Raw genomic sequence first — 192,811 nt, 5'->3', positions numbered from 1 at the left:
TTTGTGCCACCAATAGCGGCAGCCGGAAAACACCGCCGAGCCGGTCAGTCCCGGCTCTGCACGGTGTTGCGGATGTCGCGGAGCAGGGCTGCGGACTCGTCGACGGAACGGCCGGCGAACATGCCCATCGCAATGCTGCCGTGGTCGGCCCAGCCGCAGAAGACCAGCTCGCCCTGCTGGATCGGCGCCGTACCGCACTTCATCACACCGCCGAGGGATCCGGCGTCCACCTCGTGGATGTCGGCGACCGGGCTGTCCTCCTCGGAGGCCAGGTCGAAGAGGCGGTCCAGATCCCGCTCGGGCTGCCAGACGAGGGTCGTACCGCCGAAAAGCAGCACGCTGCGGTCCGGGCCGGCCGGGTCGGCGTAGACGGCGCCGAAGCTCTCCGCGAAGTCGATCTCCGCGTTGACGGCCGTCTGGAGGTACTCGATGGTCGTCCGGGCGCCGTCGCTCTCGTCGCGGGTCAGGCCGGCGACCTCGACCGGCGTGCTGAGCGTGGCGTCCTTCTCCTGGAGGATGCGCCAGGTCACGCTGCCGAAGACGGCGACCCCGGCGAGGGTGACCGCGAGCACCGAGCCGAGCACGATCTTCCGGCGGCGGGACGACGGCCGACCGGTCGGCTCGCCGGCACCGGCATCCGCACCGGTATGGGGCAGCGGGGTGACGTCGACCGCCTCGGTCTCCCGGCCGACCGCCTGGTCCAGCACGATCGGTTCCGACGTGATCTCGATCGCGCCGGACTCGGGCACGGACTGCCGATCGGAGCGGGGGGCATCGGACATAGCCGCCACCGTACGCGAGGCGGAGGTGGCGCACGACGGGCCGGGCGGTGCGGCTCGTAGACTTCGAGGGTGACCGAGACTCTGGATGCGAACCGCGCCCCGGCCCCGACCCTTTCCGCCCAGTACCAGCCGGGCGAGGTAGAGCGTCGGCGGTACGAGGAGTGGGTAGCGGCCGGGCGTTTCCGGGCCTCGGCCGACAGCGACAAGCCGCCGTTCACCATCGTCATCCCGCCGCCGAACGTCACCGGCTCACTGCACATGGGCCACGCCTTCGAACACACCCTGATGGACGCGCTGACCCGACGTCGCCGGATGCAGGGCTACGAGGCGCTCTGGCTGCCCGGCATGGACCACGCCGGCATCGCCACCCAGAACCTGGTCGAGCGCCAGCTCGCCGGCGAGGGACTCTCCCGGCACGACCTCGGCCGGGAGAAGTTCGTCGAGCGGGTCTGGCAGTGGAAGGCCGAGTCGGGCGGCAAGATCCTCGGCCAGATGCGCCGGCTCGGCGACTCGGTGGACTGGGACCGCGAGCGCTTCACCATGGACGAGGGGCTGTCCCGGGCGGTACAGACGATCTTCAAGAAGCTGTACGACGACGGCCTGATCTACCGCGCCGAGCGCATCATCAACTGGTGCCCGCGCTGCCTCACCGCCCTGTCGGACATCGAGGTGGAGCACACCGACGACGACGGCGAACTCGTGTCGATCCGGTACAGCGACGAGGTGGTGGTCGCCACCACCCGGGCCGAGACCATGCTCGGCGACACCGCCGTCGCGGTGCACCCGGACGACGAGCGGTACAAGCACCTGATCGGGACCGAGGTCGAGCTGCCGCTGACCGGGCGGCGGATCCCGATCGTCGGTGACGAGCACGTCGACCCGAGCTTCGGCACCGGCATGGTCAAGGTGACCCCGGCGCACGACCCCAACGACTTCGAGATCGGCCAGCGGCACGACCTGCCGTCGCTGACGATCATGGACGAGCGGGGTGTCATCACCGCGCCCGGCCCGTTCCAGGGGCTCGACCGGTTCGAGGCCCGGCCGGCGATCGTCGCCGCGCTGCGCGAGCAGGGTCGGATCGTGGCGGAGAAGCGGCCGTACGTGCACGCGGTGGGGCACTGCTCGCGATGCCGTACGACCGTCGAGCCCCGACTGTCGTTGCAGTGGTTCGTCAACACCGGTCCGCTGGCCCGCGCGGCCGGCGACGCGGTGCGGGACGGCCGGGTGAAGATCGAGCCGGCCGACATGGCCAAGCGGTACTTCGCCTGGGTCGACAACATGCACGACTGGTGCATCTCCCGCCAGCTCTGGTGGGGACACCGGATCCCGGTCTGGTACGGCCCGGACGGCGAGGTGCGCTGCGTCGGCCCGGACGAGGAGCCGCCGACCGGCGAGGGTTGGCACCAGGACGTCGACGTGCTGGACACCTGGTTCTCCAGCGCGCTGTGGCCGTTCTCCACCCTCGGCTGGCCCGACCAGACCGCCGACCTGGCCAAGTTCTATCCGACCAGTGTGCTGGTCACCGGGTACGACATCCTGTTCTTCTGGGTCGCCCGGATGATGATGTTCGGCCTGTACGCGATGGACGGTCGGCAGCCGTTCGACGTGATCGCGCTGCACGGCATGGTGCGCGACCAGTACGGCAAGAAGATGTCGAAGTCGTTCGGCAACGTGGTCGACCCGCTGGACTGGATCGAGCGGTACGGCGCCGACGCCACCCGGTTCACCCTGGCCCGGGGCGCCAACCCCGGTCAGGACGTGCCGGTCAGCGACGAGTGGTGCCAGGGCTCCCGCAACTTCTGCAACAAACTCTGGAACGCCACCCGGTTCGCCCTGATGAACGGCGCGCACGTGACGGGCGAGCTGCCCGAGCCGGCCCGACTCTCGACCGTGGACCGGTGGATCCTGTCCCGGTTGCAGCACGTCACCGCCGAGGTGGACGAGCAGTTCGAGGCGTACGAGTTCGCCAAGGTCTGCGACGTGCTCTACCACTTCGCCTGGGACGACGTCTGCGACTGGTACGTGGAACTGGCCAAGCCGGTGCTGGCCGCCGGTGGCGAGCCGGCCGAGGTCACCCGTCGGGTACTCGGGCACGTGCTCGACCAGTTGCTGCGCCTGCTGCACCCGGTGGTGCCGTTCGTCACCGACGAACTGTGGACCGCGCTGGCCGGCAGCGACACCGTCGACGGCGACCCGGCCGGGGCGTCGGTGATGACCGCCGCCTGGCCGAGCACGGTGCCGGCGCTGCGCGACGACGCCGCCGAACGCGAGATCACCGAGTTGCAGCGGGTGGTCACCGAGATCCGCCGGTTCCGTTCCGACCAGGGGCTGCGGCCGGCACAGCGGGTGGCGGCCCGGCTCGACGGGCTTGGCGTGGCCGGTATCGCCGCGCACGAGCCGCTGATCCGGTCGCTGGTCCGGCTGGACGAGGCGGGGTCGGACTTCGCCGCCAGCGCAACGCTCGCCGTCTCCGGCGCCGTGACGGTGGCCCTGGACACCCGGGGTTCGATCGACGTCGCCGCCGAGCGGGCCCGGCTGACCAAGGACCGGGCCGCAGCCGAGAAGGAGATCAGCCAGGCGCGGGGCAAGCTGGACAACCCGGCCTTCCTCGACAAGGCGCCGGCACCGGTGGTCGACAAGATCAGGGACCGGTTGGCGGCGGCCGAGGCGGACCTGGAGCGGATCGCCAGCGCCCTGGTGGCGCTGGGCTGATCAGGCGGCGGCTGCGGGTGCGGTGCGGGTCAGGGGTGTACGGGTGCGGGTCGTCCGACGGCGACCGCGGGTCGGTGTGGGCCGTGGACCAGCGTCGGCGCGGACCGACGACGGCGTACGACGGCGGCGGTCGAGGATGCGGTGGTTCGGTGGAACGGGCGGGGGACGTACGGTGCGGGGGCGAGGGTCGCGGTGAGTGAGCGTGCACAGCGGGCGGCGGAGTTCGCCGAGGTCGAGGCGGAACTGGCCGACCGGGGGTACACCCGGATGGTGTTCGACCTGGGGCGGATCGAGGAACTGCTCGACCTGCTCGGCAGTCCGCAGCGGGCGTACCCGGCGATCCATCTGACCGGCACCAACGGCAAGACGTCGACCGCCCGGATGATCGATTCGCTGCTCCGGGCCTTCGGGCTGCACACCGGCCGGTACACCAGTCCGCACCTGGAGAGTGTGCGGGAGCGGATCAGCCTGGACGGCGAGCCGATCGGCGAGGAGCGGTTCGTCTCGGTCTACCGCGAGGTGGCGCCGCTGGCCCGACTCATCGACGAGCGCGCCGACGAACCGTTGACGTACTTCGACCTGACCACGGCACTCGCCTTCGCCACCTTCGCCGACGCCCCGGTGGACGTGGCGGTCGTCGAGGTCGGGCTCGGCGGGGCGGAGGACTCCACCAACGTACTGAGCGCCGGAGTCGCGGTACTCACCCCGATCGGGCTGGACCACACCGAGTGGCTCGGCGACACGATCCAGGACATCGCGCTGGCCAAGTCGGGCATCATCCACAAGGGCGCGACGGTGATCTCGGCGACCCAGCCGGAGGAGGCGGCCGAGCCGATCCTGGAGCGCTGTGCCGAGGTCGGCGCCACCATCGCCCGGGAGGGCGGCGAGTTCGGCGTACTGCGCCGGACCATGGCGGTCGGCGGCCAGGTGCTGTCGCTCCAGGGACTCGGCGGCGTCTACGACAACGTCTTCCTTCCGCTGCACGGGGCACACCAGGCGCAGAACGCCGCGATCGCGCTCGCCGCCGTCGAGGCGTTCCTCGGTGCCGGTGCGTCCCGACAGCTCGACGTCGAGACCGTCCGGCAGGGCTTCGCCACCGCCGACTCGCCGGGCCGGCTGGAGCGGGTCCGGTCGGCCCCGACGATCCTGCTGGACGGGGCGCACAACCCGCACGGCATGGCCGCCACCGTCAACGCGCTCCAGGAGGAGTTCGCGTTCAGCCGGCTGATCGCGCTGGTCGGCGTACTGGAGGACAAGGACGCGGAGAACCTGCTCGAACTGCTCGAACCGGTGGTCGACGCGGTCGTGGTGACCCAGAACAGTTCGCCCCGGGCGATGCCGGCGGCGGAACTCGCCGAACTCGCGGCGGAGATCTTCGGGCCGGAGCGGGTGGAGACGGCTCCGGAACTGCCGGACGCCATCGAGGCCGCCGTGGCGCTGGCCGAGTCCGACGTGCAGGGAGAGTTGAGCGGGGTGGGTGTGCTGGTCACCGGCTCGGTGGTCACAGTGGCCGACGCCCGCCGGCTGTTGAAGCGATGACCGCCCCGGACGAGGGCGCCAGCGGGCGACCCTCCGGGCTGCGTGACCCGGACCGGGCGGTACGCGGGCTCGGTGCGCTGACGCTGAGCGTGGAGACGCTGGTGCTGCTGCTCGCCATCCAGCCGATCCGGCTGCTCGGTGGCGAACTGGGTGGTGCCGCCATCGGGGTGGTCGTCGGGCTCGCGGTGCTGGCGGTGGTACTGGCCGGACTTCTGCGCCGGCCATGGGCCTGGCACGCCGCGACGGTCCTCCAGGGGCTACTGCTGCTCGCCGGCTTCCTGCAGTGGTCGCTCGGCGCGCTGGGTCTGATCTTCGCCGCTGTCTGGGTCTACGTGCTGCACGTCCGGCGGGTCATCCTGGGCTGACCGGGGGTTGGCACGGACCTCGCCGACCAGGCTGGTCGGGATGTCCGGGCGGTCAGCAGAGCGGTACCGGTCAGCCGGTCGCCCGGCTCCGCCACTGGGTCAGCGCGATGCCGTGCCCGTCGGGGTCCCGGAACGCGGCGGCCCAGAGTTCGAGCTTGGCGCCCCGGTTGACCGCCCGGGGGGCGTAGGTGAACTTCACACCCTTGGCCAGCAGCTCCTCGTAGACCGCGGTCACGTCGTTGACCTCCAGGTTCAGGTGGACCAGCCGCCGGTTGATCGGGGCGACCTCGCGGATCGCCCGCAGCACCAGTCGGGTCGCCCCGGAGGCGAGGATGGCGTTGCCCTCGCCGCCGTCGATCTCGAAGAAGCCGAGCAGGTCGCGGTAGAACGCGATCGACCGTTCGAGGTCGGTGACCAGCAGGGTGATGCCGACCCCGGCGATCGGGCCGGAGCCGCCGAGCCGGGCCGGCGGCTGGGTGGCGATCAGGTCGGCCAGGATCGCCTCGTCGTCCGAGGCGGGCTCCAGGTCGTCGGGCGGCGCCGATCCGGCCCGCTGGGACGGATCGTGCACACCGGCACCCGCGACCGGACGACCGCGACCCGCGTCGGGATCGAAGACGGGACCGGAGTCGAGGTCGAGGTCGAAATCGGGGTCGTCCAGCGGGATGTCGATCTCGTCGAGGGAACGGTCGGTCGAGGCGCGCTCGGTTGACGGACGGTCGGTCGACGGATGGTTGGTCGACGGACGGTCGGCCGGGTTCGCGGAGGCCGTACCGGGGCGGCCGGAGGCCGTGGCCGACCGACCGGAGTCCGGGTCGGCCGGGTCCGGCGCGTGTCCGTCCGGCTCCGCCGGAGCCGGGCCGGTCGTCGGGAAGGCCCCGGACCGGGCTTCCGGGATCAGCGGCGTCTCCGGCCCGTCACCGCTGCCGGGCGAGTCGGTGCCACCGGCTCCGGCCGCGACGTCCGGCTCGGACGGGAGCGGCCCGGACGGCGATTCGGCGGTCGGTGTTCCGGCGGGCGCGGGACCGGGGCGGGGCCGCCTGTTCCGGCCGCCGGGGCCCGGGTTCGGCCGGGACCGGCGGGGCAGCGGCGCGGTGGACGGCGGCTCGACCAACGTACCCTCCAGCACGATCGTGCCGCCGGGCGTCTGGCGCATCACCACCGGCTCCTCGCGGGACGTACCCCGGTCGTCCCGGAGCGGCTCCAGGTCGTCCCGGAGCGAGGCGAGGTCGTCGGACAGGTCCTCGGTGACCGGAGCGGAGCCGGGCGGGCGGGCGGGGTACGGGTCGTCCAGTGGGCCACGCGCCCACGGCGGCGCCTCCTGCTCGATCAGGATGTCGTCGTCCATCGGGTCGAGGTTGTGGAACTCCGGCGGCAGGTCGCCGCCGGCAGCCGCCTCGGCGTGGGTCAGCACCTCGTCCCAGAGGATCCGTACGTGCCGCTGGTCGTCGATGGCCACCATGATCGGCAGGGTGGCGCCCGGGTCCGGCCACTTCGACACCGGCACCCGGGGATCACGGATCCGCACCGAGCGCCCCGGCACCCCCGGCGCGTCGATCACGATCTGTAGTTCGCACCGGCCGAAGGTGGACGCGGCGGGCGGCTCGGTGACACTGTGCACGTGCCCGATGCCGGTCACCCAGGCCCGGGGACCGCTGCGTACGGCGGTGAACGCGACGAGCGCGATGGCCAGGGCGAGCAGCGCCACCCCGAGTACGGCAATCGCCCAACTCTGCATCCCGAAGCCGAACAGGACGACGAAGGTGGCGAAGGTGCCCAGCACAGCGGCGACCAGTTTGCGCACGGGTGCGACCTGGCGGCGTCGACCATCTGCCACAGTGGACCTCCCTGGTTAAGGCCAGGCTAGGCCGGATCTGGCGGGAATGGAACGACCCGGGACGGGTACGCGCCCCGGCCGCCGGATCGCCTCGCCCGTGAGCTGGCCGAACGTGCCGACCTCCGGCGTCGTACCCCGGAACGCGCCGACATACGCTGACGGTGCCCAACCTTCCGGCCCGTACCCGAGGATGTCCGTGGTCAGCAGCGGTTCCGCCGAGCGTACCCTCGTATTGATCAAGCCTGACGCGGTGCGGCGGCGGCTGGTCAGCGAGATCCTCGGCCGGTTCGAGCGCAAGGGGCTCGGCATCGACGCGATGGTGCTGCGCCGGATCGACGCCCGGCTCGCCGACCTGCACTACGCCGAGCACGTGGCCAAGCCGTTCTACCCGGCGCTGCGGGACTTCGTCACCTCCGGCCCGCTGGTCGCGCTGGTGCTCTCCGGCTCCGGCGCGGTCGGGCTGGTCCGTGGCCTGGTCGGCGCCACCGACGGGCGGCTGGCGGCGCCCGGCACGATCCGGGGCGACCTGGCCAGTTCGTCCCGGGAGAACCTGGTGCACGCCTCCGACTCGGTCGACACCGCCCGCCGGGAGATCGCCCTCTGGTTTCCCGAACTGGCCGACCCGGGGACGGAGCCGGCCTGACCCGGGGATATCGAGTGGGGGCCGGGGAAGCGGTCGAGTATCGTTGACGGGCACAGGCGTCGACCCGGCCATCACCGGCGAGCCTCCGGAAGAACAGGTGGAAACACCCCAGTAGAACCGGACGGGACCGGCCCGTCACAGCCGGCCAACGAGCGGGTGGTCGATCTTCCGACCGCCAAGCGGGGTGGTACCGCGGGTCCGCGGCGCGCCGGTTCCGGCGTACCGGTGGCTCGTCCTCGCAGACACGGACAGTGAGCTGCGACGAGGAGAACGACCCGCGATGGCGTACCCGAAGAACGCCCCCGCCGGCACGGGCGTGCCGGCCAGTCCCGAGCTGCCGGTGGTCGAGCAGCGCGTGCTCGACCACTGGACGGCCGACAAGACCTTCGAGGCGAGCGTCGAGGCCCGCGACCCCGGCCCGAACGGCGGCAACGAGTACGTCTTCTACGACGGCCCGCCGTTCGCCAACGGACTGCCGCACTACGGCCACCTGCTGACCGGCTACGTGAAAGACCTGGTCCCGCGTTACCAGACGATGCGGGGCCGGCGGGTGGAGCGGCGGTTCGGCTGGGACTGCCACGGCCTGCCGGCCGAGGTGGAGGCGGAGAAGCAGCTCGGCATCACCACCAAGGCGGAGATCATCGACCTCGGCGTCGGCCGGTTCAACGACGCCTGCCGGACCTCGGTGCTGGCCTACACCCGGGACTGGGAGCGGTACGTCAACCGGCAGGCCCGGTGGGTCGACTTCGGCAACGACTACAAGACGCTCGACCTCAGCTACATGGAAAGCGTCATGTGGGCGTTCAAGCAGCTCCACAGCAAGGAGCTGGTCTACGAGGGGTTCAGCGTGCTGGCGTACTGCTGGCGCTGCGAGACCCCGCTGTCGAACACCGAGACCCGGATGGACGACGTCTACCGGGACCGGCACGACCCGACGCTGACGGTCTGGTTCGAGCTGACCCCGGACGAGAGCGCGCCGGAGCTGCTGCGCGGGCCGGTCCGGGTCGGCGTCTGGACCACCACGCCGTGGACGCTGCCGTCCAACCTGGCGCTCGCGGTCGGCCCGGACATCGAGTACGCGGTGCTGGAGCGGGACGGCCAACGCTACGTCGTCGGCGCCGCCCGCCTCGGGGCGTACGCGAAGGAGCTGGACGGCTACACCCAGCTCGGCGCGGTGCACGGCCGGGACCTGGTCGGTCGCCGCTACACCCCGCTCTACGACTTCCTCGTCGAGCAGGGCGGGCCGAACGCCTACCAGGTGCTCGGCGCGGAGTTCGTCACCACCGAGGACGGCACCGGGGTGGTGCACCTGGCTCCGGCCTTCGGCGAAGACGACCAGAAGGCGTGCAACGCGGCCGGCATCCCGACCGTGGTGACCGTGGACGACCACACCCGGTTCACCGCGCTGGTCCCGCCGTACCAGGGTGAGCAGGTCTTCGACGTCAACAAGTCGGTGATCCGCGAGCTGAAGGAGCGCGGGGTGGTGCTCCGGCAGGACACCTACACCCACTCGTACCCGCACTGCTGGCGCTGCGACACCCCGCTGGTCTACAAGGCGGTCTCCTCCTGGTTCGTGGCGGTGACCAAGGTCAAGGACCGGATGCTGGAGCTGAACCAGCAGATCAACTGGACGCCGGGGCACGTCAAGGACGGCTCGTTCGGCAAGTGGCTGGCGAACGCCCGGGACTGGTCGATCAGCCGGAACCGGTTCTGGGGCTCGCCGATCCCGGTCTGGAAGTCGGACGACCCGCAGTACCCGAGGGTCGACGTCTACGGCTCGCTCGCCGAGCTGGAGGCCGACTTCGGGGTCAGGGTGACCGACCTGCACCGGCCCGGCATCGACGAGCTGACCCGGCCGAACCCGGACGACCCGACCGGGCGCTCCACCATGCGCCGGGTGCCGGAGGTGCTGGACTGCTGGTTCGAGTCCGGTTCGATGCCGTTCGCCCAGGTGCACTACCCGTTCGAGAACCGGGAGTGGTTCGAGCACCACTACCCCGGGGACTTCATCGTCGAGTACGTCCCGCAGGTGCGCGGCTGGTTCTACACCATGCACGTGCTGGCGACCGCGCTCTTCGACCGGCCGGCGTTCCGCAACGCGGTGGTGCACGGCATCGTGCTCGGCTCGGACGGGCGCAAGATGTCCAAGAGCCTGCGCAACTATCCGGACGTCTACGAGATGTTCGACAGCTACGGTTCGGACGCGATGCGCTGGACGCTGATGTCCTCCCCGGTGCTGCGCGGCGGCGACGTGGTGGTCAGCGAGACGACGATCCGGGACTCCGTACGCCAGGTGCTGCTGCCGTACTGGAACGTCTGGTACTTCTTCTCGCTCTACGCGAACGCGGAGGGCTACTCGGCGGTCCGGCGTACCGACTCGACGCACCTGCTCGACCGGTACGTGCTGGCCAAGACCCGGGAGCTGGTCGAGGCGGTGCAGGGGCAGCTCGACGTCTACGACATCTCCGGCGCCTGCGGCACGGTCCGGTCGTTCCTGGACGCGCTGACCAACTGGTACGTCCGGCGGTCCCGGGACCGGTTCTGGTCCGGTGACCGGGACGCCTTCGACACCCTCTACACGGTGCTGGAGACGGTTAGCCGGGTGCTGGCCCCGCTGGCCCCGCTGACCGCCGAGGAGGTCTGGCGCGGGCTGACCGGGGAGCGGTCGGTGCACCTGACCGACTGGCCGGACGCCGCCGAGTTCCCGGCCGACCACGAGCTGGTGGCGGCGATGGACGCCACCCGGAACGTCGCCTCGGCGGCGCTGTCGCTGCGCAAGGCGAAGGGGCTGCGGGTCCGGCTGCCGCTGTCGTCGCTGACCGTGGCGACCCCGGCGGCGGAGACGCTGCGGCCGTTCGCCGACCTGATCGCGGACGAGGTCAACGTCAAGGCGGTGACCTTCAGCGAGGAGCTGACCAGCTACTGCGAGCAGGTGCTCACGGTGGTGCCCCGGGCGCTCGGGCCCCGGGTCGGCAAGCAGGTACAGACCGTGATCAAGGCGGTCAAGGCCGGCGACTGGACGCTGGTCGACGGGGTACCGGAGGCGGCCGGGGTCCGGCTGGAGGCCGGCGAGTACGAGCTGAAGCTGGTACCGGCCGACGCCGAGCACTCGGCGCCGCTGCCGGGCGGGGAGGGCGTGGTGGTGCTGGACACCGCCGTCACCCCGGAACTCGCCGCCGAGGGTCTGGCCCGGGACGTCGTACGGGTGGTGCAGCAGGCCCGCCGGGACGCGGGGCTGGACGTGTCGGACCGGATCGACGTGCTGCTCGCCGGTCCGGCGGAGGTGGTCGCGGCGGTCGAGGCGTACCGGGACTTCGTGTCCCGGGAGGTGCTGGCCGACTCGGTCGGGTTCGTCGACCGGATCGACGGCAACGACGGCGCGACGGGCTTCGACGGCTCTGCGGGCTTCGAGGGCGAGGTCGGTGAGGGCGGCCGGGTGACGGTGGCGGTACGCCGCCGCTGACCAGTGCCGGCACGTTTTCCGGAGGTCGGTTCGGGCAGCCTGACCGGTCCGGGTGGGTGATCGAGACGGGCACCTACGCGGACCGGTCGGGCGTCGGTTAACGTGACAGCGCCCGACCACTCGACTGCCGGAGGTCCCGTGCCGCTGCTCTACACCCTCGGCCAGTACACCGTCGGCACCGCGATGCGGGTTGGCTGGCGCCCGAACGTGGAGGGCCTGGAGAACATCCCCACCACCGGTGGCGCGATCTTCGCCGGCAACCACCTCTCGGTCGCCGACGAGTTGTTCCTCGGCGCGGTGGTACCCCGGCATCTCGCCTTCTGGGCCAAGGCCGAGTACTTCACCGGTACCGGGCTGCGGGGCTGGGTGACCCGGTCCGTGATCGGCGGGCTCGGTGCGATCCGGGTCGAACGGGCCGGCGGCCGGGCCGCGCTGTCGGCGTTCGACGGGGCGATCCCGGTACTCCGTGCCGGTGACCTGGTGGCGATCTATCCGGAGGGCACCCGGTCCCCGGACGGGCGGCTCTACCGGGGACGTACCGGAGTGGCCCGGCTGGCGCTCGCCGCCGAGGTGCCGGTGATCCCGGTCGGGATGATCGGCACCGAGCGGGTGCAGCCGATCGGGGCCCGGGTGCCCCGGCTCGGCACCGGCAAGGTGACCGTACGGTTCGGCAAGCCGCTCGACTTCGTCGGCCGCCCGACCGACCGGACCTCGCTACGGCAGATCACCGACGAGATCATGTCGGAGATCCAGAGGTTGACCGGGCAGGAGTACGTGCCCCGGTACGCGCCGGCCCGCAACACCGCCGAGAACGGCTCCTAACCACCGTCCGCCTGGTCCGCCCCGATCCCACACCTGGTCCGCCCGGTTCACCCGTCCGGTGGCGGGCGAACCGGGACGCGGTCAGCCCGTACTGGCGCTGCCGCTGTTCGCGCCGACCGGCTCGCGCAGGATGATGCTGTCCCGCAGTGCGCCGAGCAGCTCGGAACTGTCCGGTATCGACAGTCGGGTGAACAGCGCGGTGGCCAGGCTGCCGTGGTCGGCCCAGGTGCAGACCACCACCGTGTCACCGTCGGCCTTGCCCGTGCCGCAACTGCGGAACTCGCCGCGTACGCCGGTCGGCAGCGACTCGACGCCGGTGACGGCGTACTCGTCCTGGAGCCGGGTGATCTCCTCCTGCACGGCCGACTCCGGACTGAGCCGGAAGCCGGTGCTGCCGAAGACGACGACCTGCTTGCCGTTCGAGGCGCGGTAGACGCCGGCGAACGCCTCGCCGCCGGTGAACCAGTTCCGCGTCCGGACCTCCTGCTTCAGGTCCTCGGCGGCCTGCCGCCCGGAGGCGTTGTCCACCAGTTGGAGGTCGAGCACCTCGCTGGGCAGCGGATCCACCGGCGACGCCGGGTACTGGTCCCAGATCGGCTTGGCGTAGTACGCCGGGATGCCGCAGCAGCAGGCGATGCTGAGCAGGGTCAGCGTGAGCATGACGCGGGGCCAGCGCCGACGGCGGCGTACCGGAACGGGCGGGTGGTTGCGCGGCGCCTTCTTGACCGGCGGCGGGGGCTCCGACCGGCGTCGTTGTTTCGGCGGTCGGGGCGGGGCGACCGGCGGTGCCGGCTGCTTGCGCGGTGCGGGTGGGGCCGGCGGTCGCGCGGTCCGCGCCGGTGCCGGTGGCGGCGGCGCCGCGTGCGGTGGTGGCGGTGGTGGTGGCGCGGCGTGCGGTGATCGCGGGCGCGATGCCGGGTGCGGTGGTGTCGGCGGCGGCGGGCCGGTCGGCGCGGGGAACTTCCGGGTCACCGGCAACTGCCGGGCCGGGGGTGGACTGACGGGCGTGTCGTGGCCGACCGGTGGGTGACTCGCCGGCCCGGGATGGCCGCCGGACGACGGGTACGCGGCATGCGCGTCCCACGGATCGTCAGCGGCACCGGCCCAGGGGTCGACCGGGGTGGGAATGTCGTCCTCGTCCGCCTCGACGCCCGGCATCCGCATGGTCGGATCGGCCGCTGGCACCCGACGGGTCGGCGCCGCCGGTACGTCGGCGGGCTCGGCGTCGCCCCGGAGCCAGCGACGCTTACGCGGCCTCGGCGGTGGTACGGCCGCCGAGCCGGTCCAGCGGGGTGCGGCGACCCGGGTGGTAGTCGGCCCGTCCTCGTCCTCGTCGCTCAAAACCGTCGGGACGGCGTCAACCGGACCGGCACCCGAGGCGCCCCCGGCCGGCTGCTCGACCCGGGTGGCGTCGGGCGGCGCGGTACGGCGGGTCGGCTGATCAGCCTCGTCGCCCGATCCCGGTTCGTCGCCCGACGGCGCGCTGTCGCCCGAGCGCGGGGTGTCGTCCGGGCGTGGGGTGTTGTCCGAACCTGGTCCGTCGTCCCAGCGTCGGCTGTTGTCCGAGCGTGAGCTGTCGTCCGGGCGTGGGGTGTTGCCCGGGCGTGAGCTGTTCTCCGAGCGTGAGCTGCCGTCCGAGCCCGGGGTGTTGTCCGAGCCCGAGCGAGGGCTGTTGTCCGAGCGCGGTTCGTCGTCCGGGGCGGTCCGGGGAGCGGGCTCGGGCTCGGGGTCGGTGAGCGTCGGCGGGTCAGCGGCCGTCGACGACGGGGCGCCGACGGGGTCGGCCGGCGCGGAGTGTGGCTCCCGGGCGGCGTCGGGTGGTGGGGTGGGCCGGGTCGGTTGGTCGAGGTCGTCGTCGGGCGACCCGTCCGGTTCTGCCCGGGCGTCCAGCACTGCTTCCCGGGTGTCGGCTTCTTCGCGGATGTCGACGGCTTCCTCCCCGCCGCCCACAACCTGGTCACCGACCCGACCGTGCTGGTCACCGGCTGCCACGGTCGCCGATCCGTCGGCCGGTGACGGCCCGGTCGGGGTGGCTCGGCCCGCCGGGGCGGTCTCCTCCGGCTGCGGCTGGGACATTGTGCGGATCTCCTCTCGCGCCCGTCCGAGGTTAGTACCGCCCGACCAATCGGTCGTTCCGCGCCGGATCGTACGGATGTCTCCGACGGTGTGGAAATCCCGGCGCTCGGCGGGGCCAGGGAGTTTTCCGGCGCAAATCTCCCGTTCCGGGGCGCGGGGACTACCCGTTCGGGTTGCGGGCGTGCCGCGTACTCTGGATGGTTGGTCGGTGTTCCAGCGGAGTGTGTCCCGGGAGGTTTCATGAGCGCCGCGTCGACCGTCGCGGGCAGGTCAGCGGCGATGACGGTCTGGCCGCAGCTCGAGCAGCTACTGCCGCAGGTCAGCAAGCCGATCCAGTACGTCGGTGGCGAGCTGGGCGCGGTGGTGAAGGACTGGGAGTCGGCGGTCGTCCGTTGGGCGCTGATGTATCCGGACGCGTACGAGGTGGGGCTGCCGAACCAGGGCGTGCAGATCCTCTACGAGGTGCTCAACGAGCTGCCGGACGTACTGGCCGAGCGGACGTACGCGGTCTGGCCGGACCTGGAGCGGCTGATGCGGGCCGAGGGCGTGCCGCAGTTCACCGTCGAGGCGCACCGGCCGGTCGGCGCGTTCGACCTGTTCGGGATCTCGTTCGCCACCGAGCTGGGCTACACCAACCTGCTCACCGCGATCGACCTGGCCGGCATTCCGCTGCTCTCCGCCGACCGCACCGACGCGCACCCGGTGATCGTGGCCGGCGGGCACGCCGCGTTCAACCCCGAGCCGATCGCCGACTTTGTCGACGCGGCGGTGCTCGGCGACGGCGAGGAAGCCGTACTGGAGATCACCGAGATCGTCCGGGCCTGGAAGGAGGAGGGCAGCCCCGGCGGGCGGGACGAGCTGCTGCTCCGACTGGCCCGGACCGAGAGCGTCTACGTGCCACGTTTCTACGACGTCGACTACCTCCCCGACGGCCGGATCCAGCGGGTCGTGCCGAACCGGCCGGACGTGCCGTTCCGGGTGCACAAGCGCACGACGATGGACCTGGACGCCTGGCCGTACCCGAAGAAGCCGATCGTGCCGCTGGCCGAGACCGTGCACGAGCGGTACGCGGTGGAGATCTTCCGGGGTTGCACCCGGGGTTGCCGGTTCTGCCAGGCCGGCATGATCACCCGTCCGGTAAGGGAACGCTCGATCACCACCGTCGGGCAGATGGTGAAGGACGGCCTCGAATACTCGGGCTTCCACGAGGTGGGGCTGCTGTCGCTGTCGTCGGCCGACCACTCCGAGATCGGCGACATGTGCTCCGGCCTCGCCCAGCAGTACGAGGGCACCAACGTCTCGCTCTCGCTGCCGTCGACCCGGGTGGACGCGTTCAACATCGAGCTGGCCCAGGAACTGTCCCGCAACGGTCGGCGTACCGGGCTGACCTTCGCCCCGGAGGGCGGCTCGGAGCGGATCCGCAAGGTGATCAACAAGATGGTGTCGGAGGAGGACCTGATCCGCACCGTGGTCACCGCCTACACCAACGGGTGGCGGCAGGTGAAGCTCTACTTCATGTGCGGGCTGCCGACCGAGGAGGACGAGGACGTCCTCCAGATCGCCCGGCTCGCGCACGAGGTGATCAAGGCCGGCCGGGCGGCCACCGGCTCCAAGGACATCCGCTGCACGGTGTCGATCGGCGGGTTCGTGCCGAAGCCGCACACCCCGTTCCAGTGGGCCCGGATGGAGCGGCCCGAGGTGATCGACAACCGGCTCAAGCTGCTCAAGCAGGCGATCAACGCCGACCGGTCGCTGGGCCGGGCGATCGGCTACCGCTACCACGACGGCGAGCCGTCGCTGATCGAGGGACTGCTCAGCCGGGGCGACCGGCGGATCGGTGCGGTCATCCGGCGGGTCTGGGAGCAGGGCGGCAGGTTCGACGGCTGGAGCGAGCACTTCTCGTACCAGCGTTGGGTGGACGCCGCCGCCGAGGTGCTGCCGGGCTTCGGGGTGGACCTCGACTGGTACACCGTCCGGGAGCGGGAGCAGGCCGAGGTGCTGCCCTGGGACCACCTCGACTCCGGCCTGGACAAGGACTGGCTCTGGCAGGACTGGCAGGACTCGCTCACCGAGTTCGAGCAGGACGACTGCCGGTGGACGCCGTGCTTCGACTGCGGCGTGTGCCCGTCCATGGACACCGAGATCCAGATCGGTCCGACCGGCAAGAAGTTGCTGCCGCTGACGCCGGTCAACACCGGCCTGCGGATGCCGGCCGGCACCGGACACTGACCCCGGCCGTTCCGGCGGAAGCAGCCCGCCCGGAAACGGCCCACCCCGAACCACCCGCAGCCGAGGAGCAGCACGATCAGCAGGAAACCACAGCCGGAGGGCGGCCAGGCACCGGTCGTACAGCGGATCCGGATCAGGTACGCCAAGCGTGGGCCGCTGCGGTTCACGTCGCACCGGGACTTCGCCCGGGCCTTCGAGCGGGCGTTGCGCCGGGCCGGCGTACCGGTGGCGTTCTCGCAGGGCTTCACCCCGCACCCCAAGATCTCCTACGCCAGCGCGGCCCCGACCGGAGTGGCCAGCGAGGCGGAGTACCTGGAAATCGGGCTCCAGCAGCCGGTGGAGCCGGCGGCGCTGCGTGCCGCCCTGGACGCCGTACTCTCGCCCGGGCTCGACGTGCTGGACGCGGTGGTGGCCGGCAGCGGCAGCCTGGCCGACCGGATCGACGCCTCCCGGTGGCGGGTGGAACTGCCGGGTGTCGAACCGGATGTCGCCCGTGCGGCCGTGTCGGCCTTCCTGGCCGCTTCCGAGGTGCTCGTCGAGCGGATGACCAAGCAGGGGCGACGCGTCTTCGACAGCCGCGCCGCCGTCACCACCTTCGATGTGATCGAGAGGACCGAGGCACCTTCCGGGGTCGCGGGCGTACCGTGTGCGATACTCGAAGTGGTCGTCCGGCAGGTCACCCCGTCCGTACGACCCGATGACGTCCTTTCCGGCCTCCGCGTGGTGGCCGACCTGGAGCCGCCGGTGCCGCCGAGGGCGACCCGGCTGGCGCAGGGCACGCTGACCGCGCAGGGGGAGATCGTCGATCCGTTGGAGGCGGATCGCGACGGGACCGCCATCGGCGAACGCCAGCCGGAAGTCCGGCCGGCGGTCAGGTAGGCAGACTTCGGCGACCCGGTCACCTTGACGCGTCACCGGAAATACTTTGCGGCAACCCTGCGTGGCAGCGCTCACCCGCGCCCGGGGAAGCCAGAACTGGAGAACGTCCATGCTCGAGAACGAGCCAGAGGGCGGGGAACGGACCGGCGCGGAGCCGGCCGTCGACGCCACCACCGGAACTGCCGGCGCGACTGGCGCCAGCACGGAAAGCGCTGGTACGGGTAGCGGTACCGCCGAGAGCGGGAGCACCGAGAGCGGCGCAGCCGAGGCGCCCACGCGACGGCGTACCACCCGGCGCCGCACGCCGACGACGGCGAGTGAGCCGGCGCCGACCGGCGTACCCGCCGAGGCCCCCAGCACGGCCCGGACGGTCAGCGCGGAGGCCGCCGACGCCGAGGTGCTGGCCCCGGTGGCCGGCGACCTCGAATCCGCGCCGAAGACCACCCGACGGCGGCGCAAGGCGACCACGGCGGACAAGAAGGACGACACCGGACTTCCGGCCGTGGCGGCGAGCCCGACCGGTGACCCGGCCCCGCCCGCACCCGACACCGAGGACGCGACGGCCGAGCCGGTGCCACCGGTGAAGGTGACCCGCACCCGGCGGAAGAAGGCGGTGCCGCCCGCCGAGCCGACCGGGGCCGCAGTCGAAACCCCGGGCGGCGCCACCGAGGCGCCGAGCGCTGCCGTCGAGACCCCGGGCAGCGCCGTCGAGCGCCCCGCCGCCCCGGCGGTGACCGGCGACGTTCCGGTGACCGGCTCGGACGTCGGCGCCCCGGCCACCCCGGAACTGACCGGCGGAGCGGGTGCGCCCGCGTCCGGCGGTGCGGCCGATGCCGAGGCCGTGGCCGAGGAGGCGCCCCGGGGACGTCGGCGCGGCGCCGCGCTCTCCGCGCCCACCGTGCTGTTCATGGCCCCGGAGCCGGAGACCCCGCCGGCCCGGCCCGGTGCGACGGTCGAGCCCGCTCCGGTCGCCCAGCCCGCCGAGGACGAGGTGGAGGCCGAGCCGGTCGAGCCGGTCGAGACCGCCCGGCGGCGCCGCCGGGGGCGGCGCGGTGCCGAGCCCGTCGTGCCGGACGCCGAGGTCGAGGTCGAGGTCGAAACCGTCGCCGACCAGGAGGTCGTGGACGTCACCGACTCGGACGAGGACGAAGACGAGGAGAGCGCCGCCCGGCGTCGGCGTCGGCGTGGTCGCCGGGGTCGGGGCCGGGGCAAGGGCGGCGCGGACGACGTCGAGGACGCCGAGGAGGGCGAGGAGCCGGCGGCCCAGGCCGAGGCCGGCGCGGACGAGGACGAAGACGAGGACGGCGAGGCCGGTGACGGCGTGACCCGGCGTCGCCGTCGGCGCCGGCGCAAGGGTGCCGGGGACACCGACGGTACGGCCGACGACGGCGTACACACCGTGATCAAGATCCGTGAGCCCCGGAAGACCGTGGACGAGGTGCAGGGCGTCTCCGGCTCCACCCGGCTGGAGGCCAAGCGGCAGCGCCGTCGGGACGGTCGCGAGCAGCGGCGTACCCGGCCGCCGATCCTGAGCGAGTCGGAGTTCCTGGCCCGCCGGGAGGCGGTCGACCGGGTGATGGCGGTACGCCAGCGCGGCGACCGGACCCAGATCGCCGTACTCGAGGACGGGGTGCTGGTCGAGCACTACGTCACCCGTGCCTCGGCCGGCACCATGGCCGGCAACGTCTACCTGGGCAAGGTGCAGAACGTGCTGCCCAGCATGGAGGCGGCCTTCGTCGACGTCGGCCGGGGCCGCAACGCGGTGCTCTACGCCGGCGAGGTCAACTGGGACACCACCGGCCTGGAGGGGCGGGCCCGCTCGATCGAGCAGGCGCTGCGCTCCGGCGACTCGGTGCTGGTGCAGGTCACCAAGGACCCGATCGGACACAAGGGTGCCCGGCTGACCAGTCACATCGCGCTCTCCGGGCGGCACCTGGTCTACGTACCGCACGGCAACGCCTCGGGGATCAGCCGCAAGCTGCCGGACACCGAGCGCAAGCGGCTGCGCGACATCCTGAAGAAGCTCGTGCCGGACGGGGCCGGCGTGATCGTCCGGACCGCCGCCGAGGGAGCCAGCGAGGACGAGCTGGCCCGGGACGTGAAGCGGCTCCAGGCGCAGTGGGAGGACATCCAGGCCAAGGCGGCCGAGGGCGGCGCACCGGTGCTGCTCTACGAGGAGCCCGACCTGGTGATCCGGGTGGTCCGGGACCTGTTCAACGAGGACTTCCGCGAGCTGGTGGTGCAGGGCGACGAGTCGTACGACATGGTCGAGTCGTACCTCTCACACGTCTCGCCCGACCTGGTGCCCCGGCTGCGCCGACACACCGGTACGGCGGACGTCTTCGCCGAGCGGCGGATCGACGAGCAGATCCTCAAGGGGCTGGACCGGAAGGTCTTCCTGCCCTCCGGCGGTCACCTGGTGATCGACCGTACCGAGGCGATGACGGTGATCGACGTCAACACCGGCAAGTACACCGGTGCCGGCGGCAACCTGGAGGAGACGGTCACCCGGAACAACCTGGAGGCGGCCGAGGAGATCGTCCGTCAGCTCCGGCTCCGCGACCTCGGCGGCATCGTCGTGATCGACTTCATCGACATGGTGCTGGAGTCGAACCGCGAACTGGTGCTGCGCCGGCTCACCGAGTGCCTGGGCCGGGACCGGACCAAGCACCAGGTGACCGAGATCACTTCGCTCGGCCTGGTCCAGATGACCCGGAAGCGGATCGGCGCCGGGCTGCTCGAAGCGTTCAGCGAGACCTGCGACTGCTGCAAGGGTCGTGGCGTGATCATCCACACCGAGCCGGTGCCGGAGAAGTCCCGGCCCGGGGCGGGCGACAAGGTGAAGGCGGTCGCCTCGGCCACCGGTACCACCGCACCGGCCTCGACCCCGGCGGCGGAGTCCCCGACCGCTGGCGGCCGGCGGCGGGGCCGGAAGGCCGCCGCGCCGGAACGGATCGTCGTGGAGGTCTCGGACTACGAGGACACCATGGGCTACGACCTGTCCCGCTACGAGGTGGACACCCCCGAGGCCGGCGGCGTCGACGAGACCGCGCCGGGCGAGCCGATGCGGCTGGCCGGTGCCGGCGACCCCGACGGTATCGACGAGACGGGTGACCTGGACGCGGAGGCCGACGGCGCGGAGATCGGCGGCGGACGTCGCCGGGCCCGGCGCGGTGGCACCCGTCGGCGTACCCGGCCCTGAGCCGGCACCGCAGTTTCGGGCCGTGCGCCGGCTGACCGGCCACGGCCCGACCGCGTGCGGGGCCGTGGCGGGCGCCGGATGGTGGCGCTCGGTGACTGCGACGATCGCGGGGGAGATGGCTAGGCTGGGCATTCCCTCGTGATCGTCGACCGGTCGCCGGCCACCGTCGGCACCGGTCGCGCAGGACCATCCGCACCCCCGGAGGAGAAGACCATGCGACGCCTGCTGGTGACCGCCGCTATCGCCGCCGCCCTGTTCGCGGCGGCCGGCTGCTCGGGTGAGCGGGACGGCGCCGCCGCACCCGACCCGTCGGCCCGGCCGTCCGGCGGCACGCCCTCGTCCGGCGCCGCGAGTCCGGGTGCCACCCCGGGCGGCGCGGCCGGGTCACCGGCGGTGGACACCAGCCCGGCCGGCGGCAACGGCAAGGAGGTCTGCGAGGCGGCCACCAAGGCCAGCACCTCCTCGGTGCAGACCTTCGTCTCCGAGTTGGGCAAGTCGCTCCAGGCGGCGGGCACCGGCGACACCGCCGGGGCGCAGGGCGCGCAGCGCAAGGCGGAGGCGGCGTTGCAGACCTGGGGTACCGCGATGCGGGAGCAGTCCGCCCGGGCCACCGACGAGCGGCTCAAGGGCGTACTGGCGGAGATCGCGACCGAGGTCGGCACGATGAAGGCCACCGTCGAGTCCGTCGACGAGAACAAGCTCCAGCAGTTGCAGCAGCGGCTCGACCAGCTCTGCGGCACCTGACCGTCGGGGAGCTGGTCCTGCCGCCGGCCCGGGGCGGTTCGCGGGGCGGCTCACGACCAGACCGCGACGGTGACCGGTCTGCCGGCCGGCGATCGGTCTGCCGGCCGGCGATTGGTCTGGCGGCCGGGCGGCGGTCCTGGTCGCCGGCCCGTGGGGCGGCTCGGGGAGCGGGCCGGTTTGGGTGAGCTGCCCACCATGGCGTACGCTAGCCTGCGGCGCTGATTATGCGCCATGTTCTCGCGTGCCCGCCCCCGCACTCCGGTGCGGTCGAGTTGGCCGTAGCGAACAACCACCCGCAGCCTCAACGACAGGGAGTCCGCGTCCGATGTACGCGATCGTCAAGACCGGCGGCAAGCAGTACAAGGTCGCCGAGGGCGACGTGATCGAGGTTGAGAAGCTGGTTGGCCAGCCCGGCGACGCGGTCAAGCTCGCCGCCGTCCTCCTCGTCGACGGAGACAACCTGGTGACCGACGCCGCGCAGCTGGCCAAGGTGGCGGTGTCCGGCGAGATCGCGGCGCACACCAAGGGCCCGAAGATCCGGATCCACAAGTTCAAGAACAAGACCGGCTACCACAAGCGCCAGGGTCACCGCCAGCCGCTGACCCAGGTCAAGGTGACCGGCATCTCCAACGGTAAGTAAGCCCCAGCGGAAAGACAGGTCGTCCTCAGATGGCTCACAAAAAGGGTGCGTCCAGCTCGCGGAACGGTCGCGACTCCGCGGCGCAGCGGCTCGGCGTCAAGCGGTTCGGTGGGCAGGTGGTCAACGCCGGCGAGATCCTGATCCGGCAGCGGGGCACGAAGTTCCACCCCGGTGACCTGGTCGGTCGCGGCAGCGACGACACGCTGTTCGCGCTGGCTGCGGGTGCGGTCCAGTTCGGCACCAGGCGCGGCCGCAAGGTCGTCAGCATCGTGCCGTCCGAGCGGTAACGTCAGCTTTCCGGCGGAGCGGGCCGCGGACCTGGTGTCCGGGCCCGCTCCGCCGTGTTTCGGGTCGAGCCCGTCGTTCCGGGTTCCGTCGGGTTCCGGGCCGATCCGGCCCGGCCACCGGGCCGGGTGGGCCGACCTGCCCCGTATCCGGCACCGGTTCCCGGCGCCGATGAAAGGATTGGCAGCGTGACCACGTTCGTTGACCGGGTCGTACTGCACCTGCAGGCCGGTGACGGCGGGCACGGTTGCGTCTCGATCCATCGGGAGAAGTTCAAGCCGTTCGGCGGACCGGACGGCGGCAACGGCGGACACGGCGGCAGCGTCTCGCTGGTGGTCGACCCCCAGGTGCACACCCTGCTCGACTTCCACTTCCGGCCACACGTCAAGGCCGAGAACGGCAAGGGCGGCGCCGGCTCCAACCGGGACGGTGCCAACGGGCACGACCTGGTACTCAAGGTCCCGGACGGGACGGTGGTGCACGCCACCGACGGTTCGGTACTGGCCGACCTGGTCGGCGCCGGCACCACCTTCGAGGTGGCCCGGGGTGGCCGGGGTGGCCGGGGCAACGCCTCGCTGGCCAACGCCCGGCGCAAGGCACCCGGCTTCGCCGAGCTGGGCGAGCCGGGGGACCGGCTCGACGTCGTACTCGAACTGAAGAGCGTCGCCGACGTCGGCCTGGTGGGCTTCCCGTCGGCCGGCAAGTCCTCGCTGATCTCGGTGCTCTCGGCGGCCAAGCCGAAGATCGCGGACTACCCGTTCACCACGCTGGTGCCAAACCTCGGCGTGGTCCGGGTCGACGAGCACACCTTTACCGTCGCCGACGTGCCGGGGCTGATCCCCGGGGCGGCCAGCGGCAAGGGCCTCGGGCTGGAGTTCCTGCGGCACATCGAGCGGTGCGCGGTACTCGTGCACGTGGTGGACTCGGCCACCCTCGAACCCGGCCGCGACCCGCTGGCCGACATCGACGCGATCGAGGCCGAGCTGTCCGAGTACGGCGGTCTGGCCGACCGGCCCCGGCTGGTCGTACTCAACAAGATCGACGTACCGGACGGGCGGGACCTCGCCGAGATTGTCCGGCCCGACATCGAGGCACGTGGCCTGCGGAGCTTCGAGGTGTCGGCGGTGACCCGGGAAGGGCTGCGCGAGTTGACCTTCGCGTTGGCGGCGCTGGTCGAGCAGTCCCGGGCGGCGGCGCCCGAGCTGGAACCGACCCGGATCGTCATCCGGCCGGTCGCGGTCGACGACGCCGGCTTCACCATCGAGGCGACGCCGGACGGCGCGTACGTGGTGCACGGGCAGCGGCCGGAGCGCTGGGTCAAGCAGACCAACTTCGACAACGAGGAGGCGGTCGGCTACCTGGCCGACCGGCTGGCCCGGCTGGGCGTCGAGGAGCAGCTCGCCAAGGCCGGTGCCGAGCCGGGCAGCCTGGTCCGGATCGGCGAGCGGGAGTTCGACTGGCAACCGACGCTGTACGCCGGTGCCGACTACGTACCGAGCGCCCGGGGTACCGACAGCCGGCTGGCGGAGAAGATCACCCGGCCGACCGCAGCCGAGCGGCTCGCCGCCCGCAAGGCCCGCCGGCAACGACCGGCGGACGAGGTGGCCGGCGAGGCGGCGAACGGTGCGGTGACCTCGGACGGCACGGTGCGGCGGCACGACGGTACGGTGAGCCGGCTCGACGGCGGGTCGATCGAGGGCGCGGATTAGTTCTCTACGCTCCGTATCGGGGCCACTTGGCAGAAACCTTGTTGAAATGCCCGCTGGTTAACGTCGATGGTGTGCTGATCGAGTCGCGTGCGTCGTCGGATCCCGAGCTGGCCGCCCTGGTGGTGGCGCAGCAGCGTGAGCTTCGGGAGGCCGACGGCGGTCTGGACGGGCAGGTTTTCATGCCGCACGACGACGCCCGCTATCTGGTCGGCGTCGTCGGTGGCCGGGCGGTCGGCTGCGGCGCGATCCAGCCACTGGACCGGGACGCCGCCGAGGTCAAGCGGATGTACGTGCGCCCGGCCCACCGGGGTCAGGGCTTCGCCCGGCAGTTGCTCGGCGCGTTGGAGGAGCTTGCCCTGCGGTCCGGGCACACCGTGCTGCGGTTGGAGACCGGCAGCTACCTCCCCGGCGCGATCCAGCTCTACCTGTCGTCGGGCTACGCCGAGATCCCGGTATACGGCGAGTACGTCGACAACCCGTACAGCGTCTGCTTCGAGAAGCGCCTCCCGGTGCTGGCCTGAGCTTCGTCCGGTTACCTCTGCGACCGCTCTATCGGGGCAGGAGTGGTTTCCCCGACGGCTGAGGCCACTCCTTCCCCGAAAGAGCGCGACCTTCCCCGGCGCGACGCGGCGCGGCGCGGCAGGTCGGGGTGCGGCTCTTCAATGGCTCAGTAGGCCGAGGGCGCGTTTTGCTCGGTGGACCGTGTCGGCGGCGTTGTCCCGGGCCCGGTCGGCACCGTCGGCGAGTACCCGCCGGACGTAACCCGGGTCGCGGGACAGTTCGGTGTAGCGGAGCCGGATCGGCCGGAGCATCGACTCGACCGCCTCGGCGACCGCCTTCTTGAGCTGGGCGTACGACCCGTAGTCGGCGGCCAGGTCGGTCGGTGAGCCGCCCAGGCAGGCGGCCAGGATCTCCAACAGGTTCGCCACGCCGGGACGGCGCTGCGGGTCGTACCCGACGGTGCGGTCCGGGTCGGTGACCGCGCGCAGCACCTTGCGGCGGATCACCTCGGGCGGATCGAGCAGCAGGATCGTCCCCGCCTCGCTGCTGCTGGTCTTGCCCATCTTGGCGGTCGGGTCGGCCAGGTCCATCACCCGGGACGACACCGTCGGGTGCACCGCCCGGGGCACGGTGAAGGTGTCGCCGTACCGGGCGTTGAACCGGTTCGCCACGGTCCGGGTGAGTTCCAGGTGCTGGCTCTGGTCGTCGCCGACCGGCACCTCGTGCACGTCGTGCAGCAGGATGTCGGCCGCCATCAGGACCGGATAACTGAGCAGGCTCAGCCGGACCTGCCGGTGCCGCGCCGACTTCTCCCGGAACTGGATCATCCGCTGTGCCTCGCCGTAGCCGGTGGCGCACTCCAACAGGTAGTGCAGTTCGGTGTGCTGCGGTACCTGGGACTGCACGTAGAGCAGCGCCCGGTCCGGGTCGAGCCCGGCGGCGAGCAGTACGGTGGCCTGTTCCAGGGTGAGCGTGCGGATCTGCGCCGGCTGGTGGGTCACGGTGAGCGCGTGCAGGTCGGCCAGGAAGACGATCGTCTCCGTCCGGTACTGGCCGGCGACGGTGGGCCGGATCGCGCCGACCAGGTTGCCCAGGTGCAGGTGGCCGGTTGGCTTGAGGCCGGTGATCCGGCGTACCGAGGCGCGGCCGGGGGTGGGCGCGGTGGTGCCGGCGGTGGTGGTGGTTACCGGGGTGATCGGGGCCATGACGGGTACTCCTTACCGGATGGGCCGACGCCTCCGGGGTGAGCACATGCGAAACGGCCGCCCGGAGGGGCGGCCGTTGGCTGTCTGTCGGGTGCGTGGATGCGCTGGCCGCCCGTCAGGGCAGCCACCAACCGTTCGAGGTCATCCGCACACCTCCACGGTAGCAGGACCGGCGACGGGATTCCGGGGGTGACCGGGCGCGGTGCCGAAGCGGCCGACCGGGCGGGAACCCACCGCGCACAGGCGCGGGGGACTCCCGCCCGGTTCCTCCTCCCGGCGGTGCCGGGCTCAGCGGGTCAGCACCACACTGACGGGGCTCAGCCGGTCGGCACCACGCCGACGTTGAGTTCCGCCACCGAGGTCCAGCGGTTGCCGCCGACCTCGCCGAGGGCGCGGAGCCGGAGGTACCGGCCGCTCGTCGGCGGGATCGTCACCGTCTGTTCCGCCGCACTGTTCGGGAAGGTGCCGGTGGCCACCGCAGTGCCCCAGCTGCTCCGGCTGTCGGAGACGTACACCTCGTAGCCGGTGATCCGCCCGCCGGTGTTGGAGCCCTGTCGGGGCAGGTAGTACAGCCGGTTGACGGTCCGGGCACTGCCCAGGTCGAGGTCGATCCAGTGCGGGTGCGCCGGGTTGGAGAGCAGCCGCTGGGTGTGCCAGATCGACGACGTGTTGCCGTCCCGGACGTTGTTGCCCCGGCCGTTCACCAGCAGCGTCTCCTGGCTGTCGACCCCGGCGACGGTCCACGCCGACTGCGGCAGCCGGACGCTTCCGGACTGCGGGTTGTACGTCGCGGTGTAGCTGGTCGGGCTGGTCGGGGCGGTGAGTACGTGGGTCTGGGCGCCACCGTCGGACCAGGAGCCGAAGACGTACGGCACGTTGCCGAGGGTCTGCGGGGTGACCGCACTGACGGTGTTGCTCGACCCCTGGATGACGGTACGCGTGAACGGCGCCGCCTGGGCCGTCGACCCGAAGACCAGTTGCAGGCCGGGCGGGCTGGAGGTGAACGTCAGGTCCACGGTCTTCGGGTCGAGCCGCACGCTGGTGCTGTGCGACAGCCCGCCGCTGTCCGTGGCGGTCAGCACCAACTCCAGATAGGACGGATACTCGTGGTCCGGCCCGAACATGCTGCCGCTGGCTCCGGCGAAGTCCTGGAGCGTGTGGGTGTGGCAGTTGTCCAGCGTGTAGCAGTGGTGCAGCAGCATCCGCCAGTGCAGCGAGCTGGCCGGCAGGGTGCCCTGGTCGGGGTCGGTGGCGTGTCCGGTGAAGCTGATCGGGTCGTTCACCGCCCAGGTGAAGTCGCCGGTCGGGGTGTCGATCACCGCCGTCGGCATGCTGTTGCCGGTCTGGATCGGCACCGTCTGGGTGCCGGCGGCGTTCAGCGTGTCGTAGACGGTCAGCCGGGCGGTGAAGGGGCCGCCGGCCGGATAGGTGTACGACGCCGTCGCCGTGGTGGCGTCGACGGTGCCGTCGTTGGTGAAGTCCCACTCGTAGCGCAGCCGGCCCGCGTCGGCCGGGTCCGCGTCGAAGGAACCGGTGCCGTCGAAGTTCACCGTCAGCGGTGCGGTGCCGGAGGTCGGCGAGGCGGCGATCGACGCGACCGGCGGCTGGTTGCCGGGGAAGTAGCGGATTCGGCGTACCGAACCGGCGTGGTCGACGTAGTAGAGGTCGCCACCGGGTCCCATGGCCAGGTCGACCGGGTTCGCCGCCGCGCTGCCGAAGGTACGCCGACTGGTCGCCTCCGGCAGCCCACCGGGCGCGGCGGGCAGCATCGCCCAGATGCAGTCCCGGGAGTAGTCGGAGAAGAAGAGCGCACCCGCGTACTCGGCCGGGTAGCTGCCACCGGCGGCCGGATAGAAGGCGGCGCCGGAGACCGAGGAACTGCCGGTCGGGCACGCCTCCCCGGCCACCACCCGGGCCGCGTGGTCGTACGTGTAGAACGGTGCGGTCTGCCCGGCGCCGCTGTACAGGCTCTCGCACATGTCGAGGTTGGCGCTGTCGTACCCGCTCTGCCGGCCGGTGCCCTCGAAGCACGGCCAGCCGAAGTTGGCCACCCCGGCGGTCGGGTCGACCACCCGGTTGACCTCCTCCCAGCGGTTCCAGCCCACGTCACCCGTCCAGACTTCGCTGGTGCCGGGCCGGATGGTGAACCGGAACGGGTTGCGCAGGCCCTGCGCGACGATCCGCCGGGTGTTCGGGTCGGCACTGGCCGCCGACGGGTTGCCGGGGGCGGCGGCGCCGGTCAGCGGGTCGAGCCGGATCACCGTACCGTCCAGGCTGGTCGGGTCGGCGGTGGTCCGGGAGTCCTGGGAACGCAGCGCGCCGCCCTCGGCAGCCGGCGGGCTCATGGTGCCGCCGGGCGGGTCGGCGCACGGGTTCGGCGGGTTGCCGAGCTGGCCGTAGTCGACGAGGTCGTAGCTGGCCCCGTCGCCGGCGGTGGCGTAGAGCATGCCGTCGGCACCGAACCGCAGGTCGCCGGTGGCGTGGCTGGCGTACTGCTGGCACCAGTCCTGGACGAGCACCTCTTCGGCGCCGGTCGTCGTGTTGCCGGCGGCGGTCAGCCGGGAGAGCCGACCGGTGACGATGCACCGCCCACCGTTGGTACCGCCGACCGACGCGCAGTTGTCGTTCCAGTACGGCGCCGTCTGCCCCGGCGGCGCGTCGTACGTGTAGAGCACGTAGACGTACGGCTGGGTGGGGAAGTCCGGGTGCAGGGCGAGCCCGAGCAGTCCCCGGTCGTGCTGGTTGTGCACGTTCGCGGAGAGGTCGGCGAAGACGGTGGCGCTGGTGTCGGCGAGGTCGTCGTACACCTTGATCCGGCCGCCCTTCTCGGCGACGAAGACCCGGCCGTCCGGCGCGAACTCGATGTTCGTCGGCTGGTTGAGGCCGGTGAAGACGATCTGTTCCTGGAAACCGGTCGGCAGCACCACCGCGGCGGCGGGTGCCGGCCCGGTGACGGGCGCGGCGAGCGCGGCCACCAGGGCGGCGGCGACTCCTGTCCGCAGTAGACGGTTGACCGGTGACGGTCGTGCGGAAGACGGCATTCGTTCCCCCAACTTGGCGCAGCTCCAAGCAGTGCACGGCGCGACCTTCGCACCGGTCCGGGACCGGGTGCACAAAGGACCTGTCACGCTAGGGGGAGGGGCGGAGGGCAGCAGCCCGGTCGCGCCCGGAGTGAGCATCCCGTGACTACGGGCTAACCGTACGTCATCTCATGTTTGCGGAGGATGTCGCCCGGATCATGACGCACCGACTCGCCGGATCATCGGAGAGTGACCGGCCGGTCGGGCGAATCGGTTCTACCCGACCGGCCGGCCGCACGCCCGCCCTGCGGCGTTGGCGCGTCACGCTCGGCGCGGTGCGCGCCGGGTCAGCCCTTCACGGTCAGGACCGGCCGGAGTTCGACGACCGGCTCGGCCACCCCGGCCCGGCGCAGGCTCCGCACCACCGGACCGATCTCCTTGTACGCCCACGGCGCCTCCTGCTTCAGGTCCCGGCGCCACGCCTCGATGACGTCCCGGCGTGCCCCGACCACCGGATCGCGGTGGTCGACCGGGGTGACCACCCGGAACTCCCGCAGGAAGGCGTCCAGTTCGGCGTCGCCGCCCCGGGCCGTGGCGCCCCGGGGCACGCTCCGACCGGCACCGTGGCAGGCACTGGTCAGCGCCCGGGCACTGCCCAGTCCCCGGAGCAGATAGCTGGGTGCGCCCATCGAGCCCGGCACGATCACCGGCTCGCCGTACAGGTCGATCGGGCGCTGGCCGCCGCCGCCCGCCCCGGCCGCCGGGGTGGCGCCCTTGCGGTGCAGCACCGTGCCGTCCGGTTCCGGCCACAGCAGGTTGTGCGGTGCGTCGTAGACCAGCCGGGACCGCAGTTCGCCGGTGACGTCGGCCAGGCCGGCCCGGAGCATCAGGGACAGGAAGAACCGGTTGCCGAGGGCGAAGTTCGCCGCGTTGCCGAAGGCCGTCAGGTAACGCCGTCGGGCCGTGGCGGTGTGTTCGCCCAGCGGAATCGGCAGAATCCGGTTCCGGGGCAGCGGCACGGCACGCGGCCAGACCGCGCGGGCCTGGTCCCGACCGGTGGCGTTGGCCTGGTGGCCGAGCGAGAGCGAACCGCTGTGCACCATCAGCACCACCTGGCCCGGCGCCAACCCCCAGGCGTACGCGGCGGCGCCGTCGTGCACCGCCGAGACGTACTGCACCTCGGCGAAGTGGTTGCCGCCGCCGACACTGCCGATGATGCTGTCGTAGCTGGTACCGCCGCCGCTTTCGATCCAGTCTCGGAAGCCCTCGGCGGAGTCGACCGGAAAGCCGGCGGCGTGCAGTCGGCCGTCGAGGTCGTCGAGGTCGTCCGGCCCGACCTGCCGCCACGCCCCGACCGGCTCGGCGGGTACGCCGTCGGCGAGCAGGCCCGGCAACCCTTCCCGGAGCAGACCGGCACGCTGCCTGGCGGTCAGTCCGATCCGGCGGCCACCGGCGAAGAACAGGTGCCGCAGCCGCCGTTCGAGCCTGTCGAGTTTGGGACGGAGCCGGTCGACGGTGAGCGAGGTCGCCTCCACCCGGATGCCGCAGTTGACGTCGTTGCCGACCGCCTGCGGGATCAGCGCGCCGGTGGTGCGCAGTACGGTGCCGATCGGGATGCCGGCACCCTTGTGGAAGTCCGGGGTGCAGACGACCCGCTCGACCCGGGGCGCGGGATCGAGCCCGGGTACGGCCCGGGCCAGCGTGTTCAGGGTGTCGGCGGTTTCCAGCACGGTGAGCAGTTCGTCGACCGCCACCGGTTCGACGGGTACGTCCGGCCCGGCGCAGATCTCGACCGGGACGTCGTACGGGTTGGGCAGGCGCAGCCAGGACTCGTCGGTCCGGACCAGGCGTGGATCGTGTCGGTGGGCCGTTGGTTTCGGCACGGTTGGAACCTTTCGGGGCTGCTGGGTTCGGGGCACGAGCCACCGGCACGCGTTATAACGCGTGCGGGGCGGAGCGGGGTGATCCCGCGTTTCGGTTGTGCGCTCGACGGTTCAGCAGCCGCGAGGTGAAGATCACCGTACGGCCGATCCGGAGACGGCCGCAACGGATATCCCGTTCCGGGCCGGCCAGAACGGGATATCCGTTGCGATTGGTGACGGAACGGCGGTCAGCCGGCCGGATCGGCAACCCCGGATCGGCAACCCGAACCGGCAACCCGGATCGGCAATCCCGGATCGGTAACCCCGACCCGCAACGCGGACCGGCGACCCCGACCGCCGCCGTGGCTCAGTCGAGGTCGAACTCGCCGTCCTGGGCGCCGGCCACGAAGGCGTCCCACTCGGCCTGGGTGAAGACCAGCACCGGCCCGTCCGGTTCGGCGGAGTTGCGCATGCCGATCAGGTCGTCGACGAACGCGATCTCGACCGCGCCCTCGGAGTCGTCGCCCTCGGCCCGCTGCCACACGGCGCGCGACAGGTCGAAATCGCCCTTGGGGTGCTGCGCCATCGTCGGTTCCTCCATCGGTGAATCCGCCCGGGACCGAACCGTCCGCGGGCCCATCGTGCAGGATAAGCGGATGCCGAGCCTCACCCGGGTAGCAGCGGCGGAACGCGCCGCCCTGCTCACCGTCGAGTCGTACGACATCGAACTTGATCTCACCCGGGGAGCGGACCGGTTCGGGTCGACCAGCACCGTCCGGTTCCGCTGCGGTACGCCGGGGGCGGCCACCTTCGTCGAGGTGCGGCCGGCCCGACTGCGCGGCGTACGGCTCAACGGCGTGGCGTTGGACCCGGCCGCGCTGGTGGACAACCAGTTCCCGCTGACCGGGCTGGCCGCCGAGAACACGCTGGTCGTCGAGGCCGAGATGGCGTACTCGAACAGCGGGGAGGGGCTGCACCGGTTCGTCGACCCGGCCGACGACGAGACCTACCTCTACGCCATGTCCGGGATGGACAACGCCCAGCGGATCTTCGCCTGTTTCGACCAGCCGGACCTGAAGGCGCCGGTGACCCTGGCGGTCGTCGCGCCCGAGGACTGGACGGTGGCCGCCAACGGGCGGCTCGCCGCCGAGCCGGTCGCCGGGCGCTGGCTGTTCGCCCCGACCCCGCCGCTGGCCAGCTACTTCGTGACCCTGATCGCCGGGCCGTACGTCGTACTCCGCGACGAGCACGACGGCATCCCGCTCGGCCTCTACGCCCGGCGATCGCTCGCCGGAGTCCTCGACCGGGACGCCGAGGAGATCCTCGCGGTCACCCGGCAGTGCCTGGACCGGCTGCACCAACTCTTCGGGGTGCGCTACCCGTTCGACAAGTACGACCAGGCGTTCGTGCCGGAGTTCAACATGGGTGCGATGGAGAACCCGGGCCTGGTCGTGTTCCGGGACGACTACCTGCACCGGTCGGCGGTGACCGATGGCGAGCGGGAGCGCCGGGCCAACGTGATCGCGCACGAGATGTCGCACATGTGGTTCGGCGATCTGGTCACCCTGCGCTGGTGGGACGACCTGTGGCTGAACGAGTCGTTCGCCGAGTACTTCGGCACCCGGCTCACCGCCGAGGCGACCAGGTTCGACCGGGCCTGGACCACGTTCGCGCTGCGCCGCAAGACCTGGGCGTACGCGACCGACCAGCGGCCGTCCACCCATCCGGTCGCGCCGACCGAGGTGGTCGACGCCGCCGAGGCGCTCTCCAACCTCGACGGCATCTCGTACGCCAAGGGCGCCTCGGTGCTCCGCCAGCTCGTCGCCTGGCTCGGCGACGACGCGTTCCTGGCCGGGCTGCGCGGATATTTCGCGGCACACCGGTTCGGCAACGCGACCCTCGCCGACCTGCTGGCGGCGCTCGCCACCAGCAGTGGCCGGGACCTGACCGGCTGGGCCGAGGCGTGGCTCCGGCAGCCGCAGGTCAACACCCTCCGGACCGAGGTACGGCTGCGCGACGGCGGGCACTACGCCGAGGTCGCCGTGGTGCAGAGCGCACCGTCGGACTATCCGGTGCTGCGCCCGCACCGGATCGGCGTCGGACTCTACGACCCTGATCCGGCCGGCCCTGATCCGGCCGGCGGGGGAAGCACACTCCGGCTTCGGGACCGGCTCGAAATCGACCTGGACCCGGCGGCGGACGGCGGCCGAACCGTGCTCGACGGGCTGACCGGCCGGCCGGTGGCCCGGCTGCTGCTGCTCAACGACGGTGACCTGACCTTCGCCAAGGTACGCCTGGACCCCGGTTCGGCCGCCGCCGTGCCGGCCGCGCTGCCCGAGCTGGCCGACCCGCTGACCCGCGCGCTGCTCTGGGCGGAGACGCTGGACGCGGTGACCGACGCCGAGCGCCCGGTCGCCGAGCTGGTGGCGCTGGTGGTGGCCGCCCTGCCGGCCGAGACCGAGGTGGTCGTGGTGCAGGACGTGCTGACCCGGACCAGGTCACTGCTCGACCGCTACCTGGACCCGGAGGTCCGGCCGGAGGCGTTGGCCCAGCTCGCCGGCGCCTGCGAACGGCTGCTCGCCGTGGCGCCGCCCGGCGGCTCGAACCAGCTCGCGGCGGTACGCGGGCTGGTCGAGGCGACCGTCGACACCGACCGGTTGACCGGCTGGCTGGCCGGCAAGGACGTGCCCGAAGGGTTGGCGGTCGACGCCGAGCTGCGTTGGACGGTGCTGCGCCGGCTGGCCGTACTCGGGGTGGTGGGCGAGCCGGAGATCGCCGCCGAGCAGGCCGTCGACCGGAGCGCCAGCGCGGCGGAGTGGGCCGCGATCTGCCGGGCCGCACTGCCGGAGGCGGCGGCCAAGGAGCACGCCTGGCGACTGCTGGTCGGGGACACCGGCCTGTCCAACCGGCTGCTGGAGGCGACCGCGGCCGGATTCTGGCAGCCCGAGCAGTCCGAGCTGACCGAGTCCTATGTGGATCGCTACTTCGCCGAGATGCCGGCGGCGGCGCAGAGACGTACCCCCTGGGTGGCCGACCGGGTCGCCGCGCTGGCCTACCCCCGGTACGCCGTGGCCGCGCGGACCCGGGAACTGGCCGCGGCGCTGCTGGCCCGGGACGACCTGCCGGCCGGCCTGCGCCGGGTGGTCGTCGACGCGGACGACGACCTGCGACAGGCGCTCGACGCCCGCCGCCGGGCGGCCACCCTGCCGAGGTGAGCCGGTGTTGCCGCTAGTCGTCCGCCCTGCCGAGGTGAACCGGTGTCGCCGCTGGTTGTCTGCCCTGCCCGGGTGAGTCGGTGTCGCCGCCGGCTGGTTGTCTGCCCTGTCGGGGTGAGCTGGTGTTACTGGCCCGCGCTTCGGACCGCTGGGCGTCGCCGCCGGGCGGGGCGTTCGGGGCGCGGCCCGGCCGTCTGCCGTGAGCCGATCGTCGTCCGCGCCGGGGTCGGTCGGCCCGGAAGTGCGATCTGGCTCATGCCCGACGGAACAGGCGGCGCGGTCGGCCTACGATCAAGCCGTGGAGGAAGACATCCGGCGGATCGGGATCATGGGGGGCACCTTCGACCCGATCCACCACGGGCACCTGGTGGCCGCGAGCGAGGTGGCCGACCGGTTCGAGCTGGACGAGGTGGTCTTCGTGCCCACCGGCCAGCCCTGGCAGAAGGCGGACGAGCCGGTCAGCTCGGCCGAGGACCGCTACCTGATGACGGTGATCGCGACCGCCTCGAACCCCCGCTTCCAGGTCAGCCGTGCCGACATCGACCGGGGCGGCCCCACCTACACCGTCGACACCCTGCGCGACCTGCACTCCGAGTACGGCCCGAAGGTGCAGCTCTTCTTCATCACCGGAGCCGACGCGCTGGAGAAGATCCTCTCCTGGAAGGATCTCGACCAGATGTTCGAGTTGACCCATTTCATCGGCGTCACCCGGCCCGGTTTCGTCCTCACCGACGCGCACCTGCCGGCCGACACGGTCAGCCTGGTGGAGGTGCCCGCGATGGCCATCTCCTCGACCGACTGCCGCGCCCGGGTGGCCGCCGGTGGGCCACTCTGGTATCTCGTCCCCGACGGTGTGGTGCAGTACATCGCCAAACGGCGGCTCTACCAGGAGTGATTCCTCCCGGTTTCGTGCTCGTCGTTCGTTAACCGCCGAGCCGTACCCTGCCGCCGTGTGAGAGGCTAGGAGGGTCCGACGGTTGATCGAAGGAGAACGGTGACAGCTTCCGACCGCGCCCGTGAGCTGGCAACGGCCGCCGCGCAGGCCGCCGCCGACAAGAAGGCGCAGGACATCGTCATCATCGACGTGGCGGACCAGCTCGTGATCACCGATGCGTTCCTGCTCGCCTCCGCGCCGAACGAGCGGCAGGTGACCGCGATCGTGGACGCGATCGAGGAGGCACTGGTCGGTCTGCCGGAGAAGGCCAAGCCGGTCCGCCGCGAGGGCGAGCGGGCGGGCCGCTGGGTGCTGCTCGACTACGTCGACCTGGTGGTGCACGTCCAGCACACCGAGGAGCGCGAGTTCTACGCGCTGGACCGGCTGTGGAAGGACTGCCCGACGATCCCGTTCGTCGACCGGGACCTGGTGGAGGCCGAGGCGGGCGCCGCCGAATGACCCGGTTGATCGTGTGGCGGCACGGCAACACCGACTGGAACGCCGCCAACCGGGTGCAGGGCCAGCTCGACGTACCCCTCAACGATCTCGGCCGGGAGCAGGCCGCCGAGGCCGCGCCGCTGCTCGCCGCGCTGCGTCCGGACGCCATCGTCGCCAGCGACCTGCGCCGGGCCGCCGACACCGCCGCCGCGCTGGCGGCGGTGACCGGACTGCCGGTCCGCACCGACGCCCGGCTGCGTGAGCGGTACTACGGTCAGTGGCAGGGGCTGCTGATGACCGAGGTGGCACAGCGGTTTCCGGCGGAGTACACCCGTTGGCGCGCCGGCGACCCGGATCCGGGCAGCGAGGTGGAGAGCCTCGACGACCTCGGCAAGCGGGTCGGCACGGCGTTGCAGGAGGCCGCCGACGCGGCACCGGGCGGCACGGTCGTGGTGGCCACGCACGGCGGCGGCGCCCGGCAGGGCTGCGGATACCTGATCGGTTGGGACGCCACCGTACTGCGCTCGGTCGGGCCGCTGAACAACTGCCACTGGACAGACCTGCGGCACGACGAGGTACGCGGCTGGCAGTTGCGCGGGCACAACGTCGGCCTGGTCACCCCCGTCCCGCCGCCGACGCCCGTCTGAACCGCACAGGTGCCCCCGCCGGCCGGCCGAGCTGTCCGGGTCGGCCGAGCTGTCCGGGCTGGCCGGGTCGTTCTGGTCGGCCGAGTTGTCGGGGCCGGCCGGGTGGTCCGGATCGGCCGAGTTGTTCGGGCTGGCCGGGTCGTTCGGATCGGCTGAGTTGTCCGGATCGGGCGAGCTGTTCGGGGTGGCTGAGTTGGCCTGGTCGTCGGGCTGGCCGAGGAGTTCGGGTCGGCCGCCGGGGAGTGGGCGCCCAGCCGTACCGTCGGTGATCGGCTAACGTGCCGGAATGCCTGTCGCGGTCGTCACCGACTCCACCGCCTACCTGCCGGCCGAGCTGGCCGACCGGCACCGGCTCACCGTCGTACCGCTGATCGTCGTGCTCGACGGGGTCGAGGGGCGGGAGGGCGTCGACGTCGGGCCGGCCGACGCGGCCCGGGCCCTGGTGGCCCGACGGTTCGCGATGAGCACGTCCCGGCCGTCTCCGGAGCTGTTCGTCGAGACGTACCGCCGGCTGCTCGCCGACGGGGCCGACGGCGTCGTCTCGGTGCACCTGTCGGCCGAGTTGTCCGGCACGGTGGAGGCGGCCCGGCTGGCCGCCGCCGAGCTGGGGCCACGGGTCAGCGTCGTCGACGCCCGGTCGACGGGGATGGGTCTGGGCTTTCCGGCGCTCGCCGCCGCCGGGACCGCCGCCCGGGGCGCGGGCCTGACCGAGGTACGCGCGGCGGCCCTCGACGCCATCGCCCGGACCAGCACGTTCTTCTACGTCGACACGCTGGAGTTCCTCCGGCGCGGTGGCCGGATCAACGCCGCCGAGGCGCTGTTCGGCACCGCCCTGTCGGTCAAGCCGATCCTGCACGTGGCGGACGGCGGCATCACGCTCCGGGACCGGGTGCGTACCGCCGGACGGGGCTTGGCCCGGCTGGTCGACCTGGCCGTCGAGGCGGCCGGTACCGGCGAGGTCGAGGTGGCGGTGCACCATCTCGCCGTACCCGGGCGGGCGGCCGAACTGGCCGAGAAGCTGGCTGCCCGGCTGGGTTCCCGGTTGCGGGCCAGCTACCTCAGCGAGGCCGGTGCGGTGATTGCCACGCATGCCGGGCCGGGCCTGGTGTGTGTGGTGGTGCACCGCTTGTAGGTGACGCTCCCGGTTGTCGGTCTTGTTGGAAGAAGGTGGCTTCTTTCCCGGTAGGCGTTGACCGGGGTCGATCTGCGTGGTCCCATTGGACAGTAAACCTTCCTAATAGTTGAGGTCCGGCATCAGGCCGACGGCCCACGAGCAGGAGGAGCACCGTGTCCAGTTCTCGTCTCCGCGCCAGGACGCCCCGGCTGGCCGCCGCCGGGCTGCTGCTGTTGACGGCCGTGGTCGCCCCGTACGCCGGTCCCGGGGCCGCCACGGCGGCCACCGCCTCGACCGCCCCGGCCGGTACCCCCGCCGCCGCCGTGCGGATCGCGGCGCCGGCCACCTTCACCCACCCCGGCGTGCTGGTCAGCCGGCCGCAACTCGACTTCGTCCGGGGTCGGGTGAACGCCGGGGCGCAGCCCTGGAAGGGCGCCTACGACCAGATGATGGGCAGCGCGTTCGCCTCGCTGACCCGTACCCCGAAGCCCCGGGCGGTCGTCGAGTGCGGTTCCTACTCCAACCCCAACAACGGCTGCACGGACGAGCGGCAGGACGCGCTGGCCGCGTACACCCTGGCGCTGGCCTGGTACGTCACCCAGGACAGCCGGTACGCCGAGAAGGCCATCCAGATCATGGACGCCTGGTCGGCGACGATCCGGGACCACACCAACAGCAACGCCCCGTTGCAGACCGCCTGGGCCGGGTCGAGCTGGCCACGGGCGGCCGAGATCATCAGGTACACCTACGGCGGCTGGTCGTCGACCGGGGTCAGCCGGTTCGGCACCATGCTGCGCAACGTCTACCTGCCCGAGATCATCAACGGCAACGCGACAAGCAACGGCAACTGGGAACTGAGCATGATGGAGGCCGCCCTCGGGATCGCGGTTTTCCTGGAGGACCGCGCCGTCTACGACCGGGCGGTGGCGAAGTTCCGCGACCGGCTGCCGGCCTTCCTCTACCTGACCAGCGACGGGGCGTACCCGCGCGGTCCGGTCGGCAGCAGCATCGACACCCGGGCGGAGGTGGTGTCGTACTGGCACGGCCAGCAGACCTTCTCCGACGGCCTCTCCCAGGAGAGCTGCCGCGACTTCACCCACACCGGCTACGGCATCTCGGCCATCTCGCACGTCGCCGAGACGCTCCGGCACCAGGGCCAGGACATCTACCCGGAGATCCAGGACCGGTTGCGGCACGCGCTCGGCTTCCACGCGAAGTACGAGCTGGGTGACGCGGTGCCCTCGACGCTCTGTGGCGGCAGCCTGACCCTCGGGCTCGGCCCGGTCACCGAGGTCGCCTTCAACGCCCTGAACAACCGGCGGGGCATCGCGATGACCCGAACCCAGCAGCTCACCGAGCGGCAGCGTCCGGCCGGCACGAACTACCTCTTCGTCGCCTGGGAGACCCTGACCCACGCCGGCAACCCCAACTGACCCGTCCGGGTCGCCGGCCGGCACGCCCGCCGGCCGGCGACCCGGGGGCATGGGCCTGACCACCGGAAGAACATCCTGGTACGCGGCCCGCTAGCACACTTTTGCATGATCAGGGCGTTGTCCACGGTGGTGTTGGTTGTGCACAGCCGGCCGTGCTCGACAGTCGCGGAGGGTCGGCCGATGCCTACCTTCGCCAGGTGTCCGACGACGACGAAACACTGGTACGGCAACGGCTCTCCCGGCTGCTCGGCGGACCTGCCGCGCTGGCCGGGCAGCAGCCGGCCGACCTCGTCAGCGCTGGCACCGTCCCGGTCTTCGGCACGGCCGCGCCGGATCCGGCCAGGGTCGTGCCGGATCCGGGTAGGGGCGCGTCAGATCCGGCCGGGGTCGCCCCGGATCTGTCCGCCGACGCGCCCGATCCGGCCACCGACGTGTCGACGGAGTCAGGTCGGCTCGCCGGGCCGGGTGCCTTCGACCCCGGCCGGCGTGGTGTGAAGGCGATCGCCGTGGTGGCCGCGGTGGTGGTGCTCGGCGCGGCGGGCTGGGCCTGGCTGTCCCGCCCCCGAACCGAGCCGGTCGCGTCCCCGCCCGTCTCGACACCCGTGCTCGCGCCCACCCCGTCGGGATCAGGCCCTGCGGTCGGCACGGCCGAGGTGGTGGTCGCGGTGGCCGGCAAGGTACGCCGCCCCGGTCTGGTACGCCTGCCCGCCGGTGCGCGGGTGGCCGACGCCCTCGAATCCGCCGGTGGCGCGCTGCCCGGCGTCGACGTGGCCCTGCTCAACCTCGCCCGCAAGGTGACCGACGGCGAACTGATCCTGGTCGGGGTGACGGCACCACCGGGAGCCGGGCCGGCCGGAGCGTCTGCGGCGGCCGGTGGCGCACCGGCGGGCGGCGGGAAGGTCAACCTCAACACCGCCACCGTGGCGCAACTCGACGCCCTTCCCGGAGTGGGTCCGGTGCTCGCCCAGCGCATCGTCGCGCACCGGGACGAGCACGGCGGCTTCCGATCCGTGGCCGACCTGCGCCAGGTCACCGGCATCGGCGACGCCCGTTACGAGGACCTGAAGGACCTGGTGACGGTGTGACGGCATGGACGCGGCGTTCCTCGGAGCGACACCCCTCCGACCTCCAGCCGCCTGATCACCACCCATCCGACCCGCACCCATCCGACCAGCACCCCCTCCACCAGCGTCCACCCCAGCGGGACCCGTCCGACCAGCGTCCACCCGATCGAGAGCTGTCCGACCAGCGTCCACCCGATCGAAACCCGCCTGACCAGCGTCCATCCGATCGAGAGCCATCCGATCGAGAGCCATCCGATCGAGAGCCGTCCGATCGGGAGCCGTCCGAACGGCGGTTGCCCGATCTGCGGCTGGCCGGGCTGGCGGTGGGCGCCTGGCTCTCGGCACTGGCCGGGCTGCTGCTCGGTACGGGTCCGACGGTGCTGATGGCGGTGCTGGCCGGCGGCGCCGTGCCGATCCTCGGCTACCGGATGGTTCGCGCGGCACCTGCCGCATCAGGTCCCGCCTGCCGGATCGCTCGCGGGGCGTCCGCCGCACCACTCTTCGCCCGCCGGATGGCTCGTGGGGCATCCGCCGTACTGGACCGGCACGGCTGGGTGGTGGTCACCGTACTGCTCGGTGTGGTCTGCGGCAGCGTGGCTACGGCCGCCCGATCGGGCGTACGGGACGCCGCGCCGGTCAGCCAGTTGGCCGAGGCGCGGGCCCGGGTCACCGTCGAGTTGGTGGTCCGGGACGATCCACGGTCGATCGGCGGTGCCGCCGGCCGGCCGACGATGTATCTGCTGCCGACCCGGTTGGTGTGGCTGGCCGAGGAGGAGGAGAGCAGGGTCAGCGTGCCGGCCCGGATCCTGGTGCTGGCCACCGCCCCGGACTGGCGAGGGCTGTTGCCCGGTCAGCGGGTCGTCACGACCGGCCGGCTGGCGGCGCCGCGCGGTGGAGACCTGACCGCCGCCGTCCTGACGGTCAACACCCCACCCCAACTGCGCGGCGCCCCGTCCTGGGTACAGCGGGCGGCCGGTTCGTTGCGGGCGGGGTTGCAGCGGGCCTGTGCTCCACTGCCGGCCGAGCCCGGCGGCCTGCTGCCAGGGCTGGTGGTGGGGGACACCAGCCGGCTGGAGCCGGCGGTCGAGCAGGACTTCCTGACCACCGGCATGACCCATCTGACCGCGGTATCCGGCTCCAACGTGGCGATAGTCGTGGGCCTGGTGCTGTTGCTGGCCCGCTGGGCCAGGGCCGGGCCATGGGCCGCCGCCGTCCTCTGTGGAGTCGCGTTGGTCGGTTTCGTCATCCTGGCCCGGCCGTCGCCGAGTGTCGTCCGGGCCGGCACGATGGGCGCCATCGGTCTGCTGGCGCTGGCCGTCGGGCGACCCCGGGCCGCCCTGCCGGCGCTGGCCGGTGCGGTCACGCTACTGGTCGTGGTCGACCCGGAACTGGCCGGCGACCCGGGGTTCGCACTCTCCGTACTTGCCACCGGTGGTCTCCTGCTGCTGGCTCCACGCTGGCGGGACGGGCTGCGCCGCCGGGGCGTACCGGCCGGTGCGGCGGAGGCGCTGGCCATCCCGGCGGCGGCACAACTCGCCTGCGCGCCGGTGGTGGCCGGGCTCTCCGGCACGATCAGTTTGGTGGCCGTACCCGCCAACCTCCTCGCGGTGCCGGCGGTCGCGCCCGCCACGGTGCTCGGCGTGACGGCAGCGGTGCTGTCACCGGTCTGGCCGGCCGGTGCGGAAGGCGTCGCCTGGCTCGGCGGATGGCCCGCATGGTGGCTGGTCCTGGTCGCGCGGTACGGCGCGCGCCTGCCCGCCGGGACGCTGCCGTGGCTGGACGGGGTGGCCGGTGGGCTGCTGCTCGGTGCGTTGACCGTCGTCCTGCTGGTCGCCATCCGCCGGCCGCTGGTGCGTCGGCTCGTCGCGGTGGTCACGGCTGCCGGGGTGGTCGGCGCGCTCCCGGTGCGGCTGGTCGCGACCGGCTGGCCTCCGACCGGCTGGGTGGTCGCCGCCTGCGCGGTCGGTCAGGGGGACACCCTGGTGCTGCCCGCCGGAGCCGGCCGGGCGGTGGTGGTGGACGCCGGCCCGGACCCCGGCGCGGTGGACCGTTGCCTGCGCCGGCTCGGCGTACGGGCGGTGTCGCTGCTGCTGGTGAGCCACTATCACGCCGATCATGTGGACGGGGTGGACGGTGTCTTCCGGGGCCGGCGGGTGGACGCGGTGGTGGTTCCGCAGTGGCTGGAGCCGGCCGAGGGCCGTGCCACCGTCGCCCGCGCCAGCGCGGCGCACGGCACCCCGGTCGGCACGGCCGGTGTCGGCTGGACCTACACCGCCGGTCCGCTGAGGCTCACCCTGCTCGGACCGCCGCACCCGATCCGGGGCACCCGGTCGGATCCGAACAACAACTCGCTGGTCCTCCGCGCCGAGCTGCACGCCGTCAGCATCCTGCTCACCGGCGACGCCGAGACCGAGGAGCAGCAGGCGTTGCTGGACCGCGTGCCGGTCGACACGCTTCGGGCGGACGTGCTGAAACTCGCTCACCACGGCTCGGCGTACCAGGAGCCGGCGTTCCTCGACGCCGTACGCCCGGCGGTGGTGCTGGTGCCGGTCGGTGTCGACAACGGGTACGGCCACCCGCATCCCGGCGTGCTGGACCGGCTGTCCCGGGCCGGTGCCCGGGTACTGCGGACCGACCGGGACGGAGACCTGGCAGTGATCGGGAAGAACCGTGCCGGGGAGAAGGGTGGCGGGGAGAGGGATGGCGAGCTGGCGGTGCCGGTCCGGGGTCTCGATCCGGGCGATCCGGCCAGCCGGTGAGTCTGTCCGGCAGCGAGCCGCGTCGTAGCGCTTCGGCAGGCGTATGCGGCGGTAAGCTTCGATCGCGCACCGGACCCGCTGGCGAAGAATGCCAGGGTTAAGATAAATGTCTGGATTTGCGCTAAGTGCGGGGTCAGTCGCAGCGAGCCGGGTGACCAGGCCCGATGGACGCACGCCACGTGCGACGATGACCTCGTGACCCCCGCTAGCCTCGCCCCCGTCGTACTCGTGCTCGGTGACGAAGAACTGCTCGCCACCCGGGCGGTCGCCGCAGTGGTCGACGCGGCCAGAGCCGCCGACCCGGACGTCGACGTACACGACCACGAGGCGGGCACACTGGGGGCGGGGGAGATCGCCGAACTGCTCGGACCGTCCCTGTTCGGCGGTCGGCGGGTGCTGATCGTCCGGGCTGGACAGGATGCCAAGAAGGACCTGGCGGCCGCGCTGTTGGCGTACGCCAAGAATCCCGACCCGGAGGTGCAGCTCGTGGTCGCGCACCTCGGCGCGGCCAAGGGCAAGGCCTTCGCCGACGGGCTGCGGGCGGCCGGCGCGGAGGTCGTCCCGGCGGCGAAGCTGAAGGGCCACCGGGATCGGGTCGCCTTCGTCCGGGACGAGATCCGGCGCGGCGGCGGCCGGTGCACCGACGACGCGGCCGAGGCGTTGATCGCGGCGGTCGGCAACGACCTGCGGGAACTCGCCTCCGCCTGCTCCCAGTTGCTGGCCGACACCGACGGGCGGATCGGCGTCGACACGGTTGCCCGGTACTACCGGGGGCGGGCCGAGGTCAGCGGCTTCACGGTCGCCGACGCGGCGATGGCCGGCGACGTCCCCGGCGCGCTGGAGGCGCTGCGCTGGGCGCTGCACGTCGGGGTGGATCCGGTCCCGATCGCCGACGCGATCGCCGACGGGGTCCGGACGATCGCCCGGGTCAGCTCGGCGGGCCGGGGCAGTGCGTACCAGTTGGCGAGCAGCCTCGGCATGCCGCCCTGGAAGATCGAGAAGGCGCAGCGGGTCGGCCGGGGTTGGACCCCGGAGGGGCTGGCCGACGCCATGTACGCCGCCGCCGAGTGCAACGCCGCCGTCAAGGGCGGGTCCGACGATCGGGGCTACGCCCTGGAACGTGCCGTGGTCGCCGTCGCGGCGGCCCGCAGGGCGAGCGCATCACGATGACCGTGGCGACGGCGATGCCGGCGGACGAGGAGCGGCTGCGACCGCTGTACGCCCGGGTGCTCCGGCTTCGGCACGTCGATCCGGGTGGGATGCTGTGCTTCGTCTTCTTCGAGGGCACCGTGGCCCTCGGGCTGCTGCTCGCGCTGGCCGAACTGGTGCACTGGTGGGGCGTGTTCGTGCTGCCGGCGGCCGTCGCGGTCATGGTGAAGATCAACGACGTGGTGGCCGCCGCAGTGCTGCGGTCGGCGGCCCGGGTGCCCGCCCAGGAACGGGAACGGTTCCGTCGGGAGATCCAGCCGGCGATCGGGCGGGCCAGCGTCCCCAAGCGATCACTGGCGCAGCCGGGGCAGCCCGGGCCGACCGAGCGGCTGTCCGCACCCGGACCCGACACCTCCGAATCCGGCAACGCGCCCTCCCGGCCGGCGGGGCAGCGGCTGCCGATCCGGTTCCTGCCGGTCGCCCGCCCGTTCAGCATGACGGCCGTGGTCCGGGCGCGACTGGAACTCGGCGGGCGGCGTCGACCGCGTGTCGACCCGGCCGGTCCGGAACGGGCGGACGGCGGCGGACCGGGGCAGGAGACCGCCCGACCGCCGACGGGACTGCCGCAGGCCCGAACGGCATCTTCGTCGTCCGCCGCCCCGGTCGGTCGAGCCCGGAACAGTGGCCTGGCCGAACGACTGGACCAGCGACCGGTCCGGCGCTGGCTGTCCCGGCAGGACCCGATCGACACCAGCCGACAGTCGGCCCGGCGCCGCTACAAGTAACCCGACGCCGCTACCGAACGAGCCGCTACAAGTAATCCGGCGCCGCCGCAAACAGGCCGTTACAAGTGAACCGGCGCCGCTACAGGTAACCCGGCGCCGCCACAGACAAGCCGCCACAGACGACCAGTACCAGCCAGTGGCCCGGCCGAGCCAGGATGCGGCCCGGGACATTCGGCCCGGGGCCGCTGCACGTGAGCAGCTACCAGCGCCGCCACAGGTAGGCAAACACGTGTGGCCCCCGAGCCGGCCGGCTCGGGGGCCACACGTGAGGTGTGTGGTGCTCCGCCGTCAGGCGGAGAGCGACTCCAGCCGCTTGGCGATGGCCGACTTGCGGTTCGCCGCCTGGTTCTGGTGGATCACGCCCTTGCTGACCGCCTTGTCAAGCTTCCGCGAGGCGTCCCGCATGAGCTCGGTCGCCTTGGCGCTGTCTCCGCTTTCGGTCGCCTCGTGGAACTTGCGAATGGCGGTCTTCAGCGACGACTTGACCGACTTGTTACGCAGCCGGCGCTTCTCGTTCTGCCGGTTGCGCTTGATCTGGGACTTGATGTTCGCCACGCGACAGCCTCGTCCTGGTAGCTAGGGTTACGTTTGCCTTGACGCGCGGGCGACGACGCACAGCAAAGTGCAGCCGCGTCGGCACGCGCGAAGAGCCACGTTACCAGGTAGGCCCCGCCGGGGCCAAAACAGCTCATTGCCATCCCTGCCGCTCGGCCAGCCAGGTCAGCGCGGTCTCCCCGCTCCAGCGCTGGTGCGCCCGGATGTGCGGGGAGGCGGTGCCCGGGCCGGCGGCGGCGCGTACGAGCCAGTATCCGGAGAGTGCGGCGAGGGCGGCGTCAAGCCCGTCGGCCGGGGCGTCGTACGCCGCCGGATGGGTGTGGAACAGCTCGTCGGCGTCCAGCCCGCTGGCGTACGCGGTGACGAGCAGGCCGGCGAGGTCGAACCAGGGCGCCCCGTAACACAGCCACGTCCAGTCGCAGAGCCAGGCGGCGCCGGCCGGGTCCAGCAGCACGTTGTCCACCCGCAGGTCTCCGTGGATCATCGACGGGCGGTCGACGTACCCGGGAAGCCGGGCCTCCAGCGCGGCCAGCTCGGGCAGCCGGTGCCGGGCCACCGCCGGCATGTCCGGCAGGGTCTCGCGGCCGGTGACCAGCTCGGCCCACCAGGCCAGGTCCGCCCGGGCAAGATCGGCGAGCCGGGGTACGCCCAGCGCGACCAACTCCGCCGGCGGCTCCCGGAGCGCCGCCGCGACGGTCGCGTACGCGGTCAACGTCGCCGTCAGTTCGCCCGCCAGCCAGGGCAGCCCGGGCATCCGGCCGTCGATGGCGTCCAGGCAGATCACGTGGTACCCGGCGGCGGTGAGCGTCCAGCGGGGGCGGGCGACGGCGAGCCCGGCCGGCAGCACGGCGGTGATCGCCGCCTCCCGGGCGTACCAGTCGCTCAGGTGTCGCTGGTCGACCAGCGAGGCGGCCTTGACGAAGACCCGGTCCCCGGCCACCGTCTGCAACACCCCGGCGAAGCCCCGGGTGAACCCGCCGCCGGCGGTGCTCGCCCAGTTGACCCGGGCACCGAGCCGGGCGCCGATCGCGGCCCGCAGGTCGGCGGGCAGATCGGCCCAGCCCGGGCGTACGGCCGTCGCGTCGTACGGTCGGGGCGGTACCGAGATGGCGGCCATGTCCCAAGTCTGCCCTGGTCCGGCCATGTCGCCGGGATTTCGCCGCCGCGCCGCCGGCCGCGTCGGCCGGTCCGTCGCCGACCTGGACGTACGCGTGCCCGCGACCCGGCGCGTGCGGATGCTGACATCGGGGCGTTTGCGTGCTGGCACCCGGGGCGTTTGCGTGCTGGCACCCGGGGCCTGCGGAATGCCGCCACCTCGGGCCGCCCCGGGGTGGTGACGGAACTCGCGGCGGTGATCCGGCGGCCTCGGCCGGGCACTCCCGGGCGGCATGGGAACATAGAAAGCCCATCGTCGTCAGCCAAGCAGAACGGACCGCCGTGCCACCGACGCCCGACTCCGGCGCGAACTCCCCTGGTGCCACCGACCCCGGTCGCATCAGGAACTTCTGCATCATCGCCCACATCGACCACGGCAAGTCGACGCTGGCCGACCGGATGTTGCAGCTCACCGGCGTGGTCGACCCCCGGCAGATGCGTGCCCAGTACCTCGACCGGATGGACATCGAGCGGGAGCGCGGCATCACGATCAAGAGCCAGGCGGTCCGCATGCCGTGGACCGTGCGCGAGGGCGACCAGCAGGGCGAAGAGGCCGTGCTGAACATGATCGACACGCCTGGGCACGTGGACTTCACCTACGAGGTGTCCCGCTCGCTCGCCGCCTGCGAAGGGGCGATCCTGCTGGTCGACGCGGCCCAGGGCATCGAGGCGCAGACGCTGGCCAACCTCTATCTGGCGCTCGAGAACGACCTGCACGTCATCCCGGTGCTCAACAAGATCGACCTGCCGGCGGCCCAGCCGGACAAGTACGCCGAGGAGTTGGCGCACCTGATCGGTGGGGATCCGGCCGACTGCATCCGGGTCTCCGGCAAGACCGGCGAGGGGGTGGCGCACCTGCTCGACGAGATCGTCCGGCAGTTCACCCCGCCGGTCGGCGAGGCGGGCAGCCCGGCCCGAGCGATGATCTTCGACTCGGTCTACGACGTGTACCGGGGCGTGGTGACGTACGTCCGGGTGATCGACGGCCGGATCGAGGCACGCGACAAGATCAAGATGATGTCCACCGGGGCAGTGCACGAGCTGCTGGAACTCGGCGTGATCTCCCCGGAGATGCAGAAGGCCGGTGCGCTCGGGGTCGGCGAGGTGGGCTATCTGATCACCGGTGTGAAGGACGTCCGGCAGTCGCGGGTCGGTGACACCGTCACCATCAACGCCCGGCCGGCGTCCGAGGCGCTCGGCGGCTACAAGGACCCGAAGCCGATGGTCTACTCCGGCCTCTACCCGATCGACGGATCGGACTATCCGGCGCTGCGGGACGCGCTCGACAAGCTGAAACTCAACGACGCGGCGCTCAACTACGAGCCGGAGACCTCGGCCGCGCTCGGCTTCGGCTTCCGCTGCGGCTTCCTCGGCCTGCTGCACCTGGAGATCATCGGTGAGCGGCTGGAGCGCGAGTTCAACCTCGACCTGATCTCGACGGCACCCAACGTGGTCTACCGGGTGGCCATGGAGGACGGCGACGAGGTCACGGTGACCAACCCGAGCGAGTACCCGACCGGCAAGGTCGCCGAGGTGTACGAGCCGGTGGTCCGGGCCACCGTGCTCACCCCGAACGACTACGTCGGCGCGGTGATGGAGCTCTGTCAGGGGCGGCGCGGGTCGTTGCAGGGCATGGACTACCTCTCCGCCGACCGGGTCGAGTTGCGCTACACACTCCCGCTCGCCGAGATCATTTTCGACTTCTTCGACCAGCTCAAGAGCCGCACCAAGGGCTACGCCTCGCTGGACTACGAGCCCTCCGGCGAGCAGCGGTCCGACCTGGTCAAGGTCGACATCCTGCTCAACGGCGAGCCGGTGGACGCGTTCAGCGCGATCGTGCACAAGGACAAGGCGTACAACTACGGCGTCAACATCGCGGCGAAGTTGCAGAAGCTGATCCCCCGGCAGCAGTTCGAGGTGCCGATCCAGGCGGCGATCGGCAACCGGGTGATCGCCCGGGAGACCATCCGGGCGATCCGCAAGGACGTGCTGGCCAAGTGCTACGGCGGTGACATCAGCCGGAAGCGGAAGCTGCTGGAGAAGCAGAAGGAGGGGAAGAAGCGGATGAAGATGGTGGGCCGGGTCGAGGTACCCCAGGAGGCCTTCATCGCCGCCCTCTCCACCGGCGACTCCGGCGACGGCAAGGGCGGCGGCAAGAAGTGACACCCCGGGGGTACGGCCCCGGCGCCTCCTTCTGCCCCCGGTGCGCGGCACCGCTGCCCGGCCCGGCCCCGACCACCTGCGCCGGCTGCCGCTACCAGCTATTCGTCAACGCCCGCCCCACGGTCGGGCTCTTCGTCCTGGACAGCACTCCGAGCCAGCTCCCGGGCAGCGGTCCGAGTGAGTTCCTGGACCGCGCTCCGGGACAGGTCTCGGGCCAGCCGGAGCCGCGCTTCCTGGCACTGCGCCGGGCGGCGGAGCCGATGATCGGCCGCTGGGAGACCCCGGGTGGCTTCTGTGACGGCTGGGAGCACCCGGCCGAGGCCGCGGTACGGGAGGCTCGGGAGGAACTGGGCGTCTCGATCACCCTTGGCGAGCACATCGGTATGTACGTCGGCAGTTACGAGTTCCAGGACGAGGTTCTTCCGGTGCTCGACCACTTCTTCCTGGCCACCCTGGACGACCCGGAGATCGTGCTCGACCCGGCGGAGTCTGCCGAGCTGAACTGGTTCTCCCTGGTGGATCCGCCCCCGCTGGCCTTCGCCACGATGGATGCGGCGGTTCGGGAGGCGGCGCGACGTCTGCGTATCTAGGTCGGTTTGAGCTTCCGAGCCTTCGGGAACCTAGCAGTCACCACAACAACGTGTGACAGATCCGAAGGAGGACGGCCGTGGAACTCACCGTCTGGGGTATCATCACCGCGCTTATCGTCGGTCTCATCATCGGCGCCCTCGGCCGTCTGGTCGTACCGGGCCGCCAGGACATGCCGATCTGGCTGACGATGCTGATCGGTGTCGGTGCCGCGCTGCTCGGCACGGTCATCGCCCGGGCCGCCGGCATCGCGACCGAGACGGCCGGCATCGACTGGATGGAACTGTTGATCCAGGTCGCACTGGCTGCGGTCGCCGTGGCCCTGGTGGCCGGAGTCGGCCGTCGTCGCCGAGTCAGCCGGTACTGAGCACCCCGCTCCCCGGTAGCAAGGGGCGTCGGCCGACCTCGGCTGGCGCCCCTGCTGGCGTATTCCGGCCCGGACCGTCGAACCGTGGACGTTCCCGGCCCGGATCGTCGAACCGGAGACCTGCCCCGATCGGCGAACTGGGGACGTGCCCGGATCGTCGAACCGGCGACTTCCCGGCCCGGATCGTCGAGCTGGTCGACCACCTCGATCGGCGCCATTCCGCAGCGGATTGTCGAGTCGCCGACTCCGGTGTCGGGTGGGCCGGGAGGCAAGCAGCTCGGGTCTGGCGCCGAAAGCCGTGAACCGCTAAATTCACCACGGTCGTACGATCGACTGTCGTGATCGACTAGACAGCGTCACGTACAGTTGTGATCGTCATTCACATTTGCTCAGATGATCTCCCCATGTTACGCTCTGTAAGTGTCTAAGGGCTCTCTCCCAGGAAGCGTCAGGGTGTCACCTCACCAGCTTTCGGATCGGCACCCCAAGGTCGCGTTGTACCTTGAGGCGTACACCCCCCTGGTCGAAGAGTGGTTCCAGGCACTGCGGGCTTCCGACGGGTTGAGGGAATTGCGTCGTACCGCACCGGGGCGCGATCTCGTCGGCAATCTGGAAAGGCTCGACCTGCTTTTCCGGGACCTGGTAGACGACCTGTTCGACCGTCCGGCGCCGGTGCTGGGCCAGGCCGTCGCGGTGGTGGCCGAGCACCGGGCCGCCGTCGTCTGGGAGGACCAGCTCGTGCCGCCGCCGGACGCCGGCGCCGAGGAGTTGGCCGCGTCGCTGCGGCACAAGTTCAAGCGCAACATCAGCCTCGCCCTGCTGGAGGCGTTGATCTGCCTGGAGTCCGCGCTGACGTACGGCCGGCAGACCCTGGGCCTGTCCGGGGAGGCGCTGGAGCGGACCCTACGGGACAGCACCTCCATGCTGGCCAGCCTCTCCGTCCTGCACGACCAGCAGGAGGTGGCCCGGATGCGGCAGTTGACGGGCGACCCGACGGAGATCCAGCACCCGAGGTTCACCGTCGCCGACATCGTCCGGGGCGCCTTCCGGATTGGGCCGGACAAGCTCCGGGCGGTCGGCCCGGCGGGGCAGCAGAAGATCCGGTTCGGCAGCGTCGCGCCGCACGGTGTCGAGCTGTCCAGTCCGACCATGAAGTGTCCGGCGCACCGGCTCACCAACGACGAGGGTCAGCCCTTGAACAACGAGTTGTGGGGCCTTCTCGTGGACGTCTACCGGATGTCCGGACGGCTGGCCTAGGCCGACCGAACGGTGGGCCCGACACCGGGTCCAACGTGAATGGTCCGCCGATTCCGTCGCGTTCCCCACGCTTGGCGAAGTCGAATAGTCGCCGCCCGGTCGATTGCGTCCGACCTTAAAGTGCGAGGTCGGCCCGCACCTACCGTAGGAGTGTGTGGGCCGTCACTTTCCTCGTATCGGCAGAACTGCCGATGCGACCGGGAAATTACCCACGGTCACAGAGTGACTCTATCGACCGAACGTCATCCTGGCGGGACCGTGAGAAGGCAGCGCTGGTGAAGGTGGCATGCCTTTTCAACCGGAATGACGCGGCGGCCCCGCCGACCCATCCGGATCGGGCGGAGCCGCCGCTGTCGTCGTCAGGTCAGCGCAGCCAGGGGATACTGCGGTCGAGCAGACCGCGCTCCTTCAGCTCCTTGCGCAGCGGGATCTCGTCGTCGACGTACCCGTTCCAGTTGATGCCCCAGTAGTTGGCGGTGTGGGTACCCTCACCGAGCAACTGGCGCTGCACCGGGGTCCGGTTCTTGTACCACTGCCCGTCCTTGTCCGGGTGCAGCTCGTCCAGCGGCCGGATCCACCGGTAGGTGTAGCCGACGAAGAGCATCTTCCGGGTGATGTTCGAGAGGTTGGTGGACCGGGAGTGCCACTGCCGCCGGTCGAAGATGAACGCGTCGCCGGGGTTGGCGGTGATCTCGACGGTGCCCTCGGGGTCGGGGTTGTGCACCGTCAGGTCGGCCGGACGCGGCAGCGAGTTCCACAGGTGGCTGCCCGGGATGACCTTGGTGGCACCCCGGCCCTTCTCCGACAGGTCGGAGAGCACGTACGCGACCTTGAGCGAGAACATCGGCCGGGGCAGGTTCGGATCCATCGTCTCCGGGTCCGAGTTCTGCCGGTAGCCGTCCTGGTGCCAGCCCCAGTACGGCTTCTCCGGTTCGAGTGCCGGCGGCGTGACGTCCAGGTGGTTGTGGTGGGTGTAGATGTTCCACCCGGCGAGGCCCCACATGTAGGGGAACGCGATCGGGTGGGTCAGCAGCTCGCCGAAGAGCTCGTCCCGCTCGAGGAAGCCCAGCAGGTGCAGCGTGCCGTCCTTGGTGGTGTTGCCGGCCGCCTTCTCCTCGGCGTACACCCGGTCGACCGCCGCTTCCAGGGCCGCCCGGTGGTCCTCGGTCAGGACGTTGCGGAGCAACATGAAGCCCTGCTCGTGGAACTCCTTGCGATCCGTGTCACTGATCGGTTCGTATCCGGTCCGGCCGCCGTAGTCGAACACCGCGTCCCCTCCCCATAGGGTGAAACTCTTTCTGAGCACACAGGCTGCCGATCGTAACCCCCTCCGCAAGATCCACGCCCCGGCGCTCGGCCCGGATGCCGGCCCGGATCACCCGGAGGTACGCAGGGCAGCCGCGACCTGACGCAGCGCGATAGATCCCTCGAAGAATGAGGGCATCGGGGCAGGTTTGACCGTTTGTGCAATCACTGCGGGTTAGCGGACGCCGGATCGTGCAACAGGAACACCGCCCCGTCGGTCAGTCCGCGAAGACCTCGGCGACCACCTGGTGCGGCGTCGCCGCCGCGCCCTTGACCGGCGCCCAGGTGCCACCGTCCGCCGTCCACTGCAGGTCGCCGAAGCGCACCGTCTTCACCCCGTGGTCGTCGGCGTGCGACACCAGCCAGTGCGCGTAACGCCAACCGGCCTGCGGATCAGTCGTCGGTACCGCCAGACCGGTCAACTCGGCCGGAACCGACGTCTCCAGCTTGCCCCAGTCCAGCTTCAACCCGGCGGTGAGTGCCGCCGCCGCCGCGGTGCCGCGCATCGCCGGCTCCCGGCCCACCGTGCAGGCGACCGCCCCGGTGGCGTTGCCCAGCAGCGCCCGGGTCAACACCTCGGACTCGTCCGCCCACTGCTGGTAGGCGTTGGGGAAGGCCGACTTCTGCACCCGCTGTGCCGCGACCGTCACCTCCATCTGCTCCCAGCCACGGACCTTCTTCAGCGCGTTGTAGAACTTCGTGGCCGCGTAGCGCGGATCGCGGATCTGCTCCGGCTTGCCCCAGCCCTGGCTCGGCCGCTGCTGGAACAGCCCGATCGAGTCCCGGTCGCCGTCCGGCAGGTTGCGCAGCCGGGACTCCTGGAACGCGGTGGCCAGGGCCACCACCACCGCCCGCTCCGGCATCTTGCGCCGGATTCCGACGGCGGCGATGGTCGCGGCGTTCGCCATCTGCTCGGCGTTCAGCGCGACCCGGCCGTCGGCCTCGACCACGCAGCCGCGCGAGGCGCTGGGTATCGGCAGGGTGTGTCCGAGTTCGCGGGCACCCAGGTAGATGCCGAAACCGGCAGCCGCCGCGAGCACCAGGCCCGCCGCCACGATGGCCCGAGTCTGCACCGCCACCCCCTGCTCGATAGTGGGACACAGCCTACTTCGGCTGCCCATAATTCCGGACCGCCCGCAGCCGGCCCACCCCGCGCGACCCGTCACCCCGACCGGACCACCCGCCAGGCGCCACCCGACCGGATCACCCGCCATGCTCACCCGGCCGGATCACCCGCCAGGCGTCACCTGGCCGGCGCGGGTGTCGCCCCGGTCGAAACCGGCGCCGCCGCCCGCCCGGACAGCGCCGGAGACCGGCCACCGGCTACCGGCCACCGGCCCGGCCGGTCAGCTTCCGGGTACCCACCGGGCGGGCCGTTTCTCACCGAACGCCGCGACGCCCTCCCGACCCTCCTCCGAGTGGAAGTACCGCACCGACAGGTCGCGCAGCTCGGCCAGGTTCGCCCGGAAGTCCGTCGCCGGAGCACGCCGGAGCAGTTCCTTGGCGCCGGCCAGCGCGCCGGGTGCGCCCCGGACCAGCGCCAGGCAGTACGAGGCGACCGTCTCGTCCAGCGCCTCCGTCGAGGTGACCGTGGTGACCAGGCCGATCTCGGCCGCCCGACGCCCGTCGAAGGTGTCCCCGGTCAGATACAGCTCGGCGGCGGCCCGTGGTTGCAGTCGGGGCAGCACGGTCGCCGAGATCACCGCCGGAATCACCCCGAGGCGTACCTCGGTGAACGCGAAGGTCGCCTCCTGGGCGCAGATCGCCACGTCGGCCGCCGCGACCAGACCGAGGCCGCCGGCCCGGGCCGGCCCGCCGATCCGGGCCACCACCGGTTTCGGACACTCCCAGATCGCCGCGAGCACGTCACCCAGCATCGCCACCGGCACCGTGCCCTCGCGGTACGCCGCCGCCGTCTCCTTCAGGTCGGCACCGGAACTGAAGACCGGCCCGGTGTGCGACAGCACCACCACCCGGACGTCGTCGTCCGTCGCCGCAGCGGCCAGCGCGTCGAGCAGTTGGCGGAGCAGCGTGCTGGAGAGCGCGTTCCGGTTGTGCGGGCTGTCCAGCGTGAGAGTTGTCACTCCGTGCGTGGTAGAGACCCGGACGAGCGGATCAGGGGCTGAGGTCATGCCGGCACACTAGTCGTATGCCTGGAGAGCTCCCAGCGGGCGAGCCCGTACCCGTCGACGGGGCGCTGCCCGACGCCGCCCTGGCCAGGGCCGGTCAGCGCGGCTTCGGCGTCTACGTCCACGTGCCGTTCTGCGCCAGCCGGTGCGGCTACTGCGACTTCAACACGTACACCGCGACCGAACTCGGCGGGACGACCGACCGGGACGGGTACGCCGACCAGGTGCTCGCCGAGCTCGCGCTGGCCGCCCGGGTGCTGGGGGACCGGCCGCTGGCCCGGGTCGACACCGTCTTCGTCGGCGGCGGTACGCCGACCCTGCTGCCACCGGACGACCTCGCCCGGATCCTCGACGGCATTGACCGGACCTGGGGACTGGCCGGCGACGCCGAGGTCACCACCGAGGCCAATCCGGAGTCGGTGAACCCGGAGTCGCTCACGCAACTGCGGGCCGCCGGCTATACCCGGCTCTCGCTGGGCATGCAGTCGGTCGCCCCCGGGGTGCTGGCGATCCTCGACCGCCGGCACCGGCCCGGCCGGGCCACCGACGCCGCCCGCGAGGCCCGGGACGTCGGCTTCGACCACGTCAACCTCGACCTGATCTACGGGACGCCGGGGGAGCGGGCGGAGGACTTCGCGGCGTCGCTCCAGGCGGTACTCGACGCCGGGGTCGACCACGTCAGCGCGTACGCCCTGATCGTCGAGGACGGCACCCGGATGGCCGCCCGGATGCGGCGCGGCGAGCTGGCGTACCCGGACGACGACGTCGCGGCGGACCGCTACCTGGCGGCGGAGGCGGCCCTGTCCGACGCGGGTTTCTCCTGGTACGAGGTTTCCAACTGGGCCCGGACGCCCGCCTCGGCCTGTCGGCACAACCTGCTCTACTGGACCGGCGGCGACTGGTGGGGGCTCGGGCCCGGCGCGCACAGCCACGTCGGCGGGGTCCGCTGGTGGAACGTCAAGCACCCGTCGAGCTATGCGGCCCGGCTCGGTGCCGGGCAGTCCCCGGGGCAGGCCCGGGAGGTGCTCTCGGCCGAGGAGCGGCGGACCGAGGACGTGCTGCTCCGGCTCCGGCTCGCCAGCGGGCTGCCGCTGGCCACGCTCGACGAGGCGGGCCGCGCGGGTGCGGCCCGGGCCCGGGACACCGGCCTGCTGGACGCATCGGCGTACGACGCCGGCCAGGCCGTGCTCACCCTGCGCGGGCGACTGCTGGCCGACGCGGTGGTCCGGGACCTGCTGCCCTGACCCGCACCGTCCCGCCCGGTGCTCCCGTCCAGTCGTCTCCTGTCCGGTCCTGTCCATGCGGGCCGAGCTGGCGGCCCGGGGCGAGCGGGAGTCGGGCCCGGACAGCGCGATGGCCCGCGCCGGAGCCGGCACGGGCCATCGCTGCGGTGTCGTCCGGAGCTACTTGACCATCCGGATGGTCATCGGGTAGCGGTACAGCACGCCCTCGTTCGCCTTCATGCCGGCGATGATCGAGAAGACCAGCATCACCACCCAGGCGATCAGCGGCAGGAAGAACAGCACCAGCGTGCACGTCCCGACGATGAGCGAGACGATCGAGATGATGCCCCAGGTGATCTGGAAGTTGAGCGCCTCGACGGCGTGCGCGCGTACGGTCGGCGACTCGTTGCCCTTGGCCAGCAGCGCCACCAGGCCGGCGATGAAGCCCACCACGATGCCGCCGAAGTGGGCGATCAGGGCCCAGGTCTTCTCGTCACTGTTGGCGTAGCCGACCGGCGCCGGGGCGCCGTACGGGTTGCCCGGCGGGGGATAACCGCCCGGCGGCGGGTAGCCGGCACCGGGGTACCCGCCCGGGGGCTGTCCGGGCGGCGGGTAGCCGCCTCCGGGCGGGGGGTAGCCGCCGGGCGGCGGGTAACCACCGGGCGGGGGATACCCGCCACCGGAGGTCGGATAGGTCCCACCGCCGGACGTCGGGTACGTCCCGCCGCCCGAGGTCGGGTACGTGCCGCCGCCGGAGGTCGGCGGGGGCGTGCCGGGCGCACCGTACTGAGGTGCGGCGGGCGGGGGGTACCCCTCGCCTGGCGTCGAGTATTGGCCCGGATACATCGGGGCGGTCGGGTCCGGGGGCGGACCGCCGTATTCTCCGGGAGGGCGAGGCGGTTCAGTCATGGAGGTCACGGTAGGACTCCGGCTCAACCGGCGCCAGCCGCCCCGCGATTGAATCTGGACAATGGCCGACCGTACCTGCTAGGCCCACCGGGGTAGGGTGTGCTGGCAAGCCTGTTGTCCGGGTTCGGATAGCCCATCCAAACGATCATCGCGCCGGGCAGGCCATGGTCGTAGACTGGCACTCGCTACAGTCGAGTGCCAGGGCAAGCCGTGGCCCGACCGTCGTGGTCGCCCCGGTCGTTTCGCCCAGCCGGGGCCGGGACGTCGCAGGGAGGTGAGGATGGGTCTCGACGACCGCAAGCTCGACGTGCTGCGCGCGATCGTGGAGGACTACGTCGCCACCCAGGAACCGGTCGGCAGCAAGGCCCTGGTCGAGCGGCACCAGCTCGGGGTCTCCCCGGCCACCGTCCGCAACGACATGGCCGTGCTGGAGGAGGAGGGCTACATCCGGCAGCCGCACACCAGTGCCGGCCGGGTGCCCACCGACCGCGGCTACCGACTCTTCGTGGACCGGCTCTCCCGGGTCAAGCCACTGACTCCGGCCGAACGCCGGGCGATCGAACGCTTCATGATCGGTGCGGTGGACCTCGACGACGTGGTGCACCGTACGGTCCGGCTGCTGGCCCAGCTCACCCGGCAGGTGGCCGTGGTGCAGTACCCGAGCCTGGCCCGTTCCTCGGTCCGGCACCTCGAACTGGTGCCGATCTCCACCACCCGGCTGATGCTCGTCATGATCGCCGACACCGGTCGGGTGGAACAGCGGCTGGTCGAGCTGCCCACCCCGATCAGCGCGGACGACGTCACCGACCTGCGCCGGCTGGTCAACGAGCGGCTCGGCGGCAAGAAGCTGGCCGACACCCCGCCGCTGGTGCAGGCACTGGTCGACGAGGTGACCCCCGGGCTCTGCCCGGCGATGACCACGCTGGCCACGGTGCTGCTGGAGACCCTGGTCGAGCGGCACGAGGAGCGCATCGCGCTGGCCGGCACCGCCAACCTGACCCGGGGCGGGCTGCTCGACTTCCAGGGCTCGCTGCGACCGATCCTCGAGGCGCTCGAGGAGGAGGTCATCCTGCTCAAGCTGATCGGCGAGGTGGAGCCGAACACCCTCCAGGTGCGGATCGGCGACGAGAACGAGATCGACAATCTTCGGGCCACCTCGGTGGTCAGCACCGGATACGGTCCGGGTACGACCATCGTCGGCGGACTTGGCGTGCTGGGTCCGACCCGGATGGACTACCCGGGCACCATCGCCACGGTGCGGGCCGTGGCACGCTACGTCGGTGACGTGCTGGCGCAGTGACCACCGAACACGGCAGCGACCACCGAGCTCACCCCTGATGACGACCGGCGGACGGTAACGCGAGACAGACATGAGGACACGGAACGCAGTGGCCAAGGACTACTACGGGATTCTCGGCGTCAGCCGGGACGCCTCCGACGACGACATCAAGCGTGCCTACCGCAAGCTGGCGCGGCAGTACCACCCGGACGTGAATCCGGATCCGGAGGCACACGAGAAGTTCAAGGACATCAACGCCGCGTACGAGGTCCTCTCGGACGACCAGAAGCGGCAGATCGTCGACCTGGGCGGTGATCCGCTCGCCCCCGGCGGCGGGCCGGGTGCCGGCCCGGGTGGTGCCGGCGGTCCGTTCGTCGGCTTCCAGGACATCATGGACGCCTTCTTCGGCGCGGCGGGCGGCTCGCGGGGCCCGCGTCCGCGCACCCGGCCGGGTGCGGACGCGATCCTGCGGCTCGAACTCGACCTGCCGGAGACGGCGTTCGGGGTGGAGGCGCCGATCGCGGTGGACACCGCCGTGCTCTGCACCACCTGCTCCGGCGCCGGCACGGCACCCGGAACCCACCTGGCGACCTGCGAGGCGTGCGGCGGGCGCGGCGAGGTGCAGTCGGTGCAGCGCACCTTCCTCGGCCAGGTCGTCTCGTCCCGGCCGTGCACCGTCTGCCAGGGGTACGGCACCGTCATCCCGCACGCCTGCCCGACCTGTGCCGGCGACGGCCGGGTACGCACCCGCCGTTCGCTGACCGTCAAGATCCCGGCCGGGGTCGAGGACGGCATGCGGATCCGGCTGGCCCAGCAGGGCGAGGTCGGCCCCGGCGGCGGTACGGCCGGCGACCTCTACGTCGAGATCCACGAGCGGCCGCACGACGTCTACTCCCGCAAGGGCGACGACCTGCACTGCCGGGTCACCGTGCCGATGACCGCCGCCGCGCTCGGTACCCGGCTGACCATCAAGACGCTGGACAGCGAGGAGCCGGTCGACGTCAAGCCGGGCACCCAGCCGGGCTCGACGCTGCGGTTGCGCGCCCGGGGCGTGCCGCACCTGCGCGGTACCGGCCGGGGCGACCTCTACGTCCACCTCGACGTACGCACCCCGACGAAGCTCGACGCCGAGCAGGAGCGGATGCTGCGCGAGTTCGCCAAGACCCGGGGCGAGGAGGTGGCCGAGCTGACCAAGCAGGGCGGCTTCTTCTCCCGGATGCGCGACGCCTTCAACGGGCACGCCTGACGGGCGCGTCGTCCGGCCGGCGGGTCACTCCGGCCGGACGACCGGCTAACCTGCTCGCCGTGAGCGCGCCGCTGTTCCTGGTCGAGTCGCTGCCCCCGGACGACGTCGTCACTCTGGACGGTCCCGAGGGGCATCACGCCGCGACCGTGCAGCGGCTGCGTACCGGTGAGGACCTGCTGCTCGCCGACGGCCGGGGCGGCACGGTCGCCGCCGTGGTCACCGCCGTCGGCCGGGGCACCCTGACCGCGACCGTCACCTCCCGGCGGTACGTCGAGCCGCCCGACCCGAGGCTCGTGGTGGTGCAGGGGATCGCCAAGGGCGACCGGGCCGAGCTGGCGGTGCAGGCGATGACCGAGGTCGGGGTGGACGAGATCGTGCCCTGGGCGGCCGAACGCTCGGTGGTGCAGTGGCGCGGCGAACGGGGTGCCCGGGCCCGGGACCGCTGGGTGGCGACCGCCCGCGAGGCGGCCAAGCAGTCCCGCCGGACCTGGCTGCCGACGGTCTCCGGTACGCCGGAGTCGCCGGACGAGTCGACCCGGGCGGTGGCCCGGCGGATCACCGGGGCGGCGGCCGGTTTCGTGCTGCACGAGGAGGCGGAGGCCCGACTCGGTACCGCCGAACTGCCCGCCTCCGGCGATCTCGTGCTGGTGGTCGGGCCGGAGGGCGGGGTGTCGCCGGCCGAGCTGACCGCCCTCACCTCGGCCGGTGCCGTATCGGTCCGGCTCGGTCCCGAGGTGCTGCGGACCTCGACCGCCGGGGTCGCGGCGCTGGCCGTCCTCTCCGCCCGGCTCGGCCGCTGGTGACCGCAGGCTGACGGCCGACGCGGTCGCCGGCCCGATCGTCGTCGACCTCGGCGTTCCCACCGACCCGCCCGCCCGACGGCGTCCTCGGCCACCCGCTCGTTCGGCGTCCACGCCGACCCCGCTCGGTCGCCCGGTCACGGTCTCCTCGTCGTGGGCGGGCGATGCCGCGCACCTCCGCTGGCGGCCGGGCCGGCGGAGGCGGCAGCGGCCGGTCCCGGGTCAGATGTCGACGGTGCCGGTCAGCCGGACGTCGGCGAGGCTGTGCGCCGCCTCGACCCGGTAGCGACCGGGCCGGGTCTGCCAGCCGTCCGGCCCCCAGATCTGGAAGGTCCGCGCCGGCAGTGGCACCCGGACGGTGACCGTCTCGCCGGGCGCCGCGCCGGCAGCGGCGAAGCCGGCCAGCCAGCGCACGGGACGGTCCGGCTCGGCGGTCTCCGGGCCGACGTACACCTGCACCACCTCGCGGCCCGGACGGGCGCCGGTGTTCCGGACCGTGACCACCGCGACCGGCCCGCCCGGTCCGTCCTCGACGGCCAGCGACCCGTAGCTCCAGTCGGTGTAGCCGAGCCCGTGCCCGAACGGGAAGAGCGGTTCGGCCTGCCAGCCCCGGTAGCCGACGAAGACGCCGTCGGTGTAGTCGAGCACCCCGTCGACCGGGGTGGTGTCCAGCGCCGGGCAGTCCTCCGCCCGGCGTGGCCAGGTGGTGGGCAGCCGTCCGCCCGGCTCGGCGCGCCCCAGCAGCACGTCGGCGAGCGCCGCCCCGGCCTCCTGGCCGGGGAACCAGGTGAGCAGGACCGCGCCCACCTCGTCGACCCAGGGCATCAGCACGGGTGAGCCGGCGTTGACCACCACCACCGTACGGGGATTGGCCACCGCGACCCGGGAGACCAGCTCGTCCTGCCGGCCCGGCAGCGCCAGCGTGCTCCGGTCGAACCCCTCCGACTCCACCTCCTCGGTGGTACCGACCACCACCACCGCCACGTCGGCGTCGGCGGCCACCCGGACGGCCTCGTCGAGCAGGTCGTCCGCGGTCGCCGTGCCGGGCTCGGCGTGCCCGAGGGTGAACGAGACGAAGCCGGGGTGGTCGCCGTCGACCATCCGCCGGGTGAGCCGTACCTCGACCGGCTCGCCGGCTCGGACCGGGATCTCGAACCGGCGCTCGACGGTGGCCCGGAAGACGGTGCCGGGCTCCTCGGCCGGGTCGTAGAGCGGGCCGTCGAAGAGTTCCGTGCCGTCCACGGTCAGCGCGAACACCCCGAAGCCCTCGACCGAGAGCCGGGCGGTGCCGCTGGCCAGCGGCGTGTGGGTAGCGGCGATCTCGACGGTGGACAGCTCGGCGAGGGGCAGTCCGTCCGGCAGGTCGCCCATCCAGCGCACCGTCGCCCGGTCCAACTCGGCCCGGTAGCGCTGCCGGCCGTCGGCGTCGCGCAGCGTCGCGGTGATCGGGGTCCAGGCCACCCCGCCGGCCGCCGGCAGCCGGAGCCGGGGATCGGCGCCGACCGCGTACCGGAGGTCGGTGTCGGGGAGCGCGGCGGTCAGCCCGGCGAGCGGGGAGACGGCGTGCGGCGGCGCGACCAGGGCACTGCCGCCGCCCTGGATCCGGGCGTCGTCGGCGAGCGCGCCGAGCACCGCGACCCGGCGCAGCCGGCCGGGATCGAGCGGCAGCAGCTCACCGTCGTTGCGGGCCAGTACGAACGACCGGACCGCGACCGTGTGTGCCAGGCCGGCGCCGTCCGCCGGGCGCGGCAGGTCGGCCGGGGCCACCGCCGGGGGTACGCCGTCGAGCAGCCCGACCCGGCCGGCGAGCCGGAGCACCCGGCGTACCTTCTCGTCCACCTCCGCCTCGGCGACGGACCCGGCGCGGACGGCGGCGACCAGCGCGTCGCCCCACGGGTCGCCCACGGCCGGCATCACCACGTCGAGCCCGGCGTTCGCCGACGCCTCGGTGCTCCGCGTCGCCGTCCAGTCGGAGACCACCAGCCCGTCGAAGCCCCACTCCCGCTTGAGCAGGTCCCGGAGCAGCCCGCCGTGCTCGGTCATCGTGAAGCCGTTGACCCCGTTGTACGCCGCCATCACCGCCCACACCCCGGCGGCGACGATCCGTTCGAACGGGGCGAGGTAGACCTCCCGGAGCGCCCGCTCGGTGACCCGTACGTCCACCGTCATCCGCTCGGTCTCCGAGTCGTTGGCGACCAGGTGCTTGACCGTGGCGCCCACCCCGACGTCCTGCACGCCGCTGACGTAGCCGACGCCGATCTCGGCGGTGAGCAGCGGATCCTCCGAGTAGCACTCGAAGTGCCGGCCGCCGAGCGGGCTGCGGTGCAGGTTGACGGTGGGGGCCAGGAGCAGGTGGATGCCCTTGCGTCGGCACTCGGCGCCGAGCAGCCGGCCGGCCTGCCGGGCCAGCCCGGGATCCCAGGTGGCGGCGAGTGCCGTCGGGCTGGGCAGCGCGATCGACGGGTCGTGCGGGGTCCAGCGGACGCCACGGATTCCGATCGGGCCGTCCGACATCACCAGCGAGCCGAGCCCGATCGCGGGTACGCCCGGCAGGGTCCAGAAGTCCTGACCGGAGAGGAGCCGGACCTTCGTCTCCAGGTCCAGCGCGGTCAGGGCCCGCTCGACCACCGCCTCGGTCCCGTCGACCACCGCCTCGGTCCCGTCGACCGTTGCCGCGTCCCGTCGATCCACCGCCATCGTCGCCCCTTCCGCCCGCCCGGATATCGATCATCCTGCCAGTCGGAACCACCCGCCGCCCTCCACGACCGCCGTCGCGCCGGGATGCGGCCCAGGTGCGCCGAGGTGCTGTCCTGTCGTGCCGGGATGCTTTCCCGTCGTGTCGGGGTGCTGTGCTGTCGTGTCGGGGTGCTGTCCCGTCGTGTCGAGGTGCGGGTCAGGTGCGCCCGGACGCAAGCTGCTCGGGTGCGCCCGGACGCGCTGCTCAGGTGCGCAGGTAGGAGGCGCCGTTGAGGTCGACGATGGTGCCGGAGGCCCACTCCGCCTCCGGCGAGGCCAGCCAGTGCACCGCAGCGGCGATCTCCTCGGGCCGGGCGACCCGGTTGAACGGACTCTGCGCCCGGATCGCGTCCCCGCGCGGCGCCTTGAGGTGCTCGTTGGTCATGTCCGTCTCGACGAAGCCGGGCGCGACCGTGGCGACCGCGATGCCGTACGGGGCCAGCGCCACCGCGAGCGACTGGCCGAGCGAGTTCAGCCCGGCCTTGCTGGCGCCGTACGCCGGTTGGGTCGGCTCGCCCCGGAACGCGCCCCGGGAGGAGACGTTGACGATCCGGCCACCCGGCTGCCGCAGGTGCCGGGCGGCGCACCAGATCGTGTTGGCCACGCCGAGCAGGTTGACGTCGAGGGTGCGCCGCCACTGCTGTTGCCACTGCTCGTAGGAGGAGTCGAAGAGCGGATGTCCGGGGTCGACGCTGCCGAAGACTCCGGCGTTGTTCACCAGTACGTCGAGTCCGCCGAGTCGGTCGGCCGCGTCGTCGACCATCGCGCGTACCTCGTCCGGGTCGGCGAGGTCGGCCCGGACCACCAGGTGCCCCTCGCCGGGCAGTTCCGCGACGAGTTGCTCGGCCAGCGGCGTCGAGTCGCGGTGGTGTACGGCCACCCGATCGCCACCGGCGGCGAACAGCGTCGCCGCCGCCCGCCCGATCCCTCGGGAGGCCCCCGTCACCAGCACCGCGCGTCCAGTCATTCGATCATGATGCCGGTCGGCACCCCGTCCCGGAACCCCGGCCCACGGTCAGCCCGGCCACCCGCCGGCACGCGGTCGGGGGCGGCAGCCCCTACGATTCCGATGATGGAGAACGACTGCCTGTTCTGCCGGATCGTCGCGGGCGAGATTCCGGCCACCGTCGTCCGGGAGACCGAGACCACGCTCGCCTTCCGGGACATCGCCCCGAAGGCTCCGGTGCACGTGCTGGTGATCCCGAAGGAGCACTACGCCGACGTGGTGACCCTGACCGAGGCCGATCCCGGGCTGGCCGGCGACGTACTCGGGACCGCGGCGGTGGTGGCCGAGACCGAAGGACTGGTCGCCGACGGCTTCCGGTTGATCTTCAACACCGGTCCGTACGGTGGACAGGAGGTCTTCCACGCGCACGCACACGTGCTCGGCGGCGAGCCGTTGGGGCCGATGCTGGCCCGCTGAGCACACCTCCCCTCGGCCGGTCCGGCAGGTCAGCCCGGCCGGCGGTCCGCCCGCCGGGCCGGCGACCCCGGCGCGCTGGCATATGATCCGTGATCTTGCGAGGGGGGATCATGACCGAGGTGAACCGGCAGTTCGAGCGGCTGGTCCGGCAGGCGCAGGCCGAGTCGCGGATCCCGGCGGTGTCGGCCGCGCTGCACCGGGCCGACCGGCCGCTCTGGACCTGCACGGTCGGCGGCACCGGCAACGACGCCCCGCTCGGCCCGGGCACCGCGTTCCGGATCGGCTCGGTGACCAAGACCTTCACCGCCGTACTCGTGTTGCAGTGTCGGGACGACGGACTGCTCGACCTGGACGACCCGGTCGGGGCGCACCTGGACGTACCGGCGCACGGCGAACTGACCGTACGCCGGCTGCTGTCGCACACCTCCGGAGTGCAGCGGGAGCCGTACGGCGACGTGTGGGACACCCTGCACAGCCCGGAACTCGACGAGTTCCTCGCCGACCTGGCCCGGGCCGAGCGGGTGCTGCCACCGGCCCGCCGGTTCCACTACTCCAACCTCGGTGCCGCACTGCTCGGCCAGGCCGTGGCCCGGCTGCGCGGCGGCACCTGGGCGGAGGTGCTCGCCGACCGGGTACTCGGTCCGCTCGGGCTGGCCGACACCACCCCGCAGCCGCCGGCCGGCGCGGCGACCGGCTTCCTGGTCGACGCCTACTCCGACCACGCCCGGCCGGAGCCGAACACCGACCTCGGCGCGGTCGGGCCGGCCGCCCAGCTCTGGAGTACCGCCTCCGACATGGCCCGCTGGGCGGCGTTCCTGGCCGACCCGGCGGCGGTGGACCCGGCCGGTGCGGTGCTCCGGTCGACCACCCTCGACGAGATGCGCTGGCCGCTGACGGTCACCGACGAGACGCTCTGGTCGGCCGGGTTCGGCCTGGGGCTGATCCTGCTGCCCCAGCGGGACGCGTCGGGCGCCGCCGAGCGGGTACTGCACGTCGGGCACGACGGGGCGATGCCCGGCTTCCTGGCCAGCGTCTACGGCCGGCGGGGCGGCTCCGGTACGCCCGGGGCGATGGGCGCTGCGGTGCTCGGCTCCTCCGGCACCGGGGTCGCGGTCAACGAACTGGCCCACCAGATCCTCGCCGCCTCGGCCCGGGAGGATCCCGCCGACATCGTGCCGTGGACTCCGGGCGAGCCGGCGCCGGAGCCGTACCGGGGGCTGCTCGGCCGGTGGTGGGGCGAGGGCTTCGAGTACGTCTTCTCCTGGCGGGACGGCGCCCTGCGGGCCCGGGGCGCGGCCGACCCGGCCGGCAAGCCGCCGGCGGTCTTCACGCCGTTGCCGGACCGCCCGGACGTGCTGCGTACGGTCTCCGGCCGGGAGGTCGGCGAGCTGCTCCGGCTGACCCGGGACGACCGGGGCGAGGTGGTCGGCCTGCACTGGGCCACCTACCGGTTCACCCGGCGCCAGGAGACCTTCGACCGCTTCGACTTCCGGACCGGCTGACCGCCGACCGCCGGGCGCTTGTATGTCCAAGAATGTCCGGTTCTGGCGGACGGTGTTCCGGCCCCGGTACGCCGGGCGGGCGACGGCCCGGGACGGATTGCAGGACGACCTGCCCAGGCCGGTGGAAGCTGGCGGAAATGGGCAGCGTGCCGTCGGCGTTGAACGGATACGATGACTGCAACGTCCGCACGTCGCGCGACCAGCCGGAAGCCTTCCGGTGGCGAGGCGGCACCGAGATCGGAAGCAGGTGGCACAGGGCCTCGGGCCCGACCCATGACCGGTACCCCACCCCCCGGGCAGACCCGGGTGCAGACCAGGATCACGGTTCCTGACCCCAAGATCATGGTTAATCTGCTCGGCGCGGGCGACGAGATCCTGCGGCTCATCGAGCGGTCGATCCCCAGTGACGTGCACGTCCGGGGAAACGAGATCACCCTCACCGGTGCCCCTGCCGAGAACGCCCTCGCCGAGCGGCTCTTCACCGAGCTGCTTGAGTTGATCGAGAAGGGCGAGACGCTGACGACCGACGCCGTGCGGCGTACCCTCGGCATGATCGAGCAGGGCGGCACCGAGCGCCCCGCCGAGGTGCTGACGCTCAACATCCTGTCCCGGCGCGGACGGACCATCCGGCCCAAGACGCTGGGCCAGAAGCGGTACGTCGACGCGATCGACGGGAAGACCATCGTCTTCGGCATCGGCCCGGCCGGCACCGGCAAGACCTACCTGGCGATGGCCAAGGCCGTGCAGGCACTCCAGGCCAAGCAGGTGAACCGGATCATCCTGACCCGGCCGGCGGTCGAGGCGGGCGAGCGGCTCGGCTTCCTGCCCGGCACGCTGCACGAGAAGATCGATCCCTACCTGCGCCCGCTCTACGACGCGCTGCACGACATGCTCGACCCGGACTCGATCCCGAAGCTGATGGCCGCCGGGACGATCGAGGTCGCGCCGCTGGCATATATGCGCGGAAGAACCCTTAATGACGCTTTCATCATCCTTGACGAGGCGCAGAACACCACGCCCGAGCAGATGAAGATGTTCCTGACCCGGCTGGGCTTCGGCTCCAAGATCGTGGTGACCGGTGACGTCACCCAGGTCGACCTGCCCGGCGGCACGACCAGCGGCCTGCGGGCCGTACGCGAGATCCTGGAGGGCGTGGAGGACGTGCACTTCTCCCAACTCTCCAGCTCCGACGTCGTGCGGCACCGGCTGGTCAGTGACATCGTGGACGCGTACGCCCGCTGGGACGCCGAGCGGGAGTCCCAGCAGCAGGGCCAGGGCGTGCACGCCGTACCGGGGCGGACCGCGCACGGCGGTCGGGCCGGCCGGCGCCGCTAGCACCCGCCCGACAGTAGTGCCATCACCACCACAGCTTCCGACAGTGCATCAGGGGAACCAGTTGTCCATCGAGATCGCCAACGAGTCGGGGAGCGCCGTCGACACCGACGCGGTGCTCTCCGTCGCCCGGCACGCCCTCGACGAGATGGGAGTGAACTCCCTCGCCGAGCTGTCGGTGCTGCTCGTCGACGTCGACTACATGACCGAGCTGAACCACCGCTGGATGGGTGGGGACGGCCCCACCGACGTACTCGCCTTCCCGATGGACGAGGGCAGTGTCGACCACGGGCCCGGCGAGGTCAACGGCGGTGAGCCGGCGCTGCTCGGCGACATCGTGCTCTGCCCGGAGGTGGCCGCCAAGCAGGCCGCCACCGCCGGACACTCGGCCGCCGACGAGCTGCACCTGCTGACCGTGCACGGCGTACTGCACCTGCTCGGCTACGACCACGCCGAACCGGAGGAGGAACGGGAGATGTTCGCGCTACAGGCGCGGCTCCTGGACAGCTGGCGCGCGACGCGGGCCCAGTGATGCCTGACCATTTAGCCGCGCTGCCCGCGTCCCTGGCGTCGTCCGCCAGCGCCCCGGGCGGCCTGCCCGATCTCGCACTGCTGTTCTTCGCCGCCGGTCTGGTGGTGCTCGCCGGGATCTTCGCGATGGCCGACGCCGCACTCGGTGCGGTCTCCCCGGCCCAGGCCGGCGAGCTGGCCCGGGACGGCGTACGCGGCGCGCGCACCCTGCAACTCGTCGCCGCCGACGCGGTCCGGCACATCAACCTGCTGCTGTTGCTGCGGCTGCTCTGCGAGCTGACCGCGACCGTACTGGTGGCGCTGGTCGCGGTCGACACGTTCGGCGCCGGCTGGACCGCCGCCCTGGTCACCGCGGGCGCGATGACCGTGGTCAGCTTCGTGGTGGTCGGCGTCGCGCCGCGCACCATCGGCCGGCAGCACGCGTACGCGGTCGGCCGGGTCACCGCGCCGCTGGTCCGCTGGCTGGGCCGGGTGCTGAACCCGCTCGCCTCGCTGCTGATCCTGATCGGCAACGCGGTGACGCCGGGGCGCGGGTTCCGCGAGGGCCCGTTCGCCACCCAGGTGGAGTTGCGCGAGCTGGTCGACCTGGCCGAGCAGCGCGGCGTCGTGGAGCACGGCGAGCGGCAGATGATCCACTCCGTCTTCGCGCTCGGCGAGACCATCGTCCGCGAGGTGATGGTGCCGCGTACCGAGATGGTCTGGATCGAGGCGCACAAGAAGCTGCCGCAGGCACTGGTGCTCTTCCTCCGTTCCGGCTTCTCCCGGATCCCGGTGATCGGCGAGAGCGTGGACGACGTGCTCGGGGTGCTCTACCTCAAGGACGTGATCCGGCAGACCCAGGGCGAGGACCCCGCCGCCGCACAGCGGCCGGTCTCCGAGGTGATGCGTACCGCCACCTTCGTGCCGGAGTCGAAGCCGGTCGACGACCTGCTCTCCGAGATGCAGGCCGCCCGCACCCACATGGTGATCGTCGTCGACGAGTACGGCGGCACCGGCGGGCTGGTCACCATCGAGGACATCCTGGAGGAGATCGTCGGCGAGATCACCGACGAGTACGACGTCGAACGTCCGCCGGTCGAGCGCCTCGACGACGACCAGGTGCGGGTCACCGCCCGGCTGCCGGTCGAGGATCTCGGCGAGCTGTTCGACGTCGAGTTGCCGGCCGACGAGGTGGAGACCGTCGGCGGGCTGCTCGCCCAGGCCCTCGGCCGGGTGCCGTTGCCCGGTGCCTCGGCAGACGTGGGTGGGCTGCGGCTGATCGCCGAGGGCACCACCGGCCGACGCAACCACATCGACTCCGTACTGGTCCGCCGGCTCACCGAGGCGGACGGGCCGGAGCAGCAGCAGACCCGTACCGACCCCGAGTTGCGGGGCGCACAGAGCACCCGGGAGCAGCACTCCCGGGCCGAGGAGAGGCAACCCGCCGATGCCTGACCCGTCCGCCGCCCCGACCGTCCCGGCCGGCGAGCACACCCCGTCGGCGACGGTCGAACTGACCGCCGAGGACACCAAGCTGGTGGTGCTGGCCCGGGGTGCCCGGGGCCGGATCGGCGCGGTCGAGGGCGCGGCAGTACGCGACCAGGACGGCCGGACGTACGCCGCCGCCAGCGTCTCGCTGCCGTCGCTGACCATCACCGCGTTGCAGCTCGCGGTCGCCTCGGCGGTCGCCGCCGGGGCGACCCGGTTGGAGGCCGGTGCGGTGGTCACCGAGGCGTCGACGCTGGACGGCGCCGGCCACGCCGCCGTGCGCGACCTCGCGGCGGACGCCCCGATCCACGTCGCCGCCCCGGACGGCACCCTGCTCGGCACGGTGCTCCAGTGACGGCGGCCCCCTCCGGCCACCGATCGAGCGACGAGGCCGGCCGCCGGTCGACGGGCGAGGCGGCCGGTCACCAGTCCGGCGGCAGGGCTGCTGATCAGCGGTCCGGTGGCAGGGCGGCCGGTCAGCGGTCGGGCGGCCCTCGCCAGGAGGCCGGTTACCGGGCCGGGTTCGCCTGCTTCGTCGGGCGGCCGAACGCCGGCAAGTCGACGCTGACCAACGCGATCGTCGGGCAGAAGATCGCCATCACCTCCAACAAGCCGCAGACCACCCGGCACGTGATCCGGGCCGTCCTGCACCGGCCGGACTCGCAGCTCGTCCTGGTGGACACGCCGGGCCTGCACCGGCCGCGTACCCTGCTCGGCGAGCGGCTGAACGACCTGGTCCGGCAGACCTGGAGCGAGGTCGACGTGATCGGCCTCTGCATCCCGGCGGACGAGCCGATCGGCCGGGGCGACCGGTTCATCACCGGCGAGCTGGCCGAGCTGAAGGCCAAGGTGCTGGCGGTGGTGACCAAGACCGACCTGGTGGACCGGAAGCGGCTGGCCGAGCAGTTGCTGGCCGTCAGCGAGCTGGGCGACTTCGCCGAGGTGGTACCGGTCAGCGCGGTCTCCGGCCACCAGGTGGACACCCTGGTCGACGTGATGACCGGCTATCTGCCGTCGTCACCGCAGCTCTATCCGGACGACATGCTCACCGACGAGCCGGAGCAGATCCTGGTCGCCGAGCTGATCCGGGAGGCGGCCCTGGAGGGGGTCCGGGACGAACTGCCGCACTCGATCGCGGTGGTGGTCGAGGAGATGATCCCCGAGGACCGGCTGATGAAGATCTACGCCGACGTGTACGTGGAGCGGTCCAGCCAGAAGGCGATCGTGATCGGGGCGCGGGCCAGCCGGCTCAAGGACGTCGGCATCCGGGCCCGGCAGCAGATCGAGGAGCTGCTCGGCACCCGGGTCTACCTCGACCTGCACGTGCGGGTGGCCAAGGACTGGCAGCGGGATCCGAAGCAGCTCCGCAAACTCGGCTTCTGAGCCCCGCCCACGGATCGGCCGGGGAGGGGAGACGCGGATGCCGGCACGGCTGCTGGTCACCGGCGCGGCCGGGCGGGTCGGGCGGCTGCTCCGGCCCCGGCTGGCCGGCCCGGGGCGGGTCCTGCGGCTGTTCGACGTCGCCGAGCAGGCTCCGGCCAACCCCGGCGAACCGGTGGAGGTCGTCCGCGCCGACCTCTTCGACCCGGCGGCGCTGTCGGCCGCCTGTGCCGGGGCCGACGCCGTACTGCACCTTGCCGCGATCCCGGGCGAGGACACCTGGGCGGAACTGCTCCGGGTGAACGTGGAGGGCACGCAGCGGCTGCTGGAGGCGGCCCGGACGGCGGGCGTACCCCGGGTGCTGCTCGCCTCGTCGATCCATGCGGCCGGCTGGTACCAGCGGGCCGGCACCAGCCCGGACCCGGCCGGCGTGCCCGCGCCGGTCGGTCCGGACGGGGTGCCGTCCTCGGTGCCGCCCCGCCCCGACACCTACTACGGCTGGTCCAAGGCGGCCGTCGAGTCGCTCGGCAGCCTCTACGCCGACCGGTTCGGCATGACCGTCTTCGCGCTGCGGCTCGGCGCCTGCTTTCCCGAACCGCCCGGGGTGAGCGGTCTGGAGAACTGGATTTCCCCGGACGACTGCGCCCGGCTGGTCGACGCCTGTCTGCGGGCGGAGACCACCGGTTTCCGGGTGCTCTGGGGGATCAGCCGGAACAGCCGACGCTGGTGGTCGCTGGCCGAGGGCCGGGAGATCGGGTACGAGCCGGAGGACGACGCCGAGTCCTACGCCGACCGGGTACGCCCGCTCGACGGCGAGGTCGGCACCGCCGGGCTGCTCGGCGCACAGTTCTGCGGCTATCCGCTCGGCGAACGGCACTGACCCGGCCCGCTCGCCACGGGCACGAAACCGCAGACCGACGACCGACGCGGGCTCGGGTCGAAGGAGCGACGGACGACGGGGCCGGCCCCCGGCAAATCGGTGTTTGTCGAAGAGTGGCCCGGGTAGGGTGCGGAACCATGGGGAAAATCCTCTCGGTCAACCTGGCGGTGCCGGAGCCGAACAGCGCCAAGGAGGTCGGGACCACCGGCATCAACAAGCGCCCGGTGGACGGGGCGGTACTCGTCCGGGCGCCCGGTCCGAAGACCGTCGGGTTGGGCAGTGGCCTGGTCGGTGACCAGATCTTCGACGTCAAGCACCACGGCGGCGACGACCAGGCGGTCTACGCGTACGCCCGGGAGGACTACGACTGGTGGGAGGCGGAACTGGGTCGGCCGCTGCCCGGTGGGCTGTTCGGGGAGAACCTCACCACCGTCGGGCTGGACGTGAACGGGGCGGTGCTCGGCGAGCGGTGGGGGATCGGCGCCGACCTGGTCCTGGAGACCACGTTCGGGCGCATTCCGTGCGGCACCTTCCAGCTCAAGATGGGTCTGCCACAGTGGTTGAAGACCTTCACCGGGGCGGCCCGGCCGGGCGCGTACCTGCGGGTGGTGCGGCCGGGGGAGGTGCGGGCCGGTGACGAGGTGACGGTGCTGCACCGGCCGGAGCACGGGGTGACCGTCGCCGAGGGGTTCCGGGCCTGGATGTCCGAGCCGGAGTTGTTGCCCCGGCTGCGGCTGGTCGAGGGGCTTCCGGAGGAGTTGCGGGAGAGGGTGCGGCGCCGGTTGGGCGATTGACCCGGTAGTCGACGGCGACGGCAGGTCCGGCCAATTTGCCGTGAGTTTCCGGAGGGTTCACCCGAGAACCTTCCCGGAATCCGTTGTACGGCCGGCGTTGCGGGGTAGGAAGGGCGTCGTCCACTCCTCCCCGGCACCAAGTCAGGCTGATGCGAAACCGGTACTACGACCTGCTCCGCTGTCTCGCCATCGTCCGTGTCGTCGTGTACCACGTCACCGGCTGGGCCTTCCTCACCCTGGCGTTCCCGGCCATGTCGCTGATGTTTGCGCTGGCCGGGGCGTTGATGGCCAGTTCCCTCGACCGCTCGGGCGTGGCCGCCGTCGGCCGTCGGCTGCGTCGGCTGCTGCCGTCGCTCTGGCTGCTGGCGGCGATCTTCGTACCGGCCATGCTGCTCACCGGGCTGGCACCGTCCTGGCGGCTGGTGCTCTGGGTACTGCCGCTGGCCGATCCGCCGGCCAACCAGTGGGGCGCGCTGGTGCTGAGCGTGGTCTGGTATCTGCGCGACTACCTGTGGTTCGTGCTCCTGTCACCACCGGCCCGCTGGCTGTTCCGGCGCTGGCCGGTACCGACGGTGGTGGCGCCGTACCTGCTGCTGGTGGTGGTGGAGTTCGGCTATCCGGACGCACCGGCGACGCTGCGGGACTTCGGGCTCTACTTCGGAGCGTGGCTGCTCGGGTTCGCCCAGCACGACGGGATGCTGAAACGGATGTCCCGCCGACTGCTGGTGGCGATCGCCGTTCCGGTCGGCGCGGCCGGGCTCGCCTGGATCTTCACCCATCAGGGGCCGCGCGGCTACGACCTGAACGACGTACCGCTGGGCAACGCGCTCTGGTCCGTCGCGTTCGTGCTGCTGGCCTTCGGGCTGGCGCCGTCGGCCGTCGGCTGGGTCGACCGCTGGGCGCCGCTGGGCCGGGCGGTGACGGTGCTGAACAGCCGGGCCCTGACCGTCTACCTCTGGCACATGCCGTTCGTGATCGCCCTCAACGAACTGCTCTCCGGGTTGGGGCTGGCCCATTCCACGACGCTCGGCCTGGCGGCCCGGCTGGCCGCCGTCGCGGTGCTGGTGGCGGTCGCGGTCGCGCTCTTCGGCTGGGTCGAGGACCTGGCGGCCCGCCGCCCACCGTGCCTGCTGCCCGGCGGCACGCTCCGGACGTCGCCCAGCGGCACGCTCCGGACGCCGCCCGGCGTCGCCGTGCCGCCCGCCCGGCAGCCGACCGGCGCACGTCGCGCGCCGGTCGACCGGGCCGGAGTACCGAGCGCGTCGGCCGGGCCGGCCGGGGTACCGAGTGCGTCGGCCGGGCCGGCCGGAGTGGCGGGTACGGCGGCGGACCCGGTCGGGGTGGTCGGCACCCCGACCGAATCCGCCGGTCGGCTCAGCTCGGTCGGACGGTGATGTTGCCGCTGCCGGTCTCGATGTCGAGTACGTTCTTCGCGGCCGGGTCGTTCGGCACCTTCACGTCGGTGCTGCCCGAGTCGGCCTGGGCGCGTACCTGGTAGCCGCCGGCCGGCACGGTCAGGTCGATCGAGCCGCTCGACGCGCTCGCCTGGACCGGGCCGGCGGCGGCGAGGGTCAGCGAGATGTCCCCGGAACCCGTCCGCGCGGTCACCTTTCCGGTGCCCAGCGAACGGCCCTCGATCGATCCGGAGCCGGCCTGGGCGGAGACGGTACCCGGCAGCCGGGTGAGCGTGATGTCGCCGGAACCGGTCTCGGCGCGTACCGAGCCGCTCGCGTCGGTCACCGAGATGTCCCCGGAACCGACCTTGATGTCCACCTCGGTCAGCGCGGTCAGGTTGACGTCACCGGAGCCGTTCGTGCCGCGCAGCGCGACGCCGGTCGGGGCGAGGACGTCGTACGACACCCCGCAGTGCCGACCGCAGTCGGTGTCCAGGATCAGCTTCGTGCCCTCGATCCGGTAGGTGGCGTCGTTCGGCTCGCTGCCGCGGTACTGCACCACCCGCTCGATCCGGACGTTCTGCACGGCTCCGGTGCGGACCACCACGTCTCCGGCACCGGGGACGACCTCGATTTCGGTGATCTTCACGTCTTCGGTGCGGTCGTAGGTGAGGCGCTGCTCGGCGAAGCCGTCGCAGCCGGCCAGGGTGACCAGGGCGGCCAGCGCGAGTGCGCCGGTGACGGCGACGGAGGCGTTGCTCCGGGAAACCAGCATGGCGGAAACGCTATGGGGCGGCGACGGGCGGCACATCGGGGTCGGTCACCGAGCCGTCCCCGACCGCGACCCTGAGAACCCTCTCAGGGTCGATCGTCGGCGGGCGGCGGACCGGTCCGCGCCTGGCCCCGGACCGGCCGGCCGGCGCGGTGCGCCGGCAGGGAACAATGGGCGGGTGCCCGGGTACCGCCGACAGCTCTACCGCGACGACGCGGTGGTGCTGCGTGCGCAGAAACTCGGCGAGTCCGACCGGATCATCACCCTGCTGACCCGCCGGCACGGCCGGCTGCGGGCGGTCGCCCGGGGGGTACGCCGGACCAGTTCGCGGTTCGGTGCCCGGTTGGAGCCGTTCGGCCACGTCGACCTCCAGCTCGCCGGTGACCCAAAGGGTGAGCAGGGCAGTTCCCTGCACTCGATCAGCCAGGTCGAGGGGATCCGGCTCTACGGCAAGGCGTTCGTCACCGACTATCCGCGCTACACGGCGGCCAGCGCGATCGCCGAGACGGCGGAACGGCTCACCCCGGTCGAGCGGGAGCCGTCGCTGCGGCTGTTCCAGCTCACCCTGGGCGGGCTGCGCGCACTGGCCGACGGGGAGCACGCCAGCACGCTGGTGCTGGACGCGTACCTGCTGCGCGGGATGGGGCTGGCCGGCTGGGCACCGGCACTGCTCGGCTGCGCCGTCTGCGGTACGCCGGGCCGGCACGGCGCGTTCTCCGTACCCGCCGGGGGTTCGGTCTGTCCGGACTGCCGGCCGCCCGGCGCCGCCCATCCGGCGCCGGCCACCCTCGACCTGATGGCCGCGCTGGCCGGCGGGGACTGGCCGACGGCGGACGCCGCCGAGCCGCCGCACCGGCGGGAGTGCAGCGGGCTGGTGGCGGCGCACCTGCAATGGCATCTGGAGCGGGGGTTACGCTCGTTGCCGCTGGTCGACAGGGGCTCGACCGGCGAGCGTACGGAACGGGCGCGGCAGGTCCCGGGACCCGGCGCGACGGACGGGACGAAGGAAGCACTGTGATCCGAGCGATGACCAGCCGAGACCGTCGGGAGCCGGTGGCGCCGACCCCGCACCCGTCCGGGGCCCGGCCTCCGGCGCTGCCGACCGAGGCGCTGCCGAAGCACGTGGCGGTGGTGATGGACGGCAACGGGCGGTGGGCCAAGGAGCGCGGACTGCCCCGGACCAAGGGTCACGAGCAGGGTGAATACTCGCTCTTCGACACCATCGAGGGCGCGATCGAGCTGGGCATCCCCTACCTGTCCGCGTACGCCTTCTCGACGGAGAACTGGCGGCGCTCGCCGGACGAGGTGCGCTTCCTGATGGGCTTCAACCGGGAGGTCATCCGACGCCGCCGCAACCAGTTGGTGGATCTCGGGGTCCGGGTGGTCTGGTCGGGGCGGACCGGCCGGCTCTGGAAGAGCGTGATCTCCGAGTTGCAGACGGCCGAGGAGATGTCCCGGGGCAACTCGACGCTGACCCTCCAGTTCTGCGTCAACTACGGCGGGCAGGCCGAGATCGCCGACGCTGCCGCCGCGATCGCCCGGGACGTCGCCGCCGGCAAGGTGGACCCGGGCAAGGTCAACGAGAAGATGATCTCCCGGTACCTCTACCACCCCGAGGTGCCGCCCGTCGACATGTTCCTCCGCCCCTCCGGCGAGCAGCGCATCTCCAACTTCCTGCTCTGGCAGAGCGCGTACGCCGAGCTGGTCTACCTGGACACCCTCTGGCCGGACTTCGACCGCCGCCACCTCTGGTACGCCTGCGAGCTGTACGCGCAGCGGGACCGCCGGTTCGGCGGAGCCCTGCCCAACCCGGTCGCACCGCCGCCGGCCCACGGCTGAGGTACCCCGCCCGTCGGCCGGTACCGGCCGGACACCCGGAGAGCCGCCGTCGCGTCGCACCGGAAATACGGGTGCGGCGGTACGGCGGCCCGGGTAGTCTCCGTTCCATGCGGTACTGAGACCCCTTCATCCGAGCCGACCCGCCTGCCCTCGTGCGGCGCGGGTTCGAGCGCTCCGGGCGTCCGTACCGTTGTTCCGTCTTCCCCGGCGACCTCGTCCTCTTCCGACGACTCGTCGCCGGCCGACGCACCTCCGGCTTTCACGGGCTCCCGGGAATCCCCATCCCGCGCGCTGCCGCCGTCGACGGACTCCAGCCGGACGAACCGGTCCTGCGTAGACGCGAGCGGCGCCGGTCCCGACCAGGAGGAGACGACCACCGTATGCCTGCCAAACGAAAGTCCAGGAGTGCCGCCAGGACCACTGCGGCCAAGTCGACCGGAGCCGGCGCGCTCGGCACCGGGGCCACCGCCCGGCTCGGCCGGCCGGACGGCGAGACCGTCGAACTCGCCGCGCCGGTGGTGCTGCCGGCTGACGACCGCACCCCGGAGGCCGCCCGGCCGGCGGCCCCGAAGGCCGGTCCGGTGAACCGCAACGGCGCCGGACCGCTCGGCGTCGGCCGGGGCCGGGGCGCCGGCGCCGCCCGGCGGTACGCCTTCCGGCGTAGCTGACCGGCGATACCGCCGCCCGTTCGGGACCGGACATCGACCGGTCCCGAACGGGCGCTTCCCCTGCCCGGGCCGGGAAAACCGCCGACCGGAACCACCCACAGCCGGCCGCTCCCGCCGGGGCGGCGTAGCCGGAACCGTCGACCGGAGTCACTCCCAGCCTGTCGGGGCAGGGGGTCCAATGTGATACTTACTCGACTTGCGGGAACGGGACGGGTGGGACCGCAGGCCGGTGGGGGGTCGGGATGACGGGCAAGGCTGCCGGGGCGCAACCGCTCCGGCCCACCGATCCGCGCCAGCTCGGTCCGTGTGAGCTGGTCGGACGGCTGGGCGAGGGCGGGATGGGGACCGTCTACCTGGCGCGGCTGGCCGACGGTCGCAGCGTCGCGGTGAAGGTGATCCGCCCCGACCTGGCGCACGACGCCGAGTTCCGGCGACGCTTCCGGGGCGAGGTGAAACGGGCCCGGCAGGTGCCGCCGTTCTGCACCGCCGAGGTGCTCGACGCCGACCCCGACCACGACCCGCCGTACCTCGTCGTCGAGTACGTCGACGGTCCCAGCCTGTCCACTGTGGTCGCCGACCGGGGCCCGCTGACCCCGGGCAACCTGTACGGGCTGGCGGTCGGGATGGCGACCGCGCTGACCGCGATCCACGGCGCCGGGGTGATCCACCGCGACCTCAAGCCGAGCAACGTGCTGCTGCCGCCGGGCAGCCCGAAGGTGATCGACTTCGGCATCGCCCGCGCGATGCACGGCACCGGCGCCGGTACCCGTACCGACCAGGTGATCGGCACGGTGGCGTACATGGCGCCGGAGCGGTTCGAGTCGGTGACCAAGGGCGTGCTCACCCCGGCGGCGGACGTCTTCGCCTGGGGTGCGGTGGTGGCCTACGCGGGCACCGGGCGTACCCCGTTCGCGGCCGAGACGCCGGCCGGCACCGCCGTACGGATCATGACCGAGGAGCCCGATCTCGACGGGCTGACCGGACCCCTGCGCGAACTGGTCGAACTCGCGCTCGCCAAGGATCCGCAGCGTCGCCCGACTACGCGTGACCTGCTGGACCGGCTGCTGGCCGGCGGGCCGGACCGGGTGGGCCAGGTCGCCGCGACGCTGGTCGGGCAACCGGATCTGCTGGCCGCCGCCGAGCAGGCCCAGGCCGCCACCGACCAGCGCCCGCTCGCCGAGACCGCGCTCGCCGGACGGCCGACGACCGGAGCGGCTTCCGGCGCGACGACGGACTCGGGTACGACGGACTTGGGCGGCGACCCGGGCCGCTACGCCGCCAACCCGTTCGGCCTGGTCGTGCGGGACTCGGCGGTGCCGGTCGCGCCCGGAGCGGCCGGCGTGGTCCCGCCGCAGGCCCCGGGCGGAGCGGTGGTACCGGCCGCGGCGGCGTCCCCGGCACCGGCCGGAGCGTCCGCGCTCCCGCCCGGACACCCGGTGGCGCAGGCCGGACACCCGGTCGCACCGTCCGGACCGGGGCGGCGGGGCGGCAGGGGAGTGGCGCTCGCCAGTGCGCTGTTCGCGCTCGTCGGACTGCTCGGCGCGGCGGTCAGCGTGGGATTCGCCACCGGAATGCTGCCGCCGGGGCAGGATCGCGGCGCGGCCACCGGCCGCTCGCCCGACCCGCTCGCCAACGCCGGACCGGGCGCGACCATAGGTGGCCCGACCGGGCCGGTGCCGGGAAGTTCCGCGCCGAGCGAACCGAGCCCGCCCGGCGAAACGCCTCCGGCCGGCCGGGTGGTGTTGACCGACCCGCTGAGCAAGGACGACGTGTGGTTGCCGAGGACGGACGAGCAGCACCGGGTCAGTTGCGGGTTCGACGACGGACTGGTGGTGACGAAGCGGAGCGACGGCCCGTACCGGTGCCCGGGACCGCAGAACACCTGGGCCGACGTACGGGTGGACGTCGAGGTGACCCTGGTCGAGCCGATCAGTTGTGCCGGGATCTGGTTCCGGTTCACCGACGCCCAGGGCGGTCACGTGCTGCGGGTCTGCGCCGACGGCTACCGATTGATGCGGCACGGGCTCGACGGGGCCGTCCAGACCGGGAAGTTCCCGTTCTCCGCCGACCGCAAGCCGAACGGGCGGATCCGGGTCGGCATCGTCGCCCAGGGCGAGACGCTGCGCTTCTACCAGGACGGCCGGCGGATCGGCTCGGCCCGGGACGATGCGCCGCAGGCCGGTCGGGTGGTGCTGGGAATCTTCTCCGAGCCGACCACCAACCCGAACCGGGAACCCTCCTACCGGGTCTCGTTCAGCGACATCGAGATCGCCACGCTGCGCTGACTGTGAGGCTGGCCGGGTTGGTGCCGGCCCGGCCCTGGCCCGCCCGGCACGCCGGACCGAGCTGACCTCGTCCGGCCCCGATCGACCTGACCTCGTCCGACCCGGATCGACCTGACCTCGTCCGACCCGGATCGAGCTGACCTCGTCCGACCCGGATCGAGCTGACCGGGCCCGACCCGGCTCGGGCGAGGTCGGCCGGGTCAGCCGACCAGCGGGCGGAAGGTGCCCAGCGCGACGCTGACGGCGAGCGCTCCGGCGGCCAGCGTCGCCGCCCCGGCGACCAGGGCGGCGTCGGCGCCGGTGAACCGCTGCCGACGTGCCGACGTACGCGGCGAGCCGGAGTCGAAGCCTCGGGCGTCCATCGCGGTGGCCAACCGGGTACCCCGGCGGATCGCCCCGACCAGCAGCGCGAACGCGGTCGAGCCGAACAGCCGCAGCCGGGCCAGCGGATTGCGTCCCGCGTCGACGCCCCGGGCCCGCCGCGCCAGGCTCAGCATCCGCCACTCCAGCGCCAGCAGCGGCACCAGGCGGAACGCGGCCAGCGCCCCGATCGCGAACCGGGGCGGAGCCTTGACGTTCTGCACCAGCGCGTCCGTCAGGTCCGTCGGGTCGGTGGTGGCGAAGACCAGTACGCCGGGCAGTGCCACCGCGATCACCCGCAGCGACATGCCCAGCGCGGTGACCAGTACCCCGGTGGTGACCTCGACCGGCCCGGCCTGCCAGAGCAGGCTGCCGGTGCGCTCGGCGGCGAAGAGCACCAGGGTGCAGAGGATGCCGAGGGCGCTGAGGAGCAGCGGCCAGGCCCGCCGGGCCAGTGCCGCGTACCGGACTCCGAAGAGCGGCACCACGGCGAGTTCGAAGCCGATCGCCACCGCCGGGGCCACCGGGTCCACGGTGGCGATCAGCGCGACGGAGACGACCAGCGCGGCGGCGACCTTGGCCACCGGGTTGCGCCGGGCCAGCAGGGCGTCCGGGGCGGCGATCGGCTGGTACGGGATCATCTGTGCCCCCACCCCGACCCGACCCCGGCCGACCCGGTGCCGTCCGGTGCCGTCGGCTCGGCGCCGAGCCGGACCGTCCGGTCGGCCAGCACGCTGACGAAGTCGGCGTCGTGGGTGACGGTGACGATGCCGTGCCCGCCGTCGCGCAGCCCGGCGAGCAGGTCGACGAGTTCGATCCAGGTACGTCGGTCCTGGCCGAAGGTCGGCTCGTCCAGTATCAGCAGCCGGGGTGCGGTGGCCAGCGCCGTCGCGACGCTCAGCCGCCGCGCCTGACCGCCCGACAGGGTGTACGGGTTGGCCGCCGCCAACCGGTCCAGCCGGAGCCGTACCAGCAGTTCGTCCACCACCGACCGGACTGCCGCCTCCGGCTGACCGAGCCGGCGCGGCCCGAGGGCCAACTCCTCGAAGACGGTGCTCCGGACGAACTGGTGCTCCGGATCCTGGAAGACCGAGCCGATCCGGCCGGCCAGTACCGGCGCCCGCCACCGGTGCGGTGCGGTGCGAGCGTGCTCGCCGCCCAGTGCCGGCGAGGCCGACACCCGGCCGGTGCCGGGCTTGAGCAGCCCGCCGAGCAGCAGCGCCAGGGTGGACTTGCCGACACCGTTCGGGCCGAGCACGGCGAGCGTCTCGCCGGCGCGTACCCGCAGGTCGGTGCCTACCAGCCGGGGTGGCAGGCCGAGCCGGTCGGCGGTGAGCAGCAGGTCGCCGGGACCGGTGGCGGCCCGGCGCGGTGCCGGCGGCGGCCCCGGCACCCAGACCCCGGCGTCGGCCAGCGACGTCCCGTGCAGCGCGAAGACCTCCGCCGGAGGGCCGTCGGCGCGTACCCCGCCGCCCGGTTCGAGCACCACCACCCGGTCGATCAGCGGCAGCGCCTCGGTCACCCGGTGCTCGACCAGGATCAGCGTGGTGTCGTCGTCCACCGCCGCCCGGACGGCGTCCCGGACCAGCGTCGCGCCGGCCGGGTCCAGGTTGGCGGTCGGCTCGTCGAGCAGCAGCAGGCCGGGCCGGAGCGCCAGTACCCCGGCCAGGGCAAGTCGCTGCTGCTCGCCGCCGGAGAGTGCGGCCGTGGACCGGTCGAGCGGGTACGGGAAGCCGACCCGGTGCAGCGCCTCGGTGACCCGGGGCCAGATCTCCGCCGCCGGTACGCCCCGGTTCTCCAGTCCGAACGCCACGTCGTCCCCGGCCCGGGCCATCACGAGCTGTGTCTCCGGGTCCTGGAAGACGATGCCGACCCGTTCCCGGGCCTTCCGTGGATCGAGCCCGTCGATCTCGACGGTGCCCTCCTGCTCGCCGGAGTCCTCGGCGAGCAGCCCGGCCAGCGCCGCCAGCAGCGTGCTCTTGCCGGCACCGGAGGCGCCGAGCAGGAGTACCCGCTCGCCGTGCCCGATCCGCAGGTCGACGTCGCGGACCGCCCACGCCCGCCGGCCGGCGTGCCGCCAGCCGAAACCGCGCAGCCGTACCTCGCTCACCGCAGCACCACCCGGTCGGCGTTGACTAGACGGCGGTACGCTCGCGGCCGGCCGGGAACCGGTCCAGCGCACCGGTCTGGGCCAGCGCCCGGGTGAGCGCCCAGCCGCCGGCACCCGCCACGATCGCCGAGCTGAGCACGGTGAACAGGAAGACCGGCAGCCGGAACGAGTCGAAGTCGTACTCGGAGTAGTAGCGGATCTGGTCGAAGACCGCGGCGGCGAGACCGGCCAGCAGGCCGGAGCCGACCGCCACCGGCAGCTTGAACGAGCGGTAGCGGACGGCGAGGAACGCCGCCTCGGCCCCGACCCCCTGGGCGACTCCCTGGAGGATCGCGACGGTGCCCCACTGGCTGCCCAGCAGCACCGAGACGAAGGCGGCGAGGAATTCGCAGTACAGCGCCGCACCGGGCTTGCGGATCACCAGGCCGCCGAGCACGCCGGGCACCAGCCAGATGCCGTAGATGACCGCCTGGGCCGGCGGGAAGAAGGTGAAGGCGCCCTCGGTGGCGCTCCACACCAGGTTCCAGGCCCAGAAGATGACTCCGAACGCGACGGCGATGACCGACGCGACGACGATGTCGACGGTGCGCCATCTGTTGGCGGTGCTGGACGAACCCATGGCTTGCCTCCCAGTCGCGTAGCGAACCAGGTAAGACGCACGCCGCAACCCGGGACGGCCCGGACTGCGGCGCGGCTGGAGACTCGACCGAACTCCCTGCGCTGGCATTACCCAGATCAGGTTCGAGGGTCTGCGGGTGTGTCACCCGCACTCTCAGCGCTGTGCGCTCCCCTGTCGGATGTGCTGTTGTTCCGCAGACCGTACACCGGATCGGGCTGCGCCGACAGCGGTGAGACCGGCGGATGTGGTGGTGCCCACCCTGTCGGCGGATAGGGTGGAAAGTCCAGATCAACTTCCCGAAGGGACCTGTGACCGTGACTCTCAGCCCCGAGGGCTATCTCGACGTGGTGACCGGGACGATCGGGCGGGTGGCGGCCGGTGCGCGGGACGGCGTACGCCGGGCGGCCGACCTGGTCACCGACGCGTTGCGGGCCGGGGGAGTGGTGCAGGCGTTCGGCACCGGCCACTCGGAGGCGTTGGCGATGGAGATCGCCGGGCGGGCCGGCGGGCTGGTGCCGACCAACCGGGTCGCGCTGCGCGATCTCGTACTGCGCGGTGGCGAGCCGGTCGACATCCTCGGGCCGACCCTGGAGCGGGACCCGACGGTGGCCCGCCGGCTCTACGAGCTGACCCCGGTCGACCCCCGGGACGTCTTCGTGATCGCCTCCAACTCCGGGGTGAACGGCACGATCGTCGAGTTCGCCTCGCTGGTCAAGGAGCGGGGGCACGGGCTGATCGCGATCACCTCCCGGGAGCACTCGGCCGGGGTCGCCTCCCGGCACCCGTCCGGGCGCAAGCTGGCCGACCTCGCCGACGTGGTACTGGACAACGGCGCCCCGTACGGCGACGCGACGCTTCCGCTGCCCGGTGGCGGGGCGGTCGGCGCGGTGTCGTCGATCACCGCCGCGCTGCTCGCCCAGCAGGTCGTGGTGGAGGTGGTCCGTCGGCTGGTCGAGGCGGGCGAGACGCCGCCGGTCTACCTGTCGGCCAACATCCCGAACAGCGACGAGCACAACAACACCCTGGAGGCCCGGTACGCCGGCCGGATCCGCCGGGGCGGCTGAGCCGGGCGACCGTTCTCTCCGCCGGTCCGCGCCGCCGGTTCTTCCGCTGGGCGGGTGACCCGTCTTCCCACCATCCACCACCAGCAGGTCGCCGCCGAGCCCGTCCGCGCCGAGGGTCTTCCGGGCGGCGTGTACCGGTTTCCTCCCGCGCCGCCCCCGCGTCCGTTGTCGAACCGCGCTCGTGTTTCACGTACGTCCGGTCCGGGCACACTGCTCCGAACTTCGACCGGAACGGGAGGTGGCCCAGGTGGCCGTCGAGACGGAAAAGCAGCGTTGGCAACGGAACTTCGCCGACCTGTTGCAGGAACTGCGGGTGGCGCAGACCGGGGTGCAGATCCTGTTCGCCTTCCTGCTCACCCTGCCGTTCAGTGCCGGCTTCCCGAAGGCCACCACCTTCCAGAAGGACACCTACGTCGTCGCGCTGCTGGCCGCCGCCGCGGCCACCGCTCTGATCATCTCGCCGGTCGCCTTCCATAGGGCGCTCTTCCGGCAGGGGCGCAAGCCGGAACTGGTCCGGTTCGCGCACAGCATGGCGACCGGTGGGCTGGCCTTCATGCTGATCGCGATGGTCAGCTCGGTACTGCTGATCACCGACTTCCTCCTGCCCCGACCGGTGGCGTTCGTCCTCAGTGGAGTCACCGCCGCCTGGTTCCTGACCTTCTGGGCCGCGCTGCCGTTCATGCGCCGGAACTGGGCCGAGCCCGACGAGGACGATGACGACGAGCCGGCCACCCGCCGACCGGACGCGATCGACTGAGCGTACGCAACAGATCTGTCAGACCCGCGACAATGATTACTCTGCGCAACGCATACGGCACAGTAGACATCTTCGTTTGATCGGCTTGTCTACTGTGGCTGATCGGAGGAAACACACCAGCTAGCCGCCGATTTTTTGATCATTGCCATCTTCGCCCTGGCGGGTCGCCCCCTACACAGAGGTCCTTGACGGAGAGTTATACCCGGAAGGGACAACTACGGACCGCGAGAGGCGAGGATGAGCGAGGTTCTGGGGGGACTGCCGACCGGGAGCTCGGTGGCAGTGCTGGTGGGCCTTATCGGGGGGTTGGGGCTGCTGGTTCGGGGCGTTCTGCGGCACCGCAGCCGGGTGCAGTCGGAACGGGAGTGGTCGGCGCGGACGCAGGCCCGGACCATGGGCCTGATCCGGCTGGTCGGCGGGCGCTCCGCCGACGTACGGATCGACGAGCGGGACCGCGACGGTCACCGGGTCGTCGAGTTGCGGGGTCTCCGTCGAACAGACGGGGGCGAGGCGGCATGAGCGAGCAGATCGATCGGCTCGGTGCGGATGTGGCTCGTGGCGGCGCCGAGCGAAGCGGAGTGCCGGCATGAGAAGTGGGGACAACGCGGTGGTGCGGGCCGAGTCGGCCGCCCGGTTGGGGGACCGGGGACAGGTCGACTCCGAGCAGAGCTTCGAGGCGTTCTGTCAGCGGAACTTCGTGCTGGTCGAACGCTTCCTGCTCGCCCAGTGTGCCGACCGGGGGCTGGTGGAGGACGCCGTACAGGAGGCGTTCATCACCGCCCGGGACAAGTGGGAGCAGATCCGGGACTACGAGAAGCCGTTGGCCTGGATGTACAAGACCGCGCGCTACAAGCTGCTGGTGCTGCACCGGCGCAGCCGGCAGGACACCGTGGTCGGCCTGGAAGAGGTACCGCCGGAGCGGCTCGCCGAGCCGGCCGACCCGGCCGAGGCCAGGGAACTGCTCCGGGGCTGGCTGCCACGGCTGCCACCCCGGCAGGCCGAGGTCTTCGTGCTGGCCCTGGACGGCTGGTCCGACCACGAGATCGCCGGCATCCTCGGCATCGCGTACAACACGGTGCGGACGTACCGGCAGGAGGCGCGGCGCCGGTTGAAGGAACTCGCCCAGCAGGCGGGCTTCGAGACGCCTTCCGGGAGGGATCGGGGATGAACCTTGACGACATCCTGTCGTTGGCCTCGGACCGGACGCTGAGCGAGTTGGAACGGGCCCGAGCCCGCCGGGCCACCCGCCGGGTGCAGGAGGAGTACCAGCGGGCGGTCTCGGAGGGCCGCGACCTGACCGGCGACGTCGAGGTACGCGATCCGCTGACCTCGGAGACCGACGAGGCGGCCCGGATCACCCGGGCGGCCCAGTTGGCGAAGCTCGGCACCGTGAGCTGGCTCCGGGCCAGCGGGCAACTGACCTGGTCGGACGAGATGGCACTGATCGTCGGCTGTCCGCCCAGCCTCCGCCCGTCGATCCCGGCGCTGTCCCGGCTGATCCACCCCGACGACCTCGGCAAGTTCCGTCAGGTGGTCGAGTCGGTCTGGCGGGACCGGACCGTCCGGGAGACCACCTGTCGGGTGGTCCGCCCGGACCGGATCACCCGGTACGTGCACTGCTATCTGGAATACGTCGTCGACGGAGAGAACCGGCCGCACGGCATCATCGCCACCGCCCGGGACATCACCGAACTCGAACTCGCCCGGCAGGAGCAGGAGCGGCTGGCCCGCCGCCGCGAGACGGTGCAGGCGGAACTGGCCGGCCGGGATCCGGTCACCGGGCTGTTCCACCGTGCCCGGTTCGCCGACGAGATCGACACCGCCCAGCGGGGTGGCCCGGGTGTGCTGCTGGTGGTGGCCGTCGAGCCGGTCGGCCCGGCGGTCGGCCCCGGGACCGGTCTCGACGACACCGAGCCCGGCGACGGCACCGACGAGCAGGACCGGCTGGCGCTGGCGGTCGCCCAGGTCGTACGCCGGGTCGCCCGCCGATCCGACGTCTGCGGGCTGACCGGCCCGAACGAGTTCGGTGTGCTGATGCAGCGGACCACGCTGAGTTCCGCCACCGCGCTCGCCGAGTCGATCATCGACGGTATCCGGTCCCAGTCCTTCGTGCTGGGCCGGACCCGGCTGGTGGACGCCTGGGGCGGACTGGTCCGCTACCAGGGGCGGGACGGCAGCCGTGGCGCCGACCTGATCGTGGACGCGGAGACGGCCTGGCGCCGGGCCCGGGCGACCGGGGTCTCCCGGGTCGCCCTGGACCAGCCGGCGGCCGAGGACGAGCGCCGGGAACTGTGCCGGAGCCGGATCCGGGCGACGGTGGCGGAGAACCGGTTCACCCTCTACACCCAGCCGATCCTGGACCTGCGGCTCAACCAGATCACCCGGCAGGAGATCCTGCTCCGGCTGGTGAACGACGGCGGGCAGGCGCATTCCGCGTCGACCCTGCTCGGTGACGCGGAGCGGGTGGACGAGATCCTGACGATCGACCGGTGGGTGATCGACCGCACCATCGAGCTGATCGCCCAGGGTTCGCGTACCTCGCACTACCAGGTGAACCTCTCCGGGCGCTCGCTCGGCGACCCGCACCTGCTGGAGCGGGTGCAGCAGCAGCTCCAGCGGTACGACGTCGACCCGGGCCAGCTCACCTTCGAGATCACCGAGACGGCACGGATCGGCAACCTGACCGAGGCGCACAACTTCGCGTACGGGATTCGTCAGCTCGGCTGCCAGCTCGCGCTCGACGACTTCGGGTCCGGGCACGTGCCGTTCGCCTTCCTCACCTACTTCCCGGTGGACCTGGTGAAGGTGGGCGGCGAGTTCATCACCGGTATCCGGCATTCGGTGGCCAACCGGGGCATCGTGCGCTCGATTGTCGAGATGTGCCGTGCGCTGGGCATCCGTACCGCAGCCGAGCATGTGGAGGACGAGGCCACGATGGATCTGCTCCGCGACTACGGGGTGGACTTCGCCCAGGGGTACCTGGTGGGCAAGCCCAAGCCGGTGACCGGCTCGCCACGGACGGTGCCGGCGCCGGCCGAGGTCGAACCCGATCCGGAGCGCGAGCTGCGGGCCGCCACCGGCTAGCACGGGGCCCGCCGGCCGCTCGGCACGCTCCGGGACAGCCCGGTGCCGAGCCGGCCGGCGGGCCATCCGGTGCCGAGCCGGCCGGCGGGCCATGCAACCTCCCGGGGGCCAGAACCGTCATTAAGGGGCGTGGAAGCCCGAGTACGGCCGCGACCGGCCGCCGACCAGCCGGTGACGGCACCGATTTCGAGTGTTCCGAGTCGCCGGAGGCGTCCGGCGGCGGCCCGGTTGCCGCTGCTGAGCCTGCTGGTGGCCGTCGGCCTCGTCGCCGGATGCGCGGCCGATCCGGCACCTCCGCCGACCAATGGACAGGGGGCCCGGCTGACGGCGAGCGACCCGGAACACCGGCCCGGCGCCACGGCGGCCCGACTCGACCTGGCGCTGCTCCAGGCGGACGGGTTGGGCGCCGGGTGGCAGCAGAGCCCGCACCCGCCGGAGCCGCCCCCGTGGCCGTGGCTCCAGGCGGACTGCCCGGCGTACCGGGAGGCGGACTATCCGGCCCAGCGGCACCGGACCGGCGCCGTGCAACGCCGGTACCTGCACGCGGCGTCCGAGCAGGTCGCGACGCAGGTCGTCGAGGCGTACGAGCCGGGGTGGGCGGCAAAGGCCCTCGACGACGTACGCCGGGTCGTCGACACCTGCCCCCGCTACGACGCCTACGGCAGCACCATCTCGTTCACGCTCCTCGACACCGAGCTGCCGCCGGAAGCGGGGCTGGCGGTGCAGGGCCGGATCGAGTCGCCGGGCGCGCCAGCCCGGTCGACCCTGCTGGTGGCGGTACGCCACGACGACCGGATCTCGACGCTGAACGTTCCCGGGCCGGTGGACCGGGGCACCGCGCACCAGGTGGCGAAGAAGCTGGGAGACCTCCTTGACTAGCCGGCGTGGGCCGAGCCGCCGGGAGGTACTCGCGGCCGGCGCCGCCACCCTGCTCGGAGTGGGCGTGGCCGGCACCGGGCTGGCGTACCGGTGGGCGCACTCCGGGGACGCCGACGCGCGGCCCGGGGCGGCGCCGACGCCGGCCCGGCCGACGCCCAGCCCGACGCCGGACTACGCGGCGCTGGCGGGTACCCGGATCGAGAAGTACCTGCGCGGCGTCGGCGGCCGGGTCACCCTGGCGGTGCGGGACCGGACCAGCGGCCTGGCGGTCACCGCCGGCACCCGGCGGTTCCAGACCGCCAGCATCGTCAAGGTCGACATCCTGGCGGCGTTGCTGCTGCGCCGCCAGGACCAGGGCCGCAAACTCAGCGCCAACGAGCGGCAACTGGCCCGCTCGATGATCGTGGTCAGCGACAACGCTGCGGCGAGCAGCCTCTACACGGCGATCGGCTACCGGGCGGGGCTGACCGCCGCGAACAAGACGCTCGGGCTGCGCCAGACGACGCCGAACGCGAGTTGGGGAGTCACCACGACGACGGCGGCCGACCAGCTACGGCTGCTGACCGCGATCACCGACCCGGCCGGTCCGCTGTCCGAGGCCAGTCGGGAGTTCCTGCTCGACCTGATGGGCGAGGTGGACAAGCAGCAGGACTGGGGGATCACCGCCGCCGCCGGCCGGACCAGCACCGCCAGCTACGTCAAGAACGGCTGGACGACGGTCGACGCCGACAACGGACTGTGGCTGGCGAACAGCATCGGCCGGATCGTCGATCCCGACCGGGACTGGCTGGTCGCCGTACTCTCCGATCACCATCCGACGCAGCAGAAGGGAATCGCGGCGGTGGAGAAGGCCGCCAAGTACGCCCTGACCGAACTGCGCGCGATCCCACCAGCCGCCGGTGTGGCGCACTGATCCCGCTGCCGACAATGTGGACGGTGCAGACGAGGGTGGTGGCTCGCCGGCCAGCCGGCCCCGCTCACCTGGATGCTGGAGGCTGGTCGGTCCAGGGCTCGCCGAGGGCGTGCTGCGCCTCGATGCCGAGCAGGCCGGAGTTGCCGACGCCCTTGAACGGACCGCGTAATCGGTTGGTCGTAGCGCATCTGTTGTCCAGGTGCGCGTTGTCCAGGTGAGCGCGCGCGAGCGGGCAGCCGGTGTCGGGGGTCAGTGGGTGTGGACGGTGTGGACGAAGGTGCGCCAGGCGTCGGTGGTGAAGGTGAGCACGGGGCCTTGGCGGTCCTTGCTGTCGCGGACGTGTACGGCGTCGGGGAGGTTGTCGGCCACTTCGACGCACGTGTTGCCGCCGTTGGAGGAGCGGGTGGAGGTACGCCACTGGGCGTTGCTCAGGTCCATGTCTTCGCCGCTTCCTTGAGCAGGTCGAGGGAGTGCGGGCGCGGCAACGCCTCGCTGCGGACGCATTCCCACGCCTCTTGCAGGCTATCAATCTCGTCGGGCAGCGTGACGATCTGACCACGGAGCAGATTGTCCAGATAGCCGAGCCAGCCGTTGCCTTCCAGGGCGGCCAGCACGAACGGCCCGGCCAGCCCGGCGTACATGCCGATGCCGGACGGCACGACCAGCACGTCGACGTTCGGCAACTCGGCCATCGCCATCAGGCGGTCGAACTGCTCCCGCATGATCGCGGGAGTTCCGATCAGCCGACCCAGCACGGTGGCGTCCAGCACCGCGAAGAGCTGCACCGGCATCTCCTGGGTGAGGATGGTCTGCCGTTCCATCCGGACGGCAACCCGGCGCTCGATCTCCTGCTCGGTAAGCCGGCTGCCTGCGGCGATCACCGTTCGGGCATAAGCCTCGGTCTGCAACAGCCCCGGCACCAGGTTGGGCTCGAACGTCCGCAGGATTCGAGCGTTCCGTTCGGCACCCCGCCACGAGCGGAACCACTGACCGTCTCGGGTGGCCACTCGAAGCAGTTCGACGAAGAGGCCGCCGGTGTCGAGTTCGCGGTCCGCCAGCGCCAGGTAGCGGGCGTCGAGCGGGCGGATGCCTGTCTCCACCGCGCTCACCAACGAACCGGAGAAATTTATTCGCTTGCCGAACTGATCCTGGTTCAGGCCGGCGGCGACCCGCATCCGACGGAGCTGCGCCCTGATGAACTCGATCAGCGGGGCATCGATCGGTCGCCCGCCCTGTTCGCCGTCGCGGGCCTGGCCATCCTGTTCGTCCACCATTCCCCCTCGCCGCCCCGGCACCCACGCCATCAGCACCGGAAGCCAATCTCGTCGATTTCTGGGCGCAGAGTAGTGGCTCCTGTCCGGACAGTGAAGATCCTCGGTGACATCTGTGGAGAGATTCCGGATGTCTGTGGAAATTGGCGGCAGGTCGCCGGGATGGCAGGTGTCGGAGCGTGGGCGCCCAAGCGGGGCAGCTCGACAGTCTCGCCATCGCACAGTCATTCCCACGGTTGGCCGGGGGCGCGGCCGGCAGGAGCGGTGGCACGGCCGGCGGTGACGGCGGAGATGGCGGCATCTGCATAAGTCGTGCTACCGACGGGTAACAAACCGGAGTAGCGTTGGCGGTGTATCGGCCGCAGACGTCAGGAGGTTGCCCGCTCCGACCGAGTGCGACGAGCGCGGGCAACACCTCACCGTCGTACTCGATCGAGGGGGTTGCCGTGACCACCACAGAGCAGAACAGGCCGGCGGCGGGCGGGTCGGACGGCGTCGGGCCGCTGCCCAAGGAGGCGGGACAGGTCTCCGAGCGGGAGGCTCGACAGGTCGCCGAGGCCGCGCGGGAGACCGAGTGGGGCAGGCCGAGTTTCGGCAAGGAACTCTTCCTCGGCCGGCTCCGGCTGGACCTGATCGACCCGTGGCCGCAGCCCGACCCCGAGCGCGCCGCCCAGGCCGGGGAGTTTCTCGACAAGCTCGACAGCTACGTGCGGTCCGAGGTGGACGGTGCGGCGATCGAGCGGGACGCCCGGATCCCCGACGAGGTGTTCCAGGGGCTCGCCCGGCTCGGCACCTTCGGCATGAAGATCGACAAGAAGTACGGCGGCCTCGGCCTCAGCAACCTGCACTACTGCCGAGCGCTGACCCTGGCCGGCTCGGTCAGCCCGGCGATCGGCGCCCTCCTCTCCGCGCACCAGTCGATCGGGGTGCCGCAGCCGCTCAAGATGTTCGGCACCGACGAGCAGAAGCAGCGCTTCCTGCCCCGGCTGGCGGCCGGCGAGGTGTCGGCGTTCCTGTTGACCGAGCCGGACGTCGGCTCCGACCCGGCCCGGCTGGCGACCACGGCCGAGCCGACCGAGGACGGCACCGGTTACCGGCTCAACGGGGTCAAGTTGTGGGCCACCAACGGCACCGTGGCGTCGCTGCTGGTGGTGATGGCCCGGGTGCCGAAGTCGGAGGGGCGGCGCGGCGGGATCACCGCCTTCGTCGTCGAGGCCGACTCGCCCGGGATCACCGTCGAACGCCGCAACGCCTTCCTCGGCCTGCGCGGCCTGGAGAACAGCCTGACCAGGTTCAACGACGTCGTCGTACCCGCCGAGAACGTCATCGGCGGCGAGGGACGCGGCCTGAAGATCGCGCTGACCACCCTGAACACCGGCCGGCTCTCGCTGCCGGCGATGTGTGTCGGAGCCGGCAAGTGGTCACTGAACGTGGCCCGGGAGTGGGCCGCCGAACGCGTGCAGTGGGGCCGGCCGGTCGGCGGGCACGAGGCCGTGGCGAGCAAACTCTCCTTCATCGCCGCCACCACCTACGGCATGGAGACCATGCTCGACCTCTGCTGCCTGCTCGCCGACGACGACACCTTCGACATCCGGATCGAGGCGGCGCTGGTCAAGCTCTACGCCAGCGAGATGGCCTGGAAGATCGCCGACGAGCTGGTGCAGATCCGGGGCGGGCGCGGCTACGAGACCGCCGACTCGCTGACCGCCCGGGGCGAGCGCCCGGCCGCCGTCGAGCAGATCCTCCGCGACCTGCGGATCAACCGGATCTTCGAGGGCTCGACCGAGATCATGCACCTGCTGATCGCCCGGGAGGCGGTCGACGCGCACCTCTCGGTGGCCGGCGACATCATCGACCCCGACGCCGAACTCGGCCGGAAGGTCCGGGCCGGGGCCAGGGCGGGTGCGTTCTACGCCAGGTGGCTGCCGACCCTCGCGGTCGGTCGTGGCCAGAACCCCACCGGCTACGCCGAGTACGGCACCCTCGCCGGGCACCTGCGGCACGTCGAGCGGTCGTCCCGGAAACTGGCCCGGTCGACGTTCCTGGCGATGTCGAGGTGGCAGGGGAAACTGGAGCACAAGCAGGGCTTCCTCGGCCGGATCGTGGACATCGGCGCCGAACTGTTCGCGATGTCGGCGGTGTGCGTACGGGCGAACGCCGAACGGGAGAGCCGGCCGGAGGGCGTGGAGTTGGCCGACCTGTTCTGCCGGCAGGCGAAGGTGCGGATCGCCGCACTGTTCCGGGCGCTCTGGGAGAACACCGACTCGGTCGACACGGCGGCGGCGAAGCGGATCCTCGCCGGCCGGTACGCCTTCCTGGAGGAGGGTGTGGTCACCCCGGCCGCCGCCCTGCCCTGGGTGGCCACCTGGCAACCGGGCCCGTCGACCGCGCAGGACGTACGCCGCCGGATTCCTCAGGCGGAGGAGCAGGAGTGATCAGTACAGCCAGGACTCCTGCGGGGCAGTGAGCGGGGCGAGGGTCTCCCACAGTTCGTCGGGGATGTCCCAGGTGGCGAGGCGGGCGGTTTCGGTGATCCGCTCCGGCCGGGACACCCCGACGATGGTGGAGGTGATCCGGGGGTCGCGGACGGAGAACTGGAGTGCCGCCGCCGCGAGCGGTACGCCGTGCGCCGCGCACGCGTCCTCCATCGCCCGGACCCGGCGCAGCACCTCGTCGTCGGCCTGCCGGTAGGCGTACTTGGTGAACTGGGCGGGGCCCTTGGCCAGGATGCCGCTGCCGAAGGGTGCCGCGTTCACCACGCCGACGCCGAGCGAGACCGCCTCGTCGATCAGGTCACCTGCCGAGCGGTCCACCAGGGTCCACCGGTTGTGCGTGATCAGTGCCGCGAAGTGCCCCGTACGCAGATACCGCGCCATCAGCTCCACCGGACCGCCGGCCACCCCGAGGTGCCCGATCACGCCCTCGCGTTGCAGTTCGAGCAGCGCCTCGACCGGGCCGCCCGGGGCCATCCCGGCCTCGAAGCTGATGTGTTCCGGATCGTGCAGGTAGACCAGTGGTAGCCGGTCCAGGCCGAGCCGTTCGAGGCTGCCCTCGGCCGAGCGGCGCACCTGCTCGCCGGAGAAGTCGCCGGTGGTGAAATCGCGGTCGACCTTGGTGCCGAGGACGAAGCCGCCCGGCACCCCGCCGATCCGGCGCAGTGCGGCACCGATCCGCCGCTCGCTCTCCCCGTCGCTGTAGCCGGCGGCCGTGTCGAGGAAGTTGAACGGGCCGGTCAGTGCGGCGAGCGCGGTCTCGGTGCCGCGTTCGGCGCTGACGTCGTACCCGAAGAGGGCCGGCATGCTGCCCAGCGGGCCGCCGCCGACGCAGACCGGGGTGACGTGCAGGCCGGTGCTGCCCAGCGGGCGGCGCGGGAAGGCATCCGTCGATTGCTGTTTTCCGTACACGGAAATCCTTGACTGGCGGCGTCGGCGGGGTGCCGGCGTGGTGTGGCGGCAGGCGGTACCGGCAGACGATCATGTCGCCCGCCCGCACATTGTGACCGCCGCGACCGACGTTGGCCAGCGGCGTTGCCGTCGAAAGTGGATGGTCGTCAGCGCGCTCGGTGATCGGAATTGTCAACCGTTTGTCGAGATCGACAATTCCTGCGCAATTGAGAATTCGATCTTTAATGTGAATCTCTGTCACGAAACTGACCGAATTCAATAATTGATCAGCCTCTATTATCGGCTCCGGAAACGCTGGAATCGTGAGACATCCGTCCACGGGGGAGGGTCCGACCGTGTCCAGTCGTACCGTGCGCAGCCGTACCCGTTGGTTGGTGGGCGCCTGTGCGCTGACCCTGATCGTCACGCTGGCGCCGCCGGCCAAGGGCAGTTGGGCGGAGGCGGCGCAGGTCCCGGCGCCGCCTCCCGGTCAGGGCCCGGTCGACCGGCCGATGCCCGCAGGCGTACGCCCCGACACCGCCTTCCCGCCGGACAAGCGTCCCCCCGTCGTCCCGCCGGAGGTACGCGCCGACGGCGCACCCCGGGCGCTCTCGAAGGCCGCCTGGGAGCGGCGTACCGGAGCCAGGGTGGCAGCCGAGGACAAGGTATTCACCGAGGTCCTGGCGCTGCCCGGCTACCTGCTCGACGACACCTCGCTGAGCCTCTACTTCAACGTCCGGGGCGACGCGCCGGACTGGTCGACCTGGCGGGTCACCGCCTTCGACACCGAGTCGCAGGCCGAACAGCCCTCCGTCACGCTCTCCCGGGACGAGATCGCCCGGTCCAACTGCTCCGGCCAACGCGAGTACTGCCGCTCCTTCGGCCGGGAGCACGGCTGGGTGCTGGATCCGGGCCGGACCTACCAGGTCAGCATCACCGCGATCCTGGACGACGGCCGCGAGATCGTCAGCGACCCGGCGACGGGTAGCCCTCGGACCGTCATCGACCCGCCGGCCATCCCACCCGGCCAGGCCGGCGGCTGCGGCTGCGGCAACGCGCTCGCGCTGACCAGCGCCGGCCAGGCGATCCGGGCCAACGGCGTCAACACCGCGACCGGCGCCTTCATCCAGGTCGAGCAGGACCTGGCGATGGCGTCTTTCGGGGTGCCGTTCGTCTCCGCCCGCGCCTACTCGTCGGTCAACGGCGTCGGGCCGTTCGGTGCGGGCTGGGCCTGGTCGTACGGGATGACGGTGACCGCCACCGAGGGCGGGGCGATCGTCCGGGCCGAGGACGGCGCCGAGGCGACCTACCGGCTGGACGGGGAGGACTACCGCCGGCCGCCGGGGGTGCGGTCGAACCTGCGCAGGGCCGGGGACGGCTGGACGTTGACCACCCCGCGCAACATCGCGTACGGCTTCGACGCGCAGGGACGGCTGGCCTCGATCACCAACCCCCGGGGCATGGGCGTGCGGCTGGCGTACACCGAGAACGGCATCACCGTCACGGACGCCTCCGGACGGGTGGCGAAGGTGGCGCTGGAAGGCGGCCTCATCCGCGAGATCAGCCTGCCCGACCACCGGAAGGTGAAGTTCTTCTACACCGGTCAACTGCTCACGGGGCACCTGGACGCGCGCGGCAAGCTCTGGAAATACGGGTACGGCACGAACGGCCTGCTTGCCACCGTCACCAACCCCGACAAGGTCGTCGAGGTCACCACCGAGTACGACGCGACCGGCCGGGTGGTGCGGCAGCTCGACGCGCTCGGCAAGCCGACCACCTTCGAGTGGCGGCCGGGCGGGCGGGTGGACGAGTCGGTCACCACCGATGCCGACGGGGTGCAGACCTACGACGGCTACCGGCGCAACGTGCTGATCCACACGCAGCGCGGAAACGGCGACACCGTGCACCACCGCTACGACGAGGCGCTCAACCGGGGCCTGGTGGTCAACGGCAAGCACAGCCAGCACCAGTCGGAGTTCGACCCGCAGGGCAACCGGACCCGGCAGCAGGCACCGCAGTCGATGGGCTTCGACGAGAAGACCGAGTACGACTCTCGCAACAACCCGACCAAACACGTCGACGCCAACGGCAAGGAGTGGAAGGACGAGTACAACCAGTTCGACGAGCTGGTGAAGAGCACCGACGCGAAGAACAACAGCATCACCTACGAGTACGACGAGCGCGGCCTGCTGATCACCCAGACCGATCAGCGCAAGAAGGTGACCCGGTACGACTACCTGCCGGTCGGTGACCCGAACAGCGGTCTGGCGCAGGCGGTCACCTCGCCGATGGGTCGCCGGGTCGAGTTCAGGTACGACAGGACCGGTCGGCAGGTCGCCGTCACCGACCCGCGCGGCACGGTGCCGCACGCCGACCGGCGCGACTTCACCACCCGCTACGAGTTCGACGACCAGGACCGGACGGTCGAGGTCCACGAGCCGGGCAAGGACAACCCGTGGCGGACCAGCTACGACGACCTCGGCCGGACGCATTCCCAGACGACCCCGCTGGGTGCGCGCACCGAATACAGGTACTTCGACAACGGGCTGCTCAAGACGGTCAAGGACCCGCGCCGAACGATGTCCTACACCTACACGGACGCGGGGCGGCGGGCCTCGGCGCGGCTGGAGCTGGACGACCAGCCGGACCCGGTGACGACGTACGCCTACAACGCCAAGGGGCTGCTGCACAAGGTCACCTCGCCGCGCGGCAACCTGCCCGGCGCGAACCCGGCGGACTTCACCACCACCTACTTCTACGACGCCAACGACAACCCGTTGCGGATGGAGCGCCCGTATCCGGGCGGGATCACCGTCAAGCGCGACATCGGCGTCGACGAGCTTGACCGGACGACGTCCAAGGTGGACGAGCACAACAAGGAGTCCAAGTTCGACCGGGACAACAACGGCCACGTCACCGCCACCGAGGACAATCTCGGGCGCAGAACCCGGATGGAGTACGACGACAACGGCCAACAGACCCACATCCGGGATCCTGAGCAGGGGGTTGTCGAGTACAAGTACGACGAGGCGGGCAACAAGACCCAGACGATCCGGGCGACCGGCGGCGTCAGCTCGTTTGTCTACGACGACGACGGCATGCTGGCCAGCTCCACCGAGCCCCGGGGCAACGTCGAGGGTGCCGACAAGGAGCGGTTCACCACCCACTACGAGTACGACCCGGCGGGCAACCCCACCCGGACCATCGACCCGCTCGACCACACCACGACGTACAGGTACGACGCGAACAACCGGCTCACCTCGGTAACCGACGCGAAGAACCGCACCACGCACTACACCTACCGCGACGACAACCTGCCCCGAACCGTCCGCACCCCGGACGCCCCGTACGACCGGGACGACCCGACCCGGCACGCGACCGTCTACGACTACTTCGACGACGGCCTCGTCGCCTCGGTACGCGACCCGAACGGTAAGCGGAGCTGGCTGTCGTACGACGACGGTGGGCGGCTGACCAAGGAGATCGACCCGCTGGGCCGGATCACCGAATACGGCTACGACGTCGAGGGCAACCGCACGTCGACCCTGAGCCGTTGGGACCACGAGCGACTCTCCCCGGCCGAGCGGGCCAGGCGCACCATCGTCGAGACCTACGACATCGTCAACCGGCGGGACTCCCGCAGCCTCGGCAGCGAGGGACCGCGCTACGCGTGGGAGTACGACGCCAAGGACCGGACCACCGCGTACATCGACCCGGCCGGCCACCGGACGGTCAAGTACGACGACGAGGACCAGATCGAGCTGGTCACCCGGGTCGAGGCGGGCCTGGAGGAGAAGTTCAGGTACGAGTACGACGCGCGCGGCAACATCAAGCTGCGCGAGTACCCGGACGGGACCAGGGTCTCCGCGACGTACGACGCGGACAGCCAGATGAAGACGCTGACCGCGGCGGGCGGGTCTGTCGGCGCCACCCCGGCGAGCTGGACGTTCGACTACGACAAGGCCGGCCGGCGGGAGGTCACCCGGCTGCCGGCCGCGACCGGGCTGATCGAGCGGCGCAGGTACGACGACGCCGGCCGGCTGACCAGCATCGGCACCGAACGGGCGGCCGAGGCGCCACAGGTCGAGTTGCCGGATGCCGGGCTGCTGGCCTTCGGTGACCGACCGGACCCGCCGACCGGGGTGACCGCACAGCCGGGCGCCGGCCTGGCGGTCGTCTCCTGGAAGCCGCCGAGGGACGACGACGTCGCCGGCTACACCGTGACCGCTGCTCCGGGCGGCCGGACGACGACCGTCGGCGCGACCGCGACCAGCGCGATCGTGCACGGGCTGGATGCCGGCACCGCGTACACCTTCACCGTCACCGCCCACGACAAGGACGGTGCCGGAGCGGCGTCGAAGCCGTCGGAGCCGGTCACCCCGGTGGCGCTGCCGCAGGACCCGGTCTCGACGTTCCAGCTCGAACTCGACGAGGTCGGCAACCCGAGCCGGGTGGTGACCACCCGGGGCGGCGTCTCCGAGTCGGTGGCGTACGCCTACGACAAGGTCGACCGACTCACTTCGGCCTGCTACGCCGCCACCTCCTGCGACGACAGGACCAAGCCCGCCGGGCGGATCGACTACCGCTACGACCTGATGGGCAACCGGACCAGCCAGAAGCGCAGCGGTACGGCCGGTGACGACACCACCAGCTACGAGTACGACGACGCCAACCAGCTCACCAAGGAGATCGTCCGCGAGCCGAGGCACGTCACCACCACCGAATTCGGCTACGACGTCAACGGCAACCAGACCCGGGCCGGCACCGACCGGTTCGAATACCACCTGGACAACACGCTGGCCAAGGCGAAGGTTGCCGGTCGGGAGGCGGTCTTCGGGTACGGCGCCGACGGGTTGCGGCTGACCGCGACCACCGACCCGGGCAGGCCGGAGCAGGCCACCCAGCGCTGGTCCTGGGATGTCGCCGGCACCCTGCCACAGATCGCTCTGGACAACGTGATCGATGCCGGCGGCCAGACGACGGAGAGGCGCGGCTTCACCTACGGGCCGGACGACGAGCCGCTGGCACTGTTGGACCCGGCCAGCGGGCCGCACTCGTACACCCACGACTGGCTGGGCGGCGTGGCGAACATGCTCACCCCGGCCGGCACCCCGGAGATCGGCTACGACTACGACCCGTTCGGCAACCCGCGCGCCGGCCCGACCCTGGGTGGCGGCGGCGCCGGGGCCGAGGCGCAGGCGAGCGCGCCGGAGAACCCGTTGCAGTTCACCGGGGGATACCAGGACTCGACCACCGGCAACGGCAACTACTACCTGCGGGCCCGGAACTACCACCCGGGTACCGGCCGGTTCACCTCCACCGATCCTGCGCCGCAGGGCAGAGCGGCCACCTCGCCCTACACGTACGCGGACAACAACCCGACCTCGTACACCGACCCGACGGGTGCGACGCCGGAGCCGACGCCCGCGACGGACACCCCTCAGGTGAACCCGGAGGACGTGGCCAGGGCAAACCAGATCCAGAGCAAGAGCGTGCTGGACGTGGTGCTGGAGGCCGGCGGCCAGATCCTGATGGAGATCCTCGGGATCAACGACATCCTGAGCTGCCTCAAGGGCGACCTCGGCGCCTGCGCTTCGATGATCATCGGTGCGCTGCCCTGGGGCAAGATCTTCAAGGCGAAGAAGATCGCCGAGGCCATCTTCCGGGCCGGCAAGGCGGTAATCACCTTCCTCAAGGAACTCGACTGGGCCCGGGCCATCCTCCGCAACGCGGAGCGGGCGGCCGAGGCGGCCAAGGCAGCGGCAGCGGCGGCGGCCAGAGAAGCGGCCCAGAAGGCGGCCGCGGCGAAGGCCGCCGCCGAACGCGCGGCCCGGGAGGCGGCGGCCCGGGCGGCGGAGCGGGCGAAGGCGCTTGCCGCAAAGGCCAAGGCGAAAACCAAGAAGAACTCGGAGAGCGGCGGCGGAGGTGGCTGCACCTGCAAGTGTGCCGACGCCAACAGCTTTGTCGCCGGCACCGAGGTCCTGCTCGCCGACGGCAGTCGGAAGGCGATCGAACTGGTCCGGCCGGGGGACACCGTACTCGCGACCGACCCCGAGACGGGTCGTACGGAGGCGCGCCAGGTCACCCGGACGATCCGGACCGACAGCGACAAGAAGTACGTCGACGTCACGGTCGAGGGAGCGCCCGGCGACGGGAACGTCCTGACCACGACCGACCATCACCCGTTCTGGTCCGTCACCCGGGGACGCTGGGTCGACGCGGGCGATCTCAGACCGGGTGAGCTGCTGCGTACCTCGGCCGGCAGCTACGTCCAGATCGGGGCGGTCCGGAAGTACCACGCCGAACGGATCACGTACGACCTCACCGTCGACGCGATCCACACGTACTACGTGTTCGTCGGGGACCAGTCGGTCCTCGTACACAACAACAGCGGCACCTGCCCGGCGAGATGGGCCGTCGACAGCAACGGTGTGACGAGCGATCTCCAGAACCCACTCAGCGACGGGCAGATCAACAACATCGCGGGTAACGCGTTCAAGCGTGACGTGGCAGCGTATCTTCGCGAGCAGGGACTGGACGTCATCACGGACGACGACAACCAGGCCGCGCTGACCTTCCAGACGCCGTACGGCAAGCGGATCTTCGACATCGGCGTCTGGGATCAGGACGGCCGGCTGCGCGGATACGTGGAGACGAAGTGGGGCAAGAAGCGGTACGGCGGGGAGCAGAAACTGAAGGATGACTGGCTGCGCGAGACCTACGGCTTCCTCATCGTCATCAAACAGAGCCATGACAGGCACGGAAACCTGCTGTGACGTACGAGATTGAGCTCTACTTCCAGGCGGGCGGGGCGTCGGCGGCCGACTTGGCCGACGCCCTGTCCGCCAGGATCGTGGCGCTCGACCCCGGACTCGGCTTCGCGGACGCCGACCTGGGTACGCAGGTCTGGTCCGGTTACGTCGGCAGGACCGACCGCAGTGACGAGCGGGCGGAGGTGCTGCTTCTGGAACTGCACTGCTCGCCGGAGCTGCTGCGGGCGAAGATCCAGGACCTCCTCCTCGACGAGGCACCCGACACCCGGGTCGCGGAGTCGGACGCGTTCGTCAAGATCACTCTGATCGGCGCGTACGTGGACTGGGCCGCCGTGCGGACGATCTGGCAGGCCGTGGATTCGCTCTGGCCGTCGATCCCCTACGACGAGACTTCGGGCTTCGACTTCGGACTCGACTCGGTACCGGGCGGCTGAACCGTTCCGCAGGGCGGCCAGTGCTTCCGGACGTTTCTGTCGTGGCCCGTCTCTATAGTCGACGCTCGGTTAACCGTTCGCCACGCACCGGTGGATTCGTGCGGATAACCCCCGTCCCAGGGACGCGAGGAATCGCCGCCGAGGATCGCAGCGCCGCGAGGAATCCGGGCGGGACCCGTGATGCCGGCCGTACCGGCGTCAGCGGCGTACCGGAGCGGCCCGCAGCCCCAGCGCACGCAGCTCCAGTGCCGCCAACGCGTCCACCGCCTCGGCGTCACCCCGCCGCCACGCCTGCGCCACGTCCGGGTCGATCCGGGTCAGCCGCCGGATCGGCTGGTTCGCCAACGCACGCAGCGCCAACAGGTCCCGCCCGGCCGGCGCCGACCGCAACGCCCGGGCGGCACCGGCCCGGCGTACCCACCGCAGCCGCAGCGGCAGCCACCCCATCAGCACCACCCCGAGCGGAAACACCAGCAGCGCCAACGCCAACGCCATCGCCAGGTCCCCGACCAACTCCTGCTGGTCCCGCCCCGCCTCGGCCATCGCCCGCGCCGCTCCGGCGGCCTTCTCGAACGGCGACGTCAGGTCGTCACCCACCACCGGCACCCGGCCGACCTTGCCACCCGCGTCGGCCAGGTTGTCGGCCAGTCCACCACCCGCCCCCTCCAGCTTCTGTCCGGGTACGGCGAGCTTCTGCACCAGGTCGTGCATCCACATCGCGGCCCGAATCCACAGGTAGATCCAGGCGACGACGAGCAGGTCGGTGAGGAGTTGACGGGCAGCGGTCGGAAAGCGATCGGCGTAGATCCTCATGCCGGTCAGCGTGCCACGGGTCGGTGCCGAGGAACACCGAGCGGGTGGCGCCCGGAGCCGCAGTCGGGGCGGGCGCGGTACGTACGCACGGATGGGCCGGGGAGCCCTCCCCGGCTCCCCGGCCCACCGGCCCACCGTCCTCCGTTGTCAGCCCCGGCCCGACACGATGGTGTAGTCGACCCCGCCCACCACGAACTTCTCGCCGAGCTCACGGGCCGGTCCGACCTGGAGCACCTGGAGCACGTACGGCTTCTGCGCCGCCTCGCCGGCCGCGAAGCTCAACTTCACGACGGGACGCTCCTCCGGATTGACCAGCAGGCCCCTGATCTGTCCCCGGCCCGGGTCGACCTCCAACTGGGTCCGACCGACCACCCGGACGCCCTCACCCGCCCGGCCGTTGCGTACCCAGCGCTCGAACAGTTCCGGGCCGAGATCGACCACGATCCGCACGTTCGGCACGACCTGGTCCACCGGCCGGAACACGAGGTCGAAGTTGGCTGGTACCGGCAGCCCGTTCGCCAGCGCGTACGGCCGGTCCGTCGGCGCTCCGCCCGGGTTGGCCGGGACGGTGTTGGCGTTCTTCCAGACGAGGTTGTTGTTGTACTGGGTGTTGATGGAGGTCGTCGTACCCTCGAAGTTCATCGGATCGGTCCCGGACTCCCAGCGGAGCAGGAGGCAGAAGTGCCCGATGGAGGGCACGTTCGGCCACTCGATGGAGGTGACCGTCTCGCCGGGCGCGACCAGCAGGGTCTTCGAGCCGATCGGGGTCCAGTGTGCCGGCCAGTTCGCGGCGCCACCCGAGGTGGTGTAGTACGCGCGCAGCGTGCCGGAGCTGGTCCCCGACCCGTACGGGCCCGGGTTCCGGAGCTTGGCGAAGATGTAGCTGGTCGACCCGACGACCGGGTTCGTGTGCGACGTGCACTCGATCGCGTCAGGGCAGATCTTGACGTCCGGGCTGTTGAAGAAGGACGAGTAGATCGCTCCGTGCGGCTCGTTCCCGACATCCGACGCGGTGTCCTTCATGAACGCGTCGGTACGCGCGGACACCGTCGCACCGGCCGTCGACCCGGCCTCGACGCCGCCGCCCAGGGCGGCGCCACTGGTCGAGACGGTCAGCAGCGTCGCCAGTACCGCGCCGAACAACACTATGGGAGTTCGGAGCAGGCGTGGACTCGCAGTGCTCATGGGGATTCCTTCTCCTCGGATACTGGGGCGATGAGTAATGAGGATCGCGCTCGCGCTTCAGCCGGCGAAACGACTCTAATCGAATGGTCAGAGGCAATGGAACAGGCGAATAAATCGATTGCCGCGCGTGCCCTCATTTGCCGGGGAGGGAGTAATTCTCGAATAAGGCGGAATGCCATCGGGAAGAATTACGCGCCTATTTGTATCAACGGAGCCGGAGCGCCCTCTTGTACGACCACAGGTGTCCGGGCACCTGCGTCGGGCACCGTGGAACAGCGGCGCGGTCGGCGGTTCCAGGGTGGTGGCCGACGTGCGGGTCGGTTCAGCCGAGCGGGACCCAACTGGTCGCCACCGCGTAGTCCGACGTCAACGCGTGTAGCTGGACCGGGCCGGACGGCGGCGGACCCAGCGAGAAGAAGCCGACCGGGTCCACCGCCACCTCCTCGTACGGGCCGTGTGGGGTGCGGGCGACGACCCGGCCGCCGCGAGCCGGCGAAAGCTGACCGACGATGCCGGTCGCGGTCACCTCGATCGCGACGACGACCGGACCGGCGTGGAACGCCAGGGCGCGGGTCGAGCCGGTGGAGCGGGTCAGCCCGGCGGGCTCGGGGTCGCACGCCGAGTCGAAGGTCAGCTCGGCGATGGCCAGCTCGGCGTCGACGGTACGCCAGGTCAACGCCGCGTACCCGGCGGCCAGGAACTCCTCCGGCGGCGGTCCCGAATCGCGCAGCGCGGCACCCAGCTCGCTCAGCAGGCCGTCGTCATCGGCCGGCGGCCACAGCCCCATCGCGGTCACCTCCGCTCCCCTCGGCATCCGGGGACGCCCCGACGAACGCGGCGAGCGCCGGGGAGTTGCGCAGCTTACGCAGGCAACGCGCCTGCGACGGGCCGATGCTGCCGATCGGCATGCCCAACCGCTCGGCGATCTCCCGGTAGCTGGCCGGCGGATCCGAGACCAGCAGGGACAGCAACTCCCGGCAGCGGGCCGGAAGCTGGCCGAAGCCGTCCCGCAGCGCCTGCCGGCGTTCCGCCCGGAGCAGGTTCTCGTCCGGTGCCGAGGGATCCTGCGGCAGCAGGGCGCCGATGGTCGCCTCGACGGCGTCGTCGAGCGGGTCGAACGGCTGGGTGCGCCGGCCGATCCGGACCAGCCGGTAACACTCCCGCCGGGTGGTGGTGGCCAGCCAGGTCGCCAGGGCGGCCGGCTCGCGTACCCGGCCCAGGTGCTCCACCAGACGCAGCCAGACGGTCTGGTTCACGTCGGCCGCGTCGGTCCGGTTCAACCGGTGTGCCCGGATCACCGACAGCACCAGCGGGGCGTATCGGCGGACCAGCTCGGCCCAGGCGGGTTCGTCGCCGTTGGCGGCGGCCGACACCAGGCCGGCGAGGATCTCGTCGGCCGCCGGGACGTCCGGTGCCGCACCGACCTCGGGACGCGTGGCGGAATCCGGACGCTCAGCCAACGAGTACGCCGTAGTCGGGGTGCCAGGCAGGATGGCCGAGCAGCACCAGGCGGGCCTGTTCGGCGTCGAGCCCGGTGGCACTCGTCACGGCGGCCAGTCGGCCCGAGACGTGTGCCGCCGCGAAGGAGGTGCCGGCCCAGGCCGCGTACCCGAGGAACTGCTTGGCCGGCCGTCCGGGCAGCAGCAGCCGGCCGTCGACGTAGGTGCTGGTCCGCTCGCCGACGGCGCAGGCGTCCGCCCAGGACCCGAAACTGCTGTACGCGGCCGGCAGCAATCCCGTCGCCCCCTCGCTCACCGCCGCCACCGCCAGTACGTCGGGCAGCGCGGCCGGCCAGGTCGGCCGGTTGGTGCCGGCGTTGCCGGCGGCCGCGACGACGACGCTGCCCGGCCGCCGGCCGGCGAGGACGTTCACCAGCGGCAGCGGCGGCAGGTCGTCCTGGGTGGAACAGCCCAGCGACAGGTTGACGATCGACACCTCCGGGCCGAGCCCGGCCAGCGCCGCCGCCAGCATCGCCTCGTCGCCGATGCCGATCGGGCTCAGCGCCGGCTCGGGGTCGAACCGCACGCCCGGCGCGGCCTGCCGGACCACCCCGGCGACGAAGGTGCCGTGCCCGCCCTGCGGGCCGAGCACGTCGCTGTGCAGGTAGAGCGGGTCCTCGTCGTCGACCTGCGGCAGGTAGCCGCCGCCGAGCCAGTCCGGATGGCGGGCGCCTGCCAGTCGCCAGACCCCGGTGTCGCAGATGCCCACCGTCACCCCGGCGCCGTCACCGGCGTGCGCCGGATCCGGTGCGGGCAGGGCGGCGGCTACCTGCGGCGGCCCGCCCGGGTTGCCCATGATGTTGCCGTAGCCCAGCAGCACGTGGTGCGGCTGCACCTTCGGGACCGGCTGGTTGGGCCACTGCCGGGGATCACGCAGTTTCGCCACCACGGAGGGCACGTCGGCCTCCCGCTCGAAGCGCAGCCGGGTGACGCCGGCGAACTCGCCGGCCGGGGTGACCGGATGCCCGGCCTTCCGCAGCATGACCAGCACCCGTTGGGTGTCCGGGTTGGCCACCAGCAACTGCCGGGGGCGGTAGAGGAACTCCCGGCCGGCCTCGCCGTGGAACAGCACGTCACGATCGGCCGCCAGCAGTTGCTGAAATGCCCGCTGGTACGCCTCGTCGTCGCCGTTGTCCGCGGCGGCCACCCCCGGTCGCAGTCCGACGCCCAACGGTGCGGCTGCGGTCAGCCCGAGCAACGCCATCAGATGTCGACGGGACAACCGACTGTTCGGGCGCGGCGCGACGGGGCGGTCAGGCGACACCGGTCCTCCCAAATGGACGAAAGAAGTGCGGTCGGCGAGCCAACTCCTCGAACATTCCCCCGGGGGCGTCAATTCTTTTCCAGCTATAGCCGATTGTCAATAATCATGGATCCGACAGGACCTCGGTGGAATCACCTCTTTTCGGATAACCGTACAGATTGACCCAAGGTGATCGATCGGGGATTCTGTCCGCATGGGTGACAGCGTCGGCTCCGCCGCTCCCACGGCCGGGGCCGCGCTCGACGCCGTCCAGCGCTATCCCCGGGAAGCGATCATGCTCGGGCGGCGGGTGCTGGCGACCGCGCGGTCCGACCCGGACGAGCGCTCCACCGCAGAACGGGCGATCGGGCTGGCCCTGCGGGAACTCAACGACCTGCCCGGGGCACTGCGCCACCTGCGCCGCGCGCTGCGGGCCGCCGGATCACCCCGGGTGGCGGCCCTGGCCCGGATGAGCCTCGGCTACGTGCTCGCCAACGCCGGCCGTACCTCCGCCGCGCTGGCCGAGGTCACCTCGGCGCTGCCCGAGTTGACCGGTGCCGACGCCGGGCGGGCCCGGATGCAGCGGGGTGTGGTGCTGCACTTCCGTGGCCAGTTCGAGGAGGCGGTCCGGGAGTACGGGATCGCGGTGGAGATCGCCCAACGCGAGGGCGACCTGCTGCTGGAGGCGCGCGCCCGGAACAACCGGGGGCTGCTCAACGCGCACCGGGGCGCGACCCCGGGCGCCGACGACGATCTCGGCCCCGCCGCCGCCATCTTCCAACGGCTCGGACTGGACCTGGCCGCCGCCGACGTCCGCTGGAACCTCGGCATCGCCGCCAGCCACGGCGGCGACATCCCCGGGGCGCTGCGCCGCTTCGCCGCCGTCGAAGAGGAGTACGCGCAGCTCAAGGTGCCCCGCCCGGCACTGCTGCTGGACCGGTTCGAGCTGCTGCTCTCGGTACCGCTGGTCGACGAGGCGGTCGAGGTGGCCAGCCTCGCCGTCCGGGAGCTGCGGCGGCGGGGCATGGCCTCGGATCTCGCCGAGGCACTGCTCGCCCGAGCCCGGGCCGCGCTGCTCGCCGGTGATCTGGACACCGCCACCACCACCGCCGCTGCGGCACGGATCCGCTTCCGCCGCCAGGGGCGCCGCACCTGGGCCGCCTTCGCCCGACACGTCGAACTCCGCGCGGAACTCCGTCGGGGTACCCGCTCGGCGGCACTGCTGACCGCGCTGGTGCGTACCGCCGACCAGCTCGACGCCACCGGATGGCCGGACCCGGCCCTGACCACCCGGATCGAGGCCGCCCGGCTGGCCGCCGCGCTCGGTCGTACCGGGCGGGCTGTCGACCTGCTGGCGGTCGCCGCCCGGGCCCGCCGCCGGGGGACGGCGTCGCGGCGGGCACAGGGCTGGTACGCGCTGGCGCTGTCCCGGCGGCTCGGCGGCGACCATCGGGGCGGCGCCCGCGCGTTGCAGCGCGGACTGGCGGTGCTCGACGGCTACCGGACCGCGCTGGGCGCCACCGAACTGCGCGCACACAGCGGCGCACACGGCCAGGAACTGGCGGCCGAGGGAGTCGACCTCGCGATCAGCTCCGGTACGCCCGGCCAGGTGCTCGCCTGGACGGAGCGGTGGCGAGCCAGTGCGCTGCGGATGCGGGCGGTGCTTCCGCCGCAGGACGTCGGACTGGCCGCCGCCCTGGCCGAGCTGCGGATGGTCAGCGGCGCGCTGGAGGAGGCGCTGCTCGCGGGCCGGCCGGTGACCGCACTGCGGCGTCGCCAACACCGGCTCGAACGGCACATCCGGGAGCTGGCCCGGGGAGTCGACGGCACCGGCGGACTGCTGGCACCGCCGGGTGTGCGCACCCTCGGCGAGCGGCTCGGCAGCGCCGTACTGGTGGAACTCGTCGCCCACCGGGAGCGGCTCCGGGCGGTGCTGCTCCGGGACGGCCGGGCCACCCTGCACGACCTCGGTCCGCTCGACGCGGCAGTGCACGCGGCCCGGCTGCACCGGTTCGGCCTGCGCCGGCTGGTCGTCACCGGCGACGTCCCCGACGCGTGGGCCGGGGTCGCACACACCGCGGAGGCCCTGGACCGGCAGCTCTTCGGGCCGCTGCGGGTACGCCTGGCCGACCGGCCGCTGGTGATAGTGCCGATCGGGGCGTTGCACGGCGTCGCCTGGGCGGGTCTGCCGACCTGTGCGGGGCGGCCGGTGACCGTGGCCCCGTCGGCGACGGCATGGCTGCACGCGGCCCGCCGTACGGTGCCGGACGGGCCGCCCCTGCTGGCTGCCGGTCCGCGCCTGCCCGCCGCCGAGACCGAGGTACGCCTGCTGAGCCGGGTGCTGCCCGGGGCGCGTCTGCTGACCGGCGGGGGCGCGACCGCCGAGGCGGTGACCACGGCACTGGACGGGGCACGGCTGGCACACATCGCGGCGCACGGGGCGTTCCGGGCCGACAATCCGCTCTTCTCCACACTGGAACTCGCCGACGGCCCGCTGACCGCGTACGAGTTGGAGCGGCTGCCCCGACCGCCCGGCTGTGTGGTGCTCTCCGCCTGCGACTCGGGGCTGTCCGGGGTACGCCCCGGCGACGAGGTGATGGGCTTCACCTCGGTGCTGCTGGCCCTCGGCGCCAGCAGTCTGATCGCCACCGTGCTGCCGGTGCCGGCGGACCTGACCAGCACGCTGATGCTGGACCTGCACCGCCGGATGGGTGCCGGCGTACGACCGGCGTCGGCGCTCGCCGCCGCCCAGCGGGAGTTCGCCGCCACCGGCGACGGCTCGGCGCAGGCCACGGCGGCGGCCTTCGTCTGCTTCGGTGCCGGCTGACCCCGACCCCACCCGGCGGTCGGCGCTCTCGGCTCAGCGGCCGGCGCAGTCCGGGCAGGTGCCGAAGATCTCCAGGGTGTGGCTGACGTCCTTGAAGCCGTGCTTGGCGGCGACCCGGTCGGCCCAACTTTCCACGGCCGGCCCCTCCACCTCGACCGTACGCCCGCAGGCCCGGCAGACCAGGTGGTGGTGGTGCCCCTCGCTGCACCGGCGGTAGAGGTGCTCGCCGCCCGGCGGGCGCATCACGTCGATCTCGCCCGCGTCGGCGAGCCCCTGGAGGGTGCGGTAGACGGTGGTCAGCCCGACCCGCTCGCCCCGGCTGCGCAGCATCGCGTGCAGGTCCTGGGCGCTGTGGAAGCCTTCGACCTCGCCGAGCAGCGCACTGACCGCGCTGCGCTGCCGGGTGTTGCGTACCGCCGTGCTGCCGTCCGCCGCCGCCATCTCGCCCTCCTCGCGTCGCGTCACGTGTCCGCCGGGTGTCCTCGTCAGGTGGCTTCCCCCGAAGTCAGGTGGCTTCCCCCGAATGGCTCACCGCGTCCGCCACGATATGCGCGATGTGCTCGTCGACCAAGGCATAGGCGATTTCCCGACCGCGCCGGGAGCCGCGCACGACTCCGGCACCGCGCAGCACCCGCAGGTGCTGGGAGACCAGCGGCTGCGGGGCGCCGAGGGTTTCCACCAGTTCGTGGACGCACCGCTCACCGTTGGCGAGTTCGCTGACGATGGCGAGCCGGATCGGGGCGGCGAGCGCGCGTAGCAGCTCACCCGCGCCCGCATAGGCCTCGTAGGCGTTGGTGCTCGTCACCCCGTAACGGTAACCGTTGTTAACGGCGTACCGCCGTTCGGTGCGGGCTTCCAAGGTCAACCGGGGCCGGCGAGACCGGCGGAGCGGTGTCCGAAGCGGTGTCCGGGCCTACGTACGGTGCGGTCCGCCGGGCGGGGTCGAGCACCACGTCACAGGGTTCGACATGCGGTTCCGGCCCGGGTACGGCCCGCCGCCGGGCCAGCGCCCGGCGTACCGCCACGGCGACCGACACCAGCAGGAACAGGCCGATCGCCAGGATCACGATGGTGGCCCCGAGCGCGGTGTTGGCGGTGCCGGCGACCCACACCCCGGAGCCGGAGGCGAGCAGCCCCAGCCCCATCGCGGCCAGCATGGTGCCGAGGAAGCCCCGGGTGAAGAGCTGGGCGGTGGCCACCGGTACCACCATCAGGGCACTGATCAGCAGCAGTCCGACCGCCCGCATCGCGATGGTCACGGTCACCGCCGTGGTCACCGCGAGCAGCAGGTTCAGCGCCCGCACCGGCAGGCCGGAGACCCGGGCGTACTCCTCGTCGTGGCAGATGGCGAAGAGCGCCGGGCGCAACGCGACCATGGTCATCAGGACCACCACCGCGAGCACCACGATCACCACCAGATCCTGCGGCGACGTCGTGGTCAGCGAGCCGAAGAGGTACGCCATCAGGTTGGCGTTGCTGCGGCTGCCGGAGAGCCCGACCAGCATCACGCCACCGGCGATGCCGCCGTAGAAGAGCATCGCCAGGGCGACGTCCCCGGACGTCCGGCCGCGTTCCCGGATCAGTTCGATGGCGACCGCCGCGACCGCCGCGACGACCACCGCCGTCAGCACCGGGGACTGGTCGAGCAGCAGCCCGACCCCGACCCCGGTCAACGCGACGTGCCCGACCCCGTCGCCGATCAGCGACATCCGGCGCTGCACCAGATAGATGCCGAGCGCCGGGGCGGTCAGCCCGATCACCAGCGCCCCGACCAGGGCACGGATCATGAAGTCGTACTGGAAGATGCTCATGCCCGTCCGCCCCACATTCCCGTGGACTCCTCCGGTGCGTGCGGGTGGACGTGGTCGTGTCCGGGTGCCGCGTGGTGCCCGACCGGTTCCGGCACCGCGCCGTCGTGCGCGATCTTTCCTTCGTGTACGACCACCGCCCGGGTGATCACCCCGGCCAGCGGTCCGAGTTCGTGTGCGACCAGCAGCACCGTCCCGCCGTCGGCGACGAACCCGCGCAGCGCCTCGGCGAAGGCGTCCTGGCTGGCCGAGTCCACGCCGGCGGTCGGCTCGTCCAGGACCAGCAGGTCCGGCCGGCCGGCCAGGGCTCGGGCGATCAGGGTGCGTTGCTGCTGACCGCCGGAGAGGGTGGCCACCGGGTCACCGGCCCGCTCGGCGAGCCCGACCGACCGCAGCGCCTCGGCCACCGCCGCCCGGTCGGCCCGGCCCGGCGGCCGGAACACGCCCCGGCGGGCCAGCCGGCCGGAGGCGACCACCTCGGCCACGGTGGCCGGTACGCCGCTGCCGGCGCCGATCCGCTGCGGCACGTACCCGATCCGGTGCCACTGCCGGAAGCGGCGCTGCGGGGTGTCGAACAGGGTGACCGCCCCGGCGGCCAGCGGCACCAGGCCGAGGATCGACCGGATCAGGGTGGACTTGCCGGAGCCGTTGGCGCCGAGTACGGCGACCACCTCGCCGGGGTCCACCCGCAGGGAAACGCCCCGCAGCACGGGACGATCGTCGTAGGCGACCACCCCGTGCTGCACGGTGACGACAGGCTCGGTCATGAACATCCCAACGCGGTTCTCAGGGCCCCCAGGTTGCTGCGCATCACCGAAAGGTAGTCCCCGGTGCTGCCGGGTTGCAGGCCCTCGATCGGATCGAGTACGGCGGTGGCCGCCCCGACCTCCCGGGCGATCGTCTCGGCGACCTTCGGGCTGACCAGGGTCTCGAAGAAGATCGTGGTGGTCTTGTGCTCCCTGGCCTCGGCGGCCACCTCGGCCAGCCGCTGCGGGGCCGGCTCGTCCTCCGGGGTCAGCCCGGAGATGCCGATCTGCTCCAGTTGGTAGCGCTCCGCCAGGTACGCGAACGCGGTGTGGCTGGTCACGAGTTCGCGCCGCTGGCAGGTCTTCAGGCCCTGGGCGTACTCGGAGTCCAGTGCCTCCAGGTCGGTGCGCAGCGCCTTCGCCCGGGCGGTGTAGTCGGCGGCCCGGTCCGAGTCGACGGCGCCGAGCCGCTCGGCCAGCTTGTCGGCGACTCCGGCCAGCCGGGTCGGGTCCAGCCAGACGTGCGGGTCCTTGCCGCTCGCCTCCTCGGCGTGCTCCTCCGCGCCGCCGGCCTCCTCGGCCGCGTGGTCCGCGCCCTCGCCCTCGTGGTCGTGCCCGCCGGCCGCCGCGTCCAGCAGCGGCTGCACGCCTGCCACGTCGAAGGCCCGGTCGCCGGCCTGCTGCTGCACCGCCTCGTCCACGCTCGGCTGGAAGCCGGCCAGGTAGACGATCAGCTCCGCGTCGCTGACCTGGCCGACCTGACCGGGGTTGAGTTCCAGGTCGTGTGGCTCGGCGCCGGGCTTGGCGAGGTTGGTCACCCGGACGGCGTCGCCGCCGACGCGTTCGGCGACGAACTGGAGCGGATAGAACGCGGCGACGACGTCGACCCGGTCGGGGTCGGCGCCGGTGCCGTCGTTGCCGCAGGCGGCGGCGCCGGCCAGCGCGAGCAGGCCGGTGGCGGCGAGGGCGACGGTACGGAGGGCGGAGCGGATCACCATGTCATCCACTCTCCGCGACAATGAGAATGATTGTCAAAAACGCATGCTTGCATGAAACCGCTTCATGCGCCCACTCGGGAACCCGCGCTCGTCCGAGATCCTGTGCTCGTCCGAAATCCCGCGCTCGTCCGAGATCCGGTGCTCATCCGAGGATCTTCGTCAGCGCGGCGCCGACCAGCAGGGTCAGGATCATCAGCCGGATCATCCGGGTCGCCGGGCTCTGCACCCGCCAGGTGGTCACCAGCAGCGCGGCCAGCCCGGCGGCGAGCGCCAGCAGCAGCGCCCCGCCGACGATCCCGGGCGCGAAGAGGCCGACCAGCACCAGCACCAGTGCGGCGAGGAACACAGTCGTCGGGTTGACCCGGGCCAGCCGGGTCAGCAGAACACTCTGCGTACGCTGCATTCCACAGACTCTACGAGATCTCGATGCCCCGGCCGGTGAGCTGTCGCCAGCGACACCCCAGCTCGCCGGGCCGGCGGCCGACGGCAGGAGGCGTACGTGCTCGTGACCAACCGGTTCGTCGTACCGGAGGAGACCGCCGGGACCTTCACGGAGCGGGCACACGCCGCGTTGGCCGCCCTCGCCGCCCGGCCCGGCTACCGGCGGGGCCAACTCCTGCGGGCCCTCGACGACCCGAGGCACTGGTGCCTGGTCACCGAGTGGGAGTCGGTCGGCACCTACCGGCGGGCGCTCGGCGGCTTCGACGTCAAGGTCAACGCCACTCCGCTGCTCGCCGAGTCGCTGGACGAGCCGTCCGCGTACGAGGCGCTCGCCAGCGCCGAACCGGACGGTACGGTCGAAGTCACCCCGAGCGACCGGGCTGCTGACTCCGGCCGGTGATGACCCGGGCACTACCCTTGCCCCATGACCGTTCCCGGACCGCCCGGCGGGCCGTCGTCCCCACCCGAGCCCGTCCGGGCTGACGCACCGGTCCCATCCGGCGGGTACGCGCAGCCGGCGCCCCCCTACGGCCCGCCGCCCGGCGGGCACGCCCCGCCCGCACCCGGGTACGGGCCGGTGCCGGCCGGGTACGGCCAGCCGCCGACCGGGTTCGGGCCGGTGGCGCCGACGGTGCCGGCGCCGCCGCAGGGTCCCGGGGCGGAGCCGCTGTTCGCCGCGCCGCCCAGCGAGGGGCGGGGTGCCCGGCTGTGGCTCGGGCTCGGGGTGGCCGCCCTGGCCGTCGTGCTCTTCTGCGGCGGTGGCGGAGCCGCCCTGGTCGGCCTGTTGATCTCCGGCTCCCAGGCGCTGAACGAGCAGGCCCGCACGGTGGTGACGGACTACCTCGACGCGGTCGACGACGAGGACTTCCGCAAGGCGTACGACCTGCTCTGCGATTCCGCCCGGCAGCAGGAGTCGCCGGCCGAGTTCGAGCGTCGGGTCAGTGCCGAGCCGGAGATCGCCTCGTTCGAGATCGGCGACGTGTCGTTGACCAGCGAACTGAGCGTGCCGGTGGACGTGACCTACGCCAGCGGCGGGCAGGACAACCTCCAGGCCCTGCTCGACCAGGACCAGACCACCGGCGGACTGCGGGTCTGCGACATCAGATAGCCCGTGGACGCACCCGCCGGGCGGCGGCGGTACGACCGCCGAGGTGGAGTAATCTGCTGGGCTGCGGCAGCAGGTGACCGTACCGTTGGGCGGAGCACCGCCCGACCCAGGTCCGAGTGCCGTCCCTGTCCGCCGTCCGTGACCCTGTCCTCGTTGACCGTCCCGACATGTCCCCGCCGGCCGCCAGCCGGTGTAGGAGGTAGCCATGCCAGCCGACCGTATCGACGCCGTCGTCAGTCTCGCGAAGCGCCGAGGCTTCGTCTTCCCGTCCAGCGAGATCTACGGGGGCACCCGATCGGCCTGGGACTACGGCCCGCTCGGCGTCGAGCTGAAGGAGAACGTCCGGCGCCAGTGGTGGCGGAACATGGTGCAGCAGCGGGACGACATCGTCGGCCTGGACTCGGCCGTCATCCTCGCCCGGGACGTCTGGGCCGCCTCCGGCCACCTGGACGCGTTCGTCGACCCGCTGACCGAGTGCCAGTCCTGCCACAAGCGGTTCCGGGCCGACCACCTCGAAGAGGCGTACGCGGAGAGGCACGGCCAGCCGCCGGCCTCGCTGGCCGAGCTGAACTGCCCGAACTGCGGCAACAAGGGCACCTTCACCGAGCCCCGGATGTTCAACGGTCTGATGAAGACCTACCTCGGCCCGGTGGAGAGCGAGGAGGGCCTGCACTACCTCCGGCCGGAGACCGCGCAGGGCATCTTCGTCAACTACAACAACGTGGCCGCCTCGGCCCGGAAGAAGCCGCCGTTCGGCATCGCCCAGGTCGGCAAGTCGTTCCGCAACGAGATCACCCCGGGCAACTTCATCTTTCGGACCCGGGAGTTCGAGCAGATGGAGATGGAGTTCTTCGTCGAGCCGGGCACCGACGAGGAGTGGCACGAGTACTGGCTGCGTGAGCGCTGGAACTGGTATATCGACCTCGGCCTGTCGGAGGAGAACCTGCGGTTCTTCGAGCACCCGCAGGAGAAGCTCTCGCACTACTCGAAGCGGACGGTGGACATCGAGTACCGCTTCCGGTTCGGCGGCACCGAGTTCTCCGAGCTGGAGGGTATCGCCAACCGCACCGACTTCGACCTCTCCACGCACAGCAAGCACTCCGGCGTCGACCTGTCGTACTTCGACCAGGAGAAGCAGCAGCGCTGGGTGCCGTACGTGATCGAGCCGGCCGCCGGTCTGACCCGGGCGGTGCTCGCCTTCCTGCTGGAGGCGTACGACGAGGACGAGGCGCCGAACACCAAGGGCGGGGTCGACAAGCGCACCGTACTCCGCTTCGACCCCCGGCTCTCCCCGGTGAAGGTGGCCGTGCTGCCGCTGTCCCGCAACCCCGCCCTGTCGCCGAAGGCGAAGGACCTGGCCGCCGCGCTGCGCAAGCGCTGGGTGGTCGAGTTCGACGACTCGCAGGCGATCGGTCGCCGCTACCGCCGGCAGGACGAGATCGGCACCCCGTTCTGCGTCACCGTCGACTTCGACACCCTGGACGACAACGCTGTGACGGTACGCAACCGGGACAGCATGACCCAGGAGCGGATCTCGCTCGACCAGGTCGAGCAGTACCTGCTGGAACGCCTGCCGGGCTGCTGACCGGGCGGCCTCCGTCCGGACCGCCTCGCCCGAACACGGCGGTCCGGACGGACGTGACATGCTCGAACGCGTGACTCCGACGACCGACCTCGCGCCACCGGCCGCTGCCCGCCCGCTCACCCTGGGCGGGCATTCGGTGTGGCCGCCGGTCGTGCTCGCCCCGATGGCCGGGATCACGAACGTCGCCTTCCGGCGCCTCTGTCGGGAACAGGGCGGCGGGCTGTACGTCTGCGAGATGGTCACCACCCGGGCGCTGGTCGAGCGGAATCCGAAGACGCTCCGGATGGTGGCGTTCGGCGGGGACGAACGCCCGCGCAGTCTCCAGCTCTACGGGATCGACCCGGAGGTCACCGCCGCCGCCGTCCGGATGGTGGTCGAGGAGGACCTGGCCGACCACGTCGACCTCAACTTCGGCTGCCCGGTGCCGAAGGTCACCCGCAAGGGCGGCGGGGCGGCACTGCCGTGGCGTCGCCGGCTGTTCGCCCGGATCGTCCGGGCGGCGGTCGAGGCGGCCACCCCGGCGGGGGTGCCGGTGACGGTCAAGATGCGCAAGGGCATCGACGACGACCACCTGACGTACGTCGAGGCGGGGCTCGCCGCCCAGGACGCCGGGGTGGCGGCGGTCGCCCTGCACGGGCGTACGGCCGCGCAGCGGTATTCGGGTACGGCGGACTGGGACGCGATCGGCACGCTGAAGCAGGCGCTGGACGTGCCGGTACTCGGCAACGGCGACATCTGGGAGGCCGACGACGCGCTCCGGATGGTGGCGCACACCGGGGCGGACGGTGTGGTGGTCGGTCGTGGCTGCCTCGGCCGGCCGTGGCTCTTCGCGGACCTGGCGGCGGCCTTCGACGGCCGCCCCGTACGCCGGCTGCCGGACCTCGGCGAGGTCGCGGCGACGATGCGCCGGCACGCCGAGCTGCTGGTCGACTGGTTCGCCGGTGGTGACCGGCCGGAGGGCGCCGAGCGGGACGGCTGCGTCGACTTCCGTAAGCACGTCGCCTGGTACCTCAAGGGTTTTCCGGTCGGCGGCGAGCTGCGCCGGGCCCTGGCGATGGTGAACGGCCTGGCCGAGCTGGACGACCTGCTCGGCAAGCTCGACCCGGCCGAGCCGTTCCCGGTCGACACGCTCGGCCAGCCCCGGGGCCGGACGAACTCGCCCGGCAAGGTTTTCCTGCCGGACGGCTGGCTGGCCGACCGGGACAGCGCCGAGGTGCCGGCCGGCGCCGAGATGGCCGACTCCGGCGGCTGACCCCGGCGGCTGACCCGGCGGCTGACCCTGGCCGCTGCGTCTTCCGCAGCGATCGGGGCTCTCACCCTCTACAGCGATCGGGGCTTTCGCCGAGCGGAGGACACCCCTCCACCCGGCGACTGTCGAGCTGCCCCGCCTGTGCACCCAACCCGGACGCGTGCGGCCGGAACGGTACAGGTCAGGTGATCGGCACCGGCTGGTCGTCGGCGGGCGGCTGGTCGCCGCCGGGCGGTGCCTCCGGCGTCGTGCCGGCGGCAGCCGACGTCGATCCGGCGGGCCGGGGCGCGGGTACGACCGGAGCACCGGCCCACGGCACCTCCGGCGAGCGGTGGAAGGTGATCCCGGCGGTGCTCCACCGGACCCCCTGCCCGGCCAGCCGCACCCGGAAGTCGGCCCAGTCCCGGGCCTGCGCGGGCGACCAGCCCAGCTCGGCGAGGGCCGGCAGCCGGGGGAAGGTCATGAACTCGATGTCGGCGACCGTTCGGATCGTCTCCGTCCAGAGTGGCGCCTCCACCCCGATGACGGCCTCGGCCGGCACCCCGGCCAGGTAGTCGCCCGGATCCCAGTCGTACGCCTCGCGCACCTCGACCAGGCCCGCCCAGTCCTTGCCCAGCGGGGTCGCCGCCGAGTACTTCATGTCGAGGTAGCTCCGGTTGCCGGGGGAGAGCAGCAGCTTCGCGCCGTTGCGGACCGCGTTGGCCACCGTCTGGTCCTCGGTCGAGGTGCCCCAGTACTGGACCACCCGGCCGGCGCTGTGTTCGGCCACCGCGAGCTGGTGCCAGCCGAGCACCCGCTTGCCGTGCCCGGTGACGATCCGCTGGACCCGGTTCATGAAGCGGGTGTAGTCGGCCCGGCCGAGGGTGAACGCCTCGTCGCCGCCGATGTGCAGGTAGCGGCCCGGGGTGAGCGCGGCGACTTCGCCGACCACGTCGTCGATGAACTGGTAGGTCCGCTCGCTGTCGACGGCGACCGCGCTGAACCCGACGTCCGTGCCGGTGTACTCCGGTGGCGCGACGCCGTCCGGGGCGAGTTCGGCGTACGCGTTCAGGGCCGCGTTCGTGTGCCCGGGCAGGTCGATCTCGGGTACGACGGTGATGTGCCGGGCCGCCGCGTACGCGACGATCTCGGAGTACTGCTCCTTGGTGTAGTAGCCGCCGGGGCCGCCGTCCACCTCGGTGCTGCCGCCGACGCTGGTCAGCCGGGGCCAGGAGTCCACCGCGATCCGCCAGCCCTGGTCGTCGGTGAGGTGCAGGTGCAGATGGTTGAGCTTGTACCGGGCCAGGTGGTCGACGAAGCGCAGCACGTCCGGTACGGCGAAGAAGTGCCGGGCCACGTCGAGCATCGCGCCCCGGTAGCCGAACCGGGGCTGGTCGTCGATCGTGCCGCCGGGGATCGCCCACGGGCCGGCCTGGCGCCGGCTGGACTCGATCTTCGGCGGCAGCAACTGCCGCAGCGTCTGTACGCCGTAGAAGAGCCCGGTCGCGGTGCGGGCCCGGACCACCACACCGGCGGCGGTGATCTCCAGCCGATAGCCCTCGGCCGTGCCCGCGTCGCCGGCCGCCGGCTTTCCGGGGTGGCTCGACGCTTCGTCGTCGCCGGTGAGCAGCAGGGAGATCCCGCCCGGCACCTCGGGCCGGCCGGCGGAGACCACCGGCAGCGGGTAGCCGGTCGGGCGGCGCAGCAGCTCGGCCAGGTAGCGGCCGACGGCGCCGGCCTCGGGGCCGGGGCTGGTCCTGATCGTGGTGCCGGGGGTCAGGATGAACTCGACCCCGGCGGCCGGCTCGACCCGCGCGGGGGCGGGCAGCACGTCGGTCAGCCGGGGTGGAGCGTCACCGCTGGTCGCAGGGGTGGTCCGGGCGGGGAGGGCGATAGGTCGCACGGCAGATCTCTCCGGGGGGAGCCGCAGGTGATTTCCGGGCAAATCTCATGAAACGTACGTTCGAAATGGCCCCGTGTCAAGGGTTGGTCACCCTCCGGCGCGGGTCTTCCGGTCGTACCGTCGCCGTGGGTCAACGTCGGGGCGACCCTGGATCTTCCACCGGATCCGCCGCGACCTGGGTCGGTCTGCGATGCGCGCAGTTGGGTCCGGCTGCTTGATCATGCTCGTGGAACCGTTCCCACAAAACCTCGCGAACACGTACAGCCTTCGCGAGTGTGCGGATTGTCACCGAACGGTCCCAGGGTGCCCGTCGGTCGCTTAGCCTTCGCCCACCAGCAGCCGGCGGTTTCCCGCTGGTACGGGCATCCGTCCCCTGGGTACGTAGAGAGCGGCTAAACCTTCGTTCAGTGTCGAACGGCGCACGTGGGAGGGTCCGTTGACAGCGCAGCAGATGGCGGGACACAAGTACGTTTACGACTTCACCGAGGGCAACAAGGACCTCAAGGACCTGCTCGGCGGCAAGGGCGCCAACCTGGCCGAGATGACCAACCTCGGGCTGCCCGTACCACCCGGCTTCACCATCAGCACCGAGGCCTGCCAGGCGTACCTGAGCACCGGCAGCCAACCCGCCGGGCTGGCCGACGAGATCGGCGCGCACCTGTCCGCGCTGGAAGAGGCGATGGGCAGGCGGCTCGGCGAGCCCGGTGACCCGCTGCTGGTCTCGGTCCGCTCCGGAGCCAAGTTCTCGATGCCCGGCATGATGGAGACGGTGCTCAACGTCGGGCTCAACGACGACAGTGTCGCCGGACTCGCCGCGCAGGCCGGCGACAACCAGCGCTTCGCCTGGGACTCCTACCGCCGGCTCATCCAGATGTTCGGCAAGACCGTCTGCGACGTACCGGGAGAGGACTTCGCGCACGCCCTCGACGACGCCAAGCGGGCCAAGGGTACCGAGAACGACCTGGACCTCGACGCGGACGACCTGCGGGCGCTTGTCGACGCGTACAAGACGATCTTCCGGAAGCACACCGGGCGGGAGTTCCCGCAACAGCCCCGGGAGCAGCTCGAACTCGCCATCAACGCGGTCTTCGAGTCGTGGAACGCCGAGCGGGCCGTGCTCTACCGCCGGCAGGAGCGGATCCCCGCCGACCTCGGCACCGCGGTCAACGTCGTCGCGATGGTCTTCGGCAACCTCGGGCCGGACTCCGGCACCGGGGTGGCGTTCACCCGCGACCCGGCCAGCGGTGCGCAGGGCATCTACGGCGACTACCTGGCCAACGCCCAGGGCGAGGACGTGGTGGCCGGCATCCGCAACACCGTACCGCTGCAACAGCTCGAAGAACTGAACAAGCGGGCGTACGACGAACTGCTCGCCATCATGGCCCGGCTGGAGGGGCACTACCGCGACCTCTGCGACATCGAGTTCACCATCGAGCGCGGCAAACTGTGGATGTTGCAGACCCGGGTCGGCAAGCGCACCGCCGCCGCCGCGTTCGTGATCGCCGCCCAGCTCGTCGACGAGGGCCTGATCGACCTGGACGAGGCACTGCACCGGGTCAACGGCGCCCAGCTCGCCCAGCTCATGTTCCCCCGGTTCAGACTCGACGCCGACCTGACCCCGCTGGCCACCGGCATCGGCGCCTCGCCGGGGGCGGCCGTCGGCAAGGTCGTCTTCGAGGGGAGGCGGGCGGTCGAACTCGCCGACGCCGGTGAGGACGTCATCCTGGTCCGCCGGGAGACCAACCCGGACGACCTGCCCGGCATGATCGCCTCACGCGGCATCCTCACCTCGCGCGGCGGCAAGACCAGCCACGCCGCCGTGGTCGCCCGGGGCATGGGCAAGACCTGCGTCTGCGGTGCCGACTCGCTCGACGTCGACGTCCGGGGGCGGAAGTTCACCGTGGACGGCCAGACGATCTCCGAGGGGGACGTGGTCTCCATCGACGGCACCACCGGCAAGGTCTACCTCGGCGAGGTGCCGGTCTGGCCGTCCGAGGTGGTGCGGTACTTCGAGGGCACCGTCGACGGGCAGAGCACGGACGATCCGCTGGTGGCCGCCGTACACCGGCTCATGACGCACGCCGACGCCAAGCGGCGGCTCGGGGTCCGGGCGAACGCCGACACCGGCGAGGACGCGGCCCGGGCCCGGCGGTTCGGGGCCGAGGGGATCGGCCTGTGCCGCACCGAGCACATGTTCCTCGGTGACCGGCGCTCCCTGGTCGAACGGCTGATCCTGGCCCGCACCGACGACGAGCGGCAGGCGGCGCTGGCCGAACTGCTGCCGTTGCAGCGGGCCGACTTCGGCGAGGTCTTCCGGGCGATGGACGGTCAGCCGGTCACCGTCCGGCTGATCGACCCGCCGCTGCACGAGTTCCTGCCCTCGCTGGAGGAGCTGGCCGTGCACGTCGCGGTCGCGCACGAGCGCGGCGAGGACGCCGCCCGGGACGAGGCCCTGCTCAGCGCGGTACGCCGGATGCACGAGCAGAACCCGATGCTGGGCCTGCGCGGCGTCCGGCTCGGCCTGGTCATCCCGGGACTCTTCGCCATGCAGGTCCGGGCGATCGTCGAGGCGGCGGTGGAGAGCGCCAGGGCCGGTGGCAGCCCGAAGCCCGAGATCATGGTGCCGCTGGTCGGCGCCGTGCAGGAGCTGGAGACGGTACGCGCCGAGGCCGAGAAGATCATCGCGGAGGTGACCCGGGAGCAGGCCGTCGAGGTGCTGATCGGCACCATGATCGAGGTACCCCGGGCGGCGCTCACCGCCGGGCAGATCGCCGAGGCGGCCGAGTTCTTCTCCTTCGGCACCAACGACCTGACCCAGATGGGCTGGGGCTTCTCCCGGGACGACGTGGAGGGCGCCTTCTTCTGGCGCTACCTGGAACTGGGCATCTTCGGCATCTCGCCGTTCGAGTCGATCGACGCCGACGGGGTCGGCCGGCTGGTCCGGATCGCCACCGACGAGGGCCGGGCGGCCCGCCCCGGGCTCAAGCTCGGCGTCTGCGGCGAGCACGGCGGCGACCCGGACTCGGTGCACTTCTTCCACGAGGTGGGGCTGGACTACGTCTCCTGCTCCCCGTTCCGGGTGCCGGTCGCCCGGCTGGAGGCCGGCCGCGCGGTCGTCGAGTCCACCGGCTCCGACAGCCGCTGAACGCCACCGCCTCCCCACACTCGTCGGCCCGGTACCGGTGGGACCAACGCCGTTCCCACCGGTCCCGGGCCGACGCCCGTCGATCGTCGCCACGTCTCGACACCCGTCCGCCGTCGGTACGCGTCTCGATGCTCGTTCGTCGTAGGTACGCGTCTCGATGCTCGACTGCGCGTCAGCGGGCGACGGCCAGGCCGAACGGCACCGGGCCCAGCGCCGCCACCAGCGGGCGGACCATCAGGACGAAGCTCTCCGGCCACCAGGCCGTCGACAGCGCCCCCAGGTCGACGATCCACTCCGCCGGCCAGCCCAGCTTCCCGAGCAGGCCGGCGACGAGCGCCTTCGCCTCCCCGTCGTCCCCGGACAGGAACGCCGACAGCGGCGCCGCCAGGCTGGTCGGATCGGTCATCAGCTCGGCCGGGCCGACCGTGTTGAGCGTCTTGACGACCGAGGTCTCCGGCAGCGTCCGCTGGATCTCCTCGGCCAGGCTGCCGCCCGGATAGCAGAGCGCGCCGGCCAGGCCGTCCGGGCCCAGTTCGACCGCGTTGGCGACGTCGACGAGTACCGCACCGGCGAGGGTCGGGCGCAGGGGGCGCAGCACGCGTACCGACTCCGCGCCGGGCAGCGCGTTCACCACGATCGCGGCCGAGGCCGCCTCCGGCAGACCGGTTCGGCGCGGGCCGTCGGCCGGGCCGTCGAGCCAGAGCGGCGGACGGTCCGGGTCGCGCACCCCCACGAGTACCCGACAACCCGCCTCGTGCAGCCGGGTCGCCAGCGCCCGGCCCACGTTGCCGGCGCCGAGTATTCCGATCGTCTCCATCCGTGCCACTCCGTCCCGTCCGGCGGCGACTGGTCGCGCCGCCCCGGCCAAAGCTAGGTTCGGCGGGCAGGACCCGGGAGTACGCACCTCGAGGTGCCCAAGGAACGCGGAGGTACCCGATGACCACGCAGACCGCCGCGCAGCGCCGGGCGCGGGACCGGGCCGACCACCGGGAACGGCTGGCGGACTGCCCGACCCAGCGGGTGATCGCCGTGCTCGGGGACAAGTGGGTGGCCCTGGTGCTCAAGGAGCTCGCCGACGGCCCCCGCCGCTCCGCCGAGCTGGCCAGGGCGATCGCCGGGGCGAGTCAGAAGATGCTCACCCAGACCCTCCGGGGACTGGAACGTGACGGCCTGGTCGCCCGGACCGTCGAGCCGGCGGTCCCGGTACGGGTCGGCTACCGGCTGACGGAGCTGGGCCGGAGCCTGCTGCCGGTGCTGGCGAGCGTCACCGAGTGGGCCGACCGGCACGTCGCCGACATCGACCTGTCCCGCAGCCGCTACGACGACCGACCGGTCGAGCCGACGCCCGGTACGTGACCCCCTCCGGCGGAGCGGTGCGGCCGGGGCGCCGAGCCGGGGGCGGCTCCGGACGGCTGCCGGAGCTGCCGTCGGACAACCGGCCGCGACGGTGCGCCCCGGGGCGCCGGGGCGGTTACTGGCGGCCGGGGGAGCGCCAGCCGCCCGTCTCGGACCAGAGGCCGGCGGGCAGGGCGGCCATCGGCGTACGGGTGGCCAGCGGCGCGTCCGGGTCGGTGGTCGGCGGGATCGCGGTCGCCACCGACGGCTGCCGGACGGCGGCCCAGAGCGCGCCGAGTCGCTGAGCGGCCGGGCGGGCCTCGGCGTGCAGCCGGGTCAGGTCGGTCTCCGGGGGCACCACGGCGGTCAGGATCGCGTCCTCGCCGGCCGGGTAGACGACCACGCAGCCCTCGGCGCCACGGATCACCGACTCCCGGAGCGGCCCGTGCCCGACCAGATGGGCGAAGCGGTCACCGATCCCGAGACCGGCGGCGGACAGCGCGGCGATGTGGTGCGGATCGGCGCCGGACAGGTCGCTGGCGACCAGCAGACCGTCCACGGCGGCCAGCACGGCACCCGATATCTCCGGTACGGTACGTCGCAGCCGGTGCAGTTCGGCCAGCAGGGCGGCATCAGTATTCACCGGTGTCTTTCTCCTTAGCGTTGGTCCGTGCCGCTGAAACTTGCTCGGTGCCGTCGCTTTCCCGCCTGTGGCTACGCTGCCGCTCGACGTCGCCCGGTGGCCTACGGCGTCGCCCGGTTGCCCGGGCGTCGCGCCACGTCGTCGTCCGACCTGGTCACCGCCGCTCGGGATCGGGCTGCCGCGTCCGGTGGATCGCCGCTGGGCCGCGCACCCACCGCCGCCGGGGTCGATGGTCCCCCGCCCGGTAACCATCCGACTCCGGCACGCTACACCGGGCCCAGTCCGGGCGCCGTCCCGTGACGATCGGCGATCGTCCGGCAACTCTCGGCTGTTCGGCGGTTGTGTCCGCAGGCGCAGGTCAATCGCGTGGTGTGTCGGGCGATCGTTGGCGCACCCGAGTCGGGAACCCGGGCGTAACCTGGTCGACACGCGAACTTCGTTTCCCTCGTAACGGAGGTGTGGCCCATGGGCAGCGTGTGGGAGAACCTGGTGGTCGATGCCACCGATCCGGCCCGGCTCGCGCGCTGGTGGGCCGAGGCGCTCGGCTACCAGATCGTCGCCGAGCTGCCGGCCGAGGTGGAGATCCGCCGGGCCCCGGACGTGCTGCCCGGCCTGGTCTTCGTGCCGGTGCCGGAGGGCAAGGAGACGAAGAACCGGCTGCACATCGACCTCCGCCCGGCGGACCGGGAGGCCGAGATCGAGCGGCTGGTCAACATGGGTGCCCGGCACGTCGACGTCGGGCAGTCGCCGGACGAGAGCTGGACCGTGCTGGCCGACCCCGAGGGCAACGAGTTCTGCGTACTCGCCCAGCGGGGTTGACGGTGCCGGGGTCGGCCGGGTGAAGATCGATGGCGTGATCAGCCAGCCGGACGCGGAGCGTCGGGTCACCGAGCCGGCGAAGGACAGCGGCTACGGGCGCAGCCCGTACCAGCGGGACCGGGCCCGGGTGCTGCACTCGGCGGCGTTCCGGCGGCTGGCCGCGAAGACCCAGGTGCACACCGCCGGCACCGACGACTTCCTGCGGACCCGGCTCACCCACTCGCTGGAGGTGGCCCAGATCGCCCGGGAGATGGGCGGCCGGCTCGGCTGCGACCCGGACATCGTGGACGTGGCCGGGCTGGCGCACGACCTCGGGCACCCGCCGTTCGGGCACAACGGCGAGGCCGCGCTGGACGCGCTGGCCGCCGGCTGTGGCGGCTTCGAGGGGAACGCGCAGACACTCCGGGTGCTGACCCGGCTGGAAGCCAAGGTGTACGCACCCGAAGGCACCTCCGCCGGACTCAACCTGACCCGGGCCGCCCTCGACGCCACCTGCAAATACCCCTGGTCACGCCGACCGGGCCAGCCCAAGTTCGGGGTGTACGCCGACGACGCCGACACCTTCGGCTGGCTGCGCCGGGGCGCCCCGGACGGCGACGTACGCTGCCTCGAAGCCCAGGTGATGGACTGGGCCGACGACGTGGCGTACTCGGTGCACGACGTCGAGGACGGCATCCACGGCGGCTACCTGCGACTCCGGCTCGCGCAGTTGCGGGCCGACGCCGACGAGCGGGCCGCGCTCTGTGCCGACGTCGCCGGTCGGTACTCGTCGGAGTCCGCCGACGACCTGGCCGGGACGCTGGACAGGCTGCTCGCCGACCCGGTGCTGGCCCCGCTCTACGACTACGACGGCAGTCACCGGGCGCTGGCCGCCCTGAAGGCGAGCACCAGCGTGCTGACCGGTCGTTTCGTCGCGGCGGCGGTCGAGGCGACCGAGCAGCGGCACGGCGAAGGCCCACTGCGCCGGTACGCCGCCGAACTGGTCGTGCCCCGGCACATCCGGGCCGAGTGTGCGCTGCTCAAGGGAATGGCGCTGCGCTACGTGATGCGTCGTCCCGGCGCCCAGGACTGGTACGAACGCCAGCGGGAGATCCTGACCGAGCTGGTGGCGGCGCTGCTGACCCGGGCACCGGACGCGCTCGATCCGGTCTTCGCACCACTGTGGAAGGTGGCGCCGGACGACGCCGCCCGGCTGCGCGTGGTGGTCGACCAGGTCGCCTCGCTCACCGACCCGGCCGCGGTGACCTGGCACCGGCGGCTGACCACCGGCCGGTCACCGGGCGCGTGATACCGGCCCCTACCCTTCGAAGGTGAGGGTCTTCGTGATCAACAAGTCGAACTCCTCCAGGAGTTTCGTGGCGCCGGCCGAGCTCGGATTGTTCCGGTAATAGATCGTGTACACCCGGCCGTTCGCGGGCAGGACGTACCGGACGACCATGTCGCCCGGGCTGTCCGTGCCCACGGGAGGCTCCTTCGCGACGATGGCGGAATGGCGTTTCCCGGCAACGCCGTCGACGGTGACGTCCCGGATCTCTATCTTGTCGTAGGTGTCCTCGTCGTAGGGACCCGTGTATGCCTGGTCGGCCGCGTCGACTCGAATCTGGACGAGGTAGAAGAAGAAGTCGGTGCCCAGGCAGCCGGGCAGTAGGTCGCGGATGTGCGCCAACCAGACCTGTGTCTCGCACTCCTCGACCAGCCAGTTCGGCGGATAGCGCAGGCTGTACCCGTTCTGGGCGTTCCGGTAGGGGGTCCAGTCGGCGGTCGGGTCGGGGGTGGGTATCGCGACCGGAGCGGCGTCCGGCGACTCGGGGATGGTGAACCGGACGAGTACGGAGGTGAGGTCGGTGGCGTTCTCCGGGAACACCGGCTCGGGCGCCCCGGTTGCCGTGGCGACCTGGGTCAGCACCGGGCGCTGCTCGGCGGGGACCTGGAAGCCGACGAACCTGAAGTCGAGGGTGAGCCCGGCGTCCTCGACGCGCTCCCGGATCGTGGCGGCGACGGCGGCGTGGTCGGCGTTGCAGCCGTCGACCCCGTGCCGGGACACCACGATGATCCGGTTACCCTCGCTGCCCCTGAACGGATAGGGCCGGGCGAAGTCGTCGATCGCCGCGAGGATGCCGTCGAGCAGCGTCGGCTGCCCGCCGGGGGTGAGGGCGCGGGCGGCATCGCCGATCTTCCGCGCCTGGCCGGTGCCGACCTCCACGACCTGCTCGGTGTTGCCGGCGCTGTCACAGGCTCCGCCGAACCGGCGCAGCGCGAGCGCGTCGCCGTCCGCGCTGTTCTGGGCCGCCGCGCTCACCGCACCGGCGACGGCCGCGAAGTCGTCGCCGCCGGCGCCGACCGAGGTGTCGACCAGCAGCGTCGTGCGGTAGGCCGGGATGGCGCGGACCACCAGGACGGCGGTGGCCGCCAGCACGACGACGAGCACCGCCGCGCCGATCAGCAGGAAGCGCCGACGCCGGGTGCGGGAAGACCCGGTCCCGGTCGTCATCGGGTACCTGCCGGAGCCTTGGCGCGGAGGGTGGCCAGTGCCTGGTTCATCGCGTCCGCCTCGGTGTTGTAGTCGGTGGCGACCCGTTCGAAGGCGGCGTGTTTCTCCCCCAGCGGGTTACCGGAGCGGGCGGTACGCAGCAGGTCGTCGGCGCTGTCGACCACCCGCTGCTGTTGGGAACGCAACCGGGACGCCCGACCATGGATGTCCCGGGCGGTGGCGGTCTTCGCCCGGGCCTGGAGGTCCTCGAACTCCGTGTCGGTGCGCGACAGCACCTCCCGGGCACCGTCGAGGGTACGTTCGGCGGTGTCGAGCCGGCCGTCGGTGACCGCCTTGACGGCGCTGTTGACCCGCTGGACGGCCGGGTTGAGGATGTCGACGATCTCCTTGGCGTTGCGCAGCACCGGCTCGATGTTGGTGAACCAGTCCAGGGCGGCGTCCAGTTGGCCGGGGGTGTCGACGAACATCGGGTCGGGGGCGCCGGAACCGGTGGCGATCTGGGTGAGCTGGTCCCGCTCGTCGTCGCGTACCTGGTAGCCGATCATCCGGAACTCGATCGACAGCCCGGCGGCGGCGATCCGGTCCCGGATCTGCTTCTCCACGAATCCGGTGTCCTCGTCGCAGGCGTCCGTACCGTTCCGGGTGACCACGATGATCCGGTTCACCTGCTTGGCCCGCTGCGCGAACGGTTTCGAGAAATCCGCCACCGCCTCGACGATGCCGCGTTGCAACGTCGCCTTGGAACCCTGGCCGATTCCGCTGACCGCGTCGCTGATCTCCTGTCGGTTGTCGGTGCCGAATCCGACGAGCTGACTGGTGTTGTCCTGCGCGCCGCATTCACCGCCGAACCGGCGCAGGGCCAGCGCGTCACTGTCGCCGGAATTGTCGATCACCGTCTTGAGTGATTCGGCGATGGTGCCGACGCCGTCGCCTCCGGCGGTCGTGTCGATCAGGAACTCGGTCTTGTAGGTCGGCGCGAACTGCGGCAGCACCCAGGTCACCGTCACCCAGCCGGTGCCGACGAGCAGCACCAGCACGATGGCGCTCAGCAGCGCGATCCGGACGCTGCGCGGCAGGTGCAGCCGGAACACGTTGTGCTGGTGTCCGTGGTCGCCGATCAGGATCCCCTGGCCGTGCCGGGCGTCGACCGAGTCGGCCCGCTCCAGGACCCTGCCCCGGGGACCGGTCACGGCCTCGTCCGGCCCGTCGGTGGCGTCGACGGGGCCGCCGTGGCCCTCCGGTCGGCTTGCCACCTCAGGAGAAGGTGTTGTGCTGGGTGCCGTGGTCGCCCACGTATACGCCTCGGGCGTCGCGGAGGTCGACGGCGTACCTGGCGACCGTGTCGGCACTGCCGGGGAAGGTCAGCGCCAGTACCCGCAGTGCCGCCTCGGCGAGCGCGCGATCCTGGTCGGCGCCGGCCGTGGTCAGCGCCGCCACCATCCGGTCGTGCTGGCCGACCGGATCCGAGCGGTACGCGTCGACGATCTCGGCGGGCCGACCGTGTCCGCCCCGGCCGCTGCCCAGCCGGTTTCGTACCACCTCGCACAGCCCGGTGTAGGCGTCCTGGACCGCCGACGACGCGGCGCCCGAGACTCCGGCGGCGGCACCGGCCACCAACGCGGTCACCACAATGGCGATGGGATCCATCAGGTCGTGCTCCCTGCTGCGCGGAGATTGCGAGGCGGAGTGGTGACGGTGCTGCGGTTCTCGTCTGGACTGTATCGCCGTCGAGCAGGGAATGTTTCTATCAGTCCACTGTGGTCCGGACAAGTGCCGTGACGCGAACCTGACAGCGGGTAGCCGAATGGTGCCCGTCCATTCGACCGGCGGTCGCGTACGGCTCGGTCGAACGGGGAATTCCGTCGTGGTGGGGGCGTAACAGGGTGCGGTAATCCAATCCGACAGACCGGGTCGACCGATTGTGTCGGCCCAATTCCGGCGTGCCGTTCCGTTTCCCGGTTGAATTGTCCGGCCGGCAGCTCCGACCCGAAGTGCGGGACGTGGGCGCGCACCAGTCGTGATACGCGCCCACCCTGCACCGTCCTCGCTACCAGTCCGAGTTGGACCCGTCCACGCCGAGGATGACCTGGTCGAACGAGTTGCCGTCGTTGTCGTCGGTGTAGCTGACGCTGATCTCGCCCCACGGCGACGAGGTGAGCGCGATCTGTTCCTGCCGCCCGGTCGTGGTCTGCCCGAGCACCTGGCTCGGCAGCCGGCCGGTGAACGTACCGTCCGGGTTGACGCCGCGGGCCGCGACGTCCTGGGCGGCGGTCGCCACCGTCCAGCCGACCACCGCGTTGGCCTGGTCGTCGATGCCGACCGTCGGCGCGACCGTAGCCGGGCCGGTGGCCATCTCGGCGTCGTTGTGCCGGGCCGTCGCCGCGCTGGTGAACGAGCGCAGCCACACCCCGGCGGTGCCGGTGTGGTCGGACTCCCAGGCGACGGTGAAGTCGCCGTTGAAGTTGGCCGCGATCGCGGGACGGCGCTGCTGGCCACCGGTGGCCGAGTTGGCGACCCGCCGGGACAGGTTCACCGCCCCGTTCGTCCGGGCGAACCGGGCCAGGCCGACGTTGTACGCCCCGTTCGCGTCGCCGTCCTCGTCCCAGACCACCAGCGCGTCACCGGAGGCGGAGACCGCCACGTCCGGCCGGTGGTGCTCGCCGGTCGACTGGCTGGCCAGCACCTCGTACGCCTTGGTGGTGGTGTTGGTGTAGCCGGCGACCCGGACCGTCGCCGGTGCGGTGCCCTGGACGTCCTCCCACACCACGCTGAAGCCGACCGCCGTGGCGCTGTTCGGCGCACCGTCCGGGTCGACGGCCACCCTCGGGTAGAGCTGCTGGCCGTCGGCGGAGGCGTTCGCCCGGCCCGAGGCGAGCACGGTGCCGGTCGGTGACACCACCCGGTACGGCACGTTGTAGAAGCCGTTGCCGTCCGGGTCGTCCGCCCAGACGACCACCACGTTGCCCCGGTCGTCGATCCCGACGTCCGGCGTGACGTGCTTCCAGTTGGTGCCGGCGGTGCCTCCGGCGGAGAGCTTCAGTTCGTAGACCGGGCTGCCGTTGTTGAAGACCCGCAGGTAGATCTCCGAGTGGAGGTCGCTTTCGGGTGCGGTGTCGTCGCGGTCGTCCTCCCAGACCACCGCGACCCGGCCGTTGCGGTTGGCGGCGATCGCCGGCACGTCCTGGTCGCCGGTGGAGTTGCTGTTCGCGGTGGTCCAGGTGACCGGCGCGGCGGCGACGGCAAGCTCGGCGGGAGCCGGCACGCGCCGGGCCGGCGGCGTCGGCGTGGCCGTACCGCTCCCGTCCGGCGTCGCGGTGCGGGCCGGGGTCGGGGTACGGGTCGGCGTCGCCGGTGCGGTCGGCGTCGCGGTGCCGCCCCGGGTCGGGGTCGGCGTCGTCGGGACGGCCGGGGTGGTGGTGGGGGCCGGGGTCGCGGTACTGGCGGGCGGCGGCGGGGTGGCCGGGCCGACGGCGGGGGTCGGCGCGGCCGGTACGGGTACTGCCAGCAGGGAGCTGACCAGCAGTGAGGTGACGGGGATCATCCGGGCGCTCCTTGTCAGGCGGTCTGCAGGCCGGGACGGCCATCGGCGATGACGAACGAACCGACGGTGGAGACCGGGGCACCGTGCTCGGTGACGCTGGCCACCGCCCGGAAGTCGGCCCGGAGCTGGGTACGGCCGATGGTGGTACGCACGTAGCCGCGCCGGTTGGAGAAGAACCTGATGTGCGGGTTGATGCTCCCGTTCGGGATCGCCGTGTCGGCGGAGCCGTTGCCGCCGGACGAGATCGAGGTGCAGACCAGTTCGGTGCCGATCGTTGCCGAACCCGGGTTGGCGTAGTCGGCCTTGAGGTCGTTCGCCCACGCCTGGTGCACGTCGCCGGTCAGCACCACCGGGTTGCGTACGCCGCGCTGGGTCCAGCCCTGCTGGATGCGGGACCGGGAGGCCCGGTAGCCGTCCCAGGAGTCCATGTTGGCCGCCCCGGCCGCGTCGAGCTGCCGGGCGAAGAAGACCTGCTGACCCATGATGTCCCAGGTGCCGAGCTGCTGGCCGAGACCGTCGAGCAGCCAGGCTTCCTGGGCGGCGCCGGTCAACGTACGGCTGGCCAGGTCGGCGTCGGCGCAGACCTTGCGGCCGTCCCCGCACGCCTGGTCGTCGCGGTACTGCCGGGTGTCGAGCATGTGGAAGGTGGCGAGCTGGCCCCAGCGGATCCGCCGGTACAGCCCGATGCTGTTGCCGGACGGCGCCGAGCTGGGCCGCAGCGGCAGGTTCTCGTAGTAGGCGCGGTAGGCGGCGGTACGCCGGGCCGTCCACTGTGCGGCGGTCAGCGCCGGGGTGTTGTTCTCCCGCACCGTACCGGCGTAGTTGTTCTCCACCTCGTGGTCGTCCGGTACCAGCAGCCACGGCGCCGCCGCGTGCGCCGCCTGGAGGTCCGGGTCGGACTTGTACTGGGCGTACCGGCGGCGGTAGTCGGCCAGCGAGACGATCTCGGCGCCGGCGTGCTCGCGTACCGAGCCGGTGCTGGTGGCGTCCTCGTAGAGGTAGTCGCCGAGGTGCAGGACGAGGCCCGGGTTGTCCTCGGCCATCCGCCGGTACGCCGTGTAGTAGCCGGACTCGTAGTGCGCGCAGGAGGCGAAGGTCATCACCAGGTCCCGGCCGAAGCTGCCGGCCGCCGGTGCGGTCCGGGTACGCCCGACCGGTGAGATGTGCCCCTGGGCCCGGAACCGGTAGAAGTAGTCGGCGTCCGGAGCGAGCCCACCGGCGACCACGTGCACCGAGTGCGCGTCGGCGTAGCGGGCGGCGACCGAGCCGGAGGCGACCAGCGAGCTGAACCGCTCGTTCGTCGAGACCTGCCACTCGACGGTGACGTCCGCGTTGGCCATTCCGCCCTGACCGTCCGCGTTCAACGGCGACGGGGCGAGTCGGGTCCACAGTACGACGCTGTCCGGTGCTGGTTCACCGGAGGCGACGCCCAGCCGGAACGGGTAGGGGGTGGCGGCGAGGGCGTTCTGGAGTGGCAGCGCCGCCGTACCGACGGCACCGAGTCCACCTAGGACGAAGATTCGGCGATTGATCTTCCGCATGGCGGGTACCTTGGAGTGCTCGCGTTAACAGGGCAAGCACCGCCGCGAAACCCCAGGTGACACCGGGCTGTCGCATCGAGGCGGACGGATGCTGTGGCGCGTTCGACGATCGACGGAGGTCGTCAGGCCCGCGTCGTCAGCCGGGCTCGTCCTCGTCCCGGCCCGCCACCGGCCGTGCCCGACGGTGCTGCTTGGCCCAGGCCAGGACCTCGGACTTCAACCAGATTCCGCCAGCGGCCAGCCGCACGTAGGGCTCGGGGAACGAGCGTGCCGCGACGAGCTGTTTGGTCCGGCTCTTCGAGGTCCCGAGGAGGGTGCCGATCTCCTGGGTGCCGACCAACTCGTCGGGTGGTGGCAGCTTGGCCATGCCCGGCAAGGTATCCACCCTCCGGCCTACCCCCTCCGGGCTGGCCTATGCGGGCTGACTCCTTGACCATCCCCTAGGGGGTAGGGCACGATTCGGGCAGGCCGCTCGCCTGGTGGCACATGTCGGCGCCGGGCGAGGGTGCCGTACCCGAGGGCTGCCACCGGCGGTCACCCGTGCCTCCGGCGTCCGGTGGCAGCCCTCGCCCCCGACCAGCCAGGAGGACCGGTGATCCACCGATCGTTCGACCAGCCCGAGCGGCCACCCACGACCCCGGCACCGCAGCACCAGCGGCTCGCGGCGGAACTCGCGGCCTGCCAGCAGGCCCTTTGCGACATCCAGGGGCGACTGGCCGACGCGCGGCACCGGCTGGCGTTGATCTCGAAGATCGCCCGGGACGACGCCCGCTGCCGCCGCGCCCCCACCGTCTCCTGGGCCGCCGTCCGGGCGGCCCTGTACGCGCAGCCGGACACGCTCGACCGCATCGGGGCGGACCTGCCGCTCCGCTGAACCAGCCGACCCGGCTGCCCGATCACGCCTGTCCCGTACCCCGATTGCCCGCTTATGCCCGCACGCCTGCCTCGCAGGTGAAACCCTCTTTGCAAGGACGGCGTCGTCGAGGAGGAACTGGAGTGGCCATGGATTCGCGGACATTCGTGGTGGACGGCGGCACCAGCGGGCTCGGCATGGAGGTCGCCCGGATCCTCGCCGCCGACCACCGGGTCGTGATCCTCGGCAACGTGGCCGAGGAGGTCTCCCGGGCCCGGGACGAGTTGGGCTGCGACGGCCTCGTCTGCGACATGTCCCGCAGCGAGCAGGTCCGGGACGCACTGGCCGAGACCACCAACCGGTACGGCCCGATCGACGGGCTCGCCCACTGCGCGGCGATGTGGGCCGGCGGAAAGCTGGAGGACCTCTCCCCGGAGGCGATCCGCCGGGCGATCGAGGTGAACGTGCTCGGCACCGCCTACCTGCTGCACGAGGCGCTGCTGCGGATGCGCGAGCAGGGGTACGGCAACATCGTCTACGTCAGCGCGCTCGCCACCGACGTACCCCGGCCGGGCATCCCGCTCTACCGGGCGACGAAGAGCTTCGGCACCAGCCTGGTCGAGTCGCTGGCCGAGGCGCAGGGGACGAACAGCATCAAGGTGATGGAGATCCACCCGGGCCCGATGCACACCAGGCTCCAGGAGCGGGTCGGCGCCGACTTCCTCGACACGGTCTTCGCCCTGCCCGAGCAGGTGGCGACCGAGGTCGTCCGGCTGCTCCTGCTGCGCAGCGACGACCTGTACGTCTCGGGGCAGAGGGTGCTCCGCGCCGACGGACGTTGGTAACCCGGACCGATGGTCAGTGCCGGGCCGGCTTCCGCCGAGCCACCACCCCCGTCGGCGTGGGCGCCGCTGCGGGTGGCGATCTACCGCAACCTGTGGGTGGCGATGCTGGTCGCCAACATCGGTACCTGGATGCAGACCGTCGGCGCCCAGTGGCTGTTGATCAACGAACGGAACGCCTCGACCCTGGTCTCCCTGGTGCAGACCGCCAGTACCCTGCCGATCCTGCTGCTCGCGCTGCCGGCCGGCGCGCTGGCCGACACCCTGGACCGGCGGCGGCTGCTGATCGCGGTGCAGTTCTTCATCGTCTCCGTCGGGGTGGCGCTGACCCTGCTCACCGCGACCGGCCACATGCCGCCGGCACTGCTGCTCACCCTCACCTTCGCCTTCGGCGTCGGGCAGGCGCTCACCCTGCCGGCCTGGGCCGCCGTCATCCCCGACCTGGTGCCCCGGAACCTGTTGCAGTCCGCCTCCGGGCTCGGCTCGATCAGCGTGAACGTGGCCCGCTCGGTCGGCCCGGCGGTGGCCGGCCTGCTGATCGCCTGGACCGGCGTACCGCTGGTCTTCGCCCTGAACACCCTGGCGTTCCTGTTCTTCGCGGTCACGCTGATCCGCTGGCGGGCCGACAACGCGCGCTCGGTCGAGGTGCCGGAACGGTTCACCGCGGCGCTCCGGGCCGGCGGCCGGTACGTCCGGCACTCGCCGATCGTGCAGCGGCTGCTGCTCCGGGCACTGCTCTTCCTGGTACCCGGTAGTGCGCTCTGGGCGCTGCTGCCACTGATCGCCAACCAGCGGCTCGGCCTCGGCGCCGGCGGGTACGGCGTCCTGCTCGCCGCGCTCGGTGCCGGCGCGGTGGCCGGCGGCCTGGTGCTGCCCTGGGTCCGGACGAAGTTCTCACCGAACCTGTTCCTGCTCTCCGCCGGGCTGATCTTCGGGGCGGCGATGCTGGTGGTGGCGCTGGTACCGGTCGAGGCGGTGGTGCTGGTCGCACTGGTACCGGCCGGCCTGGCCTGGGTGACGGTGCTGTCCAACGTCAACGCCGAGATCCAGCTCTTCCTCCCCGGCTGGGTACGCGCCCGCGGCCTCGCCGTCTACCAGGTCGTGTTCGCGGGCGGGCAGGCGATCGGCGCGCTCGTCTGGGGCATCGTCGCCGACGCGACGAGCCTGGTCCTCGCGCACGTCGCCGCCGCGCTGCTGATGATCCTCGGCGCCCTGACGGTGAAGATGTGGCCGCTGCCGGACCTGCGCGCCGTCGAGCGGGACCCGGCGACCCACTGGCCCGACCTCGACCTGAAGCACGAGCCGGACCCGAGCGTCGGGCCGGTGATGGTGGTGCTGACGTACACCGTCCGGGAGGAGCGGCGGGAGCGGTTCGTCGCCGCCATGGAGGAGGTCCGGGCGGCCCGGCAGCGCACCGGCGCGTACCGCTGGGGGCTGTTCCGGGAGGGCGAGTCGACGGACCTCTTCGTGGAGATCTACGAACTGCCCTCCTGGGACGAGCACCTGCGCCAGCACGGCGGCCGGCTCACCAAGGCGGACCAGGCCGCCGAGCTGCGGGCGTTGCAGCACGCCGACGGGGTACCGCAGGTGAGCCACCTGTTGCCGGCCGAGGCGAACCCCTGAGGCGTCGCCCCACGTTCCGGGGACCGGCCTCGGCCGGACGGGTCAGGACTCGACCGGCTCCCGGGGGCCGATCGGCTCCCGGACCAGCGCGCCGTCGACGTAGCAGTAGCGCCAGTCCTCGCGCGGCTCGATCGAGCGGATCAGCGGGTGCCCGGTCTCGGAGAAGTGCGCGGTCGCGTGCCGGCCCGGCGAGTCGTCGCAGCAGCCCACCAGTCCGCAGGTCAGGCACATCCGCAGGTGCACCCAGCCCTCGCCGGCTTCCAGGCACTCCCGACAGCCGTCCCCGTCGGTCTCGGTGATCTGGATCCGGTCCAGGTGGGTGCAGGCGGTGCTCATCGTCTCCTCGCGGACGTACCGCCAGCGGGACCGGAGGAGCTGGTCCGGGATGATCCGGGCCAGGTAGCGGGACTGGGCCGCGAACATCGGGCTGAGTACGGCGAGGATCAGCACGTACAGCGCGACGAACGGCCCGATCCGGCCGTCCAGTCCGGCACCCAGCGCCAGGGTGGCCAGGATCAGCGAGAACTCGCCCCGGCCCAGCACGGTCAACCCGACGTTGGCCGCACCGCGCTGGTTGAACCCGAAGAGCGAGCCGGTGATCAGCCCGGAGCAGATGTTCACCAGGATGGTGACCGCGACGGCGATCGCCACCGGTACGGCGACCGAGCCGAGCGCGCCGACGTCGATGCTCAACCCGAAGCCGACGAAGAACACGGCGGCGAAGACGTCCCGCAGCGGCAGGACCAGCCGTTCCACCCGTTCGCGCAGGGCGGTCCGGGCGACGACGAGGCCGATCATGAGCGCGCCGATCGCGTCGGAGACGCCGACCTCGGCCGACAGCCCGGCGACCAGCACCACCAGCCCGACCATGCCGATGGCCAGCAGTTCGTCCTCGTGGCTGCCGATCAGCCAGCCGATCGCCCGGGCGCCCCACCTGGCCACCGCGACCAGCAGCAGCAGGTAGCCGAAGCTCATCCCGATGTGCATGGCGATGTCGGCCGGCGAGGTGGCGCCGGCCAGGATCGGCGAGAGCAGGGCCAGGTAGAAGGCGAGGAACAGGTCCTCGATGACGATGATGCCGAGGATGATCGGCGTCTCGGCGTTGGCCAGCCGGCGCAGCTCGATGAGCAGCTTGGTGGCGATCGCCGAGGACGAGATGCCGAGCGCACCGGCGATGACGAAGGCTTCCGGGGTGCCCCAGCCCAGCGTGAAGCCGAGCCCCAGCCCGGCTCCGACGTTCAGCCCGATCGAGGCGGCGGCGGCGATGAAGAGCCGCTTGCCGCTGCCGAACACCTGCCGTACCGGGAACTCGACACCGAGGTTGAACAGCAGCAGTATCAGCCCGATGGAGGCGAGCAGGGCCAGGTCCTCGGGATGCTCGATCAGCACCGGGCCGGGGGTGGCCGGCCCGAGCACGATCCCGGTCAGCATGAAGAACGGCACGCTGGGCAGGCCGACCCGGCGGCCGGCTCGGGCCAGCAGGCCGGCGACCAGCACGATCGCGCCGAACCCGATCAGATCGGCGTGCATGGAGTCTCCAATCGGGTGGCGTCGCGCCGGGCGGGAAACCCGGTGACGTCAGGCGGAGCACAGACGTCGGGCGGATGACATCAGCGTCAGACGGAGGACATCGGTGGGCGGCGTCGGACGGGGGAGCGTCCGGACGGCGGCGTCAGTGGGTACGTGAGGTGGGGAGCGTGCGGGAGGCGGGTACGTCAGGCGAAGAAGGTGCCGGCGAGCACGGCCCCGACCTTGCGGGAGTGCTCCTCGCTGAGTTCGACGACCGCGGTCGGCTCGTCGGAGCGGGAGGTGAAGACGTAGAGGTCGCGGGTGCCGTCGCGGCGTACCACGATCGAGACGCGGGTGCCGCCGTGCCCGAGATCGATGTCGTACCGCTTGCCGATGCCCGGCAGCTCCTGCACGTGTACGCCCTGGCCCATGACCTCTCCCAACGAATGCCGCGCCCTGCGGACGGGCCGATGGTCGACGACCGGCGGGTGCGGGGTGGCCCGTGCGAGCCAGCCTACGTCCCCGGACGGGTGATCTGCTGCACCCGGGCACCCGGGCTCCAGCAGGTTAGGGTAGCCTAAACTAATGCCGGAGAGTTCGAATCGAACCGGGGTCAGATCTGCCACCGTACTGCGGACGGCGTGGCTGACGCCGCACATGATCCGTGTGGTGCTCGGCGGGGACGGGTTGACGGGCTTCGTCGCCGACACCTACACCGACCACTACGTAAAGTTGATCTTCCCGCCGGCCGGCGTCGACTATCCGGAACCGGTCGACCTCGACTCGATCAAACGCGAACTGGCCCGCGACCAGTGGCCCCGGCTGCGGACGTACACCGTCCGGGCCTGGGACGCGACCCTCGGCGAGCTGACCCTGGACTTCGTCTACCACGGCGACGAGGGGCTGGCCGGCCCGTGGGCCGCCGCCGCGAGGCCGGGGGACCGGGTGATGTTCCGGGGCCCCGGCGGCGGGTACGCCCCGGACCCGCTGGCCGACTGGCACCTGCTGGTCGGCGACGAGAGCGCCCTGCCGGCGATCGGCGCCGCGCTGGAGCGGCTGCCGCACGGCGTCCCCGCCCGGGTCTTCGTCGAGGTCGCCGACGCGGACGAGGAACAGCACCTGCCCACCAAGGCGTCCGCCGAGATGGTCTGGCTGCACCGCGCGGATCGGCCGTTCGGCGCCGCCCTGGTCGAGGCGGTACGCGCGGCCACCTTCCCGGACGGTGACGTGCACGCCTTCGTACACGGCGAGGCGTACTTCGTCCGGGAGCTGCGCCGGATGCTCCGTGGGGAACTCCGGGTGCCGAAGGAACGGCTCTCCATCTCCGGCTACTGGCGGTGCGGCGACGACGACGAGAGCTGGCGTTCGGCCAAGCCGGAGTGGAACCGGCAGGTCGAGGCCGAGGAGTCGGCCACGATCGGCTGAACCGGGCGCCCCGGGTCGTACCCCCTTCGCCGGGAAGGTCAGTCCGGCAGGGCAGGATGTAGCCCGGAGGGGGTGAGGCGGTGGCCGGGCGGATCCGCGACGAGGACATCACGCTGGTACGCGAGCGCACCTCGATCGCCGACATCATCTCCGAGACCGTCACCCTCCGGTCGGCCGGCGGCGGCAACCTCAAGGGCCTCTGCCCGTTCCACGACGAGAAGACCCCGTCGTTCACCGTCGCCCCTGCCCGAAATGTCTATTTTTGCCACGGGTGTGGGGCCGGCGGTGACGCCATCAAGTTCCTGATGGACGCCGAGCACCTGAGCTTCGTCGAGTCGGTCGAACGGCTCGCCGACCGGGCCAACATCCAACTGCGTTACCTGGAGGCCGGTCCCGCGCCGGTCCGGCCGCAGCAGGGCCAGAAGCAGCGGCTGGTCGCGGCGCACGCCGCCGCCGCCGAGTTCTACGCCGGCCAGCTCGGTACCGCCGGAGCCCGACCGGCCCGGGAGTTCCTGGCCCAGCGCGGCTTCGACCGTACGGCCGCGCAGACGTACGGCTGTGGTTTCGCCCCGGACGCCTGGGACCTGCTCACCAAGCACCTGCGGCAGAAGGGCTTCACCGGTCAGGAGTTGGTCACCGCCGGGCTGGCCCGGGAGGCGCGTTCCGGCTCGCTGATCGACCGGTTCCGGCGTCGGCTGCTCTGGCCGATCAAGGACCTGACCGGCGACGTGATCGGCTTCGGCGCGCGCAAGCTCTTCGAGGACGACGACGGGCCGAAATACCTGAACACCCCCGAGACGCCGCTCTACAAGAAGTCGCACGTGCTCTACGGCATCTCCCAGGCGAAACGGGAGATCGCCCGGCAGGGGCGGGCGGTGATCGTCGAGGGGTACACCGACGTGATGGCCTGCCATCTGGCCGGGGTGCCGACGGCGGTGGCCACCTGCGGCACCGCGTTCGGGGCGGACCACATCTCGGTGCTGCGCCGGCTGCTGATGGACACCGACGCGGTGGCCGGTGAGATCATCTTCACCTTCGACGGCGACGCCGCCGGGCAGAAGGCGGCGCTGCGGGCCTTCGAGGACGACCAGCGGTTCGTCGGGCGTACCTTCATCGCGATCAGCCCGGACAACATGGACCCGTGCGAGCTGCGGCTGGCAAAGGGCGACCTGGCCGTGCGGGACCTGGTCGCCCGCCGCGAGCCGCTCGTCGACTTCGCGCTGCGCCAGGTGCTCAACCGCTACGACCTGGACACCGTCGACGGCCGGGTGGAGGCGATGCGCCGGGCCGCGCCGCTGGTGGCCAAGCTCAAGGACCGGGAGAAGCGTCCGGAGTACGTCCGCAAGCTCGCCGGTGACCTCGGCATGGAGATCGAGCCGGTGCAGCGGGCGGTGCTGAACGCCGCCGCCCAGCAGGGGACCGGGGCGCCGCGCCGGGGCGGTGACGGCGGCTCTACCCCGCCGCAGCGGCCGACCCCGGTCGAGCCGGTGGTGGACAGCCCGCAGGCGCTGGTGGAGCGGGAGGCGCTGAAGCTCGCTCTCCAGGTACCGGTGCTGGCCGGCCCGATGTTCGACGCGCTGACGCCGGAGGCGTATTTGCATCCGGTGCACAAGGTGGTGCGGGCGGCGATCGACGCGGCCGGCGGCGCGGCGGCGGGGACCACCGGCGCGGTCTGGATCGAGCGGGTCCGGGACGCCTGCGGCGACCTGGCCGCGGTGGCGCTCGTCGGCGAGTTGGCCGTGGAGCCGCTGCGGCTCGACGGCGACCCCGATCCCCGGTACGTCTCGATCACCCTGGCCCGGCTGGAGTGGGGCGCGGTGACCAGCCGGATCCGGGACCTGAAGTCGAAGGTGCAGCGGGTCAACCCGACCGCCAACAAGGACGAGTACTTCGCGCTCTTCGGTGAACTGCTCTCGCTGGAGCAGCACGCGCGAGCCCTGCGTGAGCAGGCGATGGGGGGTCTGTAGCCGTGGAGGGATTCAACCTGTTCCGGCGTGGCCGGAAGCTGCCGGCCGACCAGCGTCCGCCGCTGGAGTCCGGCGAGCGGGTGCTCGGCTGGGCCCGGGTCGCCGACGGCGAGCAGCTCGTGGTGGTCACCGACCGGGGGCTGTGGCTGCCGGGGGACACCGCGCGGCTCGGCTGGCACGACATCCACAAGGCGGTCTGGTCGGGGCGGGACCTGGCGGTCACCCCGGCGGAGCTGGTCGAGGAGCGGCCCGGCTACCGGGTGGTGGCGGACGGGACGGTGCGGACGTACCTGCTGGTCGATCCGGGTGACGTGCCGAACCAGGTGCGGGCCCGGGTGACCCGGTCGGTGGCGTACACGGCACACCAGCAGGTGCCCGGCGGCGGTCTGCGGATCGCGGCCCGGCGGGTACGCGGCGTCGACGGCCTGACCTGGACGGTCCGGTACGACCCCGGCACCTCGGCCGACGATCCCGTGGTGGTGACCGAGACCAACGACCTGGTGGTGGCCGCCCAGTCCGGTACCGATCCGGATCTCTGACTCGGCCGGGCCGGCGCGAACCGGTCGTGGCGGGTGGTGCCGGCCGCCGTCCGTGATCCGACCCGGGCGCCCGGGTGCCTGGTCGGCGACTGAGCTGGGCCGGTGCGGCCCGGAAACTCGGTGGGACGTGTCGGACCCGGCGGTTAGGGTCGGTCCCGTGGCTAAGGACGGGGTTCTCATCCAGGCCCGAGGGCTGGTCAAACGGTTCGCCGACTTCACCGCTGTCGATGGGATCGACGTCGACGTGCGGGCCGGGGAGGCGTTCGGTTTCCTCGGGCCGAACGGCGCGGGCAAGAGTTCGACCATGCGGATGGTCGGCTGCGTCTCGCCGCCCACGGCGGGTGAGTTGAAAATCATGGGGATGGATCCCCGGCGGGACGGTCCGGCGATCCGGGCCCGGCTCGGGGTCTGCCCGCAGTTGGACAACCTCGATCCGGAGCTGACCGTCCGGGAGAACCTGACCACCTACGCGCGCTACTTCGGCATCCCGCGCCGGGTGGCCCGGGAGCGCGCCGCCGAGCTGCTCGACTTCGTGCAGCTCGCCGAGCGGGCCAACAGCAAGGTGGAGCCGCTCTCCGGCGGCATGAAGCGTCGGCTGACCATCGCCCGCGCGCTGGTCAACGAGCCCGAGATCGTGCTGCTCGACGAGCCGACGACCGGGCTGGACCCGCAGGCCCGGCACCTGGTCTGGGAGCGGCTGTTCCGGCTCAAGCAGCAGGGAGTCACGCTGGTCCTGACCACCCACTACATGGACGAGGCCGAGCAGCTCTGCGACCGGCTGGTGGTGATGGACGGCGGCAAGATCGTCGCGGAGGGTTCGCCGCGCGCGCTGATCGACCGGTACTCGACCCGTGAGGTGGTCGAGCTGCGGTTCGCGGGCGAGAGCCAGGAGGCATTCGCGGGCAAGCTGGCCGGCCTCGCCGAACGGGTCGAGGTGCTGCCGGACCGGATCCTGCTCTACGTCGCCGACGGCGACGCCGCGGTGGCCGAGGTGCACGCCCGGGCGCTCACCCCGGCCAGCGTGCTGGTCCGGCGCAGCAGCCTGGAGGATGTCTTCCTGCACCTCACCGGCCGGACGTTGGTGGACTGAGATGGCGCTCCTGGAGACCGTGCCGGCGAGCCGTCAGCGGGCCGGAGCGGTCGGCCGGTTCCCGGCCCTCGCCGTGCTCGAATACCATCTCGTCGCCTACCGCCGCACCTGGCGGGCCGGCGTCTTCTCGTCGTTCCTGCTGCCGCTGCTCACGATGATCGGCTTCGGGGTGGGCGTCGGGGCGTACGTCGACTCCGGGGTGGGCGGCGTGCCCTATCTCGACTTCATCGTGCCGGGGCTGATCGCCTCGACCGCGCTCCAGGTGGCGGTCGGCGAGTCGACCTGGCCGGTGCTGGGCAACTTCGAGTGGATCAAGCTCTACTTCGCGCAGGCGGCGACGCCGTTGCGGGTCGGCGACATCCTCGCCGGGCACCTCGGCTTCGTGCTGTTCCGGGTGCTGACCAGCAGCCTGTCCTTCCTGCTGGTCGCGGCGCTCTTCGGCACGTTGCACTCGCTCTGGGCGCTGGCCACCCTGCCGCTGGTGCTGCTGATCGGGGCCGCGCTGGCGGTGCCGGTCTTCGCCTACAGTTCGTCGGTCCGCAGCGACAGCTATCTGGCGCTGCTGTTCCGGTTCGCGGTGATCCCGATGACGCTCTTCGCCGGGGTCTTCTTCCCGGTCGAGTCGCTGCCGGTGGCGCTGCGCTGGCTGGCGTACGCGTCGCCGCTCTGGCACGGCGTCGACCTGTGCCGGGCCGCGACCCTCGGGGTGGCACCGGCCTGGTCGGTTCCCGGTCACCTGCTCTACCTCGCCGGCTGGGTCGCCGTCGGCTGGTGGCTGGCGCACTCGGCGTTCCGCCGCCGCCTGGTGATCTGAACCGGCGCCGGGCCGGCCCACCCACATCCCTGTCGACTTCGACCGTTCCGACCAGCAGAGAGAGGCTTCCGTGGTCAGCATCGTCCTGCCCCGGCTGATCAGTTTCGAGGGCGCACCCCGCCGCTCGGTCTCGGTGGCCGAGCGCAACGTCGCGGCGCTGAAGTCCGCGTACTGGGTGGTGCTGATCTCGGGCTTCTTCGAGCCGCTGCTCTATCTGCTCTCCATCGGCGTCGGGGTGGGGGCGCTGGTCGGCGACCTGACGCTGCCGACCGGCACCGTCGTCTCGTACGCGGCGTTCGTGGCACCGGCGATGCTGGCCGCCTCGGCGATGAGCGGGGCGCTGGCCGAAACGACATTCAACTTCTTCGGCAAGATGAAGTACATGAAGCTGTACGACGGGATCCTGGCCACCCCCGTGCAGCCGTTCGAGATCGCGCTGGGCGAGTTGGGCTGGGCGATGCTGCGGGGCAGCCTCTACTCGGCGGCGTTCCTGGCCGTCATGGTGGGGCTGGACCTGACCAGCGGGGTACGGGCGCTGGTCGCCTTTCCGGCCGCCGTACTGGTCGGCTTCGCGTTCGGCGCGCTGGGGATGGCGCTCTCCACCTTCATGCGGAGCTGGCAGGACTTCGACCTGATGGGCTCGGCCCAGTTCGCCCTGTTCCTCTTCTCCGGCACCTTCGTACCTGCCGAGGCGTACCCGTCGGTGCTGCGCTGGGTGGTCGAGGTGACCCCGCTCTACCGCGCGGTGCACCTGGTCCGGGGCATCACGGTGGAGGGCGGCGGCTGGGGCGAACTCGTGGACGTCGGCTACCTGCTCGGGATCACCGCGCTCGGTCTCGTCGTCGCCGGTCGCCGGATGGGCCGGCTGCTCTGCAAGTGAGCGGCTACCGCCGTTGGGCCGACGCGACCGCCTCGGGTGACTACTTTAAGTAGTTGACCGGTAGGGCCGGGACGGCGGTGGTTCGCACCGCCCGGCGGCGTCGTCCGAGGAGGCGGCATGACTGGCAAGCGGGCGGCCACGTCGCCGGGGCGGCTGCCCCGCAGCGCCTGGGCCGGGGTGCTGCGCCGGACCCTGCGCGAGGCGCAGGCGGACAACGTCACGGACTGGGCGGCGGCGCTGACCTACTACGGGGTGCTCTCGCTCTTCCCAGCCCTGCTGGTGCTGGTGGCGGTGCTGGGCCTGCTCGGCGACGCGGCGGTGCGCGGGGTGCAGAACGTCGTCCGGGACGTGGTGCCCGCGCCGTCCGCCCGGGACATCCTGCTCACCGGGATCACCCAGGTGCAGGGCAGTGCCGGGGCGGCCAGCCTGGTCGCGGTACTCGGCATCCTCGGCGCGTTCTGGACGGCCTCCGGCTACATCGGCGCCTTCACCCGGGCCGCCAACGCGATCTACGACGTGCCGGAGGGGCGACCGCTCACCCGTACCCTGCTGCTCCGGGTCGGCCTGACCGCCCTGGTCGGGCTGCTGGTGCTGATCGGCCTGGTGCTCCTGGTGTTCAGCGGGCGGCTCTCCGCCCAGGTGGGCCGGCGACTGGGGGTCGGCGAGGCCGGGGTGACGGCGTGGGACATCGGCAAGTGGCCGGTACTGGTGCTGCTGGTCAGTCTGATCTTCGCGGTGCTCTACTGGGCGGCGCCGAACGCGCGTCAGCGGTTCCGCTGGATCAGTCCCGGTGGTGTCTTCGCGGTGCTGGTCTGGGCCGTCGTCTCCGCCGGCTTCGCGCTCTACCTCGGCTACTTCGCCTCGTACAACCGGACGTACGGCTCGCTGGCCGGGGTGATCGTCTTCCTGGTCTGGCTCTGGCTCTCCAACCTGGCCATCCTGCTCGGTGCCGAGTTGAGCGCGGAGCTGGAACGGGAGCGCACGATCCGGTTGGGCGGGTCGCCGGACCGGGAGCCGTACCTGTCGCTCCGGGACGACCGGAAGCTCCGCGATCGGGACGGCGAGTGAGGACTTCGGGGCACGCCGGGCGAGCGGTGGCCGGCCCGGCGGCGGCCCCGGACCGGGTACGCCTTTCCTTGATCAACAACTAACTTTCGTCCGTTAGGACAAAAGTTAGCGTCATCTTGGATGAAGCTCTAGACATCCACTCCGGAAGGCTCCTACTGTGTCGAACACAACGCGCTGGCGTTGCGTCGACGTGAACGTGAGCCTGACGGAGGTGACTCCCTGTGCGCACCCCGGAAGCGCTGCATCTGCGGCTGCTGCGGCTGTTGCGCGACGAGGGCGCGGTATCCCGGGCCGAGCTCGCGGACCGTTTGCAGATTCCTCGGCCACGCCTGCTCGCCGAACTGGAGCGGTTGGTCGGCCTCGGCTACGTCGCGGAGGCGGGACTGGCCGCCTCCCGGGGCGGACGCCGCTCCACGCTTGTCGAACTCAGCCCCGACCTGCGGTTCGCCGCCGTCGACCTGGGCGCCAGCTCGATCGACGTCGAGGTGGTGAACGGCCGGCTCGAACCCGTCGCCGCGTACGCCGAGACGACCGACATCCGCTCCGGCCCCAAGGTCATCCTGCAACGGGTACACGAACTCCTGCACAAGGCCAAGGTCGACGGGGCGTACGAGCGGCTGCACGCCGTCGGCATCGGCGTACCGGGGCCGGTGAGCTTCCGGGACGGCGTACCGGTCTCCCCGCCGATCATGCCCGGCTGGGACCGCTTCCCGGTACGCGAGCTGCTGACCAGGGAGCACGGCTGCCCGGCGGTGGTGGACAACGACGTCAACATAATGGCCATCGGGGAGCGGCACGGCGGGGTGGCGCACTCGGTCGACGACTTCCTGTTCGTCAAGATCGGCACCGGGATCGGCTGCGGGATCTACCTCTCCGGCGAGGTCTACCGGGGCACCGACGGCTGTGCCGGCGACATCGGGCACATCCAGGTCGACTCGCACGGCCCGATGTGCTCGTGCGGCAACGTCGGCTGCCTGGAGGCGCTGTTCAGCGGCGCGGCCCTGGCCAAGGAGGCCCTGGCTGCGGCCCGCAGCGGTGCCTCGCCGGCCCTGGCCGAGCGGCTCGCCGCGACCGGCTCGGTCAGCGCGCTCGACGTCGCCGAGGGTGCCATCGAGGGCGACGTGACCTGCATCCGGCTGATCCGCGACGGCGGGCGACGGGTCGGCGGCGTACTCGCCGGCCTGGTCAGCTTCGCCAACCCGTCGATGATCGTCATCGGCGGCGGGTTGGCCCAGCTCGGCCACATCCTGCTGGCGGAGATTCGCAGCGTGGTCTACCGGCGTTCACTGCCGCTGGCCACCGGCAACCTGCCGGTGGTGCTCTCCGAGCTCGGTCCGCGGGCCGGGGTCACCGGCGCGGCCGTACTCGCCACCGACGTCGCCTTCGCGGAGGCGTCATGATCGAGCGGAGTGGAAGCATCGACCAGTTCAGTCGGTCAGGTCGTGACGACGAGCGCGCCGAGGAGACGTCATGACTGACGATAAGCGCCCCGACGAGCAGGTGCAGGCCGCCGGGCCGACCGCCGTCGACAACCCGGACGCGGTGGACGCCCCCGACGGCGTCGACAGCCCGAACGGGACCGGTCCGGCCGGCGACCCGCCGCCACTGGTCACCCCGCCCGCCGACACGGTGCCCGGCGAGGTCGTGCTCCGGCTCACCGACGTGGTGAAGACCTTCCCCGGGGTACGCGCCCTGGACGGGGTGCAGTTGGAGGTGCGGGCCGGCGAGGTGCACTGCCTGCTCGGCCAGAACGGTGCCGGCAAGTCGACACTGATCAAGATCCTCTCCGGCGCGCACCAGCCCGACTCCGGGCAGGTGGAGTGGCTCGGCGAGGCCGTCTCGTTCGGCAACCCGCAGGCCGCGATGAAGGCCGGCATCGCCACCATCTACCAGGAACTCGACCTGGTCGAGGACCTGTCGGTGGGTGAGAACGCCTTCCTCGGGCACGAGCCGAAGCAGTTCGGCTTCGTCCGGCGCGGCTACATGGCCCGGCGTACCCGGGAGATCCTGGCCCGGCTCGGGCACCCGGAGATCCCGCCCCGCCGGATGGTCCGCACGCTGCCGTCCGCCGGCAAGCAGATCGTCAGCATGGCCCGGGCGCTCTCGCACGAGGCGCGACTGATCATCATGGACGAGCCGAGCGCCGTGCTGGCCCACGACGAGGTTGGCAACCTGTTCCGGATCATCCGGGAGCTGACCGCCCAGGGCATCGCGGTCATCTACATCTCGCACCGGATGGAGGAGATCCGCGAGATCGGCGACCGGGTCACCGTCCTCAAGGACGGCCGGACCACGGCGGCGAACCTGCCGGCCCGGACCACCCCGACCCGCGACCTGGTGAGCCGGATGACCGGCCGGACCATCGAGTACGTCTTCCCGGACCGCCCGGCCGACGCGCCGGCCGGCGACGAACTGCTCCAGGTCCGCCAGCTCGCCCGGGAGGGCGAGTTCGCGGACGTCTCGCTGAGCGTGCACGCCGGTGAGATCGTCGGCATCGCCGGCCTGGTCGGCTCGGGCCGCTCCGAACTGCTGGAGACCATCTTCGGCGCCCGCCGGGCCAGCTCCGGCACGGTGTCGATGGCCGGCCGGCAGGTCCGGCCGGGCAGCGTCGGCGCCGCCGTCCGGGCCGGGATGGGAATGGCGCCGGAGGAGCGCAAGAGCCAGGCGCTGCTGCTCGGCGAGCCGGTCTACCGCAATGTCACGCTGGCCACCTTCACCCGCTGGGCCCGGCTGGGCTTCACCGACGCGGGCCGGGAACGGGCCGAGGCGAACGAGGTCGCCGACCGGCTGGAGCTGCGGCCCCGGGACGTCCGGCGACCGGTCCGGACGCTCTCCGGCGGCAACCAGCAGAAGGTCGTCGTCGGCCGCTGGCTGCTCGGCGACACGAAACTGCTGCTGCTCGACGAGCCGACCCGGGGCGTGGACGTGGGCGCCCGGGCCGAGCTCTACCAGGTGATCCGGGCGCTGGCCGCCCGGGGAGTGGGCGTACTGCTCGTTTCCAGCGAGGTGCCCGAGGTGCTCGGCCTGGCCGACCGCGTACTGGTGATGCGGGAGGGCCGGGTCGTGCACGAGGCGCCGGCCGGAGAACTCGACGAAGACACTGTGCTCGACCTCGTCATGGCGGGGTCGCTTATGGAGGGGGCGCCAGCGTGACCGAACGTACCGAGACCGCCGCGCCGGCCGCGGCGGCGCCGCCGGCGGACCGGCCCACGCCGGTGTCGCCGGCGCCGGCCGGAGCGCCGGCGCACAAGGGTGCCGGCGCGCCCGGCAACGGGAACGGTCGGTGGAGCGGCGACGCGGGTGAGTCGTTCCGGCGCAACCTGGGCCTGGTCGGGGTACTGGTGGTGCTGATCATCATCGGCATCATCACCCGCCCCGACCTCTACGGCGACATGAACTGGGTCGGCGACAACATCATGTCGATCCTCACCCTGGCCTCGGTGGTCGGCGTGGTCACCGTGGGCATGACATTCGTGATCATCGGTGGCGGCATCGACCTCTCGGTCGGCGCGATCGTGGCGCTGGCCGGGGTCTGGAGCACCACGGTCGCGACCCAGAGCTACGGCGCCGGTGGGATGATCTTCACCGCGATCGTGGTGGCGGTCTGCGTCGGCCTGGTCAACGGCTTCCTGATCTCGTACGGCCGGCTGGTGCCGTTCATCGCCACCCTGGCCATGCTGGTCGCCGCCCGGGGTCTCGCCGCCGAGATCTCCGACAAGCAGACCCAGGTCTCCAACAACGCGACCATCAACGGGATCGCCAGCAACGACATCCTCGGCATCCCGGTGCTGGTCTACATCCTCGCCGGAGTGGTCGCGGCCGGCTGGGTGCTGCTCAACCGCACCACCTTCGGCCGGCGTACGGTCGCGGTCGGCGGCAACCCGGAGGCGGCCCGGCTGGCCGGCATCAACGTACGCCGGCACAGCATGCTGCTCTACGCGCTCTCCGGCCTCTGCTGCGGTATCGCCGCGATCATGCTCACCGCGCAGGCCAACTCCGCGCAGGCGGCGATGGCGAACCTCTACGAACTCGACGCGATCGCCGCGGCGATCATCGGTGGCACGCTGCTCAGCGGCGGCCGGGGCACCATCGTCGGCTCCCTGCTCGGCGTGATCATCTTCGCCACCATCACCAACCTGTTCGCCATCAACGGCCTCTCCACCGAGGCGCAGAACATGGTCAAGGGCGGCATCATCGTCGCCGCCGTGCTGGTCCAGCAGTTCCGGTTCAAGTCGCTGACCCAGCTTCTCGCCCGCAACAAGCTCAGCTCGACGAACTGACGCACCGCAGCACATCCCCCGGTGGCGCCCGCCGCCGGTGGCCGTACCCGGTCACCGGCCGGCGGACCCCACCCACCCTTCACCCCACACGAAGTCGAATATCAGGAGGTCGTCATGACCCAGCACGATCCGCTCCGGCCGGTGCGCGACCTGTCCCGCCGCCGGCTGCTGCTCGGCGGGGCGGCGGTCGGCGCCGGCGCCCTGCTCACCGCCTGCACCAGCAACGACACCGGCGACGGTTCCGGCGGGAACGAGCAGGTCAAGGCGGCGGACAGCTCGGCCAACCCGAACAGCGCCCCCGGTCAGAAGGTCGTGATCGGCTTCTCCGCGCCGGCCGCCGACCACGGCTGGCTCGCCGCCATCACCAAGAACGCCGAGGCGCAGGCGAAGGTCTTCTCGGACGTCGAGTTCAAGACGGTCGCCGCCGGCGCGGACGCGGCAGCCCAGCGGGCCGCACTGTCCACGCTGATCTCGCAGAAGCCGAACGTGATCGTGATGCTGCCGCACGACGGCAAGGAGCTGAACGCCTCCGGCCTGGAGGCGATGAAGGCCGGCATCCCGGTGGTCAACCTGGACCGGGCGTTCCCGGACGCGCTGGCCTACCGGCTCCAGATCAAGGGCGACAACTACGGCATGGGCGTCGCCGCCGGCCGCTACATCGGCGAGCAGATGAAGGCCAAGGGCATCACCAACCCGATCATCGGCGAGATCGCCGGCATGGACGAGCTGGAGCTGACCAAGGAGCGGTCCGCCGGCTTCGCCGCCGAGCTGGCCGTGCTCGGCTTCAAGGTGGCCAACCGGCGCGCCGCCCGGTTCACCGCCGACACCGGCCAGGCCGAAGCCTCGCAGCTCCTCCGGGCGTTGCCCAAGATGGACGCGCTGTGGAACCACGACGACGACCAGGGCATCGGCGTACTGGCCGCGGTCAAGCAGGCCAACCGCTCCGAGTTCATCATGGTCGGCGGTGCCGGCTCCCTCGCGGCCATCCAGGCCATCGCGGCCGACAACAGCGTCCTGAAGGCAACGGTCACCTACAGCCCCTCGATGGCCTCGTCGGCGATCTCGCTGGCCCGGCTCATCGGCCAGGGGAAGGGCATGTCCGACCTGGTCGAGCTGCAGGTGCCCAAGGAGATCACGTTGGCCTCCGAGACGATCACGAAAGAGAACGCGAGCGCGTACACCAAGCTCGGGTTCTGACACACCGGGGGGAGACCCACCTTGTCCACGAACGAGAAAGAACTGCGGGTCGGCATGGTCGGCTACGCGTTCATGGGCGCCGCGCACTCACAGGCGTGGCGGACCGTGAACCGCGTCTTCGACCTGCCGGTACGGGCCCGGATGGCCCTGGTCTGCGGCCGGGACGAGTCCAAGGTCGCCGACGCGGCCGGCCGGCTCGGCTGGGACGGGCACACCACCGACTGGCGTGAGCTGATCGCCCGGGACGACATCGACATCGTCGACGTCTGCACCCCCGGCGACAGCCACGCCGAGATCACCATCGCGGCCCTGGAGGCGGGCAAGCACGTACTGTGCGAGAAGCCGCTCGCCAACACGGTCGAGGAGGCTCGGGCCATGGCCGCCGCGGCGGCCAAGGCCCAGACGGTGGGCGTACGGGCCATGTGCGGGTTCAACTACCGCCGGGTTCCCGCGGTCAGCCTGATGCGGGAGCTGGTCGCCTCCGGCCGGCTCGGCGTGATCCGGCACGTCCGCGCCGTCTACCTGCAGGACTGGATCACCGACCCGCAGTTCCCGCTGGTCTGGCGGCTCCAGAAGGACAAGGCCGGGTCCGGTGCGCTCGGCGACATCGGTGCACACATCATCGACCTGACCCAGTTCGTCACCGGGCAGCGGATCAGCGGGGTCAGCGCGATCACCGAGACCTTCGTCAAGGAGCGCCCGCTGCCCGCCGAGTCGAGCGGCCTGGCCGCCTCGGCCGACGGCGCCGGTGCCGCGATGGGGCAGGTCACCGTCGACGACGCGGCGGTCTTCGTGGCCCGGCTCGACGGTGGCGGGCTCGCCACCTACGAGGCGACCCGGTTCGCCGCCGGACGGCGCAACGCGCTGCGGGTCGAGATCAACGGTTCGCTCGGCTCGGTGGCGTTCGACCTCGAACGCCTCAACGAGCTGGAGTTCTTCGACGCCACCGAACCCGGCGCCGAGCAGGGCTTCCGGCGGATCCTGGTGACCGAGGGCGACCACCCGTACATGGCGGCCTGGTGGCCGCCGGGGCACATCATCGGGTACGAGCACTCGTTCACGCACGAGCTGCGGGACTTCCTCGCGGCGATCGCCACCGGGTCGGACCCGACTCCCTCGTTCGCCGACGCGCTCCAGGTCCAGCTCGTGCTGGACGCGGTGGCGCGGTCGGCGGAGCTGGGCTCGTCCTGGACGGCGGTGGAGCAGGTGCCCGCCCCGGTCACCGCGTAACCCGTTCGACCGGCGTACGCCGGCTTCCCGTCCTCGGGCGCGAAGCCGGCACCGCCGGAGGTAGTTGTCCACCCGTCGGGTGGCCCGGCCCTCGGGCCGGCGACCCCGACCCGAGACTTTCCGGAGTGACCGGCGAGGGTCCGGCCGCGGTTGCGCCCCGCGACCGGATGGAGGTCGATCCGGAAGGAGTGCGCGTACGCGCCGGAGCCCTGCTCCGGGCGTGGCGTGCGACAGGTGACACGGCCGTCCGGTGCGGCCGGACCGGGATTCCCCGGCCGCACCGGACGCCGGAACCACACCGGCTGACCCCCAACCGGTGGTACCGCCGGTCCGACGTCCCGGACCGGACCCGAACCCGCGACCGGGGTCCGGCGACCCGCCCGACCCCGTCGCCCCGACGACTTCGCCCCACCGTCCACAGTGGGCGGCGGTGGCACAACTCCACAGGGATATCGCGACCCGACCGGCAACCCCCGCCGGCCGGTCGCCCTGGATCGGGGGAGGCAGGACCGCGACGCCGACCGGCCCTGCCTACCAAGCCCCGTCCGCCCGCACGGTCACGGACCCGAGCAGTGTCGTTGCCGCCGACTCCGGCGCTGCCGCACGGGATGTTCCACCGCGACGGTCGGGCGGGCGGGGCGCTTTTCTCGATCACCCGGCAAGATGTCCCGATAGGCAGTATCGGCGAGTTGATCCGGCGGATGGCACCCCGGTCGTCGTCGTACACCCCCGGTCGGCCCAGGGCCGTGCCGGCACCGGAGGGAGGAGCACTGATGCGTACGGGTGTCTGGCTGGTTGGCGGACGTGGCTCGGTCGCGGTGACCAGCATGGTCGGGGCGTTGGCCCTGCGGGCCGGGCTGGCCGAACCGACCGGCTGTGTGACCGAGTTGCCGGCCCTGCGTAGCGCGGCCCTGCCAGCCCTGGCCGACCTGGTCTTCGGCGGGCACGACGTGGCCACCACGCCGCTGGTCAAGAAGGCCGAGACGCTGGCCGAGGCGGGCGTACTGCCGGCCCGGCTGGTGGCGGCGCTGGCCGGCGAGATCGGCGCCCTCGAAGCCGAGCTGCGGCCGGCACCGACCGGTGGCCCGCAGGCCGCCGTCGTCGAGGCGGTCGTCGCCGACCTGACCGGCTTCCGCGAACGCCACCGGCTCGACCGGGTGGTGGTGGTCAACGTCTCCTCGACCGAGCCGGCCCCGGCCGCGCATCCGGCGTACCAGCGGCTGTCCGATCTGGATGCCGCGCTGGCCGAGGGCAGCCCGCTGCCGCCCAGCGCCGCGTACGCCTACGCCGCCTTCACCGCCGGCTGCTCCTACGTGGACTTCACCCCGTCGACCGGTGCCCGGCTGCCCGCGCTCGCCGAGTTGGCACAGCGGGCCGGAGTCCCGTACGCCGGGCACGACGGCAAGACCGGCGAGACGCTTGTCAAGTCGGTCCTCGCCCCGATGTTCGCCATGCGCCACCTGCGGGTACGGAGCTGGTCCGGCACCAACCTGCTCGGCGGCGGCGACGGCGCCAACCTGGCCGAGCCGGCGGCGAACGCGGCCAAGTCCGCCAGCAAGCAGCGGGTACTCGGCGAGACCCTCGGCTACGTGCCGCAGGGCAACACCCGGATCGAGTACGTCGACGACATCGGCGACTTCAAGACCGCCTGGGACCTGGTCACCTTCGCCGGCTTCCTCGGTACCCCGATGCGGATGGAGTTCACCTGGCACGGCTGCGACTCCTCGCTGGCCGCACCGCTGGTCCTCGACCTGGCCCGGCTGACCGCCGCCGCGCACCGGGCCGGCCGGACCGGCCCCCTGCCCGAACTGGCGTTCTTCTTCAAGGATCCGCTCGGCGAGGTGCCGCACGCCCTCGCCGAACAGTGGGCCACGCTGCGCGCCTTCGTCCGGCAGCTCGACGCCGAGCCGACTTCGGGGGACTCGGATGCCGTCGCTGCGTGACCTGGCCGAACTGGTCCGGGCGCCCGCCGCGCTCTCGGTACCCGGAGACGTGGTGGCCGGTGCCGCCGCCGCCGACGCGCTGGACCGTCGGGTACCAGGGCTGGCCGGCGCGTCGGTGCTGCTCTACTGGGCCGGGATGGCCGCCAACGACTGGGCGGACCGCGAACTCGACGCGAAGGAGCGGCCCGAACGGCCGATCCCCAGTGGACGGGTCTCACCCGGGTTCGCCCTCGGCGTCTCGGCCGGGCTGACCGCCGCCGGGATCGGGCTCGCCGGGCTGGCCGGTGGTCGCCGGGCGCTGGCCGTGGCGGTGCCGCTGGCCGGTGCCGTCTGGGCGTACGACCTGCGGGCCAAGAACACTCCGGCCGGGCCGGCGGTGATGGCTGCCTGCCGAGGGCTGGACGTGCTGCTCGGCGCCAGCGGTGGCCGGGTGGCTCGGGCGGTGCCGGCGGCGTTGACGGTGGCCGCGCACACGTACACGGTCACCGAACTGTCCCGGCGGGAGGTCTCCGGCGCGACCCGGGCGCTGCCGGCGGCGACGCTGGCCGGTACCGCCGCGGTGGCCGCCGCCGCGGTCGCCCGGCCCCGTACCGCCGACCCGGCCGCAGCCTCCGGCAGCCCCAACTGGCGGACCCTGGTCCCGGCCGCGCTCGCCGGCTGGTACGGCCTCCAGTACGGCGCCGCGCAGGCCCGGGTCGCGGCCGACCCGCAGGCGTCCAAGGTCCGGGCGGCGGTCGGCGCCGGCATCACCGGCCTGCCCGCCCTACAGGGCGCCCTGGTCGCCCGGGCCGGTGCCGCAGTGCTCGGCGTCGCGGTGGCCGCCGCCGCCCCGCTCGGCCGCCGCCTAGCCCGACTGGTCTCGCCGACATGACCGCCGCTGCCGACTCCACCGCACCGGGCCGGCTGGCGACGCCCGGCCCGACCGGTCTCGCCGATCCGAGCGCCGGCCCCGGCGGGCTACCCGGGCTGCGCTTCGGCTACGGCACCAACGGGTTCGCCAACCATCGGCTGGACGACGCGCTGCGGGTGATCGCCGACCTCGGTTACCAGGGTGTGGCGTTGACCCTCGACCACGACCACCTGGACCCGTTCGGGCCGCACCTGGCGGCCCGGGTGGCGGCGGTCGGCCGGAGCCTCGCGGCGCACGGCCTCGGCGTGGTGATCGAGACCGGGGCCCGCTACCTGCTCGACCCCTGGCACAAGCACGCGCCGACGCTGCTGCACGACGACAACGCGCTGCGGGTCGAGTTCCTCCGCCGGGCCGTGGCGATCGGGGCCGACCTGGGCGCCGAGGCGGTCTCCTTCTGGTCCGGGGTACGCCCGGCCGAGGTCGACCCGGCGACCGCCTGGGACCGGCTCGTCGCCGGCTGCGCCGAACTGGTCGACGTCGCCGACGCCGCCGGGATGGTGCTCGGGTTCGAGCCGGAGCCGGGCATGCTGGTCGCCGAGATCGCCGACTGGTGGCGGCTGCGCAAGGCACTCGGCGAGCCGCCACGCTTCGGCATCACCCTCGACATCGGACACTGCCGCTGCCTGGAGCCGCTGCCGGTGCCGCAGTGCGTGGCGCAGGTGGCTCCGCACCTGGTCAACGTACAGATCGACGACATGCGCCGGGATGTGCACGAGCACCTGGAGTTCGGCACCGGCGAGATCGAATTCCCGCCCGTACTGCGGGCGCTGGCAGAGGCAGGTTACGCCGGGCTGGTCGCCGTCGAGCTGCCCCGGCACTCGCACGCGGCTCCGTCGGTGGCGGCACACTCGATCGAGTTTCTCCGCACCGCCGCCGCCGAGGCCGGGCTCCCCGACAGCGGGGCGGGCGCCGTGCCGGCCGCGCGACCTCGGCTCGGCGGGCGGGGTCGTCCGGGGGCGGTGGCCGGCACGCCGGTCTGAACGAGCACCACCGGGGGGACCGCGACCACCATCCACACCGGAACGACACGCCTGGGGAGGACCGGATGGAACCGGAACCGGAACTGGAACGACTGCGGGCGGCGCTGCTGGCCGTACCCGACGGGCGGCTGCCCGACCGGGACTGGCTGACGGAGGCGCTGGCCCGGGTCGGCAGCGAGCCGGCCGCGCTCGGTCGGCTGTTCGCGGCGGCCGGCCGCAGGTGCGGGCGGGAACCCCTGCCCGACCTGCCCGACTGGACCGCCGACGACGCGGCCCGGGTGCTGCTGCTGGCCGCGCTGCCCCCGACCGAACTGCCCGGTCAGGCCGAGACCTGCTACCGGCACGGCGACGCCGCCGAGAAACGGGCGGTACTCCGGGCGCTGCCGCTGCTGCCCGCCGTCGGCGACGCCGGGGTGCCACTGCTGCACGACGCGATCCGGACCAACGACACCCGGCTGGTCTCCGCCGCCCTCGGCCCGTACGCGGACCGGCTCGACCAGGCCGCCTGGCGGCAGGCGGTGCTCAAGTGTGTCTTCACCGGGATCCCGCTGTCCGCCGTCTCCGGGCTCGACCGGCGGGCCGACGCCGAGCTGACCACCATGCTGGCCGGGTTCGCCGACGAACGTCGGGCGGCCGGTCGGGACATGCCGGCGGACGCGACCGCGTTGCTTGATCGACTGAGCGTGCTGCACCGGTCGGGGACCCCGGCCCGGTCGGGCGCCGAGGAGGCGTGATGAGGATCTTCGACCCGCACATCCACATGACTTCCCGGACCACGGACGACTACGAGCGGATGGCCGCCGCCGGGGTACGCGCGCTGGTGGAGCCGGCGTTCTGGCTCGGCCAGCCCCGGACCAGTGCCGCCTCCTTCGTCGACTACTTCGACTCGCTGGTCGGCTGGGAGCCGTTCCGGGCCGCCCAGTTCGGCATCCGACACCACGCCACCATCGCGCTGAACCCGAAGGAGGCGAACGACCCGCGCTGCCGTGAGGTGCTCGACCTGCTGCCCCGCTATCTGGACAAGGACGGCGTGGTGGCGGTCGGCGAGGTCGGCTACGACTCGATGACCCCGGAGGAGGACGAGGTCTTCGCCGCCCAACTCGCCCTGGCGGTCGAACACGAGCTGCCGGCGATGGTGCACACCCCGCACCGGGACAAGGCCCGGGGCACCGAACGCAGCCTGGCGGTGATCGCCGAGTCCGGTCTCGAACCCGGCCGGGTGGTGATCGACCACCTCAACGAGGTGACCGTGCCGCTGGTCCGGGACACCGGCTGCTGGCTCGGCTTCTCCATCTACCCCGAGACCAAGATGTCGCCGCCACGGATGGTCGAGCTGCTCCGCAAGTACGGCACCGAGCGGATGCTGGTCAACTCGGCGGCCGACTGGGGGCGCTCGGATCCGCTGCTGACCCGGGCCACCGGCGAGGCGATGCTGGCCGCCGGCTTCGGCGACGACGACGTCGACCAGGTGCTCTGGCGCAACCCGGTGGAGTTCTACGGCCAGTCCGGCCGGCTCGACCTGGGTGCGGACGAGGCATCGGGGGAGACCGGGCCCGGCACGTTCGAGGGGAACTCGATCCTGCGGGGCGGTAGCTGATGCGGCTGCGGCACGCCGACGGGCAGACGGTGCACCTGAGCTACTGCACCAACGTGCATCCGGCCGAGGACCTGGCCGGGGTGCTGGGACAGCTCGACACGTACGCGGTGCGGATCCGGGAACGGCTGGACGCCGACGTACTCGGGTTGGGGCTGTGGTTGGCGGCACCGGTGGCGGCCGGGCTCGCCGCCGACCCGCAGACCCGGCGGAAGCTGCGCGCCGAGCTGGTCGCGCGCGGGCTGGAGGTGGTGACCCTGAACGGGTTCCCCTACCAGTCCTTCCACGCCCCGGTGGTGAAGCAGGCCGTCTACCACCCGGACTGGACCACCCGGGAGCGGCTGGTCTACACCCTGAACCTGGCCACCGTACTGGTCGACCTGCTCCCCGACGACGCCGTCCGGGGCTCGGTCTCCACCCTGCCGCTGGCCTGGCGGGAGCCGTGGGAGCAGCGCCAGGCCGACCGGGCGGCCCGGGTGCTGGACGAGCTGGCCGACGGGCTGACCCAGATCGCCTGGCGTACCGGCCGGGCGGTGCGGGTCGGCTTCGAGCCGGAGCCGGGCTGCGTGGTCGAGTCGACGAGTCAGGCGGTGGCGGCACTGTCCCGGGTGGACACCGACCGGCTCGGCATCTGCCTCGACCTGGCCCATCTCGCCTGCGCCTGGGAGGAGCCCGCCGAGGCGCTGGCCCGACTGCGCGGCGCCGGGCTGCCGGTGGTGAAGGTGCAGGTGTCGGCCGCGCTGGCCGCCGCCGACCCGGTCGCCGCCGCCGAGGACCTGCGCGGGTACGTCGAGCCGCGCTTCCTGCACCAGACCCGCGCCGAACCGTGCCGGGGCGCCGTCGACCCGGCCGACCCGGCACACGCCGCCGACGACCTGGACGCGGCGCTGGAGGCCGACCTGCCCGGCGCCTGGCGGGTGCACTACCACGTACCGCTGCACGCCGAGCCCGTCGCACCGCTGGAGTCCACCGTGCCGGTGCTCCGGGACGCGCTGCGGGAGCTGTTCGCCGGGCCGGTCGCCGGGTGCGACCACCTGGACGTCGAGACGTACACCTGGGGGGTGCTGCCGGAGGCGCAGCGTCCGGGATCGGACGCGGAGCTGGCCGGCGGCATCGCCGCCGAGTTGGCTTTCGCCCGCGACGAACTGGTCGCGCTCGGGCTGACCGAGGACTCCGACGCCCCCGCATCCGCGCCGAGGAGGCACGATGACTAGTCCACTGGTCGTGATCGACGTGGTCGGGTTGACCCCTCGACTGCTCGCCCACATGCCCCGGCTGCGCGCCCTGGCCGAGGCCGGCTGGCAGGCCGAACTCGGTACCGTGCTGCCGGCGGTGACCTGTTCGGCCCAGGCGACCCTGCTCACCGGGGCGTTGCCGTCCGAGCACGGCATCGTCGGCAACGGCTGGTACTTCCGGGACCTGGGCGAGGTCTTCCTGTGGCGGCAGCACCACGCGCTGATGGGCGGGGAGAAGGTCTGGCAGGCGGCCCGCCGGGAACGCCCGGACTACACCGTGGCCAACGTCTGCTGGTGGTACGCGATGGGCGCCGACGTGAACTGGACGGTGACGCCCCGGCCGATCTACTACGCCGACGGGCGCAAGGAGCCGGACTGCTACACCGACCCGCCGGAGCTGCACGACGAGCTGACCTCCAAGCTGGGCGGCTTTCCGCTGTTCACCTACTGGGGGCCGGGGGCGGGGCTGCCGTCGTCGCGGTGGATCTGCCGGGCCGCCGAGCAGATCATGGTGGAGAAGAACCCGGACCTGACCCTGGTCTACGTGCCGCACCTCGACTACGACCTGCAACGCTTCGGCCCGTCGTCGGAGCAGGCGGTGGCGGCTGCGGTCGAGCTGGACGGGGTACTCGGTCCGCTGCTGGACGCCGCCGCCGCGCGGAACGCGACGGTGGTGGTGCTGTCGGAGTACGGCATCACCGAGGCGAGCCGGCCGGTGGACGTGAACCGGCTGCTCCGGGCCGAGGGGCTGCTCCGGGTCTACACCCAGGACGGGATGGAATACCTGGACCCGTGGACGTCCCGGGCGTTCGCGGTCGCCGACCACCAGGTCGCGCACGTCTACGTCAAGGACCCGGCTGACGTGCCGGCGGTGGCGAAGCTCTGCGCGGGGCTGCCCGGGGTGGCGCAGGTGTTGGACGCCGCCGGCAAGGCGGAGCACGGGCTGGACCACGAGCGGGCCGGCGAGCTGGTGCTGGTCGCCGAGCCGGACGCCTGGTTCACCTACTACTACTGGCTCGACGACGCCCGGGCACCGGACTTCGCCCGGCTGGTGGAGATCCACCGCAAGCCCGGGTACGACCCGGCCGAGCTGTTCTTCGACCCGGCCGCGCCGGGTGCGGCGAAGCGCCGGGCCGGGGTGGCGCTGGCCCGGAAGAAGCTCGGGATGCGCTACCTGATGAGCGTGGTGGGGCTGGACGCGGGCGCGAAGGCGGTACGCGGCTCGCACGGCCGGCTGCCTGCGGATCCGGCCGACGGCCCGGTGCTGATCTGCTCGGACCCCTCGACGGCCCGGGACTCGTACGCCGCCACCGAGGTCAAGAACTTGCTGCTGCACCTTGCCGGCCTGTCCGACCAGTCGGCGCCGGCTGGCGGCGGAGCGCAGGACGGGGCGTCGGCCGTGGGGAGGCGGCGATGACGGCGACCGTGCCGGAGGTGGATCTGGGCGAGCTACGGAAGCGCTTCGACGCCCAACTCGCCGCCTTTCTCGACCGGCAGGACCCGGACTGGCCGGACGGTGCCCCCCGGGGCGTCTTCACCACCCTGCACCGGTTCGTACTGGCCGGCGGCAAGCGGCTGCGCCCGCTCTTCTGCTACTGGGGCTGGCGCGGTGCCGGTGGCGCGGACGGTACCCCGATCGTGGCCGCCGCCGCCGCGCTGGAGCTGTTCCACGCGTTCGCGCTGATCCACGACGACATCATGGACGGCAGCGACCGGCGGCGCGGCGAGCCCTCGGTGCACCGGCTCTTCGCCGACCTGCACGCCCGGTCGGCCTGGCGCGGCGACCCGGCCTCGTACGGCCGCAGTACCGCGCTGCTCTGCGGTGACCTCTGCGCCGCCTGGGCCGACCAGCTCTTCCACGAGTGCGGGCTGACCCCGGAGGAGGTGCACCAGGGGTACGGCGTCTTCGCGACCATGCGCACCGAGGTGATCGCCGGGCAGTATCTCGACCTGGTCTCCGGGGTCGGCGACGGGTCGGTGGCCAGCGCGTTGACCGTGGTCCGGATGAAGGCGGCCCGCTACACGGTGACCCGGCCGTTGCAGATCGGTGCGGCGCTGGCCGCCGGTTCGCCGGAGCTGCTCGCCGCGATGGCCGCCTTCGGTGACCCGCTCGGCGACGCCTTCCAGCTCCGCGACGACGTGCTCGGGGTCTTCGGTGATCCGGCGCTGACCGGCAAGTCCATCCTGGACGACCTGCGGGAGGGTAAGCCGACGGTGATGATGGCGCTGGCCCGAGGGAGTGCCGACCGGGCCCAGGCGCAGCGGTTGAAGGCGCTGTTCGGCAACCCGGAGCTGGATCCGGACGGTGCCGCCGAGCTGCGCGCGATCATCGTCGAGACCGGTGCCCTGGACCGGATCGAGCAGATGATCAGGGTACGTGCCGACGCCGCGCTGGCCGCGCTGGCGGAGGCACCGCTCACCGCCGAGGCCGCCGAGGTGCTCGCCACGCTGGCGGCCGAGACCGTGGAACGGCACGGTTAGCGGTCGACCGATCGCGCGTGCCGTAACAGGTGTCGTAACTTTTCGCCGTGCCGACAAAAGTTCACGTATGCGCGGCAGAAGGTATAGACACATCAACACATAGAAATTACTGTGTCGGACACAGCTCGAAGTTGTTACGTCGAGGTAACCGACGGCGCGGTTGACCCACGACAGCGATCGACGTACCGGTGTGCCCATGCCGGTCGACGGTCGTGGCTTGGCGGGAACGGCGGCCCCCGGGCGGAGATCCACCCCGACGGCATCTGGCGCGACGGCGAGCGCCCTGCCTGAATCGCACCTGGTCAGGACGGGAGTGCACGACCATGTCTTTCACCGACCACCCCACCCTGCCCGGCCGCTCCGGCCGCGCGCATCCCAGAAGATCCCGGCGGTGGGCGGGCGGCGCCGCGCTGCTGCTGGCCGCCACCACCCTTCCGGCGGTACTCGCCCCGGCCGCCCCCGCCGGAGCGCACCCGATCACCGCCTCCGACTTCCAGCAGGTGACCCTGGCCCGGGGCGTCGCCGAGGTCGGCGAGCCGATGACCATCGCGATCCTGCCGGACCGCTCGGTGCTGCACACCGCCCGCAACGGCACGCTGCGCCGCACCGACGCCGCCGGCAACACGGCCGTCCTCGGCACCGTGCCGGTCTACACCCACGACGAGGAGGGGTTGCAGGGCGTCGGCGTCGATCCCGGCTTTGCCAGCAACCGGCAGATCTACCTCTACTACGCCCCGCCGCTGTCCACTCCGGCCGGCGACGCGCCCGCCAACGGCACGGCGGCGCAGTTCGCGCCCTTCGCCGGGGTGAACCGGCTGTCCCGGTTCACCCTGAACGCCGACTTCACCCTCAACACCGCCAGCGCGGTGACGGTGCTCGACGTACCGGCGGACCGGGGCATGTGCTGCCACGTCGGTGGGGACATCGACTTCGACGCGGCCGGCAACCTCTACCTCTCCACCGGGGACGACACCAACCCGTTCGAGTCCGCCGGCTATTCGCCGCTGGACGAGCGGACCACCCGCTACCCGGCGTACGACGCGCAGCGCTCCTCCGGCAACACCAACGACCTGCGCGGCAAGATCCTGCGGATCAAGGTGAACGCCAACGGGACGTACTCGATTCCGAGCGGGAACCTCTTCGCGCCGGGCACCGCGAACACCCGGCCGGAGATCTACGCGATGGGCTTCCGGAACCCGTTCCGGATGAGCGTGGACAAGGCCACCGGGCACGTCTACGTCGGCGACTACGGCCCGGACGCCGGCTCCACCAACGCCAGCCGGGGCCCGAGCGGGCAGGTCGAGTTCAACCGGATCACCTCGCCCGGCAACTACGGCTGGCCGTACTGCACCGGGACGAACACCAGCACCGAGACGTACAACGAGTGGACCTTCCCGGACGGGCCGGGCGCGGCGAAGTACAACTGCACCGGCGGCCCGACCAACAACTCGTTCCGGAACACCGGCCAGGGCACCCTGCCGGCGGCCCGCCCGGCCTGGATCCGGTACGCCGGTGACGCCGGCACCCCGGCGGAGTTCGGCGGCGGCTCGGAGTCCCCGATGGGCGGCCCGGTCTACCGGTACAACGCGGCGAACCCGTCGACCACCAAGTTCCCGGCCACCTTCGACGGCCAGTTCTTCGCCACCGAGTTCGGCCGGGGCTGGATCAAGCCGATCCACGTCAACGGCGACGGCTCGCCGGGTACCATCGACACCTTCCCCTGGGTGGGCAAGCAGGTGATGGACTCGGCGTTCGGGCCGGACGGCTCGTACTACGTGCTCGACTACGGCACCGGCTACTTCAACGGGGACGCCAACTCGGCGCTCTACCGCTTCGACTACGTCGGCGGCGGCAACCGGGCCCCGACCGCGGTGGCCAGCGCCAACCCGACCTCCGGGACGGCGCCGCTGACCGTGAACTTCTCCTCGGCCGGCTCGTCCGACCCGGAGGGCGGGGCGCTCACCTACTCGTGGGCGTTCGGCGACGGCACCACGTCGACGGCGGCGAACCCGACGAAGACGTACTCCGCAAACGGCAACTACACGGCGACGCTGACCGTACGCGACCCGGCCGGCGCGACCGGCACCGCCAGCGTCACCATCGGGGTCGGCAACACCGCCCCGACGGTGACCATCACCGCACCGGCCGCCGGGCAACTCGTCGCCTTCGGTGACGCGGTGCCGTTCTCGATCACCGTCACCGACCCGGAGGACGGCACGATCGACTGCTCGCGGGTCAAGATGACCTACGTACTCGGCCACGACAGCCACGGCCACCAGATCACCTCGGCCACCGGCTGCACCGGCACCATCACAATCCCGGTCGACGGTGAGCACGACGACGCGGCGAACATCTTCCCGATCTTCGACGCCGAGTACACCGACCGGGGCGGGCTGACCACGCACCGCCAGCACGAGTTGACCCCGAAGCACCGGCAGGCCGAGCACTACGAGACCTCGTCCGGGGTGAACAAGTTCGCCAAGGCCACCGCCGAGGGCGGCCAGACCGTCGGCGACATCAACAACGGGGACTGGATCGCCTTCACGCCGTACCGGCTGTCGAACGCCACCTCGTTCAGCGCCCGGGTCTCGTCGGCGGGTGCCGGCGGCACCATCCAACTCCGGGCCGGCTCGGCCACCGGCACCGTGCTCGGCAGCGCCACCGTGCCGGTCACCGGCGGCTGGGACACCTTCGCCACCGTCACCGGCACGATCACCAACCCGCCGGCCGGCACCACCACGCTCTACCTCACCTTCGCCGGCTCCGGCACCGGCGCGCTCTACGACGTGGACGCCTTCACCGTCAACACCGGCAGCACCGGTGGCGGTGGCGGCACCGGTCCGATCGTCGGGCTGGCCGGCAAGTGTCTGGAGATCGAGGCCGGCGGTACCGCCGACGGCAGCCAGGCACAGATCTGGACCTGCACCGGCTCGGCCCACCAGAGCTGGACGCGGAACGGCCAGACCCTGCGTACCCTGGGCAAGTGTCTGGACGTCTCCGGGGCCGGCACCGCGAACGGCACCAAGATCCAGCTCTGGACCTGCAACTCCACCGCCGCCCAGAACTGGGCACCGCAGGCCGACGGCTCGCTGCGCAACGCGGGCTCCAACAAGTGCCTGGACATCCTCAACGGCAGTTCCGCCGACGGGCAGAACGTGCACCTCTGGGACTGCATAGCCGGCACCGCCAGCCAGAAGTGGACCCTGCCCTGACGTAGCCGGACGGGCGCCCGCCCCGACCGGCGGGCGCCCTCCCTCCCGCCCTCTGAAGGAGAGCGACGATGCGACTGTTCCGCAGCAGAACCCGGAAGACGATCCGTCCCAGCCTGGCCATCGCCACCACCACGCTCGCGGTACTGGCCTGCACCACCGTGCCGGCCGGCCCGGCCAGCGCCGCCGACGCCCCGTACGACGTGCTGGTCTTCTCGAAGACCGCCGGGTTCCGGCACGACTCGATCGCGGCCGGCACCCAGGCGATCCGTGAACTCGGCGCGGCGAACAACTTCACCGTGACCGCCACCGAGGACGCCGCCGCGTTCACCACCACCAACCTCGCCCCGTACGAGGCGGTGGTCTTCCTGAACACCACCGGCGACACCCTCAACGCCAGCCAGCAGACCGCCTTCGAGTCGTACATCCGCAGCGGCAAGGGGTACGTCGGGGTGCACGCCGCCGCCGACACCGAGTACGACTGGCCGTTCTACGGCAACCTGGTCGGGGCGTACTTCGCCTCGCACCCGGCGATCCAGCAGGCCAACATCAAGACGGAGCACCGGGGGCACGCGGCAACGGCCCACCTGCCGCAGACCTGGACCCGCACCGACGAGTGGTACAACTACCGCACCAACGCCCGGTCCACGGCGCGGGTGCTGGCGACGCTGGACGAGTCGTCGTACTCCGGTGGCGGGATGGGCGCGGACCACCCGCACTCCTGGTGCAAGACGTACGAGGGCGGCCGGTCCTTCTACACCGGCGGCGGGCACACGCAGGCGTCGTACGCCGAGTCGGCCTTCCGGTCGCACCTGCTCGGCGGCATCCGGTACGCCGCCGGCCGGTCCAAGGCCGACTGCCGGCCCGAGACCGGCTACACCACCCTCTACAACGGCTCCACCACCGGCTGGTCCCAGGCCGGTCCGGGCAACTTCACCAACTCGGACGCCACGCTGACCTCGGTCGGCGGCATGGGCCTGTTCTGGTACAGCGCCAAGCAGTTCGGCTCGTACTCGCTGAAGCTGGACTGGCGGATGGCCGGCGACGACAACTCCGGCGTCTTCATCGGCTTCCCGCCGTCGTCCGACCCCAACTCGGCGGTCAACAACGGCTACGAGATCCAGATCGACCCGACCGACGCGGCGGACCGGACCACCGGCTCGGTCTACTCGTTCAAGTCGGCCGACATCGCGGCCCGGGACGCCGCGCTGAACGCGGCGGGCGAGTGGAACAACTACGAGCTGCTGGTCGAGGGGGAGCGGCTGCGCGTCTACCTCAACGGCGTGCTGATCAACGACTTCACCAACACCAACCCGGTGCGCTCGCTGGCCGGCCACATCGGCATCCAGAACCACGGCACCGGTGACGACGTCTCGTTCCGCAACATCCGGATCAAGGAACTCGGCGGCAACCCGGACCCGGGCCAGAACACCACGGTCCAGGCCGAGGCGTTCACCTCGCAGAGCGGCGTCCAGGTGGTCGGCAAGGCCGGCGCCAACGGCGGTTCGACGATCGGGTACCTCGACCCGGGCGACTGGGCCGGGTACAACGGGCAGAACCTGACCGGGGTCACCTCGCTGCGCGCCCGGGTGGTCTCCGGCGGTGCCGGCGGCACCCTCCAGGTCCGGAGCGGTTCGCAGACCGGCCCGGTGCACGGCACCGCCACGATCTCGAACACCGGCGGTTGGGAGAGCTACGCCGAGGTGAGCACCGCGCTGTCCGGGCTGCCGTCCGGCACCGCGAACCTCTTCCTCACCGTCGCCGGTTCCGGCACCGGACTGTACGACGTCGACGAGTTCACCCTGGTGCGCTCGGGTGGCACCGGCGGGACCGGGACCGGGCCGGTGGTCGGGCTGGCCGGCAAGTGCCTGGAGATCGACGGTGGCGGCACCGCCGACGGTACCCAGGCACAGATCAACACCTGCGTCGCCAACTCGGCCCGGCAGACCTGGACCCGCAGCGGCCAGACCCTGCGGGCGCTGGGCAAGTGCCTCGACATCTCCGGCTCGGGTACCGCCAACGGCACCAAGATCCAGCTCTGGACCTGCAACTCCAGCGGGGCACAGAACTGGGCTCCCCAGTCCGACGGCACCCTGCGCAACCCGGGCAACGGCAAGTGCCTGGACGTGTCGAACGGCAGCTCGGCGGACGGCCAGGACGTACACCTGTGGGACTGCATCGCCGGTGCCGCCAACCAGAAGTGGACCTTGCCCTGAGTTGAGCGGGTAGCGGGCGGCGCGCATCCCCACCACCCGCCCAGCGCGACCCCGCCGCCCGCCCTCAAGGGAGACGGGTCGGCCGCGAACAGTGCACAGGGTCGGGCCGTCTCCGCCCCGCCTCCCGGTTCCTCGGATCCGGGAGGCGGGGCTTCCTTGCTCCGGGCGGGACGGCCTAGAGTGGTCGTGGCGATCCTCGGTGGTGGCCGGCAACCAGGCGGGAGGCGCAACCCGTCCGGCTCGGGTGCGTTCTCGCACGTGCCGACCACGCGGCCGAGGAGTTCCCGCCACCGTCCCGGACGGTCACCCTCGCCCCGGTCCACCGGCACCGTGCCCGGCGCAGTCGTGAATCCCGCGTGATCAACAGGGAGAAAGACCATGGCGCGACCCATCACGCTCTTCACCGGCCAGTGGGCCGACCTACCGTTCGAGGAGGTGTGCCGGCTCGCCTCGGAGTGGGGCTACGACGGGCTGGAGATCGCCTGTTGGGGTGACCACTTCGAGGTCGACAAGGCGCTCGCCGACGACTCGTACGTCGACCGGAAGCGGGAGACGCTGGCCAAGTACAACCTCAAGGTCTGGACCATCTCCAACCACCTGGTCGGGCAGGCGGTCTGCGACCACCCGATCGACGAGCGGCACCAGGACATCCTGCCGGCCCGGATCTGGGGCGACGGGGAGCCGGAGGGGGTTCGGCAGCGGGCCGCCGAGGAGATCAAGGACACCGCCCGGGCGGCGGCGAAGCTCGGCGTGAAGACCGTCGTCGGCTTCACCGGCTCGTCGATCTGGCACACCCTGGCGATGTTCCCGCCGGTACCGCCGGCGATGATCGAGCGCGGTTACCAGGACTTCGCCGACCGGTGGAACCCGATCCTCGACGTCTTCGACGAGGTGGGGGTGCGGTTCGCCCACGAGGTGCACCCGAGCGAGATCGCGTACGACTACTGGACCACCCGGCGCACCCTGGAGGCGATCGGGCACCGGCCGGCGTTCGGGCTGAACTGGGACCCGTCGCACTTCGTGTGGCAGGAACTCGACCCGGTGAACTTCATCTTCGACTTCGCCGACCGGATCTACCACGTCGACTGCAAGGACGCGAAGGTGCGTACCGGGGACGGGCGGCGGGGCCGGCTCGCGTCCCACCTGCCCTGGGCGGACCTGCGCCGGGGCTGGGACTTCGTCTCGACCGGGCACGGCGACGTGCCGTGGGAGGACTCGTTCCGGGCGCTGAACGCGATCGGCTACGACGGCCCGATCTCGATCGAGTGGGAGGACGCCGGGATGGACCGGCTGGTCGGTGCCCCCGAGGCGCTCCAGTTCGTCCGCCGGCTCGCTTTCGACGCCCCGAGCGCGGCCTTCGACGCCGCGTTCAGCAGCAAGGACTGATCGGCCAGCCTCACGGCGCGGGGCCGGCCCGATCCCGGGTCGGCCCCGCGCCGTGTTCCGCGGTGTGGTGCGGTGCCTCAGAACGTGGTGCCGTTGGCCCCCGACGCGGCCCGCGAGGCGGGCGCGGTCGAGGACTTCGTACCCGATCCGACGGTGGCGTCCGCGCGGCTGCCGCTGTCGGCGGTGCCCAACTCGGCCGTTCCGCCGGTGCCCGTGCCGAGCTTCTCGCCCAGCCGGGTGTGGCTGAGCCGGTCCTTGCCCTCGGAGTACAGCCGGGAAGCCTGGGCCTGTGCCACCCCGGCCGCCTCCTGCACCGTCGGGTGGTCAAGCACCTTGCGACCCTTGAGCACCAGTTCCTCGTACCTCTCCCGGCCCGCGCGGGCGCCCAGGACGAAGCCCACAGCCAGCCCGCCGACGAACCACAGCTTTCCGCGCATGACGGCTCCCTTCCGTGTACTGACGCGGTCAGCGCCCCCGGCTTCCCGGTGGGCGACCGTGTCGCGCCTGCGTCGTCTGTCCCCAGGTCCCTACCCATCCTCCACCGATGTCATGCCTGGTTGTGGCCCCCATGCCGTTTTGTCCAAATATCTTGTGTGGCTTCCACCCGCGACAACGCCGACCGCCGCGCGATAACCCGGTAGCCCACCACCCCCACCCGTCCTGTACTCTTGTGCCGTCGCACGGCGCCGGAGAGATCCAGTGCCGGCCAACGCGATCCCCCGTAGCTCAATTGGCAGAGCAGCCGGCTGTTAACCGGCAGGTTTTTGGTTCGAGTCCAAACGGGGGAGCTTTCCCAACATTCCGCCCGCCGGCCCCGTCGGCGGGCATCGTCATATCTGGGCCCGTCCGGCAGGACGCCCGGCGGCGCGTCCAGTGGCACGCCGAGGTGGCTCGGAACGGGATGGGTGGGAGATGGCAGGATCACGGCGTCGGGTCGTCGTGCTGCTCGCCGCCCTGCTCGTCGTCGGCTGGCTCGCGGTGGGCGCGCTCGCGATGCCGTACCCGGGAAAGCTCGGCACGGTCGCCACCAACGACAACGCCGCCTTCCTGCCGTCGGACGCCGAGGCCACCCGGGGCGAACGGCTCGCCGCCGGTTTCGTCGACCGGGCGACCCTGCCGGCGCTGGTCGTCTACGCCAGGGAGAGCGGGGTCACCGACGCCGACCGGCAGCGGGCAGCCGCCGACGCAACCCGGTTCGCCACCGTGCCGGGCGTGGTCGCTCCGCTGCCGCCGCCGATACCGAGCGCGGACGGCAAGGCCCTCCAGGTCGTCGTGCCGGTGGACAACGCGGAGGGGGACCGCACCCGCGACGTGATCCGCGACCTGCGCCAGATCGCCGGGCACGGCGACGCCGGCCAGGTGGTGGTGGTCGGCGGGCCGGCCGGGATGCTCGGCGACCTGATCGACGTCTTCTCGTCGATCGACGGCCCGCTGCTGCTGGTCACCCTCGGGGTGGTACTCGTCATCCTGCTGATCGTCTACCGCAGCCCGGTGCTCTGGATCATCCCGCTGCTCGCGGCGGGCCTGTCGTACGCGCTCGCCGCCCTCTGCGTCTATTTCCTGGCCAAGGCCGACGTGATCACGCTGAACGGGCAGGCCCAGGGCATCCTCACCGTGCTGGTCTTCGGTGCCGGTACCGACTACGCCCTGCTGCTGATCGCCCGCTACCGCGAGGAACTGTGCCGGCACCACGACATCACCCACGCGATGCTCGCCGCCTGGCGGGGCGCCGCCCCGGCCATCTTCGCCTCCGGCGGCACGGTCATCGCCGGGCTGCTCTGCCTGCTGCTCTCCAGCCTCGCCTCCAACCAGGCGCTCGGGCCGGTCGCCGCGGTCGGCATCGGCGCCACCCTGGTGGTGATGCTGACCTTCCTGCCCGCGCTGCTGTTGCTGGGCGGCCGGTGGGCGTTCTGGCCCCGGTCGCCGTACGTCGAGCACGCCGCCACGGTCGGCCGGCTGTGGAAACCGGTGGCGCACTTCATCGCCCGCCGCGCCCGGCTGGTCTGGGCGCTGACCACGCTCGTACTGATCGCGCTCGGGTTCGGCCTGACCCAGCTCGGCGACACCCGACTCAGCCAGTCCGAGCTGTTCACCAACCGGACCGACTCGGTCGTCGCCCAGGAGGTGATCGACCGGCACTATCCCGGTGGGCTGGGCAGTCCGGTCACCATCTTCCCGCTGGCCGGCGCGGCCGATTCGGTGGTGGCGGCGGCTCGGGGCGTACCCGGAGTGGTCTCGGTGCGGACGGTCCAGGCCGGCGATCCCAACGCGACGGGTCCGGACGCCGGCCCGGGGTCGTCCGGCGGTCCGCCGAAGGTGGTGGACGGCCGCGTCCAGCTCCAGGCCACGCTCCGGGCGCCGGCCGACAGCGCCGAGGCGGAGCAGACGGTACGCGAGCTGCGCGTCGCCGTGCACCGGGTGCCGGACGCGGACGCGGTGGTCGGCGGCTCCACCGCGATCAACGTGGACACCACCGATGCCTCCAACCGGGACCGGAACGTGATCATCCCGGTGGTGCTCGGCGTGATCGCGGTGATCCTGGCCCTGCTGCTCCGGGCCCTGCTCGCGCCGATCCTGCTGATCCTCACCGTGGTGCTGTCCTTCCTGGCCACCCTCGGGCTCTGCGCGTTCCTCTTCCGGTACGCCTTCGGCTTCCCCGGTGTCGACGCGTCGTTCCCGCTCTTCGCGTTCGTCTTCCTGGTGGCGCTCGGCATCGACTACAACATCTTCCTGATGAGCCGGGTCCGGGAGGAGTCGGTGCGCAAGGGCACCCGCTCCGGGGTGCTGCGCGGGCTGGTGGTCACCGGTGGAGTGATCACCTCGGCCGGGTTCGTGCTGGCGGCGACCTTCTCGGCGCTGGCCGTACTGCCACTGGTGATCCTGATCGAGCTGGGGCTGGCGGTGGCGCTCGGCGTACTGCTGGACACCATCGTCGTACGCTCGCTGCTGGTGCCGGCGTTGACGTACGACATCGGACCGGCGGTCTGGTGGCCGTCCCGGCTGTCCAGGGTTCCCAACCATCCCGGCGGGGAACGATGACGGTTGCCGAGTTGCCGGCGCAGACCGACGTGGTGATCGTCGGCGGCGGGTTGGCCGGGTTGGCCGCCGCCCGCCGACTGCACCGCGCGGGTACGCCGTGGCTGCTGGTCGAGGCCGCCGAGCGGCTGGGCGGCCGGGTCCGTACCGACGCGGTGGACGGGTACCTGATCGATCGCGGATTCCAGGTGGTGAACACCGCCTATCCCCGGCTGTCGGCGCTGGTGGACCTGACCTCGCTCGGGCTCGGCTACTTCACTCAGGGCGTACTCGTACGCCGGGGCGAGATGCTGCACCGGATGGTCCATCCGCTGCGCGACCCGTTCGGCGCGGCCCGGACCGTGCTGACCGGCCTGGCCGACGCGGCCGGAGTGGAGTCGCGCCGGATCAGCAGTGTGGGGCGGGCCGGTGACCGGCTCCGGCTGGCCGCGTTGGCGGCCCGGTGCGCCAGCCTGCCGGTGGACCGGCTGTTGACGGCCCCGGAGACCAGCACCGAAGCGGCGCTGCGCCGGGCCGGGCTCTCCGACCGGATCGTCGAGGAACTGCTCCGGCCCTTCCTCTCCGGCGTCTTCGGCGAGCGGGAACTGAGCACCTCCAGCCACGTCTTCGCGATGATCGTCCGGTCGTTCGCCCGCGGGCGGATCGGGCTGCCGGCGGCCGGAATCGGAGCCCTGCCGGAGGCGGTCGCCACCCCGCTGCCGGAGTCGCTGATCGCGCTCGGGGTCTCGGCCGCGTCAGTACGGCCGGGACTGGTCCGCACGTCGGCCGGGGCGGTGCGGTGCCGGGCCGTACTGGTCGCCACCGACCCGGCCACCGCGACCGCTCTGCTGCCGGCCCTCGGCCGGGTGCGGATGCATTCCCTGACCACCTACTACCACTCGACGGCCGAACCGCCGCTGGGCGAGCCGATCCTGCTGCTCGACGGGGACCGGCGCGAGTTGGTGGCGAACACGGTGGTGGTCAGCCGCGCCGCGCCGACGTACGCCCCGGCGGGGCGGCACCTGGTGGCGACCTCGGTGGCCGGTCCGGTGGTACCGCCGGAGTCGGTGGTCCGGGCCGAGCTGGCCCGGCTCTACGGGCGCGCGGTGGACGACTGGGAGCACCTGACGACCGTGCCGGTGCCGGAGGCGCTGCCGGCGGCACCGGCGCCGCAGGGGCGGCTGCGCAAGCCGGTGGCGACGGGGGAGGGGATCTTCGTGGCCGGGGACCACCGGGGGAGCCCGTCCGTGCAGGGTGCGCTGGCCAGCGGGTGGCGGGCGGCCGGCGCGGTCGTCGGGTACCTCCAGGGCTGACCGTCGCCCGCGCCGGGTGCCGAGCCCGGCCGCCCGCTCGGCGTCCCCTCGATGTCGATGCCGGTTGGTATCCTCGCCGTGCCGGAATCGCCAGGGCGGTACCGAACCGGCGAGCGATCCGGTGGGCCGGGTACGGCCAACTCGATCTTCACTGGTGGGTGCCGGATCTCGGTGGCCGGCCGACGTCGTGCCGGGTTACCATCCCGGCGCCCGTTGCGGGGGCGGTAGCTCAGCAGGTTAGAGCAGGGGACTCATAATCCCTCGGTCGCGGGTTCGAGTCCCGCCCGCCCCACCAGGGCTTTGACCTGCCCTTATGTCGACATGAATCGAACAGTGCGAACCCCGCTCCTTGCCTGCGCCGGCCTGAGGGGTTGGTATAGCATCGTTGCTATGTCCTGGGGTGCGGTCGAGCTGGAGCCGGAGGTCGAGAAGTGGCTGGAGAGCCTGCCGACGGCACTGTTCGCCCGAGCGGCGTTCTACATCGACCTGCTGGCTGAACACGGGCCGTTGCTGGGGGAGCCGTACACGAAGCAGCTGGATGGAAAGCTGCGCGAGTTGCGGTTCTACCTGGAGCGGCAGGCGGTCCGGGTCACCTATTGGATTGCGCCGGACAGGCGGATCATCCTGCTGACAGTGTTCTACAAGACGCGCGTGCGCGACGAGCGGGAGGTCGACCGGGCGCGCCGGGCGTTGGCCAGGTGCATTGATGAGACGCACCGCGTCGCGGAAGAGGAGGGTTAGGTCATGGGCGAGCGTAGCGATTGGGCCGCGATGCGGGAGCGGCGCATGGCCGAGCATGGAGCCGCAGACGCGTACGACGCGGCGCGGTTGGCGTTCGAGCTCGGTCGTGCGGTGCGTGATCTTCGTGAACGCCGGGGTTGGAGCCAGGCGCAACTTGCTAAGGAATCGGGGATGACGCAGTCGGCGGTCGCGCGGTTCGAGGCAGGCGGCACCGTTCCGACCCTGCCGGTGCTGGAGCGGCTGGCGGCGGCCCTGAATGTGAGTCTCAGCGTGAGTTTTGTGCCACGGGACGCGGCAGCTTGACTCGCCAGCGATCGCAGACGCGGCGCTGGTGACTCTCATCGGGCACCACCCCGCGTCCGTGATCTGGTCAGACGTGCCAGGAGCGGGTCGCCGGTGACGATGATGTGTGGTTAGCGCCGCGACGCGTCCGGCCCACTGCCGGGCCGAGCGTCGGCTACTCCCGCCGGGCCGAGGATCGCGTACTCGAAGATCGTCCGGCTCAGCACGAACAGCGCGGCACCGCCGAGAATCACATACGCCCAGCTGGTCGGCGTGGGGCCGGTGGGCCGGACGACGGCGAGTTCGGCACCGGCGGACACGGCCACCACGCCGGCGATCGTAACGAGATGGGTGAATGGTGCCAGCCGAGTTGCCCGGGCTCCGATCCTCCCGGGTTGCGTCGTGGTCGCCGCGAGTGGCGCGGTCGCGAAGACGAAGATCTGCCAGAACAGCAACGTCGCGCCGAACGCCATCAGGAACGCGGCGGTCCGGGCGAGGGTGAAGTCGTGGCTGGCGAATCGCAGCGCGGGTACCAGGATGAGATCGCCGAGCGTCAGGACGATCACCTGCTGGTACCGCTCGGCGATGTGCGGGCTGGCCTGCTCGTACTGCTCGATCGGGATCCGGTCACGTCTGGGCGTGGGATACCGGAGCGCGCCGGCAAGGTAGTCGATCACGACCGCGACAGTCCACAGTACGGCGCGCAGCGGAGTGTCGAGGATCGCGCCCGCGATCCACGCGATTCCGGATATCGAAAACCAGAACAGGAATCGTATCGGCCGTTTCTGCTCGTGATAGTTTCCGCGCAACAGGGTCGCCAGCAGGACCTCCCGGACGAGGTGGATGCCGACGTAGGCGCCCGCGAAGACGATCGGGTGCGTGGAGAACGCGAATGGAATCGCGACCACCATCAGCGCGACACCGAGCATCGTCAACGCGACGATGATCTGGATCCCGCTCTGTTCCGGGTCGTAGAAGTCCGTGAGCAGCGCGGTGGTCGTCCACGTCCACCAGAGTGCCATCAACAGCACGAGGATCTCGCCCGCTCCCGACCAGGTGAGGTTGGCGGCGAGCCGCATCGACACCAGTGCGAAGGCGGCGACGTAGACCACGTCGAAGACCAATTCCAGCATGGTCGCGCGCTTCGGCGCGTCGCGGCCGTGGAGCAACCGAGCCTCGTCCGTGTCTGCCATTGACTAGCCGCCTCGATGCGCTGCTCAAGGCCTGACCGCCCCGCATCACGGTACGACCGGCGCCGCCTACAAGCTAACCCGGTCCGGGCGATTGCCCTGCCCGAAAGCGAGCACACCTACGCCCAGAGGGGGCGCGTGGCCGGTCGCCTCGACGCCAGGCCGGGCATCGCGGCATCGGGTACCGGTAGCGGGTCGCCGGGGACCTGGATCTGGGGTTCGCGCGGTGACGCGCCCGCCCCACCAACGGTTCGTGAACCGGGCAATCGTTCAGGGTGACCGTCGGGCTGTCAGAGGCCGTTCCGGTCGGTGCTAGCGAGTCCGTTCGCGTAGGCGAAGATCACCAGTTGTACCCGGTCGCGGGCGCCGACCTTGGCCAGTACGCGGCCGAGGTGGCTCTTCACGGTCGCCTCGGTCACCACCAGCCTCTCGGCGATCTCTCCGTTGGTCAGGCCACGGGCCACCAGGACGAGTACCTCGTGTTCGCGTGGGGTCAGCGAGTCGAGCAGTGGCGAAGGGCGTACGACGACGGGCGGGCGAGCGGCGAACTCCTGGATCAGTCGGCGGGTGACGGTGGGCGAGAGCAACGCGTCGCCCGCGTCGACCACCCGGATCGCCTCCAGCAGGCGTTCGCGTGGCGCGTCCTTGAGGAGGAATCCGGCCGCGCCCGCGCGCAGTGCTCCGTACACGTATTCGTCGAGATCGAACGTGGTGAGGATCAGTACCCGTGGGGTGTGGTCGAGGCCGGGCGCGGTCAGGCGCGTGGTCGCCGCTACGCCGTCCAGGACCGGCATCCGGATGTCCATGATCACCACATCCGGTCGTAGTTCGGCGGCCCGCGCCACCGCCTCGGCGCCGTCCTGTGCCTCGCCGACGACGTCGATCCCGTTCTGGGTGTCGAGAAAGAGCCGGAGACCGAGGCGGATCAGTTCCTGGTCGTCGGCGAGCAGGACCCGGATGCTCACGGGTACACCGAGATCGGCACCCGCGCGGCGACCCGGAAGCCGCCGTCGGGGCCGGGTCCTGCCGCGAACGTCCCGCCGAGCAGTCGGACGCGTTCGCGCATGCCGACGAGCCCGTGCCCGGCGGGCGGATGCTGTCCCGATGGACCCACTCCGCGGTCGGACACCTCGAGATCGAGGTGGCCCTGCCTCGCCCTGAGTCGGACGAGCGCGTGGTCGGTCCCGGCGTGCCGCAGGACGTTGGTGAGGGCTTCCTCGACGATTCGGTAGACCGACACGCCGACCCCTTCGTCGACGACGGGCGGTTCGCCGTCGATCTCAAGGCTGACCGAGAGGCCGACCGCCCGGAAGGTGGCCGCCAGTTCCGCCAGTTCGGCCAGGCCCGGCAGGGGCCGGTGCGGTGCTGCGGAGGATGTCGCGGCGGGCACTCCGGAGCGGAGCAGGGCCAGCAGCCGGCGCAGTTCGGCGATGCTCTGCTCACCGCTGGACTCCACCCGGCGCAGCACGTCGGCGGCGACGTCGGGTGCGGTCGGCAGGACGTCCCGCGCGCCGCGTGCGCCGACCAGCATCACCGTGACCGAGTGCGCGACGATGTCGTGGAGTTCACGCGCGATCGCCGCCCGCTCCTCGTGCGCGGCGATCGCTGCCTGCTGTTCACGTTCGGCTCGCGCGGCCGTGGCGCGGGCCCGCAGGTCGTCGTGGTGCCGGCGGCGACCGCGTAGGGCGGCACCGACCGCCCACACCGCCACCGGCGGAGGCACCGAGGTCACCGAGAGCGCCACGAGCACGACCGTGGCGCCGATCAGTGCCAGCACCGACACTCTGGCCCGACAGCGTTCGGCGACGGTGAACAGTGCGACACAGACCAACACGCCGCCGGGAGACTCACCGAGGGCGAAGAGCAGACCGGTCACCGCGACCATGGCGGCCAGCAACGCGGCCGGGTACCGACGCCGACCGAACAGTGCCGTACCGGCGATCACGGTGAGGAGCACCGTCCCCGGGCGGATCGGGGACTCGTCGTCGTAGAGAAGGGTCAATTCGCCCGCGACGCCCATCAGGACGGCGAGTACGTCGACCAGCACCCGCTCGGCGCTCGGAGCGAGCCACCGCCCGCCCCCCGGCCGGCCGCGCAACCGGAGGGCGTTGTACCAGCTCATGAGCGTCATCCTAGATCCCGGCGCCGTTCGGCGACCACGGCGAACACCGCCAGCCCGACGGCCCAGGCGGCGAGCGCCAGGGCGGAGGCCGACAGGGAGTGTGTCGAGCCGTGCACGCCCCGGGTGAGCACCTGGAGGCTGCCGAAGGGGGTGTAGTCGACCGCCGAGGTGCTGATCATCCCGATCAGTGACGGTGCGACGAAATAGACGACGATGCCGGCCACCACGGCGGCGATCTGGTTGCGGAGCAGCCCACCGAGGGCGGCGCCCACCAGTACCGAGAGCGTGCCGGCGAGGACGCAGCCGCCTGCCATCGAGATCAACTGTGCCGCCGTGAGGTCGGGGCCCGGATGGTGCGCGGCGAGGATCGGCACCCCGAGGGCGAACGACGCTCCCGTCGTGAGTACGGCCAGGCCCAGTCCGACGACCACGGTCGCGCCCAGCCGGGCGGCGACCACGGCGCCCGGGTCGCGGCCGGACACGAGGACCGCCGGCGCTGCGGTGCGGTGCCGGTACTCGGCCGTGACGGCCACCACGCCGAAGAACAACAGGAGCAGTGGCATCCCGCCGAGCGCTTCCTGCTTCTCGTTGATCTCGTCCAGCGTGCCGGAGGCGAGCGAGACGATGACGACGTTGAGGACCGCGAGAACGACCGAGGCGAGGGCGAACCACAGCGCGGTCCGGATCGTGAGGAGTTTGCGCAGCTCACCGATGATCAAGGTCATGACCGCGCTCCCGTCAGTTCGAGGAACACGTCCTCCAGCGAGGTGGACCGCGGCGTCAGCTCGTGCAGATCCACCTGCGCCCGGCGGGTCGCCTCGGCGACGGTGGGCGCGTCCAGGCCGTCGATCAGGTACCGCCCACCGGTCACGTCCGGCGTCACCCGGCCACCTGCCCGGACGACTGCCTCCGCGAGCCGTCCGGGCTCGTCGGTGCGTACCCACACACCACTCGCCGGAGTCAGGTCGGCGATCGCGCCGGCATGGACCACCCGACCCTGCCGTACCACGACGATGTCGTCGACGGTGTGCGCCGCCTCGCTGAGCAGATGGCTGGAGACGAGCACCGCCCGGCCTTGCTCGGCCCGCTCCCGCAGCAGCGTACGAAGCCAGCGGATCCCTTCGGGGTCGAGTCCGTTGGCCGGTTCGTCCAGCAGCAGTACCTCGGGGTCTCCCAGCAGGGCAGCGGCGAGCCCCAGCCGCTGGCGCATGCCGAGCGAGAAGGTGCCGACCCGTCGAGCGGCCACCTCGGTCAGCCCCGACAGCGCCAGTACCTCCTCGACCCGGGTCCGGGGCAACCGGGCGAACCCCGCCAGGATCCGCAGGTGTTGGCGGGCCGAGCGGCCCGGGTGAGCGCCACACGAGTCGATCGCCACGCCGATCGTGCGCGCCTCGGGCGAGCGTTCCCGCAGTGGCGTACCGCCGAGCAGCACGCGGCCCGACGTCGGGCGCACCAGGCCGGCCAACATCGCCAGCATGGTGGTCTTACCGGCACCGTTGGGCCCGAGGAAGCCGGTGACGACGCCAGGCCGGACGGCGAAGGAGACGTCGTCGACCGCGGTCAGCCGGCCGTACCGCTTGGTGAGCCGCTCCACGGTGAGCACCGCGGCGGGCGTGGGGAGTTGAGGTGGTCTTGTCATGCCCTCCACGGTCCCGCTCAAGGGCGGTCCTGGTCATCAAACCGCGGACCACACTTCGTCTCCCACCCTGGTCTGAGAGCCGACGGTCCGTGCCGGTGCCGCGACGAGCGTCGTCGGCCGGTCCGCCGCCGATCGACACCCTTGCTTGACGAGTACGCCGATGTCCGTTAAACCGGGTGGGAATACTCGTACCGGTCAATGGAGGATGACGTGGCGCCACACCGCATCGCTGTCACGGTGCTCACCGCCGGCCTGCTGCTCGGCGCTGGCGCCGCTCCGGCACATGCCGCCGCGTCGCCGGAGGTGACGAAGGGGCCCTGCCAGTACACCGAGACGCCGGACGAGCCGGCGGCCCGACCGGTCCCGTTGCCGCGCGATCCCCGGCACACGCCTGACCGGGGCACGGTGACGACCACTCTGGTCACCAACCTCGGCCTCGTCCCGCTGACCCTCGACCGTGCGCAGGCGCCGTGCACCGTACAGAGCTTCCTGCACCTGGTGCGGCACCGGTTCTACAACCGGACCATCTGCCACCGGCTCACCACCTACCCGACGCTGAAGGTGCTGCAGTGCGGCGACCCGTCGGGTACGGGTTCGGGCGGCCCCGGCTACCGGTACAAGGACGAACTGCCGACGGACCTGCCGCCCGCGCCGACCGACCCGACCGGCGAGCGGAAGGTCTACGCCCGTGGGGTGCTGGCGATGGCCAACGCCGGGCCGGACACCAACGGCAGCCAGTTCTTCCTGGTCTTCGCCGACTCGGCGCTGCGACCGAACTACTCGATCTTCGGCAGCGTGCGGCCACTCGGCCTGCGTACCCTCGACCGGGTCGCGGCGGGCGGCGTGGCGCCGACGGCCGAGGACCCGGCCCCGGTCGACGGCGCTCCGGCCCTACGCACGGAGATCTGCCTGGCGATCTAGCGTCGCTCGGTCGCTCGGTCGCTCGGTCGCTCGGTCGCTCGGTCGCTCGGTCGCTCAGGCGTTCAGCCGTTCACTCGCTCGCCGTCAGACCGCATCCCAGGTCGCCATATCCAGGGCTGGTCATCCGCCGACTCTGAGCCCGGCGAGCGCCTCCGCCACTTGCCCGAGCGGTAGCGGAAGCTGGTCGATCAACGGCGAGCGCCCGGACGCCCGGACCGGCGTCATGGGCCGGGCGGCGTAATGGTGGATGCGGCGTCAGCCGGTGCGGCGGTTGCCCCATTGGCGCTGGGCCTGGACCGAGCCACGAGCGCCCGGGTACGGGCCGCCCTTGCCCGGCGACTGCGGCTGTGCCGACGACCTGCCCCGGCCCTTCGCGCGTCGTTCGGCCCGGTTGGCGAAGACGGGGGCGTCCGGGGTGGCATCGTCTGCGGACGCGGACTGCTCGTCCGAAACCTCCTCGGGTCCGTCCGAAACCTCCTCGGGCTCGCCGTTCGGCGGCGTCGCGGTCTCGGGCATCGATGCCTCCGGGATGGTCGGTGGAGCGGCGTGGACGACGCCCTCGGAAGCGTAGCCTGCGCCCCGGTTCACCCACGCCGGGGCGTCCCTCAATGTGGCGCACAGGGCCACGATAAATGTCTAGAATGTCCGAATGATGAGGCTGCATCTCGCCGTCCTTCCTGCCGTACTGCTCCTCGTCGCGGCCGGTTGCCGGGGCGGAGACGAGGAGCGGCGGCGATCGACGCCTCGGGGCGGCTCGTCGGGCGCGTTGCCGTTCGGGACGCTGGTCGCCGGGATGCCGCCGTACGGGGCGACGGGAAACGTGTACGCGGCGGCCGGCCCGGAGATGCTCGGCGAACAGCTCCAGGGCCACCGGACCCTCGTCTACGTGCCGAACACCAGGAGCAACGACGTCTCGGTGATCGACCCGAGCACCCATCGGGTGATCGACACCTTCCCGGGCGGCCCCGAACCGCAGCACGTCGTGCCCTCGTACGACCTGACGACGCTCTACGTGGCGTCCAGCAAGATTCCGGAGGGCGGCCTCGTACCGATCGACCCGCGCACCGGCAAACCCGGCGCGTTCCGGATGCTGGAGGACGTCTACAACCTCTACTTCACCCCGGACGGCAAGCAGGCCATCGTGGTCGCCGAGGCGTACCAGCGGCTGGACTTCTACGACATGGCCAGTTGGCAGCGGGTGCGGTCGGTGCGGTTCCCCGAGTGCGAGGGCATCAACCACATGGACTACTCGGCCGACGGCAAGATCATGCTGTTCAGCTGCGAGTTCGCCAACCGGATGCTGGTGCTGGACACGGTGAGCCTGGACAAGCTGCGGGAGTTCACCCTGACCGAGACGACGGACGGGATGCCGCAGGACACCCGGCTCACCCCCGACGGGCAGAACTTCCTGGTCGCCGACATGCACGCGCACGGCGTGTACGTCTTCGACGCCCAGGCCACCCGGCAGACCGGCTTCGTCCCCACCGGCAGGGGCGCGCACGGCATCTACTTCAGCCGGGACGGCAAACTCGGCTACGTGACCAACCGCGACGAGGGCAGCGTCACCGTACTCGACATGGCCACCCTGAAGCCGACGACCACCTGGCGGATCCCGGGCGGCAGCCCGGACATGGGCGGCCTCTCCGCAGACGGCGAGACCCTCTGGCTCTCCGGCCGCTACCACGACGAGGTGTACGCCATCAGCACCAAGGACGGGAAGCTGTTGGCCCGGATACGGGTCGGCCGTGGCCCGCACGGTCTGACGATCTGGCCGCAGCCCGGCCGCTATTCCCTCGGGCACACCGCCAACATCCGATAGCCGGACCCTCAGGACGCCTGGCATCCGGCAAGCCCGGCGGCATCCGGCAGCCCGGAAGATATCGAAGAGCCTGGCCTGTAGGGCCGGGTCATCTCGGGGTACCCGTCCGAGGTGGGTAGGGAGTTGATCAACTAACTGTTCACGTCGACCTCGCCTGCCGGTCACTGGACCAGGCCGGCGGGTTCGCGGAAGCCCGGCAGAGTGGCTGTCCGATCGCGCCTTCAGCGCGCCGCAGACCGTACACCCCGGAGCGTTGTCCTTGCCCCCACGCGGACGTCGGCCGCGCCGTAACCGAGTCGGCGCCCGCATGCTGTCGGCGTCCACGCTCGCGTTGTCGGCTCTCGCGGCAGCCCTGTTCAGCGCGCCCGTCCCGGCGCAGGCGCACCCGTTCGGCGATCCACAGACCGTCGCCATCGCCGCCGACCAGCAGCGCCCCGAGGTCGTACACGTCCGCTGGAAGGTCGGCGGGCTCGACGACCTGACCCTGCTCGCGGTCTCGCTCGGCCTGCTGCCGCAGGACCGGGTGATGCTCGACGGCGCCGTCTTCTACCAGGACTCGGACTCGGCCGCACTCACCGCCTCCGGCCGGTTCACCGAGTACCTGCTCAGGCAGATCACGGTCACCAGCGCCGGGCAGCCGTGCACCGGCTCCGTCCAGCCGCCGGCTGACCTGGCCAGGAGTGGCGTCACCCTCGACTACACCTGCTCCGGCCCGGCCGGCAGGGTTGCCGTCACGGTCCGGACGTTGACCGACCTCCATCCGGCGTACCGGACGCTGGCCAGCGGCCCCAACGGCGCCCGAGCGGTGTACGAGTCGGGCAGGGAGTCGCACGACTGGGTGCTCGGCGAGGCGGCGGCGCCGGCCGGCGTACCCGAAGGCCCGCCGGCTGCCGGCGGTCCGGAACAGCAGCTCGGACGCAGCGCTGCCGTCCAGCTCGGCGCCGTGTTCGGCGGGGTGGTGCTGGTCGCGGTCGGCGGGCTGCTGCTGTTCCGCCGGTCGACCCGCCGACGTCGGGCCGCCGCCGAGGCGCTGCCGAGCGGGCGTTCCGGACAGCCCGCATGAGCACGAGCCTCACCATCCAGGCCGCCGCCAACCAGGCCACCACCGTCATCCAGACCACCGTCGTCCAAGCCGCCGACCTCTCCGACCGGCTACAGGGTCTGGTCTCCGGGCCGGGCGTGCCGCCGGTGGCGTTCGCGCTCGCCTTCCTCGCCGGAGCCGGTCACGCGGTGACGCCGGGGCACGGCAAGAGCCTGGCCGCCGCCTACCTCGTCGGATCGCGGGGCAGGGTCCGGGACGCCGCCTGGCTGGGCGGCTCGGTGGCGGCCATGCACACCATCTCGGTACTGGTGATCGCGCTGGCCTGGACGTTCCTGTCCCTCTCCGACGTGATCCGGATGCCGGAGCTGACCACCTGGCTGGAACTGGTCGCCGGCCTGCTGGTCGTCGCCACCGGCCTCTGGCTGGTACGCCGCCACCTGCACAACGCCGGCCACCCGCACCACCACCACACCCACCCGCACCACCACCACTCCCACTCGCACGGACAGCAGCCCGGCCACCCCGTGGGCGCACGGGCGGGGCAGCTCGACAGTCTCCGCGACGACCACCATCCACCCGGGGACCAGCACAGCCACGAGCACGGCAAACGCCCCGGGCTCGTCCTGCTCGGCATGTCCGGCGGGCTCACGCCGTCCCCGGCCGCGTTCCTCGTCCTGGTCACCGGGCTGTTCCTCGGGCGGGCCGGTTTCGCCCTGCTGCTGGTGCTGACCTTCGGCGTCGGGATGGCCGTGGTGCTGTTCGGCGTCGGCCTGCTCGCCCTGGCCGGCAACTCGCTCGTCCTCCGGGGTGCGCGTTCGCACTCCCTGCTGCGCCACGCCTCCCGGCTGGCCCCGGTACTCGCCGCCGTCGGCATCACCGTCTTCGGCGTCGGCCTCACCACAGTCGCGGCGATCCACCTCACCGCTGTCACATAAGGAGAAACCCGTCATGACATCCCAATCGCGGGTGGGCGTCAGACGCCTGCGCGCGCTCTGGCCCGTACTCGTCGTCGCGCTGGTCGCCGCGACCGGGCCGGCACTGGTTCCGCCGGCGGCGGTGGCGGAGGAACCGCCGCCGCCGGCCGTCGCCGGAACGCCGAGCCTCAACCTGACCGACGGGCAGACCCTGGACGGTACGGTGACCGTCACCGCCGAGCCCACCAGCGAGGACGACTCGGTGGTCGGCATCGCGGTCGACGGCGAGACGATCGACGCCGACCGGACCGCCGGCACCGCCCACTTCGGCTTTGACATGGGCGGCAACGGCACCGAGGCGCGTTACCGCAACTACCTCACCGTCAACGGCCGCACCGCCGAGGCGGACCGGATCTACTTCCCGACCATCCCCGGCGGGAACAGCGGCAGCCTCGCCTTCCCCGGCGACTGGCTGCGCTCCGGCACCAACACCGTCACCGTGAACGCCGGTTGGGCCTGGGTCGACACCACCAACACCAGCGCGACCGGCTACGAGCAGCTCCCGTACGGCGAGGGCGGGCGCTGCCCGAACTACGACGACTTCCCGCTGAGCAGCATCAACCTCAGTCTGCTCGGGGTGGTCGCCGACGGCGAGCAGAACCTGTTCAGCTACAACTTCGGCGACGGTACCTGTGGCAGCGGCCGGAACCTGCTGCGCCAGGATCTCACCTTCGTCGTCTCCGGCGAGCCGGGCAGCACGGCCGGGCTGACCGCCGACCTCGACACCACCAAGCTGGACAACGGCCGGCACACCGTCGTCGCGACCAGCCGGTCGGGTGCGAAGCGGAGCGTCACCGTCGAGGTGAACAACGCCGCTCCCGGCTCGGCAAAGCTGACCCCGGCCGACGGCGCGTTGGTCCGGGGTACCCGGCCGGTGATCGCGGCGCTGCCGAACGGCAGCACCGACAGCGTCGAGTCGCTGGCCATCGACGGTCGGCCGGCGGAGAACGCCGAGACGCTCGCCGCCGGTACGGCGACGCTCGGCCTCACGGTCGAGGCCGGCAACTCGATGGAGGCGAAGTACCACAACTACGTACTGGTGAACGGGAACCGGGTCGAGCTGGGCGGCGACTACGCCGTCAGCGGCGCCGCGTACGTCAGCCTCGACTTCCCGACCCGGTTCCTGAGGCCTGGGGACAACGTCGTCGAGCTGAAGACCGGTGACTACAACGGCACCGCCAACGGCGCGACCTGCCCGAACCACGACGACTTCCGGGTGACCCGCAGCTCGGTCAGCCTGGCGTTGAGCACGCCGGGCACGGTGACGGCCGGCACGACGTACCTGGTCACCACCACCGGGTCGACGGTGACGAAGACGGCGACCACCGACGCCTCGCTCGCGCTCGGCGACGGCACCTGCGGCCCCAACAAGGAGGCCGAGTTCCACTTCACCGTCGACGGTGCCCCGACCACCCGGACCATCGACACCCTGGGCAGCGGCGGCGACGCGCACCTGAAGGTCTTCGTCGGCGGCAACGGTGCCGACAACGGCTTCGACAACAAGGTGCTAATCAACGGCATCCCGCTGGACCTCGGCGTCTGGGAGAAGGAGGTCGCCGACCTCGCGTTCCCGAACGAGTGGCTGGTCCCCGGCGTCAACGTGCTGGAGTTCGTCGCCGGCAGCGACCACGGCAGCGCCAGGCCGGGCGGCTGCGACAACTACGACGACTTCACCCTGCGGGACTTCGCGCTCGCCCCGGTCGCCGGCAAGGCGACCCAGTTGACCCGGATGATCGCCGGGACCACCGTCACCATCGGCTCGACCAGCTACCCGGTCGGCTCGCCGGTGACCGTGCACATCGGCGACGGCACCTGCGGCAGCAGCCACAACGCCGCCCTGACCAAGACGGTGCTGTTCGCCGTCACCGCCGAGGACGGCTCCGCGCTGCCGGCGCTGGGCAAGCGGGCGGACGTCGACACGACCGCGCTCGCGGACGGCGCGCACACCATCCGGGCCGTCGTCGGCGACAAGACCTCGACCCGGCAGTTCACCGTCGACAACACCGCGCCGGTGGTGGAGAGCAGCGTGCCGGCGCAGGGCCAGCGGCTGACCGCGACCGTCGCACTGGACGTCGAGATCGCCGACGCCACCGGGGTGGCCGGCACCCCGACCATCACCCTGGACGGCAGGCCGGTCGCCCAGGGCGACCAGATCGGCCACGGCCTGCCGGCCGGCGACCACACCATCGCGGTGACCGCCACCGACACGCTCGGCAACACCGCAACCCGGGAGGTGCGGTTCACCAGCGCGAGCATCCCGGACGTACCGACCGAACTGGGCGCGGCCGTCGCGGGTGGGAACGCGCCGTCGGCCACCCTCTCCGCGAAGATTCCCGGCGAGGACGGGGTACCGCTGACCGCCACCTTCACCAGGGCGGACCTGGTGCTGCCGACGGCGGGCTACCAGGGCGAGGCGTCCGCCGTGCCGACCACGCTGGACGTGGCGCACGACCGGACCGTCGACGTCGCCTCGCTGCGCCCGCTCGACGGCCGGACCATCGACACCCCGTCCAGCCGCGACGTGGTGTTCCAGCGGTACGACGTGCCGCTCGGCGCCACCTCCGCGACCCCGATCCTGCGCTGGGAGGGTACGGCCGACCCGAAGCGGGTGGTGGCGCTGCGGGTCTGGGACCCGGCCGCCAGGAAGTGGGTGGTGCTGACCAGTTCCCGGGGACAGGCCGGGCAGAGCACCGTGCTCACCGCACCGCTGGAGCCGGGGCACCGGACCGGCGGTACCGTGCACGTGCTGGTCACCGGCGAGGACCCGTTCGCCGACGACCTCTCCCCGCGTGACTCGTCGGCACAGAACGACAAGGACCGGTTCGAGGACCCGGCGACGTACGACTTCGCGCTCGCGCACTTCACCGACACCCAGTACCTGGCCGAGGGCGCGGCCGGCGGCACGTACGACGACTTCGACGGTCGGGCCGAGCCGTCCGACATCCAGACCGCCGAGGAGCAGGCGATCTTCGCCGCCGCGTACCGGAGCCAGACGCAGTGGATCGCGGACAACGCGGCGGGGCGCAAGATCGCGTACACGGCGCACACCGGCGACATCATCGAGAACGACTACTACGACCCGCTGGCCAAGAACGCGGACGGCTCGTTGCAGCGGCCCGGCCTGAACGAGCAGGTCGACCGGGAGTTCTCGCGTGCCTCCGAATACCAGCGGGTGCTCGACGACAAGGGCGTGGTCAACCAGGTCATCGCCGGTAACCACGACAACCAGCTCGGTGCCGAGACCGGCCCGGACTCCCGGTTCAGCCGGACCTTCGGCGCCGACCGGTACTACCAGGTCGCACGGGGCTGGCCGGCGGGCGCCGAGTACCACGCCTGGGACGAGGTGACGAACCCCGACGGCAGCGTCACGCCGGGCCGGGACAACCAGAACAACTACGTCCTCTTCACCGCCGGTGGCCTGGACTTCGTCGCCGTCGGGCTGTCCTACGGGGTGACGCCGGAGGAGGCCCGCTGGGCCGACTCGGTCTTCAAGCGCTACAAGGACCGCAACGGCATCCTGCTCTCGCACGACTACCTGAAGCCGTCGACGAACCCCGACGGCCGGGGCGCGGCCTTCTCCGCCCCGGACGGCTCGCCGCTCTACAAGCTGGTCGTCGAGAACAACCCCAACGTCTTCCTGGTACTCGCCGGGCACGAGCACGGCGTCGGCACCAACCTGAAGACGAAGGTCGGCGTCACCGTGACGCACGACGTGGTCGAGCTGCTGGCGGACTACCAGTTCTACACGGTGTCGGCCGGCGAACTCTGGCCCGACCTGGTCGACGCCGCCGGCAACATCGACCTGAACCGGGACGGGAAGGTGGACCACAAAGCCACCGACCGGTTGCAGTTCGGGGCGAGCTTCCTGCGCCTGATGCAGTTCGACGTGGACCGGGCCGAGATGTCCATCGACACGTACTCGCCGCTGCTGGAGAACTTCGGCGCGACCGAGTACGACATCCGGGCCGACGGCAGCCAGACCACGCCGCGCTACAACGGTGCGGAGGACAACCTGACGCTGCCGGTCGACATCACCAGCCGGAAGACCTCGTTCAACACCGACTCGCTGGCCGCGTACGTGCCGTCCGGGGTGATCGGCACCGACGAGGTACCCGCGAACGGCACCGCCACGGTGAACTGGGGCGGGCTGCTGCCGGGCACCTCGTACGCCTGGATCGTCTCGGCCCGCAGTGCCGACGACGGTACGGCGGTGGCCCAGCCGGCGGTGTTCCGTACCGCCAAGGGTGCGCCGACGGTGACCGTCAGCCCGGCGACAGTGGACTGGGGTACGGCGGCGACGGTGACGGTCAGGGTCGCCGCCGGCACCGCTCCGGTCACCGGCACCGTGGAGTTGCGCGAGGGGAGCACGATGCGCGGCTCGGCCACCCTGGCGAACGGCGCCGCGACCTTCACCCTGCCGGTCGGCCTCGTGGGCGGCGAGCACCGGCTGACCGCGTCGTACTCCGGCAGCGAGTTGCTGGACGCGGCGCAGGGCAGCGGCACCGTGACGGTGAAGCTGCCGCCGGCCTGGAGCGCGTCGAAGGTCTACGACAGCGGTGACCGGGTCAGCCACCAGGGCCGGGTCTACCTGGCCTCCTGGTACGCGAAGAACCAGAAGCCGGGCGACCCGAACGGCCCGTGGCAGGAACTGGCCATGACCGAGGCGGGGGTGACCGTCTGGACGGCGTCCCGGATCTTCGACGCCGGTGACACCGTGACGCACGACGGGAAGATCTTCCGAGCCCGCTGGTACACCCGGAACCAGGCGCCGGGGAACCCGAACGGTGCCTGGGAGGAGATCGCCCCGCCGCCGCCGGACGGCAGCCCGGCGGCCTGGACGCCGACCACGGTCTACCAGGCCGGCGACCGGGTGACGTACCGGAGCCACGTGTACGAGGCCAAGTGGTACACCCGGAACCAGGCACCCGGTGACCCGAACGGCCCCTGGAAGTTGATCAGGTAGCCGGACGCCGTACCCCTGCCAGTTGATCAGGTAGCGGTGCCACACGACCGGCCCGGAACCGATAGGGTTCCGGGCCGGCGTGGTTCGTGCGGGGCGACGTCGGCGGGGTGAGATCCCGGGGTGACATCGCGCCCATATTCTTGACTGATTCCAGATCAGTGGCCAGACTTCGGTGCGTGGTGGCGACCCTGGACTTCCCGCAGTTGCTGCGCGGAGCCGCGCTGCGGGTGACCCGTCCCCGGGTCGCGGTGCCCGTCTGCGACTCGCTGCACGCGCTCACCGCCGGCCGGTCCTGAACCCTTCGATCCGCGAAGTCACGGAAGGAACCAGATGTCCGAAAACCACGACGCGATCGTCCACGACGCGGAGGCGGGCAGCGAGTCCCGCTGCCCGGTCGCGCACGGACGCGCCCCGCACCCCACCCAGGGCGGCGGCAACCGCGGCTGGTGGCCGAACCAGCTCAACCTGAAGATCCTGGCCAAGAACCCGGCCGTGGGTAACCCGCTCGGCGAGCAGTTCGACTACGCCACGGCGTTCAAGAGCCTCGACCTGGCCGCCGTGAAGCAGGACATCGCGGAGGTCATCACGACCTCCCAGGACTGGTGGCCGGCCGACTACGGCCACTACGGCCCGTTCATGATCCGGATGGCCTGGCACAGCGCCGGCACGTACCGGATCAGCGACGGTCGCGGCGGCGCCGGAGCCGGGCAGCAGCGCTTCGCACCCCTGAACAGCTGGCCGGACAACGGCAACCTGGACAAGGCCCGCCGGCTGCTCTGGCCGGTCAAGAAGAAGTACGGCCAGAGCCTCTCCTGGGCCGACCTCATGATCCTCGCCGGCAACGTCGCCCTGGAGTCGATGGGCTTCAAGACCTTCGGCTTCGCCGGTGGCCGGGCCGACGTCTGGGAGCCCGACCAGGACGTCTACTGGGGTCCGGAGACCACCTGGCTCGGTGACTCCCGCTACACCGGTGACCGGGAGCTGGAGAACCCGCTCGCGGCGGTCCAGATGGGTCTCATCTACGTCAACCCGGAGGGCCCGAACGGCAACCCGGACCCGATCGCCTCGGCCCGGGACATCCGGGAGACGTTCCGCCGGATGGCGATGAACGACGAGGAGACGGTCGCGCTGATCGCCGGCGGCCACACCTTCGGCAAGACCCACGGTGCCGGCCCGGCCGACAACGTCGGCGCCGAGCCCGAGGGTGCCTCGATCGAGGAGCAGGGCCTGGGCTGGAAGAACAGCTTCGGCACCGGCAAGGGTGCGGACACCATCACCAGCGGTCTCGAAGTCACCTGGACCTACCACCCGACCCGGTGGGACAACGAGTTCTTCCACATCCTGTTCGGGTACGAGTGGGAACTGATGCAGTCGCCGGCCGGCGCGCACCAGTGGCGTCCCAAGAACGGCGCGGGCAGCGACATGGTGCCGGACGCGTACGACCCGTCGAAGCACCGCGAGCCGCGGATGCTGACCAGCGACCTCGCGCTCCGGTTCGACCCGGTCTACGAGCAGATCTCGCGGCGGTTCCTGGCGAACCCGGACGAGTTCGCGGACGCCTTCGCCCGGGCCTGGTTCAAGCTGACCCACCGCGACATGGGTCCGGTGGTGCGCTACCTCGGCCCGGAGGTCCCGACCGAGACGCTGATCTGGCAGGACCCGATCCCGGCGGTGGACCACGAGCTGGTCGACGCCGCCGACGTCGCCGCGCTCAAGGGCCAGATCCTCGCCGCCGGGCTGACCGTCTCCGAGCTGGTCTCCACCGCTTGGGCGTCGGCCTCGACGTTCCGGGGCGGCGACAAGCGCGGTGGCGCCAACGGGGCGCGGATCCGCCTCGAACCGCAGAGCGGCTGGGAGGTCAACGACCCCGACCAGCTCGCCCGGGTGCTGCACACCCTGGAGGGGATCCAGCAGGCGTTCAACGCCGCGCAGACCGGCGGGAAGAAGATCTCGATCGCCGACCTGATTGTCCTCGCCGGTTCGGCGGCGGTCGAGCAGGCGGCCAAGACCGCCGGGTACGCGGTCGAGGTCCCGTTCACGCCGGGGCGTACGGACGCGTCGCAGGAGCAGACCGACGTGGAGTCCTTCGCGGCGATGGAGCCGACGGTGGACGGGTTCCGCAACTACCTCGGCAAGGGCCACCGGCTGCCGGCCGAGTTCCTGCTGGTCGACCGGGCGAACCTGCTGACCCTGAGCGCGCCGGAGATGACCGTCCTGGTCGGCGGTCTGCGGGTGCTGGGTGCGAACCACGGGCAGTCGCCGCTCGGCGCCCTCACCACCAACCCCGGGTCGCTGACCAACGACTTCTTCGTCAACCTGCTCGACCTGGGTACGACGTGGCAGGCGACCTCCGAGGACCAGACCACCTTCGAGGGGCGGGACTCCGCCACCGGCGAGGTCAGGTGGACCGGTACCCGCGCCGATCTCGTCTTCGGCTCGAACTCCGAACTGCGTGCGCTCGCCGAGGTCTACGCGAGCGACGACGCCCGGGAGAAGTTCGTGCACGACTTCGTCGCGGCGTGGGTGAAGGTGATGGAACTGGACCGCTTCGAGATCGCCTGATCTCCGACAGCGCCACCCGGACACCGCAGTAGCGCCCGATCACGGCAACGTCGCCCTGGTCACGGCAGCCGGGCCGGCCCGCGAGGGCCGGCCCGGAACGGCCCGGCTCGATCCGATCGAGCCGGGCCGTCCGTCGTCCCGGGTGGGTCAGCTCGGGTACGCCTCGAACTCGTACAGCCGGGCGGTGTTGTCGCCGTTGGTGCCCGGAGCCAGCACGTTGACGCGTACGTAGCGGGCGCTCACCGGCGTGATGGTGTGGGTACTGACGTTGGCGGTGTTGCCGCGCGGCGACGACACCGTCGTCCAGGTGCTGCCGTTGGTGGAGACCTGGATGTCGAAGTCGCGGGTGTTGTACGCGGTGTTCTCCCCGCCCGCCCCCGCGTGCCGTACGACGAACCGGCCGACGGTGCTCGCCGTGCCGAGGTCGACCCGCCACCACTTCGACGACCCGTTCGAGCACCACTTGTCGCTCCAGCCGCCCGAGACGCTGCCGTTCACCGCCTTCTCCGGTCCCTCGGTCGTCGCGCACGAACTGTCGGCGGTCGCCGGCTTGTTCAGCGCCAGGTTCGTCCCCGGCGGTGGGTTGCCGGTGCCGGTCAGCTCGAACTCGTCCACGTCGAACAGCCCGCCGCCGGTGCCGGTGAAGACCAGGAACACCGGACCCGACCCGCTGGTCAACGAGGTCGAGACCTCGGTGAAGGTGCCGTACCCGCCGGTGTTCGGGACGGTCAGCGTGCCGAGTACCGGACCGGTCGCCGATCCGGTGCGGACCTGGATCTGCCCGCCGGGGCCACCGGAGGCGACCCGGGCGGTGATCCCGGTCCGGCCCGACGCGTTGGTCGAGGCGTACCCGAGCCAGTCGCCGCTCTCGATGTGCCCGACCTTGACGCCGCCCCGGGCGCCCGCGTCCGAGACGTTCTGGGTGCCGGACTGCGCCGAGTACGCCTCGGCCTGGATCCGCCCGGTAGGCGGCGGCTGCGAGCCGGCAGTGGCCCGGTAGCTGCGCCCCGCCACGGCGGCGAAGGTGACCTGCTGGCCGTTGCGGGTGACCGGTACGACCTGCCCGGTGCTCAGGTCGACCACGTCGGCGGTGGCCAGGATCGGGTTGCGGACGGTCAGGTTTCCGCTGCTGCCGGCCGCCATGGTGATCCGGGTCGCGCTCCGGTTGGCCCACTCGACGTCGACGGTGACGTTGCCCCGGGCGCGCAGCCCGGTGACCGAGCCGGTCGACCACGCCGACGGCAGCGCCGGCAGCACGTCGACGACGCCGACCTGGCTCTGCAACAGCATCTCGGTGACCCCGGAGGTGGCGCCGAAGTTGCCGTCGATCTGGAACGGCGGGTGGGTGTCCCAGAGGTTGGCCAGGGTGCTCCCGGTGAGTTGCTCGCGGAGCAGCTTGTGTGCGCGGTCGCCGTCCCGCAGGCGGGCCCAGAAGTTGATCTTCCACGCCTTGCTCCAGCCGGTGCCGCCGTCACCCCGGGCGTTCAGCGAGACCCGGGCGGCGTTGGCGTAGTCGGTGTTGGTCAGCGCGGAGATCTGCCGGCCCGGATGCAGGCCGAACAGGTGCGAGACGTGCCGGTGCGTGTCGGACTGGCTGTCCCAGTCGCCCTTCCACTCCTGGAGCTGCCCCCACGAGCCGATCCGCAGCCCCGGGTCGAGCCGGTTCAGCGTCGACTGCCACTGCGTACGGCTGTCGGCGTCCAGCCCGAGCGTGCTGCTGGCCGCGATGGTGTTGCTGAACAGCTCCCAGACGATCTGCTGCGACATCGACGCACCGGCGGTGAAGTCGCCGTTCTCCGGCGAGTAGCTGGGCGAGACGACCAGCCGGTTGTCGCGCGGGTCGGTGTGCAGGTTCGCCACCCAGAACTGGGTCAGCTCCTTCAGCACCGGGTACGCCCGGTCGCGCAGGAAGGCGGTGTCCCGGGTGAACAGGTAGTGGTCGTAGAGGTGCTGGGCCAGCCACGCGCCCGCCTCGGGGAACCAGAACGAACTCGCCCAGTCGTGTACGCCGGTGAAGCCGTACGGGTTCGTCTCGTTGTGTACCACCCAGCCGGGCGAGTTGTTGTAGATGTTCTGCGCCGTGGTTCGGCCCGGGGCGCGCATCGAGTCGATGTAGTCGAACAGCGGTCCCGTGGTCTCGGCCAGGTTGGTGATCTCCGCCGGCCAGTAGTTCATCTGGAGGTTGATGTTCACGTGGTAGTCGGCGGACCAGGGCGGACTGTTGGAGTTGTTCCAGACGCCCTGGAGGTTCGCCGGCAGCGAGCCGGCCCGGGACGAGGCGATCAGCAGGTAGCGGCCGTACTGGAAGAAGAGCATCTCCAGCGCGCGGTCGGCGGCGCTGGACCCGCCGGTGTAGGCCGACCGGAGGTTGTCGGTCGGGATGTTCGGCATCTGCCCGCCGATGGCGAGCTTCACCCGGTCGAACAGCGCCTTGTAGTCGGCCACGTGCTGGCTCCACAGCGTGCCCCACGCCTGGCCGGCCGCGCCGTCGACCGCCGCGGTCACCTTCTGGGCCGGGTCCGCGCCGCGATAACTCGGGTACGTCGGCGCGTAGTTGGTGCCCGCCGCGAGCACGATCGTCGCGCTGGTGGCCCCGCTGACCGTCATCCGGTCCGTGCCGTTGGTGCGGGTGCCGCCCTCCAGGATCACCCGGAGCTGCGACTCGTAGCGCAGGCCGTTGGAGAGAGCGCCCCGGATGGTGATCCGGTCGCCGCTGACCGTCGTGGTGGCGCCGGACCGGGGCGCGACGTGCCGCAGCACGAACGAGACCCGGCCGGCCTGGCTCGCGGTCAACCGGGTGACGATCACATTGCGGGGATGGCTGGCGATGAACTCCCGGCGGTAGGTGACGCCGCCGGTGTCGTAGCTGACCCGGGCGGTCGCCTCGGCGATGTCCAGCTCCCGGCGGTAGTTGGCGACCGAGGCGGGCGTACCGGTCATGTCGAGGTAGACGTCGCCGAAGTTCTGGTACGCGCCGAAGCCGACCTTGGGTTGGCCCAGTCGGCTCGCCACCGTTGCCGGCGCGACCCGCTGCTGGCTGTCGATCATCGCCTGCACGTCGTCGATCGCCGTCGGGCGGGGGGAGGTCCAGTTGCCGTTGTTGTAGTTGCCGTCCCCCGGACCGCCGGTCCAGAGCGTCTTCTCGTTGTATTGCAGGCGCTCGGACTGGATGCCGCCGAAGACGCTGGCGCCCATCGCGCCGTTGCCGATCGGCAGGGACTGGGTCTCCCAGTCGGTGGCCGGTTCGTCGTACCAGAGCGCGAGGGCGGGATCGGAGGCGGCGAACGCCGGACTGGCCGGGCCGGCCGCGCTGACGACGGCGACGACCCCGGCAGCCAGCACCGGGGCGAGCAGGACGGCGACGGTACGTCTCATCGGGCACCTCCGCTCGTCGACGCAAGTGGACGGATAGATCGGATGACTGTGGGATAGAGGAAGCCTGTCACGAGGTTGTCCCCCTGTGGGCTGCGGCCGGACGGGATGGTGGGTCACGAGCGACCTCGGTGGCACGGTGGTGGGGTCGCCGGCTGCTGGCCTTCGAGTACGCCGGTCGGGATGGCGCCGTCGAAGGTTAATGGCACATGTCAGGGTAGAGACAAAGATGTATCCCGTCGAGGGTGGCCGCAAGATTGGAACGGCGATACATCGGAGGAATGCCCGGCGACCGACCAAAGTGGCTGGTGGCGGACGCAAAGGTGCGGCCCCTGACCGGGAGCCACGAAGACTTGGGTCTCCGTAACCCCTGCCAGGGGCCGCACCTGTCGTGCTACCTGCTACCTGCCGACCGGGGTCCGCCTCCGTACCGTGGTCGGCGCCGATCCGCGTCGGTGCCGCATCCGGCTCCGCATCAGCGTCGTACCGTCCGGCGCCGACGGCTGAGGAAGAGGAAGGCCGCACCGGCGACGAGCAGTGCCAGGCCGACGCCGAGGAAGGCGATCGTGTTGGCACCGGTCAGGGCCAACCCGCCACCGCCACCGGACGTCTCCGCCTGGGCGGCAGGAGTGACCGGCGGGCCCTGGGCGACGTTCTTGTCGTCCGTCTTCGGCTGCTCCTCCGTCGCCGGCTCGGTGGGTGCCGCCGTCGGACGGTTCGAGCCGTTGCCCGTCTTCTCCGGCTCTGGCTTCTGCCCGGCCGGCCCCTGGCCGCCACCCGGCTGCTCCTGGTCGGGGGACTCGTTGCCAGGCTGGTTGGCGGGCGGCTGCTCGTTGCCGGGCTGGTTGGCCGGCGGCTGTTCGTTGCCGGGCTGGTTGGCCGGCGGCTGTTCGTTACCGGGCTGGTTGGCGGGCGGCTGTTCGTTGCCGGGGTTGCCGGCCGGCGGTTGGCCGCCACCCGGGTTGCCACCTGCCGGCTGCTCGTTGCCCGGCTCGTTCGCGGGGGGC

At 72.0% G+C, this 192,811-nt stretch carries 151 protein-coding genes, 2 tRNA genes, 3 pseudogenes and 1 riboswitch; of the genes and pseudogenes, 103 read left to right on the top strand and 53 right to left on the bottom strand.

The window, feature by feature from the left end:
* Window positions 1-44 precede the first annotated feature (44 nt).
* The gene (locus Pen02_RS38520) at window positions 45-782 is read right to left on the bottom strand and encodes a hypothetical protein (protein WP_203871128.1); all 738 of its coding nucleotides are present in this window, start codon (window positions 780-782) and stop codon (window positions 45-47) included.
* A 69-nt stretch (window positions 783-851) separates the two neighbouring features.
* Here Pen02_RS38520 and Pen02_RS38515 point away from each other — a divergent pair, with 69 nt between their 5' ends.
* From Pen02_RS38515 to Pen02_RS38505, 3 genes are all read left to right on the top strand, one after another.
* Complete coding sequence (locus Pen02_RS38515) at window positions 852-3,494, top strand: valine--tRNA ligase (protein WP_203871127.1); 2,643 nt, start codon at window positions 852-854, stop codon at window positions 3,492-3,494.
* Between the two features lie 267 nt (window positions 3,495-3,761).
* Window positions 3,762-5,033, top strand: a complete 1,272-nt coding sequence (locus Pen02_RS38510; protein ID WP_203871148.1) for a bifunctional folylpolyglutamate synthase/dihydrofolate synthase — start codon at window positions 3,762-3,764, stop codon at window positions 5,031-5,033.
* Window positions 5,030-5,398: a DUF4233 domain-containing protein gene (locus tag Pen02_RS38505; protein ID WP_203871126.1), complete on the top strand. Its 369-nt coding sequence runs from the start codon at window positions 5,030-5,032 to the stop codon at window positions 5,396-5,398. The genes Pen02_RS38510 and Pen02_RS38505 overlap by 4 nt, the downstream gene beginning before the upstream one ends.
* Before the next feature lie 70 nt (window positions 5,399-5,468).
* Here Pen02_RS38505 and Pen02_RS38500 read toward each other — a convergent pair whose 3' ends face one another.
* The gene (locus tag Pen02_RS38500) at window positions 5,469-7,235 is read right to left on the bottom strand and encodes a VOC family protein (protein WP_239141957.1); all 1,767 of its coding nucleotides are present in this window, start codon (window positions 7,233-7,235) and stop codon (window positions 5,469-5,471) included.
* A gap of 196 nt (window positions 7,236-7,431) precedes the next feature.
* Between Pen02_RS38500 and ndk the strand changes: the two genes are divergently transcribed.
* The 3 genes from ndk to Pen02_RS38485 all read left to right on the top strand — a co-directional run bounded on the left by ndk (window position 7,432) and on the right by Pen02_RS38485 (window position 12,163).
* The gene (gene ndk, locus Pen02_RS38495; protein WP_239141956.1) at window positions 7,432-7,878 is read left to right on the top strand and encodes a nucleoside-diphosphate kinase; all 447 of its coding nucleotides are present in this window, start codon (window positions 7,432-7,434) and stop codon (window positions 7,876-7,878) included.
* Between the two features lie 280 nt (window positions 7,879-8,158).
* Window positions 8,159-11,341 (top strand): isoleucine--tRNA ligase, encoded by a 3,183-nt coding sequence (ileS, locus tag Pen02_RS38490; protein WP_203871124.1) that lies wholly within the window; start codon window positions 8,159-8,161, stop codon window positions 11,339-11,341.
* A gap of 138 nt (window positions 11,342-11,479) precedes the next feature.
* On the top strand, window positions 11,480-12,163 hold the full coding sequence (locus Pen02_RS38485) for a lysophospholipid acyltransferase family protein (RefSeq protein WP_203871123.1): 684 nt from the start codon (window positions 11,480-11,482) through the stop codon (window positions 12,161-12,163).
* Between the two features lie 81 nt (window positions 12,164-12,244).
* Here Pen02_RS38485 and Pen02_RS42310 read toward each other — a convergent pair whose 3' ends face one another.
* A complete protein-coding gene (locus Pen02_RS42310; RefSeq protein WP_239141955.1) occupies window positions 12,245-14,239 on the bottom strand; it encodes a hypothetical protein in 1,995 nt (664 codons plus the stop codon).
* A 240-nt stretch (window positions 14,240-14,479) separates the two neighbouring features.
* Here Pen02_RS42310 and Pen02_RS38475 point away from each other — a divergent pair, with 240 nt between their 5' ends.
* The 8 genes from Pen02_RS38475 (at window position 14,480) to Pen02_RS38440 (ending at window position 24,448) form a co-directional block, all read left to right on the top strand.
* Entirely contained in the window at window positions 14,480-16,468 is a 1,989-nt protein-coding gene (locus Pen02_RS38475; protein WP_203871122.1) for a TIGR03960 family B12-binding radical SAM protein, read from the top strand.
* A 132-nt stretch (window positions 16,469-16,600) separates the two neighbouring features.
* Window positions 16,601-17,347, top strand: coding sequence for a TIGR03936 family radical SAM-associated protein (locus Pen02_RS38470; protein ID WP_203871145.1), 747 nt, complete (start codon window positions 16,601-16,603; stop codon window positions 17,345-17,347).
* Window positions 17,348-17,456: 109 nt separating this feature from the next.
* Window positions 17,457-20,549 carry an Rne/Rng family ribonuclease gene (locus Pen02_RS38465; protein WP_203871121.1) on the top strand — a complete coding sequence of 1,031 codons (3,093 nt, stop codon included), beginning with the start codon at window positions 17,457-17,459 and terminating at the stop codon, window positions 20,547-20,549.
* A gap of 213 nt (window positions 20,550-20,762) precedes the next feature.
* Entirely contained in the window at window positions 20,763-21,293 is a 531-nt protein-coding gene (locus Pen02_RS38460) for a hypothetical protein (RefSeq protein ID WP_203871120.1), read from the top strand.
* A 325-nt stretch (window positions 21,294-21,618) separates the two neighbouring features.
* Complete coding sequence (gene rplU, locus Pen02_RS38455) at window positions 21,619-21,933, top strand: 50S ribosomal protein L21 (RefSeq protein ID WP_203862595.1); 315 nt, start codon at window positions 21,619-21,621, stop codon at window positions 21,931-21,933.
* A 29-nt stretch (window positions 21,934-21,962) separates the two neighbouring features.
* Complete coding sequence (rpmA, locus tag Pen02_RS38450; RefSeq protein WP_203871119.1) at window positions 21,963-22,220, top strand: 50S ribosomal protein L27; 258 nt, start codon at window positions 21,963-21,965, stop codon at window positions 22,218-22,220.
* Between the two features lie 186 nt (window positions 22,221-22,406).
* The gene (gene obgE / locus Pen02_RS38445) at window positions 22,407-23,927 is read left to right on the top strand and encodes a GTPase ObgE (protein ID WP_203871118.1); all 1,521 of its coding nucleotides are present in this window, start codon (window positions 22,407-22,409) and stop codon (window positions 23,925-23,927) included.
* Window positions 23,928-23,998: 71 nt separating this feature from the next.
* Window positions 23,999-24,448: a GNAT family N-acetyltransferase gene (locus tag Pen02_RS38440; protein WP_203871117.1), complete on the top strand. Its 450-nt coding sequence runs from the start codon at window positions 23,999-24,001 to the stop codon at window positions 24,446-24,448.
* Window positions 24,449-24,586: 138 nt separating this feature from the next.
* On the opposite strand, the gene trpS is transcribed toward Pen02_RS38440, so the two are convergent.
* From trpS to Pen02_RS38420, 4 genes are all read right to left on the bottom strand, one after another.
* Window positions 24,587-25,633 carry a tryptophan--tRNA ligase gene (gene trpS, locus Pen02_RS38435; protein WP_203871116.1) on the bottom strand — a complete coding sequence of 349 codons (1,047 nt, stop codon included), beginning with the start codon at window positions 25,631-25,633 and terminating at the stop codon, window positions 24,587-24,589.
* Between the two features lie 317 nt (window positions 25,634-25,950).
* A complete protein-coding gene (locus tag Pen02_RS38430) occupies window positions 25,951-28,674 on the bottom strand; it encodes a PQQ-dependent sugar dehydrogenase (RefSeq protein WP_203871115.1) in 2,724 nt (907 codons plus the stop codon).
* Window positions 28,675-29,000: 326 nt separating this feature from the next.
* Complete coding sequence (locus Pen02_RS38425) at window positions 29,001-30,536, bottom strand: RtcB family protein (RefSeq protein ID WP_203871114.1); 1,536 nt, start codon at window positions 30,534-30,536, stop codon at window positions 29,001-29,003.
* 346 nt (window positions 30,537-30,882) lie between these two features.
* Window positions 30,883-31,101, bottom strand: a complete 219-nt coding sequence (locus Pen02_RS38420; protein WP_101371446.1) for a DUF397 domain-containing protein — start codon at window positions 31,099-31,101, stop codon at window positions 30,883-30,885.
* Window positions 31,102-31,171: 70 nt separating this feature from the next.
* Between Pen02_RS38420 and pepN the strand changes: the two genes are divergently transcribed.
* The 10 genes and pseudogenes from pepN to Pen02_RS38370 all read left to right on the top strand — a co-directional run.
* Complete coding sequence (pepN, locus tag Pen02_RS38415; RefSeq protein ID WP_203871113.1) at window positions 31,172-33,730, top strand: aminopeptidase N; 2,559 nt, start codon at window positions 31,172-31,174, stop codon at window positions 33,728-33,730.
* Window positions 33,731-34,028: 298 nt separating this feature from the next.
* Window positions 34,029-34,625, top strand: coding sequence for a nicotinate-nucleotide adenylyltransferase (gene nadD / locus Pen02_RS38410; RefSeq protein ID WP_203871112.1), 597 nt, complete (start codon window positions 34,029-34,031; stop codon window positions 34,623-34,625).
* A gap of 99 nt (window positions 34,626-34,724) precedes the next feature.
* A complete protein-coding gene (gene rsfS / locus Pen02_RS38405) occupies window positions 34,725-35,123 on the top strand; it encodes a ribosome silencing factor (RefSeq protein WP_203871111.1) in 399 nt (132 codons plus the stop codon).
* Window positions 35,120-35,749, top strand: a complete 630-nt coding sequence (locus Pen02_RS38400; protein ID WP_203871110.1) for a histidine phosphatase family protein — start codon at window positions 35,120-35,122, stop codon at window positions 35,747-35,749. The genes rsfS and Pen02_RS38400 overlap by 4 nt, the downstream gene beginning before the upstream one ends.
* 286 nt (window positions 35,750-36,035) lie before the next feature.
* Window positions 36,036-36,881 carry a DegV family protein gene (locus Pen02_RS38395; RefSeq protein WP_203871109.1) on the top strand — a complete coding sequence of 282 codons (846 nt, stop codon included), beginning with the start codon at window positions 36,036-36,038 and terminating at the stop codon, window positions 36,879-36,881.
* Between the two features lie 155 nt (window positions 36,882-37,036).
* Window positions 37,037-38,296: an alginate lyase family protein gene (locus Pen02_RS38390; RefSeq protein ID WP_239141954.1), complete on the top strand. Its 1,260-nt coding sequence runs from the start codon at window positions 37,037-37,039 to the stop codon at window positions 38,294-38,296.
* A 197-nt stretch (window positions 38,297-38,493) separates the two neighbouring features.
* Window positions 38,494-39,381 carry a ComEA family DNA-binding protein gene (locus Pen02_RS38385; RefSeq protein ID WP_203871108.1) on the top strand — a complete coding sequence of 296 codons (888 nt, stop codon included), beginning with the start codon at window positions 38,494-38,496 and terminating at the stop codon, window positions 39,379-39,381.
* 272 nt (window positions 39,382-39,653) lie between these two features.
* Window positions 39,654-42,119 carry a ComEC/Rec2 family competence protein gene (locus Pen02_RS38380; protein ID WP_239141953.1) on the top strand — a complete coding sequence of 822 codons (2,466 nt, stop codon included), beginning with the start codon at window positions 39,654-39,656 and terminating at the stop codon, window positions 42,117-42,119.
* Between the two features lie 195 nt (window positions 42,120-42,314).
* Window positions 42,315-43,289, top strand: coding sequence for a DNA polymerase III subunit delta (gene holA / locus Pen02_RS38375; RefSeq protein ID WP_203871107.1), 975 nt, complete (start codon window positions 42,315-42,317; stop codon window positions 43,287-43,289).
* Window positions 43,290-43,303: 14 nt separating this feature from the next.
* A pseudogene (locus Pen02_RS38370) lies at window positions 43,304-43,613 on the top strand (hypothetical protein); the annotation flags it as partial.
* Between the two features lie 728 nt (window positions 43,614-44,341).
* On the opposite strand, the gene rpsT reads toward Pen02_RS38370, so the two are convergent.
* Entirely contained in the window at window positions 44,342-44,608 is a 267-nt protein-coding gene (gene rpsT, locus Pen02_RS38365; protein ID WP_107263302.1) for a 30S ribosomal protein S20, read from the bottom strand.
* 133 nt (window positions 44,609-44,741) lie between these two features.
* Window positions 44,742-45,725, bottom strand: a complete 984-nt coding sequence (locus Pen02_RS38360) for a phosphotransferase family protein (protein WP_203871106.1) — start codon at window positions 45,723-45,725, stop codon at window positions 44,742-44,744.
* Window positions 45,726-46,045: 320 nt separating this feature from the next.
* On the opposite strand from Pen02_RS38360, the gene lepA reads away from it, so the two are divergent.
* From lepA to Pen02_RS38340, 4 genes are all read left to right on the top strand, one after another.
* Complete coding sequence (lepA, locus tag Pen02_RS38355) at window positions 46,046-47,926, top strand: translation elongation factor 4 (protein ID WP_203871105.1); 1,881 nt, start codon at window positions 46,046-46,048, stop codon at window positions 47,924-47,926.
* Window positions 47,923-48,516: an NUDIX domain-containing protein gene (locus Pen02_RS38350; RefSeq protein WP_203871104.1), complete on the top strand. Its 594-nt coding sequence runs from the start codon at window positions 47,923-47,925 to the stop codon at window positions 48,514-48,516. The genes lepA and Pen02_RS38350 overlap by 4 nt, the downstream gene beginning before the upstream one ends.
* Window positions 48,517-48,593: 77 nt before the next feature.
* Window positions 48,594-48,881, top strand: a complete 288-nt coding sequence (locus Pen02_RS38345; protein WP_203871103.1) for a GlsB/YeaQ/YmgE family stress response membrane protein — start codon at window positions 48,594-48,596, stop codon at window positions 48,879-48,881.
* Between the two features lie 453 nt (window positions 48,882-49,334).
* The gene (locus tag Pen02_RS38340) at window positions 49,335-50,138 is read left to right on the top strand and encodes a hypothetical protein (RefSeq protein ID WP_203871102.1); all 804 of its coding nucleotides are present in this window, start codon (window positions 49,335-49,337) and stop codon (window positions 50,136-50,138) included.
* A gap of 364 nt (window positions 50,139-50,502) precedes the next feature.
* Here the strand turns inward: Pen02_RS38340 and Pen02_RS38335 are convergent, their stop codons facing one another.
* From Pen02_RS38335 to Pen02_RS38325, 3 genes are all read right to left on the bottom strand, one after another.
* A complete protein-coding gene (locus tag Pen02_RS38335) occupies window positions 50,503-51,405 on the bottom strand; it encodes a phytanoyl-CoA dioxygenase family protein (RefSeq protein WP_203871101.1) in 903 nt (300 codons plus the stop codon).
* A gap of 256 nt (window positions 51,406-51,661) precedes the next feature.
* Complete coding sequence (locus Pen02_RS38330) at window positions 51,662-52,522, bottom strand: hypothetical protein (RefSeq protein WP_203871100.1); 861 nt, start codon at window positions 52,520-52,522, stop codon at window positions 51,662-51,664.
* A 267-nt stretch (window positions 52,523-52,789) separates the two neighbouring features.
* On the bottom strand, window positions 52,790-53,575 hold the full coding sequence (locus Pen02_RS38325; RefSeq protein WP_203871099.1) for an enoyl-CoA hydratase family protein: 786 nt from the start codon (window positions 53,573-53,575) through the stop codon (window positions 52,790-52,792).
* Between the two features lie 17 nt (window positions 53,576-53,592).
* Between Pen02_RS38325 and hemW the strand changes: the two genes are divergently transcribed.
* Entirely contained in the window at window positions 53,593-54,816 is a 1,224-nt protein-coding gene (gene hemW, locus Pen02_RS38320; RefSeq protein WP_203871098.1) for a radical SAM family heme chaperone HemW, read from the top strand.
* A gap of 159 nt (window positions 54,817-54,975) precedes the next feature.
* Here the strand turns inward: hemW and Pen02_RS38315 are convergent, their stop codons facing one another.
* Window positions 54,976-55,704 carry a DUF4870 domain-containing protein gene (locus tag Pen02_RS38315; protein ID WP_203871097.1) on the bottom strand — a complete coding sequence of 243 codons (729 nt, stop codon included), beginning with the start codon at window positions 55,702-55,704 and terminating at the stop codon, window positions 54,976-54,978.
* Window positions 55,705-55,984: 280 nt separating this feature from the next.
* On the opposite strand from Pen02_RS38315, the gene hrcA reads away from it, so the two are divergent.
* From hrcA to Pen02_RS38300, 3 genes are all read left to right on the top strand, one after another.
* A complete protein-coding gene (hrcA, locus tag Pen02_RS38310) occupies window positions 55,985-57,004 on the top strand; it encodes a heat-inducible transcriptional repressor HrcA (protein WP_203871096.1) in 1,020 nt (339 codons plus the stop codon).
* 88 nt (window positions 57,005-57,092) lie between these two features.
* Window positions 57,093-58,229 carry a molecular chaperone DnaJ gene (dnaJ, locus tag Pen02_RS38305; RefSeq protein ID WP_203871142.1) on the top strand — a complete coding sequence of 379 codons (1,137 nt, stop codon included), beginning with the start codon at window positions 57,093-57,095 and terminating at the stop codon, window positions 58,227-58,229.
* 59 nt (window positions 58,230-58,288) lie between these two features.
* Window positions 58,289-59,032: a 16S rRNA (uracil(1498)-N(3))-methyltransferase gene (locus tag Pen02_RS38300; RefSeq protein ID WP_203871095.1), complete on the top strand. Its 744-nt coding sequence runs from the start codon at window positions 58,289-58,291 to the stop codon at window positions 59,030-59,032.
* Between the two features lie 219 nt (window positions 59,033-59,251).
* On the opposite strand, the gene Pen02_RS38295 is transcribed toward Pen02_RS38300, so the two are convergent.
* Together Pen02_RS38295 and Pen02_RS38290 are read right to left on the bottom strand one after the other, a co-directional pair.
* Window positions 59,252-61,726 (bottom strand): beta-glucosidase, encoded by a 2,475-nt coding sequence (locus Pen02_RS38295; RefSeq protein ID WP_203871094.1) that lies wholly within the window; start codon window positions 61,724-61,726, stop codon window positions 59,252-59,254.
* A gap of 244 nt (window positions 61,727-61,970) precedes the next feature.
* Window positions 61,971-62,732, bottom strand: coding sequence for an SDR family NAD(P)-dependent oxidoreductase (locus Pen02_RS38290; protein WP_203871093.1), 762 nt, complete (start codon window positions 62,730-62,732; stop codon window positions 61,971-61,973).
* A gap of 102 nt (window positions 62,733-62,834) precedes the next feature.
* On the opposite strand from Pen02_RS38290, the gene Pen02_RS38285 reads away from it, so the two are divergent.
* The 10 genes from Pen02_RS38285 to Pen02_RS38240 all read left to right on the top strand — a co-directional run bounded on the left by Pen02_RS38285 (window position 62,835) and on the right by Pen02_RS38240 (window position 72,468).
* Window positions 62,835-63,188: a histidine triad nucleotide-binding protein gene (locus Pen02_RS38285; RefSeq protein ID WP_203871092.1), complete on the top strand. Its 354-nt coding sequence runs from the start codon at window positions 62,835-62,837 to the stop codon at window positions 63,186-63,188.
* Window positions 63,189-63,298: 110 nt separating this feature from the next.
* Complete coding sequence (locus Pen02_RS38280; protein WP_203871091.1) at window positions 63,299-64,690, top strand: serine hydrolase domain-containing protein; 1,392 nt, start codon at window positions 63,299-63,301, stop codon at window positions 64,688-64,690.
* 273 nt (window positions 64,691-64,963) lie between these two features.
* Window positions 64,964-66,025: a PhoH family protein gene (locus Pen02_RS38275; RefSeq protein ID WP_203871090.1), complete on the top strand. Its 1,062-nt coding sequence runs from the start codon at window positions 64,964-64,966 to the stop codon at window positions 66,023-66,025.
* Between the two features lie 61 nt (window positions 66,026-66,086).
* Window positions 66,087-66,554, top strand: a complete 468-nt coding sequence (ybeY, locus tag Pen02_RS38270; protein WP_203860297.1) for an rRNA maturation RNase YbeY — start codon at window positions 66,087-66,089, stop codon at window positions 66,552-66,554.
* The gene (locus tag Pen02_RS38265) at window positions 66,554-67,987 is read left to right on the top strand and encodes a hemolysin family protein (RefSeq protein ID WP_203871089.1); all 1,434 of its coding nucleotides are present in this window, start codon (window positions 66,554-66,556) and stop codon (window positions 67,985-67,987) included. Before ybeY ends, Pen02_RS38265 begins: the two co-directional genes overlap by 1 nt.
* Window positions 67,980-68,375, top strand: a complete 396-nt coding sequence (locus Pen02_RS38260; protein WP_203871088.1) for a cytidine deaminase-like protein — start codon at window positions 67,980-67,982, stop codon at window positions 68,373-68,375. The genes Pen02_RS38265 and Pen02_RS38260 overlap by 8 nt, the downstream gene beginning before the upstream one ends.
* Entirely contained in the window at window positions 68,372-69,403 is a 1,032-nt protein-coding gene (era, locus tag Pen02_RS38255; RefSeq protein ID WP_239141952.1) for a GTPase Era, read from the top strand. The genes Pen02_RS38260 and era overlap by 4 nt, the downstream gene beginning before the upstream one ends.
* Before the next feature lie 37 nt (window positions 69,404-69,440).
* A complete protein-coding gene (locus Pen02_RS38250; RefSeq protein ID WP_203871087.1) occupies window positions 69,441-70,280 on the top strand; it encodes an NAD-dependent epimerase/dehydratase family protein in 840 nt (279 codons plus the stop codon).
* 137 nt (window positions 70,281-70,417) lie between these two features.
* Entirely contained in the window at window positions 70,418-71,074 is a 657-nt protein-coding gene (locus tag Pen02_RS38245; protein ID WP_203871086.1) for an MOSC domain-containing protein, read from the top strand.
* Window positions 71,075-71,223: 149 nt separating this feature from the next.
* On the top strand, window positions 71,224-72,468 hold the full coding sequence (locus Pen02_RS38240; protein ID WP_239141951.1) for an acyltransferase family protein: 1,245 nt from the start codon (window positions 71,224-71,226) through the stop codon (window positions 72,466-72,468).
* Here the strand turns inward: Pen02_RS38240 and Pen02_RS38235 are convergent.
* The gene (locus tag Pen02_RS38235; protein WP_203871085.1) at window positions 72,449-73,243 is read right to left on the bottom strand and encodes a DUF4097 family beta strand repeat-containing protein; all 795 of its coding nucleotides are present in this window, start codon (window positions 73,241-73,243) and stop codon (window positions 72,449-72,451) included. The two genes, Pen02_RS38240 and Pen02_RS38235, sit on opposite strands and share 20 nt — an antisense overlap.
* 175 nt (window positions 73,244-73,418) lie before the next feature.
* Here Pen02_RS38235 and recO point away from each other — a divergent pair, with 175 nt between their 5' ends.
* From recO to Pen02_RS38215, 4 genes are all read left to right on the top strand, one after another.
* The gene (gene recO / locus Pen02_RS38230) at window positions 73,419-74,258 is read left to right on the top strand and encodes a DNA repair protein RecO (RefSeq protein WP_203871084.1); all 840 of its coding nucleotides are present in this window, start codon (window positions 73,419-73,421) and stop codon (window positions 74,256-74,258) included.
* 8 nt (window positions 74,259-74,266) lie between these two features.
* Window positions 74,267-75,079, top strand: a complete 813-nt coding sequence (locus tag Pen02_RS38225) for an isoprenyl transferase (protein ID WP_203871083.1) — start codon at window positions 74,267-74,269, stop codon at window positions 75,077-75,079.
* Between the two features lie 380 nt (window positions 75,080-75,459).
* The gene (locus tag Pen02_RS38220; RefSeq protein WP_203871082.1) at window positions 75,460-75,747 is read left to right on the top strand and encodes a hypothetical protein; all 288 of its coding nucleotides are present in this window, start codon (window positions 75,460-75,462) and stop codon (window positions 75,745-75,747) included.
* A gap of 242 nt (window positions 75,748-75,989) precedes the next feature.
* Window positions 75,990-78,032, top strand: a complete 2,043-nt coding sequence (locus Pen02_RS38215; protein WP_203871081.1) for a serine/threonine-protein kinase — start codon at window positions 75,990-75,992, stop codon at window positions 78,030-78,032.
* Between the two features lie 200 nt (window positions 78,033-78,232).
* Here Pen02_RS38215 and Pen02_RS38210 read toward each other — a convergent pair whose 3' ends face one another.
* Genes Pen02_RS38210 through Pen02_RS38200 form a run of 3 tightly spaced genes read right to left on the bottom strand, consistent with a single transcriptional unit; the run spans window position 78,233 to window position 81,121 of the window.
* The gene (locus tag Pen02_RS38210) at window positions 78,233-79,033 is read right to left on the bottom strand and encodes an energy-coupling factor transporter transmembrane component T family protein (protein WP_203871080.1); all 801 of its coding nucleotides are present in this window, start codon (window positions 79,031-79,033) and stop codon (window positions 78,233-78,235) included.
* On the bottom strand, window positions 79,030-80,502 hold the full coding sequence (locus tag Pen02_RS38205; protein WP_203871079.1) for an ABC transporter ATP-binding protein: 1,473 nt from the start codon (window positions 80,500-80,502) through the stop codon (window positions 79,030-79,032). The genes Pen02_RS38210 and Pen02_RS38205 overlap by 4 nt, the downstream gene beginning before the upstream one ends.
* A gap of 25 nt (window positions 80,503-80,527) precedes the next feature.
* The gene (locus tag Pen02_RS38200) at window positions 80,528-81,121 is read right to left on the bottom strand and encodes an ECF transporter S component (protein WP_203871078.1); all 594 of its coding nucleotides are present in this window, start codon (window positions 81,119-81,121) and stop codon (window positions 80,528-80,530) included.
* A 75-nt stretch (window positions 81,122-81,196) separates the two neighbouring features.
* Window positions 81,197-81,304: riboswitch (TPP riboswitch) on the bottom strand.
* Between the two features lie 131 nt (window positions 81,305-81,435).
* Here Pen02_RS38200 and Pen02_RS38195 point away from each other — a divergent pair.
* The 7 genes from Pen02_RS38195 to Pen02_RS38165 all read left to right on the top strand — a co-directional run bounded on the left by Pen02_RS38195 (window position 81,436) and on the right by Pen02_RS38165 (window position 87,818).
* Window positions 81,436-82,185, top strand: a complete 750-nt coding sequence (locus tag Pen02_RS38195) for a sugar isomerase domain-containing protein (RefSeq protein WP_203871077.1) — start codon at window positions 81,436-81,438, stop codon at window positions 82,183-82,185.
* A gap of 247 nt (window positions 82,186-82,432) precedes the next feature.
* The gene (locus tag Pen02_RS38190) at window positions 82,433-82,942 is read left to right on the top strand and encodes a DUF6328 family protein (RefSeq protein ID WP_203871076.1); all 510 of its coding nucleotides are present in this window, start codon (window positions 82,433-82,435) and stop codon (window positions 82,940-82,942) included.
* Window positions 82,943-83,179: 237 nt separating this feature from the next.
* On the top strand, window positions 83,180-83,461 hold the full coding sequence (locus tag Pen02_RS38185; RefSeq protein ID WP_203871075.1) for a hypothetical protein: 282 nt from the start codon (window positions 83,180-83,182) through the stop codon (window positions 83,459-83,461).
* Window positions 83,462-83,528: 67 nt separating this feature from the next.
* Window positions 83,529-84,110 carry an RNA polymerase sigma factor gene (locus Pen02_RS38180; RefSeq protein WP_203871074.1) on the top strand — a complete coding sequence of 194 codons (582 nt, stop codon included), beginning with the start codon at window positions 83,529-83,531 and terminating at the stop codon, window positions 84,108-84,110.
* The gene (locus Pen02_RS38175; RefSeq protein WP_203871073.1) at window positions 84,107-86,026 is read left to right on the top strand and encodes an EAL domain-containing protein; all 1,920 of its coding nucleotides are present in this window, start codon (window positions 84,107-84,109) and stop codon (window positions 86,024-86,026) included. Before Pen02_RS38180 ends, Pen02_RS38175 begins: the two co-directional genes overlap by 4 nt.
* Window positions 86,027-86,254: 228 nt before the next feature.
* Window positions 86,255-86,905, top strand: a complete 651-nt coding sequence (locus Pen02_RS38170; protein WP_203871072.1) for a hypothetical protein — start codon at window positions 86,255-86,257, stop codon at window positions 86,903-86,905.
* Window positions 86,898-87,818 carry a serine hydrolase gene (locus Pen02_RS38165; protein WP_203871071.1) on the top strand — a complete coding sequence of 307 codons (921 nt, stop codon included), beginning with the start codon at window positions 86,898-86,900 and terminating at the stop codon, window positions 87,816-87,818. The genes Pen02_RS38170 and Pen02_RS38165 overlap by 8 nt, the downstream gene beginning before the upstream one ends.
* A 249-nt stretch (window positions 87,819-88,067) precedes the next feature.
* On the opposite strand, the gene Pen02_RS38160 is transcribed toward Pen02_RS38165, so the two are convergent.
* Window positions 88,068-88,256 carry a DUF397 domain-containing protein gene (locus tag Pen02_RS38160; RefSeq protein ID WP_203871070.1) on the bottom strand — a complete coding sequence of 63 codons (189 nt, stop codon included), beginning with the start codon at window positions 88,254-88,256 and terminating at the stop codon, window positions 88,068-88,070.
* The gene (locus tag Pen02_RS38155) at window positions 88,247-89,089 is read right to left on the bottom strand and encodes a helix-turn-helix domain-containing protein (RefSeq protein ID WP_239141950.1); all 843 of its coding nucleotides are present in this window, start codon (window positions 89,087-89,089) and stop codon (window positions 88,247-88,249) included. The genes Pen02_RS38160 and Pen02_RS38155 overlap by 10 nt, the downstream gene beginning before the upstream one ends.
* Window positions 89,090-89,535: 446 nt before the next feature.
* Between Pen02_RS38155 and Pen02_RS38150 the strand changes: the two genes are divergently transcribed.
* Window positions 89,536-91,524 (top strand): acyl-CoA dehydrogenase family protein, encoded by a 1,989-nt coding sequence (locus tag Pen02_RS38150; RefSeq protein ID WP_203871069.1) that lies wholly within the window; start codon window positions 89,536-89,538, stop codon window positions 91,522-91,524.
* Here Pen02_RS38150 and Pen02_RS38145 read toward each other — a convergent pair whose 3' ends face one another.
* Window positions 91,525-92,493 carry an aldo/keto reductase gene (locus Pen02_RS38145; protein WP_239141949.1) on the bottom strand — a complete coding sequence of 323 codons (969 nt, stop codon included), beginning with the start codon at window positions 92,491-92,493 and terminating at the stop codon, window positions 91,525-91,527.
* 335 nt (window positions 92,494-92,828) lie between these two features.
* Between Pen02_RS38145 and Pen02_RS38140 the strand changes: the two genes are divergently transcribed.
* Together Pen02_RS38140 and Pen02_RS38135 are read left to right on the top strand one after the other, a co-directional pair.
* Complete coding sequence (locus Pen02_RS38140; RefSeq protein WP_239141948.1) at window positions 92,829-99,248, top strand: polymorphic toxin-type HINT domain-containing protein; 6,420 nt, start codon at window positions 92,829-92,831, stop codon at window positions 99,246-99,248.
* Entirely contained in the window at window positions 99,245-99,679 is a 435-nt protein-coding gene (locus Pen02_RS38135; protein ID WP_203871068.1) for a hypothetical protein, read from the top strand. The genes Pen02_RS38140 and Pen02_RS38135 overlap by 4 nt, the downstream gene beginning before the upstream one ends.
* Before the next feature lie 198 nt (window positions 99,680-99,877).
* Here Pen02_RS38135 and Pen02_RS38130 read toward each other — a convergent pair whose 3' ends face one another.
* From Pen02_RS38130 to Pen02_RS38110, 5 genes are all read right to left on the bottom strand, one after another.
* Complete coding sequence (locus tag Pen02_RS38130; protein ID WP_203871067.1) at window positions 99,878-100,492, bottom strand: hypothetical protein; 615 nt, start codon at window positions 100,490-100,492, stop codon at window positions 99,878-99,880.
* A 147-nt stretch (window positions 100,493-100,639) separates the two neighbouring features.
* The gene (locus Pen02_RS38125; protein WP_203871066.1) at window positions 100,640-101,677 is read right to left on the bottom strand and encodes a hypothetical protein; all 1,038 of its coding nucleotides are present in this window, start codon (window positions 101,675-101,677) and stop codon (window positions 100,640-100,642) included.
* A gap of 322 nt (window positions 101,678-101,999) precedes the next feature.
* Window positions 102,000-102,464 carry a hypothetical protein gene (locus Pen02_RS38120; RefSeq protein ID WP_203871065.1) on the bottom strand — a complete coding sequence of 155 codons (465 nt, stop codon included), beginning with the start codon at window positions 102,462-102,464 and terminating at the stop codon, window positions 102,000-102,002.
* On the bottom strand, window positions 102,439-103,137 hold the full coding sequence (locus Pen02_RS38115) for an RNA polymerase sigma factor (RefSeq protein WP_239141947.1): 699 nt from the start codon (window positions 103,135-103,137) through the stop codon (window positions 102,439-102,441). Before Pen02_RS38115 ends, Pen02_RS38120 begins: the two co-directional genes overlap by 26 nt.
* A complete protein-coding gene (locus Pen02_RS38110; protein WP_203871064.1) occupies window positions 103,130-104,380 on the bottom strand; it encodes a S8 family peptidase in 1,251 nt (416 codons plus the stop codon). The genes Pen02_RS38115 and Pen02_RS38110 overlap by 8 nt, the downstream gene beginning before the upstream one ends.
* A 253-nt stretch (window positions 104,381-104,633) precedes the next feature.
* Between Pen02_RS38110 and Pen02_RS38105 the strand changes: the two genes are divergently transcribed.
* The gene (locus tag Pen02_RS38105) at window positions 104,634-107,246 is read left to right on the top strand and encodes a CHAT domain-containing protein (protein ID WP_203871063.1); all 2,613 of its coding nucleotides are present in this window, start codon (window positions 104,634-104,636) and stop codon (window positions 107,244-107,246) included.
* A 33-nt stretch (window positions 107,247-107,279) separates the two neighbouring features.
* On the opposite strand, the gene Pen02_RS38100 is transcribed toward Pen02_RS38105, so the two are convergent.
* The 6 genes and pseudogenes from Pen02_RS38100 to Pen02_RS38075 all read right to left on the bottom strand — a co-directional run bounded on the left by Pen02_RS38100 (window position 107,280) and on the right by Pen02_RS38075 (window position 111,201).
* Window positions 107,280-107,687 carry a Fur family transcriptional regulator gene (locus Pen02_RS38100; RefSeq protein WP_203871137.1) on the bottom strand — a complete coding sequence of 136 codons (408 nt, stop codon included), beginning with the start codon at window positions 107,685-107,687 and terminating at the stop codon, window positions 107,280-107,282.
* 64 nt (window positions 107,688-107,751) lie between these two features.
* The gene (locus tag Pen02_RS38095; RefSeq protein WP_203871062.1) at window positions 107,752-108,051 is read right to left on the bottom strand and encodes an ArsR/SmtB family transcription factor; all 300 of its coding nucleotides are present in this window, start codon (window positions 108,049-108,051) and stop codon (window positions 107,752-107,754) included.
* Window positions 108,052-108,190: 139 nt separating this feature from the next.
* Window positions 108,191-109,057: pseudogene (locus Pen02_RS38090) on the bottom strand (metal ABC transporter permease); the annotation flags it as partial.
* Window positions 109,054-109,821: a metal ABC transporter ATP-binding protein gene (locus Pen02_RS38085; protein WP_203871060.1), complete on the bottom strand. Its 768-nt coding sequence runs from the start codon at window positions 109,819-109,821 to the stop codon at window positions 109,054-109,056. The pseudogene Pen02_RS38090 and the gene Pen02_RS38085, both read right to left, overlap by 4 nt.
* Entirely contained in the window at window positions 109,818-110,798 is a 981-nt protein-coding gene (locus tag Pen02_RS38080) for a metal ABC transporter substrate-binding protein (protein ID WP_203871059.1), read from the bottom strand. Before Pen02_RS38080 ends, Pen02_RS38085 begins: the two co-directional genes overlap by 4 nt.
* Window positions 110,799-110,940: 142 nt before the next feature.
* Window positions 110,941-111,201 (bottom strand): hypothetical protein, encoded by a 261-nt coding sequence (locus tag Pen02_RS38075; protein WP_203871058.1) that lies wholly within the window; start codon window positions 111,199-111,201, stop codon window positions 110,941-110,943.
* Window positions 111,202-111,297: 96 nt separating this feature from the next.
* Between Pen02_RS38075 and Pen02_RS38070 the strand changes: the two genes are divergently transcribed.
* The 4 genes from Pen02_RS38070 to dusB all read left to right on the top strand — a co-directional run bounded on the left by Pen02_RS38070 (window position 111,298) and on the right by dusB (window position 115,184).
* Window positions 111,298-111,639 (top strand): antibiotic biosynthesis monooxygenase family protein, encoded by a 342-nt coding sequence (locus Pen02_RS38070; protein WP_203871057.1) that lies wholly within the window; start codon window positions 111,298-111,300, stop codon window positions 111,637-111,639.
* Between the two features lie 231 nt (window positions 111,640-111,870).
* Window positions 111,871-112,347, top strand: coding sequence for an Rv0361 family membrane protein (locus Pen02_RS38065; RefSeq protein WP_203871136.1), 477 nt, complete (start codon window positions 111,871-111,873; stop codon window positions 112,345-112,347).
* A 205-nt stretch (window positions 112,348-112,552) separates the two neighbouring features.
* Complete coding sequence (locus tag Pen02_RS38060; protein WP_203871056.1) at window positions 112,553-113,932, top strand: glycine--tRNA ligase; 1,380 nt, start codon at window positions 112,553-112,555, stop codon at window positions 113,930-113,932.
* 70 nt (window positions 113,933-114,002) lie between these two features.
* On the top strand, window positions 114,003-115,184 hold the full coding sequence (dusB, locus tag Pen02_RS38055) for a tRNA dihydrouridine synthase DusB (protein WP_443678493.1): 1,182 nt from the start codon (window positions 114,003-114,005) through the stop codon (window positions 115,182-115,184).
* 178 nt (window positions 115,185-115,362) lie between these two features.
* Here dusB and Pen02_RS38050 read toward each other — a convergent pair.
* Window positions 115,363-117,069: pseudogene (locus tag Pen02_RS38050) on the bottom strand (beta-N-acetylhexosaminidase); the annotation flags it as partial.
* A gap of 445 nt (window positions 117,070-117,514) precedes the next feature.
* Between Pen02_RS38050 and ppdK the strand changes: the two are divergent.
* On the top strand, window positions 117,515-120,208 hold the full coding sequence (gene ppdK / locus Pen02_RS38045; protein WP_372445757.1) for a pyruvate, phosphate dikinase: 2,694 nt from the start codon (window positions 117,515-117,517) through the stop codon (window positions 120,206-120,208).
* Between the two features lie 172 nt (window positions 120,209-120,380).
* On the opposite strand, the gene Pen02_RS38040 is transcribed toward ppdK, so the two are convergent.
* Complete coding sequence (locus Pen02_RS38040; protein WP_203871052.1) at window positions 120,381-121,025, bottom strand: NADPH-dependent F420 reductase; 645 nt, start codon at window positions 121,023-121,025, stop codon at window positions 120,381-120,383.
* 119 nt (window positions 121,026-121,144) lie between these two features.
* Between Pen02_RS38040 and Pen02_RS38035 the strand changes: the two genes are divergently transcribed.
* Window positions 121,145-121,564, top strand: coding sequence for a winged helix-turn-helix transcriptional regulator (locus Pen02_RS38035; RefSeq protein ID WP_203871051.1), 420 nt, complete (start codon window positions 121,145-121,147; stop codon window positions 121,562-121,564).
* Between the two features lie 115 nt (window positions 121,565-121,679).
* On the opposite strand, the gene Pen02_RS38030 is transcribed toward Pen02_RS38035, so the two are convergent.
* A complete protein-coding gene (locus Pen02_RS38030) occupies window positions 121,680-122,186 on the bottom strand; it encodes a roadblock/LC7 domain-containing protein (RefSeq protein ID WP_239141946.1) in 507 nt (168 codons plus the stop codon).
* A gap of 465 nt (window positions 122,187-122,651) precedes the next feature.
* Here Pen02_RS38030 and Pen02_RS38025 point away from each other — a divergent pair, with 465 nt between their 5' ends.
* Both Pen02_RS38025 and Pen02_RS38020 read left to right on the top strand, forming a co-directional pair.
* Window positions 122,652-123,005, top strand: a complete 354-nt coding sequence (locus tag Pen02_RS38025; protein ID WP_203871049.1) for a VOC family protein — start codon at window positions 122,652-122,654, stop codon at window positions 123,003-123,005.
* A gap of 25 nt (window positions 123,006-123,030) precedes the next feature.
* Window positions 123,031-124,293: a deoxyguanosinetriphosphate triphosphohydrolase gene (locus Pen02_RS38020; RefSeq protein ID WP_372445756.1), complete on the top strand. Its 1,263-nt coding sequence runs from the start codon at window positions 123,031-123,033 to the stop codon at window positions 124,291-124,293.
* A gap of 9 nt (window positions 124,294-124,302) precedes the next feature.
* On the opposite strand, the gene Pen02_RS38015 is transcribed toward Pen02_RS38020, so the two are convergent.
* From Pen02_RS38015 to Pen02_RS37990, 6 genes are all read right to left on the bottom strand, one after another.
* Window positions 124,303-125,496, bottom strand: coding sequence for a vWA domain-containing protein (locus tag Pen02_RS38015; RefSeq protein WP_203871048.1), 1,194 nt, complete (start codon window positions 125,494-125,496; stop codon window positions 124,303-124,305).
* Complete coding sequence (locus Pen02_RS38010; RefSeq protein WP_203871047.1) at window positions 125,493-126,749, bottom strand: hypothetical protein; 1,257 nt, start codon at window positions 126,747-126,749, stop codon at window positions 125,493-125,495. Before Pen02_RS38010 ends, Pen02_RS38015 begins: the two co-directional genes overlap by 4 nt.
* A 1-nt stretch (window position 126,750) precedes the next feature.
* The gene (locus tag Pen02_RS38005) at window positions 126,751-127,143 is read right to left on the bottom strand and encodes a hypothetical protein (protein ID WP_203871046.1); all 393 of its coding nucleotides are present in this window, start codon (window positions 127,141-127,143) and stop codon (window positions 126,751-126,753) included.
* Between the two features lie 400 nt (window positions 127,144-127,543).
* The gene (locus Pen02_RS38000) at window positions 127,544-129,037 is read right to left on the bottom strand and encodes a hypothetical protein (protein ID WP_239141945.1); all 1,494 of its coding nucleotides are present in this window, start codon (window positions 129,035-129,037) and stop codon (window positions 127,544-127,546) included.
* Between the two features lie 14 nt (window positions 129,038-129,051).
* Entirely contained in the window at window positions 129,052-130,578 is a 1,527-nt protein-coding gene (locus Pen02_RS37995; protein ID WP_203871045.1) for an alkaline phosphatase D family protein, read from the bottom strand.
* 136 nt (window positions 130,579-130,714) lie between these two features.
* The gene (locus Pen02_RS37990) at window positions 130,715-130,945 is read right to left on the bottom strand and encodes a helix-turn-helix transcriptional regulator (RefSeq protein WP_203871044.1); all 231 of its coding nucleotides are present in this window, start codon (window positions 130,943-130,945) and stop codon (window positions 130,715-130,717) included.
* A 225-nt stretch (window positions 130,946-131,170) separates the two neighbouring features.
* Here Pen02_RS37990 and Pen02_RS37985 point away from each other — a divergent pair, with 225 nt between their 5' ends.
* From Pen02_RS37985 to Pen02_RS37975, 3 genes are all read left to right on the top strand, one after another.
* Window positions 131,171-131,452, top strand: coding sequence for a hypothetical protein (locus Pen02_RS37985; protein ID WP_203871043.1), 282 nt, complete (start codon window positions 131,171-131,173; stop codon window positions 131,450-131,452).
* A 128-nt stretch (window positions 131,453-131,580) separates the two neighbouring features.
* Complete coding sequence (locus Pen02_RS37980; RefSeq protein ID WP_203871042.1) at window positions 131,581-132,276, top strand: SDR family NAD(P)-dependent oxidoreductase; 696 nt, start codon at window positions 131,581-131,583, stop codon at window positions 132,274-132,276.
* 9 nt (window positions 132,277-132,285) lie between these two features.
* Window positions 132,286-133,896, top strand: a complete 1,611-nt coding sequence (locus tag Pen02_RS37975) for an MFS transporter (protein WP_203871041.1) — start codon at window positions 132,286-132,288, stop codon at window positions 133,894-133,896.
* A 42-nt stretch (window positions 133,897-133,938) separates the two neighbouring features.
* Here Pen02_RS37975 and Pen02_RS37970 read toward each other — a convergent pair whose 3' ends face one another.
* Together Pen02_RS37970 and Pen02_RS37965 are read right to left on the bottom strand one after the other, a co-directional pair.
* Window positions 133,939-135,426: a cation:proton antiporter domain-containing protein gene (locus Pen02_RS37970; protein ID WP_203871040.1), complete on the bottom strand. Its 1,488-nt coding sequence runs from the start codon at window positions 135,424-135,426 to the stop codon at window positions 133,939-133,941.
* A gap of 185 nt (window positions 135,427-135,611) precedes the next feature.
* The gene (locus Pen02_RS37965; RefSeq protein WP_203871039.1) at window positions 135,612-135,836 is read right to left on the bottom strand and encodes a cation:proton antiporter regulatory subunit; all 225 of its coding nucleotides are present in this window, start codon (window positions 135,834-135,836) and stop codon (window positions 135,612-135,614) included.
* 154 nt (window positions 135,837-135,990) lie between these two features.
* Here Pen02_RS37965 and Pen02_RS37960 point away from each other — a divergent pair, with 154 nt between their 5' ends.
* The 23 genes from Pen02_RS37960 (at window position 135,991) to Pen02_RS37850 (ending at window position 165,849) form a co-directional block, all read left to right on the top strand.
* On the top strand, window positions 135,991-136,830 hold the full coding sequence (locus Pen02_RS37960; RefSeq protein WP_203871038.1) for a siderophore-interacting protein: 840 nt from the start codon (window positions 135,991-135,993) through the stop codon (window positions 136,828-136,830).
* Window positions 136,831-136,910: 80 nt separating this feature from the next.
* Entirely contained in the window at window positions 136,911-138,797 is a 1,887-nt protein-coding gene (gene dnaG / locus Pen02_RS37955) for a DNA primase (protein ID WP_203871037.1), read from the top strand.
* A gap of 2 nt (window positions 138,798-138,799) precedes the next feature.
* Window positions 138,800-139,336 (top strand): hypothetical protein, encoded by a 537-nt coding sequence (locus Pen02_RS37950; protein WP_239141943.1) that lies wholly within the window; start codon window positions 138,800-138,802, stop codon window positions 139,334-139,336.
* 157 nt (window positions 139,337-139,493) lie between these two features.
* Entirely contained in the window at window positions 139,494-140,426 is a 933-nt protein-coding gene (locus tag Pen02_RS37945; RefSeq protein WP_203871036.1) for an ABC transporter ATP-binding protein, read from the top strand.
* A 1-nt stretch (window position 140,427) separates the two neighbouring features.
* Window positions 140,428-141,240: an ABC transporter permease gene (locus tag Pen02_RS37940; RefSeq protein WP_203871035.1), complete on the top strand. Its 813-nt coding sequence runs from the start codon at window positions 140,428-140,430 to the stop codon at window positions 141,238-141,240.
* 70 nt (window positions 141,241-141,310) lie between these two features.
* Entirely contained in the window at window positions 141,311-142,120 is an 810-nt protein-coding gene (locus Pen02_RS37935; RefSeq protein ID WP_203871034.1) for an ABC transporter permease, read from the top strand.
* Window positions 142,121-142,237: 117 nt separating this feature from the next.
* A complete protein-coding gene (locus Pen02_RS37930) occupies window positions 142,238-143,188 on the top strand; it encodes a YihY/virulence factor BrkB family protein (protein ID WP_203871033.1) in 951 nt (316 codons plus the stop codon).
* Window positions 143,189-143,409: 221 nt separating this feature from the next.
* Window positions 143,410-144,588, top strand: a complete 1,179-nt coding sequence (locus Pen02_RS37925; RefSeq protein ID WP_203871032.1) for an ROK family transcriptional regulator — start codon at window positions 143,410-143,412, stop codon at window positions 144,586-144,588.
* A gap of 70 nt (window positions 144,589-144,658) precedes the next feature.
* Window positions 144,659-146,341, top strand: a complete 1,683-nt coding sequence (locus Pen02_RS37920) for a sugar ABC transporter ATP-binding protein (RefSeq protein ID WP_203871031.1) — start codon at window positions 144,659-144,661, stop codon at window positions 146,339-146,341.
* Window positions 146,338-147,468 (top strand): ABC transporter permease, encoded by a 1,131-nt coding sequence (locus Pen02_RS37915; protein WP_203871030.1) that lies wholly within the window; start codon window positions 146,338-146,340, stop codon window positions 147,466-147,468. Before Pen02_RS37920 ends, Pen02_RS37915 begins: the two co-directional genes overlap by 4 nt.
* A 114-nt stretch (window positions 147,469-147,582) precedes the next feature.
* Entirely contained in the window at window positions 147,583-148,665 is a 1,083-nt protein-coding gene (locus Pen02_RS37910; RefSeq protein ID WP_203871029.1) for a substrate-binding domain-containing protein, read from the top strand.
* Between the two features lie 54 nt (window positions 148,666-148,719).
* Window positions 148,720-149,895, top strand: coding sequence for a Gfo/Idh/MocA family protein (locus Pen02_RS37905; protein WP_203871132.1), 1,176 nt, complete (start codon window positions 148,720-148,722; stop codon window positions 149,893-149,895).
* A 773-nt stretch (window positions 149,896-150,668) separates the two neighbouring features.
* Window positions 150,669-151,838: an inositol-3-phosphate synthase gene (locus tag Pen02_RS37900; protein WP_203871028.1), complete on the top strand. Its 1,170-nt coding sequence runs from the start codon at window positions 150,669-150,671 to the stop codon at window positions 151,836-151,838.
* Window positions 151,822-152,709, top strand: a complete 888-nt coding sequence (locus tag Pen02_RS37895) for an SCO3242 family prenyltransferase (RefSeq protein ID WP_203871027.1) — start codon at window positions 151,822-151,824, stop codon at window positions 152,707-152,709. Before Pen02_RS37900 ends, Pen02_RS37895 begins: the two co-directional genes overlap by 17 nt.
* Window positions 152,706-153,728, top strand: coding sequence for a sugar phosphate isomerase/epimerase family protein (locus tag Pen02_RS37890; RefSeq protein WP_203871026.1), 1,023 nt, complete (start codon window positions 152,706-152,708; stop codon window positions 153,726-153,728). Before Pen02_RS37895 ends, Pen02_RS37890 begins: the two co-directional genes overlap by 4 nt.
* A gap of 65 nt (window positions 153,729-153,793) precedes the next feature.
* A complete protein-coding gene (locus Pen02_RS37885; RefSeq protein WP_203871025.1) occupies window positions 153,794-154,462 on the top strand; it encodes an EboA domain-containing protein in 669 nt (222 codons plus the stop codon).
* On the top strand, window positions 154,462-155,325 hold the full coding sequence (locus Pen02_RS37880) for a TatD family hydrolase (RefSeq protein WP_203871024.1): 864 nt from the start codon (window positions 154,462-154,464) through the stop codon (window positions 155,323-155,325). Before Pen02_RS37885 ends, Pen02_RS37880 begins: the two co-directional genes overlap by 1 nt.
* The gene (gene eboE / locus Pen02_RS37875) at window positions 155,325-156,536 is read left to right on the top strand and encodes a metabolite traffic protein EboE (RefSeq protein ID WP_203871023.1); all 1,212 of its coding nucleotides are present in this window, start codon (window positions 155,325-155,327) and stop codon (window positions 156,534-156,536) included. Before Pen02_RS37880 ends, eboE begins: the two co-directional genes overlap by 1 nt.
* Window positions 156,529-157,974 (top strand): alkaline phosphatase family protein, encoded by a 1,446-nt coding sequence (locus Pen02_RS37870; RefSeq protein WP_203871022.1) that lies wholly within the window; start codon window positions 156,529-156,531, stop codon window positions 157,972-157,974. The genes eboE and Pen02_RS37870 overlap by 8 nt, the downstream gene beginning before the upstream one ends.
* On the top strand, window positions 157,971-159,038 hold the full coding sequence (locus Pen02_RS37865; protein ID WP_203871021.1) for a polyprenyl synthetase family protein: 1,068 nt from the start codon (window positions 157,971-157,973) through the stop codon (window positions 159,036-159,038). Before Pen02_RS37870 ends, Pen02_RS37865 begins: the two co-directional genes overlap by 4 nt.
* 323 nt (window positions 159,039-159,361) lie before the next feature.
* Window positions 159,362-162,250 carry a PQQ-dependent sugar dehydrogenase gene (locus Pen02_RS37860; RefSeq protein ID WP_203871020.1) on the top strand — a complete coding sequence of 963 codons (2,889 nt, stop codon included), beginning with the start codon at window positions 159,362-159,364 and terminating at the stop codon, window positions 162,248-162,250.
* A gap of 68 nt (window positions 162,251-162,318) precedes the next feature.
* A complete protein-coding gene (locus tag Pen02_RS37855) occupies window positions 162,319-164,463 on the top strand; it encodes a ThuA domain-containing protein (RefSeq protein WP_203871019.1) in 2,145 nt (714 codons plus the stop codon).
* A 378-nt stretch (window positions 164,464-164,841) separates the two neighbouring features.
* Complete coding sequence (locus tag Pen02_RS37850) at window positions 164,842-165,849, top strand: sugar phosphate isomerase/epimerase family protein (protein ID WP_203871018.1); 1,008 nt, start codon at window positions 164,842-164,844, stop codon at window positions 165,847-165,849.
* 77 nt (window positions 165,850-165,926) lie between these two features.
* On the opposite strand, the gene Pen02_RS42880 is transcribed toward Pen02_RS37850, so the two are convergent.
* Complete coding sequence (locus tag Pen02_RS42880; protein WP_203871017.1) at window positions 165,927-166,286, bottom strand: hypothetical protein; 360 nt, start codon at window positions 166,284-166,286, stop codon at window positions 165,927-165,929.
* Window positions 166,287-166,564: 278 nt separating this feature from the next.
* Here Pen02_RS42880 and Pen02_RS37840 point away from each other — a divergent pair.
* The 6 genes from Pen02_RS37840 (at window position 166,565) to Pen02_RS37815 (ending at window position 171,221) form a co-directional block, all read left to right on the top strand.
* Window positions 166,565-166,637, top strand: a tRNA-Asn gene (locus tag Pen02_RS37840).
* 124 nt (window positions 166,638-166,761) lie between these two features.
* The gene (locus tag Pen02_RS37835; protein WP_203871016.1) at window positions 166,762-168,888 is read left to right on the top strand and encodes an MMPL family transporter; all 2,127 of its coding nucleotides are present in this window, start codon (window positions 166,762-166,764) and stop codon (window positions 168,886-168,888) included.
* Window positions 168,889-168,899: 11 nt separating this feature from the next.
* Window positions 168,900-170,177: an FAD-dependent oxidoreductase gene (locus tag Pen02_RS37830; protein WP_203871131.1), complete on the top strand. Its 1,278-nt coding sequence runs from the start codon at window positions 168,900-168,902 to the stop codon at window positions 170,175-170,177.
* Between the two features lie 218 nt (window positions 170,178-170,395).
* A tRNA-Ile gene (locus tag Pen02_RS37825) sits at window positions 170,396-170,472 on the top strand.
* 95 nt (window positions 170,473-170,567) lie between these two features.
* Window positions 170,568-170,918: a type II toxin-antitoxin system RelE/ParE family toxin gene (locus tag Pen02_RS37820; RefSeq protein ID WP_203871015.1), complete on the top strand. Its 351-nt coding sequence runs from the start codon at window positions 170,568-170,570 to the stop codon at window positions 170,916-170,918.
* A gap of 3 nt (window positions 170,919-170,921) precedes the next feature.
* Entirely contained in the window at window positions 170,922-171,221 is a 300-nt protein-coding gene (locus Pen02_RS37815) for a helix-turn-helix domain-containing protein (protein WP_203871014.1), read from the top strand.
* A 110-nt stretch (window positions 171,222-171,331) separates the two neighbouring features.
* Here the strand turns inward: Pen02_RS37815 and Pen02_RS37810 are convergent, their stop codons facing one another.
* From Pen02_RS37810 to Pen02_RS37790, 5 genes are all read right to left on the bottom strand, one after another.
* Window positions 171,332-172,369 carry a low temperature requirement protein A gene (locus Pen02_RS37810; RefSeq protein ID WP_203871013.1) on the bottom strand — a complete coding sequence of 346 codons (1,038 nt, stop codon included), beginning with the start codon at window positions 172,367-172,369 and terminating at the stop codon, window positions 171,332-171,334.
* A gap of 311 nt (window positions 172,370-172,680) precedes the next feature.
* Entirely contained in the window at window positions 172,681-173,355 is a 675-nt protein-coding gene (locus tag Pen02_RS37805) for a response regulator (RefSeq protein WP_203871012.1), read from the bottom strand.
* Window positions 173,352-174,512 carry a sensor histidine kinase gene (locus tag Pen02_RS37800; RefSeq protein ID WP_203871011.1) on the bottom strand — a complete coding sequence of 387 codons (1,161 nt, stop codon included), beginning with the start codon at window positions 174,510-174,512 and terminating at the stop codon, window positions 173,352-173,354. Before Pen02_RS37800 ends, Pen02_RS37805 begins: the two co-directional genes overlap by 4 nt.
* A gap of 5 nt (window positions 174,513-174,517) precedes the next feature.
* Window positions 174,518-175,237, bottom strand: a complete 720-nt coding sequence (locus tag Pen02_RS37795; RefSeq protein ID WP_203871010.1) for an ABC transporter permease — start codon at window positions 175,235-175,237, stop codon at window positions 174,518-174,520.
* A complete protein-coding gene (locus tag Pen02_RS37790; protein ID WP_203871009.1) occupies window positions 175,234-176,151 on the bottom strand; it encodes an ABC transporter ATP-binding protein in 918 nt (305 codons plus the stop codon). Before Pen02_RS37790 ends, Pen02_RS37795 begins: the two co-directional genes overlap by 4 nt.
* A gap of 210 nt (window positions 176,152-176,361) precedes the next feature.
* Here Pen02_RS37790 and Pen02_RS37785 point away from each other — a divergent pair, with 210 nt between their 5' ends.
* Window positions 176,362-177,072, top strand: coding sequence for a peptidylprolyl isomerase (locus tag Pen02_RS37785; RefSeq protein WP_239141941.1), 711 nt, complete (start codon window positions 176,362-176,364; stop codon window positions 177,070-177,072).
* Between the two features lie 255 nt (window positions 177,073-177,327).
* Here Pen02_RS37785 and Pen02_RS37780 read toward each other — a convergent pair whose 3' ends face one another.
* On the bottom strand, window positions 177,328-177,588 hold the full coding sequence (locus Pen02_RS37780; RefSeq protein ID WP_203871007.1) for a hypothetical protein: 261 nt from the start codon (window positions 177,586-177,588) through the stop codon (window positions 177,328-177,330).
* Between the two features lie 133 nt (window positions 177,589-177,721).
* Here Pen02_RS37780 and Pen02_RS37775 point away from each other — a divergent pair, with 133 nt between their 5' ends.
* The 5 genes from Pen02_RS37775 (at window position 177,722) to katG (ending at window position 188,432) form a co-directional block, all read left to right on the top strand.
* On the top strand, window positions 177,722-178,891 hold the full coding sequence (locus Pen02_RS37775; RefSeq protein WP_239141940.1) for a YncE family protein: 1,170 nt from the start codon (window positions 177,722-177,724) through the stop codon (window positions 178,889-178,891).
* A gap of 307 nt (window positions 178,892-179,198) precedes the next feature.
* Window positions 179,199-179,954, top strand: a complete 756-nt coding sequence (locus tag Pen02_RS37770; protein WP_203871006.1) for a hypothetical protein — start codon at window positions 179,199-179,201, stop codon at window positions 179,952-179,954.
* Window positions 179,951-180,868 (top strand): nickel/cobalt transporter, encoded by a 918-nt coding sequence (locus Pen02_RS37765; RefSeq protein WP_239141939.1) that lies wholly within the window; start codon window positions 179,951-179,953, stop codon window positions 180,866-180,868. Before Pen02_RS37770 ends, Pen02_RS37765 begins: the two co-directional genes overlap by 4 nt.
* 13 nt (window positions 180,869-180,881) lie before the next feature.
* A complete protein-coding gene (locus Pen02_RS37760) occupies window positions 180,882-185,870 on the top strand; it encodes a carbohydrate-binding protein (protein ID WP_203871005.1) in 4,989 nt (1,662 codons plus the stop codon).
* 330 nt (window positions 185,871-186,200) lie between these two features.
* Entirely contained in the window at window positions 186,201-188,432 is a 2,232-nt protein-coding gene (gene katG, locus Pen02_RS37755) for a catalase/peroxidase HPI (RefSeq protein ID WP_203871004.1), read from the top strand.
* A 147-nt stretch (window positions 188,433-188,579) separates the two neighbouring features.
* On the opposite strand, the gene Pen02_RS37750 is transcribed toward katG, so the two are convergent.
* Window positions 188,580-191,807 carry a glycosyl hydrolase family 95 catalytic domain-containing protein gene (locus Pen02_RS37750; RefSeq protein ID WP_203871003.1) on the bottom strand — a complete coding sequence of 1,076 codons (3,228 nt, stop codon included), beginning with the start codon at window positions 191,805-191,807 and terminating at the stop codon, window positions 188,580-188,582.
* A 472-nt stretch (window positions 191,808-192,279) separates the two neighbouring features.
* On the bottom strand, window positions 192,280-192,811 hold a 532-nt coding region (locus Pen02_RS37745), incomplete at its 5' end, for an LPXTG cell wall anchor domain-containing protein (RefSeq protein WP_203871002.1).

It is taken from the genome of Plantactinospora endophytica (genome assembly GCF_016862915.1).
GTDB classification, from domain to species: Bacteria; Actinomycetota; Actinomycetes; order Mycobacteriales; family Micromonosporaceae; genus Plantactinospora; species Plantactinospora endophytica.
The sequence above is the reverse complement of the archived record's forward strand: the minus strand, read 5'-3'. Positions and strand labels throughout refer to the sequence as shown.

Bases quoted from the DNA above. Each gene is read 5' to 3' on its own strand.
- Pen02_RS38460 (WP_203871120.1), top strand. From the start codon at position 20,763: ATGCGACGCCTGCTGGTGACCGCCGCTATCGCCGCCGCCCTGTTCGCG.
- Pen02_RS38185 (WP_203871075.1), top strand. From the start codon at position 83,180: ATGAGCGAGGTTCTGGGGGGACTGCCGACCGGGAGCTCGGTGGCAGTG.
- Pen02_RS38360 (WP_203871106.1), bottom strand. From the start codon at position 45,725: ATGGCCGCCATCTCGGTACCGCCCCGACCGTACGACGCGACGGCCGTA.
- Pen02_RS38245 (WP_203871086.1), top strand. From the start codon at position 70,418: ATGGGGAAAATCCTCTCGGTCAACCTGGCGGTGCCGGAGCCGAACAGC.
- Pen02_RS38510 (WP_203871148.1), top strand. From the start codon at position 3,762: ATGGTGTTCGACCTGGGGCGGATCGAGGAACTGCTCGACCTGCTCGGC.
- Pen02_RS37835 (WP_203871016.1), top strand. From the start codon at position 166,762: ATGGCAGGATCACGGCGTCGGGTCGTCGTGCTGCTCGCCGCCCTGCTC.
- Pen02_RS37895 (WP_203871027.1), top strand. From the start codon at position 151,822: ATGCCGTCGCTGCGTGACCTGGCCGAACTGGTCCGGGCGCCCGCCGCG.
- Pen02_RS38015 (WP_203871048.1), bottom strand. From the start codon at position 125,496: ATGACGACCGGGACCGGGTCTTCCCGCACCCGGCGTCGGCGCTTCCTG.
- Pen02_RS38250 (WP_203871087.1), top strand. From the start codon at position 69,441: ATGCCGGCACGGCTGCTGGTCACCGGCGCGGCCGGGCGGGTCGGGCGG.
- Pen02_RS37760 (WP_203871005.1), top strand. From the start codon at position 180,882: ATGACATCCCAATCGCGGGTGGGCGTCAGACGCCTGCGCGCGCTCTGG.
- Pen02_RS38420 (WP_101371446.1), bottom strand. From the start codon at position 31,101: ATGGCGCAGCACCCCAAGGGCGATTTCGACCTGTCGCGCGCCGTGTGG.
- Pen02_RS38040 (WP_203871052.1), bottom strand. From the start codon at position 121,025: ATGGAGACGATCGGAATACTCGGCGCCGGCAACGTGGGCCGGGCGCTG.
- Pen02_RS38025 (WP_203871049.1), top strand. From the start codon at position 122,652: ATGGGCAGCGTGTGGGAGAACCTGGTGGTCGATGCCACCGATCCGGCC.
- Pen02_RS38200 (WP_203871078.1), bottom strand. From the start codon at position 81,121: ATGGGTTCGTCCAGCACCGCCAACAGATGGCGCACCGTCGACATCGTC.
- pepN (WP_203871113.1), top strand. From the start codon at position 31,172: ATGCCGAGCCTCACCCGGGTAGCAGCGGCGGAACGCGCCGCCCTGCTC.
- Pen02_RS37990 (WP_203871044.1), bottom strand. From the start codon at position 130,945: ATGGCCAAGCTGCCACCACCCGACGAGTTGGTCGGCACCCAGGAGATC.
- Pen02_RS38325 (WP_203871099.1), bottom strand. From the start codon at position 53,575: ATGACCTCAGCCCCTGATCCGCTCGTCCGGGTCTCTACCACGCACGGA.
- Pen02_RS37910 (WP_203871029.1), top strand. From the start codon at position 147,583: ATGACCCAGCACGATCCGCTCCGGCCGGTGCGCGACCTGTCCCGCCGC.
- Pen02_RS38505 (WP_203871126.1), top strand. From the start codon at position 5,030: ATGACCGCCCCGGACGAGGGCGCCAGCGGGCGACCCTCCGGGCTGCGT.
- Pen02_RS37940 (WP_203871035.1), top strand. From the start codon at position 140,428: ATGGCGCTCCTGGAGACCGTGCCGGCGAGCCGTCAGCGGGCCGGAGCG.
- Pen02_RS37880 (WP_203871024.1), top strand. From the start codon at position 154,462: ATGAGGATCTTCGACCCGCACATCCACATGACTTCCCGGACCACGGAC.
- Pen02_RS38430 (WP_203871115.1), bottom strand. From the start codon at position 28,674: ATGCCGTCTTCCGCACGACCGTCACCGGTCAACCGTCTACTGCGGACA.
- Pen02_RS38290 (WP_203871093.1), bottom strand. From the start codon at position 62,732: ATGACTGGACGCGCGGTGCTGGTGACGGGGGCCTCCCGAGGGATCGGG.
- Pen02_RS38110 (WP_203871064.1), bottom strand. From the start codon at position 104,380: ATGGCGTTGCTCGGGCTGACCGCAGCCGCACCGTTGGGCGTCGGACTG.
- Pen02_RS37920 (WP_203871031.1), top strand. From the start codon at position 144,659: ATGACTGACGATAAGCGCCCCGACGAGCAGGTGCAGGCCGCCGGGCCG.
- Pen02_RS38465 (WP_203871121.1), top strand. From the start codon at position 17,457: ATGCTCGAGAACGAGCCAGAGGGCGGGGAACGGACCGGCGCGGAGCCG.
- Pen02_RS38260 (WP_203871088.1), top strand. From the start codon at position 67,980: ATGCCTGACCCGTCCGCCGCCCCGACCGTCCCGGCCGGCGAGCACACC.
- Pen02_RS38210 (WP_203871080.1), bottom strand. From the start codon at position 79,033: ATGATCCCGTACCAGCCGATCGCCGCCCCGGACGCCCTGCTGGCCCGG.
- Pen02_RS37790 (WP_203871009.1), bottom strand. From the start codon at position 176,151: ATGACAAGACCACCTCAACTCCCCACGCCCGCCGCGGTGCTCACCGTG.
- Pen02_RS38105 (WP_203871063.1), top strand. From the start codon at position 104,634: ATGGGTGACAGCGTCGGCTCCGCCGCTCCCACGGCCGGGGCCGCGCTC.
- Pen02_RS37765 (WP_239141939.1), top strand. From the start codon at position 179,951: ATGAGCACGAGCCTCACCATCCAGGCCGCCGCCAACCAGGCCACCACC.
- Pen02_RS37795 (WP_203871010.1), bottom strand. From the start codon at position 175,237: ATGACCTTGATCATCGGTGAGCTGCGCAAACTCCTCACGATCCGGACC.
- Pen02_RS37885 (WP_203871025.1), top strand. From the start codon at position 153,794: ATGGAACCGGAACCGGAACTGGAACGACTGCGGGCGGCGCTGCTGGCC.
- Pen02_RS38240 (WP_239141951.1), top strand. From the start codon at position 71,224: ATGCGAAACCGGTACTACGACCTGCTCCGCTGTCTCGCCATCGTCCGT.
- Pen02_RS38280 (WP_203871091.1), top strand. From the start codon at position 63,299: ATGACCGAGGTGAACCGGCAGTTCGAGCGGCTGGTCCGGCAGGCGCAG.
- eboE (WP_203871023.1), top strand. From the start codon at position 155,325: ATGCGGCTGCGGCACGCCGACGGGCAGACGGTGCACCTGAGCTACTGC.
- Pen02_RS38120 (WP_203871065.1), bottom strand. From the start codon at position 102,464: ATGGGGCTGTGGCCGCCGGCCGATGACGACGGCCTGCTGAGCGAGCTG.
- Pen02_RS38285 (WP_203871092.1), top strand. From the start codon at position 62,835: ATGATGGAGAACGACTGCCTGTTCTGCCGGATCGTCGCGGGCGAGATT.
- Pen02_RS37975 (WP_203871041.1), top strand. From the start codon at position 132,286: ATGGTCAGTGCCGGGCCGGCTTCCGCCGAGCCACCACCCCCGTCGGCG.
- Pen02_RS38265 (WP_203871089.1), top strand. From the start codon at position 66,554: ATGCCTGACCATTTAGCCGCGCTGCCCGCGTCCCTGGCGTCGTCCGCC.
- Pen02_RS37995 (WP_203871045.1), bottom strand. From the start codon at position 130,578: ATGCGGAAGATCAATCGCCGAATCTTCGTCCTAGGTGGACTCGGTGCC.
- Pen02_RS42880 (WP_203871017.1), bottom strand. From the start codon at position 166,286: ATGCGCGGAAAGCTGTGGTTCGTCGGCGGGCTGGCTGTGGGCTTCGTC.
- Pen02_RS38400 (WP_203871110.1), top strand. From the start codon at position 35,120: ATGACCCGGTTGATCGTGTGGCGGCACGGCAACACCGACTGGAACGCC.
- Pen02_RS38160 (WP_203871070.1), bottom strand. From the start codon at position 88,256: ATGGACCTGAGCAACGCCCAGTGGCGTACCTCCACCCGCTCCTCCAAC.
- Pen02_RS37965 (WP_203871039.1), bottom strand. From the start codon at position 135,836: ATGGGCCAGGGCGTACACGTGCAGGAGCTGCCGGGCATCGGCAAGCGG.
- katG (WP_203871004.1), top strand. From the start codon at position 186,201: ATGTCCGAAAACCACGACGCGATCGTCCACGACGCGGAGGCGGGCAGC.
- Pen02_RS37820 (WP_203871015.1), top strand. From the start codon at position 170,568: ATGTCCTGGGGTGCGGTCGAGCTGGAGCCGGAGGTCGAGAAGTGGCTG.
- Pen02_RS42310 (WP_239141955.1), bottom strand. From the start codon at position 14,239: ATGTCCCAGCCGCAGCCGGAGGAGACCGCCCCGGCGGGCCGAGCCACC.
- Pen02_RS38275 (WP_203871090.1), top strand. From the start codon at position 64,964: ATGACCGGTACCCCACCCCCCGGGCAGACCCGGGTGCAGACCAGGATC.
- Pen02_RS38180 (WP_203871074.1), top strand. From the start codon at position 83,529: ATGAGAAGTGGGGACAACGCGGTGGTGCGGGCCGAGTCGGCCGCCCGG.
- Pen02_RS38220 (WP_203871082.1), top strand. From the start codon at position 75,460: ATGCCTGCCAAACGAAAGTCCAGGAGTGCCGCCAGGACCACTGCGGCC.
- trpS (WP_203871116.1), bottom strand. From the start codon at position 25,633: ATGGCCCCGATCACCCCGGTAACCACCACCACCGCCGGCACCACCGCG.
- rpmA (WP_203871119.1), top strand. From the start codon at position 21,963: ATGGCTCACAAAAAGGGTGCGTCCAGCTCGCGGAACGGTCGCGACTCC.
- Pen02_RS37780 (WP_203871007.1), bottom strand. From the start codon at position 177,588: ATGCCCGAGACCGCGACGCCGCCGAACGGCGAGCCCGAGGAGGTTTCG.
- Pen02_RS38475 (WP_203871122.1), top strand. From the start codon at position 14,480: ATGAGCGCCGCGTCGACCGTCGCGGGCAGGTCAGCGGCGATGACGGTC.
- Pen02_RS38125 (WP_203871066.1), bottom strand. From the start codon at position 101,677: ATGAGCACTGCGAGTCCACGCCTGCTCCGAACTCCCATAGTGTTGTTC.
- Pen02_RS38520 (WP_203871128.1), bottom strand. From the start codon at position 782: ATGTCCGATGCCCCCCGCTCCGATCGGCAGTCCGTGCCCGAGTCCGGC.
- ileS (WP_203871124.1), top strand. From the start codon at position 8,159: ATGGCGTACCCGAAGAACGCCCCCGCCGGCACGGGCGTGCCGGCCAGT.
- Pen02_RS37930 (WP_203871033.1), top strand. From the start codon at position 142,238: ATGACTGGCAAGCGGGCGGCCACGTCGCCGGGGCGGCTGCCCCGCAGC.
- Pen02_RS38035 (WP_203871051.1), top strand. From the start codon at position 121,145: ATGACCACGCAGACCGCCGCGCAGCGCCGGGCGCGGGACCGGGCCGAC.
- Pen02_RS38225 (WP_203871083.1), top strand. From the start codon at position 74,267: ATGACCAGCCGAGACCGTCGGGAGCCGGTGGCGCCGACCCCGCACCCG.
- Pen02_RS37970 (WP_203871040.1), bottom strand. From the start codon at position 135,426: ATGCACGCCGATCTGATCGGGTTCGGCGCGATCGTGCTGGTCGCCGGC.
- Pen02_RS37775 (WP_239141940.1), top strand. From the start codon at position 177,722: ATGATGAGGCTGCATCTCGCCGTCCTTCCTGCCGTACTGCTCCTCGTC.
- Pen02_RS38100 (WP_203871137.1), bottom strand. From the start codon at position 107,687: ATGGCGGCGGCGGACGGCAGCACGGCGGTACGCAACACCCGGCAGCGC.
- Pen02_RS38235 (WP_203871085.1), bottom strand. From the start codon at position 73,243: ATGCTGGTTTCCCGGAGCAACGCCTCCGTCGCCGTCACCGGCGCACTC.
- Pen02_RS37870 (WP_203871022.1), top strand. From the start codon at position 156,529: ATGACTAGTCCACTGGTCGTGATCGACGTGGTCGGGTTGACCCCTCGA.
- Pen02_RS38295 (WP_203871094.1), bottom strand. From the start codon at position 61,726: ATGGCGGTGGATCGACGGGACGCGGCAACGGTCGACGGGACCGAGGCG.
- Pen02_RS38060 (WP_203871056.1), top strand. From the start codon at position 112,553: ATGCCAGCCGACCGTATCGACGCCGTCGTCAGTCTCGCGAAGCGCCGA.
- Pen02_RS38315 (WP_203871097.1), bottom strand. From the start codon at position 55,704: ATGACTGAACCGCCTCGCCCTCCCGGAGAATACGGCGGTCCGCCCCCG.
- Pen02_RS37865 (WP_203871021.1), top strand. From the start codon at position 157,971: ATGACGGCGACCGTGCCGGAGGTGGATCTGGGCGAGCTACGGAAGCGC.
- Pen02_RS37890 (WP_203871026.1), top strand. From the start codon at position 152,706: ATGACCGCCGCTGCCGACTCCACCGCACCGGGCCGGCTGGCGACGCCC.
- Pen02_RS37800 (WP_203871011.1), bottom strand. From the start codon at position 174,512: ATGAGCTGGTACAACGCCCTCCGGTTGCGCGGCCGGCCGGGGGGCGGG.
- Pen02_RS37905 (WP_203871132.1), top strand. From the start codon at position 148,720: ATGGTCGGCTACGCGTTCATGGGCGCCGCGCACTCACAGGCGTGGCGG.
- Pen02_RS38080 (WP_203871059.1), bottom strand. From the start codon at position 110,798: ATGGTGATCCGCTCCGCCCTCCGTACCGTCGCCCTCGCCGCCACCGGC.
- Pen02_RS38085 (WP_203871060.1), bottom strand. From the start codon at position 109,821: ATGACCGAGCCTGTCGTCACCGTGCAGCACGGGGTGGTCGCCTACGAC.
- Pen02_RS38175 (WP_203871073.1), top strand. From the start codon at position 84,107: ATGAACCTTGACGACATCCTGTCGTTGGCCTCGGACCGGACGCTGAGC.
- Pen02_RS37960 (WP_203871038.1), top strand. From the start codon at position 135,991: ATGCCGGAGAGTTCGAATCGAACCGGGGTCAGATCTGCCACCGTACTG.
- hrcA (WP_203871096.1), top strand. From the start codon at position 55,985: ATGGGTCTCGACGACCGCAAGCTCGACGTGCTGCGCGCGATCGTGGAG.
- Pen02_RS38215 (WP_203871081.1), top strand. From the start codon at position 75,990: ATGACGGGCAAGGCTGCCGGGGCGCAACCGCTCCGGCCCACCGATCCG.
- Pen02_RS37855 (WP_203871019.1), top strand. From the start codon at position 162,319: ATGCGACTGTTCCGCAGCAGAACCCGGAAGACGATCCGTCCCAGCCTG.
- Pen02_RS37860 (WP_203871020.1), top strand. From the start codon at position 159,362: ATGTCTTTCACCGACCACCCCACCCTGCCCGGCCGCTCCGGCCGCGCG.
- Pen02_RS38075 (WP_203871058.1), bottom strand. From the start codon at position 111,201: ATGCAGCGTACGCAGAGTGTTCTGCTGACCCGGCTGGCCCGGGTCAAC.
- Pen02_RS37815 (WP_203871014.1), top strand. From the start codon at position 170,922: ATGGGCGAGCGTAGCGATTGGGCCGCGATGCGGGAGCGGCGCATGGCC.
- ppdK (WP_372445757.1), top strand. From the start codon at position 117,515: ATGGCGGGACACAAGTACGTTTACGACTTCACCGAGGGCAACAAGGAC.
- Pen02_RS38000 (WP_239141945.1), bottom strand. From the start codon at position 129,037: ATGATCCCCGTCACCTCACTGCTGGTCAGCTCCCTGCTGGCAGTACCC.
- Pen02_RS38395 (WP_203871109.1), top strand. From the start codon at position 36,036: ATGCCTGTCGCGGTCGTCACCGACTCCACCGCCTACCTGCCGGCCGAG.
- Pen02_RS38130 (WP_203871067.1), bottom strand. From the start codon at position 100,492: ATGAGGATCTACGCCGATCGCTTTCCGACCGCTGCCCGTCAACTCCTC.
- hemW (WP_203871098.1), top strand. From the start codon at position 53,593: ATGCCTGGAGAGCTCCCAGCGGGCGAGCCCGTACCCGTCGACGGGGCG.
- Pen02_RS37900 (WP_203871028.1), top strand. From the start codon at position 150,669: ATGCGTACGGGTGTCTGGCTGGTTGGCGGACGTGGCTCGGTCGCGGTG.
- rplU (WP_203862595.1), top strand. From the start codon at position 21,619: ATGTACGCGATCGTCAAGACCGGCGGCAAGCAGTACAAGGTCGCCGAG.
- Pen02_RS37980 (WP_203871042.1), top strand. From the start codon at position 131,581: ATGGATTCGCGGACATTCGTGGTGGACGGCGGCACCAGCGGGCTCGGC.
- Pen02_RS37770 (WP_203871006.1), top strand. From the start codon at position 179,199: ATGCTGTCGGCGTCCACGCTCGCGTTGTCGGCTCTCGCGGCAGCCCTG.
- Pen02_RS37850 (WP_203871018.1), top strand. From the start codon at position 164,842: ATGGCGCGACCCATCACGCTCTTCACCGGCCAGTGGGCCGACCTACCG.
- Pen02_RS38005 (WP_203871046.1), bottom strand. From the start codon at position 127,143: ATGGATCCCATCGCCATTGTGGTGACCGCGTTGGTGGCCGGTGCCGCC.
- Pen02_RS37750 (WP_203871003.1), bottom strand. From the start codon at position 191,807: ATGAGACGTACCGTCGCCGTCCTGCTCGCCCCGGTGCTGGCTGCCGGG.